Source organism: Streptomyces sp. NPDC016845 (assembly GCF_044332585.1).
Lineage (GTDB): Bacteria > Actinomycetota > Actinomycetes > Streptomycetales > Streptomycetaceae > Streptomyces.
In genome coordinates, this window is the sequence record NZ_JBIRPI010000001.1 from 665,406 (window position 1) to 896,091 (window position 230,686).

181 protein-coding genes, 1 tRNA gene, 2 pseudogenes and 1 riboswitch (2 of these 185 only partly in view) are annotated in these 230,686 nt (G+C 71.9%); of the genes and pseudogenes, 109 read left to right on the plus strand and 75 right to left on the minus strand.

Annotated features, from left to right (window positions below; genetic code table 11):
* From ACH4RC_RS02820 to ACH4RC_RS02850, 7 genes are all read right to left on the minus strand, one after another.
* On the minus strand, positions 1 to 515 hold the 5' end (the start) of the coding sequence (locus ACH4RC_RS02820; protein ID WP_398195670.1) for a hypothetical protein. 661 nt of this gene lie to the left of the window's left edge; only the first 515 of its 1,176 coding nucleotides appear in the window; it begins with the start codon at positions 513 to 515; the stop codon falls past the left edge of the window.
* 80 nt (positions 516 to 595) lie between these two features.
* Positions 596 to 2,377 (minus strand): exo-alpha-sialidase, encoded by a 1,782-nt coding sequence (locus tag ACH4RC_RS02825; RefSeq protein ID WP_398194251.1) that lies wholly within the window; start codon positions 2,375 to 2,377, stop codon positions 596 to 598.
* 385 nt (positions 2,378 to 2,762) lie between these two features.
* Positions 2,763 to 3,626: a formate dehydrogenase accessory sulfurtransferase FdhD gene (gene fdhD, locus ACH4RC_RS02830; RefSeq protein ID WP_398194253.1), complete on the minus strand. Its 864-nt coding sequence runs from the start codon at positions 3,624 to 3,626 to the stop codon at positions 2,763 to 2,765.
* 7 nt (positions 3,627 to 3,633) lie between these two features.
* Complete coding sequence (locus tag ACH4RC_RS02835) at positions 3,634 to 4,494, minus strand: 2Fe-2S iron-sulfur cluster-binding protein (RefSeq protein WP_398194254.1); 861 nt, start codon at positions 4,492 to 4,494, stop codon at positions 3,634 to 3,636.
* Positions 4,491 to 6,263, minus strand: coding sequence for an NADH-ubiquinone oxidoreductase-F iron-sulfur binding region domain-containing protein (locus ACH4RC_RS02840; RefSeq protein ID WP_398194256.1), 1,773 nt, complete (start codon positions 6,261 to 6,263; stop codon positions 4,491 to 4,493). Before ACH4RC_RS02840 ends, ACH4RC_RS02835 begins: the two co-directional genes overlap by 4 nt.
* Positions 6,264 to 6,299: 36 nt before the next feature.
* Positions 6,300 to 8,255: a molybdopterin oxidoreductase family protein gene (locus tag ACH4RC_RS02845; protein WP_398194258.1), complete on the minus strand. Its 1,956-nt coding sequence runs from the start codon at positions 8,253 to 8,255 to the stop codon at positions 6,300 to 6,302.
* The gene (locus tag ACH4RC_RS02850; RefSeq protein ID WP_398194261.1) at positions 8,252 to 9,232 is read right to left on the minus strand and encodes a 2-dehydropantoate 2-reductase; all 981 of its coding nucleotides are present in this window, start codon (positions 9,230 to 9,232) and stop codon (positions 8,252 to 8,254) included. Before ACH4RC_RS02850 ends, ACH4RC_RS02845 begins: the two co-directional genes overlap by 4 nt.
* A gap of 148 nt (positions 9,233 to 9,380) precedes the next feature.
* Here ACH4RC_RS02850 and ACH4RC_RS02855 point away from each other — a divergent pair, with 148 nt between their 5' ends.
* The 18 genes from ACH4RC_RS02855 to ACH4RC_RS02940 all read left to right on the plus strand — a co-directional run bounded on the left by ACH4RC_RS02855 (position 9,381) and on the right by ACH4RC_RS02940 (position 33,499).
* Positions 9,381 to 10,769 carry an OFA family MFS transporter gene (locus ACH4RC_RS02855; RefSeq protein WP_398194264.1) on the plus strand — a complete coding sequence of 463 codons (1,389 nt, stop codon included), beginning with the start codon at positions 9,381 to 9,383 and terminating at the stop codon, positions 10,767 to 10,769.
* A 255-nt stretch (positions 10,770 to 11,024) separates the two neighbouring features.
* On the plus strand, positions 11,025 to 11,972 hold the full coding sequence (locus ACH4RC_RS02860; RefSeq protein ID WP_398194265.1) for a beta-ketoacyl-ACP synthase III: 948 nt from the start codon (positions 11,025 to 11,027) through the stop codon (positions 11,970 to 11,972).
* Between the two features lie 161 nt (positions 11,973 to 12,133).
* Positions 12,134 to 12,811 carry a GntR family transcriptional regulator gene (locus tag ACH4RC_RS02865; RefSeq protein ID WP_398194267.1) on the plus strand — a complete coding sequence of 226 codons (678 nt, stop codon included), beginning with the start codon at positions 12,134 to 12,136 and terminating at the stop codon, positions 12,809 to 12,811.
* A 196-nt stretch (positions 12,812 to 13,007) separates the two neighbouring features.
* Positions 13,008 to 14,189, plus strand: a complete 1,182-nt coding sequence (locus ACH4RC_RS02870) for an ROK family protein (RefSeq protein WP_398194268.1) — start codon at positions 13,008 to 13,010, stop codon at positions 14,187 to 14,189.
* Between the two features lie 146 nt (positions 14,190 to 14,335).
* Positions 14,336 to 15,871: a sugar ABC transporter ATP-binding protein gene (locus ACH4RC_RS02875; RefSeq protein WP_398194269.1), complete on the plus strand. Its 1,536-nt coding sequence runs from the start codon at positions 14,336 to 14,338 to the stop codon at positions 15,869 to 15,871.
* A gap of 163 nt (positions 15,872 to 16,034) precedes the next feature.
* On the plus strand, positions 16,035 to 17,051 hold the full coding sequence (locus tag ACH4RC_RS02880; RefSeq protein WP_398194271.1) for an ABC transporter permease: 1,017 nt from the start codon (positions 16,035 to 16,037) through the stop codon (positions 17,049 to 17,051).
* 42 nt (positions 17,052 to 17,093) lie between these two features.
* Positions 17,094 to 18,146 carry a substrate-binding domain-containing protein gene (locus ACH4RC_RS02885; RefSeq protein ID WP_398194274.1) on the plus strand — a complete coding sequence of 351 codons (1,053 nt, stop codon included), beginning with the start codon at positions 17,094 to 17,096 and terminating at the stop codon, positions 18,144 to 18,146.
* A 55-nt stretch (positions 18,147 to 18,201) separates the two neighbouring features.
* The gene (locus ACH4RC_RS02890) at positions 18,202 to 19,443 is read left to right on the plus strand and encodes a Gfo/Idh/MocA family protein (RefSeq protein WP_398194276.1); all 1,242 of its coding nucleotides are present in this window, start codon (positions 18,202 to 18,204) and stop codon (positions 19,441 to 19,443) included.
* 14 nt (positions 19,444 to 19,457) lie between these two features.
* Positions 19,458 to 20,456 (plus strand): sugar phosphate isomerase/epimerase family protein, encoded by a 999-nt coding sequence (locus ACH4RC_RS02895; RefSeq protein WP_398194278.1) that lies wholly within the window; start codon positions 19,458 to 19,460, stop codon positions 20,454 to 20,456.
* Between the two features lie 221 nt (positions 20,457 to 20,677).
* Positions 20,678 to 24,409: a ThuA domain-containing protein gene (locus tag ACH4RC_RS02900; RefSeq protein ID WP_398194281.1), complete on the plus strand. Its 3,732-nt coding sequence runs from the start codon at positions 20,678 to 20,680 to the stop codon at positions 24,407 to 24,409.
* Positions 24,410 to 24,781: 372 nt separating this feature from the next.
* Positions 24,782 to 26,032: an inositol-3-phosphate synthase gene (locus ACH4RC_RS02905; RefSeq protein ID WP_398194284.1), complete on the plus strand. Its 1,251-nt coding sequence runs from the start codon at positions 24,782 to 24,784 to the stop codon at positions 26,030 to 26,032.
* Positions 26,029 to 27,225 (plus strand): UbiA family prenyltransferase, encoded by a 1,197-nt coding sequence (locus ACH4RC_RS02910; protein ID WP_398194286.1) that lies wholly within the window; start codon positions 26,029 to 26,031, stop codon positions 27,223 to 27,225. The genes ACH4RC_RS02905 and ACH4RC_RS02910 overlap by 4 nt, the downstream gene beginning before the upstream one ends.
* The gene (locus ACH4RC_RS02915) at positions 27,222 to 28,103 is read left to right on the plus strand and encodes a sugar phosphate isomerase/epimerase family protein (RefSeq protein WP_398194287.1); all 882 of its coding nucleotides are present in this window, start codon (positions 27,222 to 27,224) and stop codon (positions 28,101 to 28,103) included. Before ACH4RC_RS02910 ends, ACH4RC_RS02915 begins: the two co-directional genes overlap by 4 nt.
* Positions 28,100 to 28,729, plus strand: a complete 630-nt coding sequence (locus tag ACH4RC_RS02920; RefSeq protein WP_398194290.1) for an EboA domain-containing protein — start codon at positions 28,100 to 28,102, stop codon at positions 28,727 to 28,729. Before ACH4RC_RS02915 ends, ACH4RC_RS02920 begins: the two co-directional genes overlap by 4 nt.
* A complete protein-coding gene (locus ACH4RC_RS02925; protein WP_398194293.1) occupies positions 28,729 to 29,580 on the plus strand; it encodes a TatD family hydrolase in 852 nt (283 codons plus the stop codon). Before ACH4RC_RS02920 ends, ACH4RC_RS02925 begins: the two co-directional genes overlap by 1 nt.
* Positions 29,581 to 29,583: 3 nt before the next feature.
* Entirely contained in the window at positions 29,584 to 30,756 is a 1,173-nt protein-coding gene (eboE, locus tag ACH4RC_RS02930) for a metabolite traffic protein EboE (protein ID WP_398194296.1), read from the plus strand.
* Positions 30,753 to 32,138 (plus strand): nucleotide pyrophosphatase/phosphodiesterase family protein, encoded by a 1,386-nt coding sequence (locus ACH4RC_RS02935; protein ID WP_398194299.1) that lies wholly within the window; start codon positions 30,753 to 30,755, stop codon positions 32,136 to 32,138. The genes eboE and ACH4RC_RS02935 overlap by 4 nt, the downstream gene beginning before the upstream one ends.
* Positions 32,139 to 32,317: 179 nt before the next feature.
* Positions 32,318 to 33,499, plus strand: coding sequence for a sugar phosphate isomerase/epimerase family protein (locus tag ACH4RC_RS02940; RefSeq protein WP_398194302.1), 1,182 nt, complete (start codon positions 32,318 to 32,320; stop codon positions 33,497 to 33,499).
* A 62-nt stretch (positions 33,500 to 33,561) separates the two neighbouring features.
* On the opposite strand, the gene ACH4RC_RS02945 is transcribed toward ACH4RC_RS02940, so the two are convergent.
* From ACH4RC_RS02945 to ACH4RC_RS02965, 5 genes are all read right to left on the minus strand, one after another.
* A complete protein-coding gene (locus ACH4RC_RS02945) occupies positions 33,562 to 34,938 on the minus strand; it encodes an OFA family MFS transporter (RefSeq protein ID WP_398194304.1) in 1,377 nt (458 codons plus the stop codon).
* A 1-nt stretch (position 34,939) separates the two neighbouring features.
* On the minus strand, positions 34,940 to 36,325 hold the full coding sequence (locus ACH4RC_RS02950) for an OFA family MFS transporter (RefSeq protein ID WP_398194307.1): 1,386 nt from the start codon (positions 36,323 to 36,325) through the stop codon (positions 34,940 to 34,942).
* Between the two features lie 122 nt (positions 36,326 to 36,447).
* Entirely contained in the window at positions 36,448 to 38,604 is a 2,157-nt protein-coding gene (locus tag ACH4RC_RS02955; RefSeq protein WP_398194310.1) for an acetate--CoA ligase family protein, read from the minus strand.
* Positions 38,605 to 39,834, minus strand: coding sequence for a formyl-CoA transferase (frc, locus tag ACH4RC_RS02960; RefSeq protein ID WP_398194313.1), 1,230 nt, complete (start codon positions 39,832 to 39,834; stop codon positions 38,605 to 38,607).
* Positions 39,835 to 39,846: 12 nt separating this feature from the next.
* Positions 39,847 to 41,547 carry a thiamine pyrophosphate-binding protein gene (locus tag ACH4RC_RS02965; protein WP_398194315.1) on the minus strand — a complete coding sequence of 567 codons (1,701 nt, stop codon included), beginning with the start codon at positions 41,545 to 41,547 and terminating at the stop codon, positions 39,847 to 39,849.
* A 146-nt stretch (positions 41,548 to 41,693) separates the two neighbouring features.
* Between ACH4RC_RS02965 and sucC the strand changes: the two genes are divergently transcribed.
* From sucC to ACH4RC_RS02985, 4 genes are all read left to right on the plus strand, one after another.
* Positions 41,694 to 42,839, plus strand: coding sequence for an ADP-forming succinate--CoA ligase subunit beta (gene sucC / locus ACH4RC_RS02970; RefSeq protein ID WP_398194318.1), 1,146 nt, complete (start codon positions 41,694 to 41,696; stop codon positions 42,837 to 42,839).
* An 11-nt stretch (positions 42,840 to 42,850) separates the two neighbouring features.
* Positions 42,851 to 43,741 (plus strand): succinate--CoA ligase subunit alpha, encoded by an 891-nt coding sequence (gene sucD, locus ACH4RC_RS02975; protein WP_398194320.1) that lies wholly within the window; start codon positions 42,851 to 42,853, stop codon positions 43,739 to 43,741.
* A gap of 178 nt (positions 43,742 to 43,919) precedes the next feature.
* Positions 43,920 to 45,458, plus strand: coding sequence for an aldehyde dehydrogenase family protein (locus ACH4RC_RS02980; RefSeq protein WP_398194322.1), 1,539 nt, complete (start codon positions 43,920 to 43,922; stop codon positions 45,456 to 45,458).
* Between the two features lie 177 nt (positions 45,459 to 45,635).
* Positions 45,636 to 45,723: transfer RNA gene (locus tag ACH4RC_RS02985), tRNA-Leu, on the plus strand.
* A gap of 62 nt (positions 45,724 to 45,785) precedes the next feature.
* On the opposite strand, the gene ACH4RC_RS02990 is transcribed toward ACH4RC_RS02985, so the two are convergent.
* The gene (locus ACH4RC_RS02990; RefSeq protein ID WP_398194324.1) at positions 45,786 to 46,763 is read right to left on the minus strand and encodes a lytic polysaccharide monooxygenase; all 978 of its coding nucleotides are present in this window, start codon (positions 46,761 to 46,763) and stop codon (positions 45,786 to 45,788) included.
* Between the two features lie 188 nt (positions 46,764 to 46,951).
* Positions 46,952 to 47,548: a TetR/AcrR family transcriptional regulator gene (locus ACH4RC_RS02995; RefSeq protein WP_398194327.1), complete on the minus strand. Its 597-nt coding sequence runs from the start codon at positions 47,546 to 47,548 to the stop codon at positions 46,952 to 46,954.
* Between the two features lie 91 nt (positions 47,549 to 47,639).
* Between ACH4RC_RS02995 and ACH4RC_RS03000 the strand changes: the two genes are divergently transcribed.
* The gene (locus ACH4RC_RS03000; protein WP_398194330.1) at positions 47,640 to 48,575 is read left to right on the plus strand and encodes an aldo/keto reductase; all 936 of its coding nucleotides are present in this window, start codon (positions 47,640 to 47,642) and stop codon (positions 48,573 to 48,575) included.
* A gap of 25 nt (positions 48,576 to 48,600) precedes the next feature.
* Here the strand turns inward: ACH4RC_RS03000 and ACH4RC_RS03005 are convergent, their stop codons facing one another.
* Positions 48,601 to 49,656, minus strand: a complete 1,056-nt coding sequence (locus tag ACH4RC_RS03005; RefSeq protein ID WP_398195673.1) for a biotin/lipoate A/B protein ligase family protein — start codon at positions 49,654 to 49,656, stop codon at positions 48,601 to 48,603.
* 193 nt (positions 49,657 to 49,849) lie between these two features.
* Between ACH4RC_RS03005 and ACH4RC_RS03010 the strand changes: the two genes are divergently transcribed.
* From ACH4RC_RS03010 to ACH4RC_RS03020, 3 genes are all read left to right on the plus strand, one after another.
* Positions 49,850 to 50,824 (plus strand): SGNH/GDSL hydrolase family protein, encoded by a 975-nt coding sequence (locus ACH4RC_RS03010; protein ID WP_398194333.1) that lies wholly within the window; start codon positions 49,850 to 49,852, stop codon positions 50,822 to 50,824.
* Between the two features lie 130 nt (positions 50,825 to 50,954).
* The gene (locus ACH4RC_RS03015; RefSeq protein WP_398194335.1) at positions 50,955 to 54,104 is read left to right on the plus strand and encodes a glycoside hydrolase family 2 TIM barrel-domain containing protein; all 3,150 of its coding nucleotides are present in this window, start codon (positions 50,955 to 50,957) and stop codon (positions 54,102 to 54,104) included.
* A gap of 102 nt (positions 54,105 to 54,206) precedes the next feature.
* Positions 54,207 to 56,306, plus strand: coding sequence for a pectinesterase family protein (locus tag ACH4RC_RS03020; protein ID WP_398194337.1), 2,100 nt, complete (start codon positions 54,207 to 54,209; stop codon positions 56,304 to 56,306).
* 60 nt (positions 56,307 to 56,366) lie between these two features.
* On the opposite strand, the gene ACH4RC_RS03025 is transcribed toward ACH4RC_RS03020, so the two are convergent.
* The gene (locus ACH4RC_RS03025) at positions 56,367 to 57,911 is read right to left on the minus strand and encodes a hypothetical protein (RefSeq protein WP_398194340.1); all 1,545 of its coding nucleotides are present in this window, start codon (positions 57,909 to 57,911) and stop codon (positions 56,367 to 56,369) included.
* A 508-nt stretch (positions 57,912 to 58,419) separates the two neighbouring features.
* Between ACH4RC_RS03025 and ACH4RC_RS03030 the strand changes: the two genes are divergently transcribed.
* The 6 genes from ACH4RC_RS03030 (at position 58,420) to ACH4RC_RS03055 (ending at position 64,051) form a co-directional block, all read left to right on the plus strand.
* Positions 58,420 to 58,743, plus strand: coding sequence for a hypothetical protein (locus tag ACH4RC_RS03030; protein WP_398194341.1), 324 nt, complete (start codon positions 58,420 to 58,422; stop codon positions 58,741 to 58,743).
* Between the two features lie 75 nt (positions 58,744 to 58,818).
* Positions 58,819 to 60,492, plus strand: a complete 1,674-nt coding sequence (locus ACH4RC_RS03035; protein ID WP_398194344.1) for a cytochrome bc complex cytochrome b subunit — start codon at positions 58,819 to 58,821, stop codon at positions 60,490 to 60,492.
* Between the two features lie 103 nt (positions 60,493 to 60,595).
* Positions 60,596 to 61,375 (plus strand): enoyl-CoA hydratase family protein, encoded by a 780-nt coding sequence (locus ACH4RC_RS03040; RefSeq protein WP_398194345.1) that lies wholly within the window; start codon positions 60,596 to 60,598, stop codon positions 61,373 to 61,375.
* On the plus strand, positions 61,372 to 62,238 hold the full coding sequence (locus tag ACH4RC_RS03045; protein WP_398194347.1) for a CoA transferase subunit A: 867 nt from the start codon (positions 61,372 to 61,374) through the stop codon (positions 62,236 to 62,238). The genes ACH4RC_RS03040 and ACH4RC_RS03045 overlap by 4 nt, the downstream gene beginning before the upstream one ends.
* Positions 62,235 to 62,984, plus strand: a complete 750-nt coding sequence (locus ACH4RC_RS03050) for a CoA-transferase subunit beta (RefSeq protein ID WP_398194349.1) — start codon at positions 62,235 to 62,237, stop codon at positions 62,982 to 62,984. Before ACH4RC_RS03045 ends, ACH4RC_RS03050 begins: the two co-directional genes overlap by 4 nt.
* Positions 62,985 to 63,052: 68 nt before the next feature.
* The gene (locus tag ACH4RC_RS03055) at positions 63,053 to 64,051 is read left to right on the plus strand and encodes an NAD(P)H-dependent flavin oxidoreductase (protein ID WP_398195675.1); all 999 of its coding nucleotides are present in this window, start codon (positions 63,053 to 63,055) and stop codon (positions 64,049 to 64,051) included.
* 8 nt (positions 64,052 to 64,059) lie between these two features.
* Here the strand turns inward: ACH4RC_RS03055 and ACH4RC_RS03060 are convergent, their stop codons facing one another.
* Together ACH4RC_RS03060 and ACH4RC_RS03065 are read right to left on the minus strand one after the other, a co-directional pair.
* Positions 64,060 to 65,217, minus strand: coding sequence for an acetyl-CoA C-acetyltransferase (locus tag ACH4RC_RS03060; RefSeq protein ID WP_398194352.1), 1,158 nt, complete (start codon positions 65,215 to 65,217; stop codon positions 64,060 to 64,062).
* Positions 65,218 to 65,256: 39 nt separating this feature from the next.
* Complete coding sequence (locus ACH4RC_RS03065) at positions 65,257 to 66,042, minus strand: SDR family oxidoreductase (RefSeq protein ID WP_398194354.1); 786 nt, start codon at positions 66,040 to 66,042, stop codon at positions 65,257 to 65,259.
* 94 nt (positions 66,043 to 66,136) lie between these two features.
* On the opposite strand from ACH4RC_RS03065, the gene ACH4RC_RS03070 reads away from it, so the two are divergent.
* Together ACH4RC_RS03070 and ACH4RC_RS03075 are read left to right on the plus strand one after the other, a co-directional pair.
* Positions 66,137 to 67,285 carry an acyl-CoA dehydrogenase family protein gene (locus tag ACH4RC_RS03070; protein WP_398194357.1) on the plus strand — a complete coding sequence of 383 codons (1,149 nt, stop codon included), beginning with the start codon at positions 66,137 to 66,139 and terminating at the stop codon, positions 67,283 to 67,285.
* The gene (locus tag ACH4RC_RS03075) at positions 67,285 to 68,241 is read left to right on the plus strand and encodes an acyl-CoA dehydrogenase family protein (RefSeq protein ID WP_398194359.1); all 957 of its coding nucleotides are present in this window, start codon (positions 67,285 to 67,287) and stop codon (positions 68,239 to 68,241) included. Before ACH4RC_RS03070 ends, ACH4RC_RS03075 begins: the two co-directional genes overlap by 1 nt.
* A 10-nt stretch (positions 68,242 to 68,251) precedes the next feature.
* Here the strand turns inward: ACH4RC_RS03075 and ACH4RC_RS03080 are convergent, their stop codons facing one another.
* The 3 genes from ACH4RC_RS03080 to ACH4RC_RS03090 form a co-directional block, all read right to left on the minus strand.
* Positions 68,252 to 69,379, minus strand: a complete 1,128-nt coding sequence (locus ACH4RC_RS03080) for a serine hydrolase domain-containing protein (protein ID WP_398194361.1) — start codon at positions 69,377 to 69,379, stop codon at positions 68,252 to 68,254.
* A 66-nt stretch (positions 69,380 to 69,445) separates the two neighbouring features.
* Complete coding sequence (locus tag ACH4RC_RS03085) at positions 69,446 to 70,858, minus strand: hypothetical protein (RefSeq protein WP_398194364.1); 1,413 nt, start codon at positions 70,856 to 70,858, stop codon at positions 69,446 to 69,448.
* Positions 70,845 to 73,754 carry a peroxidase family protein gene (locus tag ACH4RC_RS03090; RefSeq protein ID WP_398194367.1) on the minus strand — a complete coding sequence of 970 codons (2,910 nt, stop codon included), beginning with the start codon at positions 73,752 to 73,754 and terminating at the stop codon, positions 70,845 to 70,847. Before ACH4RC_RS03090 ends, ACH4RC_RS03085 begins: the two co-directional genes overlap by 14 nt.
* A 328-nt stretch (positions 73,755 to 74,082) precedes the next feature.
* Between ACH4RC_RS03090 and ACH4RC_RS03095 the strand changes: the two genes are divergently transcribed.
* Positions 74,083 to 75,339 carry a hypothetical protein gene (locus ACH4RC_RS03095; RefSeq protein WP_398194369.1) on the plus strand — a complete coding sequence of 419 codons (1,257 nt, stop codon included), beginning with the start codon at positions 74,083 to 74,085 and terminating at the stop codon, positions 75,337 to 75,339.
* Between the two features lie 38 nt (positions 75,340 to 75,377).
* Here ACH4RC_RS03095 and ACH4RC_RS03100 read toward each other — a convergent pair whose 3' ends face one another.
* The 8 genes from ACH4RC_RS03100 to ACH4RC_RS03135 all read right to left on the minus strand — a co-directional run bounded on the left by ACH4RC_RS03100 (position 75,378) and on the right by ACH4RC_RS03135 (position 89,701).
* Positions 75,378 to 77,414, minus strand: coding sequence for a metallophosphoesterase family protein (locus ACH4RC_RS03100; RefSeq protein ID WP_398194372.1), 2,037 nt, complete (start codon positions 77,412 to 77,414; stop codon positions 75,378 to 75,380).
* Between the two features lie 44 nt (positions 77,415 to 77,458).
* Positions 77,459 to 81,595: an FtsK/SpoIIIE domain-containing protein gene (locus ACH4RC_RS03105; protein ID WP_398194375.1), complete on the minus strand. Its 4,137-nt coding sequence runs from the start codon at positions 81,593 to 81,595 to the stop codon at positions 77,459 to 77,461.
* 90 nt (positions 81,596 to 81,685) lie between these two features.
* Entirely contained in the window at positions 81,686 to 82,360 is a 675-nt protein-coding gene (locus tag ACH4RC_RS03110; protein ID WP_398194377.1) for an SLATT domain-containing protein, read from the minus strand.
* A gap of 101 nt (positions 82,361 to 82,461) precedes the next feature.
* Positions 82,462 to 85,272, minus strand: a complete 2,811-nt coding sequence (locus tag ACH4RC_RS03115) for an NHLP bacteriocin export ABC transporter permease/ATPase subunit (protein ID WP_398194379.1) — start codon at positions 85,270 to 85,272, stop codon at positions 82,462 to 82,464.
* Between the two features lies 1 nt (position 85,273).
* Positions 85,274 to 87,505: an NHLP family bacteriocin export ABC transporter peptidase/permease/ATPase subunit gene (locus ACH4RC_RS03120; protein ID WP_398194382.1), complete on the minus strand. Its 2,232-nt coding sequence runs from the start codon at positions 87,503 to 87,505 to the stop codon at positions 85,274 to 85,276.
* Positions 87,502 to 88,302 (minus strand): DUF2118 domain-containing protein, encoded by an 801-nt coding sequence (locus ACH4RC_RS03125; RefSeq protein WP_398194384.1) that lies wholly within the window; start codon positions 88,300 to 88,302, stop codon positions 87,502 to 87,504. The genes ACH4RC_RS03120 and ACH4RC_RS03125 overlap by 4 nt, the downstream gene beginning before the upstream one ends.
* A gap of 146 nt (positions 88,303 to 88,448) precedes the next feature.
* Positions 88,449 to 88,676 carry a type A2 lantipeptide gene (locus ACH4RC_RS03130; RefSeq protein ID WP_398194386.1) on the minus strand — a complete coding sequence of 76 codons (228 nt, stop codon included), beginning with the start codon at positions 88,674 to 88,676 and terminating at the stop codon, positions 88,449 to 88,451.
* A 293-nt stretch (positions 88,677 to 88,969) separates the two neighbouring features.
* A complete protein-coding gene (locus ACH4RC_RS03135) occupies positions 88,970 to 89,701 on the minus strand; it encodes a YoaK family protein (RefSeq protein ID WP_398194388.1) in 732 nt (243 codons plus the stop codon).
* Between the two features lie 115 nt (positions 89,702 to 89,816).
* Here ACH4RC_RS03135 and ACH4RC_RS03140 point away from each other — a divergent pair, with 115 nt between their 5' ends.
* Both ACH4RC_RS03140 and ACH4RC_RS03145 read left to right on the plus strand, forming a co-directional pair.
* Entirely contained in the window at positions 89,817 to 90,737 is a 921-nt protein-coding gene (locus ACH4RC_RS03140; protein ID WP_398194390.1) for an LLM class F420-dependent oxidoreductase, read from the plus strand.
* A gap of 212 nt (positions 90,738 to 90,949) precedes the next feature.
* On the plus strand, positions 90,950 to 91,966 hold the full coding sequence (locus tag ACH4RC_RS03145) for a LacI family DNA-binding transcriptional regulator (RefSeq protein ID WP_398194392.1): 1,017 nt from the start codon (positions 90,950 to 90,952) through the stop codon (positions 91,964 to 91,966).
* Between the two features lie 30 nt (positions 91,967 to 91,996).
* Here ACH4RC_RS03145 and ACH4RC_RS03150 read toward each other — a convergent pair whose 3' ends face one another.
* From ACH4RC_RS03150 to ACH4RC_RS03175, 6 genes are read right to left on the minus strand one after another with little or no spacing between them, the layout of a single operon-like run.
* On the minus strand, positions 91,997 to 92,716 hold the full coding sequence (locus tag ACH4RC_RS03150; RefSeq protein ID WP_398194393.1) for a hypothetical protein: 720 nt from the start codon (positions 92,714 to 92,716) through the stop codon (positions 91,997 to 91,999).
* A 45-nt stretch (positions 92,717 to 92,761) separates the two neighbouring features.
* Entirely contained in the window at positions 92,762 to 94,975 is a 2,214-nt protein-coding gene (locus tag ACH4RC_RS03155; RefSeq protein WP_398195678.1) for a glycosyl hydrolase family 95 catalytic domain-containing protein, read from the minus strand.
* Complete coding sequence (locus ACH4RC_RS03160) at positions 94,968 to 96,953, minus strand: beta-galactosidase (RefSeq protein WP_398194396.1); 1,986 nt, start codon at positions 96,951 to 96,953, stop codon at positions 94,968 to 94,970. The genes ACH4RC_RS03155 and ACH4RC_RS03160 overlap by 8 nt, the downstream gene beginning before the upstream one ends.
* On the minus strand, positions 96,950 to 97,876 hold the full coding sequence (locus ACH4RC_RS03165; RefSeq protein ID WP_398194398.1) for a carbohydrate ABC transporter permease: 927 nt from the start codon (positions 97,874 to 97,876) through the stop codon (positions 96,950 to 96,952). Before ACH4RC_RS03165 ends, ACH4RC_RS03160 begins: the two co-directional genes overlap by 4 nt.
* Positions 97,873 to 98,928 (minus strand): ABC transporter permease, encoded by a 1,056-nt coding sequence (locus tag ACH4RC_RS03170; protein ID WP_398194401.1) that lies wholly within the window; start codon positions 98,926 to 98,928, stop codon positions 97,873 to 97,875. Before ACH4RC_RS03170 ends, ACH4RC_RS03165 begins: the two co-directional genes overlap by 4 nt.
* Entirely contained in the window at positions 98,928 to 100,604 is a 1,677-nt protein-coding gene (locus ACH4RC_RS03175) for an extracellular solute-binding protein (protein ID WP_398194404.1), read from the minus strand. The genes ACH4RC_RS03170 and ACH4RC_RS03175 overlap by 1 nt, the downstream gene beginning before the upstream one ends.
* Positions 100,605 to 100,825: 221 nt before the next feature.
* Between ACH4RC_RS03175 and ACH4RC_RS03180 the strand changes: the two genes are divergently transcribed.
* Both ACH4RC_RS03180 and yicI read left to right on the plus strand, forming a co-directional pair.
* A complete protein-coding gene (locus ACH4RC_RS03180) occupies positions 100,826 to 103,648 on the plus strand; it encodes a glycoside hydrolase family 3 C-terminal domain-containing protein (protein WP_398194406.1) in 2,823 nt (940 codons plus the stop codon).
* A complete protein-coding gene (yicI, locus tag ACH4RC_RS03185) occupies positions 103,645 to 105,870 on the plus strand; it encodes an alpha-xylosidase (protein ID WP_398194409.1) in 2,226 nt (741 codons plus the stop codon). The genes ACH4RC_RS03180 and yicI overlap by 4 nt, the downstream gene beginning before the upstream one ends.
* Here the strand turns inward: yicI and ACH4RC_RS03190 are convergent.
* Positions 105,851 to 107,329, minus strand: a complete 1,479-nt coding sequence (locus ACH4RC_RS03190; protein WP_398194412.1) for a glycoside hydrolase family 43 protein — start codon at positions 107,327 to 107,329, stop codon at positions 105,851 to 105,853. The genes yicI and ACH4RC_RS03190 overlap by 20 nt on opposite strands.
* 188 nt (positions 107,330 to 107,517) lie before the next feature.
* Between ACH4RC_RS03190 and ACH4RC_RS03195 the strand changes: the two genes are divergently transcribed.
* Positions 107,518 to 108,210 carry a DUF2470 domain-containing protein gene (locus tag ACH4RC_RS03195; RefSeq protein ID WP_398194415.1) on the plus strand — a complete coding sequence of 231 codons (693 nt, stop codon included), beginning with the start codon at positions 107,518 to 107,520 and terminating at the stop codon, positions 108,208 to 108,210.
* Positions 108,211 to 108,308: 98 nt separating this feature from the next.
* Here ACH4RC_RS03195 and ACH4RC_RS03200 read toward each other — a convergent pair whose 3' ends face one another.
* A complete protein-coding gene (locus tag ACH4RC_RS03200; RefSeq protein ID WP_398194417.1) occupies positions 108,309 to 109,166 on the minus strand; it encodes a hypothetical protein in 858 nt (285 codons plus the stop codon).
* A 56-nt stretch (positions 109,167 to 109,222) separates the two neighbouring features.
* Between ACH4RC_RS03200 and ACH4RC_RS03205 the strand changes: the two genes are divergently transcribed.
* The 6 genes from ACH4RC_RS03205 to ACH4RC_RS03230 all read left to right on the plus strand — a co-directional run bounded on the left by ACH4RC_RS03205 (position 109,223) and on the right by ACH4RC_RS03230 (position 116,879).
* Entirely contained in the window at positions 109,223 to 110,572 is a 1,350-nt protein-coding gene (locus ACH4RC_RS03205; RefSeq protein ID WP_398194419.1) for a 6-phospho-beta-glucosidase, read from the plus strand.
* 208 nt (positions 110,573 to 110,780) lie between these two features.
* Positions 110,781 to 110,972 carry a putative ATP-grasp-modified RiPP gene (tgmA, locus tag ACH4RC_RS03210; protein WP_361077307.1) on the plus strand — a complete coding sequence of 64 codons (192 nt, stop codon included), beginning with the start codon at positions 110,781 to 110,783 and terminating at the stop codon, positions 110,970 to 110,972.
* 13 nt (positions 110,973 to 110,985) lie between these two features.
* Positions 110,986 to 112,017 carry an ATP-grasp ribosomal peptide maturase gene (tgmB, locus tag ACH4RC_RS03215; RefSeq protein ID WP_398194423.1) on the plus strand — a complete coding sequence of 344 codons (1,032 nt, stop codon included), beginning with the start codon at positions 110,986 to 110,988 and terminating at the stop codon, positions 112,015 to 112,017.
* 286 nt (positions 112,018 to 112,303) lie between these two features.
* Positions 112,304 to 113,755, plus strand: a complete 1,452-nt coding sequence (locus ACH4RC_RS03220) for a carboxylesterase/lipase family protein (protein WP_398194426.1) — start codon at positions 112,304 to 112,306, stop codon at positions 113,753 to 113,755.
* Between the two features lie 135 nt (positions 113,756 to 113,890).
* Entirely contained in the window at positions 113,891 to 115,954 is a 2,064-nt protein-coding gene (locus ACH4RC_RS03225; protein WP_398194428.1) for a phosphocholine-specific phospholipase C, read from the plus strand.
* A gap of 61 nt (positions 115,955 to 116,015) precedes the next feature.
* On the plus strand, positions 116,016 to 116,879 hold the full coding sequence (locus ACH4RC_RS03230; protein WP_398194431.1) for a phospholipid scramblase-related protein: 864 nt from the start codon (positions 116,016 to 116,018) through the stop codon (positions 116,877 to 116,879).
* A 45-nt stretch (positions 116,880 to 116,924) separates the two neighbouring features.
* Here the strand turns inward: ACH4RC_RS03230 and ACH4RC_RS03235 are convergent, their stop codons facing one another.
* Positions 116,925 to 117,845 carry a DMT family transporter gene (locus ACH4RC_RS03235; RefSeq protein WP_398194432.1) on the minus strand — a complete coding sequence of 307 codons (921 nt, stop codon included), beginning with the start codon at positions 117,843 to 117,845 and terminating at the stop codon, positions 116,925 to 116,927.
* Complete coding sequence (locus ACH4RC_RS03240) at positions 117,842 to 118,831, minus strand: phosphatase PAP2 family protein (protein WP_398194435.1); 990 nt, start codon at positions 118,829 to 118,831, stop codon at positions 117,842 to 117,844. Before ACH4RC_RS03240 ends, ACH4RC_RS03235 begins: the two co-directional genes overlap by 4 nt.
* Positions 118,832 to 119,098: 267 nt before the next feature.
* Here ACH4RC_RS03240 and ACH4RC_RS03245 point away from each other — a divergent pair, with 267 nt between their 5' ends.
* Positions 119,099 to 119,734 (plus strand): TetR/AcrR family transcriptional regulator, encoded by a 636-nt coding sequence (locus ACH4RC_RS03245; RefSeq protein ID WP_398194438.1) that lies wholly within the window; start codon positions 119,099 to 119,101, stop codon positions 119,732 to 119,734.
* A gap of 189 nt (positions 119,735 to 119,923) precedes the next feature.
* Here the strand turns inward: ACH4RC_RS03245 and ACH4RC_RS03250 are convergent, their stop codons facing one another.
* Positions 119,924 to 120,940 carry a DUF2510 domain-containing protein gene (locus ACH4RC_RS03250; RefSeq protein WP_398194441.1) on the minus strand — a complete coding sequence of 339 codons (1,017 nt, stop codon included), beginning with the start codon at positions 120,938 to 120,940 and terminating at the stop codon, positions 119,924 to 119,926.
* Between the two features lie 229 nt (positions 120,941 to 121,169).
* Here ACH4RC_RS03250 and ACH4RC_RS03255 point away from each other — a divergent pair.
* Positions 121,170 to 123,784: pseudogene (locus tag ACH4RC_RS03255) on the plus strand (ATP-binding protein).
* Positions 123,785 to 123,855: 71 nt separating this feature from the next.
* On the opposite strand, the gene pcaD reads toward ACH4RC_RS03255, so the two are convergent.
* The 6 genes from pcaD to ACH4RC_RS03285 all read right to left on the minus strand — a co-directional run bounded on the left by pcaD (position 123,856) and on the right by ACH4RC_RS03285 (position 129,154).
* Entirely contained in the window at positions 123,856 to 124,983 is a 1,128-nt protein-coding gene (gene pcaD, locus ACH4RC_RS03260) for a 3-oxoadipate enol-lactonase (RefSeq protein WP_398194443.1), read from the minus strand.
* Between the two features lie 62 nt (positions 124,984 to 125,045).
* Positions 125,046 to 126,356, minus strand: coding sequence for a 3-carboxy-cis,cis-muconate cycloisomerase (pcaB, locus tag ACH4RC_RS03265; protein ID WP_398194446.1), 1,311 nt, complete (start codon positions 126,354 to 126,356; stop codon positions 125,046 to 125,048).
* The gene (gene pcaG / locus ACH4RC_RS03270; RefSeq protein ID WP_398194449.1) at positions 126,353 to 126,958 is read right to left on the minus strand and encodes a protocatechuate 3,4-dioxygenase subunit alpha; all 606 of its coding nucleotides are present in this window, start codon (positions 126,956 to 126,958) and stop codon (positions 126,353 to 126,355) included. The genes pcaB and pcaG overlap by 4 nt, the downstream gene beginning before the upstream one ends.
* A 6-nt stretch (positions 126,959 to 126,964) precedes the next feature.
* Positions 126,965 to 127,738 carry a protocatechuate 3,4-dioxygenase subunit beta gene (pcaH, locus tag ACH4RC_RS03275; RefSeq protein ID WP_398194451.1) on the minus strand — a complete coding sequence of 258 codons (774 nt, stop codon included), beginning with the start codon at positions 127,736 to 127,738 and terminating at the stop codon, positions 126,965 to 126,967.
* Between the two features lie 7 nt (positions 127,739 to 127,745).
* A complete protein-coding gene (locus ACH4RC_RS03280; RefSeq protein ID WP_398194454.1) occupies positions 127,746 to 128,396 on the minus strand; it encodes a CoA transferase subunit B in 651 nt (216 codons plus the stop codon).
* A gap of 2 nt (positions 128,397 to 128,398) precedes the next feature.
* Positions 128,399 to 129,154: a CoA transferase subunit A gene (locus ACH4RC_RS03285; protein WP_398194456.1), complete on the minus strand. Its 756-nt coding sequence runs from the start codon at positions 129,152 to 129,154 to the stop codon at positions 128,399 to 128,401.
* Between the two features lie 176 nt (positions 129,155 to 129,330).
* Between ACH4RC_RS03285 and ACH4RC_RS03290 the strand changes: the two genes are divergently transcribed.
* On the plus strand, positions 129,331 to 129,786 hold the full coding sequence (locus ACH4RC_RS03290) for a MarR family winged helix-turn-helix transcriptional regulator (protein WP_398194459.1): 456 nt from the start codon (positions 129,331 to 129,333) through the stop codon (positions 129,784 to 129,786).
* Between the two features lie 3 nt (positions 129,787 to 129,789).
* Here ACH4RC_RS03290 and ACH4RC_RS03295 read toward each other — a convergent pair whose 3' ends face one another.
* Together ACH4RC_RS03295 and ACH4RC_RS03300 are read right to left on the minus strand one after the other, a co-directional pair.
* Positions 129,790 to 130,719: a DUF3048 domain-containing protein gene (locus ACH4RC_RS03295; protein ID WP_398194461.1), complete on the minus strand. Its 930-nt coding sequence runs from the start codon at positions 130,717 to 130,719 to the stop codon at positions 129,790 to 129,792.
* Between the two features lie 53 nt (positions 130,720 to 130,772).
* A complete protein-coding gene (locus ACH4RC_RS03300; protein ID WP_398194463.1) occupies positions 130,773 to 131,834 on the minus strand; it encodes an ATP-dependent DNA ligase in 1,062 nt (353 codons plus the stop codon).
* Positions 131,835 to 131,926: 92 nt separating this feature from the next.
* Here ACH4RC_RS03300 and ligD point away from each other — a divergent pair, with 92 nt between their 5' ends.
* Positions 131,927 to 132,958, plus strand: coding sequence for a non-homologous end-joining DNA ligase (gene ligD, locus ACH4RC_RS03305; RefSeq protein ID WP_398194466.1), 1,032 nt, complete (start codon positions 131,927 to 131,929; stop codon positions 132,956 to 132,958).
* A gap of 37 nt (positions 132,959 to 132,995) precedes the next feature.
* Here the strand turns inward: ligD and ACH4RC_RS03310 are convergent, their stop codons facing one another.
* The gene (locus tag ACH4RC_RS03310; RefSeq protein WP_398194468.1) at positions 132,996 to 135,215 is read right to left on the minus strand and encodes an OmpL47-type beta-barrel domain-containing protein; all 2,220 of its coding nucleotides are present in this window, start codon (positions 135,213 to 135,215) and stop codon (positions 132,996 to 132,998) included.
* Positions 135,216 to 135,221: 6 nt separating this feature from the next.
* Positions 135,222 to 137,735, minus strand: a complete 2,514-nt coding sequence (locus tag ACH4RC_RS03315; protein ID WP_398194471.1) for a ThuA domain-containing protein — start codon at positions 137,733 to 137,735, stop codon at positions 135,222 to 135,224.
* A 198-nt stretch (positions 137,736 to 137,933) separates the two neighbouring features.
* Between ACH4RC_RS03315 and ACH4RC_RS03320 the strand changes: the two genes are divergently transcribed.
* Both ACH4RC_RS03320 and ACH4RC_RS03325 read left to right on the plus strand, forming a co-directional pair.
* On the plus strand, positions 137,934 to 138,956 hold the full coding sequence (locus ACH4RC_RS03320) for a multicopper oxidase domain-containing protein (RefSeq protein WP_398194474.1): 1,023 nt from the start codon (positions 137,934 to 137,936) through the stop codon (positions 138,954 to 138,956).
* A 96-nt stretch (positions 138,957 to 139,052) separates the two neighbouring features.
* Positions 139,053 to 140,642: a GMC family oxidoreductase gene (locus ACH4RC_RS03325; RefSeq protein ID WP_398194477.1), complete on the plus strand. Its 1,590-nt coding sequence runs from the start codon at positions 139,053 to 139,055 to the stop codon at positions 140,640 to 140,642.
* Positions 140,643 to 140,653: 11 nt separating this feature from the next.
* Here ACH4RC_RS03325 and ACH4RC_RS03330 read toward each other — a convergent pair whose 3' ends face one another.
* Positions 140,654 to 141,874 (minus strand): glycoside hydrolase family 64 protein, encoded by a 1,221-nt coding sequence (locus tag ACH4RC_RS03330; protein ID WP_398194480.1) that lies wholly within the window; start codon positions 141,872 to 141,874, stop codon positions 140,654 to 140,656.
* A 264-nt stretch (positions 141,875 to 142,138) separates the two neighbouring features.
* On the opposite strand from ACH4RC_RS03330, the gene ACH4RC_RS03335 reads away from it, so the two are divergent.
* Together ACH4RC_RS03335 and ACH4RC_RS03340 are read left to right on the plus strand one after the other, a co-directional pair.
* Positions 142,139 to 142,930, plus strand: a complete 792-nt coding sequence (locus ACH4RC_RS03335; RefSeq protein ID WP_398194482.1) for a VOC family protein — start codon at positions 142,139 to 142,141, stop codon at positions 142,928 to 142,930.
* Between the two features lie 84 nt (positions 142,931 to 143,014).
* Positions 143,015 to 143,269 carry a WhiB family transcriptional regulator gene (locus ACH4RC_RS03340; protein WP_398194485.1) on the plus strand — a complete coding sequence of 85 codons (255 nt, stop codon included), beginning with the start codon at positions 143,015 to 143,017 and terminating at the stop codon, positions 143,267 to 143,269.
* 51 nt (positions 143,270 to 143,320) lie between these two features.
* Here ACH4RC_RS03340 and ACH4RC_RS03345 read toward each other — a convergent pair whose 3' ends face one another.
* On the minus strand, positions 143,321 to 145,798 hold the full coding sequence (locus ACH4RC_RS03345; RefSeq protein ID WP_398194488.1) for a hypothetical protein: 2,478 nt from the start codon (positions 145,796 to 145,798) through the stop codon (positions 143,321 to 143,323).
* Positions 145,799 to 145,929: 131 nt separating this feature from the next.
* Between ACH4RC_RS03345 and ACH4RC_RS03350 the strand changes: the two genes are divergently transcribed.
* Genes ACH4RC_RS03350 through ACH4RC_RS03360 form a run of 3 tightly spaced genes read left to right on the plus strand, consistent with a single transcriptional unit; the run spans position 145,930 to position 148,396 of the window.
* Positions 145,930 to 146,523, plus strand: a complete 594-nt coding sequence (locus ACH4RC_RS03350; RefSeq protein WP_398194491.1) for a hypothetical protein — start codon at positions 145,930 to 145,932, stop codon at positions 146,521 to 146,523.
* A 2-nt stretch (positions 146,524 to 146,525) separates the two neighbouring features.
* Positions 146,526 to 147,710, plus strand: coding sequence for a sensor histidine kinase (locus ACH4RC_RS03355; protein ID WP_398194492.1), 1,185 nt, complete (start codon positions 146,526 to 146,528; stop codon positions 147,708 to 147,710).
* Positions 147,707 to 148,396 carry a response regulator gene (locus ACH4RC_RS03360; protein ID WP_398194495.1) on the plus strand — a complete coding sequence of 230 codons (690 nt, stop codon included), beginning with the start codon at positions 147,707 to 147,709 and terminating at the stop codon, positions 148,394 to 148,396. Before ACH4RC_RS03355 ends, ACH4RC_RS03360 begins: the two co-directional genes overlap by 4 nt.
* Positions 148,397 to 148,414: 18 nt before the next feature.
* On the opposite strand, the gene ACH4RC_RS03365 is transcribed toward ACH4RC_RS03360, so the two are convergent.
* The 9 genes and pseudogenes from ACH4RC_RS03365 to ACH4RC_RS03405 form a co-directional block, all read right to left on the minus strand.
* Positions 148,415 to 149,041 carry a TetR/AcrR family transcriptional regulator gene (locus tag ACH4RC_RS03365; protein ID WP_398194498.1) on the minus strand — a complete coding sequence of 209 codons (627 nt, stop codon included), beginning with the start codon at positions 149,039 to 149,041 and terminating at the stop codon, positions 148,415 to 148,417.
* A gap of 208 nt (positions 149,042 to 149,249) precedes the next feature.
* Complete coding sequence (locus ACH4RC_RS03370; RefSeq protein WP_398194501.1) at positions 149,250 to 150,227, minus strand: acyl-ACP desaturase; 978 nt, start codon at positions 150,225 to 150,227, stop codon at positions 149,250 to 149,252.
* Between the two features lie 153 nt (positions 150,228 to 150,380).
* Positions 150,381 to 151,003 (minus strand): annotated as a pseudogene (locus ACH4RC_RS03375) (ATP-binding cassette domain-containing protein); the annotation flags it as partial.
* Positions 150,891 to 151,559 carry a hypothetical protein gene (locus tag ACH4RC_RS03380; protein WP_398195751.1) on the minus strand — a complete coding sequence of 223 codons (669 nt, stop codon included), beginning with the start codon at positions 151,557 to 151,559 and terminating at the stop codon, positions 150,891 to 150,893. The gene ACH4RC_RS03380 and the pseudogene ACH4RC_RS03375, both read right to left, overlap by 113 nt.
* The gene (locus ACH4RC_RS03385) at positions 151,556 to 152,914 is read right to left on the minus strand and encodes a DUF58 domain-containing protein (RefSeq protein ID WP_398194503.1); all 1,359 of its coding nucleotides are present in this window, start codon (positions 152,912 to 152,914) and stop codon (positions 151,556 to 151,558) included. Before ACH4RC_RS03385 ends, ACH4RC_RS03380 begins: the two co-directional genes overlap by 4 nt.
* Positions 152,911 to 153,909, minus strand: a complete 999-nt coding sequence (locus ACH4RC_RS03390; RefSeq protein WP_398194504.1) for an AAA family ATPase — start codon at positions 153,907 to 153,909, stop codon at positions 152,911 to 152,913. The genes ACH4RC_RS03385 and ACH4RC_RS03390 overlap by 4 nt, the downstream gene beginning before the upstream one ends.
* A gap of 22 nt (positions 153,910 to 153,931) precedes the next feature.
* Positions 153,932 to 154,441, minus strand: a complete 510-nt coding sequence (locus tag ACH4RC_RS03395; RefSeq protein WP_398194506.1) for a hypothetical protein — start codon at positions 154,439 to 154,441, stop codon at positions 153,932 to 153,934.
* Between the two features lie 50 nt (positions 154,442 to 154,491).
* A complete protein-coding gene (locus ACH4RC_RS03400; RefSeq protein WP_398194509.1) occupies positions 154,492 to 155,430 on the minus strand; it encodes a DUF4129 domain-containing protein in 939 nt (312 codons plus the stop codon).
* Between the two features lie 140 nt (positions 155,431 to 155,570).
* A complete protein-coding gene (locus tag ACH4RC_RS03405; protein ID WP_398194511.1) occupies positions 155,571 to 155,984 on the minus strand; it encodes an SsgA family sporulation/cell division regulator in 414 nt (137 codons plus the stop codon).
* 196 nt (positions 155,985 to 156,180) lie between these two features.
* Between ACH4RC_RS03405 and ACH4RC_RS03410 the strand changes: the two genes are divergently transcribed.
* From ACH4RC_RS03410 to ACH4RC_RS03430, 5 genes are all read left to right on the plus strand, one after another.
* A complete protein-coding gene (locus tag ACH4RC_RS03410; RefSeq protein ID WP_398194512.1) occupies positions 156,181 to 157,287 on the plus strand; it encodes a WD40/YVTN/BNR-like repeat-containing protein in 1,107 nt (368 codons plus the stop codon).
* 115 nt (positions 157,288 to 157,402) lie between these two features.
* Complete coding sequence (locus tag ACH4RC_RS03415; RefSeq protein WP_398194515.1) at positions 157,403 to 158,449, plus strand: ABC transporter ATP-binding protein; 1,047 nt, start codon at positions 157,403 to 157,405, stop codon at positions 158,447 to 158,449.
* Between the two features lie 35 nt (positions 158,450 to 158,484).
* On the plus strand, positions 158,485 to 159,687 hold the full coding sequence (locus tag ACH4RC_RS03420) for an ABC transporter substrate-binding protein (protein ID WP_398194518.1): 1,203 nt from the start codon (positions 158,485 to 158,487) through the stop codon (positions 159,685 to 159,687).
* Position 159,688: 1 nt separating this feature from the next.
* Positions 159,689 to 160,558, plus strand: a complete 870-nt coding sequence (locus ACH4RC_RS03425) for an ABC transporter permease (protein ID WP_398194519.1) — start codon at positions 159,689 to 159,691, stop codon at positions 160,556 to 160,558.
* 17 nt (positions 160,559 to 160,575) lie between these two features.
* Positions 160,576 to 161,391 carry an ABC transporter permease gene (locus ACH4RC_RS03430; protein WP_398194521.1) on the plus strand — a complete coding sequence of 272 codons (816 nt, stop codon included), beginning with the start codon at positions 160,576 to 160,578 and terminating at the stop codon, positions 161,389 to 161,391.
* Between the two features lie 10 nt (positions 161,392 to 161,401).
* Here ACH4RC_RS03430 and ACH4RC_RS03435 read toward each other — a convergent pair whose 3' ends face one another.
* The 4 genes from ACH4RC_RS03435 to ACH4RC_RS03450 all read right to left on the minus strand — a co-directional run bounded on the left by ACH4RC_RS03435 (position 161,402) and on the right by ACH4RC_RS03450 (position 165,487).
* Positions 161,402 to 162,418 (minus strand): iron-siderophore ABC transporter substrate-binding protein, encoded by a 1,017-nt coding sequence (locus tag ACH4RC_RS03435; RefSeq protein ID WP_398194523.1) that lies wholly within the window; start codon positions 162,416 to 162,418, stop codon positions 161,402 to 161,404.
* A 28-nt stretch (positions 162,419 to 162,446) separates the two neighbouring features.
* Positions 162,447 to 163,268, minus strand: coding sequence for an ABC transporter ATP-binding protein (locus tag ACH4RC_RS03440; protein WP_398194525.1), 822 nt, complete (start codon positions 163,266 to 163,268; stop codon positions 162,447 to 162,449).
* Positions 163,269 to 163,430: 162 nt separating this feature from the next.
* Positions 163,431 to 164,480 (minus strand): FecCD family ABC transporter permease, encoded by a 1,050-nt coding sequence (locus ACH4RC_RS03445; RefSeq protein WP_398194528.1) that lies wholly within the window; start codon positions 164,478 to 164,480, stop codon positions 163,431 to 163,433.
* Positions 164,477 to 165,487 carry a FecCD family ABC transporter permease gene (locus ACH4RC_RS03450; RefSeq protein ID WP_398194530.1) on the minus strand — a complete coding sequence of 337 codons (1,011 nt, stop codon included), beginning with the start codon at positions 165,485 to 165,487 and terminating at the stop codon, positions 164,477 to 164,479. Before ACH4RC_RS03450 ends, ACH4RC_RS03445 begins: the two co-directional genes overlap by 4 nt.
* A 191-nt stretch (positions 165,488 to 165,678) precedes the next feature.
* Here ACH4RC_RS03450 and ACH4RC_RS03455 point away from each other — a divergent pair, with 191 nt between their 5' ends.
* A complete protein-coding gene (locus ACH4RC_RS03455) occupies positions 165,679 to 166,284 on the plus strand; it encodes an MSMEG_1061 family FMN-dependent PPOX-type flavoprotein (RefSeq protein WP_398194533.1) in 606 nt (201 codons plus the stop codon).
* A 53-nt stretch (positions 166,285 to 166,337) separates the two neighbouring features.
* Positions 166,338 to 167,033, plus strand: coding sequence for an endonuclease V (locus tag ACH4RC_RS03460; RefSeq protein WP_398194536.1), 696 nt, complete (start codon positions 166,338 to 166,340; stop codon positions 167,031 to 167,033).
* On the opposite strand, the gene ACH4RC_RS03465 is transcribed toward ACH4RC_RS03460, so the two are convergent.
* Positions 167,020 to 168,237 (minus strand): saccharopine dehydrogenase family protein, encoded by a 1,218-nt coding sequence (locus tag ACH4RC_RS03465; protein ID WP_398194538.1) that lies wholly within the window; start codon positions 168,235 to 168,237, stop codon positions 167,020 to 167,022. The two genes, ACH4RC_RS03460 and ACH4RC_RS03465, sit on opposite strands and share 14 nt — an antisense overlap.
* A gap of 205 nt (positions 168,238 to 168,442) precedes the next feature.
* Here ACH4RC_RS03465 and ACH4RC_RS03470 point away from each other — a divergent pair, with 205 nt between their 5' ends.
* The 4 genes from ACH4RC_RS03470 to ACH4RC_RS03485 all read left to right on the plus strand — a co-directional run bounded on the left by ACH4RC_RS03470 (position 168,443) and on the right by ACH4RC_RS03485 (position 174,540).
* On the plus strand, positions 168,443 to 169,594 hold the full coding sequence (locus ACH4RC_RS03470; RefSeq protein WP_398194541.1) for a CaiB/BaiF CoA transferase family protein: 1,152 nt from the start codon (positions 168,443 to 168,445) through the stop codon (positions 169,592 to 169,594).
* 8 nt (positions 169,595 to 169,602) lie between these two features.
* A complete protein-coding gene (locus ACH4RC_RS03475; protein WP_398194544.1) occupies positions 169,603 to 170,745 on the plus strand; it encodes an acyl-CoA dehydrogenase family protein in 1,143 nt (380 codons plus the stop codon).
* Positions 170,746 to 170,784: 39 nt separating this feature from the next.
* The gene (locus ACH4RC_RS03480; RefSeq protein ID WP_398194545.1) at positions 170,785 to 171,999 is read left to right on the plus strand and encodes an acetyl-CoA C-acetyltransferase; all 1,215 of its coding nucleotides are present in this window, start codon (positions 170,785 to 170,787) and stop codon (positions 171,997 to 171,999) included.
* Positions 172,000 to 172,368: 369 nt separating this feature from the next.
* A complete protein-coding gene (locus tag ACH4RC_RS03485; protein WP_398194547.1) occupies positions 172,369 to 174,540 on the plus strand; it encodes a 3-hydroxyacyl-CoA dehydrogenase NAD-binding domain-containing protein in 2,172 nt (723 codons plus the stop codon).
* Positions 174,541 to 174,575: 35 nt separating this feature from the next.
* Here ACH4RC_RS03485 and ACH4RC_RS03490 read toward each other — a convergent pair whose 3' ends face one another.
* Positions 174,576 to 175,349, minus strand: coding sequence for a MerR family transcriptional regulator (locus tag ACH4RC_RS03490; RefSeq protein WP_398195681.1), 774 nt, complete (start codon positions 175,347 to 175,349; stop codon positions 174,576 to 174,578).
* A 249-nt stretch (positions 175,350 to 175,598) separates the two neighbouring features.
* Between ACH4RC_RS03490 and ACH4RC_RS03495 the strand changes: the two genes are divergently transcribed.
* The 3 genes from ACH4RC_RS03495 to ACH4RC_RS03505 all read left to right on the plus strand — a co-directional run bounded on the left by ACH4RC_RS03495 (position 175,599) and on the right by ACH4RC_RS03505 (position 178,333).
* Positions 175,599 to 177,062 carry an amino acid permease gene (locus ACH4RC_RS03495; protein ID WP_398194549.1) on the plus strand — a complete coding sequence of 488 codons (1,464 nt, stop codon included), beginning with the start codon at positions 175,599 to 175,601 and terminating at the stop codon, positions 177,060 to 177,062.
* A gap of 44 nt (positions 177,063 to 177,106) precedes the next feature.
* Entirely contained in the window at positions 177,107 to 177,388 is a 282-nt protein-coding gene (locus tag ACH4RC_RS03500) for a hypothetical protein (RefSeq protein WP_398194551.1), read from the plus strand.
* Positions 177,389 to 177,493: 105 nt separating this feature from the next.
* On the plus strand, positions 177,494 to 178,333 hold the full coding sequence (locus ACH4RC_RS03505) for an oxygenase MpaB family protein (protein ID WP_398194554.1): 840 nt from the start codon (positions 177,494 to 177,496) through the stop codon (positions 178,331 to 178,333).
* A gap of 254 nt (positions 178,334 to 178,587) precedes the next feature.
* Here the strand turns inward: ACH4RC_RS03505 and ACH4RC_RS03510 are convergent, their stop codons facing one another.
* Positions 178,588 to 180,063 carry a M1 family metallopeptidase gene (locus tag ACH4RC_RS03510; RefSeq protein WP_398194556.1) on the minus strand — a complete coding sequence of 492 codons (1,476 nt, stop codon included), beginning with the start codon at positions 180,061 to 180,063 and terminating at the stop codon, positions 178,588 to 178,590.
* Positions 180,064 to 180,289: 226 nt separating this feature from the next.
* Between ACH4RC_RS03510 and ACH4RC_RS03515 the strand changes: the two genes are divergently transcribed.
* From ACH4RC_RS03515 to ACH4RC_RS03535, 5 genes are all read left to right on the plus strand, one after another.
* Positions 180,290 to 182,263, plus strand: a complete 1,974-nt coding sequence (locus ACH4RC_RS03515) for a Xaa-Pro dipeptidyl-peptidase (protein WP_398194557.1) — start codon at positions 180,290 to 180,292, stop codon at positions 182,261 to 182,263.
* The gene (locus ACH4RC_RS03520) at positions 182,260 to 183,543 is read left to right on the plus strand and encodes a M14 family metallocarboxypeptidase (RefSeq protein WP_398194559.1); all 1,284 of its coding nucleotides are present in this window, start codon (positions 182,260 to 182,262) and stop codon (positions 183,541 to 183,543) included. The genes ACH4RC_RS03515 and ACH4RC_RS03520 overlap by 4 nt, the downstream gene beginning before the upstream one ends.
* A gap of 101 nt (positions 183,544 to 183,644) precedes the next feature.
* The gene (locus ACH4RC_RS03525; protein ID WP_398195684.1) at positions 183,645 to 185,300 is read left to right on the plus strand and encodes a BCCT family transporter; all 1,656 of its coding nucleotides are present in this window, start codon (positions 183,645 to 183,647) and stop codon (positions 185,298 to 185,300) included.
* A gap of 73 nt (positions 185,301 to 185,373) precedes the next feature.
* Positions 185,374 to 186,399 (plus strand): oxidoreductase, encoded by a 1,026-nt coding sequence (locus tag ACH4RC_RS03530; protein WP_398194561.1) that lies wholly within the window; start codon positions 185,374 to 185,376, stop codon positions 186,397 to 186,399.
* Between the two features lie 193 nt (positions 186,400 to 186,592).
* Positions 186,593 to 188,230, plus strand: a complete 1,638-nt coding sequence (locus ACH4RC_RS03535) for an ABC-F family ATP-binding cassette domain-containing protein (protein WP_398194563.1) — start codon at positions 186,593 to 186,595, stop codon at positions 188,228 to 188,230.
* A gap of 71 nt (positions 188,231 to 188,301) precedes the next feature.
* Here ACH4RC_RS03535 and ACH4RC_RS03540 read toward each other — a convergent pair whose 3' ends face one another.
* Both ACH4RC_RS03540 and ACH4RC_RS03545 read right to left on the minus strand, forming a co-directional pair.
* Positions 188,302 to 190,665, minus strand: coding sequence for a Tex family protein (locus tag ACH4RC_RS03540; protein WP_398194566.1), 2,364 nt, complete (start codon positions 190,663 to 190,665; stop codon positions 188,302 to 188,304).
* A 103-nt stretch (positions 190,666 to 190,768) separates the two neighbouring features.
* A complete protein-coding gene (locus ACH4RC_RS03545) occupies positions 190,769 to 191,638 on the minus strand; it encodes a hypothetical protein (RefSeq protein ID WP_398194569.1) in 870 nt (289 codons plus the stop codon).
* Between the two features lie 116 nt (positions 191,639 to 191,754).
* Between ACH4RC_RS03545 and ACH4RC_RS03550 the strand changes: the two genes are divergently transcribed.
* Both ACH4RC_RS03550 and ACH4RC_RS03555 read left to right on the plus strand, forming a co-directional pair.
* Complete coding sequence (locus ACH4RC_RS03550; RefSeq protein WP_398194572.1) at positions 191,755 to 192,717, plus strand: GlxA family transcriptional regulator; 963 nt, start codon at positions 191,755 to 191,757, stop codon at positions 192,715 to 192,717.
* 20 nt (positions 192,718 to 192,737) lie between these two features.
* Positions 192,738 to 193,373 (plus strand): DJ-1/PfpI family protein, encoded by a 636-nt coding sequence (locus tag ACH4RC_RS03555; protein ID WP_398194574.1) that lies wholly within the window; start codon positions 192,738 to 192,740, stop codon positions 193,371 to 193,373.
* Here the strand turns inward: ACH4RC_RS03555 and ACH4RC_RS03560 are convergent.
* Positions 193,360 to 194,142 carry an enoyl-CoA hydratase/isomerase family protein gene (locus ACH4RC_RS03560; protein WP_398194576.1) on the minus strand — a complete coding sequence of 261 codons (783 nt, stop codon included), beginning with the start codon at positions 194,140 to 194,142 and terminating at the stop codon, positions 193,360 to 193,362. The two genes, ACH4RC_RS03555 and ACH4RC_RS03560, sit on opposite strands and share 14 nt — an antisense overlap.
* A gap of 209 nt (positions 194,143 to 194,351) precedes the next feature.
* Between ACH4RC_RS03560 and ACH4RC_RS03565 the strand changes: the two genes are divergently transcribed.
* Complete coding sequence (locus ACH4RC_RS03565; protein ID WP_398194579.1) at positions 194,352 to 194,897, plus strand: ATP-binding protein; 546 nt, start codon at positions 194,352 to 194,354, stop codon at positions 194,895 to 194,897.
* Positions 194,898 to 194,903: 6 nt separating this feature from the next.
* Here ACH4RC_RS03565 and idi read toward each other — a convergent pair whose 3' ends face one another.
* From idi to galE, 3 genes are all read right to left on the minus strand, one after another.
* Positions 194,904 to 195,497 carry an isopentenyl-diphosphate Delta-isomerase gene (gene idi / locus ACH4RC_RS03570; RefSeq protein ID WP_398194581.1) on the minus strand — a complete coding sequence of 198 codons (594 nt, stop codon included), beginning with the start codon at positions 195,495 to 195,497 and terminating at the stop codon, positions 194,904 to 194,906.
* 175 nt (positions 195,498 to 195,672) lie between these two features.
* Positions 195,673 to 196,608, minus strand: a complete 936-nt coding sequence (locus ACH4RC_RS03575) for a cation diffusion facilitator family transporter (protein ID WP_398194583.1) — start codon at positions 196,606 to 196,608, stop codon at positions 195,673 to 195,675.
* A 190-nt stretch (positions 196,609 to 196,798) separates the two neighbouring features.
* Positions 196,799 to 197,791 carry a UDP-glucose 4-epimerase GalE gene (galE, locus tag ACH4RC_RS03580; RefSeq protein ID WP_398194584.1) on the minus strand — a complete coding sequence of 331 codons (993 nt, stop codon included), beginning with the start codon at positions 197,789 to 197,791 and terminating at the stop codon, positions 196,799 to 196,801.
* Between the two features lie 265 nt (positions 197,792 to 198,056).
* Here galE and ACH4RC_RS03585 point away from each other — a divergent pair, with 265 nt between their 5' ends.
* From ACH4RC_RS03585 to ACH4RC_RS03675, 19 genes are all read left to right on the plus strand, one after another.
* Positions 198,057 to 199,829 (plus strand): DUF5941 domain-containing protein, encoded by a 1,773-nt coding sequence (locus ACH4RC_RS03585; protein ID WP_398195686.1) that lies wholly within the window; start codon positions 198,057 to 198,059, stop codon positions 199,827 to 199,829.
* Complete coding sequence (locus ACH4RC_RS03590; protein WP_398194587.1) at positions 199,826 to 200,578, plus strand: sugar phosphate nucleotidyltransferase; 753 nt, start codon at positions 199,826 to 199,828, stop codon at positions 200,576 to 200,578. Before ACH4RC_RS03585 ends, ACH4RC_RS03590 begins: the two co-directional genes overlap by 4 nt.
* Positions 200,566 to 201,633 carry an iron-containing alcohol dehydrogenase family protein gene (locus ACH4RC_RS03595; RefSeq protein ID WP_398194588.1) on the plus strand — a complete coding sequence of 356 codons (1,068 nt, stop codon included), beginning with the start codon at positions 200,566 to 200,568 and terminating at the stop codon, positions 201,631 to 201,633. The genes ACH4RC_RS03590 and ACH4RC_RS03595 overlap by 13 nt, the downstream gene beginning before the upstream one ends.
* Positions 201,611 to 202,390, plus strand: coding sequence for a CDP-alcohol phosphatidyltransferase family protein (locus ACH4RC_RS03600; protein ID WP_398194590.1), 780 nt, complete (start codon positions 201,611 to 201,613; stop codon positions 202,388 to 202,390). Before ACH4RC_RS03595 ends, ACH4RC_RS03600 begins: the two co-directional genes overlap by 23 nt.
* Positions 202,391 to 202,434: 44 nt before the next feature.
* The gene (locus ACH4RC_RS03605; RefSeq protein ID WP_398195689.1) at positions 202,435 to 203,280 is read left to right on the plus strand and encodes a glycosyltransferase family 2 protein; all 846 of its coding nucleotides are present in this window, start codon (positions 202,435 to 202,437) and stop codon (positions 203,278 to 203,280) included.
* Between the two features lie 96 nt (positions 203,281 to 203,376).
* Complete coding sequence (locus tag ACH4RC_RS03610) at positions 203,377 to 204,312, plus strand: ABC transporter permease (RefSeq protein ID WP_398194592.1); 936 nt, start codon at positions 203,377 to 203,379, stop codon at positions 204,310 to 204,312.
* Positions 204,305 to 205,090 (plus strand): ABC transporter ATP-binding protein, encoded by a 786-nt coding sequence (locus tag ACH4RC_RS03615; RefSeq protein ID WP_398194595.1) that lies wholly within the window; start codon positions 204,305 to 204,307, stop codon positions 205,088 to 205,090. The genes ACH4RC_RS03610 and ACH4RC_RS03615 overlap by 8 nt, the downstream gene beginning before the upstream one ends.
* A 362-nt stretch (positions 205,091 to 205,452) precedes the next feature.
* Complete coding sequence (gene hpnC, locus ACH4RC_RS03620; RefSeq protein WP_398194597.1) at positions 205,453 to 206,364, plus strand: squalene synthase HpnC; 912 nt, start codon at positions 205,453 to 205,455, stop codon at positions 206,362 to 206,364.
* Positions 206,361 to 207,311, plus strand: coding sequence for a presqualene diphosphate synthase HpnD (hpnD, locus tag ACH4RC_RS03625; protein WP_398194599.1), 951 nt, complete (start codon positions 206,361 to 206,363; stop codon positions 207,309 to 207,311). Before hpnC ends, hpnD begins: the two co-directional genes overlap by 4 nt.
* Positions 207,312 to 207,477: 166 nt before the next feature.
* Positions 207,478 to 208,911 carry a hydroxysqualene dehydroxylase HpnE gene (gene hpnE / locus ACH4RC_RS03630; protein WP_398194602.1) on the plus strand — a complete coding sequence of 478 codons (1,434 nt, stop codon included), beginning with the start codon at positions 207,478 to 207,480 and terminating at the stop codon, positions 208,909 to 208,911.
* 77 nt (positions 208,912 to 208,988) lie between these two features.
* A complete protein-coding gene (locus tag ACH4RC_RS03635) occupies positions 208,989 to 210,047 on the plus strand; it encodes a polyprenyl synthetase family protein (protein ID WP_398195692.1) in 1,059 nt (352 codons plus the stop codon).
* 102 nt (positions 210,048 to 210,149) lie between these two features.
* Positions 210,150 to 212,162: a squalene--hopene cyclase gene (gene shc / locus ACH4RC_RS03640; protein ID WP_398194603.1), complete on the plus strand. Its 2,013-nt coding sequence runs from the start codon at positions 210,150 to 210,152 to the stop codon at positions 212,160 to 212,162.
* Positions 212,159 to 212,809 carry a 1-hydroxy-2-methyl-2-butenyl 4-diphosphate reductase gene (locus ACH4RC_RS03645; protein ID WP_398194606.1) on the plus strand — a complete coding sequence of 217 codons (651 nt, stop codon included), beginning with the start codon at positions 212,159 to 212,161 and terminating at the stop codon, positions 212,807 to 212,809. Before shc ends, ACH4RC_RS03645 begins: the two co-directional genes overlap by 4 nt.
* A 5-nt stretch (positions 212,810 to 212,814) precedes the next feature.
* Entirely contained in the window at positions 212,815 to 213,837 is a 1,023-nt protein-coding gene (gene hpnH / locus ACH4RC_RS03650) for an adenosyl-hopene transferase HpnH (RefSeq protein WP_398194609.1), read from the plus strand.
* A 7-nt stretch (positions 213,838 to 213,844) separates the two neighbouring features.
* On the plus strand, positions 213,845 to 215,011 hold the full coding sequence (ispG, locus tag ACH4RC_RS03655; protein WP_398194612.1) for a flavodoxin-dependent (E)-4-hydroxy-3-methylbut-2-enyl-diphosphate synthase: 1,167 nt from the start codon (positions 213,845 to 213,847) through the stop codon (positions 215,009 to 215,011).
* Positions 215,012 to 215,045: 34 nt separating this feature from the next.
* Complete coding sequence (dxs, locus tag ACH4RC_RS03660; RefSeq protein WP_398194614.1) at positions 215,046 to 216,959, plus strand: 1-deoxy-D-xylulose-5-phosphate synthase; 1,914 nt, start codon at positions 215,046 to 215,048, stop codon at positions 216,957 to 216,959.
* Positions 216,956 to 218,341 carry an aspartate aminotransferase family protein gene (locus ACH4RC_RS03665; protein ID WP_398194616.1) on the plus strand — a complete coding sequence of 462 codons (1,386 nt, stop codon included), beginning with the start codon at positions 216,956 to 216,958 and terminating at the stop codon, positions 218,339 to 218,341. The genes dxs and ACH4RC_RS03665 overlap by 4 nt, the downstream gene beginning before the upstream one ends.
* 74 nt (positions 218,342 to 218,415) lie before the next feature.
* A complete protein-coding gene (locus ACH4RC_RS03670) occupies positions 218,416 to 219,039 on the plus strand; it encodes a helix-turn-helix domain-containing protein (RefSeq protein ID WP_398194619.1) in 624 nt (207 codons plus the stop codon).
* A 1-nt stretch (position 219,040) separates the two neighbouring features.
* Positions 219,041 to 219,172 carry a DUF6126 family protein gene (locus ACH4RC_RS03675; protein WP_398194622.1) on the plus strand — a complete coding sequence of 44 codons (132 nt, stop codon included), beginning with the start codon at positions 219,041 to 219,043 and terminating at the stop codon, positions 219,170 to 219,172.
* Positions 219,173 to 219,188: 16 nt separating this feature from the next.
* Here ACH4RC_RS03675 and ACH4RC_RS03680 read toward each other — a convergent pair whose 3' ends face one another.
* Positions 219,189 to 219,986: a tyrosine-protein phosphatase gene (locus ACH4RC_RS03680; protein WP_398194624.1), complete on the minus strand. Its 798-nt coding sequence runs from the start codon at positions 219,984 to 219,986 to the stop codon at positions 219,189 to 219,191.
* A gap of 316 nt (positions 219,987 to 220,302) precedes the next feature.
* Positions 220,303 to 220,488: riboswitch (cyclic di-AMP (ydaO/yuaA leader) on the plus strand.
* Between the two features lie 5 nt (positions 220,489 to 220,493).
* On the opposite strand from ACH4RC_RS03680, the gene ACH4RC_RS03685 reads away from it, so the two are divergent.
* The 11 genes from ACH4RC_RS03685 to ACH4RC_RS03735 all read left to right on the plus strand — a co-directional run.
* A complete protein-coding gene (locus ACH4RC_RS03685; protein WP_398194627.1) occupies positions 220,494 to 221,246 on the plus strand; it encodes a M23 family metallopeptidase in 753 nt (250 codons plus the stop codon).
* Positions 221,247 to 221,374: 128 nt separating this feature from the next.
* Positions 221,375 to 222,217, plus strand: a complete 843-nt coding sequence (locus ACH4RC_RS03690) for an SGNH/GDSL hydrolase family protein (RefSeq protein ID WP_398194629.1) — start codon at positions 221,375 to 221,377, stop codon at positions 222,215 to 222,217.
* 21 nt (positions 222,218 to 222,238) lie between these two features.
* The gene (locus tag ACH4RC_RS03695) at positions 222,239 to 223,456 is read left to right on the plus strand and encodes an MBL fold metallo-hydrolase (RefSeq protein WP_398194631.1); all 1,218 of its coding nucleotides are present in this window, start codon (positions 222,239 to 222,241) and stop codon (positions 223,454 to 223,456) included.
* A gap of 256 nt (positions 223,457 to 223,712) precedes the next feature.
* Complete coding sequence (locus ACH4RC_RS03700; protein WP_398194633.1) at positions 223,713 to 225,560, plus strand: sensor histidine kinase; 1,848 nt, start codon at positions 223,713 to 223,715, stop codon at positions 225,558 to 225,560.
* Positions 225,561 to 225,707: 147 nt separating this feature from the next.
* A complete protein-coding gene (locus ACH4RC_RS03705) occupies positions 225,708 to 226,142 on the plus strand; it encodes a roadblock/LC7 domain-containing protein (RefSeq protein ID WP_338702494.1) in 435 nt (144 codons plus the stop codon).
* A 2-nt stretch (positions 226,143 to 226,144) separates the two neighbouring features.
* Positions 226,145 to 226,516 (plus strand): DUF742 domain-containing protein, encoded by a 372-nt coding sequence (locus ACH4RC_RS03710; protein ID WP_398194636.1) that lies wholly within the window; start codon positions 226,145 to 226,147, stop codon positions 226,514 to 226,516.
* Positions 226,494 to 227,081, plus strand: a complete 588-nt coding sequence (locus ACH4RC_RS03715; protein WP_398194637.1) for a GTP-binding protein — start codon at positions 226,494 to 226,496, stop codon at positions 227,079 to 227,081. Before ACH4RC_RS03710 ends, ACH4RC_RS03715 begins: the two co-directional genes overlap by 23 nt.
* A gap of 25 nt (positions 227,082 to 227,106) precedes the next feature.
* Positions 227,107 to 227,694 carry a GAF domain-containing protein gene (locus tag ACH4RC_RS03720; protein ID WP_398194640.1) on the plus strand — a complete coding sequence of 196 codons (588 nt, stop codon included), beginning with the start codon at positions 227,107 to 227,109 and terminating at the stop codon, positions 227,692 to 227,694.
* 272 nt (positions 227,695 to 227,966) lie between these two features.
* On the plus strand, positions 227,967 to 228,995 hold the full coding sequence (gene tdh / locus ACH4RC_RS03725) for an L-threonine 3-dehydrogenase (RefSeq protein WP_398194643.1): 1,029 nt from the start codon (positions 227,967 to 227,969) through the stop codon (positions 228,993 to 228,995).
* 48 nt (positions 228,996 to 229,043) lie between these two features.
* The gene (locus tag ACH4RC_RS03730; protein ID WP_398194645.1) at positions 229,044 to 230,240 is read left to right on the plus strand and encodes a glycine C-acetyltransferase; all 1,197 of its coding nucleotides are present in this window, start codon (positions 229,044 to 229,046) and stop codon (positions 230,238 to 230,240) included.
* Between the two features lie 50 nt (positions 230,241 to 230,290).
* On the plus strand, positions 230,291 to 230,686 hold the beginning of the coding sequence (locus ACH4RC_RS03735) for a LysR family transcriptional regulator (RefSeq protein ID WP_398194646.1). It continues 516 nt past the right edge of the window; the window shows 396 of its 912 coding nt (coding positions 1-396); the start codon lies at positions 230,291 to 230,293; its stop codon lies off the right edge, out of view.

The following is a 230,686-nucleotide window of genomic DNA, read 5'->3' on the forward strand; positions in this document are numbered from 1 at the left end:
TACGGCCCGGTCCCGGCGGTCCGCGTCCACAGCAGGACCCGTACGACCTGCTCCCGCGCCCCCGGCGACCGAGGCTCCACCCGCGCCGCGACGGGCCACCGCCACTCACCGGCGCCGGTGTCGGGGAACAGTGGCGCGGCGACGGTCCGCTCGATCCGCCCCGAACGCGCCATCAGGACAGCCGAGTTGCGCACCATGGGCGCATTGGCGTCCCGCCAGGAATGGTGCTGCCCGACGGGGTTGGGCGGCGGATGGACGGCCCCGAGATATGTGTCGGAGAACAACCACAACACCCGCCCGTCGGGCAGGGCCACGGAGTGCGTCCCGTCCCCACCGGTCCAGTCGTCGCCCCGGGAGTTGTCGTCCCCGTACCGTTCCCACCGGCCGGTCAGCTCGTCGTCCGCCTTCCAGTCGGTCACGGAGCGAGGGCCGCACGGGGAGCCGCCCCCGTCGTGATCGACGAGGGCGGCCCACACCACACACCCGCAGACGAGGGCGACGACCAGCCCGATCAGGGGCGCGGGGGAGTGCGCGACCAGCCGAAACCGACCGTGTGCCGCCGACGATCCCTCGCCACCCCTCACAATCCGCGACGCTAACGCCCCGAGCGCACCCGATCCAGCGGCAACCACAAAACAGCCCGCCCACCGGAGGTGACCCGCACATCGTCGAGCGCCCCCGAGAAGAACGCCCGGCTGTCCATCCGCTGCCCCACATGCACCCCGAACGGCGAGTTCCGGCTGACGGACCCGGGAACACCGGCGGCGCTCTTCACCACGGCTCCGTCGACGCTCAGCGTCAACTGGCCATCGGCGCGCCGTAGTTCGGCCTGATGCCAGGCCCCGTCGTTGTAGGCGGAGGAGCTGCTCACCGACACGGTCCGCGGAGCGCCCGCCCCGTCGCGCGCGGTGATCAGCCCGGTGATCCGGTGCGAGGCGGGCTCACCCCGCAGCCACACCTGCGGCTGCGTCGTCCCGATGCCGCCCATCCACAGGAACGGCTGCTCCCCGCTGGTGGCGGTGTACCGGAACCGCACGGAGGCGACGAAGTCCCGCTCGCCCAGTGCCAGCGAACGCCGGTAGGGCAACCGCACCGCGTCGTCGACCCCGTCGAACGCGAGCGCCCGCCCGGCCGCCCCGTCGTCGGTCACCGACGCCCCGCCGAGGACGGCCGCCGGCCGTGCGCCCGGCGCGTGGTCGGGCGTCGTCGGGTCGGGCCCGCGCCGCTCCTTCAGCCGGTCGAGGGTGAACCGCGCGAAGCGGATCTCGTCGCGCGCGTCGACGGCGCCGCCCTCGTACATCAGGCCCACATGGGCCCGGTCGGCCTGGACCAGGTCCGAGTAGCCCGCCCAGTCCGTGGTCACGACGGTGGAGCGGTCGAAGCTGTCCCAGGTGCGGCCACCGTCGTAGGAGGACCGGATCGTCATGGTGCGGCGGCGGTCCGGGTCGCCGGGGCAGCCGAGCAGCAGCCGCCGGCCGCCCTTGCCGACGGGCAGTACCGAGCACTGCACCTGGGGCGCGTACAGGTCGGGGACGGCGGTGAAGGGGCGGGCGAACGAGTTCCCGCCGTCCCGGCTCACCGTGTGCGTACGGTGGCCGAGGTCGGTGCCGTCCTGCTCGCGCCCGCTGACGTAGACCGTGCCGTCGGGGAGTTCGGCGAGCGTCATCTCGGACGGCTTCTGGCGCCATGTGCCCTCCGGCGGTATCGGCCACGTGTCCCTCGCGCCGATCCGCCAGTGTTCGCCGTGGTCGTCGCTGATCATCAGGGTGGCGTGGTTGGCGGTGACACGGCTGCCGTCCCACGTCTCGGCGTTGACGGTGAAGACGAGGCGTCCGCGGTGGCGGCCCTTGGTGAGCTGGATGCCGTGCACGGGCCCGGTCGCGTACCAGGAGTTGAACTCGGGCGGCAGCAGTTCGTCGCTCAGGTCGCGCGGCGCGGACCAGCTGCGGCCGTCGTCGTCGCTGTACTGGAGGTGCGGGGTGCGGTCACACGGCACAGGGCAGTTCCCGCCGTTCGCAAGGCCCGTGTTGTAGGTCTCGGCGAGGAGGATGCGGCCGGTCTGCCGGTCGACGACCGGCGCCGGGTTGCCGTGGGTGTCTCCGGCGCCCTCGTTGACCACCTGGAGCGGTGACCACGTACGGCCGCCGTCTTCGGACCGTTTGACGACGATGTCTATGTCACCGGCGTCGGAGCAGTCGTGTGTGCGCCCCTCGGCGAAGGCGAGGAGGGTGCCCCTGACCGTGCGTACGACGGCCGGAATGCGGTAGCAGGCGTAGCCGGGATCTTGCGACGCCTTGAACAACACCTGTTGTTCGAAGGGGAGTTGGGGCTCGTCCGCCGCGGCGGAGACGGCCGGGAGTGCTGCGGCGACAGCCATGGAGGCGGCCGCGGCCGCCACGATGGATCTCAGAGATCTCAGACGTGCGCGCACGGAGTTACGTCGCATGACGCGACCCGCCCTTCAGGTCATACCGACACATGGCTATGAACCAGACATCCCACGTCCAACGTATGCGGCAAAGACGCTACTGGCGTGCCCCGACACCCCACAAGAACCGCGCACCACGTCGTTCCCCCGAAATCAGGGAATCAGGGCCCGCGCCGCCGACGACGAACTGCTCGCACCGCTCACCGCGGACGAGCAGGGAAGGTTTCTCGACATGTCGCGCCGGGTGTCAGGGATCTCGGCGTAGGGGCCCGGCCGGCGCAGGGGGCGCTCCCCGCCGGTCCGGGGCCCCGCCGCCGTGCCGCGGGGAGGCGGATCAGCCCTGCTGCCGCGAAACGGCCGTCGCCGCCTCCTGCAGCGCGAGCCGGTCCTCACCCGCGTACACGTTCATGGAGGCGCCCCGCAGGAAGCCGATCAGGGTGAGGCCGGTCTCGGCGGCGAGGTCGACGGCGAGCGACGAGGGCGCCGACACCGCCGCGAGCACCGGGATGCCCGCCATGACGGCCTTCTGCGCCAGTTCGAACGAGGCCCGCCCGGAGACCATCAGCACCGACCGCGACAGCGGCAGGTCCCCGCTCTGCAGCGCGCGCCCGACCAGCTTGTCCACCGCGTTGTGCCGCCCCACGTCCTCCCTTGTGTCGACGAGCTCGCCCTCCTCGTCGAAGAGGGCCGCCGCGTGCAGCCCGCCCGTCCGGTCGAACACGTGCTGCGCCTCGCGCAGCCGGTCGGGGAGCGAGGAGAGCAGTTCGGGCGTGAGCCGGAGCGGGGGAGTGTCGGCGATCGGGAAGCGGGCCGTGGTGCGCACCGCGTCGAGGCTCGCCTTGCCGCACAGCCCGCAGGAGGAGGTGGTGTAGACGTTGCGCTCAAGGGTGATGTCGGGGAGTACGACGTCGGGCGCAGTCCGCACATCGACGACGTTGTAGGTGTTCGAACCGTCCTGTGTCGCGCCCGCGCAGTATACGATGTTCAGCAGGTCGTCGGCGGCGCCGAGCACGCCCTCGCTCACCAGGAACCCCGCGGCGAGCGCGAAGTCGTCGCCCGGAGTGCGCATGGTGATGGCGAGCGGCTTGCCGTTCAGCCGGATCTCCAGGGGTTCCTCGGCGACGAGGGTGTCCGGCCGGGTCGAGACGCGCCCGTCCCTGATCCGGATCACCTTGCGCCGTTCGGTGACTCGTCCCATGTCCTGATCAGTCCCGGTTCTGTACGTGCTGGTAGCCGAAGCGGCCCTTGATGCAGAGGTTGCCGTGCGTCACCGGATTGTCGTGCGGCGACGTGACCTTCACGATCTCATTGTCCTGCACATGGAGCGTGAGGTTGCAGCCGACTCCGCAGTAGGCGCACACCGTCACCGTCTCCGACTGTGCCGACTCGTCCCAGGTACCCGCCGCTCGCATGTCGAACTCCGACTTGAACGACAACGCGCCCGTCGGACACACCTCGATGCAGTTGCCGCAGTACACACATGCCGACTCGGTGAGCGGCGCGTCCTGCTCCACCGCGATACGTGCGTCGAACCCGCGCCCGGCGACCGAGATCGCGAAGGTGTTCTGCCACTGGTCGCCACAGGCGTCGACACACTTGTAGCAGAGGATGCATTTGCCGTAGTCGCGGACGTAGAGGTCGTTGTCGACGCGGGGCTCCTCGCCGATCCGTTCCGCGTCCGGGCCGAAGCGGTCGGGTCTCGCCTCGTACTCCTTGAGCCACGTGGCGACCTGCGGAGTGGTCGACAGGTCGACCGACGACGCCAGGAGTTCGAGGACGACCTTGCGGCTGTGCCGGGTCCGCTCGGTGTCGGTGCGCACCGCCATCCCCGGCTCGGCCTTCCTGGAGCACGCGGGCACGAGCGTGCGCGCCCCCTCGACCTCCACGACACACACCCGGCACGCGTTCTTCGGAGTCAGGGTGTCGCCCTGGCACAGCGTCGGAATGTCCTTCCCGGCGGCGCGGCAGGCGTCGAGGAGCGTCGCCCCCTCCGGGGCGCGCACCGCCGCCCCGTCGATCGTGAACTCAAGCAGGCGGCGGGGGATCCCCAGCTCGGTGACGGTCATGACGCGTAGACCCCCAGGCGGTCGATGGCGGACTCGATGGCGTTCCAGGCGGTCTGGCCGAGACCGCAGATCGAGGCGTCCTTCATGGTCCGGCCCACCTCACGCAGCAGGGCGATGTCGTCGTCGGCGGCGATGCCCCTCTTCTCGGCGATCCGGTGCAGCGCCTCCTGCTGCCGCACCGTCCCGACCCGGCACGGCACGCACTGCCCGCACGACTCCTCGCGGAAGAACTGGGCGATGCGCAGCAGCACGCGGGGGAGCGGCACCGCGTCGTCGAGCGCCATGACCACCCCGGAGCCGAGCGTGGTGCCCGCGGCGCGGGTGCCCTCGAAGGTGAGCGGGATGTCCAGCTCGTCGGGGCGTACGAACCCGCCCGCGGCGCCGCCGAGCAGGATCGCCCGGAGCGGGTTCGGGGTCCCGGCGAGGGCGAGGAGGTCGCCGAGGGTGGCGCCGAAGGGCAGCTCGTAGACCCCGGGCCGGTCCACGGCGCCGGAGACGCAGAACAGCTTGGGCCCCGTCGACCGCCCGGTGCCGATGGCCGCGTACGCCTCCGCCCCCATCGTCAGGATGGGCAGCACGTTGACGAGCGTCTCGACGTTGTTGGCGGCGGTCGGCTTGCCGAAAAGGCCCTTCTCGACGGGGAACGGCGGCTTGGAGCGCGGCTCGCCCCGGTACCCCTCGATGGAGTTGAACAGCGCGGTCTCCTCACCGCAGATGTAGGCGCCCGCGCCGCGCCGGATCTCGATGTCGAAGCGGAATCCGTTGCCGAGGATGTCCGGCCCCAACAGCCCGCGCGCCCGCGCCTCTTCGACGGCACGGCTCATCCGGGCGAGCGCGAGCGGATACTCGCCGCGCAGATAGAGGTAGCCGTGCCGGGCCCCGACCGCGTACGCCGCGATGGTCATGGCCTCGACGAGCGCGTACGGGTCGCCCTCCATCAGGACCCGGTCCTTGAAGGTGCCGGGTTCGGATTCGTCGGCGTTGCAGACGAGGTAGTGCGGCTGGTCCGGCTGCGCGGCGGTGCCCTGCCACTTCCGCCCGGTGGGAAAGGCGGCCCCGCCCCGCCCGACGAGCCCGGCGTCCGTGACCTCCTTGATCACGGCGGCGGGCCCGATGGCGAAGGCGCGCCGAAGGGCGGAGTAGCCGCCGGCGGCGCGATAGGAGTCGAGGGAGAGGGGGTCCACGACCCCGACGCGGCTCAGCAGCACAAGCCCCGCCGGCGCTTGAGGAGCCGGGTCCGGGGCAGAGCCCCGCGTCAGCGCGACGGGCTCGGCGGAACAGGGGGAACCGGCCCGCACCAGCAGAGCGGCAGGCGCCCGCTCACACAACCCCAGACACGCGGACTCGGCGACACCCACCTCAGACCCGAACCGCTCCCGGGCCGAGCCACACATATCCGGCCCCCCGACCCGCGCACACGCCAGATCCGTACACACATGCACGACCGTCGCGCCCCGCTCCCGCACGGAGAACATGGAGTAGAAGGTGGCGACCCCGTACGCCTCGGCAGGCGGAACGGTCAGCCGCCGGCACAGATAGTCAAGGGCCCCGGGGCTGATCCACCCCACCCGGTCATTGATCGCGTGCAACCCCGGCAACAACAGATCCCGCCGCTCCCGCACAAGGGCCCGCCCGCCCCGCGCCCATCGCAGATCCGCGTCGGAGCGGTCGTCGGCCCCTTCCCAGGCGGACTCGGGCGGCCCGAGCAGCGCGTCGACGGCCGCCCGCTCCTCGTCCGTGGGTTTGCTGTCACCGAAGCGCAGATCCACGTGCACCCAGCCCCTTCCCGCTGCTCATACCGCCGCTCACACGTTCAGCTTCTCGATACGTATCGCCGACGCCTTGAACTCCGCCGTCCCCGCGATCGGGCAGTTCGCCTCGATCGTCAGCACGTTGGTGTCCACCTCGTCGGGGAAGTGCATGGTCATGAAGGCGAGCCCGGGACGGAGCCCCGGGTCGACCCAGACCGGCGCGGTGACCGCCCCGCGCCGCGAGGAGACACGTACCTCCTCGCCGACCGCCACCCCGTACCGCTCGGCGTCCTCCGGGCACAGCTCGACGTACTCGCCGCGGCGCAGTGGCGACGCGAAACCGCCGCTCTGCACACCGGTGTTGTACGAGTCGAGGCGGCGCCCGGTGGTCAGCCGGAGCGGGTACGCCTCGTCGGTCAGGTCGACCGGCGGATCGTGCTCGACGAGCCCGAACGGCGCGCGCCGCCCGCGCCGCACCGGGTCCGTGTCCCACAGCCGCCCGTGCAGATAGGAGGAGGGCAGTTCGTCCACGTCGGGGCAGGGCCATTGCAGCCCCTGGTGTGCGGCGAGGCGCTCGTACGTCATGCCGAAGTGGTCGGGGGACAGGGCGCGCAGCTCGTTCCAGACGGCCTCGGCGTCCGCGTACTTCCAGTCGTGGCCGAGGCGTCCGGCCAGGTCGCACAGGATGTCGATGTCCTCGCGCGCCTCGCCGGGCGGGGTGAGCGCGGCCCGGACGCGCTGGACCCGGCGCTCGCTGTTGGTGGTCGTGCCGTCGGTCTCCGCCCAGGCGGCCGTCGCGGGCAGTACGACATCGGCCAGCTCGGCGGTCCTGGTCAGGAAGATGTCCTGGACGACGAGGTGGTCGAGGGCGGCGAGCCTGCGGACGGCCTGCTCGCTGTCGGCCTCCGACTGCGCCGGGTTCTCGCCGATGCAGTACACGGTGCGCAGCCGCCCGTGCTCCATCGCCTCGAACATGTCGGTCAGCGTCATCCCGTACCGCGCCGGGATCACCGCGTCCCACGCCTGCTCGAACTTGGTCCGGTGCCCGTCGTCGAGGAGGTCCTGGAAGCCGGGGAGCCGGTTGGGGATGGCGCCCATGTCGCCGCCGCCCTGCACGTTGTTCTGCCCGCGCAGCGGCTGCACCCCGGCGCCGTACCGGCCGACGTGGCCGGTGAGGAGCGAGAGGTTGATGAGGGCGCGGACGTTGTCGGTGCCGTTGTGGTGCTCGGTGATGCCCAGCGTCCAGCACACCTGGGCGCGTTCGGCCCGCGCGTAGGTGTGCGCGAGGTCGCGGATCGCGGCGGCGGGAACGCCGGTCACCTTCTCCGCGAGCGACAGCGTCCAGGGTTCGACGAGCGCCCTGAACTCCTCGAACCCGGTCGTCGCCCGTTCCACGAACGCCTTGTTGTGCAGGCCGGCGGCGATGATCTCCCGGGCGACGGCGTGCGCGAGCGGGATGTCGGTGCCGACGTTCGGGCCGAGCCAGCTCTCCGCCCACTCGGCGGTCGAGGTGCGGCGCGGGTCGACGGCGTACATCCGCGCCCCGTTCCTGATCCCCCGCAGCACGTGCTGGAAGAAGATCGGGTGCGCGTACCGGGCGTTGGAGCCCCACATCACGATGAGGTCGGTGTGCTCGACCTCCTCGTACGAGGAGGTGCCGCCGCCCGAGCCGAACACCGCCGACAACCCGGCGACGCTCGGCGCGTGACACGTACGGTTGCAGGAGTCCACGTTGTTGGTGCCCATGACGACACGGGTGAACTTCTGCGCCACGAAGTTCATCTCGTTGGTGGCGCGGGCGCAGGACAACATCGCGAACGCGTCCGGGCCATGTGTCTCGCGGGTGTGCCGGAACCCGTCGGCCGCGAGGGCCAGCGCCTCGTCCCAGGTGGCCTGCCGGAAGGGTGACGTGCGGTCGCCGGGTGTCTCGCGCACGAGGGGGTGGGTGAGCCGGGTGTAGCTCCTCGGCCGGTCCTTCTTCATGCGGCGGGTGCGGCTCATACGGCTCATGCGGCGTTCCTCCTCATGCCGTGGGCGAGCAGGTCCGTGAGCGCGTGCACGGTGCGCAGGGTGGGCACCTCGACGCCCGTGATGTCCGCCAGCTCCACCACCGCGGCCAGCAACACGTCCAGCTCCAGGGGCTTTCCGCGCTCCAGGTCCTGGAGCGTGGAGGTGCGGTGGTCGCCGACCCGCTCGGCACCGGCCAGGCGCCGCTGGACGGAGATGTCGGGCGTGCAGCCGAGCGAGGCGGCGACGGCGAGCGTCTCGGCCATCATGATCTCGATGACCCGCCGGGTGCCGCCGTGCCGGCACATCTGCCGCATCGTCGCCCGGACCAGGGCGCTGATCGGGTTGAAGGAGATGTTGCCGAGCAGCTTGATCCAGATGTCGGAGCGCAGGTCGGGCTCGACGGGGCACTTCAGGCCGCCCGCCCGCATCGCGTCGCTGAACGCGGCACAGCGCGCCGAGACCGTCCGGTCCGGCTCCCCGACGGAGAACCGCGTCCCCTCCAGGTGGCGGACGACTCCGGGCGCCGACAACTCCGTAGCCGCGTAGACGACACAGCCGACGGCCCGCTCCGGCGCGAGGACGGCGCTCACCGCGCCGCCCGGGTCGACACTCTCGAGGCGGTGGCCGTCGTGCGGCCCGCCGTGCCCGTGGAAGTACCACCAGGGGATGCCGTTCTGCGCCGCGACCACCGCCGTACGGGTGTGGAGGAGAGGCTCGATCAGCGGCCCGCACGCCGCGTACGAGTTCGCCTTCAGGCCGAGGAAGACATAGTCGACGGGCCCGATCTCGGCCGGGTCGTCGGTGGCGTGGGCCCGTGCGGTGAAGTCGCCGCGCGCGCTGAGGACCCGTACACCGCGCCGCCTCATGGCCGTCAGGTGCGGTCCACGGGCGACGAGATGGACGTCGGCGCCGGCGCGGTGGAGCGCGGCTCCGACGTAGGCGCCGATCGCTCCGGCGCCGAGGACTGCGACTTTCACTGGCGTGCTCCGTCCGGTCGGGGTCCGGTCGAGGATGCGAGGCGGAGACTGTCGGTTGAATATTGTCTACAGTATGGAGAATGAGTCGACAAGGTTCCGTGCGTCAGGCTCTTCCCAACACCCCCGCCCCTGCCTACCGTTCTCGATCATGAGGCCCCCCGTCGCACCCCCCGGCTGGAGCCGCTGGCTCGTACCGCCCGCCGCCCTCTCGGTCCATCTCTCCATCGGCCAGGCGTACGCCTGGAGCGTCTTCAAACCACCCCTCGAATCCGCCCTCGGCCTGAGCGGCACGCAGAGCGCGCTCCCCTTCCAGCTCGGCATCGTGATGCTCGGCCTGTCCGCCGCGTTCGGCGGCACGCTCGTCGAACGCAACGGCCCGCGCTGGGCGATGACCGTCGCCCTCGTCTGCTTCTCCTCGGGCTTCCTGCTCTCCGCGCTCGGCGCCGCCACCGAGCAGTACTGGCTGATCGTGCTCGGCTACGGCTTCGTCGGCGGCATCGGGCTCGGCATCGGCTACATCTCCCCGGTCTCCACCCTGATCAAGTGGTTCCCCGACCGGCCGGGCATGGCCACCGGCATCGCGATCATGGGCTTCGGCGGCGGCGCGCTCATCGCGTCACCGTGGAGCGCGCAGATGCTCGACAGCTTCGGCACGGACAGCGACGGCATCGCGCTGGCGTTCCTGGTGCACGGGCTCGTGTACGCGGTCTTCATGACGCTGGGCGTGCTGCTGGTCCGGGTACCGCCCAAGGCCGGGACGGCGACGGCCCAGGTGGAGAGCGCCGTGGCCGCGACCCCCGCCGGCCCGCAGGTCTCCGCGAAACAGGCCATCCGCACGCCCCAGTTCTGGTGCCTCTGGCTCGTCCTGTGCATGAACGTGACCGCGGGCATCGGCATCCTCGAAAAAGCCGCCCCGATGATCACCGACTTCTTCGAGGACTCCAGCACCCCGGTCACGGCGTCCGCGGCGGCCGGGTTCGTCGCCCTGCTCTCCGCCGCCAACATGGCGGGCCGCATCGGCTGGTCCTCCGCCTCCGACCTCATGGGCCGCAAGAACGTCTACCGCCTCTACCTCGGCGTGGGCGCCCTGATGTACCTCCTCATCGCCCTCTACGGCGACGCCTCGAAACCCCTCTTCGTCATCTGCGCGCTGGTGGTCCTCTCCTTCTACGGAGGCGGCTTCGCGACCGCGCCCGCATACCTGAAGGACCTGTTCGGCACGTACCAGGTCGGCGCCATCCACGGCCGGCTGCTCACCGCCTGGTCGCTCGCCGGTGTCCTCGGCCCGCTCATCGTCAACTGGGTCTCCGACAGCCAGGAGAGCGCCGGGAAGCACGGCCCGTCCCTCTACGGCGTCTCCTTCGTCATCATGATCGGGCTGCTCGTCGTCGGCTTCGTCGCCAACGAACTCATCCGGCCCGTCGACGCCCGCCATCACGTCTCCGCCGCCCCCGTCGCCCCCAGGGAGTCCTCAGATGACACCGCCGCCCGCGAGCCCGAACGCGAGCACGACCGCGACCGCCAGCAGCCCGCCTAGGCGGCGCGGCCTCATCGCCTTCGCCTGGCTGTGGGTGGGTGCGCCGCTCGCCTACGGACTGTACGAACTGGTGCAAAAGGCCACGCAACTGTTCACAGGCTGACCGGTCGGTACTCTCAGGAACTCTCCAACCCAGCCCGCGCAATCCTGTGCTTTACCTCACCTCGTACTCGCCGGTCGCTAGCCAGACTGATACGTCCGCGGCTCGCGCCTGGCGCGAGCCGGGCACACGACCAGGCATACGAGGGGACCACCATGACCGGTTCGCGCATCGTCGGCATCGGCCACTATCAGCCCGCCAGAGTCCTCACGAACGAGGATCTGGCGGGCATGGTCGACACCGACGACGAGTGGATCCGCTCCCGCGTCGGCATCCGCACCCGGCACATCGCCGGGCCCGACGAGCCGGTCGACGAGCTGGCCTCGCACGCTGCCGCCAAGGCGCTGGCCGCCGCGGGGCTGACCGCGGACGCGATCGACCTCGTCGTCGTCGCCACGTCCACCGCCGTCGACCGCTCCCCGAACATGGCGGCCCGCGTCGCCCAGCGGCTCGGCGTCCCGTCCCCGGCCGCGCTCGACCTGAACGTCGTCTGCGCCGGGTTCACCCACGCCCTCGCCACCGCCGACCACACCCTGCGCGCGGGGGCCGCCACCCGCGCCCTCGTCATCGGGGCCGACAAGATGTCCGCCGTCACCGACTGGACCGACCGCTCCACCTGCGTCCTCGTCGGCGACGGCGCGGGCGCCGTGGTGATCGAGCCCTGCGCCGACGGTGCGGAGCCCGGCATCGGCCCCGTTCTGTGGGGCTCGGTCCCGGAGATGGGCAACGCCGTGCGGATCGAGGGCGAACCCGCGCGCTTCGCCCAGGAAGGTCAGTCCGTCTACCGCTGGGCGACCCGGCAGCTGCCGCCGCTCGCCCGGGAGGCCTGCGAGAAGGCGGGGCTCGCCCCGGCCGACCTCGCCGCGGTCGTCCTTCACCAGGCCAACCTGCGGATCATCGAGCCCCTGGCCGAGAAGATCGGGGCGGTGAACGCGGTGGTCGCCCGGGACGTCGTCGAGTCCGGCAACACCTCCGCCGCGAGCGTGCCGATGGCGCTGTCCAAGCTGATCGAGCGCGGCGAGCTGCGCAGCGGGGCGCCGGCGCTCCTCTTCGGCTTCGGCGGCAATCTCTCCTACGCGGGTCAGGTCGTGCGCTGCCCCTGACCGGCTGGCTAGCTGACCGGTTGTCCGGTTGTCCGGCTGTCCCCGGGGGCTTCGGGATGTGATGCGGCCAACTGCCCCTGGTGGTGGTGATTGTGCTCGGTAAACTGTATTCCAAAGACAATCGCAGCCGCGACGATCGAAAGCCCACGAGGGGGACCGCGATGTTGTCCACAGGACTGCCGCAGGGGGCGGTGCCCAAGCTCGAACGCCCGGGGCCGCTGCGCGAGCGGGTCTACGAGGCGCTGCTCTCGCTGATCACGACCCGCGCCCTCCAGCCGGGCCAGCACCTCGTCGAGAGCGAGCTGGCCGGGCATCTCGGGGTCTCGCGCCAGCCGGTGCGCGAGGCGTTGCAGCGCCTGAACACCGAGGGGTGGGTCGACCTGCGTCCGGCGCAGGGCGCCTTCGTGCACGAGCCGACGGAGGAGGAGGCCGACCAACTCCTCACCGTCCGTACGCTCCTTGAGGCCGAGGCCGCCCGGCTCGCCGCCGCCAACGCGGGCAAGACGGGCATCACCGCCCTGGAGGAGCTCTGCGCCAAGGGCGAGCAGGCCGTCGCCGACGGGGACGTGGACCTGGTCGTCGCCACGAACGCCGAGTTCCACCGCAAGGTCATGGAGCTCGCGGGCAACGTGGTCCTGGCGGAGCTCGCCGGGCAGGTCGACGCCCGCGTCCGCTGGTACTACCAGCCCGTCGCCCGCCGGCGCGGCAAGCAGTCCTGGACCGAGCACCGCGAACTGATCGCGGCGATCTCGGCCCGCGATGAGTCCCGGGCGACAGCCGTCATGCGGGCCCACACGGAGCACACCCGGGAGACGTACCACCACCGCGACCAGGGCTGACCGCCCGGCCTCGAACCCGGCCCCGTCCCCGCCCCCGTGCTCACCTGCGCATCCATCTTTGTCCTGTGACTGGAGAAAGTCATGGGTAATTCCTGCGCAACTTCTTCCCACACCCGGCAGGCACTGCTACGTTCCCCATCGAAAGAACGGCGAAAGTACCGGAGCCCGAAGAGGCGGGGAGGGGCACGTGAGACGCATGACGGCTCGACCCGCGAACGCGCATCAGGCGCGCCTGTTGCGACTGCTGCGTGACGGAGGGCCCAACTCCCGCGCTCAGCTCGGCGATCAGATCGACCTGTCCCGCTCCAAGCTGGCCGTCGAGGTGGACCGCCTCCTGGAGACCGGACTCGTGGTCGCCGACGGACTCGCCGCCTCGCGCGGCGGCCGCCGGTCCCACAACATCCGGCTCGCCCCCGAACTCCGCTTCCTCGGCGTCGACATCGGCGCGACCTCGGTCGACGTCGCGGTCACCAACGCCGAGCTGGAAGTGCTCGGGCACATCACCCAGCCCATGGACGTACGCGAGGGACCGGTCGCGGTCTTCGAGCAAGTACTCGCCATGGCAGCGAAGTTGAAGGCGTCCGGACTCGCCGAGGGGTTCGACGGGGCGGGTATCGGCGTGCCGGGCCCGGTCCGTTTCCCCGAAGGCGTTCCGGTCGCCCCGCCGATCATGCCCGGCTGGGACGGTTTCCCGGTCCGCGAGGCGCTCAGCCAGGACCTCGGCTGCCCGGTCATGGTCGACAACGACGTGAACCTGATGGCCGTGGGGGAGCAGCACGCGGGCGTAGCCCGCTCCGCGCGCGACTTCCTCTGCGTCAAGATCGGCACCGGTATCGGCTGCGGCATCGTCGTCGGCGGCGAGGTCTACCGGGGCACGACCGGATCGGCCGGCGACATCGGCCACATCCAGGTCGAGCCCGACGGCAGACAGTGCGCCTGCGGCAACAAGGGCTGCCTCGAGGCCTACTTCAGCGGCGCGGCGCTCGCCCGCGACGCCGAGGAGGCCGCCCGCGACGGCCGCTCACCCGAGCTGGCCGGACTCCTGGAGTCGGCCGGGAAGCTCAGCGCCGCCGACGTCGCGGTGGCCGCCGCGGCAGGGGACGGCGCCGCCCTCGACCTCATCCGCGACGGCGGCAACCGCACCGGCCAGGTCATCGCGTCCCTCGTCTCCTTCTTCAACCCGGGGCTGGTCGTCATCGGCGGCGGTGTCACCGGCCTCGGCCACACGCTCCTCGCCGCCCTGCGCACCCAGGTCTACCGCCAGTCGCTGCCCCTCGCGACCGGCAATCTGCCCATCGTCCTGGGCGAGCTGGGCCAGGCCGCCGGAGTCATCGGCGGCGCCCGCCTCATCAGCGACCACCTGTTCTCACCCGCGTAACACCTTGAAGACACGTAGGCACACGTAGGCACACGTCATCACGCGTAACCAGACGTCACGCGTGTTCACCAACCACTTCACTCAGCACAGCGCCCTGCTCTGCCCTGCCCTGAAACCGGCCCGCACCCGCTGCTAGGGGAACCGCCATGGCACTTTCGGCACCAGAACCACCGCTGCTCACGATGTCCGGCATCACCAAGTCGTTCCCCGGCGTCCGCGCCCTCGACGGCGTGGACCTGGAGGTCCAGGCCGGAGAGGTGCACTGCTTGCTCGGCCAGAACGGTGCGGGCAAATCCACACTCATCAAGGTCCTCGCCGGCGCCCACCAGCCCGACGAGGGGTCCATCACCTGGCGCTCCGAGCACGTCGTCCTGCGCTCGCCGATCGCCGCGATGCGCCTCGGCATCGCCACGATCTACCAGGAACTCGACCTCGTGGAAGGCCTGTCGGTGGCCGAGAACGTCTTCCTCGGACACGAGCCGACCTCGGCCGGATTCGTCGTCCGCGGCAAGGACGCGAAGGCGGCGACAGCCGCTCTTCTCAAGCGCCTCGGACACGGGGAGATCGACCCGGGCACGCTCGTGGGCGACCTCTCCGCCGCCGGGCAGCAGATCGTCTCGATGGCCCGCGCCCTCTCCCACGACGTACGCCTCATCGTGATGGACGAGCCGTCCGCCGCCCTCGACCCCGACGAGGTCGACAACCTCTTCCGCATCGTCGCGAGCCTCACCGCCGACGGCGTCGCCGTCGTCTACATCTCGCACCGCCTGGAGGAGATCCGCCGCATCGGCGACCGCGTCACCGTCCTCAAGGACGGCCGCGCCGTGGCCGGCGGGCTCCCCGCCAAGGACACGCCGACGCGGGACGTGGTGGCGCTGATGACGGGCCGCAACGTCGAGTACGTCTTCCCGGACCGCCCGTCGTACGGGTCCGCGGCCTCGGCTTCAGCGGAACCGGTTCTGCGCGCCGAGAACCTGTCCCGTCACGGCGAGTTCGAGCCACTCGACCTCACCTTGCGCCCCGGTGAGATCGTCGGCCTCGCGGGGCTCGTCGGCTCCGGCCGCTCCGAGATCCTGGAGACGATCTACGGCGCCCGCAAACCGACGACCGGTCAGGTCAGCGTCGAAGGACGGGCGTTGCGCCCCGGGAGTGTCCGCGCGGCGGTCCGCGCGGGCCTCGGCCTCGCCCCCGAGGAGCGCAAGGCGCAGGGCCTCCTGATGCTGGAGTCCGTCACCCGCAACGTCTCCGTCTCCTCCATGTCCCGCTTCTCGTACGGGGGTTGGGTCGACCGGAGCCGCGAGAGCGAGGCCGCGCACAAAGTCACCCGCGAACTCTCCCTGCGCCCCGACAACCCGGCCGTCCCCGTCCGCACCCTCTCCGGCGGCAACCAGCAGAAGGCCGTCCTGGCCCGCTGGCTGCTCCGCGGCTGCAAGGTGCTGCTCCTGGACGAGCCGACCCGCGGCGTCGACGTCGGCGCCCGCGCCGAGCTGTACGCGGTCATCCGCCGCCTCGCCGACGACGGCCTCGCCGTGCTCCTCGTCTCCAGCGAGGTCCCCGAGGTCCTCGGCCTCGCCGACCGCGTCCTGGTCCTGCGCGAGGGCCGCGTCGTCCACGAGGCCCCGGCGACGGAGCTGACGGAACACCGGGTCCTGGACCTGGTCATGGAAGGCACCCCGGCATGACACGCCCCGAAAGGGGTGCGGGGCTGCGTCGGTCAACGGCTCCGCCACGCAGCGCGAGCAACCAGCCACGACCCGCACCCGACACCAGCACGGTCGCCCCACGGCGAGTGGTCGACCCGACCGGATCGACCCGACCAGACCCGACCAGAAGGGACCCGGCGCTATGACGCAGCCCGCCTCACCCGCCCGCCCGGCGGAGCCCAAAACCGCGCCGGCCCCACAGCCCAGCGCCCTGAAGACCCTGCGCCTCGACGTACGGACGCTCTCCCTCCTGGGTGTCCTCGCCGCCCTGATCATCGTCGGCGGCATCACCCAGCCCGACTCCTTCCTGGACACCGACAATGTTCAGCTGATCCTGACCCAGGCGTCCGTCATCGGCGTCGTCACCGTCGGCATGACCTTCGTGATCATCTCCGGCGGCATCGACCTCTCCGTGGGCGCGATCGTCGCGCTCGCCAGCTGCTGGGCGACCACGGTCGCCACCCAGGAGTACGGGTTCATAGGCATCCTCTTCACCGCGGTCGTCGTCGGTGTGGGCTGCGGCCTCGTCAACGGTGTCCTGATCGCGTACGGCGGGATGGTCCCGTTCATCGCCACCCTCGCCATGCTCGCCTCCGGGCGCGGTCTGGCCGAGCAGATCACCGACGGCAAGACCCAGGTGGTCACCGTCGACAGCGTGCTGAAGCTCGGCGAGCGCGACGCCTACGTCTTCGGCATCCCGCCGCTCGTCCTCGTCTTCGCCGCGGTCACGATCGTCGGCTGGCTGGTTCTGAACCGCACCACCTTCGGCCGCCGCTCCGTCGCCGTCGGCGGCAACGCGGAAGCGGCCCGGCTGGCCGGCATCGACGTACGCCGTCAGCGGCTCTACCTCTACCTGCTGTCCGGCCTGTGCTGCGGCATCGCCGCGTTCCTGCTCATCGTGCTCGCCGGGTCCGGCCAGAACACCAACGGCAACCTGTACGAGCTCGACGCCATCGCCGCCGCCATCATCGGCGGCACCCTCCTCACCGGTGGCCGAGGCACCATCGTCGGCTCCGTCCTCGGTGTCCTGATCTTCACCACGATCACCAACATCTTCGCGCTGAACAACCTCCAGAGCGACGTCCAGGAGATCGCCAAGGGCGCGATCATCGTCGCGGCGGTCCTGGTCCAGCGACGTACGGCGAACACGCATTCCTGATCTCTCTCACACCCGATCTCAGCCCCGGGAAGGGACGACGCCATGCCAGAGACCACGAGCCGCAGAGGACTCCTGTTCGGCGCGGCAGCAGCCGTCACCGCAGGCGGCCTGCTCACGGCCTGCACCAGCAACGAGCCCAGCGACGACAAGGGCGACAGCAGCAAGGCCGCCGACCAGCCGGTCGCCGACGACAAGCCCGGCAAGCAGGTCACCATCGGCTTCGCCGGACCGCAGGCCGACCACGGCTGGCTCAACGCCATCAACGAGAACGCCAAGGAACGGGCGAAGAAGTACTCCGACGTCACGCTCGAGGCGACCGAAGGTTCGAACGACACGGCCGCGCAGATCGGCCAGGTCGAGACGCTCATCAACAAGAAGGTCGACGTCCTCGTCATCCTTCCGGCCGACGGCAAGGCGCTCACCCAGGTCGGGCTCAAGGCGATGCGCGCCGGGATACCCGTCGTCAACCTCGACCGCATCTTCAACACCCCGCAGGCGTACCGCTGCTGGATCGGCGGCGACAACTACGGCATGGGCCTGAGCGCCGGCAACTACATCGGCGAGAAGCTCAAGGACAAGAAGAACGCCAAGGTCGTCGAGCTCGCCGGGATCGACAACCTCGAACTGACCAAGCAGCGCACGCAAGGCTTCGACGACGCGCTGAAGAACTACCCGAACATCGAGAAGGTCGCCCGGCAGGCCGCCGAGTTCACCGTCGAGTCGGGCCAGGCCAAGATGGCCCAGCTCCTCCAGGCGCAGAAGAGCTTCGACGCGCTGTGGAACCACGACGACGACCAGGGCGTCGGCGCCCTGCGCGCCATCAAGCAGGCGGGCCGCGACGACTTCCTGATGGTCGGCGGCGCGGGCGCCCTCTCCGCCATGGAGGCGATCGAGGCCGACGACAGCGTCCTGAAGGCCACCGTCCTCTACCCGCCGACCATGGCCGCCTCCGCCATTGACCTGGCCCGCGCGCTCGGCCAGGGCAAGGGCATCAGCGGCATGGCCGAGTTCGAGATCCCCGCCCACGTGACCCTGTTCTCCGCCGTCGTCGACAAGGAGAACGTCGCCAAGTACATGCCCACCGGATTCAAGTGACGGGCGCCGGCACGAGGCATCGGGCGATCACCGCGTGGACCAGGAGGACTTCCGCATGGCAGGCAGCAGCACGGGTACGACGGCTCGGGTTACGGGCGGCGACGACGGCGACGGAGACGGCGGGGTGAAGCCGGTCCTCGGGGTCGGCATGATCGGCTACGCGTTCATGGGCGCCGCCCACTCCCAGGGGTGGCGCACCGTGGGCCGGGTCTTCGACCTGCCGCTCACCCCGCGGCTCGCCGCGGTCTGCGGCCGTGACGGCTCCGCCGTGCGTGCCGCCGCCGACCGGCTCGGCTGGGCCGCCGCCGAGACCGACTGGCGTGCCCTGATCGAGCGCGACGACGTCGACCTCGTCGACATCTGCACGCCTGGCGACAGCCACGCCGAGATCGCCGTCGCGGCGCTCGAAGCGGGCAAGCACGTGCTGTGTGAGAAGCCCCTCGCCAACTCCGTCGACGAGGCGGAGGCCATGACGGAGGTCGCCGAGTCGGCCGCCGCGCGCGGCCAGGTGGCTATGACGGGCTTCAACTACCGGCGCGTCCCCGCCATCGCCCTCGCCCGGCGCATGGTCGCGCAGGGCCGCATCGGGACCCTGCGCCACGTTCGCGTCAGCTACCTCCAGGACTGGCTCGTCGACCCGTCGTTCCCGCTGACGTGGCGGCTGCAGAAGCCGTACGCGGGCTCCGGCGCACTCGGCGATCTCGGCGCCCACGCCGTCGACCTCGCCCAGTACGTGGCGGGCGAGCCGGTCGCGGGCGTCTCCGCGCTGACGGAGACGTTCGTGCGGGAGCGGCCCCTGGTGGAGGGAGCGTCGTCCGGCCTCTCCGGGACCGGGGGCGGGAAGCTGGGGCAGGTCACCGTCGACGACGCGGCCGTCTTCACCGGCCGCTTCGCCTCCGGCGCCCTCGCCTCCTTCGAGGCGACGCGGTTCGCGACGGGCCGCAAGAACGCGCTGAAGGTCGAACTCAACGGCGAGCGCGGCTCGCTCGCCTTCGACTTGGAGCGCCTGAACGAACTCTCCTTCCACGACCAGACCGAACCCGGGGTCAGCGCGGGCTTCCGCCGCATCCTCGTCACCGAACCCGACCACCCCTACCTGGAGGCGTGGTGGCCGCCGGGCCACGGCCTCGGCTACGAGCACACCTTCGTGCACCAGGCCCGCGACCTCGTCCACGCCATCGCGGAGCGCGCCACGCCCGCGCCGTCGTTCGCCGACGGCCTCCAGGTGCAGCGCGTCCTCGCGGCGGTCGAGGAGAGCGCGGCGAAGAACTCCGTCTACACCCCCGTCCAGGCTTGAGGAGGCCCACGACCGTGCCACGCCAGTTCACCCTGTTCACCGGCCAATGGGCGGATCTCCCGCTCGAAGAGGTCTGCCGCCTGGCCCGCGACTTCGGCTACGACGGCCTCGAACTCGCCTGCTGGGGCGACCACTTCGAGGTCGACAAGGCCCTCGCCGACCCGGGGTACCTCGACTCGCGCCACGCGCTGCTCGACAAGTACGGCCTCAAGTGCTTCGCCATCTCCAACCATCTGGTCGGCCAGGCCGTCTGCGACGCCATCATCGACGAGCGGCACGAGGCGATCCTGCCCGCCCGCATCTGGGGCGACGGGGACGGCGAGGGCGTACGACAGCGCGCGGCGGCGGAGATCGCGGACACAGCCCGCGCGGCGGCCGCCTTCGGCGTCGACACCGTCATCGGCTTCACGGGCTCGTCGATCTGGCACCTGGTCGCCATGTTCCCGCCGGCCCCCGAGTCGATGATCGAGCGCGGCTACGAGGACTTCGCCACGCGCTGGAACCCGATTCTCGACGTGTTCGACGCCGAGGGTGTGCGGTTCGCCCACGAGGTGCACCCGAGCGAGATCGCGTACGACTACTGGACGACGCACAAGGCTCTTGAGGCGGTCGGCCACCGCCCTGCCTTCGGCCTCAACTTCGACCCGTCGCACTTCGTGTGGCAGGACCTCGACCCGGTCGGCTTCCTGTGGGACTTCCGCGACCGGATCTACCACGTCGACTGCAAGGAGGCGCGGCGCCGCCTCGACGGCCGCAACGGGCGCCTCGGCTCCCACCTGCCATGGGGCGACCCGCGCCGCGGCTGGGACTTCGTCTCCGCCGGTCACGGGGACGTGCCGTGGGAGGACGTCTTCCGGATGCTCCGCTCGATCGACTACCAGGGGCCGATCTCCGTGGAGTGGGAGGACGCCGGGATGGACCGCCTCCAGGGCGCTCCCGAGGCGCTGAGCCACCTGCGCAAGCTCGACTTCGAGCCGCCGAGCGCGTCGTTCGACGCGGCGTTCAACAGCTGAGCCGTCCGGCCTGGCAGACCTGTTTGTCCGGCGGGCCGAACGCCTTTGTCCTGCACTGGGGAAAAGCTGAACCAGTTGTGACGCAAGGGCTGTTCGGCCCGGACAAACAGAGTTAACGTCCCTGTCACACACGCCTCCGGGGTGACGGCGCACCCCGGCGCCCGCACCGCACGTCTCCGCACCCATTCCGTACGGCCCACCCCGTTCCCGGAGGGACTTTCGTGCACAGCAGCAGAAGCAGAAACCGCAACGGCACCACCACCAGGCGCTCCAGACTCCGCACCACGATCGCCCTGCTCACCGGCTCCGTCCTGGTCGGCTCCTCGCTCGCCCTCGTGCCCGGCACGGCCGTCGCGCACCCGGACCACCCGGACGTGCCCGCCGCCGAATCCGACTTCCAGCAGGTCACCCTCGCCAAGGGCGCGGACGAGACCGGCGAGCCGATGTCGCTCGCCGTGCTGCCGGACCGCAGCGTCCTGCACACCTCCCGCGACGGCACGCTCCGCCTGACCGACGCGGGCGGCTCCACCTCCGTCGCCGGCAAGCTCGACGTGTACGACCACGACGAGGAGGGCCTCCAGGGCGTCGGGATCGACCCGGGCTTCGAGGACAACCGGTTCATCTACCTCTACTACGCGCCGCCGCTGAACACCCCGGCCGGTGACGCGCCGGAGAACGGCACCGCCGCCGACTTCGCCCCGTTCGACGGCGTGAACCGGCTCGCCCGCTTCGTCCTCAAGGAGGACGGCACCCTCGACAAGGCGAGCGAGAAGAACATCCTCGAGGTCAAGACCTCGCGCGGCACCTGCTGCCACGTCGGCGGCGACATCGACTTCGACGCCGACGGCAACCTGTACCTGTCGACCGGCGACGACACCAACCCCTTCGCCTCCGACGGCTACAGCCCCCTCGACGAGCGCGCCGACCGCAACCCGGCCTTCGACGCCCAGCGCAGCTCGGGCAACACCAACGACCTGCGCGGCAAGGTCCTGCGCATCAAGGTCAAGGACGACGGCTCGTACGACATCCCCGAGGGGAACCTCTTCGCGCCGGGCACCGAGAAGACCCGCCCCGAGATCTACGCGATGGGCTTCCGCAACCCGTTCCGCATCAGCGTCGACAAGCCGACCGGCACCGTCTACGTGGGTGACTACGGCCCGGACGCCGGTGCCGCCGACCCCAAGCGGGGCCCGGCCGGACAGGTCGAGTTCGCCAAGATCACCAAGGCCGCGAACTTCGGCTGGCCGTACTGCACCGGTGCCAACGACGCCTACGTCGACTACGACTTCGGTACCAAGGTCTCCAGCGCCGCGTTCGACTGCGACGCGCCCAAGAACACGTCGCCGAACAACACCGGTCTCACGGACCTGCCGCCGGCCCAGCCCGCCTGGATCCCGTACGACAACGCCTCCGTGCCCGAGTTCGGCTCCGGCTCCGAGTCCCCGATGGCGGGCCCGGTCTACCGCTACGACGCGGACCTCGACTCCCCGGTGAAGTTCCCCGAGGAGTACGACGGCGACTTCTTCGCCACCGAGTTCGGCCGCCAGTGGATCAAGCGGATCGAGCAGGACGGCTCCGGGAACGTCTCGAAGATCAACGACTTCCCGTGGTCCGGCACCCAGGTCATGGACAGCGCCTTCGGCCCCGACGGCGCCCTCTACGTCCTCGACTACGGCCTCTCCTGGTTCGGCGGCGACGAGCACTCGGCGCTTTACCGCATCGAGAACGCGACCGGCGGCCACTCGCCGATCGTCGAGGCCAAGGCGTCCAAGACCTCCGGCCAGTCGCCCTTGCGCACCAACTTCACGGCGACCGGCACCGACGCCGACGACGACCCGATCACGTACACCTGGGACTTCGGCGACGGCACCAAGGGCACGGGCCCGAACCCCAGCCACACGTACCGCAAGGACGGCACGTACGTGGTGACGGTCACCGGTGACGACGGCACGGGCCGCACCGGCTCCGCCAACGTCCGCATCGTCGTCGGCAACACCGCCCCCTCGGTGAAGTTCCAGAACCCGCCGAACGGCTCGCTGTTCAAGTTCGGTGACACGATTCCGTTCAAGGTGGCTGTGAGCGACCCCGAGGACGGCACGATCGACTGCTCCAAGGTCACCGTGCGCTACCTCCTGGGCCACGACAACCACGCCCACGCCATCACCTCGGCCAACGGCTGCGAAGGCACCATCACCGCGCCCGCCGACGCCGAGCACGACCCCAACGCCAACATCTACGGCGTGCTCGACGCCGAGTACACCGACGGCGGCGGGAACGGCCAGGCCGCGCTGACCACGCACGACCAGGTCCAGCTCCAGCCGCGCCACCGCCAGGCCGAGCACTACACCGAGCAGCAGGGCACCACGCCGCAGAACAAGACCCAGGCCAACGGCGGCCGCACCGTCGGCGACATCAACGACGGCGACTGGATCTCCTTCTCGCCCTACAACCTCACCGGAGCCAAGAAGCTCACCGCCCGGATCTCCTCCGGCGGCGCGGGCGGCTTCCTCGAGGTGCGCGCAGGCTCGGCGACCGGCACCCTGCTCGGCTCCACGACGGTCCCCGTCACCGGCGGCTGGGAGACGTTCCAGAACGTCGACGTGCCGCTGCGCAACGTCCCGAAGAAGACCACCGACCTGTACCTCGTGTTCAAGGGCGGTGACGGCGCGCTCTACGACGTCGACGACTTCGAGATCAGCGACGACGCCCCCGTGAAGGGCGCCAAGCGGGTCCTCGTCTTCTCCAAGACGGGCGGCTTCCGCCACGACGCGATCCCCGAGGGCATCGCGGCCCTGAAGGAACTCGGCGCCTCCAGCGACATCACGGTCGACGCCACCGAGTCCGCCGCCCAGTTCACCACCAACAACCTCGCCCGCTACGACGCGGTCGTCTTCATGTCGACCACGGGTGACGTCCTGAACGACGCCCAGCAGAAGGCGTTCGAGGAGTTCATCGCCAAGGGCGGCGGCTACATGGGCGTCCACGCCGCCGCCGACACCGAGTACGACTGGTCGTACTACGGCGGCCTCGTCGGCGCCTACTTCGACTCGCACCCGGCCATCCAGAAGGCCACCGTCCGCGTCGAGGACACCGCCAACCCGGCCACCGCCCGCCTCGGCCAGGCCTGGGAGCGCACCGACGAGCTCTACAACTACCGCACCAACCCGCGCGACAAGGTGCACGTCCTCGCCACCCTCGACGAGACGACGTACCAGGGCGGGAACATGAAGGGCGACCACCCGATCGCCTGGTGCCAGAGCTACGGCGGCGGCCGCTCCTTCTACACCGGTCTCGGCCACACGAAGGAGTCCTACGCGGACGACGCCTTCCGCACCCACCTGCTCGGCGGCCTGAAGTACGCCGCGGGCCAGGCCAAGGCGGACTGCAAGCCGAACAAGAGCTACCGGTCGGTCTTCAACGGCCAGTCGCTCGACGGCTGGAAGCAGGCCGGCCCCGGCACGTTCTCCATCAAGGACGGCACCCTCAACTCCGAGGGCGGCATGGGCCTCCTCTGGTACCAGGCCAAGGAGCTGAAGTCGTACTCCCTCAAGCTCGACTGGAAGATGCAGGGTGACGACAACTCCGGGATCTTCGTGGGCTTCCCCGCCTCCGACGACCCCTGGTCCGCGGTGAACAAGGGCTACGAGGTCCAGATCGACGCCACCGACGCGGTCGACCGCACGACGGGCTCGATCTACACCTTCAAGGCCGCCAACATCAAGGCCCGCGACCAGGTCCTGCGCCCGCCGGGCCAGTGGAACTCCTACGAGATCAAGGTCCAGGGCGAACGCCTCCAGGTGTTCCTCAACGGAGTCAAGATCAACGACTTCACCAACAAGAACCCCGAGCGAAGCCTCGCGGACGGCTACATCGGCATCCAGAACCACGGCGACGCCGACCATGTCTCCTTCCGCGACATCCAGCTCAAGGAACTGCCCCCGCCGGCCGAGTGACCAGGAGCCGCCCGTGCCGGGCGACCTGAGTGTGCCCGGCACGGGGGAGCGACCTGGGACCGTCCGTCCTGGAGCGGGTGGCTAGGAACCGCCTGTTCCGGGCGGGCGCCGGCAACCGCCCGTCCTGGGGCGAGTGACCAGGAACTGCCCGTCACGGGCGACCAGAACGACGGTGGGCGGAGGACGCCGGACCTCCGTCCACCGTCCCCACCAGACCCGGCCGGGGCCCGAGCGACCTGGCCGGCTCCGGCACCAGGCATGCCCGTACCGGACGCGACCCCGCGCCCGGCGGGCATGGCCACCGCTCACACCCGTACCGCGTACGACCCCGGTTCGTGTTCGACCCCGGTTCGTTCGACAAGGAGGCTGCCCATGTCCGCCGAACCGTCCCCCGCCGCTCCTCTCACCTCCCCGACGCCCACCTCTCCGGCCCCCACCTCTTCGGCCCCCACCTCCTTGACGCCCACCTCTCCGGCCCCCACCTCCGCGCTCGCGCCCTCCTCGTCACCCACTCCGCGTTACGGCGTCTGGCTCGTCGGAGCCCGCGGCTCCGTCGCCACGACCGCCGTCGCGGGGTGCGCCGCCGTCGCCGCGGGCCTGCACCCGCCGACCGGCATGGTCACCGAGACCGCCCCCTTCGCGGAGGCCGGTCTGCCAACGTTGTCGTCGCTCGTCTTCGGCGGCCACGACACCGTCGACTGCCCGCTGCCGAAACGCGCCGAACACCTCGCCGCGGGCGGCGTCCTGCCCCACGGCCTGCCCTCCGCGACCGCCGCCGAACTGGCCGCCGCGGACCGGGAGATCAAACCCGGCGGCCCACTGCCGGGCCGCGACGACGACCGCACGCAGGACGAGCTGATCACCACCTTCGCCACCGACATACGTGACTTCATCCGCGCCCAGGACCTGGCGGGCGCGGTCGTCGTGAACGTAGCCTCGACGGAACCGGCCCCGCAGGCCGACGACCTCCTCCCGGCGAGCTCGCTCTACGCCGCCGCCGCCCTTCGCGCGGGCTGCCCCTACGTCAACTTCACCCCCTCCACGGGCCTGCACCACCCGTCCCTGGCATCCGAGGCGGCCACCGCCTCCGTTCCTCACGCGGGCCGCGACGGCAAGACCGGCCAGACCCTCCTGCGCTCCGTGCTCGGCCCGATGTTCCTGCAACGCGCCCTCGCCGTACGCGCCTGGTCCGGCACCAACCTGCTCGGCGGCGGCGACGGCGCCGCCCTCGCCGACCCCGCCGCGGCCGCCGCCAAGAACGCCGGCAAGGAACGCGTCCTCGCCGACACCCTCGGCGGCGCCCCCGAGGGCCAGGTCCACATCGACGACGTGCCCGCGCTCGGCGACTGGAAGACCGCCTGGGACCACATCGCCTTCGACGGCTTCCTCGGCGCCCGCATGGTCCTGCAGACCACCTGGCAGGGGTGCGACTCCGCGCTCGCCGCGCCCCTCGTCCTCGACCTGGCCCGCCTCCTGCTGCGCGCCGCCGACCTCGGCCTGACCGGCCCGCGCCCGGAGCTCGGCTTCTACTTCAAGGACCCGGACGGCGACGCCTCATCGGCGCTCGGCGAACAGTTCGCCGCGCTGGTGGACTTCGCCCAGCGACTGCGGGACCCACGATGAGCGCGGGGCGACGACGTGCCTGGGCCGAACTCCTGCGCCTCCCGGCCCTGTTCACCGTCCCCGGCGACGCCCTCGCGGGCGCGGCGGCGGTCGGCGCCCGCCCCGGCCGCTCCACCTTTCTCGCCATCGGCTCGTCCCTGTGCCTGTACGAGGCGGGCATGGCACTCAACGACTGGGCGGACCGCACCGAGGACGCCGTCGACCGCCCGCACCGCCCGATCCCGTCGGGCCGCATCCACCCCACGGCGGCCCTGACGGCGGCGGGCGCGTTCACGGCGGCGGGCATCGGCCTGGCCTTCCGCGCGGGCCGCACCCCGGGAACCCTGAGCGCGGCACTGGCGGCAACGGTCTGGGCATACGACCTGGGCCTGAAACGAACCCCGGCCGGCCCCGTGGCGATGGGCGCGGCCCGCGCCCTGGACGTACTCCTGGGAGCATCGGCCTCCGGCTCGGGCTCTGGGTTCGGGTCCAGCTCGGGCTCCGGGTTCGGGTCCGGGGCCGGGTCCGGCTCCGGGTCTGGGTCCGGGTCCGGGTCTGGGTCCGGCGCCGGACTCGGGTCTGGCTCCGGCGTCGGGTACGGCTCCGGGGTCGGGTCCGGGTCCAGCTTCGGGTCCGGGGCCTGGTCCGGGTTCGGGTCTGGGGCCTGGTTCGGGTCTGGCTCCGGCGTCGGGTCCGGCTCCGGTGAAAGGGCCCTGAACGCGCGGCCGGACGCGAGCGCGGCCAAGGTGTCGGGGCTCGGAGCGGATCGCGATCGGCGCTCCGGCCGCGACCTTTCCGCGCTGAGCGCAGCGATCCCCGCCGCTCTCGCCCTGGGCGTCCACACCGCCGCCGTCACCACCGTCTCCCGCAACGAGACGACCGGCGGCGCCCCCGGCGCGCCCGCCGCGGCGCTGGCCGCCACCGCGCTTCTGACCAGGCACCTTCTCAAGCTCCCGGCGGGCCGAGGCGCCGCAGCCCTCCTCGACCTGCCGGGTCCCACCGCATACGCGGCCACCACCGCACGCCCTCTCCTGCACGCCCTCCTCAATCCGTCCCCACCCTTGACGCAACGCGCCGTCGGCGCCGGGATCCGCGCCATGATCCCGCTCCAGGCCGCCCTGGCAGCCCGCGCGGGAGCCCCCCGAACGGCTCTGGCCACCGCTGCCCTCGCCCCCTTGGCCCACCGCTTCGCGAAGAAGGTGAGCGTCACATGACCCCGTATGAACCGCGCAGCCCGCGCTGGGGCTACGGCACCAACGGCCTCACCGACCTCCGCCTCGACGACGCCCTCGCTCTCCTCTCCGACCTCGGCTATGACGGGGTGGGACTCACCCTCGACCACATGCACCTGGACCCGCTCACCCCCGACCTCGCGGAACGCACCCGCCAGGTCGCCCGGCTCCTGGAGCGGTACCGCCTGACGGCGACCGTCGAGACCGGCGCCCGCTACGTCCTCGATCCGCGCCGCAAACACGGCCCCTCCCTCCTCGACCCAGATCCGGACGCCCGGCGGGCCCGCGCCCGGCTGCTGATCCGCGCCGTCCAGGTCGCCGCCGACCTGGGCGCCCACGCGGTGCACTGCTTCAGCGGCATCACCCCCGACGGCACGGACCCGGACACCGCGTGGAAGCTGCTCGCGGACGAACTCGGCCCGGTCCTGGACGCCGCCACCACCGCCGGTGTACCGCTCGCCATCGAGCCCGAACCCGGCCACCTCCTGGCGACGCTCGCCGACTTCCACCGGCTGCGCCACGCCCTCGGCAGCCCCGACGCGCTCGGCCTCACTCTGGACATCGGCCACTGCCAGTGCCTGGAACCCGACCCGCCGGCCGACTGCGTCCGCGCGGCGGCGCCCTGGCTGCGACACGTGCAGATCGAGGACATGCGGCGCGGTGTCCACGAGCACCTGCCGTTCGGCGAGGGCGAGATCGACTTCCCGCCGGTCCTGGACGCCCTCGCCGCCACCGGCTACCAGGGCCTGACCGTGGTCGAACTGCCCCGGCACTCCCACGCGGGCCCCCAACTCGCGGCCGAGGCGATCCAGTTCCTGAGGGAAGTAAGCCGAGAAGCAGCGCAAGGAGGCCGCGCATGACCGCGCCCACCACCGTCGCCGCTCTCCGCGCCCACCTCGACGGCGCCCTGACGGGAGCCGCCCGCGCCTGGCTGGACCAGGCACTGGCCGAGGCCGCCGCCCACACCGGCCCCCGGAACGAGAAGGCACCGCCCACATGGGAGCTGCGGTTCGCCGAGGCGGGCCGCCGCACCGGCCAGGACCACGCCGACGCCGCCCGCGTCCTCCTGCTGCACGCGGCCCGCGCCGACCTCGCCACCCTCACCCGCGTGTACGCGCAGGGCACCGCCGCCGAGCGCCGCGCCGTCCTGACGGCCCTGCCCCACCTCGTCCCCGGACCGGAGGGACTGCCGCTGGTCGAGGACGCCCTGCGCACCAACGACACCCGGCTCGTCACCGCCGCCGTCGGCCCGTACGCCGCCGAGCACCTGCCCGCCCACGACTGGCGCCACGCCGTCCTGAAGTGCCTGTTCACCGGCGTGCCCGTCGAGGCTGTCGCAGACCTGCCGGGCCGCGCGGCAGCGGATACCGAACTCGCGCGCATGCTCGACGACTTCGCCCAGGAGCGCACCGCCGCCGGCCGACCCGTACCCGAGGACCTGCACCGCGTGCTGAGCCTGACGGCCGGCGCGAAGAAGGAGTCCTGATGCGCATCTTCGACCCCCACATCCACATGACCTCGCGCACCACCGACGACTACCAGGCCATGTACGCGGCCGGGGTCCGCGCCCTGGTCGAGCCCTCCTTCTGGCTCGGCCAGCCCCGCACCTCGCCCGCCTCCTTCTTCGACTACTTCGACGCCCTGCTCGGCTGGGAACCCTTCCGCGCCGCCCAGTACGGCATCGCCCACCACTGCACGATCGCCCTCAACCCCAAAGAGGCCAACGACCCGCGCTGCACCCCCGTCCTCGACGCCCTGCCGCGCTACCTGGTCAAGGACAACGTGGTAGCCGTCGGCGAGATCGGCTACGACTCCATGACCCCGGCCGAGGACACCGCGCTCGCCGTCCAACTGCAACTCGCCGCCGACCACGAACTGCCCGCCCTGGTCCACACCCCGCATCGCGACAAGCTCGCCGGGCTGCGCCGCACCCTGGACGTGGTCCGCGAGTCCGCGCTGCCCGTCGAGCACGTCCTGGTCGACCACCTCAACGAAACCACCGTCAAGGACGCCAAGGACGCCGGCTGCTGGCTGGGCTTCTCCGTCTACCCCGACACCAAGATGGACGAGGACCGCATGGTCGAGATCCTGCGCCTCTACGGAAGCGAGAAGGTCCTCGTCAACTCGGCCGCCGACTGGGGCAAGAGCGATCCGCTCAAGACACGCAAGGTCGCCGACGCGATGCTCGCCGCCGGCTTCACCGACGATGACGTCGACCAGGTCCTGTGGCGCAACCCGGTCGCCTTCTACGGCCTGAGCGGCCGCCTCCAGCTCGACGCGGCCGCCCCACCGGAGGCGACCCACGAAGGCAACTCCATCCTGCGCGGCGGGGCGTGACGCATGCGCTTCCGCCACCCCGACGGCTCCACCGTCCACCTCGCGTACTGCACCAACGTCCACCCGGCCGAGACCCTCGACGGCGTCCTCGCCCAACTCCGCGACCACTGCGAACCCGTCCGCAGACGCCTCGGCCGCGACCGCCTCGGCATCGGCCTGTGGCTCGCGAAGAACGCCGCCCGCACCCTGATCACCGACCCGGCGGCCCTGCGCGGCCTGCGCGCGGAACTGGACCGGCGCGGCCTCGAGGTCGTCACCCTCAACGGCTTCCCCTACGAAGGGTTCGGTGCCGAAGAGGTCAAGTACCGCGTCTACAAGCCGGACTGGGCCGACCCCGAGCGCCTCGCCCACACCAGCGACCTGGCCCACCTCCTCGCCACGCTGCTCCCCGCCGACGTCACCGACGGCACCATCTCCACCCTGCCGCTCGCCTGGCGCACCGCCTACGACGCACAGCGCGCCGACACCGCCCGCGCCGCCCTCGTCACGCTCGCCGAGCGCCTCGACGCCCTGGAGGAGCTGACCGGCAGATCGGTCCGCGTGGGCCTGGAGCCCGAACCGGGCTGCACCGTGGAGACCACCGCCGACGCCATCGCCCCGCTGACCGCCGTGGCCCGCCCCGACCGCATCGGCCTGTGCCTCGACACCTGCCACCTCGCCACCTCCTTCGAGGACCCGGACACCGCGCTCGACGGCCTCGCCGCCGCCCGTGTCCCGGTCGTCAAATCGCAGCTCTCCGCCGCCCTCCATGCCGAACACCCCCATCTCCCCGAAGTCCGCGAGGCCCTCGCCGCCTTCGACGAACCCCGCTTCCTGCACCAGACCCGCACCGTCACCGCCGGCGCCATGCAAGGCACCGACGACCTCGGCCCCGCCCTCGATGGAGCCGCCCTGCCGGACACCACCCCGTGGCGCGCCCACTTCCACGTCCCGCTGCACGCGGCCCCCGCCGCCCCGCTCACCTCCACGCTGCCTGTCCTCAAGGCCACGCTGGCCCGCCTCGTCGGCGGAGCGCACCCGCTCACCCAGCACCTGGAGGTGGAGACGTACACCTGGCAGGCGCTGCCGCCCGAACTGCGCCCCCGGGCCCGCACCCAGCTCGCCGACGGCATCGCCGCCGAACTCGCTCTCGCCCGCGACCTCTTGACCGACCTCGGCCTCAAGGAGCTGCCATGACGGACACCAGCCCCACCCCGCTCCTCGTCCTGGACGTCGTCGGCCTCACCCCCCGCCTCCTCGACCACATGCCGCACCTGAAAGCACTCGGTCAGTCCGGCTCCCGCGCCCCGCTCGGCACCGTCCTGCCCGCCGTCACCTGCGCCGCCCAGTCCACGTTCCTGACCGGCACCATGCCCTCCGAACACGGCATCGTCGGCAACGGCTGGTACTTCCGCGAACTCGGCGACGTCCTCCTGTGGCGCCAGCACAACGGGCTCGTCTCCGGCGACAAACTCTGGGACGCCGCCCGCCGCGCGCACCCCGGCTACACCGTCGCCAACATCTGCTGGTGGTACGCCATGGGCGCCGACACCGACATCACCATCACCCCCCGCCCCGTCTACTACGCCGACGGCCGCAAAGAGCCCGACTGCTACACCCGGCCCCCGGCCCTGCACGACGAACTCACCGACAAACTCGGCACGTTCCCCCTCTTCCACTTCTGGGGCCCGGGCGCCGACATCGTCTCCAGCCAGTGGATCATCGACGCCACCCGCCACGTCATGGCCACCCGCCACCCCGACCTCACCCTGTCCTACCTCCCTCACCTCGACTACGACCTGCAGCGCTTCGGCCCCGACGACCCCCGCGCCCACCGCGCCGCCACGGAACTCGACACGGCCCTCGCTCCGCTGCTCGACGACGCGAAGGCCGAGGGACGCACCGTCGTCGCCCTGTCCGAGTACGGCATCACCCGCGCGGACCGTCCCGTCGACATCAACCGCGCCCTGCGCCGCGCCGGCCTCCTCGAGGTGCACACCCAGGACGGCATGGAGTACCTCGACCCGATGGCCTCCCGCGCCTTCGCCGTCGCCGACCACCAGATCGCCCACGTCTACGTACGCCGCCCCGAGGACCTCGACGCCACCCGCGCCGCCCTCGCCGACCTGCCCGGTATCGAGCAACTCCTCGACGACCAGGGCAAGAAGGACCACCACCTCGACCATCCGCGCGCCGGCGAACTCGTCGCGATCGCGGAGCCCGACGCCTGGTTCACGTACTACTACTGGCTCGACGACGCCCGCGCTCCCGACTTCGCGCAGCTCGTCGAGATCCACCGCAAACCCGGCTACGACCCGGTCGAACTCTTCATGGACCCCCTCGACCCCTACGTCAAGGTCAAGGCCGCGACCGCGCTCGCCCGCAAGAAACTCGGCATGCGCTACCGCATGGCGGTCGTACCGCTCGACGCCTCACCTATTCGCGGCAGCCACGGCCGCCTGCCCACGAGCGACGACGAAGGTCCGCTCATCATCAGCTCCACCCCCCACGCGCTTCCCGGCCGTGTCCCGGCCACCCAAGTGAAATCGCTGCTGCTCGATCTGGCCGGTCTGAGCTGAGACAGAGACAGAGACAGTCCTCAGCTCTGCCCAGCCCTGACCAGGACCAGTTACAGAGAGTGAAGCACGCGCCACTGACAACGCGCCAGTGGCTCCCGCCGCTTTCACCCGCACGACAACCGTCGCCGGACGTCGAGACCCGACGACCTCCACCGAACTTCGAGAAGAGAGAGGCACCCGTGACCGATTTCCAGGATACCCCCACCGACGAGGCCCTCAGACAGCGTCTCGGTGTCAACCGCCGCCGTTTCCTCAGCACCTGCACCGCCGTCGCCGCGGGCGCGATCGCCGCGCCCGTGTTCGGCGCCTCGCCCGCCTTCGCCCAGCAGCACTCCGGCGGTGGCCACGGCCACGGGCACGACCACGGCGGTCACGGCCGCGGCAGCGAGCTCGTGCCCGCGAACAAGCGCGGCATCATCCTCTACACCGTCCGCGACGCGACCGGCCGCGACCCGCTCTCCACCGACCTGCCCTCCGGCTTCCGCGAGGTCTTCAAAGAGCTGGCCCGCTACGGGTACAAGCAGGTCGAGTTCGCCGGCTACGGCCAGCACGCCAACGCCCCCGGCGGTGCCAACCTGGAATCCGTCGCGGGCGCCAAGCTGCTGCGCCGCTGGCTCGACGAGTACGGTCTGCGCGCCCAGGGCAACCACGGTTTCATTCCGTCGTCCTGGCCGCTCAGCCAGGCCGACCTCGACACGTTCAAGAAGCACCTGGAGATCGCCAACATCCTCGGCATGGCCCACATGGGCACCGGCGGCGACCCGACCAACAGCTCCTACAAGGCGGACTGGGACGTCGCCGCCGACAAGTGGAACGCGCTCGGCGACATCGCCCGCAAGGCCGGTATCAAGCTCTATACCCACAACCACGACGCGGCTTACGGCTTCCTGCTCGACGGTGGCCCGCTCGACGCCCAGGGCCGCCCGACCCGCAGTTCCGGCATCCGCAAACTGGAGTACTTCCTCAAGGTCACCGACCCGAGGGCGGTCTGGCTGGAGATGGACGTCTTCTGGGCGCACGTCGCCCAGTACAAGTTCCACACCTACACCGCGCACGACGGCTCGCAGCGGGAGAAGGTCTTCGACCCGGCCGGGCTCGTCGTCCGCCACAACAAGCGCTACCCGCTGTTCCACGCCAAGGACGGCACGCGCAACGAGACCAGCGGCGAAGGCTACGACATGGGTGTCTTCGGTGAGGGCGTCATCGACTACCGCACCTTCTTCAGCCGGGTCGGCGAGAAGAACTACCGCAACCCCATGGTCGAGCAGGACAACGCGCCCAGCTCCACGGATCTCGGCCAGTCCCTGAAGTACGCCAAGACCGGTTACGACAACCTGGCGGCCCTGCGCAAGAAGCGCTGACCGCACACGAACTGAGAGGGGCCCGGCTCCACAGCCGGGCCCCTCTCAGTTTCCGCCAGTACTTACTGCGCGGCGGCGCCCCCTTCCCGGCCCGGCTGGCGCAGCAGCAGCGCGACGGCCGCCGCCACCATGGAGACGCCGCCGGCCAGCGCGTACGCCCCGTTGTAGCCCCACGCGGCGACCACCATCGAGCCGAGCCCGCCGCCGAAGAGGCCGCTGACGAGTTTGCCGCTGTAGACGAGCCCGTAGTTGGTGGCGTTGTAGTTCTCGCCGAAGTAGTCCGGCGTCAGCGCCGCGAACATCGGGTAGAAGGCGCCGCCGCCGAAGCCCGACAGGAAGGCGAAGAACAGGAACAGCCATTCGCTGTGGACATCGCCCGCCCAGACCACGCCGAACTGCGCGAGACCGAGGACGACGATGACGAAGACGAGGCTGGGCTTGCGGCCCAGAATGTCCGACAGCCAGCCGACGACCGCGCGTCCGACACCGTTGATGACGGCCATGACGCCCATCGAGGACGCCGCGACCAGCGGGCCGAAACCGACCTCCTTGGCGAAGTCCACCTGGAAGGAGATGCCGAAGATGGACACCCCGGCCGTCAGCACCAGACTCAGCCACATCAGCGGCAGCATCCCGGTTCTTATTGCCTCTTTCGGTGTGAACTGCCGCACCGCGGGTGGATTCTTGGCGAGGCTCCGCCCGCTCTTGCCCGAACCGGTCTTCGCCAGCGGATCGAATTCGGCCGGCCACCAGTTCTTCGGTGGGTCCCGGAAGAAGAAGGCACAGACCAGAACGACGACCAGGACGTAGGCGCCGATCATGTCGAGTACCCGGTGGTAGTTCGACGTGTCGAAGCCGTAGTTGAAGATGAAGATGAAGGGCAGAGACCCGTAGGCGAAACCGCCGTTCACGAATCCGGTCTTGCCGCCCTTGCGTTCGGGGAACCATTTGCCGACCATGTTGATACAGGTCGCGTAGACGAGGCCGGAGCCCAGGCCGCCGACGACACCGAACCCGAGGATCGCCAGCCACACGTTGCTGAAATGGCTGAGCGCGAGAAATCCCAGCAAGCACATGAAGGCGCCGGTCATGGTCGCCCTCTTCGCCGTCAGGATCCCTTTCTCCCGCAGCCAGCCGGCCGGGAAGGCGATACCCGCCTGGAAGAACACCCAGACGCTCAGGATCCAGAAGGTGTTCGACTGCGTCCAGCCGTGGGCGCTGGACAGGGTGTCCTCCGCCGAACCGTACGCGTACTCGGAGACGCTGATGGCCATCATCGCCACCCATGGCAGATACACCATGAGTCTGCGGGAATGACCGAGGATGTCACGGTCCGTCTCGCCGACGCGGTAGACGCGGCCGTTCTCGTCGGTGATCTCTCGGTACCTTGTTCCGGGGGCCGATGCAGTATTGCCTGCGGCGATGGGCTCCGCCGTCATATCAAGCCATCTCCTCACCGAGCGGTTGCGGATTGGGTCGGATCTCACGGGGTTTGCGCCTGCCGGGCGGGGACAGGAAGAGCGCGACGAAACCGGCGAAGAACGAGATGCAGCCCGCCAGGACGAAGGCGCCGGAATGCCCCCACGCGCTGACGATGAGGGCGCCCAGGCCCGCGCCGAGTCCGGAGACGAGCTTGGAGCTGTAGACCATCCCGTAGTTGGTCGCGTTGTTGTTCTCGCCGAAATAGTCGGCGGTCAGCGCCGCGAACATCGGGAAGATGGCGCCGCCGCCGAAGCCCGACACCGCCGAGAACACCAGGAAGAACGGGAGGTTCTTGGCCTCGGCCGAGAAGAGGATGCCGAACTGGGCCGCGCCCAGGATGGCGCAGACGGCGAGGAGGCACTGTTTGCGGCCGTAGCGGTCGGAGAGCCAGCCGATGACACCGCGCCCGGTGCCGTTGACGATCGCCTTGAGCGACATCGCCGTGGCGACGATCCCGCCCGCGAAGCCCGCCTCCTCACCGATGTCGACCTGGAAGGCGATGCCGAAGATGTTCACGCCGGAGGTGCACGCCAGACAGAACCACATCAGCGCCACCCGGCCGGTCCGCCACGCCTCCATGGGGGTGTACTGCTTGACGGCCGGCGGGTTCTTCTCGAGGGACCTACGCGCGCGTGGGTCGCTCGGCGGGTTCAGCGGGTCGATGTGCGCGGGCCACCAGTTCTTCGGCGGGTCCTTGAAGAAGTAACCGGCGCACGCCACCATCGCGGCGAGCAGCACGCCCACCGAGAGCAGCACCCAGCGGAAGTTGGTCAGGTCCATGTAGCCGGTGAACAGGAAGACGAACGGCACCGACCCGTAGGCGAAACCGCCGTTCACGAAGCCGGTCTTGCCGCCCCTGCGCTCCGGATACCACTTGCCCACCATGTTGACGCAGGTGGCGTACACCATGCCCGCGCCCATGCCGCTGAGGACGCTGAAGCCGATGTAGGCGACGACGACGTGCGGTGCCAGAGCCAGCGACAGATACCCCATGAAGGTGCCCGAAGCGCCGATCATCATCGCCCAGCGGGCCGGCAGCCGGCCGCTCTCGCGGAGCCTGCCCGCGGGGAAGGCGACGGCTGCCTGGAAGAACACCCAGACGGTCATCATCCAGAAGATGTGCAGGCTGTTCCAGTTGTGCGCGGTGTGCAGCGTGTCCTCGGCGGACGCGAACGCGTACTCGGCGGAGGAGATCCCCATCATGCCCACCCAGGGCAGGATCACCATCCACTTGCGCCTGCGCCCCATGATGTCGATGTCGCTCTCGCCAACGCGGTACACCCGGCCGTTGACGTCCGCCACCTCCCGGTAGGGAACGGCGGCGGGCAGCTCGGTGGTCGTCATGACGGTCGCACCCCTTGCGTCGAAAGACTTGGCCAGCGCCCCCTGTCCAAATTGCTTGCGTGTGCGCGCGGGACCTGGGTCCGGCCGACGCGCACCGCCGGCCGGACCCGCCGGAGGTCACCTCATCGACCACCCCCCAGCAGACCGGCCGCGCGCGCCCACCGGTACTTGGCGCCCAGGACCGCCACCGGCTTCTCGGTCGTGTACGGGTACGCGACCACCCCGCGCTCGAACAGGTACTGGCACGCCTCCTCGACCTCGACGTCCCCGGCCAGCGACGCGACGACCGGCTTCTCGATGCCGCGCTCCTGGAACTCCCGCACCACGCGGGCCGTTACCTCTGCGAAGACCATGGGAGGGGTGACGATGGTGTGCCAGTAGCCGAGCACGAGCGCGTGGATGCGCGGGTCCTCGAGACCGAGGCGGATCGTCGCCTCGTACGTCGACGGCGGCTCGCCCCCCGTGATGTCGACGGGGTTGCCCGCGGCCCCGAACGGCGGGATGAACCGCCGGAAGGCCGCGTCCAGGTCGGCCGGGATCTCCATGAGGTGCAGCCCGTTGTCCGTGACCGCGTCGGAGAGCAGCACCCCGGAGCCGCCCGCGCCGGTGATGATCACGACGTTGTCGCCCTGCGGGGCGGGCAGCACGGGAAGCGCCCGCGCGTACTCCAGCATGTCGTTCAGGCCCGGGGCCCTGATGACCCCGGCCTGCCGCAGGATGTCGTCGTAGACGGCGTCGTCGCCCGCGAGCGCGCCCGTGTGCGATCCGGCGGCCCGCGCGCCCGCGGCCGTCCGCCCCGCCTTCAGGACGACGACCGGCTTCTTCGGCACGGTCGCGCGCGCCGCCTCCACGAAGGCCCGCCCGTCCTTGAGGTCCTCCAGGTGCATGGCGATGCACTGGGTGTGGGGGTCCTCGCCGAACCAGGTCAGCAGGTCGTCCTCGTCCAGGTCCGATTTGTTGCCGAGCCCCACGATCGCCGAGACGCCTGTCCCGGTGGTGCGCGCGAAGCCCAGGATGGCCATGCCGATGCCGCCCGACTGCGAGGTGAGAGCCACGCCGCCCTTCACGTCGTAGGGCGTGCAGAACGTGGCGCACAGGTTGTGCCACGTCGCGTAGTAGCCGTAGATGTTCGGTCCGAGGAGCCGTACCCCGTGGCGCTCGCCGATGGCCACGATCTCGTCCTGCAGCGCCTGTTCACCGGTCTCGGCGAAGCCGGACGGGATGAGTACCGCGTTCGGGATGCCTTTGCGCCCCACCTCCTCCAGAGCCGCGGCGACGAACTTGGCGGGGATCGCGAAGACCGCCACGTCCACGTCGCCGGGCGCGTCGGTGACGCTCTGGTACGCCTTGCGGCCCAGGATGTCGTCGGCCTTGGGGTTCACCGGGTGGATCTCCCCGGAGAAGCCGCCGTCGATGAGGTTGCGCATCACGGAGTTGCCGATCTTGCCCGCCTCGTTGGAGGCGCCGATCACGGCGACCGAGCTCGGCTGCATGAGCCGCCGCATGGTCGTGAGGATCTCCTCGCGCGTGTACGTGCGTCGCGGCTTCGGCGCCCCTTCGGCGAGGATGACCCGGATGTCGGCGGCGACCGCGCCCTCGGGCGTGGCGATCACCGGGTTGAGGTCGACCTCCGCGATCTCGGGGAAGTCCGTGACCAGCTGCGACACCCGGCGGATCTGCTCGGCAAGCGCCCACCGGTCGACCCCACGCGCGCCCCGTACCCCGCGCAGCACCTCGGCCGCCCCGATGGAGTCGAGCATGCCGGCCGCCTCGTCGGCGTCGACCGGGGCGAGCCGGAAGGTGACGTCCTTCAGGACCTCCACCAGCACACCACCGAGCCCGAAGGCGACGATCTTGCCGAACGTCGGATCGGTGACCGCCCCGACGATGACCTCTCGCGTCTCCGCGCCCGTCGGCAGCAGCTCCTGCACCTGTACGCCTTCGATGCGCGCGTCGGGCGCGTACGCGCGCGCGTTGTCGATGATCCGGTGGAAGGCCGCGCGGACACCGGCCGCGCCCTCCACACCGACGACGACGCCGCCCGCGTCGGTCTTGTGCAGGATGTCGGGGGAGACGATCTTCAGGACGACGGGCTTGCCGAAGCGCGCCGCGGCGGCCACCGCCTCGTCGACGTCGGTGGCCAGCGCCTCGCCGGGGACGGCGATCCCGTACGCGTCGGCGATCACCTTGCCCTCCGGCGCGGTGAGCGCCGTGCGTCCCTCTCCCCGTACGGCGTCGAGCAGCGCGCGTACCGTCGGCTTCCGGTCCTCGGCCGGCAATCAGATCACCCCGTCCGACTTGAGCAGGTGCAGTTCCTCGTCGCCGAGCCCGAGTTCACCGACGTAGACCTCTTCGTTGTGCTCGCCGAGGAGCGGGGAGCCGGTCACGTCGACCGGGGAGTCGGAGAGTTTGAGCGGGGAGCCGACTGTGGTGAAGGAGCCCCGCCGGGGGTGCGCCACCTCGACGACCATCTCGTTCGCGACGAGCGAGGCGTCCTCGATGATCTCCTTGGTGGAGAGGATCGGGCCGCACGGGATGTTGTGCGCGTTGAGCTTCTCCAGGACCTCCCACTTGGCCAGAGTCGAGGACCACTCCTCGATCAGCTGGAACATCTTGTTGAGCTGGGGGAGGCGCGCCTCCGGAGTCGCCCACTCGGGGTCGGTGGCCAGTTCGGGCCGACCGATCAGCTCGGTCAGCGGCTGCCAGCCCACCGGCTGCACGATCACGTACACGTAGTCGTTGGGTCCGCCCGGCGCGCACTTCACGGCCCATCCGGGCTGTCCGCCGCCGGAGGCGTTGCCGGAGCGCGGCACCTCGTCGCCGAAGTCCTCGTTCGGGTACTCGGCGAGCGGGCCGTGCGCCAGGCGCTGCTGGTCGCGGAGTTTGACGCGGCACAGGTTGAGCACGGCGTGCTGCATGGCCACGTTCACGCGCTGCCCGCGCCCGGTGCGCTCGCGCTGCAGCAGGGCGGCGAGGATGCCGGCCACCGCGTGGACGCCGGTCCCGGAGTCGCCGATCTGGGCGCCCGTGGCGAGCGGCGGCCCGTCCTCGAAGCCGGTGGTCGCCATGGAGCCGCCCATCGCCTGGGCGACGACCTCGTACGCCTTGAAGTTGGTGTACGGGCCCTCGCCGAAGCCCTTGATGGACGCGTACACGATCCGCGGATTGATCTCCTGGATGCGCTCCCAGGTGAAGCCCATGCGGTCCACGGCGCCGGGTCCGAAGTTCTCGACCATGACGTCGGAGCGGCGGATCAGCTCGGTGAGCAGCTCCTTGCCGCGCTCCGTCTTGGTGTTGAGGGTGATGCTCCGCTTGTTGCAGTTGAGCATCGTGAAGTACAGGGAGTCGACGTCCGGGATGTCACGCAGTTGCTTGCGCGTGATGTCGCCGGTCGGGGCCTCCAGCTTGACGACGTCCGCGCCGAGCCATGCGAGGAGCTGGGTGGCGGAGGGCCCCGACTGGACGTGGGTCATGTCGAGGACGCGTATGCCTTCGAGAGCCTTGGTCACGAGGGTCTCACCTCACTTGTACATGGTCTGGTTCATGGTTCCGGGGGCGTACGCGTCCGGATCGATCCACACGTTGATCAGGGACGGTTTGCCGGACTCACGTGCGCGGCGCAGCGCCGGGCCGATGTCGGCGGGGTCGCGGACCTCCTCGCCGTGGCCGCCGAGGATGCGGGCGAACTGGTCGTAGGGGACGTCGCCGAGGGTGTTGCCGACGCGCTCGCGCTCGGCGCCGTACTTCGCCTTCTGGCCGTAGCGGATCTGGTTCATCGAGGAGTTGTTGCCGACGATCCCGACGAAGGGCAGGTCGTAGCGGACGAGCGTCTCGAAGTCCCAGCCGGTCAGGGAGAACGCGCCGTCGCCGAAGAGCGCCACCACCTCCTTGTCGGGCCGCGCCTTCTTGGCGGCCAGGACGAAGGGGATGCCGACGCCGAGCGTGCCGAGCGGCCCCGGGTCCATCCAGTGGCCGGGCGCCTTGGGCTGCACGACCTGTCCGGAGAAGGTGACGATGTCGCCGCCGTCACCGATGTAGAGCGAGTCCTCGGTGAGGAAGTCGTTGATCTCGCTGACGAGCCGGTAGGGGTGGATGGGGGAGGCGTCGGAGCGGAGGCTCGGCAGCCGCTTCTCGATCGCTGTCTGCTCGGCGGCGCGCAGTTCGTCGAGCCACTCCTTGCGCTTGGCGGCGCCTCCGTTGAGCCGCCCAGAGGCGGCCTCCGTGACCGACTTGAGGATGAGTCCCGCGTCGCCGACGATGCCGAGGTCGATGTCGCGGTTCTTGCCGACGGTGCGGTAGTCGAGGTCGATCTGCACGACGGTCGCGTCGGGGGAGAGCCGCTTCCCGTAGCCCATACGGAAGTCGAAGGGCGTGCCGACGATGACGATGAGGTCGGCGTTGGAGAAGGCGTAGCGGCGCGACAGCTGGAAGTGGTGCGGATCGCCGGGCGGCAGGGTGCCGCGCCCCGCACCGTTCATGTAGGCGGGCACGTTCAGGGTGCGTACGAGGTCGATGGCGGCGGCGGTGCCGCGCGTGGTCCACACCTGGCTGCCGAGCAGGATCGCGGGCTTCTCCGCGTGCACGAGCAGGTCGGCGAGTTTCTCGACGGACTCCGGGTCGCCGGCGGACCTGGTGGACGCGCGGTAGTGGCCGGCCCGTGGCACGCGCGCCTTGTCCACCGGAACCTTCGCGTCGAGCACGTCGCGCGGTATCTCCAGGAAGGAGGGCCCCGGCGCCCCGTGGTAGCACTCGCGGAACGCCATGGAGACCATGTCGGCCGCGCGCGCGGTGTCCGGCACCGTCGCGGCGAACTTGGTGATCGGGGCCATCATGTCCACGTGCGGCAGGTCCTGGAGAGACCCCATCTTGTGTTGTGTGTGGGCCCCTTGGCCGCCGATGAGCAGCATCGGTGACTCGGCGCGCAGCGCGTTGGCGACACCGGTGACGGCGTCGGTCGTGCCGGGCCCGGCCGTCACGACGGCGCAGCCGGGTTTGCCGGTCACGCGCGCGTGGCCGTCCGCCGCGTGCGCGGCGACCTGTTCATGGCGTACGTCGACGACTTCGATGCCTTCGTCGACGCAGCCGTCGTAGATGTCGATGATGTGGCCGCCGCACAGGGTGTAGATGACCTCCACCCCCTCGGCCTTGAGCGCCTTGGCGACCAGATGCCCGCCGGAGATCTGTTCCTGGCCGTTGTCCTTGTCCGCATCGGACTGGGGCATGACGAAGTCCCGTCCCTTCCTCAGGGGCTCTCACGCAACTGGTTCGTACATTGCATACAGTCGACGAATACTGTATGAACCTTGTTATCCCGCATCCGATGAACGGTGTCCAGGGGGCGTGCGGCACTTTCGAGTCAGGAGCCGGAATGGACCTGTACGAGCATCAGGCGAGGCAACTCTTCGCAGAACACGGCGTGTTGGTACCGCCCGCGGAAGTCACCGACTCCGCCGAGGAGGCGCGGCGTATCGCGCGCCGCCTCGGCGGCCCCGTCGTCGTCAAGGCGCAGGTGAAGACGGGCGGCCGCGGCAAGGCGGGCGGCGTCGGGCTCGCCACCGACCCGGCCGCCGCCGAGGACGCGGCGCGCCGGATCCTCGGCATGGACATCAAAGGCCACATGGTGCGCACGGTGATGCTCGCCCAACCCGTCGAAATCGAAGCCGAGTTCTACGTCTCCTACGTCCTCGACCGCGCGGCCGGCACCTTCCTCGCCATCGCCTCCGCCGAGGGCGGCATGGAGATCGAGGAGGTCGCCGCGGCCCGGCCCGAAGCGGTCGCGCGCATCCCCGTGGACCCGGCCGAGGGCGTCACCACGGCGGTGGCCGCCCGTATCACCGAGGCGGCCGGACTGCCCGCGCAGTGCGTCGACGCTCTGGTCCGCCTCTGGGCCGTCCTTGTCCGGGAGGACGCCGTCCTCGTCGAGGTGAACCCCCTCGTCCGCACCGCGCAAGGGCAGATCCTCGCCCTCGACGGCAAGGTCACCCTCGACGACAACGCCCGCTTCCGGCAGACGCGTTGGGCCACCCGGGAGGCGACGCACGACGATCCGCTGGAGGCCGAAGCGGCGGCGAAGGGGCTCACCTACGTGAAGCTGGACGGCGAGGTCGGGGTCATCGGCAACGGCGCGGGGCTCGTCATGTCGACCCTCGACGTCGTCGCCGACTGCGGAGCCCGTCCCGCCGACTTCCTCGACATCGGCGGCGGCGCCTCCGCCCGCACCATGGCCGACGGGCTGAACGTCGTCCTCGCCGACCCCGGCGTGAGGTCCGTACTCGTCAACGTCTTCGGCGGCATCACGGCCTGCGACGCCGTCGCCGACGGCATCGTGCGCGCCCTCGACAGCGTCCGGCCGACCAAGCCGATCGTCGTCCGCCTCGACGGCAACAACGCCGCCCGGGGCCGCGCCCTCCTCGACGAGCGGGCCCATCCGTTGGTCCGGCAGGCCGCCACGATGGACGACGCCGCACACCAGGCCGCACGCCTCGCCCTCACCGCCGACGCGAACGCCAGTTAGGGGACCGGGACATGGCCGTCTACCTCACCAAGGAGAGCAAGGTCCTCGTCCAGGGCATGACCGGCGCCGAGGGCATGAAGCACACCCGCCGCATGATCGACGCGGGCACGGACGTGGTCGGCGGCGTCAACCCCCGCAAGGCGGGCCGCAGCGTCGACTTCGACGACCGCGCCGTCCCCGTCTTCGGCACCGTGCACGACGCCGTCGCGGCGACGGGCGCCGACACCACCGTCGTCTTCGTCCCGCCCGCCTTCGCCAAGGCCGCCGTCATCGAGGCCGCCGACGCGCGCGTGCCGCTCGCCGTCGTCATCACGGAAGGCATCCCGGTCCACGACGCGGTCGCCTTCCACGCCCACGCCCGCCGTACGGGGACACGGGTCATCGGCCCCAACTGCCCTGGTCTGATCACGCCGGGCCACTCCAGCGCGGGCATCATCCCCGCCGACATCACCAAGCCGGGCCGCGTCGGACTCGTCTCCAGATCCGGCACGCTCACCTACCAACTCATGCACGAACTGCGCGACATCGGCTTCTCCACCTGCGTCGGCATCGGCGGCGACCCCGTCATCGGCACCACCCACATCGACTGCCTCGCCGCCTTCGAGGCCGACCCGGACACCGACCTCGTCGTCCTCATCGGGGAGATCGGCGGCGACGCCGAGGAGCGGGCCGCCGCGTACATCCACGACCACGTCACCAAACCGGTCGTCGCCTACGTCGCCGGGTTCACCGCGCCCGAGGGCCGCACGATGGGCCACGCGGGCGCCATCGTCTCCGGTTCGTCCGGCACGGCGCAGGCGAAGAAGGAGGCGTTGGAGACCGTCGGCGTACGCGTCGGGTCCACCCCGACCATGACGGCGCGGCTCGTGCTGGAACGGCTCGCTCAAGACAGCGGCAAGTAGAGCGGCAGCAGTAGGTACAGCGGCAGCAGTAAGTACAGCGGCGCCCACAGCAGCACACACGGACGTCCCTAACCCGCACCCCGCACCCCGCACCCCGCACCCGGCACCCGGCACCCGCCACCCGGCACCCGGCACCCCGCACCCGCCCCGATCGTGCACCGTGAGCGGAGACCCCACCATGGCACCCACCCTCAAGGCCCGCACCTCCTGGGACGACGCCTGGCAGCGCTGCCTCACCGTCGCCCCCGAGGCCTTCCGCGACGACCGCGTCCTCAACCTCTGGAACGCGGGCTGGCACGCCGACGGCCACCCGTTGCCCGCCACCACCCCGGTCGACGGCCGCCCCGTCGCCGGTCCGCCGCGTCTCGACGCGGCCGGCGCCCACCAAGCCGTACGCGCCTCACTCGACCAGCACCGTGCCTGGCGCCACATCCCTCTCGCCGAGCGGCGGGCCCGGGTCGCCGCCACCCTCGACGCCCTCGCCCACCACCGCGACCTGCTCGCGCTGCTGCTCGTCTGGGAGATCGGCAAGCCGTGGCGGCTCGCCCTGGCCGACGTGGACCGGGCCATCGACGGCGTGCGCTGGTACGTCGACGGCGTCGACACCATGCTCGGCGACCGCACCCCCCTGACCGGCCCGGTCTCCAACATCGCCAGCTGGAACTATCCGATGAGCGTGCTCGTTCACACATTGCTGGTCCAAGCACTGGCAGGGAACGCGGTCATCGCCAAGGCCCCGACCGACGGCGGCGTCTCCTGCCTCACCCTGGCCTGCGCCCTCGCCGCCCGCGAAGGCGTCCCGGTCACGCTCGTCAGCGGCAGCGGCGGGCAGCTCTCCCAGGCGCTCGTACGGGCGCCCGAGATCGGCTGCGTCTCCTTCGTCGGCGGCCGCGACACCGGCGCCCACGTCGCCACGGACGTTGCCGACCTCGGCAAACGCCACATCCTCGAACAGGAGGGACTCAACACCTGGGGCATCTGGAACTTCACCGACTGGCCGAAGCTGGCCGCGACGATCCCCAAGCTCTTCGACTACGGGAAGCAGCGCTGCACCGCCTACCCGCGCTTCGTCGTGCAGCGCGACGCCTTCGACGCGTTCCTCGCCGCGTACCTGCCCGCCGTACGCACCCTGCGCGTCGGCCATCCGCTGGCCGTGTCCGACCCGGCGGACCCGTACCCGGAGCTGGACTTCGGCCCGCTCATCAACGCGGCCAAGGCGAAGGAGCTGACCGACCAGGTCGCCGAGGCCGTTGATCGCGGCGCCGTGCCCGTGTACCGCGCCGCCCCCGACCCGGGCCGCTTCCTGCCCGGCCAGGACACGAGCGCGTACGTCCACCCTGTCACCCTGCTCGCCCCGCCCCCGTCGTCCCCGCTGCACCACGCCGAACCCTTCGGCCCGGTCGACACGATCGTCCTGGTCGACACCGAGGCGGAGCTGCTCGCCGCGATGAACGCCTCGAACGGCGCGCTGGTGGCGACCCTCTCCACCGACGACGAGGCCACGTACGCGCGGCTCGCCCCGCAGATCCGCGCCTTCAAGGTCGGCCACGGCACGGCTCGCTCGCGCGGGGACCGGGACGAGTTGTTCGGCGGGTTCGGGGCGTCCTGGCGTGGCGCGTTCGTCGGCGGCGAGCTGCTGATCCGCGCCGTCACGCAAGGCCCGGCGGGGGAGCGGCTGCCGGGGAACTTTCCCGAGTACCACCTGATGCCGGCCTGAACCCCGGTGCGCGGCGGGGCCGCCCCCGTGACGGCCCCGTCACTCCTCGTGCAGAAGCACGTGTAGAAGTAAACCCGCAGGTCACGCGGGACGGATACGCAGGTGAAAGGCGCTCCGAAACCTTGGTATTGTTGTCCATGTCGCCGCGGGAAACGCCCCGCGAACGGCAGACACCTTGTCCGGGTGGCGGAATGGCAGACGCGCTAGCTTGAGGTGCTAGTGCCCTTTATCGGGCGTGGGGGTTCAAGTCCCCCCTCGGACACCATCGCAGCATAGAAATCCCCAGGTCGCATCGTTGACCTGGGGATTTCCGCATGGGCAGGGTCATCAACGGCCGTCGGTGCGCGGCTTGCGCAGGCGCAGATGGAGGACGGTGCCGCCGAGCAGGGCGACCGCGCTGGTGGCCGCGAGCGTGCCGGCCTTGTTGAGGGTGGACGCGGCGTTCTGCTCAGCGGTGTCGGCTGCCGGCGCCGCCACCGCCTGATGCGCCGCGTGGCCGGTGTGCGCCGCATGGTCCGCGTGTGCCGCAGCCGGGACCGCCGCGCTGATCGAGCGCGCGGCGCTGGACAACCCGGTGACCTCGCCGTTGCCCCCGTCGAAGACCAGGTCCGAGCACGAGAAGAAGTTCTCCTGGCTGTCGGAGCGGACCCACTGGACGAACATCATGTGGCGGCCGGTGCGCTGCGGCAGCTGGAGGTTCCAGTAGTAGTGGCCCGCTTCCGTACCCGGGCCGCCGTTGTTCGGCGGGTTGGTGATGGTCTGCAACTGCTCCAGGTCCGCCCAGCGCAGGGGCTGTGTCGCATCGAAGCCCTGCTTGGTGACGTAGACCCTGAACGAGCCCGGGTGGTGCGCCCAGTTGCTGTACTTCAGCTGGATATTGGCGCCCGCCGTCAGGTGGGTGACCGGCCAGTCGGTGCGGGCCGCGTTGTACGGGGAGAAGCTGTACGGGCTGCGGTCGCCCGCGCTGCACAGTTTGCCGTCGGCGACGTAGCCCTGGCCGCGGCCGCCCGCGTTCGAGTCGAGCACCGCGAACCAGTTGTAGAGCGGGGTGGTGCCGGCCGACTGCACCGCCGCCTTGCAGGCGGGGTTGGCCGGCATCTGGGTCGAGGAATGGGCGAGCAGATCCTTGTAGCAGAGGTACGTACGGGATCCGGGCGTCAGGGCCACGCCGTGCGCGGAGGCGGAGCCCGGGAACGCGAGCACCGCCGCCGCGGCCGTACCCAGGGCGCCGGCCAGAGCGGCGGCTCTGGCGGAGCGGCGAGCCGAGCGGCGAGCCGAGCGGCGGGCTGAGCGAGGAACAGTCATGGAACGTCTCCTTCGGTGGGGGCGGGAGTTTCCGATGAGTGGCTCGCCGGGTGGTTGCCGCCGATGCCCCGAAGGTTGCCGTCCGTTCCGATATGGCTGATTTCCTGCGGCGGTCAGGGCGGTGGTCAGGGCGGTGGTCAGGGCGCCGGTCAAGGGCGCCGGTCAAGGGCGCCGGTCAAGGGCGCCGGTCAGGCCGAGGACGGGCGCAGCACGTCCACCACCAGGTCCTGCAACCGGGCTGTCTTCTCGGGACAGTTGACCGCCGTCGTGGAGAGGAAGACCCCGAGGAGCATCAGCGTGATCTCCCCGGCCTCCACGTCCGCCCGCAGGTCGCCCGCCCGCACCCCGGCGTCGAGGATGAGCGCGATCGCCGCGGTGATCCGTTCCCGGGTGGCCGGAGTCGCGATGGTGCCCGCGGCCCAGCCCGCCCGCAGTGTGTCCGACATGCCGCGCTTGGCCGCGCAGAAAGCGGCGTACCGCTCGACCCAGGCGCGCAGCGCGGCCTCGGGCGGAAGGTCGGCGAGGAGGGCGGGCGCGCTGTCGACCACGGCGTCGAGCTCGGCGGCGTACAGGGCCTCGACGAGCGCTTCTCGCGTGGGGAAGTGGCGGTAGAGCGTGCCGATGCCGACCCCCGCCTCACGGGCGATGGCGTCGAGGGGCGCGGCCCCGCCCGACGCGGCGAAGGCCGCGCGGGCGGCGGCGAGGAGCTTCTCGCGGTTGCGGCGGGCGTCGGCGCGGGCCGGCCGTTCGGAGCGTGCGGGCTCGGCGGAGTCAGGCGCGATCAAAACGGAGGCCCTCCGGTTGGTGTACGGTCGGCGCAGTCGCAGTAACGGAGTCCCTCCGTTTACCCCATCGTCTCACGAGGGTGGCATCGTCATGGCTTCCACCAGCTCCAGCGTCTCCACTGAACCCACTGGCCGTCCCGGCGGGCCCGGCTCGCTCGCCGGGCGCACCGTCTCCCGTATCGGCTTCGGCGCCATGCAGCTCGAACGGCTCCGGGACGACCGCGCCGCCGCCGTCGCGCTCCTGCGCCGCGCCGTCGAACTCGGCATCGACCACATCGACACCGCCCAGTTCTACGGACACGGCTTCGTCAACGAGGTCATCGCCGAGGCGCTGAGCGCCGAGGACGACGCCATCGTCGTCAGCAAGGTCGGAGCCGAACCCGCGCACGACGGCCCCCTCCCGCTCCGCCTCGCCCAGCGGCCCGAGCAACTGCGGGCCCAGGTCGACGACAACCTCAAGAGCCTCCGCCTCGATCAGATCCCGCTCGTCAACCTGCGCCGCGCCGACACCGGCCCCGGGCTGCGCGCCGAGGGGGACCAGCTCGTCGACATGGACGACCAGCTCGCCGTGCTGACCGGCCTCCGCGACGAGGGCAAGATCGGCGCGATCGGCGTCAGCAATGTCACCGCCGACCAACTGCGCAGGTCGCTCCCTGTGGGCGTCGCCTGTGTGCAGAACGCCTACAGTCTCGTAGCGCGCGGCGACGAGGACATGCTGCGGCTCTGCGTCGACGAGGGCATCGCGTGGGTGCCCTACTTCCCGCTCGGCAGCGCCTTCCCCGGCATGCCGAAAGTGACCGACGAGCCCGCCGTCGTCGAGGCGGCGCGAACCCTCGGCAGCACGCCCGCGCAGGCCGGCCTCGCCTGGCTGCTCCACCACGCCCCGAACGTGCTGCTCATCCCGGGCACCGCCGACCCGGAGCACCTGCGGGCCAACGTCGACGCGGGCGCGCTCGCCTTCGACGAGGCGACGCTGGCCGCGCTCGACGCCGTACCGACGCGCGACGGGGACATCGAGCTGCACTGATACCCGGCGCCCCGACAGAAGGCGGCTACGGCACCCGTGCCGTCCACTCCGCCGTGCCGAACTTCGTCCGCACCAGTTCCTCCGCGCGGGCCATCTCCGACTCCGTCACCCGGCCCTCGGAGAGCCCGTAGCGGGCGCGGAAGGAGTCGATCATGCGGGCGATGACCTCCTCGCGGGGCAGCCCGGTCTGTCGGCGCAGGGGGTCGACGCGCTTCTTGGCGCTCTTGGTGCCCTTGTCGGAGAGCTTCTCCTTGCCGATGCGCAGCACCTCGACCATCTTGTCGGCGTCGATGTCGTAGGACATGGTCACGTGGTGGAGCACGGCGCCCCTGCCCGCCACGATCCGCTTCTGGGCGGCACCCGCGACCTTGCCGACCTCGGTGGCGATGTCGTTGAGCGGCTGGTACCACGCCTTGATACCCATGTCGCCGAGGGCTTCGAGCACCCAGTCGTCGAGGTAGGCGTACGAGTCCTGGAAGGAGAGCCCCGAGACCAGGGACTCGGGGACGGCGAGCGAGTACGTGATCGTCGACTTCGGTTCGGCGAACATGGCGCCGCCGCCGGAGATCCGCCGCACCACGGTGGCCCCGTGCCGGTCGGCGCCCTCGGCGTCCACCTCGTTGCGCAGCGACTGGAAGCTGCCGATGATCACGGCGGGGCGGTCCCACTCCCACACGCGCAGGGTCGGCGGGCGGTGCCCGAGCGCGACCTCCTCCACCATCACCTCGTCGAGCGCCATGTGCAGCACGGGGGACTGCGGGGCGTCGTGGACGAGCTGCCAGTCGTAGTCGCGCCAGTCGGTGGCCTGGGCGAGCGCGCGGCGCACGGCCGTGGCGACGCCCTCGGTGGTCAGGCCGAGCATGACGGTGCCGGGCGGCAGCGCCGCCTCGACGCGGGCGGCGAGCGCCGCGTGGTCGGCGTCGGCCGGGGCGCCCTCGAGCGCGGCGTTGATCGCCAGGAGCGCCTCGTCCGGTTCCAGGAAGAAGTCGCCCGCCACGCGGACATCGCGCAGGACGCCGTCCGCCACCTCGACATCCGCGACGACGAGCTTGCCGCCGGGGATCTTGTACTCGCCGTGCACTGTGCGCCGCCTTCCGCCGCGGACGTTCCTGAGCCCGCGCATGGTCCTCATTGCGGGCAACGCTATCCGCAAGCCGGACATTCCGACTGGCCGCGGCTGTTCCGGCGGAGCCCGCCGTACGTGACCGGACAGAGCCTTGCCCCGGACGGTGGCGCCGGGGTGAAGTACCCCTATCCGACCCCGGGAGTGCGCGATGAGGGAGTACGTGCGCGGCGCCGCCTGGTGGGCGTCGGACGGCAGGCCCGTACGCGCGGACCCCGCCGACCGGGACCGGCTGCCGGGCGACACCTGGGAGCGGGCCCGGACACCGGCCGGGGTCCGCCTCGAGTTCACGGCGCGGGGCGTCACGGCGGTCGAGCTCGCGTACGAGGTGTGCGCGCCGGCGGAGGCGGACACGTACCGCGCCGAGCCGGCCGTGTTCACGGTGATCGGAGGCGTGGACGTACCGGCGCGGACCACCCCGGGCGCGCACGTCGCACGGCTCCCGCTGCCGCGCCCCGAGGGTACGTACACCGTTCAACTCCCGTACTCGATAAGGCCATTGGTCCGGGAGCTGCGCCCGCTGGGCGGCGGCTCGCTCGACCCCGCCCCGCGCCGCCCGCGCTGGCTCGTGTACGGCGACTCGCTCGTCGAGGGACGGGCCTCGACCCGGCCGCACTTCGCCTGGCCGTCCGTCGCCGCGCGGATGCTGGGCGTCGAGGACGTGAACCTCGGGTACGCGGGCGCGGCGCGCGGCGAACTCGCCTCCGCGCAGCAGATCGCAACCCTGGACGCGGATCTGCTGACCGTCGCCTTCGGCACCGACTGCTGGGCGCGTACGCCGTATTCGGCGCCGCTGCTGTACGAGACGGTCCGCGCGTTCCTGGCCGTCGTCCGCGCGGGCCACCCGCAGACCCCGCTGCTCGTGTTCTCGCCGGTGCTCCGGCCGGACGCCGAGGCGACCCCGAACGAACTCGGCGCCACGCACGCACAGGTGCGGGACGCGGTCGAGCGGGCGGCACACGACGCCGCCGAGAGCGGTGACAAGCGGCTCACGGTGGTTTCCGGCGGCGAACTGCTCACCGCTGAGCACCTCGTGGACGGGGTCCACCCAGGTGACCGCGGCCATCTGCTGCTCGCGCGGGCTGTGGCGAACAGCCTCACAGGTCCCGGCGGCGCGGGGGCATAGAGCACGTACTTCTGTAAGGCCCTTGACTAAAGCCTGTCCGGAGTCGAAGGATCCCTCCCGCACGCCAGTTGCTTTCTGGTGGAACCTGTTCGACTCCTGTGAATCCTGTTTGCTTCGAGGGGACCCGCTCATGCCTGTCACCCGCAGAACCGTGCTGACCGCGAGCGCGGCCGCCTCCGTCGCCGGAGCGCTCGCCGCACCCGTCACCGCCCACGCCGCCGAGCGCACCGGCGCGGTCGGGCGCCGTACCGTCGAGCTCACCGACGACTGGCGCTTCGCGCTCGTGGACCTGGGCGGCATCACCGACCCGACCGGCGCGTACACCGATGCCGAGCAGCCCGGGTTCGACGACTCGGACTGGCGCACGGTCGCCGTCCCGCACGACTGGAGCATCGAGCAGACCCCGACCACCCAGCACAACACGACCAGCGGCACCGGCTTCCTGCCGGGCGGCCTCGGCTGGTACCGCAAGGCGTTCACCGTGCCGCGCGGCTGGGCGGGCAAGCGGATCTCCGTCGAGTTCGACGGCGTCTACATGGACGCGAACGTCTACGTGAACGGCCGGCTCGTCGGCAACCACCCCTACGGCTACACCGGCTTCGCCCACGACATCACCGACCTCGTGCACACCGACGGCCGCACCCCCGACGTCCTCGCCGTCGAGGTCCGCAACCGGCTGCCCAGCAGCCGCTGGTACTCCGGCAGCGGCATCTACCGCCATGCCCGCCTCGTCGTCACCGAGCCGGTGCACGTCGAGCGCTGGGGCACGTTCGTGACGACCCCCGATCTGGCCGCGACCCTCGCGAAGGGGTACGCGACGGTCGACGTACGCACCTCGGTCGTGAGCGAGGCGGAGGGCGGAGCCGAGGGCGGGGCGAAGGACGGGGCGAAGGGCGGAGACACGCGGGACGTCACCGTCGTCTCCACCGTCCGCGACCCGAAGGGGCGGCGCGTCGCGCGGACGGAGTCCGTGCTCAAGGCGGTCACGGGCAGCGGCGGCACGGCGCACCACGAACTCCGCGTGCGAGCGCCGCAGCTCTGGTCCGTCGACACACCCGGACACCGGTACACGCTGATCACCGATCTCCGTGTGGACGGCCGCACCGTCGACACGTACCGCACCCGCTTCGGCATCCGGCACGCCGTCCTCGACCCCGAGCAGGGGCTGTCTCTCAACGGCACCCACATGAAGATCAAGGGTGTCGACCTCCACCACGACCTCGGCGCGCTGGGCGCGGCCGTCCAGCGTGACGCCGTACGCCGCCAGTTGACCATCATGAAGAGCATGGGCGTCAACGCCCTGCGCACCTCCCACAACCCGCCCGCGCCCGAGGTGATCGAGGCCTGCGAGGACCTCGGCCTCATCATGCTGGTGGAGGCGTTCGACTGCTGGCGCACGGGCAAGAACACCTACGACTACGGCCGCTTCTTCGACGCCCACAGCGACGCCGACATCGCCGAGATGGTGCGCGCCGCCCGCAACTCACCGGCCGTCCTGATGTGGTCGATCGGCAACGAGATCCCCGACTCGACGCGCACCGAGGGCATCGCCATGGCCCAGCGCCTCATCGACGACATCAAGGCACTCGACACGACGCGGCCCGTCGTCATCGGCTCCGACAAGTACCGCTCGCTGCCCGCCGTCGGATCGCCCGCCGACCTGATCCTGGCCAAGCTGGACGGCCTCGGCCTGAACTACAACACCGCCGCTTCGGTCGACGCGCTGCACGCCCGCTACCCGCACCTGTTCCTCTTCGAGTCCGAATCGTCCTCGGAGACGTCGAGCCGGGGCACGTACCAGGAGCCGCAGCACCTCAACACCGGGGAGAACCACACACCCGGCAGGCGCGCCACGTCCTCGTACGACAACAACCTCGCCTCCTGGACGATGAGCGGCGAGTACGGCCTGAAGAAGGACCGTGACCGGCGGTTCTTCGCGGGCGAGTTCCTGTGGTCCGGCATCGACTACATCGGCGAGCCGACCCCGTACGACGTGTTCCCGGTGAAGGCGTCGTTCTTCGGAGCGGTCGACACGGCCGGGTTCCCGAAGGACATGTACCACCTGTTCCGCAGCCAGTGGACCGACGAGCCCATGGTGCATCTGCTGCCGATGGACTGGACCACGTACGAGGACGGCGAGGAGGTGGAGGTGTGGGCCTACGCGAACGTCGCCGAGGTCGAGCTGTACCTCGACGGCCGCTCGCTGGGCGTACGTACCTTCGACCGCAAGACGACGCTCGACGGCCGCGCCTACCTGGAGACCACGGAGGCGACCGGCGACGACAGGACCGTCACCGCGGGGCCCTACCCGGGCAGCTACACCAGCCCGAACGGCAGCGCGGGCAAGCTGCATCTGAGCTGGAAGGTGCCGTTCGCGGCCGGTGAGCTGAAGGCGGTCGCGCGGCGGAACGGGAAGACCGTCGCGACGGACGTCCTGCGCACCGCCGGGAAGCCGCACGCGGTACGGCTGACGGCCGACCGGAAGGCGGTCGCGGCGGACGGCCGTGCGCTGGCGTTCGTGACCGCCGAGGTCGTCGACGCGCGCGGGGTGGTCGTGCCCGACGCCGGGCACCTCGTCGAGTTCGCCGTCACGGGCGGCTCGCTCGCCGGTGTCGACAACGGGCGGCAGGAGAGCGCCGAGCGCTACCAGGCCAGTACGCGCACCGCCTTCCACGGCCTCGCGCTCGCCATCGTCCGCGCGGGCACGAAGCCGGGCGCGCTCACGGTCACCGCGCGGGCGAAAGGGCTGCGCGCCGGGAAGGTCTCCGTACGGGTGACCGGACCGGCCGGGTCGCCCGTCACTCCGGCTACGAGGTTCGAGCCGGACCCGGGGCCGGGAGCGGTCAAGTACCCGTTCGCGGACGCAAGTTACTCGGGCGCGACGAACACGCTGCCCGCCGCCATGCTCGACGGCGACCCGGCCACTCAGTGGTCCAACGCCTTCCAGAAGGCCGCCACCGCCCTGCTGCCCGCTTTCGACGGGGCCCGGCCGCGCGACTGGGTCTGCGTCAAGTGGGCGCAGGAGCGGACCGTGGGCCGGATCGAGGTCTCCTTCACGGTCGACGCCCGGCACGCGCTGCCCGAGTCGGTCGCGGTGTCGGTGGGGGGCGTCGCCGTGCCGGACGCCGACATCGCGTGGGCGACGGTGTCCGGCGAGCCGACCGTCATCACGTTCGACGCGGTGCGCGGCAGCGGCGTCCGGCTCGACCTGGTGAGCAGCGCGCCCGGCACACGGGAGGGGGCGTTCGGGATCAGCGCACTCGACGTGTCCGCGTCATGATCTGAGGCGTGAGCGGCAACCTTTCGGCGGCCGTACGGCGACTGCACTCCGGCCCGTGCCATCCGGCACGGGCGCCCCCACACCCACGGAGTGCGACCGCAGATGATCAGTGAATCCCGCAGCGAACCCTCCAGTGAATCCCGCAGTGGATCCCGCAGCCGGCCACGCGGCCGGTCCCGGCATCGCGGGCGCGGCACTGTCCTCGTCGCCGGGGCGCCGCTCACGGCCGCCGCCGCGCTCGCCCTCGCCTTCGCCTACGGGGGCGGCGCGGACCGGGCCTCGGCGGCGACCACGGCGGCGCCCGTCGAGGCGGCGGCCTGGGCCGACGACGTGGCCGACGGCTTCGCCTCCGTCGACTCGCTCGGCCAGAAGGGCACGTACGGCGGGCGCGACGGCAAGACGGTCACCGTGAGGACCCGCGCCGACCTGGAGAAGTACGCGACGGCGAGCGAGCCCTACACCATCGTCGTCGCGGCGGCCATCACCATGGACCCCGTCGGCAAGGAGATCAAGGTCGCCTCCGACAAGACGATCGTGGGCTCCGGCACCTCCGGGCAGATCGTCGGCGGCGGCTTCTTCCTCGGCACCGGCGTGCACAACGTCATCATCCGCAACCTCACGATCCGCGACACCTACCAGGGCGTCTGGAACGACAAGGACCACGACTTCGACGCCGTCCAGATGGACGGCGCGCACCACGTGTGGATCGACCACAACGACCTGCGGCACATGGCCGACGGCCTGATCGACGTCCGCAAGGACAGCACGAACGTGACCGTCTCCTGGAACCGCCTCAGCAACGACAACAAGGCGTTCGGCATCGGCTGGACCGACAACGTCGTCACCGACATCACCATCCACCACAACTGGATCCACGAGACCGAGCAGCGCAACCCGTCCACCGACAACTGCGCCCACGCCCACCTCTACAACAACTACCTCCAGGACGACCCGAACACCGCGATCACGTCGTCGTACGGCAACTACTCGCGCGGCAGGACCCGGATGGTCCTGGAGAACAGCTACTTCCAGGGCGTGCGCAACCCCGTGACCAAGGACGCCACCGCCACCATCGAACAGCGCGGCAGCGTCTTCTCCGGGACGAGCGGGCGCAACGAGAGCGGGGGCACGGCCTTCGACCCGAAGGCGTTCTACGCGTACACGCTCGACAAGGCGGCGGACGTGCCGTCGGTGGTGAAGTCGGGGGCCGGTCCCAGGAGTTCGGTCGGTACGTTCCCGGCCACCACGCTGTCGGCCGCCGCGACCACCGTGACCGTCGCCAAGGACGGCAGCGGGCAGTACAAGACGGTGCAGGCCGCCGTCGACGCCGTGCCCGCGAACAACTCCGCGCGCGTGGACATCCTCATCGCCCCCGGCACGTACCGCGAGACGGTGACCATCCCGTCCAGCAAGCCGCACGTCACCTTGCGGGGGACGGGCGCCAGCCGCAAGGACACCACCATCGTCGAGGGCCACGCGGCGGGCTCGACCAAGCCGGACGGTTCGACGTACGGCACCTCCGGCAGCGCCACCGTGCACGTCCTCGGCGCCGACAGCCAGCTGCGCAACCTCAGCGTCACCAACGACTTCGACGAGGGCGCCAACCAGTCCATCGCCGGGCAGGCCGTGGCCCTGCGCACCAACGCCGACAAGGTCTTCCTCGACAGTGTCATCGTCAGCGGCGACCAGGACACCCTCCTCGTCGACGGCGCGGGCAAGCGCGTCTACATGACCAACTCCTACGTCGTCGGCAACGTCGACTTCATCTTCGGCGGCGCCACCGCTGTCATCGACAAGTCGGTGATCACGCTGAAGAAGCGGTGGAACGGTACGTCCGCCGGGTATGTCGCCGCGCCCAGCACCGCCGCCGCCAACAAGGGCATCCTCATCAACCGCTCCACCATCGACGGCGACGTCTCCGCCAAGAGCTTCTACCTCGGCCGCAACTGGCACGCGGGCGGCAACGCGGCCCTCGACCCGCAGGCCACCGTCCGCGACTCGACGCTCGGCGCGGCGGTCAAGGCGACGCCGTGGACGGACATGGGCGGCTTCTCCTGGAAGGACGACCGGTTCGCCGAGTACAAGAACACGGGGGCCGGTGCCGGTTCGGCCAGTGCCGACCGGCCCCAGCTGACCGACGCGCAGGCCGCGAACCAGGAGGTCGCGGACTGGCTGGGGGACTGGACACCGACCGCCGGGTGAGTCGTCCATCACCGATCACCGACTGGTACGACGCGCAGGGCTGCTGAGCCCCGTCGTGGTTCACATGCGGACCGCCCGCTGCACGGCCTCGGCCGCGAGCTGAGCGGCGGCGCGGCGGGTCGTCGCGGCGAGCATGTCCGTGTGGATCGGGCCGCCCGCCGCGAGATGCCGGTCGTAGGGCAGGTGGACGACGCCGACACCGGTCTCCCGGATGTGGGCGGTGGCCGCGGTCAGGTCCAGGTTCTGGTCCGGGGCGCCGGAGGTGAGCGCCACGACGGTGGTCGGCAGCGTGGAGTGCGGCAGGTTGCCGAGCCAGTCCAGGACGACACGGGTGCCGCCGACGCCCTCCGCGGTCATCGGGGCGACGACGATACGGGCGTGCGCCGTGTCCATCGCCGTACGGGCCACGTCACCCGGCAGCGTCTCGCAGTCGACGACCGTCATGGCGAAGTGGCGGCGCAGCGCGAGCGTGACCTCGCGGTAGGTGCGGACGTCGAGCGGGGGGCCCACGCGGCCCTGGCTCGCGGGGAGCAGCCAGCCGCCGTCCGGGAGCGGGACCAGGTAGCCGGTGATGTCGAGGAGATGCATCGAGGGGGTCAGGATCCGGGCCAGTTCACCGGCCGACCAGCGCACGGACTGGGCGCCCAGGCGCACCGCCAGTGTGCCCAGTGCGGCGTCCGCCTCCAGGGCGAGTACCGGGTCCTGGCGGACGCGTTGCAGGGTGCGGGCGACCAGCGCGGCGGTCGTCGTCTTGCCCACGCCGCCCCGGATCGAGGTGACGGCGACGATCCGGCCCTTCGTCACCGGGTGCTGCAACTCCCGTACCCAGGGCCCCTCCTCGCCCGCCGCGTGCGCCGAGGGCCTGGCCATCCGCCGCAACGACTGCCCGGACCGCCGCGCCACCGAGTCACCGTGCTGCGGCTTCCCGCCGGCCTGTGCCAGACGCGGATCGACGGTGAGGACGGGCTCGGGGGCCGGAAAGGCGATGTCCGTGCCGGGGCGCGGGCGGACGACCGGGGCGGCGTCGGTCCGCGGCCCGGGTGCTGGTTGCGCGGGGACCACGGGCGGGGCCGGGGGCAGTGGCGGTGGAGCAGTGACGGTTGTGCCGGTCTGCGGTGCGGGGGCCACGGGGGCCGCGGCCTCGTACCCCGGAAGCGGCCGGGGAGTCGTGTCGATGACGGGCGAGGGCGCGGACACGGCTGTACGGGGTCGGGGCTGCGGCGCGGGGGCGGCCACGGGGTGCTCGGGGGCGGGCGCCACGGTGAGGGCGGGGCCGGGGGGCACGGTCACGGTCGGTTCCGGGGGCGCGATGGGAGCTGGCGGTACGGGATCCGGCGTCGCGGCCGAGGCCCGGTCCTGGCCGGCGGTACGGGAGGTGACGAGCGCCGCTGCGGCGAGGTCTGCGAGGGCCGAGGGTGCCGGGGCCCGGTCGGGGGTGGCGTCGGCGAGGGCCGAGGGTGCCGCGTCGTCCGTGCCCTGTGCCGGTGGCCGGCTCGCGGTTGTGCTTTCCCCGGGGGCGGGCGGCGTCGCCGGGCTCGCAGGTTTCTGGGCCCGATCGCGGCGGACCGTGCCGGGGTTCGGACGCGCCTCGTCCCGACGACGCACGGGGAGCGGGTCCTTGGTCCGGCCCGGAGGAGGGGGCGTGGTCCCGTCCGAAGCCGAAGCCGAAGCCGGGTGCAAGGCGGTACTCGTCACTGGGGACGCGTCCGCGACCGGGGCTGTCCCTGTGGCCTCGTCCTGAGCCATGCCCGGGGGCTGAGCCGTGCCCTGAGCCGTGTCGGCACCCGGAGCCGGAGGCTCGGCCGGGATCGGGGCCATGTCCGCGGCCCCCTCCTCCAGCGGGCCAGGCCCCGGCCCCGTCGAAGGAGGCAAAGGCGCGGCAGCGCGATGCGCAGGGTTCGTGGGCAGTGGCTCCGCGTTGTTCTCCACCGGGTTCATCGAACTCACCGCGCCCCGCGGGTCGTAGCCCGCGTCGGCGTCTGCGGACCAGTCATCCGTGCCCCCACGTCGAACATCATCGGCAGACCCCCGGAACTGAGGCGATTCGCCTTCACTCGCGCCTTCTGCGGCCCCTCGTGGACCACCTGCCGCGAAAGCCTATCTCCCCGCACCCGTGGCGCCGGGATCGGTCACCGGCTCAGGCCTTCAACTGCCGGGCCCTCCCGCCCTGCACCGGGTGATGCGGCCCGCGCCCGGTGAAGTGCCGCACTTCTCCGAGGATCCCGCCATCACCGAGTTCCGGCCGCACGTCGCCGCCACGGCCCGGGTCGTGGTCGGCACCGCCGGGGCCGACCGCCGCGCCGCGTTCGGGGCGAGCTCCGAGCAGCGCGTGCACGTCATGCCTGCCGCCGACGACCTCTGGACATTCTGGGACGCAGTCACCACCAGCACCCTGGGTTTCAGCGGTATCCGGCTGCATAACGCGACCCCGCGCTGACCCCTGTCCGCCGCCCCGCCCGGCCTCTACCCTGAGACCCTGTCCGCGCCTCACCGGGCTTCGAGGGGGAGTCGCATGAGTGACGACAGCGATGGCGACAGGGACGGCGGCGAAGGGCGGCGCGACCGGCTCCCGGGCAAAGGGGAGCGTCTCGCCGACTGGGCCGACGGACGGCTCGGGCTCCACCAGCTCGCCAAGTCTCAGATGCGCAAGATCTTCCCGGACCACTGGTCCTTCATGTTCGGCGAGATCTGCCTCTACAGCTTCATCATCCTCATCCTCACCGGCACCTATCTGACGCTCTTCTTCGACCCCAGCACCACCGAGGTCGTCTACAACGGCTCGTACGAACCGCTCAAGGGCATCATCATGACCCGGGCGTACGAGTCGACGATCGACATCAGCATGGATGTGCGCGGCGGTCTGCTGATCCGGCAGATGCACCACTGGGCCGCGCTCGTCTTCGTCGCGGCGATGCTCTGCCACATGATGCGGGTCTTCTTCACGGGCGCGTTCCGCAAGCCCCGCGAGGTCAACTGGCTGTTCGGCTGGACCCTGCTGATGCTCGGCATCATCACCGGACTGACCGGCTACTCGCTCCCCGACGACCTGCTCTCCGGCACCGGGCTGCGCTTCTCGCAGGGCGCGATCCTGTCGGTGCCGATCGTCGGCACGTACCTGTCGTTCTTCCTCTTCGGCGGCCAGTTCCCCGGTGAGGACTTCATCGCCCGGCTCTACCCGGTCCACATCCTGCTGCTGCCCGGCATCATGCTCGGCCTGGTCGTGGCCCATCTGATCCTGGTCTTCTACCACAAGCACACCCAGTTCGCGGGGCCGGGACGTACGGAGAAGAACGTGGTCGGCGTGCCCTTCCTGCCGATCTACGTGGCGAAGGCGGGCGGCTTCTTCTTCCTGGTCTTCGGGGTCCTGGCCGTCATGGGCGCGGTCGCCACGATCAACCCGGTCTGGGCGTTCGGCCCGTACCAGACGCACCTCGTGACCACCGGCGCCCAGCCCGACTGGTACCTCGGCTTCTCCGAGGGGCTGATCCGGGTGATGCCGGGCTGGGAGATCGACCTCTGGGGGCACACGTTACAGCTGGGCGTCTTCATCCCGTTCGCGCTGTTCCCGCTGGTCATGGCCTTGATAGCGGTGTACCCGTTCGTGGAGGCCTGGGTCACGGGCGACCGGCGCGAGCACCACATCGCCGAGCGCCCGCGCAACCGCCCCGTCCGCACCGGCCTCGGTGTCGCCTGGCTGTCGCTGTACGGCGTACTGCTGATCGGAGGAGGCAACGACATCGTGGCGCTGCAGTTCCACCTCTCGATCAACGCCATCACCTGGGCGGTACGGATCGGCTTCTTCGTCGTACCGGTGCTCGCGTTCATCGTCACGCGGCGGGTCTGCAACGGGCTGCAGCGCCGTGACCGCGAGAAGTCCCTGCACGGCCGCGAGTCCGGCACGATCAAACGGCTGCCGCACGGCGAGTACATCGAGGTCCACGAGCCCCTCACCCGCGCCGAGCTGTACAAGCTGAACCTGCACGAGCAGCCGCGGCCGTACGAGTTGGGGCCGCGCGTCGACGGCAACGGGGTGGCGCGGAAGTTCACCGTGCGCCAGCGCGTCCGCGCGCGCCTCGCCAAGGCGATGTACGGGCCGGGGACGTACGTGCCGAAGGCGACCGTGGAGGAGTACCAGGCGCTGCACGCCGGCTGGCACGAGTCCGAACGGGACACGTCCGCCCACTGATGTCCGCGCGCCGAGGCGCCCTTCTTCTCCCTGTGCGGCATCGCTGCTACCTTCGCACCAACGTACCTAACAAATGTTTGGTCGGAAGGTGGCGGTGCCGCTCATGCCCGTCTCTCTCTCGTACGTTTCGGACACGGGTTCCTCGGCCCCGGAGCGGGCCGTCGCCGTCGTCGACGTGGACTACGCCCCGGTCAACGCCCTGCCCGTACAGGGCTGGTACGACCTCGCCGACACCGTCCGCGCGGCGGGCCGCGACCCCGACGTGCGCTGTGTCGTGCTCACCGCCACCGGCCGCGGCTTCAACGCCGGGGTCGACATCAAGGAGATGCAGCGCGACAGCGGCCACACCGCGCTGATCGGCGCGAACCGGGGCTGTGCCGCCGCCTTCGCCGCCGTGTACGAGTGCGAGGTGCCGGTCGTCGCCGCCGTGCACGGGTTCTGCCTCGGCGGCGGGATCGGGCTCGTCGGGAACGCCGACGCGATCGTCGCCAGCGACGACGCCACCTTCGGCCTGCCCGAGCTCGACCGGGGCGCGCTCGGCGCCGCGACCCACCTGGCCCGCCTGGTCCCGCAGCACCTGATGCGCGCCCTCTACTACACCTCCCGCACCGTCACCGCCGCCGAACTGCACGCGCACGGGTCGGTGTGGAAGGTGGTCCCGCGCTCCCGGCTCCGCGCGGCGGCTGTCGGGCTGGCGGGGGAGATCGCGCGCAAGGACGGCTACCTCCTGCGGCTCGCCAAAGCCGCGCTCAACGGCATCGACCCCGTCGACGTACGCCGCAGCTACCGCTACGAGCAGGGCTTCACCTTCGAGGCGAACCTCAGCGGCGTCGCCGACCGGGTCCGCGACCGCTTCGCCGCCGCCCCCGGGGAGGCCACGTGAGCCCGACCGACAAGACCCTCTCCGCCGACGACGTGGCCGGGCGGCTGCGCAGCGGCATGACGCTCGGCATCGGCGGCTGGGGCTCGCGCCGCAAACCCATGGCGCTGGTGCGGGCCCTGTTGCGCAGCGACGTCACCGACCTCACCGTCGTCTCCTACGGCGGCCCCGACGTGGGTCTGCTCGCCGCCGCCGGGAAGATCCGCAGACTGGTCGCACCGTTCGTCACCCTCGACACCATCTCCCTCGAACCGCACTTCCGCGCCGCCCGCGAGCAGGGCCGTATCGAGCTGATGGAGATCGACGAGGCCATGTTCATGTGGGGGCTGCGCGCCGCCGCGAACCGGCTGCCGTTCCTGCCCGTGCGCGCGGGCATCGGCTCGGACGTCATGCGCGTCAACCCCGCCCTGCGGACGGTCACCTCGCCGTACGAGGACGAGGAGACGTTCGTCGCGATGCCCGCCCTGCGCCTGGACGTGGCCCTCGTCCACCTGAACCGCGCGGACCGGCGCGGCAACGGTCAGTACCTGGGCCCGGACCCGTACTTCGACGACCTCTTCTGCTCGGCCGCCGACGCCGCGTACCTGTCCTGCGAGCGGATCGTGGACAGCGCGGAACTCGCCAAGGGCGGGCCGCCGCAGTCCCTTCTCATCAAGCGGCACCGCGTCACCGGCGTGGTGGAGGCCCCGAACGGCGCGCACTTCACGTCCTGCGCACCCGACTACGGTCGCGACGAAGCGTCCCAGAAGCTGTACGCGACCACGCCGTTCGCGGAGTTCCGGGCGCGGTTCCTGGGCGGGGACGAGCAGGCGTACCAGGCCGCCGTCGAGGCGTGGCGCCCGGAGCGGGGAGGGGAGGCCCGATGAGCGGGCCGGGCACCCCGGACGCGGGGCGCGCCGACTACTGCGTGATCGCCTGCGCCGAGGCCTGGCGCGACAGCGGCGAGCTGCTCGCCAGTCCGATGGGCCTGATCCCCGGTATCGGGGCGCGGCTCGCACGCCGTACGTTCGCGCCGGATCTCCTCCTCACGGACGGTGAGGCCATGCTGGTCGGCCCCGACGGGGAGCGTGAGGGCTGGCTGCCCTACCGCCAGCACCTGGAGCTGGTGGCGAGCGGGCGCCGGCACGTGATGATGGGCGCGAGCCAGCTCGACCGGTTCGGCAACCAGAACATCTCCTGCATCGGCGACTGGCGCCGCCCGACCCGGCAACTGCTCGGGGTGCGGGGCGGGCCCGTCAACACGCTGAACAACCCGACGAGTTACTGGGTGCCCAAGCACTCCCGGCGCGTCTTCGTCGACAGGGTCGACATGGTGAGCGGTGTCGGCCACGACCGCGCCGCCGCGGCCGGGCCGTCCGCGACCCGTTTTCACGCGTTGCGGCGCGTCGTCACCGACCTCGCCGTGCTCGACTTCGACACCCCGGACCGCACGATGCGGCTCGCGTCCCTGCACCCCGGGGTGACGGTCGCGGAGGTGCGCGGGGCGACCGGGTTCGAGCCGGCGCTGCCCGACGAGATCCCGTACACGCGAGAGCCGACGGACGAGGAGCTGCGGCTGATACGCGAGGAGCTGGACCCGGCCGGGCTTCGCCACCGCGAGGTGCCCGCGTGAGCGGTCCCGTACTCCGTACCGCCCTCACCGACCTCACCGGTGTGCGGTACCCCCTCGTGCAGACCGGGATGGGCTGGGTCGCCGGGCCCCGGCTGGTCTCCGCCTCGGCCAACGCCGGGGCGCTCGGCATCCTCGGGTCCGCCACCATGACGACCGGCCGGCTCCGCGCCGCCGTACGGGAGGTCAAGGACCGGACGGACCGGCCCTTCGGGGTCAATCTGCGGGCCGACGCCGGGGACGCCCGGGAGCGCGTCCGCGTCATCGTCGACGAAGGCGTGAAAGTGGCCTCGTTCGCGCTCGCGCCCTCGCGGGAGCTGATCGCCGAACTGAAGGACGCGGGCGTCGTCGTCATCCCGTCCATCGGGGCGCGCAGGCACGCCGAGAAGGTCGCGGCGTGGGGGGCCGACGCCGTCGTCGTCCAGGGCGGTGAGGGCGGCGGGCACACCGGGGAGGTGGCGACCACCGTGCTGCTGCCGCAGGTTGTCGACGCCGTCGGCATTCCCGTGATCGCGGCCGGTGGGTTCCGTGACGGGCGCGGGCTCGTCGCGGCGCTCGCCTACGGCGCCGCGGGAATCGCCATGGGCACCCGTTTCCTGCTCACCTCCGACTCGACCGTGCCGGACGCTGTGAAGGCCCGCTACCTCGCCGCAGGCGTCAAGGACATCACCGTCACCACCGCCGTCGACGGCCTGCCGCACCGCATGCTGCGCAGCGAACTCGTCGCCGGGCTCGAACGCGCCGGCCGGCCCGCCGCGCTGCTGCGCGCGGTGCGCCACGCCGCCGCGTTCCGCGAGGTGTCCGGGGTGAGCTGGGCGCGGATGGTCCGCGACGGGCTCGCCATGCGGCACGGCAAGGAGCTGTCCTGGAGCCAGGTGCTGCTCGCCGCCAACACGCCGATGATGCTCAAGGCCGCGATGGTGGACGGTGATCCGCGCGGCGGCGTCATGGCCTCCGGGCAGGTCGCGGGGGTCATCGACGACCTGCCGTCGTGCCAGGAGCTCGTGGACCGGATCATGGCCGAGGCGGGCCGCACCCTGGAGCGGCTGCGGCCGTCAGCGGAGAAGTAGAAGGCGGGTCACAGGCGTTCGATGATCGTCACGTTGGCCTGGCCGCCGCCCTCGCACATCGTCTGAAGCCCGTACCGGCCGCCGGTCCGTGCCAGCTCGTGCAGCAGCGTCGTCATGAGCTTCACGCCGGTCGCGCCGAGGGGGTGGCCGAGGGCGATCGCGCCGCCGTTGACGTTGACCTTCGCCGGATCGGCGCCGGTCTCCTTCAGCCAGGCGAGGACGACCGGCGCGAACGCCTCGTTGATCTCCACCAGGTCGATGGCGTCGAGCGACAGGCCGGTCTTCTTCAGCGCGTACGCGGTCGCCGGGATCGGCGCGGACAGCATGCGGATCGGGTCCTCACCGCGTACGGAGAGATGGTGGACGCGGGCCCGGGGCGTCAACCCGTGCTCGCGCACCGCCCGTTCGGAGGCGAGGAGCATCGCCGCCGCGCCGTCCGACACCTGCGAGGAGCACGCCGCCGTGACCGTGCCGCCCTCCAGCACGGGGGCGAGCGCCGCCATCTTCTCCAGCGTCGTGTCGCGGCGCGGGCCCTCGTCGACGGTGACACCGCCGTACGGGACCGTCTCGCGCGTGAAGCGGCCCTCGTCGATGGCGCGTACCGCCCGCTGGTGCGACCGGAGCGACCACTCCTCCATGGCCTGCCGGGAGATGCCCCACTTCTCGGCGATCAGCTGGGCGCCGTGGAACTGGTTGACGGGCTGTGTGCCGTAGCGGGCCCGCCAGCCCTCGCTGCCCGCGAACGGGCCCTCCGTCAGGCCCAGCGGCTCGGCCGCGAGCCGCGACGCGAACGCGATCGGCACCAGCGACATGTTCTGCGTGCCGCCCGCGACCACCAGATCCTGGGTGCCGGACAGCACGCCCTGCGCCGCGAAGTGCACGGCCTGCTGCGAGGAGCCGCACTGCCGGTCGATCGTCACGCCCGGCACCTCCTCGGGCAGCCCGGCCGCGAGCCAGGAGGTGCGCGCGATGTCACCGGCCTGCGGCCCGACCGCGTCGAGGCAGCCGAACACGACGTCCTCCACGGCGGCCGGATCGACACCGGTGCGCCGCATCAGCGCGCGCAGCACGTGCGCGCCGAGGTCGGCGGGGTGCACGGCGGACAGACCGCCCCTGCGCCGGCCCACGGGGGTGCGGACGGCGTCCACGATGTACGCCTCGGGCATGATCGACTCCATTCCAGTCACAGTCTCTGCGGGGGACCGTCAGGCGTGCCGGTCGCTGACGGAGAGCACCTCGCCCGTCAGGTACGAGGAGTAGCCGCTGGCCAGGAAGACGATCACGTTGGCCACCTCCCACGGCTCGGCGTACCGGCCGAACGCCTCGCGCGAGGTCAGCTCTCCGAGCAGCTCCGGCGAGGTCACCTTCGCCAGGTGCGGGTGCATGGCGAGGCTCGGCGAGACCGCGTTGACGCGGATGCCGAACTCGGCCGCCTCGACGGAGGCGCAGCGCGTCAGCGCCATCACCCCGGCCTTGGCGGCGGCGTAGTGCGCCTGCCCGGCCTGCGCCCGCCAGCCGAGGACGGAGGCGTTGTTGACGATGACGCCGCCGCGGCCGGCCGCCTTCATCAGCCGCAGGGCCGTGCGGGTGCACCGGAACGTGCCGGTCAGCGTCGTGTCGATGACCTTCGCCCACTGTTCGTCGGTCATCTCGGCCAGTTCCGCGGTGCCGCCGAGCCCCGCGTTGTTCACGACGATGTCGAGGCCGCCGTGCGCCTCGTCCGCCAGCGTGAACAGGGCCCTTACCTGGTCCTCGTCGGTGACGTCGCACGGGGTGCCGGTCACGCGGTCGGGGCCGAACTCCTTGGCGAGGGCCTCGACGGTCTCCGCCGTCCGCCGCGCGTGCGCGTCCCCTACGACGACGCGCGCGCCCTCCTCCAGGAAGCGGCGGGCGGTGGCGCCGCCGATGCCCGCGCCGGCGGCGGCGGTGACCACGGCGGTGCGGCCGGAGAGGAGGTGGTGGCCGGGCTCGTACGGCGGTGGCGGGCTCATACGCGTACCTCCGGTGTCGACGGATGTCGGCGCTGGCAGCTACTCTGCAGTCAATCTACCAAACAGTTGTTAGGTAGGAAGGGGCGCGAGTCCGGTGGACCTGACGATCGACGCCGACGACGCGGCGTTCCAGGTGCGGGCGCGCGACTGGCTCGCCGCGCACGTGCCGGACGAGCCGCTGCCCTCCCTGGAGACCGAGGAAGGGTTCGCGGCACACCGCGCGTGGGAGCGTGAACTCGCCGCCGACCGCTGGTCCGTCGTCTCCTGGCCCGAGCGGTACGGGGGCCGGGGCGCCGGACTCGTACGGTGGCTGCTGTTCGAGGAGGCGTACTACGCGGCCGGGGCGCCGGGGCGTGTCACGCAGAACGGCATCAACCTCCTCGCGCCGACCCTGTTCGACCACGGCACCGAGGAGCAGCGGGACCGGGTCCTGCCGCCCATGGCGAGCGGGGAGACGGTCTGGGCGCAGGCGTGGTCCGAACCGGAGGCCGGTTCGGACCTGGCCTCACTGCGCTCGACCGCTGTGCGGGTACAGGGCGGTTGGGTGCTCAACGGGCAGAAGACATGGTCCTCGCGCGCCGCCTTCGCGGACCGCGCCTTCGGGCTCTTCCGCAGCGACCCCGCCACGGCGGGGAGCGACAAGCCGCACCGCGGCCTCACCTGTCTCATGTTCGGCCTGCGCGCACCCGGCGTCACCGTCCGGCCGATCCCGCGCCTCGACGGGAAACCGGCCTTCGCCGAGCTCTTCCTCGACGATGTGTTCGTGCCCGACGCCGATGTCATCGGTGAACCGGGGCAGGGCTGGCGCATCGCGATGTCCGCGACCGGCAGCGAACGGGGCCTGACGCTGCGCTCGCCGGGCCGGTTCCTCGCGAGCGCGGCCGCGTTGGCGGACCAGTGGCGGGAGACGGCCGACACCGCTCTGCGCGACCGCGTCGCCGACGCCGTGATCGGCGCCCGCGCCTACGAACTCTTCACCTGGGCACACGCCGCACGCGCCCTGGAGGGGCAGGACATCGGAGCGGAGTCCAGCATGAACAAGGTGTTCTGGTCGGAGTACGACCTGGCGCTGCACGAGACCGCGCTCGAACTCGGTGGCGGCGCGGAAGGGGCGCTGGCGGACGGTCCATGGTCCGAGGGGTACGTCTTCTCCCTCGCGGGACCCATCTACGCCGGAACGAACGAGATCCAGCGCGACATCATCGCCGAGCGCCTGCTCGGCCTGGAGAAAGGGCGGCGCTGATGCGGTTCCTCCTCGACGCCGAACAGCGCGAGTTCGGCCGCACGCTCGACGCGCTGCTCACCAAGTCGGACGTGCCGTCGGCCGCCCGCGCCTGGGCCGAGGGCGACTTCGCGCCCGGCCGCGCCCTGTGGCGCCGGGTCGCCGGACTCGGCGTGTTCGCGCCGGCCGGTCCGGAGGCGGAGTACCCGGTGGAACTGGCCGTGACCTGCGAACAGCTGGGGCGGCATGCCGTCCCGGGTCCGTACGTCGAAACGCTGGCGGCGACCGCCCTGTGCGCCCGCCTCCGCGGACCCGGGGACGACGGGGACGACGGGGACGACGGAGACGCCATGGTCACGCTCGGCCTGCCCGGGGGCGGCCCGTACGTCCTGGACGCGGACGCCGCCGACCGGCTGCTGGTCGTGGAGAGCGGCGACCCCTGGACCCTGCGCCTGGCCCCCGGGCACGGCCCTGTCCGACCCGGGCTCGATCCCGCCCGCCGGTACGCCGAGCCCCTGCCCGGCGGTGCTCGACAGGTCGCCGGTCCCTCCGTACGGGTCGCCGCCCTGCACGCCGCCGCACTCGCTCGGCTCGCCACCGCCGCGCAGGCCCTCGGGGTCGGGCGGGCGCTGCTCGACCGGACCGTGGCGCATGTACGGCAGCGGACGCAGTTCGGGGTGTCGATCGGGACGTTCCAGGCGGTCAAGCACCGGCTCGCCGACACCTTGATCGCCCTGGAGTTCGCCAAGCCCCTCGTCTTCGGCGCGGCGGTCACCATGCGCCCCGCCGACCTCGCCGCCGCCAAGGTGGCCGCGGGCGAGGCGGCGTACGCGGCGGCCCGTACCGCGCTGCAACTGCACGGCGCCATCGGGTACACCGCCGAGTTCGACCTGAGCCTGTGGCTGATGAAGGCGCGGGCGCTGCGCGACGCGTGGGGGACACCGGCGGAGTGCCGGGCGCAGGTGCTCACCCCCTGAGCGAACAGGCTCAGGCCGCGTACGCCCAGAAGTCCCGCATGATCGGCGGCAGTGGTGACGGACCGCCGAGGGAGAGCTGGGTCAGCAGGATCGTCACCGCGCCGGTCGACGGGGTCAGATGGGCGGCCGTGCCGGTGCCGCCGACCCAGCCGTAGCGGCCCGGCACGTTCCACGGGTCGCGGCGTTCGACGTCGACCGAGCCGCCGTAGCCCCAGCCCGAGCCGAGCGTGAACAGATCGCTCGCCTCGCGCTGGTCCGCGGTGAGGTGGTCGCTCGTCATCCGGCGTACGGACTCCGGCGAGAGCACGGAGGCGCCGTCCGCGAGGAGCATGCGGGCGAACGCCCAGAGGTCGTCGGCGGTGGAGACGAGCCCGCCCGCGCCGGAGGGGAACGCGGGCAGGCCGCTCCACCTGCCGTCGGGGGTGTCGACGCGCTCGGCGCCCCCGTCGGCCGTGGGTACGTAACAGCTGGTGAAGCGCGACAGCCGCGCGGCCGGGACCGCGAAACCGGTGTCGCGCATGCCGAGCGGCTCGAAGATCCGCTCGGCGAGGAAGTCCGGCAGTGCCTGGCCCGTGGCCCGCGAGACCAGGACGCCCTGGATGTCGGAGCAGGTGTTGTACAGCCATGCCTCGCCGGGCTGGTGCAGGAGCGGGATGCGGGCGAGCGCCGCCAGCCAGGCGTCGGGCCCGGGCGCGTGGTGCGGGTCGTGCGGGTCCATCAGCGCGGAGATCCCCCGCACGGCGGGGAGCGTGAAGTCGGACGGGAAGCCCCAGCCCGCGCGGGAGGTCAGCACGTCCTCCACCGTGATCGGCCGGTTCGCCGGCACGACGTCCTCGGCCGGGGCCGCCGGGTCCCGCACGACGACCGGCTCGGCCAGCTCGGGCAGCCAGCGCCCGATCGGCGCGTCGAGGGTGAGGCGTCCCTCGTCCACCAGGATCATCACCGCCGCCGCCGCGACCGGCTTCGTGAGGGAGGCGATGCGGAAGACCGAGTCCCGCGTGAGCGGCGCGGTGCCCTCGGCGTCCGCGTGGCCGACGGCCGCGGTCTCGACCCGGTCGCCGCGGGCCACCAGACCCACGGCTCCCGGCACCGGCCCCTTCGTGACGTGCGGGGTCAGGATCTCGTGCAGTGCGGACATCGGGGTCACCCTCCTGGGCGGGCGGTAGCTCACGTCATGGCGAAAAGGGTGACTCCCGGGCCGCTCTCAACTCATCGGTTCTCCGTCTTCTCCGGCTTCTCCGTCCCAGAGCGTGTCGTGCGCCCGGTGCGCGTCGGTGAGCCCGTTGGTGAAGAAGCGCTCGTAGTACTCGCCCTCCACATGGTGCGCCTGGAGCCAGATCCCGGGCACGTGGATGGCGTCCGTGTGCGCGGGGAAGCGGCGGTGCGTGGACAGGATGTACGTACAGACGTCGCGGGCGCAGTCGATGACCCGCTCGTCGTACTCGCTGGCCTCGGCGAGGTAGCGCCGGCCGTAGTCCTCCTTGTAGATGCGGGTGAAGACGTCCTTGTCGGAGTAGGTGCCGCCGGTGCCGAACTTCGACTCGACGACCGCGTCCACCGCGTCCGACATCGAGGCGTGGGCGGGCGGGCAGGCGGCCGCGATCAGGGGTTCGCCGGTCGCCGGGTCGGTCAGGCCGACCGGCTGCGAGCGCAGCGTGGCGTACTTGGGCAGCGGGACGTGCCAGCGCCACAGGTCCGCCGGGCGCCAGCGCGGCGTGACGTAGGTGAAGCCGAGCATCCGCCCGTACACCTTGCTGAACTTCGGGTCGCCGAGCGCGATCTGCGGGTTGACCGAGGCGTGGATCCAGGCGCCGAGGCCCATCGCCTCCGCCGTCAGCATGACGTTCTGGAGGAGGAGGTCCGCCTCGATCTGGGTGCGCAGCGGGCCGAGCGCGCCGAGCGGCAGCTTCAGCTCCTTGTTCAGGAACCCGTTGTCCATCCACTTCTTCACGCCCGCCGGGCGGTAGAGGTTCCGGTCGTCGACGAAGGCGGGCCTGGCCCCGTCCGGCTGCGTGAGCAGGTACATCAGCGCGTTGATGTACTGGTGCGAGAGGTCGACGACCGGGAACAGGACGGTCGTGCCCGGCAGGTTGGACAGGAAGCGGTTGGAGTCCAGATAGGCCGGGAAGTCGCGCAGGCCCTCGGCCACGTCGAGCCGGTGGTCGAGGATCTTCACCTTCGCCTGCCGGGCCCGCTCGATCAGTGTCCGCGCCTCGAACGGCTCGTGCGGGGCCGGGTCCAGCCTGCGCAGGAAGTACGTACCGCTGTCGTTGATCAGGAAGAAGTACGTGCCCTGCGCGTTGTCGGGGCTGCCCGCCGTGCGGCCCGTCATGGTCAGGTTCGGCTTGGCCATGACGGGCTTGCCGTCGCGCGGGTCCTCGAACGGGCGGTCCGGCATCGTCAGGCCGGTGGAGCCGGTGACCGCGATGAGCACCGCCTCCTCCAGTTCGGTCAGCGGCTGCGCCTTGTGCGGCGACCGGTAGCTCATCGATCCGGCCGGCACCGACGCGCCCCGGGAGACCCGGTGGGTGCGCCGCCGCCAGACCGTCTGGAGAAACGGGCGGACGAGGAGGTCGTCGAGGCCCCGGTTGCCCGTGTTCCCGTCAACCGACGTCATCGGTGCCCCCGTTGTTCCCGTTGGCTCCGGTGGCGATCGGTGACACCGGACGCCACGGCGCGAAGGCGCTCGCGTCGCGCGGCATCAGGGACGCGAGATCCGGGCAGTGCCGCAGCACGACGGACTTCATGCCGCCCTTCTCCACCCAGTCGATGCCGAGCGGCGTGTAGATCTCGGGGCGGTAGTCGACGGTGAGGAAGCGGTCGCTCTGCAGCCGCCGCGTCGCCATCAGGATGAAGATGCGGAACGCGGTGTCCGAGAACCCGAAGCCGGTCGGCGGGTTCTCCGCGAACAGGCCGACGACCGTGTCGATCTCGTCGACCGTCCGGTAGACCTCCTTCAGGCGGGCGAGGGTCTCCGGCTCGCGGGTGAGGTCCTCGAAGCGGCGGATGCGCTCCTTGTGCAGGCCCGAGCGGAAGTCGTTGTAGCGCGGCACGCCACGCCTTCGGGTGCGCACCAGGTCCACGACCGACAGGTCGATGATCTCGCCCTCGCGCTGGAACCGCTGGAGCGACTTCGGGTAGTTGTGCAGCGTGATCGCGCCCGGGTGCGCGATGCCGAAGGAGTAGAGCGTGTTCGCCAGGCCCGTCTTGCGGATCTGGCTCTCCGCCGCCGCGCCCTGGATGTCGTTGAAGCCGACGGTCTCCAGACGCTGCCCGAAGTGGAACTCGCGCAGCTCGTAGTCGTCGGGGATCAGCGGGTGCATCCGGTAGACGGTGACGAAGTCCTCGGTGAGCGAGTACGGCGCCCCGTGGTGGTCCGGGAGCGTCTTCGGGATGCCGGTGAGGGAGTGCGCTTCCAGGAGCCACAGGCCCAGCTGGTTCAGCCAGTTCTTCGGCGGGCCCTCCCAGTTGGTGCGCAGGCCGATGTCGATCGCCTTCGTCGCGAGGATCGCCGGGGTCCACTCCACCGTGTGGATCTTCGCGATGAGCGCCGAGACGACGAGCCGGGCCGTGTGGTAGATCCGGTCCTCGCTCATCGACGGGTACTCGGCACGCAGCGCGTCGCACACCGCGTTGTGCTCGCGGGCGAACAGCGTGTGCATGGCGCTGAGCCCCATCCACCAGTTGTCCTTGAACCCGGTGATCGGGATGCCGCTGCGGTCGATCGGGATGTGCCCGCCGTCGAGCAGCAGCTTCGCGCCGCCCTCCGGCTCGCGCAGCTGCCGGGCCGTCGTCTCGTCGCCGCCGTACACCTCGGACCCGTCCCACCAGTGCGAGGCGGTGTTCCCGAACAGGACGGGCGGCTTGTCGCCGGGCACCTCGATGCCCTCGTTCTCGCCGAACCGCATCACGCTCTCCTGCGGGCCGCCCGGCGTGTTGGTCCACATGCCGCCGCCCGGCGGCAGCGGCACCTCGACCGTCCTGCCGCCCTCGGGGTAGCGCCGGTGGTTGACCCAGTCATGCACCTGGAACTGGATCCAGGCCGCCGCGAGGACGTTCAGCGACGTCGCCGGTACGAAGCTCTCGCGGGTCAGGAGCTGACGGCTGACCGTCACCGGGTTGGGGGTGTCGAAGAGGTCGGGCCGGTACTGCGGCTTGAGGTTGCGGCCGAACGCCGCGCCGACCGCGCCCATCTTCGGCGCCGACAGGTCGTTGTACGTCCCGTCGTACGAGCGTGAGGTGCGCAGCCGCTCGTCGACCGGGACCGGCACGGGGACGGCCTTCGGCGGCGCCTCGGGCACGTCGGTGTCGATGAGGTTGAGGCGGCGCAGCACCTTGCGCAGGAACACGAGGTTGAGCAGGCTCGCGTCGACCGGCAGCCGGTGCCAGGGCACGGCCCGGTTCAGGACACGGAAGGCGAACGCGAACGGCACGTCCAGGACGCGGTTCCTGACCGGCTCCGTCGTGGTGAAGCGGATGTCGTGCCGCTGGGCGCTGCTGGCCTGGTAGGCGGCCTTGCGGGCCCGGTTGATGTTGCCCAGCGGGCGGAAGTCGTCCGTCGTGAACCACGGGTTGAACGACAGCTCCTCGACGCGGCGCGCCGCCGACCCCGCCTCGGCCGTCGTGATGTCCTGCCGCGGGATCGTCAGCCTGGCCACCACGACCGGCGGCGTGATCGCGTCCTCCCACTCGACGGCGGCGTCCTCGACGGGGGTGCGCCGCTCGTCCACGTAGCGCTGCACGCACAGGTCGAAGGCGACGTCGTCGCGGGACAGGCGCTGCCCGAGTTCCTTGCGCAGGAAGTCCGGGTCGCCGCGGTCCGGGTGCGGTCCGCCGCCACCCGTCGCGGCGGGCCGGAACAGATAGCGGACCGGGCCCGCCTCCGCCCACAGCAGCGCTCCCCGGCTCCAGTACGTCTCGCGGGCCAGGCTGGTGACCTTCTGCCGGGTCGCCGCCTGGACGTTGCGCCGCATCCGGTTCGCCGTGGAGAGACCCACCGCGAGCGGCAACTTCACGAACAGGCCGAACGCCTTCTCAAGCGGGGTGCGCGCGCCGGCCATCGCCTTGGCGAACGCCACGAACTCGCGGGCGTTGCTCGCGTGCGAGACGGGGAAGCTCGTCGCCATCAGGTCGTGGCTCTCGTCGCCCGTCACCTGGACGCGCAGGGCGATCCCGTGCAGATCGGGCGCGCCGTCGGGGCCGCGCATGCCGCTGGCGTTGGAGAGCCGCACCGTCGCCGGATAGTCGGCGCCGGGCTGGGCGAAGCCGCCGCGCAGGGCGGCCGGGAGGTCCTCGGTGAACCGCAGGCGGGCGTTCTCCACACCGAGCGCGGCCTTCGCGTGGAGGAGCCGGTCGAGGCGCGGGGCGCCACTGGCCCGCCGGTTCGTGACCTGCACCTCCATGATCTCGCGGGCGAGGCGTTCGAACACGATCCGCTCGGCCTCGGGGCTGCCGCCCTCGTACCGCTCGTACTGTGCCGACTCGTACGGGGTGTGACGTTCGGTCTCGGCCATGGGTTGCCGTCCCTGTCGTGTGCTGTACGTCGGGAGGTCGTGCCTGGAGGAGGAAGGGGCCAGTGACGCTATCGGCGCCATGACATGCCCCGCAGCGTCGCTTCCCGCCATGTACCGGCACCCGCCCTGAGCACGAACTCCCTTGCGTATAAGGGGGTTTGGGCATGTCAGCGACGACCGCCCCGGCGGCCCCCGACGTGGCCCCGCACCCTGCGTCGCCCGCTCCCCACCCGCCCCGTCCGACCGCCCCGCCGGTGGCCGGTCAGCGACGCCTTGACGGCGTGTCGCGCCGGTGGTGTGCTCGGCAGCCCGTCCAGGGAGGCCCTTCATGCGGGACACGACCGAGCACGGACCCACCTTCGCCGCACTGCGCCCCTTCAAGGAACCGACCTTCGTCGAGCCGGGCAGAGTGACCTTTCCCGTCTACCCCGACCTGCTGACACGGCTCCTCGACGACAAGGCGCACCCCGACCCGGACGGCGTCCTTCCGCATGCCTTCGCGACGCTGTCGGCGTACTCCTACGCCGGTTTCGACCAAGGCGCCGATCCGCACACCGTCGCCCTGATGGCGACCCGGCTCGGCCTGGAGGAGAACCGCTGCCGCGTCTTCGTCCAGCGCGTCGACGCGCTCTACATCTCCTCCGCCGCCTACCTGATCCAGGACAAGGACCGCCGCGTCGCGATCCTCTGCTACCGCGGCACCCAGCCCGAGGACATCATCAGCATCCTCACCGACGCCGACGTGCACCCCGACACGCTCCGTGTCGACCTCGACGGCGTCCGGTACCCGGTGCACGCGGGCTTCTACCGCAACATGCGCGCCACCCGCCACCTCGTCCTCGAAGCCCTCGACCGGGCCGTGCGCGGCGAGTCCCTCGACCCGCGCGAGGACGGCACGCGGGGCGGCGGCCTCGAAGCGCTCTACATCACCGGGCACAGCCTCGGCGCGGCCATGGCGGCGCTGATGGCGGTCACCCTCGTCCACGAACCGCGCTACGCCCACATCGCCCGCTGTCTGCGCGCCGTCTACACCTTCGGCCAGCCCATGCTCGGCGGACCCGAACTCGCCCGCGCCTGTGAACACGCCACCGACGCGAACGGCACCCACCTGCTGCGCGACCGGCTCCTGCGCTACATCCACGACCGCGACGTCGTCCCCTCCCTGCCGCCCCGCCCCGTCGGCCCGTACGCCGCGTTCGGCCGTGAGTTCCACTACCGCAAGCGCCGTACGGGCGTGGACGCCGTGCTCGGGGCGGCGGCCGACGCGGCGGCCGAGGCGGTCTCGATCCCGGGCGACCTGCTCGCCGGGGTCAGCCCCCTGCACCGCCTTCGCCGGCTCGCGGCGGCCCCGCTGCGCGGCCAGGAGGACGGCTGGGCCGAGCGGCGCGACCCGGCGCCGCCCTACCCGCAGATGGACAGCCTCGCGGGGCTCGCGGTCGTCGCGCCGCTCGCGTTCTTCGCGGCGCGGCTCGCGCTGACCCGCTCCCTCCCGTTCAAGTACTCCTTCGAGGACCACGGCCCCGGCCGGTACGTGGACGCGCTGGCGCCGGAAGGGGTGCTCAGCGAGTTCGGGGACGTGCGCTGACCTGTGCTTCCTGCCCAGGAGGCACAGTCTTCGCAGGATCAGTTCCCAAAGGCTCGGTCCCGGCACAGTTCGGAGAGCGGGAGTTCGGCGGGCGCGCCCGGCCGGAACGCGAACGCGCGGTCCGCCACCCACTGACCCCCGGCAAGGCGGACCGTGCGCACGGCGAGCGTGTGCGCGTCGCCCTCGCGGGCCACGAACACCTCGTTGTACCCGTTGTGCTCGTCCGTCTCGCGGCTGCCGAGCGCGGGCGCCCCGGCGATCCGCGTCGTCCACTCCTGCGCGCCGCCGAGCAGCCGCTCGGCGGCCAGGAACCCCAGATGCGTATGGCCGTGCAGGACCAGTGACGTCTCGGCCGCGGCGAGCGCCCGTTTGGCCTGGCCCGCGTTGACCACCCCCGAGTACGGGGCGATCTCCACCGCGGGCACCGGGGAGAGCGGGTGGTGCAGGGCGGCGAGCGTGGTCCAGCCCCGGTCGGGGGCGAGCCGGTCGAGGACGGCGCGGGAGACGACCCCGGGGTCGATCCGCTCGAAGTCCAGTATCAGCGAAGCGAGTTCGGTCTCGTCGAGCGTGGTGGCGAACTCCTCCTGCGCCGCCTCCAGCTTGTTCCGGTCCTCGTCGCGGGCCGTCTCGCCGCCCGACTCGGCGGACCCGAGCAGCGCGATCCGCAGCCCCGCCTCCGGGTAGCGCACGTACAGGCGCCTGCGGTCGTGGCGGGGCTCGTGCAGGTCGGGGTGGGGGAACTCGGCGAAGGTCCGCGCGAACCACTCGTGCCGCGCACCCGGCCGGGGGTCCAGGGTCAGGTCCCACGACACGTCGTGGTTGCCGCCGACGAGCAGGATCCGCGGATCGTCCGGGCGCAGGTCCGGATGGTCCGCGAGGCTCTTGCCCGCCTCCCGCAGCCAGTTGAGCGCGACGGTGCCGAACTCGTCGTGCGGCCGGTTGACGAGATCGCCGGTGACGAGCAGCAGGTGCGGTGCGCGGCCGAGTTCGCCGAGACGGCGCAGATGCTCCAGGTAGCTGTCCATCGGGGACCCGGCGCCCGCGAGATCGGCCAGCCTGCGGCCCGCCTCGGTGACGTCCTTGGCGTCGACGTTGGAGCGCAGGCTGCCGCCGTGGTGCAGGTCCGAGACGTGGTGGACGCGGAGCACCTCGGGGAGGTGGCGGGCGAGGACCGGGTCGGCGACCGGGTCGGCGGCGCCGTTGCGCGGCTGCTCGGCGCGGGCCTCGGTCCGGCCGTCGGTCCGGCCTTCGGCTTCCGTCGGCGTCAACCCCGAGCCGCGCCAGCGGTGGGCGCGCAGCAGCGCACGCCCCGCCGCCGAGGTGCCGTCGTGGAACCACTGGTCGATGTAGGCGTGCTGCTCCACGGCCGCGTCACAGGCCGCCCGGTCGAGCGCCTCGGCGTCCGTACGCAGATGAGGCTCCAACTCGGCGGCGTACAGCGCGAGTTCGAGGAGGAAGGGGGTCTGGAGCCAGCCGGGGAAGGAGTCGCGGAGCAGCTCCACCACGCCGGGCGCCCAGTCCGGGGCGCGCGCCGCCATCCGCGCACACTCCTCGGGCGAGAGCACGGGCGGCCGTACGACGTCCTTGGGGTGGTCGGCGCCCAGATACGGCCCGAGCCGCTCGTGCTCGGCAGGGGTCGCGAGGACGACGGGGACGATCCCCGCCTCCCGCACCTGTTCGAGCCCGGCGGCGAGCACGGCCGGGTCGACGCCGTGGCCCTGGCGCCCAGGTGCGGACAGCGCGGGCTCGTCGACGAACAGCACGGTGCCCGGGGCGGGGGCCGGTGTCGAGCGCCGGCCGATGAGACAGCCGAGGCCCGCCCTGCGGACCGCCGCCTCACCGGAGCGCAGGTCGATGCGGCGCGCACCGCCCGGGGCGGCCCGCGCCCGCTCGGCGGCCTGCGCCAGCCAGCTCTTACCGGCCCGCCGCGCCATGACGGCCACCCATGCGGTGCTGTTCGGCGGCCGGCCCTCCACCAGCGGACGCGCCCACGCCGGGACGGCGCCGTCGGTGAGGCGGATGTCGAGATCGTGGCGGTAGGCCTGGCTCGGCCAGAAGTCGCTCATGGTCGTCATTCCCGGGGAGGCTGGTCAGGACTGGGTCGGGGCGGGGGTACGGGTCACGGCCGGGACTCCTCGTCGCGCAGCGAGCTCTCGCTGTGGCCGACCCAGTCGAGGAACGGCCGGTCGGCCAGCCACTGGTTGTGCCGGAGGAGACCGACCTCGCGCAGGTCGTTGCGCTGGGCGCGGGCCGGGTCCACCGGGACGGCGCCGGGGTCGGTCAGCAGCGCGGCGCGCCCGGCGGGGCCGATCTCCTCCCAGCGCGCCCGGAAGTGGTGGTCCCACTCCACGATGAGGCGCTGTTCGACGAGGTCGGCGAGGGCCCGGTCGTCGGTGAGCGGACGGACCTCGTTGTCCTGCGCGGCGCGCACCACGGCGTCGCCGACGACCTGGAGGTAGAAGGGCCAGGTGCCGACGAGGTCGAGGACGGCCTGCCCGGTGCGGTCGGGGGCGATGTTCACGCCGAGGTTCTCGGCGGTGCCGGTGAGGAACTTCAGGGCGGCCTGGTCGTCGAGCGGGCCGAGGACGCGCGCGTTCACGTCGTTGCCGAAGCTCGAACCCGGCGCGGTGAGCGCCCAGCGCACCACCCGGTGCCAGTCCTTCTGGGTGCCGGTGTAGACGAACCAGGCCCCGGCCTGCCCGAGGTCGCGCAGCCAGGAGACGACGCCGGGGTCGTAGTTGACGAGCCGGCCGATCTCGTCGAGGAGGAACGCCATCCGGTCGGAGCCCGAGCGGCGGCCCACCTTGTTGATGAGGCGCTGGGCGGCGCCGGGCCCGGAGAGCCTGCGGTCCAGGAGGTGGGCCAGCGCGTCCGGGGTGTCGACCTGCCCGCTGGAGGGGAGCACCAGGATCGGCTGGACGGCGGTGGCGCCGTCCGCGCGCAGCCGCCGCCACAGCTCTTCGAGCACCCAGGTCTTGCCCGCCCTGCGCGGCCCGAGCAGGGCGACCGAGGCGCCGGTGGCGTGCCGGTCGCGCAGCCAGGCCAGCTCCGCCTCGCGGCCCACCGGGCGGCCCTTGCCCGTGCCGACGTGGAACTGGTCGGCGACGAGCGGCAGGTCCTCGATGCGGAACGGGCGCTGACTGCCCTGGACCTCGGTGTCGCGGGCGCGCGCCTCGGCCGCGTACCGGGCGAGCGCGTCGGTCTGGCCCTGCCGGGTCGTGGGCCCCGGCAGCGTCGCGATCTGCAGCAGCCGCCCGCTCTCGGCGCTCAGCGCCCGCCCGGCGGGCTGCACCTCGGGAAAGCGCCGCCGGGGGAGCCCCACATTGGCGTACCAGTCGGGGGCGGGCAGGCGCAGGACGAGGAGCCGCTCGGTCAGCGAGACCAGGCGCCGCGTGCTGAGGATCTGGGCGCCGCCCGCCAGGACCGTGCACACGCCGACCTGCGGGCCGCCGCGCAGGACCGCGTACAGGTCGTCGACGGCGCCGCCGCCGTCGGTGGAGCCCATGCTGGTCAGGAACTCCTCCCAGCCGTCGAGGAGGACGAGGAGGTAGTGCATCCGGCGCGGCGTCGCCACGGACTGGCGCTGCGCGCCGATGTCCGCGAAGCCGCCGTGCGAGAGCAGCTCCTGGCGCCGGCGGACGGTGGCGGTGAGCATGCCGAGCAGCCGCACCATGTGGTCGGGGCGGCCCAGGTGCACGACGGTGCCGCAGTGCGGGAGTTCGGTGAGCGCCTGGAGCGCGCCGTCGCCGCAGTCGATCCCGTACACGTGGATGTCCGCGGTGCTGTGCTGGCGGGCGACCGCGGCGGCGAGGGTGCGCAGGAACTGGGAGCGGCCGGTGCGGGGCGCGCCCACGATCCGCAGGTTGCCGTCGCGCGCGAGGTCGAGGATGGCCGGGCGCTGGGTCTGCTCCTCCGGCGCGTCCTCCAGGCCGAACGCGAGCGGCGCGAGCCCCCGGCCGCGCGAGGGCGGCCGGATGTCGGTGAGCGGCAGGACCTCCTTGAGGGGCGGCGGCAGCGGGGTCGGCGGCGGTTCGACGGCGAGCAGCTCGGTCGCCTCGCACAGGGCGTCGACGAGCAGCGCGAGATCCGTCGTGCCGACCGAGTCGGGTTCGGCGCGCACGGTCAGCGGGGTGCGCGGCTGGGACCCGTAGGGCGTGATCTCCCGTACGACGACGGCCTCGCTGCCCGCGGGCCGGTGCAGGCCGCCGACGCGGGCGGTCTGGACGAGCAGCGGGTCGAAGGTGCCGGTCCTGATCAGTGCGACGCCGGGCGACGACGTGCTGAGCTGGGCGGCGTCCGGCGCGTCGATGACGTCCATGCTCTCGCCCGCGTCGATGAGGCGCAGGGCGACCCGCAGGTTGGTCAGGGCCCGGATCTCCGCGCTGACCACGCCCGACGGGCGCTGCGTGGCGCAGACCAGATGGACACCGAGGGAGCGGCCGCGCCGGGCGATGTCGATGAGCCCGGACAGGAAGTCGGCGTCCTCGCGGGCGAGCGAGGCGAACTCGTCCATGACGATGACGAGCCGGGGCAGCGGCGGCGGCCCCTGCTCCGGCCCGTCCCTGCCCCGGTCGCGCAGGTCCGCGTACTCGTGGATGTCCTTCACGTGCGCCTCGAACAACCGCCGTTCGCGGCGGCGCAGTTCGGCGCCGAGCCCGTCGAGGACCCGGTCGCCGAGCCCGGGTCCCACGTCGTTGACGACGGCCACCGTGTGCGGGAGGCGGGCCAGGTCGCCGAAGGCGGAGCCGCCCTTGTGGTCGACGAGCATGAACGTCATCTCGTCCGGCCTGTTCGCCACCGCTAGCGAGGCGATCCACGTGCACAGGAACTCCGTCTTGCCGGAGCCGGTGGTGCCCGCGACCAGGGCGTGCGGACCGTCCCGCAGCAGGTCCAGCGCGACCGGGGTCGGCGTGGACCGCCCGATCAGCGCCTCCGTGCCGCGCGGTGACGCCTCCCAGCGCGCCACGATCTCGTGCGGATCGGGCGTGCCCATGCCGAGCAGGTCGAGGAGGCGGTGCGGGCGCGGGCGCAGGTCGTCGGCGGAGGCGTCGCGCAGCGGGGCGACGGCGCGGGCCGTCCGGTCGAGCCAGTCGTCGGAGACGGTGTCGGCGATGCCCGTCAGGTCGGTGCCGCCCGACGTGTACAGGGTGAAGGCCGTCGAGTCGGGGGAGCGCGGCGGGAGCTGCTCGGCCTCGATCACGGCCGCGCACTGCTGCGGCAGCGACCGCACGTCGGGCGCGAGACAGACGGCGAAGATCCCGGCGGCGGGGCCCTCGCGCAGCAGTTGCGACACCCCGGGCAGTGAGATCAGCGGGCGGGCCCCGTCGAGGACGAGCACCAGATGGCGCCGGGTGCCGCCGGGCGGCGGCAGCGGCCTGCTCTGCCGCTCGCGCAGCGTCGTCAGCGCCTCGGAGACCTGCCGCAGGTGGCCCGCGTAGTCGGTGCTGATCCGCGGCCGGCTCTCCCCGTCGTACGAGCGGACCCCCGGCAGCCAGCGGGCGAACCGCCAGTCGGCCGCCCCGGAGGGGGTCGTGAACACCCGCACCCCGACATCGGCCGGGCTGTGCAACAACGCCACCTGCGCGATCAGCCAGGCGCCGATGCGCCGGGTCGCCGGGGTGGTGCCCGCGATGCCGAGGATGCCCGTGCCCGGCAGGTCCACGACCACCGGGACGGGGTACGCGCCGACGCTGTTGACGCCGATGCGCAGGCGCAGATGGTCGCCGTCGCTGACCCGGCGCTCCCACAGGCGGGCCGTCTCGCCGTAGGCCCCGGCGAGGATGTCGGCCGGGCCGGGGACCAGGTACGCGGCCTGCGCCCGGAGCTGCTCGCGGGCCCGCTTCGCGCCACGGCGCAGCCGGAACCTGCCCGGCCTGCCCGCCTCGACCGGCGGCCCGGCCGGGAACACCCGGGGCGGCCTGCGGAACATGAGCGTGCCGTCGCCGCCCACGGTGAGCAGGTCCTGCGGCAGGGCCGTGGAGTCGGGCCCGGCCGGGTCCGGCGGCGCGGGCGGCCGGTGCAGCCAGAGCGTGCAGCCGTCCCGCAGCGGCGACTCGTCGAGCGGCGCGTCGAGCGCGACGTTCTCCGGCTCCGAGGTGCCCTGCGCGCCGCGCAGCGCCAGATGCGTCACCTCCGGCAGCCCGCACAGATGGCCGAGCGCCTCCGCGACGGCCCGGACCGGGGTGTCCCCGGCGGCCGTCACCGCCACGTCCCGCTGCACGCCGTCCGGCGCCACCACAGTGAAGATCCGGCCCATGCCTCTCGCCCCCGTAATCGAGCCCCCGTAATCGAGCCCCCGTGCTCGTGATCGAGCCCCCGTCGTCGGCCGGGCCGTCGCCCGCGGACCTCAGCGCGGCGCGGGCGCGGGCCCGGGAACCGCCGTCTGGTCCCGCAACTGCTGCTCACTCGCCGCGAACTCGGTCAGCCAGCCCGCCGTCTCGCCCTCGACCTGGCTGTGCACGGCCGCCACCAGCGTGGTGATCAGGTCCATGCGCCGCTCCAGGCCCTCCTCGGTGATCCCGTCCGCCGCGGGCCCTGCCCGCAACTCCTCACGCGACCAGGCGAGCCGGAACTCGCTGAGCTTCGTGCGCAGCGCCTGCGCCGCCGCCATGTCCCGCATCCAGGCGGCCGAGAGCCCGAAGAAGTGGTCGAAGCCCTTGCAGCCCGCGGCCAGCGCGAGCAGCACGTACCCGAGCGCCTGCGGCGGGCCCTGGTCGAGGGAGCCCGCGAGGGGGACGGCCGTCCCCGCTATGGCCAGGAGGATGGTGAGGCCCCGGATGAAGCGGGAGCCGCGCCGCTTGAGACGCCGGTCGCGCAGGTACCAGTCGACGGCGTCCTCGGCCTCCTGCTCGGCCCAGGCGCGGATCGCCAGGAGCGCCTCGCGCCGGGCCTGCGGCGTGCCGCCCGCCACCGCCGGGAACGGCCGGCTGCGCAGATCCTGTTTCGGGCCCGCGCGTCCGGCACCCGCCGTGCCGTCCCTGCCGTCACCCACCGTGTCACCGCTGACCCCCCGACGCAGCATCAACACCACCAAAAGCTAGGAGAGTTCACTCATAGTGAGCGTAACCGCTCGGAGTGCTCCCTGTCCCGGCTCCTGCACTCAAGTCATCCCCGTACCGTCCTTCACGCCAGCTGCCGCCGCACCAGCTCGTGCAGCCGCCCGCCGGTGTCCGCGAGCAGTTCGGCGGGCGGGCCCTGCTGCACGACGCGGCCCGCGGACATGACGACCACCCGGTCCGCGTCGAGCACCGTGGACAGGCGGTGCGCGATCACGACGCGGGTGGCGTGCAGGGCGCGCGTGCTGTCGATGACGATGCGCTGGGTCTCGTTGTCGAGCGCGCTCGTCGCCTCGTCGAAGAAGAGGAGGCGCGGGCGGCGGATCAGCGCCTGCGCGATCATCAGCCGCTGGCGCTGCCCGCCGGAGACCGCGCCGCCGCCCGCGATCATCGTGTGCAGCCCCATCGGCATCCGCTTGATGTCCTCGGCGAGCCCCGCCATCTCGGCCGCCGCCATCGCCTCCTCCGGCGTGAACGACTCGGCGCCGCAGATGCAGTCGAGGATCGAGCCGGTCAGCGGCTGCGCGTTCTGCAGGACGACCCCGCACTGGCGCCGCACCGCCGCCTGGTCGAGCGCCGAGAGGTCCTGGCCGTCGTAGAGGACGCTGCCGGAGGTGGGCGCGTCGAAGCCGATGAGCAGGCGCAGCAGCGTGGACTTGCCGCAGCCGCTCTCGCCGACGACGGCCACGAACTCGCCGGGCCGGATCGCCAGCGACACGTCGTCCAGGACGAGCGGCCCGTCGTCGGTGTAGCGGAAGGAGAGACCGCGCGCCTCCAGGGCGCCGGTCAGCTCGCCGGGCTGGGTCGCGGTGGAGCGCACCTCGGGCTCCGCGTCGAGGACCGGCTTGATCTGCTCGTACATGGGCAGCACGGCGGCGGCCGAGATCAGCGCGCCCGTCAGCTGCGTCACCGAGGTCAGGAGCATCGTCACCGCGGTGTTGAACGTGAGGAAGGACGCCGCCGACATGCTGCCCCGCGCCGGGCCCGCGAGCAGCATGAACATCACCAGCGAGCACAGCGGCAGGTAGACGGCGTTGAGGACGGTGGTCGCGTTCTTGATGCGGCCCGCGCGCCGGTGCAGGTCACGGCTGCGCGCGAACTCCTTGGCCCACGCCGCATAGGCGAAGCTCTCGGCCCCGGCGACCCGCAGCTTCGGCAGACCGCGCAGGGTCTGATAGGCGCGGTTGTTGAGCTTGTTGCCGAGCTCCACGAGCCGCCGCTGCCAGCGCAGCTCCCACAGGCCGAGGGTGAGGAAGACGGCGGCGACGACCACGAGCATGCCGAGCGCGGCGAGCGCGAGCGGCACGCTGTGGAGGAGGAGCAGGACGAGGTTCATCGTCCCGATGGTCACCGACTGCACGGCCACCGGCCCGACCCCGGACAGGAGCCTGCGGATGGCGCTGATGCCCATGGCGGCGCTCGCCAGTTCACCGGTGGAGCGGGAGGCGAAGAACCGGGTCGGCAGCCGCAAGAGCCGGTCCCAGACCGCGGGTTGCAGCACGCTCTCGACACGGCCCTCGACCCGCAGCACGGTCACGTTCTGCAGCAGCATGAAGACGGCGGAGACGAGGCTGGTGATCACGACGGCGAGGGACACCTGCGTGATGAGGCTCGTCCGCGCGTCGGGCACGTACGTGCCGAGCACCTGGCCGGTCGCGACCGGGACGAGCGCGCCGAGACCCACCGTCACCAGACCCGCGAGCAGCAGCCTGCGTACGTCGGAGGCGGCGGCGCGCAGGCTGAAACGGGCCAGGCGCCAGGGCGTCAGCCTGCCCTCGGGCAGCGGCCGGTACAGCATCACGGCCCGCTCCTCGAAGTCCTCCGCGGTGTCCTCGTCGATCCGGGCGCCGCCCCGTTCGGCGGAGGGGTGCACGGCCTCGTAGCCGCCGCGCCGCCACAGCAGGGCGACGGGCGCCCCGGACGCGGCCCTGAACCCGACGAGCGGCCCCATGTCCTCGCGCCACCAGGCCCCGGCGAGCCGGACCGGCCTCGTACGGATCCGGGAGGCGACCGCGATCTGCTCGACCGGGTCGACGCGGTCGCTGACGGCGCCGCCGTGGCCCGGCTCGGCGAGCCGGATCCCGGCCGCGTCCGCCACCACCTTGCACGCCGCGTACGTCGCGTCGACGCCGCCCGGTGTCCCGCGTTCGCGCCGCCCGCGCGTACCGATCGACGCGAGCAGCGTCCGGTCGGCCTGTTCGCGGACGGCCTCGCCCGCGCGGATCCCGGCCGCCGCCCGGTCCTCGTGCGCGCTCTCCAGACGCTCGATCCACCGGTCGAGCGTGGCGAGGAGGCGGTACTGCTGGTTCACCATGCGCTGCCACAGCGCGCCGTCCATCAGCAGGTCGGCGGCGGCGTCGGCGGCGTACGCGGAGCCGTACTGCACGCTGCCCGGCGCGAGCTGCGGCCAGAGCACGTCGTCGTCGCCGGTGAACGCGTCGTCCGTGCTGCGCCCGTCGAGCGGCGCCTCGAAGAGCACGCGCTGACCGCGCCCGACCCCGAGCGCGAACGCCTCTTCGAGCAGGCTCCACGCCATGTCGTACGTGCCGTCGTGCGCGGCCGGGCTGTACGGCAGCTCGCGCAGCGGGACACGGCGCAGGGCGCAGCCCGCGAGGGGCCGCCCGACGAGGGTGTGCTGGGTGCCCTCGACCGGGCCGAGCAGCAGCGTGCCCGGCTCCAGGCGGCCCAGGAAGTGCCAGTGCCCCTGCTCGTACGTGTCCACGGCGAACAGGTCGAGCGCGCCGTCCACGACGAGCCACAGCACCTGTGGCCCCTCGAGGGACAGGCTGCGCAGACCCGTGCAGTCGACCGGGGTGCCGAGTCCGCCGAACGCGGCGACCACCTGATCCAGAACGGAATCCGTCGCGGGATGGGTCATCTCAGTGCTCCCTGACCAGCTCGGCGTAGGCCCCGCCCGCCAGCACGAGGTGTTCGTGGCGGCCCCGCTCGACGACCTGGCCGTGGTCGAGGACCACGATCTCGTCGCTGTCGCGCACGGTGCTCAGGCGGTGCGCGATGACCACGCAGGCGCAGCCGCGCCGCCGGATGTTGTCCATGACGATCTGTTCGGTCTCGGCGTCGAGCGCGCTCGTCACCTCGTCCAGGACGAGGATGCTGGGGCGGCGCACCAGGGCCCGCGCGATCTCCATACGCTGGCGCTGACCGCCGGAGAAGTTGCGGCCGTCCTGCTCGACGCGGCTGTGCAGGCCGCCGGGCCGCCGCGCCACCACGTCGTACAGGCACGCGTCGCGCAGCGCGTCGGCGACCGCCTCGTCGGAGATCGACGGGTCCCACAGCGTCACGTTGTCGCGCACAGTGCCCTCGAAGAGGAAGACGTCCTGGTCGACGAAGGACACGGAGGCTGCGAGCGCGCCGCGCGGGATGTCGTCCAGGCGCCGGTCGTCGATCCGGATGACGCCCTCCCACGGCGCGTACAGACCGGAGATCAGCCGCGAGACGGTCGACTTGCCGCTGCCGGACCCGCCCACGAGCGCCACCTGCTGTCCTGGCCCGACCGTCAGCGAGAACCCGGACAGGAGCGGCTTGTCGAGCGGGCTGTACCCGAAGGTGATGTCGTCCAGCTCGACATGTCCCTTGAGGCGGCGCGTGCTCCGCACGGCTTCGGGGCGCGCGTAGAGGCTGTCGACGGGGAAGTTCTCGACATCTTTCAGGCGGGCCACGTCGGCGGCGAAGTCCTGGATGCGGCCCGCGACGCCGTTGAGCCGGGTGATCGGCGCGGTGAAGCGGGCGACGAGCGCCTGGAAGGCGACGAGCAGACCGACGGAGAGATGCCCCTCCACGGCCCGCAGACCACCGATCCAGAGGATCAGCGCGCTGTTGAGGGTCGCGAGCGTCGGCGCGACGACACCGAGCCACGCGCTCGGCACCCCGAGCCGCTGCTGCTCCTCCAGAGTCGTCGCGTGCTGCCCGGCCCATCGCCGGAAGAACCCGTTCTCGCCACCGGTCGCCTTCATCGTCTCGATGAGCTGGAGCCCGGTGTACGAGGTGTTGGTCAGCCGCGCCGAGTCCGCCCGCAGCTTCTGCGTACGGGTCGCGCGCAGCCGGACGACGATCCGCATCGCCACGACGTTCAGCAGCGCGATACCGACGCCGACCAGGGTGAGCTGCGGGTCGTAGGTCCACAGCAGCACGGCGTAGAGGAGCACCACGACGCCGTCGACCCCGGCGGCGGTGAGGTCGCGGGCGAGGGTCTCGGCGACCGCGTCGTTGGACTGGAGCCGCTGCACGAGATCGGCCGGGCTGCGCTGCGCGAAGAACGTCACCGGCAGGCGCAGCAGGTGGCGGAAGAAGCGGGCGCTGCTGAGCGTGGAGGAGATGATGCGGCCGCGCAGCAGGTTCGCCTGTTGCAGCCAGGTCAGGACACCGGTCAGGGCGACCGTCGCGGCCATCGACGCGAACAGCGCGCCGAGCAGGGAGGTCTGGTCGCCGATCAGGAACAGGTCGATGTACGTCTTGCTGAGCGCGGGCACCGCGGCGCCGACCGCCACCAGGAGCAGGCTCGCGAGGAGCGCGGCGAGCATGGTGCCGGTCGTGCCGCGCAGCCGTCCGGGGAGCGCCTTGAGGACGCCGGGCCGGCGCCCGCCCGTACGGAATCCGTCGCCGGGCTCCATCACGAGCACGACACCCGTGAAGCTCGTGTCGAAGTCCTCCATGGCGACGAAGCGGCGGCCCTTGTCCGGGTCGTTGATGTGCACCCCGCGCCGTCCGAAGCGGCGGCCCATGCCGTCGTAGACGACGTAGTGGTTGAACTCCCAGAAGAGGATCGCCGGGCCCTGGACGTCGGCGAGGGCCGCCGTTTCCATCTGCATGCCTTTGGCGGTCATGCCGTAACCGCGCGCCGCTTTCAGCAGATTGCTGGCGCGTGAGCCGTCGCGGGAGACGCCGCACGCGATGCGCAGCTCCTCGAGAGGGATGTGGCGGCCGTGGTGTGCGAGGACCATGCCGAGCGCGGCGGCGCCGCACTCGACGGCCTCCATCTGGAGGACGGTCGGGGTGCGGACGGTCCTGCGGCGCCCCGGCGGCGGGGGAGCGGAGCGGGCGCGGCGGCGGTCGGGGCGGTGGCTCGCGGGCGGCAGCGAGGTGGAGGTCATGGCAGCAGCCAATCGATCGGGCGCTGCTCGGCGAGGTGCACGGCGGCGGAGGCGAGGGTCATGGAGGTGAGCGGATAGGGCGGCCCGTCCTCGGTCGACCAGGCGTAACCGGACTTCGTGTGCGCGTCCTCGGTGAGCTGCACGAGCACCGGCACGCGGGCCCCGCCCTTGGTGAACTGCGCGGCCAGTTCACCGTCGCCGAGGAAGTCGGTGACCTGGCGCCGCGTCTGGGCGGCGCGGCCGACCGCCTTCACCTCGCCGCGCAGCACGCCGTAGCTCTGGGCGGCGGGCACGGTCAGGTCGACGGAGGCGTTGGCGGGCACGCCGGCCGCGCCGGTCGCGGGCACGTACACCATGGCGAGCAGCGGATCGCGCTCGGACGTGGTCTTCTCCAGGGTCGCGACGTCGGCGCCCGTGGTGATGACGGCGCCGACGCGGGCCACGAGCGCCGTGACGCGCCCCGCGTCGATGGCGCGCACGACCCGGTCGCCCTGCTCCGTCCGGACCTTCAGCAGGGGCGCGTCCTTGCCGACCCGCTGCCCCTCCTTCACATACAGGCCGGTGACCTGTCCGGTGACGGGGGTCTGGAGGACGTAGCTGCCCTGCCCGTACGTGAGGATGCCGTTCGCCTCGAGCGTCGAGTCCACCGAACCCGTGACGGCCCATACGCAGGACGCGGCCATGACGACGAGGGTCACGGCGAGGGCGAGCACCCCCTGCGGCCGCGCGAGGCGCACCGGGAGGTCGAGCTGGTCCGGTGACTGCAGCTTGCTGAGGGCCTGCTGGCGGAACTGCACGCGATGTTTCCCTTACGTAGCTCAGCGCCGGGCGGGGCGGCGCCCCGCGGCCCTGACGCGCCCGAAAGCCCCGGGACCTTGAGGTCCCGGGGCCTTGGAGCCGCCGCCCGTCAGGTGGCGGCGGCGTGATCCGTACTGGATCCGGCTCAGAGGCCGGCGACCAGACCGGTGGCCAGACCCGTGACGGCGCCGACGTTGACGCCGGTCAGGCCCTCGACCGTGCCGGTGACGCCCGCGACGACGCCCGAGACCGGGGCGATCGAGTCGACGGTGCCGGTCACGTTGGAGGCGAGGCCGCCGACGAGGCCGCCGGAGACGTTGTCCAGCTCGGCGTCGGAGATCTCGAGGGTCTGGACCTGGGGGGTGTTGCTCATGAGGAGAGCCGCCCTTCTCAATGGGTATCCGGGGTGTCCGGGTATTGCGGAAAACGCGGGAACGCGGCACGGAATCGGTGGAGGCGAATCCATGAGGTCCTGCGGTGCGGAGGATCAAAGCACGTTGACGCATCGCACAGCTAATCGGAACGTCCCCGGTGGGAGGGGATGTGCGAGGTCAATTACGGCCCGGTGCAGGTCCTTTCACCGGCCGATGCCATTCCCTTCACAACCTTCACGGGAGGAATTGCGCGAGAGGCGGGACCACTTTCAGCAAAATGGACACTCGCGCATCAATGGGTTTCCGTGTCCGTGCCGGGCGATGGATATTTGTGTTCCCGCGTGACTGCTCTGCGCACTCGCTGTGCAGGTTTCTGGCACACCACCGCCGCGGCCGCCAGCACGGCCGGTGGCACGAACCCCCACGACGGCGTACGCGCGTGCAGGGTCACCGCGCACGCGGCCCCGCCGACGACCGCGAAGAGGCGCGCCACGACCCAGAGTTGCCGGGCCCCGCGCCGTGATCCGTCCGTGAAACCGGTGACGAGGGTGGTGAGGGTCCCGGTGAAGTAGGTCGTCGGCGCGGCCCCGGCCGCGACCATCGCCGCCGACTGCCCGCCCATCGCGAGCGCGGCGGCGACGAGCAGCACGGTCCGCCAGGGCGCGTCGGGCCGCCCGTCGAGCACCGCGCCCACGACCGCGACGCCCGCGAGCAGCCCGGCCTGCGCCGCGAGACAGGCCACGGCGCGGCCCGGCCACTGGTCCCGCGGGGCCGTGCCCCGGCACACGCGCGCGACGAGCGCGGCCCCGACGACGTACCCGGCGAGCGCCCACAACGGGCCGGCCACCCCTTCGCCGCGCCCGGACCCGCCCCCGGCCACGTCCCCCACCGCCACGCCGAGCAGCACGAGGTTCCCGGTCATCACCCCGGCGAAGACGGTGCCGAGCGCCGTGAACGCGAGCGCGTCCACGGCACCGGACGCCCCGGCGAGCAGGAGGAGGCAGAGCTGGGCGCGAGTCTTCATACGGGGACGGTAGGCGCGGTGCCGCCCCCGTTCCGGCCCACCGCGCCGCCGCCCGCAACGAACTGTTCATACGTCACGGGGAATCGCGGCGGCCGGTGTGCTCGTTGTTCCTCGCATGACAGTGGGAGTGATACTCAACACGACCAGTTCCGACCTCCTCATCGACGACGCCGTCCGGCAGGCGCGCCAGGCCCGCGCGTCCGGCCTCACCTCCCTGTGGTTCGGCCAGACGCTCGGCTACGACGCACCGACGCTCGCGGCGGTCATCGGCCGCGCCGTCCCCGGCCTTCATCTGGGCACCTCCGCGCTCCCGGTGTTCGGCCGCCACCCGCTGCTGGTGGCGAGCCAGGCGCGGACGGTCCAGGCCGCCATCGGCGGGCGCTACCACCTCGGGCTCGCCCTCGGCACGAAGCTGATCTCCGAGGGCGCCTTCGGTATCCCCTTCGAGCGTCCGGTCGGCAGGCTGCGTGAATTCCTCACCGCGCTGCGGCAGTTGGTGCACACCGGGGAAGTGGACTTCGAAGGCGAACTGCTCACCGCGAAGACCTCGCTGCCCGCCTCCGTCCCGGGCGCCGAGCCGCCCGTGCCGCTGCTCGTCGCCGCGATGGGCCCGCAGGCGCTGCGGGTCAGCGGCCGGCTCGCCGACGGGATCCTGCCGTACCTCGCGGGCCCGCGCGCCCTGGAGGAGCACATCGTGCCCGAGGTGACCCGGGCCGCCGCCGAAGCGGGCCGCCCCGCCCCGCGCGTCGTCGCGTTCGTGCCCGGCGTCGTCACCGGCGACGCGGACGCGGTCCGCCCGGCCCTCTACGAGCAGCTCTCGTTCTACGCGCAGATTCCGTCCTACGCCCGCGTCGTGGAGCTCTCCGGCCACCACCACCCCGGCGACCTCGCCGTCGTCGGCGACGAGAAGACCCTGGCGGAGGCGGTGCGCCGCTACCGGGACGCGGGCGCCACCGAGGTGGTCGTCGGCGCCACCGAGGCCGACGGCGACAACTCCCGGGTACGGACCTGGGAGGTCCTCGGTGAACTGGCCTGAGCTGTCCTCACCCTGTGAAATGACCGTGAGGTGACCGTGAGGTGACTACGGGGCGGCCGGGGGCCGTCAACGGCTGTCGAAGCGCTTCGACGCAGTTCTGGACAGGCACCCGCCGCCGCCATAGGGTCGGTAGGCCGAACACCCCACGGCAGCCCGTCCCCGTCGGAGTGGTCCGCACCGGCGCCCCCCTCGTCACGGCTCAGGAGAACGACATGGTCACGCTCGCAGAGGTCGCCCGGCACGCCGGAGTCTCCGCCAGCACCGTGAGCTACGTCCTCAGCGGGAAGCGCTCCATCTCCGCCGCCACCCGTGAGCGCGTCGAGACCAGCGTCCGCACGCTCGGCTACCACCCGAACGCGGGCGCACGGGCCCTGGCCAGCAGCAAGTCGAACATCATCGCCCTGATGGTGCCGCTGCGCACCGACATGTACGTGCCGGTGATGATGGAGATCGCCATGGCCGTCGCCACCGCCGCCCGCGCCCACGGCTACGACATCCTGCTGCTCACCGGCGAGGAGGGCGCCCAGGCGGTGCGCCGTATAGAGGGTAGCGCCCTCGCCGACGCCATGATCGTCATGGATGTCGAGCTGGACGACGAGCGGCTGCCGCTCCTGCGCTCCGCGCCCCGCCCCGCCGTCCTCATCGGCCTTCCCTCCGACACCACCGGACTGACCTGCGTCGACCTCGACTTCGCCGCGGCGGGCGCCGTCTGCGCCGAGCACCTGGCCGACCTCGGCCACCGCGAGATCGCCGTCATCGGCGAGGCCGCCGCCGTCTACGAGCGGCGCACCGGATTCGCCGAGCGGACCCTGACCGGCCTGCGCGAGCGCAGCCGCGAACTGGGCCTGCGCCTGCTGCACCGCCCGTGCGAGGGCTCGTACGCCGCCGTGTCGGCCACGCTGTCCCGCGTCTTCGACGAGCGCCCGAACACCACCGCCTTCGTCGTGCAGAACGAGGCGGCCACCGACCCGCTGCTCGCGCTCCTGCGCCAGTCGGGCCGCGCCGTGCCCGAGGACGTCTCGGTCGTCGCCGTCTGCCCCGAACAGGTCGCCGCGCACGCCTCGGTGCCGCTCACCGCGGTCGCGGTGCCCGCGCAGGAGATGGGGCGGCGCGCGGTCGAGCAGGTCGTCGCGCGCATCGAGGGACGCGGATCGGACGAGGAAGTCGTGCTCCTGGAGCCGGAGTTGACGTTGCGCGAGAGCGCGGCCCAGGCCCCCGTGGGGGCCTGAGCCGCGCGCCTTCCAGGCCAAGGAGCCGGGTCAGCCGCTGGAGACCTTGAAGCTGTTGGTCCTGAAGTCCAGACCGCCGGACGACGAGGTGATCTCGTAGCCGAACTGGACGTCACCGATCGTCTCGTTGCCCCACCACCCCTTGGTGTCCTTGATCCACTTCAGGATCGGCAGGATGTTCACCGTGCCGGACGACGAGTCCGAGGTGCGCAGGAACGAGAACACCTCGTTGGCCCCGTTGTCACCCTTGTAGACGGTCCAGGTGTGCCCGCCGAGCGTGACGCTGCCCTGCGAGGTGCCGAGCGGGCCGACGGCGCCGTTGTAGTTGACCCAGAGCATGACCTCGTAGTCGTAGTCGCTGTCCCAGATGTCGTACGACGTGTTGTACGCGCCCGACGACGGCACCGTCACGTTGTAGCTGCTGGTGAGGGACGACAGCGAATTGATCGGCTTGTTCACGGTCTTCTTGGCGTTCGGGTAGGACTTGATGCCGCCCGTGTTCGGGTGGTCGGCCCAGACGCCCCAGTTCGACGAGGAGTTGGCCCAGATGGACTGGGCGCCCGCGCCCGAGCCCCAGATGTTGTTGTAGAGGATGTAGCCGTCCGAGGTCGTGTAGTTGCCCCACTGGTCGGACGACGACCAGACCAGCGCCTGCGCGGGAGCGGCGGCGAGGGCGACCGCGGCCGAGGCGGCGAGCGCGGCGCCGAGCAGGGTGCGGCGGCGCGGGGAGGGGTGTGGGGTGGGTGCCATGATGTTCCCTTCCATGGTGGGGGTGGGAATGGGGTGAGGCCGGAACTACCGTGTGCGCAAGGTGAGTTCGTGCACCTCGCCCGCGGCCAGGCGCAGCCGCCCGGGTCCGCCGACGGGGGTCATGAGGGCCACGTCCGCGTCCCGGCCGGGGTGGACGACGGCCGTGCACACTCCGCCGGACCAGGCCAGGTCGACGCGCGCGCCGAACCGGGTGCGCAGGCCGGACACGGCGCCACGCCGCCACCCGTCGGGCAGCGCGGGCAGCAGGACGAGCCGGTCGGGCGTGGACTGCAGCAGTGACTCGGTGAGGAGTGCGGGGAGGGTGTGCGCGGCGTCCGCGTTGTAGACGTCGCGGCGCGGATAGTGCGCGCTCATCAGTGAGCGGTGGAAGTAGTCGCCGGTCAGGACCTGGCGCAGGGCGTCGCCGACCCGGGCCGGGTCGCGCAGGCGGGCCGCGATCAGGGCGTGGTGGAGGTGGCCGTGCGCCGAGTCGTTCTCGGCGCCGCGCAGTTCGAGCGCCCGGTGCGCGGCCTTCGCCCACTCGGGTGTGGAGTACGGGTTGATCTCGTGGTGCGGCCACACCGGGTAGAGGTGGCTGAGGTGGCGGTGGTCGTAGCTGTCGTCGAGGCCGGGCCAGGCCCACTCCGCGAGCGCGCCGTCCGGGTTGATCCGGTACTCGGGCAGCCGGTCGGCGAGCGCGTTCCAGCGGTCGGCCTCGCAGCCCGGTCCCGGATGCCAGGCGGCGGCGGTGCGCAGGGCGTGCCGGGCCGCCGCGATGTCCATCGTGGCGTTCAGGGTGCCCCAGCTCGCGTTCGCCGGACGGTTCTCGGGCGAGTACGACGGCACGACGACCACCCGCCCGTCGGGCCCGGTGCGGCTGAGGAAGTCCTCGTAGAAGACGGCGACCTCGGCGAGCGCGGCGGCCAGCCAGGCGGGCCGGTCGCCCGTCGTCTCGGCCTGCTCGACGAGCGGGGTGAGCAGCCAGTCGGCGCCGGCCGTCCACAGGTGCATCGGCCACTCCCGCTGGAAGTGGTACGCGTGCCCGGACTCGCCGTCGGTGTGCGCGGGCGCGACGATGCCGCGCGCGCCGAAGATCTCCCGGGCGTTGTCCCGCCAGTGCGCCAGCTGCCCGCGGACGAGCGCCCCTTGCGCCTCGCTGACCTCGGGGAGCGCGCAGGCGGCGGCGGACGCCGTCTGCAGGTTCAGATTGGCGTCCGTGGTGAACGCGCCCGACCACGCCGTGTTCCACTCGCCGGTCCACAGCCCGGTGAGCCGGGGCGGCAGCGCGCCCGACGAGCTGAGCAGGTGGTAGCGGCCCGCCGCGAAGAGGCGCTCCAGGAGGGCGTGGCTGTCCGCGCGTTCGAGGAGGGCGCTGCCGGGGAGGCCGCGTTCGGCGGGGGGCGCGTTCAGGTCGAACGTCACCCGTTCGTACGCGGCGCGGTGCGGCCCCTCGTGGCGGGCGAGGAGGTCCGCGTACGTCACCGCCGGGTCGCCGGTCACGAGCGCCGCCAGGTCAGCGGCCTCGGTGGCGGCGTCCAGTTCGCCGGTGTGCCGGTGCACCCGCGTGAGCAGCAGCAGCCCCGTCGCGCCCTCGACGCGCAGGCCCTTGACGCCCACCGATGAGTGCCCGCCCTGCGTGAGCGCCAGCGTCACCCCGGTGTACGCGAGGTCGCTGTCCGGGTACCGGCAGCGCACCGTCACCTGAGCGCCGTGCGAGGTCAGGACGATCGCGCGGCCGACGCCGAGCCCGTCCGGCGCCCCGGCGAGCCGGTGGTCGAGCGACAGCTCGCCGTCGAGGCCCGGCCCGGTCACGTACTGCACGACCACGTCGTCCGCCCGGGAGACGAAGACCCGGCTGTGCCAGCCGCCGCACCGGGCGTCGACGACCCCCGTGGCGAAGTCGACGGCGCGGCGGTAGCCCCGCCACACCATGCTGTCCCGTACGAACCTGACCTGGAACGCCGGATGGAACGGCCGCACCCAGCGCAGGTCACGCCCGTCCGTGAACCGCTCGGCGGCGCTCACGTCACCGGCGAGGAGGCTGTCCTGCAGCGCGGGCAGCCGGTCGGCGAGGGCGGGCGGACCGGGCCGCGGTCCTCCGCCGTCCGGGCGGACCAGGGTGTGCTGGGTGACGATCACCCGGTCGTCGTGCGGGTCACCGAAGACAAGGGCGCCGTGGCGGCCGTTGCCGCTGAGGAAGGCGTCCTCCCAGCGCTCGGCCGGCGCCGGCTCCCAGGTGCCGTGCGGATGCTCAGGCAGCACCGGGCCCCCGCTCCGCGCGAGCGAGCACGGCCACGCCGAACCGGCCGAGCCGCACGCACCCCGTGTGCTCGGCGCCGCTCAGCACATCCCGGTACGCCGCGCCGTCCGGCAGCGGCACCGTCGTCTCGCCCCGCCCGTGGTGCAGAAGGAACAGCAGCCCACCCCGGCGTACGGCCTCCACCCCTGCGGGGAGGCCGGACAGTGGAGGCCGTACGCCCGCTCCGGCGGCGACGTCCGCGAGGAGCGAGCGCAGCGCCGGAGGTTCGGGGAGGGTGGAGAGGTACCAGGCGCGGCCCCGGCGCAGGACGGCGGGCAGCCCGTCGAGGTCGCCGCCGCTGTACGACGCCACCACCTCGGCGTCCGCAGCGGCAGTCAGCTCCTCCGACCACAGCGTGCCGCGGAACTCCCCGCAGTCCACGCTCTCCCGCTCGTCGAGGGGCCACCACTCGTGCAGCGTGCGGATGCCGAACAGTTCGCGGAGCCGGGCGTCGATGCCGCCGGCCCGCACCCGGTCGTCGGCGTCCGCGATCCCGGTGAAGAACCCGCACACGAGCGTCCCGCCGCCGCGCACGTACGCCACGAGGTTGTCGATCGCCGCGTCCGTGAGGAGGTAGAGCTGCGGCACGACGACCATCCTGTACGCGGACAGGTCGTGCTCGGGGTGGGCGAAGTCGGTGGGGAGATGCGCCTCCCAGAGCGCCCGGTGCCAGGCCCGTACGACACCCTCGTACGTGACGCGCCTCGACGGTCTGCCGTCCTGGTCGCCCGCCCACCAGGCGTGCCAGTCGTGCAGGACGGCGATACCGGATCTCTCATGGGCGCCTGCCACGTCGAGGCGGGCCAGCTCGGCGCCGATCCGCTTGACCTCGGCGAACGCCCGCCCCTGCGCGCCCGCGTGGCCGACCATCCCCGAGTGGAACTTCTCCGCGCCCTGCCGCGACTGCCGCCACTGGAAGTAGTGGACCGCGTCCGCGCCGCGCGCCACGGCCTGGAGCGACCAGAGGCGGTTGAGGCCGGGCGGCTTCGGGTGGTTGACCTCGCGCCAGTTCACCGGGCCGGCCGCCTGCTCCATGATCATCCACGGGCCGCGGGCCTGGCCGCGGGTCATGTCGGCGATCATCGCGTTGTACTGCCCGCCCAGCGGGTCGCGCGGGTCGGGATAGACGTCGACCGAGACGATGTCCTCCTGCTCCGCCCACGCCCAGCCGTCCTGCCCGACCCAGAGGGGCATGAAGTTGGTCGTGACCGGGATGTGCGCGGGGGAGTGGCGGCGTACGAGGTCGCGCTCGGCCACGTAGCACTCCATGAGCGCGTCCGAGGTGAAGCGGCGGAAGTCGAGGAGCTGGGCCGGGTTGCGGGTGTACTGCGCGCGGCGCGGCGGGATGACGTCCGCCCACGTGTCGACGTGCTGGCTCCAGAACGCCGTGCCCCACGCCTCGTTCAGCGCGGCGAGCGTGCCGTACTTCGCGCGCAGCCAGTCGCGGAAGGCGCGGGCCGACTCGTCGCCGTAGTCGAACGTGCAGTACTCGTTGTTGATGTGCCACATGCGCAGCGCCGGATGCCCGCCGTAGCGGATCGCCAGGTCCTCGGTGATCGCGGCGGCGTAGCGGCGGTAAGCGCTGGAGGAGTGCGAGAACTGCTGGCGCGAGCCCCACCACACGGTGCGCCCGTCCTCGTCGCGCGGCAGTGTCTCGGGGTGGAGCCGGCCGAGCCAGGGGGGCGGGGACGCGGTCGGGGTGGCGAGGACGACGCCGACGCCGTGCGCGTGCAGCAGGTCCATCAGCCGGTCGAGCCACCCGAACTCCCGCGCACCGGGCCGGGGTTCGAGCCTGGCCCACGAGAAGACCCCGACCGTGACCGAGGTGACGCCCGCCTCCTTCATCAGGCGTACGTCCTCGGCCCACACCTCCTCGGGCCACTGCTCGGGGTTGTAGTCGCCGCCGAACAAGAGGCGGCCGTCCACGGCGATGCTCACCCCTTCACCGCCCCGGTCAGCATCCCCTTCTTGAAGTGGCGCTGGACGAACGGCGACGCCACCGCTACCGGGATCAGCGCCAGCACCATGACCGCCATCTGGAGGCCGAGCGTGGAGAGTTCACCGGTGCGCACCGCCTGCTGAAGCCCTGTCGGTGCCGCCGTGTTCTTCTGCACGAGCTGGATGAGGACGTTCTGCAGCGGCATCATGTCCTGGTCGCTCAGGTAGATCGACGCGTTGAACCAGGCGCTCCAGTAGCCGACCGCGTAGAAGAGCGAGATGACGGCGAGCACGGCGCGGGACAGCGGCATGATGATCGTCAGCAGGATGCGCAGGTCGCTCGCCCCGTCGATGCGCGCGGATTCGGTCAGCTCGGGCGAGATGCCCATGAAGAAGCCGCGCAGCACGAGGATGTTGAAGACGCTGACCGCGCTCGGCAGGATCAGCGACAGATAGGTGTCGGTGAGCCCGAGCGACTGCACCAGGAGATACGTCGGTATGAGGCCCGCGCCGAAGAACATCGTCGCCATCAGCGCCATCAGGAGGAACCGGTGGGCGAGGCTGCCGGGCCGGGACAGGCCGTACGCCGCGAGGATCGACACCGCCATGGAGAAGACGGTGCCGACGAGGGTGACGCCGACCGAGACGAGGATCGCCCGGCTGACCTGGCCGCCGCCGAGCAGCTCCGTGTAGTTGATGAACGTGATGCCCTCGGGGAGCACCACGAGGCCGCCCGCCCGGTCGATCACCGGTTTCGGGGAGAGGCTGGTGACGATCACGATCCACAGCGGGGCGAGCACGCCGAGGCAGCACAGGACGAGGAAGCCGCCCTTCGCCGTGAGACCGGTCCTGCTCGGCGCCTCCTCCCACGCGGGTCGGGGCGGTGCCTGGAGGCTGCGGATCAGCTGCGTGTTGAGGCTCACTTCTTGTACACCCCCTGCTCACCGAGCAGATGAGCGAACTTGTTCGCGGCGAGGACGAGGCAGACCCCGATCACGCCCTTGACCAGGCCGACCGCCGCCGCGTAGCTGAAGTCGCCGTTCTGGATGCCCATGTTCCAGACATAGGTGTCGAGCACTTCGCTGGCGCCGGCGCCGACCGCGTCGCGCTGGAGCAGGAACTGCTCGAAGCCGACGCTGAGCGCGTCGCCGACCCGCAGGACGAGGAGCAGCGCGATGACCGGGCGCAGCGCGGGCAGCGTCACGTGCCACATGCGGCGCCAGCGGCCCGCGCCGTCCATGGCGGCGGCCTCGTACAGGTCGGTGGAGACGGCCGCGAGGGCGGCGAGGAAGACGATGATCCCCCAGCCGGCGTCCTTCCACACGGACTGCGCGGTCACCAGGAACTTGAAGAGGTCGGCGTTCGTCATGAGGTCGAAGCCGCCCCAGCCGTGCTTCTCCATCGTCTGCGCGATGATGCCCGCCCCGCCGAAGACCTGCTGGAAGACGGTGACGACGAGGACCCACGAGAAGAAGTGCGGCAAGTACATGATCGCCTGCGCGACGGCCCGGACCCGGGGCCGGATCACGCTGTTGATGAGCAGCGCGAGCGCGATGGGGATCGGGAAGAACAGCACGAGCTGGAGCAGGAAGAGGACGACGGTGTTCTGCGTCGCGTCCCAGAACAGGGGATCGTCGATCAGCCGCGAGAACTGCTCCACGCCGAGCCACGGGCTGTGGAAGATCGCGGTGACGCCGTTGCTCGCCGCGTAGGGGTCGTAGTCCTGGAACGCGACGACGTTGCCGAGCAGCGGGACGTAGTTGAAGAGCAGGAGCAGGGCGAGGGCGGGCAGCGTCATCAGGATGAGCGCGCGGTCGCGGCGCAGCCGGACGCGCCACGGGGTCCTGCCCGCCTTCCTGGATTCCTTGGGCGGTACCTGTGCCTTGGCCGCCGTGGCGGCGACCGCGGCCGTCGGTTCCTCGACGGCCGCGGGCGGACGGGTCCCGTCGGGCCTGCTCCCGGCGGTGAGAGACATCAGTTGCCGCTGCCGTTCTTGTCGATGAGCTTCTTGTACCAGTCGCGCAGCTTGTCGCCGCCGGAGGACTTCCAGGTCGAGATGGCCTGCTGCACGTCGGAGAGCTTCTTGTTGCCGCGTACGTAGTCGATCTCCAGCTGCTCGAACTGGCTGGAGAGGTTGGCGTAGCGGGTCGGCTCCACGATGTTCATGCCGTACGTGGACGTCTTCTTCATGAAGGCGCCCATCCGCTGCTCCCACTCGACCTGCTTGCGCGCGATGTCCGGGTAGTCGGGGTGCGCGAAGTAGGGGGCGGGGGCGGCGAGCATCACCCAGGCGTTGATGACCTCCTGGTTGCCCTGGTCGGTCTTGACCGGGACGCCGTCCTTGACCGTGTAGTGGGTGCCCTCGGTGCCGTAGTCGACGAGGATGCGCTCCTTCGTGCCGTACGGGGCGGCGGCGAAGTTGGCGGCGGCGAGGGCGTTCTCGACGGTCTCCTTGGAGGCGCCCTTGCGGATCAGCGACCAGATGCTGGCGGGCTGGCTGGCCCACAGCTGCGGGTCGCCGCCGTCGGGGCCGAAGATGTCCATCGCGTCCATCGCGAACTCGGGGTTGGAAGCGGCCTGTTCGGCGGTCTTGACGTACCAGTGGGACGTGTCGTTGTTGTACATGAGGATCTGGCCCGCGCCGAAGCGCTGGCCCGCGTCGCCGGAGCGGGCCTTGTCGTCGGGGTGGACGACGCCCGCGTCGAACACCTTGCGGGTCCACTCCAGGGCTTCGAGGTACTCGGGCTGCTCGACGCGGTAGGTCAGCTTGCCGTCGTCCTCGACGTGCCAGCCGAGCGTGCCCGAGGGCCGGACACCGAAGATGTTGAAGGCGGTCCAGGACATGTCACCGCAGGCGTACACCTTCGCCTTGGCGCTGGTCGCCTCCTTCGCCCAGCTCAGGAAGGTGTCGGTGGAGGTCGGGACCTCGTAGCCCTTCTTGTCGAAGACGTCCTTGCGGTAGTACGCGATGTTGAACGTCGCCGCGGCGGTCGGCATCGGGATGCCGCGCAGGGCGCCGCCGAAGATGCCCATGCGCCAGGAGTCCGAGGGGATCGCGGCGAGGTTCGGGTACTTCTTCACCTTGTCGCCGGCCAGGTACGGGCCGAGGTCCATGAACTTCGCGGTGACCGCGTTGGAGATCTTGCCGACCAGCTCCCAGCTCGGCACGACGACCATGTCTGGGACGGAGCTGGAGGCGAGGACCGCGCCGAGCTTCTGCCCGTAGGTGTTGCCGTCCTGGTTCTGCCAGGTCACCTTGGTGCCGGCCGCCGCGTCGAGCGCCTTGTAGTAGGCGCAGTCGCTCTTCGGCGGAGAGCCCCAGAACGGGGACATGATCTTGACGGGTGCTCCGGTGCCGAGCTTCTCCGGGACCGAGGCGGCCAGGCCCGCGAGGGTCACCTTGCCGGTGTACCCGGCGGCCGAGCCGTTCTTCGACGGCAGGTCCGGGTCGGCGAACTTGCTGGCGATGTAGGTCGGCAGCAGCTTGTCGGCGGCCTTCCCGGAGGTGGTGCCCTCCCGGTCCTTGCTGTCCGTCCCGCCGCAGGCCGTGAGCAGCGGCGCCCCGCCGGCCACGACAGCGGCGGCCAGGGCGCTGGAGGCGAGGAAGGTTCTCCGGCTGGGAGCGGAGGCGGAAGGCGAGTTCGGCGTCATTGCGGCAACCCTTCAAGGAACGCGTCGACGTTTTGTCGAAGCGCTTCGATGTTGCAGCGAGGCTAAGGGAACGTTTCCGGGGTCACAAGATTGGTGCACGGAATTCCTCAACCGACTTTCGCCGCACCGCTCTTGACACCTGCTGGGCAGAGTGCGGAGCATCGAAGCGCTTCGAAGATCCTGCTGCCACCTTTTCCGCTTCTCTGCCAAGGGACCCGTACGTGACCGACAACCCCCCGCTCCACCCCGAGACCGCCGCGCCCGCGGACAAGCGCGTCGACGATCTCCTCGCGACGCTGACGCTCGACGAACGCATCGCGCTGTTGCACCAGTTCACGCCCGCCGTCGAACGGGTCGGCCTCGCCGCGTTCCGCACCGGACAGGAAGCGCTGCACGGCGTCGCGTGGATGGGGCGGGCCACCGTCTTTCCGCAGTCCGTCGGCCTCGGCGCGACCTGGAACGACGACCTGGTGCGCCGCGTCGGCGACGCCGTCTCCGCCGAGGTCCGCGCGATGCGCGCCCGGGACGACCGTGTCGGCCTCAACGTCTGGGCGCCCACCGTCAATCTGCTGCGCCACCCGCTGTGGGGCAGGAACGAGGAGGGCTACTCCGAGGACCCCCACCTCACCGCCGCGATCGCCACCGCCTACACGCGCGGCCTGCGCGGCACCCATCCCACCTACTGGCGCACCGCCCCGGTCCTCAAGCACTGGCTCGCCCACAACAACGAGACCCGCCGCGACACGACGAACTCCTCCGTGCCTGCGCGCGTCCTGCACGAGTACGACCTGCGGGCGTTCCGCGCCCCGGTCGAGGCGGGCGCCGTCGCCGGGGTCATGCCCGCCTACAACCTGGTCAACGGCCGCCCCAACCATGTATCGCCGTACCTGCGCGAACACCTGCGGACCTGGACCGGGCAGGACCTTCTCGTCTGCTCCGACGCGGGCGCGCCCAGCAACCTCGTCGACTCCGAGCACTACTTCGACACCCACGAGGAGGCGACGGCCGCCGCGCTCGTCGCGGGCGTCGACAGCTTCACCGACCACGGCACGGATCCCTCGACCATCGTCGGACGCCTGCGCCGCGCCTTCGACCAGGGCCTGATCACCGAGTCCGACATCGACACGGCGGTCCGCCGTCAGCTCGGCGTACGGGCACGACTCGGCGAGTTCGAGGACGTGGACCCCTTCGCGGACGTACAGGACTTCGACACCGAGGCCCATCGCGCCCTGGCGCAGGAGGCGGCCGAGCAGGCGATCGTGCTGCTCAAGAACGACGGCCTGCTGCCGCTGCCGGACGACGCGAGGATCGCGCTGGTCGGCCTCCTCGCCGACGAGTGCAAGCTCGACTGGTACAGCGGCACCCTGATCCACCGCTCGACCCCGCTCGACGGGCTGTACGAGAGGTTCGGCACGGACCGCGTCACCTTCGCGGAGGGCGTGGACCGGGTGCGGCTGCGCTGCGACGACGGGTGGCTGCGGGTCCCGGACGCGCCCGAGGAAGCGCCTGGTCAGGACGGCGGGGCGGCGCTCGACCCCGCCCTGCTCGCCGGCCGCACCGACCTGCCACCGCTCACGGCCTCCCCCGACGAGGGCACGGAGCTCGCCCTGATCGACTGGGGCGACGACGTCCTCACCCTGCGCGCACCGGAGGGCCGCTACCTCTCCGTCGCGCAGGACGGCTACGTGCGCGCCTCCGCCGAGCAGCCCGGAGGCTGGATCGTCCAGGAGACGTACGCGCTCGAACCCCATGGAAACGGTCACCTCCTGCGGCACGCGGGAACGGGTCGGTACGTCTCTGTCGCCGCCGACGGGGTGAAGGTTGCCGACGAAGGCACCGTCTTCTCGGTCGAATTCGTCGAGCGCGGCGAGGAAGCCGTGGCCAGGGCCGCCGCCGAGGCGGACGTCGTGATCGTCGTCGCGGGCAACGACCCGCACATCAACGGCCGCGAGACCGAGGACCGCACCACCCTCGCCCTGCCCCCGCACCAGGAACGGCTGTGGCGCACGGCCCGCGCCGCGAACGCGAACACCGCCCTCGCCCTGGTCTCCGCCTACCCGTACGCCGTCCCCGACGCGCACGCCGAACTGCCCGCCCTGCTGTGGACCGCCCACGGCGGCCAGGCGGCGGGACGCGCGCTCGCCCGGGTCCTCGCCGGCGACGTCAGCCCCGCCGGACGCCTCCCGCAGACCTGGTACGCGGCCGACACCGACCTGCCCGGCCTGCTCGACTACGACGTCATCGGCTCCCGCCAGACCTACCTCTACTTCGAGGGCACCCCGCTCTACCCGTTCGGGCACGGCCTGTCCTACAGCTCGTTCGCCTACGACGCGCTGTTCGTGTCGCGCGGCGACGACACCCTCGAACTCACCTTCACCGTCACCAACACCGGTCCGCGCACCGCCGACGAGGTGGCCCAGCTCTACGTCCGCCCGCTCGGCATGCCGGTCCCGCGCCCGCGCCGCCAGCTCCTCGCGCACCGCAGGCTCACGCTCGACGCGGGCGCCTGCGAGCGCGTCACCTTCACCGTCCCGGTCACCGACCTCGGCCACCACGACGTGGCCCGCGACCGGTGGAGCGTCACGACAGGCACGTACGAGCTCGTCGTCGGCGCCTCCAGCGAGGACATCCGGCACACGGCGCTGCTGACGGTCGAAGGGGACGAACCCGCACCACGGCCGGTGCACAGGGAGGGCCTCGACGCGGCGTCCTACGACGAGCAGCGGGGCACCGAGATCGTGGACCGCACGAAGACGGCGGGCGACGCGGTGACGGCCACCGACTCCACCGGCGAACTCCTCTACCGCGCATGCGACTTCGGGCCCGGCGGGGTGTCGGGCGTGCAGGTGGAGGCGGCGGGCGAGGGCGTCGTCGAGTTGTCCGAGGGCTGCGCCGTCACCGTCCCGGCGACCGCGGATTCGTACACGTACACCACGGTGCGCGCCGACTTCACCGCCACCGGCGTGCGGGACCTGCGCGTCCGGCTGCGTGGTCCTGTCCGTCTGGCCAGGATCGCCTTCATCCCACGGGGGACCACCACATGAAGTTCACCGACGGTTTCTGGCTGATGCGCGAAGGGGTCCGCGCCGCGTACGCCACCGAGGTCCGCGACGTCAGGGCGGAGGAGGACCGGTTCACCGCGTACGCCGCCGTACGGCACGTGCGCGACCGGGGCGACACGCTCAACCAGCCGCTGATCACGGTCGACTGCTTCGCACCGGCCGAGGGCGTCATCGGCGTCCGCGTCACCCACCACGCGGGCAGACGGCACCGCGGCCCCGACTTCGAACTCCGCACCGGCGAGAGTGGCGGCGGCGCCCACGTCACCCGCGACGGCACCGTCACCGAGCTGACCTCGGGCCCGCTCAGCGTGCGCCTGGACACGGCGGGGGTGTGGGGCCTGGAGTTCCACGACACCTCGACCGGCCGCCGTCTCACCGCGATCGAGGACAAGGGCACCGCCTTCGCGACGACCCCCGACGGCGCCCACCACATGGTCACCCAGCTCGCGCTCGGCATCGGCGAGCAGATCTACGGCCTCGGCGAACGCTTCACCCCCTTCGTCAAGAACGGCCAGAGCGTCGACATCTGGCAGGAGGACGGCGGCACCAGCAGCGAACTCGCCTACAAGAACGTCCCGTTCCACCTCTCCTCCCTCGGCTACGGCGTCCTCGTCAACCACCCGGGACGGGTCAGCTACGAGGTCGGCTCGGAGTCCGTCGGCCGGCTCCAGTTCAGCGTCGAGGACCAGTCGGTCGAGTTCTACGTGGTCGCGGGCCCGGCCCCGAAGGACGTGCTGCGCCGCTACACCGCGCTGACCGGCCGCCCGGCACTGCCCCCGGCGTGGTCGTTCGGCCTGTGGCTGACGACATCGTTCTGCACCGAGTACGACGAGGAGACGGTGACCTCGTTCGTCGACGGGATGGCCGAGCGGGACATCCCGCTCAGCGTCTTCCACTTCGACTGCTTCTGGATGCGCGAGTACCAGTGGACCGACTTCGCCTGGGACCCGGAGGTGTTCCCCGACCCGGCCGGCATGCTGAGCCGCCTCAAAGCGCGCGGCCTGCGCATCAGCATGTGGATCAACCCGTACATCGCGCAGAAGTCCGCGCTGTTCGCGGAGGCGGCCGAGCAGGGCTTCCTGGTCCGCCGCCCGAACGGCGACATCTGGCAGTGGGACCTGTGGCAGCCCGGCATGGCGCTCGTCGACTTCACCGACCCGGCCGCGTGCGCCTGGTACGCGGGCAAGCTGCGCGTCCTGCTCGACCAGGGCGTCGACAGTTTCAAGACGGACTTCGGCGAACGCGTCCCGACGGACGTCGTCTGGCACGACGGTTCCGACCCCGAGCGCATGCACAACTACTACGCGCAGGCGTACAACCGGACCGTCTTCGACCTGCTCCAGAAGGAGCGGGGCGCGGGCGAGGCCGTCGTCTTCGCCCGCTCGGCGACCGTCGGCGGCCAGCAGTTCCCGGTGCACTGGGGCGGCGACTGCTTCGCGTCGTTCACGGCGATGGCTGAGTCCCTGCGCGGCGGACTCTCCCTCTCCCTGTCCGGCTTCGGATTCTGGTCCCACGACATCGGCGGCTTCGAGGGCACCCCCGACCCGGCGGTCTTCAAGCGCTGGCTCGCCTTCGGTCTTCTCTCCTCCCACAGCCGCCTGCACGGCAACGTCTCCTACCGGGTGCCGTGGGCCTTCGGTGAGGAGGCGGTCGACGTGGCGCGGCAGTTCACCCGGCTCAAGCACCGCCTGATGCCGTATCTGTACGGTGCCGCGGTCGAGGCGCACCGCACCGGCGTCCCGGTGATGCGCCCGATGCTGCTCGACTTCCCCGACGACCCGACGTGCCGCACCCTCGACCGCCAGTACATGCTCGGCCCGGACCTGCTCGTCGCCCCGGTCTTCTCGGCGGAGGGCGATGTCGAGTACTACCTGCCCGAGGGTGTGTGGACCCACCTCCTCACGGGCGAGCGGGTGCGGGGCCCCGGATGGCGCCGCGAGACGCACGGCTTCGACAGTCTGCCCCTGTACGTGCGTCCGGGCGCGGTCGTCCCGATGGCCGCGGACGACCGCCGCCCGGACGGCGACTGGCTCGAAGGCCTGACGCTGCTCGTGGCGCCGGGGGTACGGGACGTGACGGTGACCGTGCCGGGCCATGGGGCGGACGCCGGCCCCGCCGCCTCGTACCGGGTGCGCAGGAACGAGGACGACGGGGCCGTGACGGTCGAAGGGGCCGAACGGCCCGCTACGGTGCGGGAGTTGTAGACGGGGACGGGCGGTAGGCGAACCAGTCGAAGTGAACGGTGCCGGCCGCGGCGTACAGACCGATGACGCGGCCGGTGAACCCGCCCGCCACCTCGGTCGACAGATACCGGCCGTCGAGGGCGGCGAGCGCGGTGAACGTGCCGTCCGCCTCCTCGACCCCGAAGGCCAGCGTGTCAGGGCCGGTACGGGCGTCGTCGAGCGTCCGCGTCTCCGCGATGTCGACGCCGAGGACGAGCGGCTCCCCGTGCGTGGAACGTGCCGCGAGGACGGTGCGCGCCGGGCCGATCCGGGCGGTGACGCGTACCTCCCGCGCGTCCGCCTCGATCTCGTAGTGGTGCCCCTCGTCGAGGCGCACCGCCAGACCGCCGCGCCCTTGCGCCGCGTCGACACGGGTGCGGACGCGGCACGTCAGGTTCTCCTGCCGTCGCCCGACGAAGACGGCGTCGGGCTCGTCGAGCGACGCCCCGGCGGCGCGCAGCGTCAGCCGTCCGGGCGGCTCCCGCGTGGTGACGTGCGAGGCGGGACGGGAGCGCGGCGAGATCCACTCGGGGGCGAGCTCGGGGCTCGCGAAGTCGTCCCGGTAGCCGTCCGGGGCTCCCTCCGCGCCGCTGACGACCGGCCCCACCACCGGCCACCCGTCAACCCACGTCACCGGTGCGAGGAACGTCTCCCGGCCGAGCACGTGCCACCCCGGCGAGCCGCCGCGCGGACGCACCCCCAGGAACACCATCCACCACGCACCGTCCGGCGCCTGTACGAGATCGGCGTGGCCGGTGTTCTGGACGGGTTCGTCGGTGGAGCGGTGCGTCAGGACCGGATTGGCCGGGCACGGCTCGAACGGGCCCGTCGGCGCCGGACCGCGTGCGATCGAGACCCCATGGCCGCGCTCGGTGCCGCCCTCCGCGATCAGCAGATACCAGTGGTCGCCGATGTGGTGGAGGTGCGGCGCCTCCGGGGCCTTGGCGCCGGGCGTGCCGGACCAGACCGGGCGCGGCTCGCCGAGCGTCCTGCCCGTGTCCGGGTCGATGCGGAACTGGGAGACCCCGGCCACCGTGCAATAGCAGGCGCCGTCGTCGTCCCAGGCGAGGTCGGGGTCGATGCCGTGGACGCCGGGCAGCGGGACGGGGTCCGACCAGGGGCCGGCCGGGTCGGTGGCGGTGACCAGGAAGTTGCCGCCGTCGCTGACATTGGTGACGATCAGCCAGAACCGGCCGTCGTGGTGGCGCAGCGTGGGCGCGTAGATCCCTGCGGACGACGGCGACTCCACCGGCAGCCGCAACTGCCCCGGCCGGTCGAGGACGTTGCCGATCCGCGTCCAGTTCCGCAGGTCGCGGCTGTGGAAGAGGGGAATCCCGGGGAAGTACTCGAAGCTGGAACAGGCGAGGTAGTAGTCGTCGCCCACGCGGCAGACGGTGGGGTCGGGGTGGAAGCCGGGGATGACCGGGTGCGGGCCTGACATGGCGGTCCTCTGCGGATGGCGGTCGATGTCGAAGCGCTTCGATGTGCGGGGAGGATATGCAGGGGGAGTGCGGGGCGCAAGGGAATGGACGGGGGACGGACGGCGGCCGGGCGGCCGGCTGTCCACCCCGACTGTCCCCACCGCCTGCGGGTTAGTAAGGTGAGCCTTACCTAACCTAAGGAGTGGGGATGGTCTACCCCCTGACGCCCCCGGAGCCCACCGACGCCGAACGGGCCCGGACGATCCTCGCCGCCGCCGGTTCCCTGGCGCTGAGCCTGACCGGCAGCGGCCTCCGGTTCGATTGCGTGGCGCTGCACACCGTCGACGTCGCGTCCCGCCTGCTGCTGCTCGACCCCGCGGAACCCGGTCTGGCCGCCGCGCTCGCCGCGGCCCCCGGCTCCGGCCTCGCGGCGTTCGCGGAGTGCACCGACATCGCGCCCGTCGGCGTACGGGACCGGGTGCGCGCCCGTCTCGCGCTGAGCGGCCGACTGGCCCCGGCCGGTCCCGGCACCCTGGTCCTCCGGCCCGCGCGGGCGGCCCTGTCCGTGGGGGACGCCGTGCGCACCCTGGACGCCCCGACGCTCGCGGCGGCGCACCCCGACCCGCTCGCGGCCCACGAGGCGGAACTCCTCGGCCACCTCGACACCGGCCACGCCGACCTCCTCGTACAACTCGCCGGCCTGGTACGGCAGGGCGACCTGTCCGGGATCGAACGGATCCGCCCCCTCAGCCTCGACCGCAAGGGGCTCGTGCTCCGCCTGGAGCGGACCGGCGACGCGTTCGACGACGTACGGATCGGCTTCCCGACGGAGGCGCGGCACCCCCGTGACGTCGGCGCGCGCATCCAGGAAGTGCTCGATCCCGCCGCCGCCCGCCACTGAGGAGGACGGTCCATGACACGCGGAGACCTCGCTGCGCCCCGGACCGGGCCGGAGCCGCGGGGCCCCCGCGGCTGTACGTCGTGCGGCGTTTCCTTGGATCAGGACTTCTTGTACGAGACGAGCGTCGTCGTCACCAGGCACGGTGCGGGCGGCACGATCGCGACGCGCAGCGTTCCGCGCGCGGTGTCGTAGTCGATGCCCTCCGCCTCGAACGTGCCCGAGCAGACGCTGTGCTGGGGCACCGCGAAGACGGTCGAGACGCGCCCCGTGACCGGCTTGCCGTCGAGGGGGCGGTCGAGCGCGACCTCGATGACCTCCTTCACGGCGTTGTCGTAGGAGCACAGCAGATGCGTGGCGTCGGTGAAGTCGCAGCCCTGGATGTTCTCGACGCCCTTGTCGAGGGTGATCTGCCCGGCCTGCGGGAGGTTGGTGCCCGGCGCGGGGGCCGACGGGTTGAGGACCGGCGTCGGGAAGACCTGGAGCCGCCGCATGGCGCCCCACTCGCCGGCCACCAGCCACTGCCCGTCGGGCGCCACCGCCGCGAACGAGTTGTTCAGCAACTCACCCGCGTCAAGCGCGTGTTCGTAGGTCGTGCGCTTCCCGTCCGGGCTCGTCGCGGCGAACATCTTCTTCGTCGCGCCGTCACCGCCCTGGTACGCGTCGAAGGTGTAGCCGCCCGCCACGTCCGGGTCCCCGACGTGCGACCAGCCGGCTATGCGCAGAGCGAGCGGGATCGAGGCGAGCCCGCGCGTCACGAGGGATCCGTCGGCGCGGGTGGCCAGGCCCTGGCTGCCGGTGAGGGAGTTGACGGACGACGTGCCGGTCTCGGTCCAGGAGGGCGCGGCCGTGGCGGTCGCGGCGCCCGCGGCGAGGGTGAGCGCACCGGTCAGCGCCGCGAGGGCGAGGACGCGGCGTCTCGTGCGCCGGTGCGCGGGGAGCTGCGTGGGGGGATTCATGGGGGCCTCCGCCGGTCGAAGATCAGGTCGGGACAAGGCTGCCCTACGATCGCGCCATGAGGCTGACGATTCTCGGCGGTGGCGGATTCCGGGTGCCCCTCGTGTACGGCGCGCTGCTCGCCGACCACGCGCCAGGCAGGGTCACCGAGGTCACGCTGCACGACGTCGACCGGGACCGGCTGCGCGCCATCACCGGAGTACTGCGAGAACAAGCCACCGGCGTGCCCGACGCGCCCGCCGTGCGCGCGAGCACCGACCTCGACGAGGCGCTGCGCGGCGCCGACTTCGTCTTCTCGGCGATCCGCGTCGGCGGCCTGGAGGGCCGCGCCGCCGACGAGCGGGTGGCGCTCGCCGAGGGCGTACTCGGGCAGGAGACGGTCGGCGCGGGCGGGATCGCGTACGGGCTGCGGACCGTGCCCGTCGCCACGCACATCGCGCGACGCGTCGCGCAGGTCGCCCCCGACGCCTGGGTCATCAACTTCACCAACCCGGCGGGCCTGGTCACCGAGGCCATGTCCCGGATCCTGGGCGACCGCGTCATCGGCATCTGCGACTCACCCGTGGGCCTCGCCCGGCGCGTCGCACGCGTGCTCGGCGCCGACCCGGCCGACGCCTGGGCCGACTACGTGGGGCTCAACCACCTCGGCTGGCTGCGCGGCCTGCGCGTCGGCGGCCGGGACCAGCTGCCGCGCCTGCTCGCGGACGAGAAGCTGCTCGGCTCGTTCGAGGAGGGCCGCCTCTTCGGCACGGACTGGCTCCGCTCGATCGGCGCGATCCCCAACGAGTACCTGCACTACTACTACTTCAACCGGGAGACGGTCCGCAGCTACCGGGAGGCCGAGCGCACGCGCGGCGCGTTCCTCGCCGACCAGCAGTCCGCGTTCTACGCCGATCCGTCCTACGCCGCCTGGGACCGCACCCGCGCCGAGCGCGAAGCCACGTACATGGCGCACAACCGGGAGGCTTCGGGCGCGGGCGGGCGGGACGCCGCGGACCTGGAGGAATCCGGCGGATACGAGAAAGTCGCCCTTGCCCTGATGCGGGCCATCGCCCGCGACGAACGCGCCACGCTCATCCTCAACGTCCGCAACAGGCGCACCCTCGCCGCGCTCGACGCGGACGCCGTCATCGAGGTGCCCTGCCTCGTCGACGCCAACGGCGCCCATCCCGTCGCCGTCGACCCGCTGCCCCCGCACGCCTCCGGTCTGGTCACCGCGGTCAAGGCCGTGGAGCGCGAAGTGCTCGCGGCGGCCGAGTCCGGGTCCCGCGAGACGGCCGTGAAGGCGTTCGCCCTGCACCCTCTTGTGGACTCTGTGACGGTGGCGAACCGCCTGGTCGACGGCTATCTCGCGGTGCACTCCGGACTCGCCTACCTCTCTGGTGGAGAACACCGAAAGGACGTGTAAAGGCTTGTAAAGGCGGTAGTCGGAAGGGGCGGCCCAAAGGCCGCCCCTTTTGCGTGCCCGGGACCGCGTCACCCTCCCTCCCCGGTGGAAGCAACTCCTCCGCGGGTGTGATGCGTTCTACACAGAGAATCTGAGAAATTCCTCAGGAGTGTGACGCCGGAGAGTCACCATGCGCTTGACTTGGTGCGCCCCCCAACTAGGAGTACTGATGCGACCGTTCGCCCTGAACTACGCTCGCCCCACGCGAGAGACCGAGGTCAGCGCGGTGTACACGTACGACTCCGCACTGCAGTTGAACGTGCTGCCCGACGGCGGAGTGGCCGCACGCGACTACGCAGTGTTGCGAGAATGCGCGGCCACCACCTCCACCGCGGGATCCAAAACCCATTTCGACGACTGAACGGCCGCACGAAATGACGGTGCTCATCCTGACGAGTGAAGAGGATGTGACGGCCGACATGGCGGTCGTCGAATTGAACGGACGGGGAATCCCGGTCCTGCGGCTCGACCCGGCCGAACTGCCCGGCGGGGTCGACGTCTCGGGGGAGTACGCGCACGGCGTGTTCCAGGGCCACCTCTCCGTCGCCGGACGCGTCGTCAGCATGGGTGGCCTGCGCTCGATCTGGGTGCGCAGACCCGGCGTGCCGGCCTCGCGGGCGGGCGCCGCGTCGGCCTGGCTCACGCAGGAGGCGTCCCAGGCCCTGTACGGGATGCTGCGCTGCACCGACGCGCGCTGGATGAACCACCCGGACGCCGCGAGCCAGGCGCGGCACAAGCCCTGGCAGTTGTGGCTCGCGCGGGAGTGCGGGCTCCCGGTGCCCGCGACGCTGATCACGACGTTCCCTCGGATCGCGCGGGAGTTCGCCGAGCGCTACCCCGACCTCGTCGTGAAGCCGGTCTCCGGCGCGCACCCCGGGGACGGGGGGCTCGCCGTGCCGACGACCCGGGTACGGCCCGACGAGGACTTCCGGGACGTGGCGCACGGGCCGACCCTGCTGCAGCGCCGGGTGCGCAAGGTCGCCGACATCCGCCTCACGTGCGTGGGGGACCGGCTGTTCGCGGCGCGGGCGGCGGCGGCCGTCGATGCCGATGACGCCGAGGCGGTGGTGGACGTACGGTTCGACCCCGGCGCCGGGCCGTGGCGGCCGGTGAGCGTGCCGCGGCGGGTCGCGGAGGCGGTGCACGCCTACCTCACCCGGGCACAACTCGCCTACGGCGCCTTCGACTTCGGTGAGGACGCGGACGGGATCTGGTGGTTCCTGGAGTGCAACCAGTCCGGCCAGTTCGGCTTCGTGGAGATCGAGACGGGCCAGCCCATCGGCCGGGCGGTGGCGGAATGGCTGGCGGGCGAGGAACTGGGCCGGGCACCGACACCGGCACCGGTGCCAGTGGCGGAGGCGGCCGCGGGAGATCTGCCGCGGGAGGCGGGCCCGGGCTCGGCGTGACCGGTGGCGGTGGCGGGTGCGGGAGGTTCGCCGCGGGAGGCGGGCCCGGCATGGACGTGACGGTGAAGGTGGCGAGCGCGGGAGGTTCGCCGCGGGATACGAGTCCGGGCTTGCCGTGACTTGTGGCGGAGGCGGGTGTGGTGCGAGCAGTCCGCCAGGAGAGCCGGCGGGGCCCGTGCTCCCGTGACCGGTGCTGTGATCTTTACGGGGCGGTGGATGACAAGGTACGCAAGGAGTGCTGCCGTAACACTTGCTGTCCAGCCGTCCTACGTGAGGGAGCCCGCCCATGACCGACGCGTCACCCGAGTGCACCACCCGGCAGGGCCCCGTACGCGGCCGCACCGAGCACGGCGTCGCCGCCTTCCTCGGCGTGCCCTACGCCGCCGCGCCGTTCGGGCCGCGCCGGTTCGCCGCGCCCGCGCCCGCCGAACCCAGGACCGGGGTCCGCGACGCCACCGCGTACGGCCCGACCGCGCCGAAGGCCCCGTACGCGCCGCCCTTCGACGCGCTCATCCCGGACACGTCGATGCCGGGCGAGGAGTGCCTCAACCTGAACATCTGGACCCCGGAGCCGGGCCCCGGCGCGCGACTGCCCGTGATGGTGTGGCTGCACGGCGGCGCCTTCTCCAACGGCTCGGCGAACGCGTCCGGCTACCGCGGCCACACGTTCGCCCGGGACGGCGTCGTCTTCGTCGGCGTCAACTACCGTCTCGGCACGGACGGCTTCCTGCACCTGCCGGGCGCCCCGGACAACCGCGGCCTCCTCGACCAGATCGCGGCGCTCGCCTGGGTCCGGGAGAACATCGAGGCGTTCGGCGGCGACCCGGACCGCGTCACCGTCTTCGGCGAGTCGGCGGGCGGCGTCGCGATCGGCCAGCTCCTCGCGGAACCGGCCGCCCGGGGCCTGTTCCGGCGGGCGGTCCTGCAGAGCGGGGCCTGCCACCACTTCATCGGCCCGGACACCGCGCGCCGCATCGGCGAACGGATGGCGGCACAACTGGGCGTCCCGCACACGGCGGAGGCGTTCGCCGCCGTACCGCTGCCTGAACTCATCGACGCGCAGGCGGCGTTGCGAGCGGACTTCGCGAGCCGCCCCGACCCGGCGGTGTGGGGCGACGCGGCGCTCAACGGCATGGTCTTCGAACCGGTCGCGCCGGGCCTGCGCCTCCCCGGACCGGACCTCGGCGTCGACCTCATGGTCGGCTCCAACCGCGAGGAGAACCGCCTCTACATGGCGCCGACGGGCCGCTTCGACACCATCTCGGAGAACCGGGTCGAACGGTCGGCGGCGGCCTACGGCGTGGACCTGTCCGGCTACCGGGCGACACGCCCGGAGGCGACCCCCGGCGAACTCCTCGACGCGCTCGTCACCGACTGGTTCTGGCGCGTCCCCGCGATCCGCCTGGCCGAGGCCGTCCCCGGCACCCGTCTCTACGAGTTCGCCTGGCGCTCCCCGCGGTACGAGGGCGCCCTGGGCGCCTGCCACGCCCTGGAACTCCCCTTCGTCTTCGACCTCCCCGACGACCCCGACTACACCGCGCTGACCGGCGGGAAGGCCCCGCACGACCTGGCCCGTACGGTCCACGAGGCATGGGTGTCCTTCGCGGCGACGGGCGACCCGGGCTGGCCCGCGTACGACCCGGAGGGCGACCGTACGACGATGGTCTTCGACACGACCTCCCACCCGGAACAGGATCCCCGCCGGGCGGAACGGGAACTGTGGGAGGGCGTCCGCTGACACGACCCGGGGGCTACATTTTGCGCGACCGTCACTTCGGCCCCCTTTCGCTCACCCGTGTTCATCTTGAACACTCCCCGTTGCCCCTCATCGCGTACGGACCCCACTTCCGAGGCAACGGAGACCCCCACCCCCATGACCGAACTGAATCGGCGCCGCTTCCTGCAGATCGCCGGCGGCACCGCCGCCTTCACGGCGCTGTCCGGCTCCATCGACCGGGCCGCCGCCATCCCGGCGGCGCGCCGCACCGGCACCGTCGAGGACATCGAGCACATCGTCGTGCTGATGCAGGAGAACCGTTCCTTCGACCACTACTTCGGGGCGATGAAGGGCGTCCGCGGCTTCGGCGACCCGCGTCCGGTGACGCTGCCCAGCGGCAAGCCGGTGTGGCACCAGTCGAGCGCGGGCAAGGAGACGCTCCCGTACCACCCGGACGCCGACGACCTGGGCATGCAGTTCATCGCGGGCCTGGACCACGACTGGGCGGGCGGCCACAGCGCCTTCAACAACGGCAGGTACGACAACTGGATCGCGGCCAAGGGCACGGGCACGATGGCCCACCTGACCCGCCAGGACATCCCGTTCCACTACGCGCTCGCGGACAGGTTCACGGTCTGCGACGCCTACCACTGCTCGTTCATGGGCGCGACCGACCCGAACCGCTACTACATGCTCACCGGCCACGTCGGCAACGACGGCACCGGCGGCGGCCCGGTCCTGGGCAACGAGGAAGCGGGCTACGACTGGACCACGTACGCCGAACGCCTGGAGAAGGCGGGCGTCTCCTGGAAGGTGTACCAGGACATCGGCGACGGCCTGGACGCGGCCGGCGGCTGGGGCTGGATCGACGACGCCTACCGCGGCAACTACGGCGACAACTCGCTCCTCTACTTCAACACCTACCGGGGCGCCAAGCCCGGCGACCCCCTGTACGAGAAGGCCCGCACCGGCACGAACGCCAAGGCGGGCGACGGCTACTTCGACAGACTCCGGGCCGACGTGAAGGCGGGGAAGCTGCCGAAGATCTCCTGGATCGCGGCGCCCGAGGCGTTCACCGAACACCCGAACTGGCCGGCGAACTACGGCGCCTGGTACATCTCCCAGATCCTGGATGCCCTGACCTCGAATCCGGCGGTGTGGAGCAGGACGGCCCTGTTCATCACGTACGACGAGAACGACGGCTACTTCGACCACGTGGTGCCGCCCTACCCGCCGGCCTCGGCGAACCAGGGCCTGTCGACCGTGGACACGAAACTCGACCACTACCCGGGCGGCGGCACCCGCGCGGCGGGCCCGTACGGCCTCGGCCAGCGCGTACCGATGCTCGTGGTCTCACCGTGGTCGACGGGCGGCTACGTGTGCTCGGAGACCTTCGACCACACCTCGATCATCCGCTTCATGGAGCGGCGCTTCGGGGTGAAGGAGACCAACATCTCGCCGTGGCGCCGCGCCATCTGCGGCGATCTGACCTCGGCCTTCGACTTCTCCCTCGCGGTCACGGCCCCCGCGGGCCTGCCCGACACGTCCGCCTACGAGCCGCCGGACCGCAACCGCCACAGCAGCTACGTCCCGAAGCCGCCCGCGCGGGGAGCCGTGCCCGAGCAGGAGAAGGGCTCGCGCCCGAGCCGCCCACTCGCCTACGCGCCATGGGTGGACGGCGCACAGGACCTGTCGACGGGCAAGTACAGACTGACGTTCAGCGGCGGCGACAAGAAGGGCGCGGCTTTCCAGGTGCGCTCGCAGAGCCGCGGCGACGGCCCGTGGACGTACACCACCGAGGCCGCGAAGTCACTCTCGGACAGCTGGAACTCCCTCTACTCGGGCGGCAGGTACGACCTGACGGTGCACGGCCCGAACGGCTTCCTGCGCTCGTTCCAGGGCGACAACAAGGTCGCGGAGCCGGAGGTCACCGCCCGCCACGACGGCACCACCGGCAACCTGGCCCTCACCCTCCGGAACCCGACCACCACCGACGCCCACCTCACCGTCACCAACGCCTACGGCGGACAGCCGCAGACGTACACGGTGCGGGCCGGCGCGACAGTGCGCCGGACGGTCGACCTGCGATCGACCGCGCGCTGGTACGACCTGAGGATCACCAGCGAGGGCGATACCGGATATCTGCGGCGCCTGGCCGGACACGTGGAGAACGGGCAGGCGGGCGTGAGCGACCCGCGCATCGCGACGGCGGCGCTCTAGGCGTTCTCCCCTGTGTCCCTCGTCACCGCTGGGGCACAGGGGGCCGCGATAGTGTGCCCCGGTGACGACGCAATCGAACACCCCTGCAGGGTGGTACCCGGACCCTCAGGGCGCTCCTCAGTCGCTGCGCTGGTGGGACGGCTCCCAGTGGACCGACCACACGCACGCCCAGCCCTCGGCGGCTCAGCAGCCGCAGCCCCAAGCGGTCGCAGCGGTACAGGCACCGGTACTGCCCCCGCAGCAGCAGCCCCAGGCCGTACAGCCCCAGGCCGTACAGCGTCAGGTGCAGCAGCAGGCCGGGATCGCGTCGACCGCGCAGGGCGGCGGCTCGCTGTTCACCGAGCCCGTCCTGGTGGTGAACCAGAAGGCCAAGCTCATCGAGCTGACCAACGAGTACAACGTCATGGACCAGAACGGCAACGTGCTCGGCTCCGTCACCCAGATCGGCCAGAGCAGCCTGAAGAAGGCGCTGCGCTTCGTCTCCAGCGTCGACCAGTTCATGACGCACAAGCTGGAGATCCGGGACGCCTACGGCCAGCCGCAGCTGGTGCTCACGCGCCCGGCGAAGTTCATGAAGTCCCGCGTCGTGGTGGAGCGCCCGGACGGATCGCCGGTCGGCGAGATCGTCCAGCAGAACGTGATCGGCAAGATCAACTTCGCGATGAACGTGAACGGGCAGCAGGTCGGCGCGATCAAGGCGGAGAACTGGCGCGCGTGGAACTTCGCGATCGTCGACCACGCGGACCAGGAGGTCGCCCGCATCACGAAGACGTGGGAGGGCCTGGCCAAGACGATGTTCACCACCGCGGACAACTACGTCCTGCAGATCCACTTCCAGCTCCCCGAGCCACTGCTCAGCCTGGTGGTGGCGACGGCCCTGACGGTGGACACAGCGCTGAAGCAGGACTCGCGCGGTTTCGGCTGACAGAACGCTGACAGAACGCTGACGGAACCGGGAGTTCTCGAGCAGTCAGGAAGCCCGCAGGCTCAACGACTCCGGCTCGTGCTGAGCCGGTACGGCGGGCAGAGCCACCACAGACCCGCCCGCCCCCACGGCCTCGGACCCCCGAGCAGGGGTCCGGGTCAACAGCACGACCCCCCGGGCCGCGAGCACCGCCCCCGCCCCCGCCAGCGCGAACCCCGCGGCCCCGCCCTGGAGCCGCTCGCCGAGGAGCGAGAGCCCGATGACGGCGGCGGCCACCGGATTGGCCAGGGTCACCATGGCGAGCGGGGCGCCGAGACCGCCGCGGTAGGCGGTCTGGGACAGCAGCAGCCCACCGGCGGCGAAGGCCGCGACGAGCAGCGCGACGACGATGACCTGCGGGGCGAGCAGCGGCCCCGTACGGTCCGTCGCCGCGACGGTGACGGTCTGGGTGAGCGCGGAGGCGACCCCCGAGGCGACGCCGGAGGCGGTCGCGTGCCGCAGACCGGGCTTGGCACCGCGCCGCGAGAGGGCGCCGATGAGCGCCGCGGTGGCGCCGGCCACCGCGAGCGCCTCGGGCAGCGAGAGCGTGTCGTCGGGCGCGGGACCCGACGCGGTGACGAGCAGCGCGGCGAGCCCGGCCAGGGTCAGCGCCGTACCCCTCCACTCGACAGCCGTGACGTGTCGCCCGGCGATGCGCGCACCCAGCGGCACGGCCGCGACGAGCGTGAGCGCGCCGAGCGGCTGCACCAGGGTGAGCGGCCCGTACTTGAGCGCGGCGACGTGGAGGAGCGCGGCCCCGGCGTTCAGGACGACCGTCCACCACCAGGCGCCGGTGCACAGGAGCCGCCACAGACCGGCCCCGGCGCCCGCGGTGCGGGCGGCGAACCGTTCCTGGGCGACCGCCGCGGCGGCGTAGGCGACGGCGGAGACGAGGGAGAGCGCGACCGCGAGCAGGGTGGCGGTCATCGCCCGGCCCCGGTCGCGACGGGCCGCGGGGCGGTCGCCGCCGAGGTCGAACCCGGCGTGGCGGAGACCTTGAGCGGGATCCGGATCGGCATGTTCTCCAGTACGTCGGACGCGGACAGCGAGTCCGGTGGCGTACGGAAGGCGGCGGCGGGCGTCCACGGGGCGGGTTCGGACACGCCGCTCGCCCGGAGCGCGGCCGGAGCGGCGGTGGCCGCGGGGGCGGGCAGCAGGTGGCGGCGGATCGCGGCGGGGCCGCCGACGGTGTGCGGCATGCGGATCACCGCGAGGGCGATACCGAGCAGCCCGGCCGCCACGATCGCGTCGAGCCAGTAGTGGTTCGCGGTGCCGACGACGACAAGCAGCGTGAGCAGCGGGTGCAGCAGCCACAGCCACCGCCACCGGGACTTCGTGGCGACGATCAGGCCGATGGCGACCATCAGCGCCCAGCCGAAGTGCAGCGAGGGCATGGCCGCGAACTGGTTGGCCAGCGTGTCGGTGGACGGCTTCGCCGCGTACACGGAGGGGCCGAAGACCTGGGCGGTGTCGATGAGGTGCGCCGCGTGCAGCATCCGCGGCGGGGCCAGCGGGAAGCCGAGGTGCAGGACGAGGGCGGCGGCCGTGAGGACGGCGAGCACCCGCCGCGTCCACACGTAGTGGCGGGGGCGGCGCAGGTACAGGAAGACGAGAAGGGCGACGGTGGCCGGAAAGTGCACGGTCGCGTAGTAGGTGTTCGCGATGTGCACGAGGACGTCACCGTGCAGCAGCACGCTCTGGACCGAGCCCTCGCCGGGCAGGTGCACGGCCCGTTCGAGGCTCCACACGTCGTCGGCGTTGCGGAACGCCTCGGCGGTGTGGCCGTTGGCCAGGCCTCGGCCGAACTTGTAGACGAGGAAAAGTCCTACGACGAGTAGGAGCTCGCGGACCAGGGGCGGTCGGGCAGATCGGCTGTCCGGCTCCGGTTCGACAGGCTCGGTAAGGGATTTCATCCCCCGGCCCCTTTTCGTGACGACTGGGTGGTGCGGGTGGCGCGCGTGACGCCTGCTGCTTCTGAGTCTCTGGGTGCGCCTGTGGCGTGTGGATAAACGCCGAGGCGCTCAGCTCATCGATACGCAACTGTACCGATACGCGACTGTACCGAAACGACTCGGTACCGATACGCCAGTGTACCGAAACGCACGCGTACCGGTACACTGGCGTATCGATAGAGTGTGTGATCTCATCGACATGAGCCGCAGAGTCAGGAGTGGGGAGCCATGACGGAGCGAGACCCGGCCACCGCGACAGCGCCGACCGCCTCGCGCCGATCGAAGATCACCCCCGAGCGTGCGCAGGAGTTCTACGACGCGGTCCTCGACCAGCTGCGCAGGAACGGCTACGACGCCCTGACCATGGAGGGTGTGGCGGCCCAGGCTTGCTGCAGCAAATCGACGCTGTACCGTCAGTGGAGGACGAAACCGCAGCTCGTGGCCGCAGCGCTGCGTGCGGGACGCTGTACGAAGTTCTCCGCGTCGGACACGGGCAGCCTCGCGGGCGACCTGGTGTCGGCCGCGCGCAACGCGGCGGCGCAGTCACTGCCGGACACGGCGCTGCTGCAAGCCCTCGGGCACGCGGTGCGCCAGGACGGCGAACTGAAGGGCGCGCTGCGGGAGGCGCTGGTCGAGCCGGAGCTCGCCTCGATCGACGCCATGATCGAGCGGGCCGTGGCGCGGGGCGAGATCGCCGCCGACCACCCCGCACTGCCGTACGTGGCGGCGCAGCTCTTCGGGGTCATGCGCAGCCGCCCCTTCCTGGAAGGGCGCGACGCGGACGCCGACTACCTGGTCGGCTTCGTCGAGAACGTGCTGATTCCAGGGCTCGGCCTGACCGCTCCGGCGGATCGGGCCACCTAGGACGGGAGGCCGCCGGTCGCAGGGATGACCGACCGGTGGTCTGCCCGCGCCGCACCGTGGGGACGGGGGCGGCGCGCACCCCCGGGCCGGGCGGTTTCCTCCTTGAGCGGTGAGGAACCCGCCCGGCCCCAGGTCTTTTCCGCGGCGCGCCCCGAGGCGCACCGGGACCCGACGGCTCCGGGGACGGGCTCAGACGTCCTCGCCGTTGCCGCCGCCCACCCCGCCACCGCCGGTGACCGAAGCCTTCTTGATGCCCTTGACGAGCTTGTCGATCGAGGTGTTGTCCGGCCCGGCGGCCTCTTCCTTCACCGTGCGCGGTATGTCTACGCCTATGCGTACGACGAGAAGCGTCTCGGGGTCGGAGGGCGAGGGGAAGACGACGGACTCCACCCAGGCGTCGATCTTCGACTTGGTGTCCACGTTCCAGCGGATCCGGTAGCCCTGCTGCCCGGCGACGGTGACCTTCTCGGAGAGCAGCTCGTCGTGCTGGACGACGCCGCCGTAGACCTCGCCGCCGTAGGACGCCGTGGAGTTCTTGAGGATGTCCTCCTTGGCCGCGGCCTCGGCGGTCGCCCCGTCGAGCTTGAGGCTCTTCGCGGACGAGACGGAGGCGCCGCCCTTCACACAGGTCTGCTCCACGTCGTCGGGGCACTTGTACGGGCCGGTCTGCACCCCTGCCCCGCCCGCGCCGTCACTGCCCGTCCAGCCGTCGAGGACCGGCAGCGCGACGCCGTTGAGGACGTCGGTGGCGTAGCCCTCGTCGAGCGGCGGCTGGGTGGAGCCGGGCGCCTCGGGGGACGGCTCGTCGCCACCGCCGTTGCCGCCGCCCGGACCGTCCTCGGGGCCCTTCGGGTCGCGAGGACGCTCGGAGGCGGCCACCGAGCCGCTCTTCCCGCCGCCGTCGTCCGACGTGAGCGCGTAGACCCCGCCGACGACACCGGCGAGCACGACGACCGCGACACCGGCCGCGATCGCGACGCGTGCCCGGTTGCGCGGCTTCGGCGGCAACGGCTGCGGATAGCCGGGATAGTTGGCGTATGCCGGAAACGTCCCGGGAGGGGGAGCGGCCTGGGGGAGCGGCGGCGGGGCCGTGGCGGGCCGGGTCTGGTCCGTCCAGCGGCTGCCGTCCCACCAGCGTTCGGTGCGCGGCCCTTCGGGAACCTGGCCGGGGTCGGGGTACCAGCCTGCGGGAGTCTGCGACGTCATGAACGGAACAGTATGAGGCGTGCCTGAAAAGGACATGAGAGGGTCCGCGATGCGGTCGGAACCGATGCCGAATTCGTTATGGACCGAAACCTGTCAACCCGGCGGGTGCGCCAGGTCAGGCCAAATCCCGCCGGGCTCCCCGACGCCCCACCACGGCGCGGCGTCGCGCATTACTCTCGTGACCAGCACATCGACCGATCGGCGTGCACGACACCAGGAGGGTGCGGGGATGACTCAGGGACGGCACACCGACGCCGCCTCCGCCGGCCCGCCTCTGTGGGAGCGGGAGTCCGAACTGGACGTCGCACTGCGGGCGTTGGACGACCTGTGCGCGGACGCCGCGTCCTCGGGCAGCCTCGTCGTCTACCGGGGCGAGGCCGGGATCGGCAAGACCGCCCTGCTCGGCCGGGTCCGCGAGATGGCGCGGGGCCGCGCCACCGTATGGTCCGCCCGGGGCGGCGAGACCGTCACCTCCGTCCCGTTCAACGTCGTACGCCAACTGCTGCAGCCCGCGCTGCTCGCGCTCTCCGACGAGGAGACCCGCGAGTACTTCGGCGACTGGTACGACATCGCGGGCCCCGCCCTCGGCATAGCCGAACCCACCGGACGCCAGGCCGACCCGCAGGGCGTGCGCGACGGCCTCGTGGCCGCCGTCTCCCGCCTCGCGCGGCTGCACTGGCCGCGTTCGCCGAGCGCCTCGACGACCTGCCGGTCCTCCTCGTGGTCGCCCAGCGCGACCCCGAGCAGGACGCCGCGGCCGTCTGCCTGGAAGCGGTCGCCGAGGCGGCCCGCCCCGGCACCGCCCGGCTGCGCGCCCTCACCCCCGACGCCACCGCCGGCCTCACCCGGGCCACGCTCGGCGGCCACGCCGACGACCCGTTCTGCCGCGAGGTGTGGGCGGTCACCGGCGGAAACCCGTACGAGACCGTCGAGTTGCTCGCCAAGGTCCAGGACAGTGATCTGAGCCCCGAGGAGGACTCGGCGGGGCAACTGCGCGCGCTCAACAAGTCGGCGCGCGGCCGCGGCCTCGTCGCCCGGCTGGAAGGGCTCGGCAGTGAGGCGACCAGGTTCGCCTGGGCCGCCGCCATCCTCGGCACCCGTATCGACCCCGGGCTCGCCGCGCTGCTCGCCGGACTCAACCCCGAGCAGGCCGGGCGCTGCGCCGAGCGGCTGCGCGCGGCCCGCATCCTGACCGACTCCGTCTACGACACCGAGAACGCGCTGGAGTTCGTCCACCCGCTCATCGCCAGCGCCGTCTACGACGCGATCCCGCCCGCGACCCGCACCGCCATGCACGGCCAGGCCGCCTGGGCCGTCACCGCGTCCGGGCACGGGCCCGCCGCGGCCTCCCGCCACCTGCTCGAGGTGCACCCGGACGACGACCCGGAGCTCGTCGAGCAGATGCGCGCCGCCGCTCGCGAACACCTCGCGGTCGGCGCGCCCGACGCCGCACGGCGCTGCCTGGAGCGCGCGCTCCTGGAGCCGCCGCTGCCCGAGATCCGCCCGCACCTCCACTACGAGCTGGGCTGCGCCACGCTGCTCACCTCGCCCGTCACCACCATCAGGCACCTGGACGCGGCGCTCGACACGACGCCGGGACTCGTCGGCGACCAGCGCGTCGACGCGGTCTGCCGCCTCTCCCAGGCACTGGTCCACAACGACCAGCTGGAAGAGGCGCTGCGCGTCATCGACGCCGAGGCCGACCTCCTCGAACCGGGCCCCGCCCGGCTGCGCCTGCAAGCCGTCCACTTCATGTGGGAAGGCATCCACGCGGGCGAGGAGGACTCCCCGGGCCGCTCCCGCAACCTGGCGATGCTCGCCGACCAGCTCACGGGCCGGGACAACGCGGAGCGCGTCCTGCTCATCCTGCGCGCCTTCGACGCCATGACCCGCGGGGAGAACGCGGAGGAGGTCATCGAGCGCTGCGACCGCGCCCTGGTCAACCGGCGGCTCGCGCCCGGACTCGGCTGGCTCGACGCCGAGTGGGGTTTCGAGGTCCTCACCATGCTCGGCAGCGCCTACCTCTTCGCGGACCGGCTCGACCGCGCCGAGTCCCTGTTCACGGGCGCCGTCCGCGAGTACGAGACGGCGGGCTGGAGCGGCGGCCACCTCTCCCTCGCCCACGCCTTCGTCGGCTACGTGCACCGCAGGCGCGGCCGGCTCACCGACGCGGAGGCGTTCCTGCGCGAGTCGCTGCGCCTCGCCGACCGGGTCGGGCACGGACTGCCGATGCACTGGGACGCCGCGTGCATGCTCATCGAGACGCTGCTCGCCCGCGGCAAGGCGGACGAGGCGCAGGCGATCGCGGAACGCTACTCGTTCGGGCCGCCGTACCCGTCCACGATCGTGCTGCCCGACGCGCACTCGGTCCGCGGCCGGCTCCTCCTCGCCACCGGCCGCGTCGAGGAGGGCGTCAACGAGCTGGAGGCCGCCGCCAAGGCCGCCGTCGCCCGCGGCGGACACAACACGATCATGGCGCCGTGGGCCTGCGAGCTGGCCCGCGCCCTCGCCCCCACCGACCCGCACCGCGCCGCCGAACTCGTCAAGGAGGCCCGTGTCCAGGCCGAGCGGTTCGGCACGGACACGGCGATAGGGGAGGCGCTGCGCTGCGCGGCCGCCCTGGAGACCGGTCAGCGCCAGCTCACCCTGTACGCGAAGGCGGTCACCTACCTCGAAGCGTCGCCGTGCGCGTACGAGCATGCCCTCGCCCGGGTCGAGTACGGCATGGCGGCACGCTCGCTGTCGGAGCTCAACCGGGGCCTGACGCTGGCGCGTTCGTGCGGCGCGGACGGTCTGGCGGCGCGGGCGAGGGAGGTCCTGGAGACGGGCCGGGGCCTGCGCTGAGCGCTCCGCCGCAAGTACCGCGACAGGTGTCCGGCCGACTGCCGCACCGCGACGTACTTCGCCCGGCCCGCTCAGCCGGTCCGGTCGTCCTCGGTCAGTACGCGCTGGGCGACGGCGAAGGCGGAGTTGGCGGCGGGCACCCCCACGTAGACGGCGCACTGCTGCAGCACGGCGCCGATCTCGTCGGGGGTGAGCCCGTTGCGGCGGGCCGCCCGTACGTGCATGGCCAGTTCGTCGAGGTGCCCGTGGGCGACGAGCGCGGTGAGGGTCACCATGCTGCGCTCGCGCCGCGACAGGGTCGGGTCGGTCCAGATCTCGCCCCACGCGTACCGGGAGATGAAGTCCTGGAACCGCGCGGTGAACGGCGACTGCTTCCCCTGCGCCCGGTCCACGTGCGCGTCCCCGAGCACCTCCCGCCGCACCTCCATCCCGCGCGTGGCGCTCTGCCCGAGATGGGTCCGGAGCAGCCCCACCACGGCTTCCGGCCGCTCGGCGACGGCGAGGTGCGAGGCCCCGGCCAGCTCGACGAGTCCGGCGCCGGGCACGGCGTCGGCGATCTCCCGGGCGTGCGCGGGCGGGGTCGCGGGATCCTCCCGCCCGGCGACGACCAGCGTCGGCACGGAGATGTCCGCGAGCCGGTCCCGCAGATCGAACGCGGCGAGCGCGTCGCAACACGCGGCGTACGCGGCCGGGTCGGCCTCCCGGTTGTCCCGCACGAGCCGCGCGACGCCGAACCCGGGCGTGAACCACCGCGCCGGAGCCGACTCGGCGACCCCGCCCGTCCCCTCCTTGCGCACCAGAGCGGCGCGCTCCTGCCAGGCCCCGGCCCCACCGAAGTGGGCGGACGAACACAGCACGGCGAGGCTGCTGACCCGCTCCGGGTGTCGCACCGCGAGCCACATCCCGACGGCGCCACCGAGTGAGACCCCCGCGTACGCGAACCGCTCGATGCCGAGCGAGTCGGCGAGCGCGAGCACGAGCCCGGCGATGTCCCCGACAGTGGCCCCCGCCTCGATCAGCCCGGGGTCGGAGCGCCCGTGCCCCGGCAGATCCCACCGCACGACACGATGCCCGCTCGACAGCTCGGGCGCGACCTGATCCCAGAGCGCGAGGGAGGTCCCGAGCGAAGGGCCGAGGAGCAGCGGGGGAGCGGAGGGCGAACCTTCGGCGCGGTGGTGGAGGAGGGGAGAGGGGGACATCTGCTGGGCTCCAGGATCGTCGTTCGGGGCAGGGCGGCGAGGGCGCGGCCCGGGGTTGTCGGTCAACGGCGCTTCAGCGCCCTGTCCACCAGCTCCGGGGCCGCCCCGGCATAGCGCTCCGGGTCCGTGAGTGCCGCCAGGTCCATCGCCCTCAGGGCCGGTTCCTCGGACAGGATGTCGGCGAGGGGGCGGTTCTCCGTCGAGGCGCGGCGCGTCGCCTCGCCCAGGAGTTCCTTGGCGCGGCGCCGGCCGAGTACCGGCGCCAGCTCCGCCGACAGGCGCTCGGAGACGATTGCGCCGCCCGTCAGGGCCAGGTGTGCGCGCATCACGTCGGCCCGGACCACCAGGCCCGCCGTCAGTTCGGCCGCGTCCCTGGCGGCACCGCCGACCAGCCGCAGCAGCTCCCGCAGGGTCGTCCACTCGGCGTGCCAGGCGCCGGCGGGGCGTTCGTCCTCCGCCGGCATCGACCCGTACAGGGTCGCCGCGAGCGCGGGCGCGCGGCGGGCCGCCGCCACGATCAGCGTGGACCGGACCGGGTTGGCCTTGTGCGGCATGGCGGACGACCCGCCGCCCGTGCCCTCCGCCAGTTCGCCGATGTCGGTGCGGGAGAGGGTCGCGACGTCGACGGCGAGTTTGCCGAGCGCTCCCGCCGTGAACGCCAGCGCCCCCGCCAGATCCGCCACGGGTGTGCGCAGCACGTGCCACGGCAAGGCCGGTGAGGACAGGCCGAGTTGGCTCGCGTAGGCCGGGACCAGGTCCAGTGGGGTGCTCGCCCCGTACGCCTCGAACGCGGCCAGCGTGCCCGCCGCGCCGCCGAGTTGCACCGGCAGCCCCGACCCCACCGTCCGCAGTCTGTCCCGCGCGTCCAGGACCAGTGACCGCCAGCCGGCCGCCTTCAGGCCGAACGTCGTCGGCACGGCGTGCTGCGTGAGGGTGCGGCCGGGCATGACCGTGTCCCGGTGGGCGGCGGCGTGGCGGGACAGCGCGGCGGCGGCGCGGTCGAGTTCGGCCAGGATCTCGTGCAGGCTGCGCGCCGCGACCAGCATCAGCGCCGAGTCGAGGATGTCCTGGCTCGTCGCGCCCCGGTGCACGTACGGCTCGTGCTCCGGAGGGACGGCCGCCGTCAGGTCGGCGACCAGCGGGATCACCGGGTTGCCGCCGGTGCGGGCCCGCCGGGCGAGGTCGCGTACGTCGAAGGAGGACGCCACCGCGGCCGCGGTCACCGCCTCGGCCGCCGCGTCCGGCGCGAGCCCGAGTGACGCCTGGGCCCGCGTCAGGCCCGCCTCCGCGTCCAGCAGGCCTTGCAGGAAGGCTGTTTCGGAGGTCGTGCGCTCGGTGGGCGCGTCCTCCGTTCCGGGGTCGAACAGACTCACGTGAACTCCAGGAAGACCGTCTCGCCCTCGCCCTGAAGGCGGAGGTCGAAACGGTACGTGCCGCCCGGCTCCTCCCGCGCGACCAGCGTGTCGCGCCGCGCGCCGTCCAGCCGCGCGAGCAGCGGGTCGGCGGCGAGCGCCGCGTCGTCGCCGGGCAGGTAGATCCGGGTGAAGAGATGGACGAGCAGGCCGCGCGCGAACACGCAGACGCTCAGGTACGGAGCGCCCGCGCCCCGCGCGCCGGGCCGCAGGGTGTGCGCGTACCAGTGCCCGTTCGCGTCCGTCTGGACGCGGCCCCAGCCGGTGAACTCCACGCCGTTGCGCCCGAGGTGCCCGCCGCTCGCGGGATCGCGCCGCATCGAACCGTCGACCCGGGACACCCGCCCGGCGGGGTCGGCGCCCCACACCTCGAGGAACGCGTCCGGCACCGGCTTGCCCGCGCCGTCGTACACGTACCCCTGCACGGTGACCGTGTCCGGGTGCCCGACGGGCGCGATGTCGCCGCCGCCCGGGAACGGCAGCGCGTACCCGTAGAACGGCCCGACCGTGTGCGACGGAGTGGGCGCCGCGTCTCCCGCGCCGCTCGTGTCGATCTTCGTCATGCCTTGTCAGCGCCCTTCTTCGATCCAGGTGGCGGACGGCCCGTCGAGCACGATGTCCCAGTGGTAGCCCATCGAGAACTCCGGTACGGACAGGGCGTGGTCGTACGTCGCGACGAGGCGTTGCCGCGCGGAGTCGTCCGTGACGGACTGGATGATCGGGTCGTACGGGAACAGCGGGTCGGCGGGGAAGTACATCTGCGTCACGAGCCGCTGCGTGAACGCCGAGCCGAAGAGGGAGAAGTGGATGTGTGCCGGGCGCCAGGCGTTGACGTGCTGGCCCCACGGGTAAGGGCCCGGCTGGATCGTGGTGAAGCGGTAGCGGCCCTCGGCGTCGGTCAGCGTGCGCCCGACACCCGTGAAGTTCGGGTCGAGCGGCGCGTCGTGCTGCTCGCGCTGGTGGGCGTAGCGCCCGGCGGAGTTGGCCTGCCAGATCTCGACGAGCTGTCCGCGCACCGGCCGCCCGGCACGGTCGAGGAGCCGCCCCGAGACGGTGATCCGTTCGCCGAGGGGCTCGCCGGTGTGCTGCCGGGTCAGGTCGTTGTCGGTCTCGGTGATGTCCCGTTCGCCGAAGGCGGGCGAGACCAGCTCCACCGCCTCCGGGTCCTTGGACAGGTCGATGGCGACGAGCGGCTGCTTGGGGTGGCGCAGGACGGAGGAGCGGTACGGGGCGTAGTCGCGGCGCGGATGGTGCTCGACGGGCGCACCCCCCGCGATCCGCTTCTCGTAGGCGGCGTGCGCGGCCGCTATCTCCGCGTCGATGTCGTGCTGGGTGAGAGCCATGGTCTGTCTACCGTTCCCTCAGGGTTTCCGGGACGCGGACCGGCGCCGCCGTCTTCGCGAGCAGCTCGTCGGTGCCGACGCCGGGCGCCAACTCGACGAGTTCCAGGCCGCGTTCGGTCACGTCGAGCACGGCGAGGTCGGTGATGATCCGGTCGACACAACGCTTGCCGGTCAGCGGCAGACCGCACTCCTCGACGAGCTTCGGCGAGCCGTCCTTCGCGGTGTGGGTCATGGTGACGAGGACCGTGCGCGCGCCGTGCACGAGGTCCATCGCGCCGCCGATCCCCGTGATCATCTTGCCGGGCACCGCCCAGTTGGCGAGGTCGCCGCGGGCGGAGACCTGCATCGCGCCGAGGACGGCGACGTCGATGTGGCCGCCGCGGATCATCCCGAAGGAGAGCGCCGAGTCGAAGAAGGAGGCGCCCGGCAGGACGGTGACCGTCTCCTTGCCCGCGTTGATCAGGTCAGGGTCGACGGCGTCCTCGGCCGGGTACGGGCCGGTCCCCAGGATGCCGTTCTCCGACTCCAGGACCAGCTCCACGCCGCCGGGGAGGTAGTTGGGGATGAGGGTGGGCAGGCCGATGCCCAGGTTCACGTACTGTCCGTCGCGCAGCTCACGCGCCGCGCGCGCGGCCATCTGCTCCCGTGTCCACGCCATGCTCAGGCACTCACCGTTCGCTTCTCGATCCGCTTGTCCGCTGCCTGCCCCGGCGTGAGCGCGACGACCCGCTGCACGAAGATCCCCGGCAGGTGCACCGCGTCCGGTCCGATCTCACCCGGCTCCACCAGCTCCTCCACCTCCGCGATCGTGACCTTTCCGGCCATCGCGGCGAGCGGGTTGAAGTTGCGGGACGACTTGTTGAAGACGAGGTTCCCGTGCCGGTCGCCCCTGGCGGCCCGTACGAGGGCGAAGTCGGTGCGGATGGCGCGCTCCAGGACGTACTCGGTGCCGTCGAACTCCCGCACCTCCTTGGGCGGCGACGCCTTCGCGACCCCGCCCGCGCCGTCGTAGCGCCAGGGCAGCCCGCCGTCCGCGACCTGGGTGCCGACCCCGGCCGGGGTGTAGAACGCGGGTATCCCGGCGCCGCCCGCGCGCAGCCGCTCGGCGAGGGTGCCCTGCGGGATCATCTCGACCTCGATCTCACCGCCCAGGTACTGCCGGGCGAACTCCTTGTTCGCGCCGATGTACGAGCCGGTGACACGGGCGATGCGGCCCGCCGAGAGCAGGACGGCCAGGCCCGACTCCATGGCGCCGCAGTTGTTCGACACCACGGACAGACCGCTGGTGCCCTGCGCGTGCAGTGCGGAGATCAGTACGTTCGGCACGCCGCTGAGCCCGAAGCCGCCGACGGCCAGGGACGCGCCGTCCCCGACGTCGGCGACCGCCCGCGCGGCGGAGGGGACCACTTTGTCCATGTCGTCCGACACCTGTCTCTGAGGGAGCTGTTGAGGTGCTCGAAAATGCTCAGCGCACTGAGCATTTGGTCGAGTGGCCCACACGTTGCCACTGCCCAACTGGGCCGTCAAGGGTCTAAGATCGCTCAGTACACCCACACAATCGCTCAGTACGCCCCCACTACCGGAGGATCCAGATGGCCGCGGTGGACCTGACCACCCACCCCGGGCACCTCGCCCGGCGACTCCAGCAGGCGCACTACCTGCTGTGGAACACGATGGTCTCGGAGGAGATCACCTCGCCGCAGTTCGCGGTCCTGAACACGCTCGTCGCCGAGCCGGGGCTCGACCAGCGCACGGTCGGCGAGCGCGTCGGCCTCGACCGGTCCACGATCGCCGAGGTGATCAGCCGCCTCACCCGGCGCGACCTCCTCGAGAAGGAGCGTGACCCGGACGACGGGCGCCGCTGGCTGCTGCGGCTGACCCCGGAGGGCCTGCGCACGCACAAGAAGCTGACCGTGCGCACGGCGCGGATGAACCAGGTGTTCCTGGCGCCGCTCAGCGGCGCCGAGCAGGCGATGTTCTTCGATCTGATCCAGCGCGTCGCGGACGCCGCGGAGGGCCTGCGGCATCCGGCCGGGACCCACGCCTAGGGTCTACCTCTTCGCGAACACGACCCACACCTGCCCCGGCGCGAACGCCAGCGGCCGCCCGTCCACCGTGAACGCCGTGGAGTCCGTCGCCGTCGGCCGCTGCCAGCGCGCGTCGTACGCCCGTCCGTCCCGCAGCACGACCGCCCGCCCCGAGCCGACGGTGCGCGACAGCGGGGACGTACTGCCGAACCTGTCGTGGAAGCGGGAGTCCTGCACGTCGACGTACTGCACGACGACCGTCGCCGCCGCGAGCCGTGTCCCGCCCGCCGTCACCGCCGCACGCCCGTCCATGCCCACCAGCCAGCGCCGCCGCGCCGCCGACCAAGTGAAGGTGAACCGGGCCGAGGGGAAGCGCACCGTCCGCACCGTCTCGGCGCGCCCGCCCTCGGGCAGCCGCGCCGCGAACCGGAAACCCGCCGCGTCCCCCGCGTTGGTCCCCGTCGCGAGCCGGCCGAGCTTCGCCGGGCGCAGGAAGAGGTTGTGCGGGGCCGGCTTCCCGCTGCCCCGGAAGTACGCGCCACCGCCCGCGCCCGGCGGCATCGCCCGCAGCGGCGCCGCGTCGATCAACGGCTGCAGCCTGCCCTGCGCGCCCGAGTAGGCGAGCGTCGGGTCGCCGAACTGGCGAAGCAGCTCCAGGTCGGTCTCGCGGGCGCTGCGCACCGGGCCGACCACGGCGGGGAGGGTCGAGCCGAACACCGCCATCAGCCGGCTCAGGCCGCCCTCGACCTGCTCCGCGTACACGATGTCGGCGTCCTCGACGCCGGTCTGCGGGCGGGCCGCGCCCACGTTGTCGATCTTCACGGCGAGGAGCGGGGAGTCGCGCGCCGCGGAGGGACCGTTCCCGTCGGGCGGCGTCACGGGCTTGCACGCCGCCACGACCACGCCGAGCGCACCTGCGACGAAGCCGCGCCTCGCCAGTCTGTTCGCGTCCACGGCCCCTGCATACCCGCGCCGGGGCCGCCGCAAGTCCTGAGATCCGGCCAAGGTCAGCGCAGGACGTCCGCCAGGTCGAACTTCACCGGCTCCGCCAGCTGCGCGTACGTGCAGCTCTCGGCGGTCCGGTCCGGGCGCCAGCGCCTGAAGCGGGCGGTGTGCCGGAACCGCGTCCCGTTCTCCATGTGGTCGTACGCCACCTCGGCGACCCGCTCGGGGCGCAGCGCCACCCACGACATGTCCTTCTTGCCGGTCCAGCGGCTCGGCGCCCCCGGCATCCGGGACGCCTCGTGCGCCGCGCCCTGCGTCCACGCCGCCCAGGGGTGACCGGCGGCGGAGTCCAGGCGCAGCGGCTCCAGCTCGGCGATCAGCTCCGTGCGGCGCTTCATCGTGAACGCGGCGCAGACCCCGACGTGCTGCAGCGTGCCCGCGTCGTCGTAGAGGCCGAGGAGCAGGGAGCCGACGACCGGGCCGCTCTTGTGGAAGCGGTACCCGGCGACGACGCAGTCCGCCGTCCGCTCGTGCTTGACCTTGATCATGGCGCGTTCGTCCGGCCGGTAGCGCAGGCCGAGGGGCTTGGCCACGATGCCGTCGAGCCCCGCGCCCTCGAACTGGTCGAACCAGCGCCCGGCGAGTTCGGCGTCGGTCGTCGCGGGCGCGATGTGCAGCGGGGCGGACGCGTCCGCGAGGGCCTCCTCCAGGCGCCGCCTGCGCTCGGTCAGCGGGGCGTCGAGCAAGGACTCGTCGCCGAGGGCGAGGGCGTCGAAGGCCACGAAGGACGCCGGGGTGCGCTCGGAGAGGGTCCTCACGCGGGAGGCCGCCGGGTGGATCCGCTCGCTGAGCGCGTCGAAGTCGAGCCGCCCGTCCCGGGCGACGACGATCTCCCCGTCCAGCACGCAACGCTCCGGGAGCCGCTCCGCGAGCGCCGCCACCAGCTCGGGAAAGTACCTGGTCAGCGACTTGGTGGAGCGGCTGGCCAGCTCGATCTCCGGGCCGTCGCGGAAGACGATCGCCCGGAAGCCGTCCCACTTCGCCTCGTAGTGCATCCCGGCGGGCAGCTCGGCGGCGGATCTGGCGAGCATGGGCCGGACCGGTGGCATGACGGGAAGCTCCATGCCGCCGATTCTGTCCCGTATGACCGCCTGCTGCTATATGAGCGAGTACAGCCCGGTATGCGGTGTACGTGCCTGCCGCCTAGCGTGGGTCCATGGGCAGCAAGGGCGCGGCAGTGGAGCTGGAAGCGGGCGGGCGGACGGTGCGGCTGTCCAGCCCCGACAAAGTGTACTTCCCCGAGGGTGGCTCGTCGGGGTACACGAAGCTGGACGTCGCGCAGTACTTCCTGTCCGTCGGCGACGGCATCCTGCGCGCCCTGCGCGACCGGCCCACCACCCTGGAGCGCTACCCGGAAGGCGTCACCGGCGAGTTCTTCTACCAGAAGCGGGCGCCGAAGAACATGCCCGACTGGACGCCGACCGCCACCATCGCCTTCCCCTCCGGGCGGACCGCCGCCGAGATGTGCCCCACCGAGGTCGGCGCCGTGCTCTGGGCCGCCCAGTACGGCACCCTCACCTTCCACCCGTGGCCGGTGCGGCGCGGCGACCTCGACCACCCCGACGAACTCCGCATCGACCTCGACCCGCAGCCGGGCACCGACTACGCCGACGCGGTGCGTGCCGCCCATGAACTCCGCTCCGTCCTCGACGAGTTCGGCGGGCTGCACGGCTGGCCCAAGACCTCCGGCGGGCGCGGCCTGCACGTCTTCGTGCCGATCGAGCCGCGCTGGACCTTCACCCAGGTGCGCCGAGCCGCCATCGCGGTCGGCCGGGAACTGGAACGCCGTATGCCGGAGGCCGTCACCACCGCCTGGTGGAAGGAGGAGCGCGGCGAGAAGATCTTCGTGGACTACAACCAGACGGCACGGGACCGCACCATCGCCTCCGCCTACTCGGTCCGCGCCCGCCCGCACGCCCCCGTCTCCGCCCCGCTGACCTGGGACGAGCTGGACGACGCCGAGCCGCGCGACTTCGACATCACCACCATGCCCAAGCGGTTCGCCGAGGTCGGCGACCTGCACGCGGGCATGGACGACGAGCACCACTCGCTCGACGCGCTGCTCGAACTCGCCCGCCAGGACGAGCACGACCGCGGCCACGGCGACCTGCCGTACCCGCCCGAGTACCCGAAGATGCCGGGCGAGCCGAAGCGCGTACAGCCGAGCCGGGCCAGACACGAGGACTGACCCGGCTCGACTCACGTACCCGCTGGAACCGAGGAGACTACGGCAGTTCCTTCACGCGGACGTCCCGGTACGAGACGACGTCCGTCGTGCTGTGCACCTGGAGACCGATGTAGCCGGAGGAGTAGCGCCGGCCGTCGGTGCCCGGGTCGTCCGACCGCGGCGGCTCGAAGACCTGGCCGCCGTTGTTGTCGAACTCGTTGATCAGCACACCGTTGCGGTAGATCGAGAAGTGCTGGTCGACCACCTTGACCTCGTAATCGTTCCACGTGCCCTTCTGGGTGACGCCCGCGCCCGCGAGACCGACCCGGTCGAAGCCGTAGACCGAACCGGTCTTGTACATGTCGCCGTCGGGCCGGTCGAGGACCTGGATCTCATGCCCGTACTTGATGGCGACCCACTCCGGGCTCGGCTCCTCCGGGTGGTCGTGGACCCACGGGAAGCGGACGAAGACACCGCCGTTGGCGTTGCCCGTGCCCGGGGCGTCGTCGCGCCACTGGAGCTTCAGCGAGTAGTTCGCGTACTTGCGCTGCGGGAACCAGAGCATGCCCATGCCGTCCACCGTCGTGCTGCTGGTGATCGACCCGTCGGCGTTCAGGCCGAACTTGCCGCCGCCGACCTGCTCCCACTTGGCGAACTGCTCCTGCGAGCCGTCCAGGATCTTGGTGTAGCCGTCGGTCTGGCCCGGCTCGCCGATCCCGGACTGCTTCGCCGCCTTGTTGATCTTGTTGTACTCGCGCTGGTCGATCGCGCCGGCCTTGAGGAGCCTGTCGGTGACCGTCTTCACGTGCTTGACGAACAGCGCGTGCGACGACCAGTCCTTCTCGTCCTCGATCAGCTCGCCGATGCGGCACCGGTTGTCGGTGACGCGGTTCGGGATGCCCGTGTCCGTCGTGCCCACGAACACCGTCGTCCGCTCGTCGAACTCGGCGCAGTTGGGCGCGGGGACGCCGCCGCCCGAGGCGACCGCGAACACGAACAGCTGCGCCTGCGAGGCGTTCCCGGCCTTGTCGCTCGCCCGGTAGGAGACGGAGTGCGCGCCGAGCCGGTCGACCACCACGGGGGCGGTGTAGGCGAGGTAGGGCCCGCCGTCGAGCGAGTACTCGGTCTTGTCCACGCCGGAACCGTCGTCCGTGGCGGTCACGGTCAGCTTCGCGTTGTTGATGTACGCGCCGTCGGAGTTCTTGTCCCCGGCTACGGAGAGGGACACCGTCGGCGCGGTCGTGTCCTGCGCGGGCGGCGCCACGACCGTGAAGTCGACGGACTTCTCGGCGGCCTGGTTGCCGGCCTTGTCCGTGGCCCGGTAGCGCACCTTGTACGTGCCCGGGTCGTGGACCATGACCGGCGCGGTGTACGGCTGCCAGGCGCCGGCGGCGCCGAGCGCGTACTCCACCGTGTTGACCCCGGAGCCGGTGTCCGAGGCGGAGACCGTCACCGTGGCCATGCCGACGTAGGCGCCGGAGGCGTCCTTGTCACCGGTCACGGTCGCCGAGGTCTCCGGCGCCGTCGTGTCGTTCGTGTCCGGGGCGACCACGGTGAAGTCGAGGGACTTCTCCTCGGACGCGTTGCCCGCCTTGTCGGTCGCCTTGTACTTCAGGGTGTGCGCGCCGACCTGGTCCACGACGACGGGCGCCGTGTAGGGCGTGTAGGCGCCGCCGTCGAGCGCGTACTCGATCCGGTCGACACCCGAGCCCGCGTCGCTCGCGGCCACGGTGACCGAGGCGGAGCCGACGAACGCGCCGTCCGCGTTGGTCTGCCCCTCGGCCTTGGCCGAGGTCCCGGGCGCGGTCGTGTCGTCACCGCCGCCGCCGTCCGTCACCACGAGGACACCCTGCATGGAGAGGTGGCCCGGGATCGTGCAGTGGTAGCGGTACTTGCCGGGGGAGAGGGTGACCTCGGCGGTGTGCTTGCCGCCCTGGTCGTCGTTGGGGTTGGCGAGGATGTTGAGCGGTACGTCGTTGTTGTACTCGGGGTCCGACACGTCGAACGTCAGCGTGTGCGGCATCCCCATCGTGTTGCCGGTCGCCGTGCTGTTCTCGAAGACGATCGTCGCCTGGCCGGCGACCGCGGTCTGCGGCGCCGAGGCGTACTTCGTGATGTCGTCACCGGCCGTCCAGGTCAGCACCTGGTCCGCCGCTGCCCCGGCCGCCGGAGCCGCCGTGGCGGCGGGCAGCGCGCCGAGCCCGAGACACATGAGCACGGTGGCGAGCAGCGCGGTCAGCAACCGGTGTCCGGCCAACAGTCGAGGTCTGCTTCGCATGAGGGATCAGCCCTTCCCGGCCAGCTGGCCGGCCGCCGGAGTCGCCTCGCCGCCGGTGTACGTCACCTTCCACAGCGCCGACTTGGAGTCGGAGGTGAAGAAGCCGCGCCCGTAGTCGAGGACGTACAGAGCACCGTCGGGACCGAACTTCCAGTCCATCAGGTTCTTGATGCCGTCGTTGCCGATCGGAATGATCTTCTTCAGGGACTCGGAGTGGACCGGGACCGATCCGTCCCCGTGCGTCCTCGGGTCGGTGAGGACCGCGTGGCGCGGCTGGTCGGCGTCGTAGAAGTCACCGACGAACCACTTGCCGTCCCAGTAGCTCGGCCACTTGTCCGCGTTGGGGACCGACGCGTCGTAGCGGTAGACCGGGCCGTCCATGGCGGCCTGGCCGCCGCCCTTGAGCCAGGGGAGCAGGTACTTCGCCTCGGACTGCTTGTACGACGGGACGCCGTTCGCGTCGCGCGGGAAGTCCGGGGCGCCGCCCTGCGGCGAGTACCAGATGTTGTTGCCGGTGACCGGCGGCAGGTTGACGAGACCGTCGTTGTTCGGCGACTCGTTCTTCGGGTGGTCGCAGTCGTACCAGCCCAGCGGCTTCGTCGGGTCCGGCAGGTTGCGGTCGCGGTAGGGCTGCTTGTTGCCCATGCAGTACGGCCAGCCGCGGTTGGACGCCTTGGTGATGACGGCGAACTGGTCGTACTTGGCCGGGCCCCACGTCGTCGACGGCTCACCGGCGTCCGGACCGACCCAGCCCGCGTACAGCGTGTCGGTCATCTTGTCGACGGATATGCGCGCCGGGTTGCGGACACCCATCACATAGATCTCACCGCGCGTCTTGCCGCCGCCCTCGGCGGTCTCCTTGCCGGTGAAGAGGTTCCCCTCCGGCAGGGTGTACGTGCCGTCGGCCTCGGGGTGGATGCGCAGGATCTTGCCGTTGAGGTTGTTGGTGTTGCCGGCCGTGCGCCGCGCGTCGGCGAAGGACACACCCTTGTAGTTCGGCTGCGGATTGTTGCCCGAGTACCCGTCGCTGAACTGCGAGGAGTTGTTGTCACCGGTCGCGATGTACAGGTTGCCCCTGGAGTCCCAGGCCATCCCGCCACCCGCGTGACAGCAACTGTGCACCTGGACCGGCCACTTCAGCAGCACCTTCTCGCTGCCCATGTCCAGCTTGTTGCCGACGGGATCGAAGGTGAACCTGGAGACCCGGCGCTCGGCCATCTGCTTGTCGCGGTCGAGCTGCGAGTGCGGGGTGTAGTGCAGGTACACGTACCCGTTCTGCTCGAACTCCGGGTCCAGCTCGATGCCGAGCAGCCCCTCCTCGACCTTGACGAGCTCGTCGCCGCCGCCCTTGTTGCCGAAGACGGTCAGCGCCCCGGCAAGGGTCACCTTCTTCGTCTTCGGGTCGTAGACGTGGATCTGCCCGGTGCCCTTGCCGACATCGGGGTTGTTCCAGTCGGTGATCACCGGCCGGGAGGAGTCGGCGCCGCCGCGGCCGATGTAGAAGATCCGCCCGTCCGGCGCGGTGACCAGCCCGTGCGGCTCACCGATCTGGTCGTTCTGCCCGGCCTGGTTGGGCTGGGTCAGCCGCTCGGCCTTGTAGTTCGCGTCGATCGCGGCCTTGCAGTCGGCGCGCACGATCCGCGACGTCCACAGCAGCGCCCCGCGCAGATGGTCGCGGAAGTCCGTCTCGTCGTACGAGGCGACGGTGCCGCCCATCCCGGTGTAGAAGGAGCGCCCGCCGTCGTAGTCACGGCACCACGCGACGGGGTGGTCGGCGCCGTTCGCGCTCTCGCCCGGCTTGTACGTGGTCTCGTTGACCCGGGCGACCGTGTGCACGTCGCCCGACGGGTTCTCCACCCAGTTCAGCCACTGGTCGGGGCGCTTCCACTGCACCGGCAGGTTCTTCGTCGCCGGGTTCTGCCGGTCGCCGACCTCGACGGTCGCGCGCTGCACGGCGGTGGGCGAGGAGGCGGCGGGCCGCGCCCCGACCAAGCCGGTGAACCAGTCCGAGTACGGCTCGGCGCGCGCCGCGTCATGGATGCCGACGAACCCGCCACCGGCCTCCATGTAGGCCTCCAGCCCGGCTTCCTGATCGGGGTCGAGGATGTCGCCGCCCCCGGTCAGGAAGACGATCGAGTTGAACCGTCCCAGCTTCGTCTCGTTCGTGAACACGGAGGCGTCGTCGGTCGCCGTGATCGAGAACTGCTGGCCCGCGGGGCCGGACCGGCCGATCTTCTCGATCGCCTCGATGCCCGCGTCGACCGTGGGCGACTCGTCGCCGCCGGCCGCGGACCCGTAGAAAACGAGGACGCGCGGGGACGCGGCGCCGGGCGGCGACTTGATGGACATCGTTGTCACCGATGGGCTCGGGTCCTGGTACGCGCTGGCGGCGGGGCCGCTCAGCAGCCCGGCGCCCAGCGTGCCCGCCGCGATCCCGACCGCCCACAGGCGGCCGCGTCTGCTTCTGCTCGCTCTGAACGCCCGTACGGGCAACGGCTTTTGATGCGGTAACCGCCGCATGTGCTCACCCACTCCTCATAGGACACGGACAGCGCGGTGAAAGCTAGACCTCTTTGCGCGGTTCGCCAATAGGTATGACCGGGATTCCACAAACTTTGTCCTGAGTGTGGATAAACGAAGATCACCTGGCTACGGTGCTCAGCGCGACGCTCACTGCGACAGAAAAGCCCGTACGAGGGTGGGGAGTTGGCTGTGACGATGGACCGCGACGAAGTGAACGGCACGAGTGAGCCGAACCGGGCGAACGAGCAGGACCGGCGCGCTTTGAGCCGGCGGATGCTGATCGGTGGCGCGGTGGCGGCGACGGCGGGCGTGACATCGTTGTCGATAGCGGCCTCGGCCCCGACGGCGGCAGGAGCCGACACGCCACCGCGCACGGCCCCGGCGGGCGGCGAGGTCCGCCGCCTCACCCTCTACGCGGAGAAGCTCGCGGACGGCCGGCTCGGCTACGGCTTCGAGAAGGGCAAGGCGTCGGTCCCCGGCCCGCTCATCGAGCTGAACGAGGGCGACACCGCGCACATCGAACTTCACAACCTCACCGACGTCGACGCGAGCCTGCACGTGCACGGCATGGACTACGAGATCTCCAGCGACGGTACGCGGATGAACCGCAGCCACGTCGAACCCGGCGGCAGCCGCACCTACACCTGGCGGACGCACGCGCCGGGCCGCCGCAAGGACGGGACGTGGCGCGCGGGTTCGGCGGGTTACTGGCACTACCACGACCACGTGGTGGGCACGGACCACGGAACGGGCGGCATCCGGAAGGGCCTCTACGGGCCGGTGATCGTGCGCCGCAAGGGCGACATCCTGCCCGACCCGGGCAAGACGTTCACCATCGTCTTCAACGACATGACGATCAACAACAAGGGGATGCACGAGGCGCCCACCTTCGAGGCGACGGTCGGCGACCGCGTCGAGATCGTCATGATCACGCACGGCGAGTACTACCACACGTTCCACATGCACGGTCACCGCTGGGCCGACAACCGCACCGGCATGCTCACCGGCCCCGACGACCCGACCCAGGTCATCGACAACAAGATCTGCGGCCCGGCGGACTCCTTCGGCTTCCAGATCATCGCGGGCGAGGGCGTCGGCGCGGGCGCCTGGATGTACCACTGCCACGTCCAGAGCCACTCGGACATGGGGATGGCGGGCTTGTTCCTGGTGAAGAAGGCGGACGGCTCGGTCCCGGCGTACGACGCGCCGCACCACTGATCCCTTGTGCGGCGGCGCATGGGTGCGCCAGTGTGCGTGTGGGTGCAGATGGGCGGTTGCACCTGTACGGGCCGATGCGTCGCCGAGGGAGTCGAGTTGAGCAAGGATCGTACGTATGACTATGTCGTCGTCGGGGCCGGGTCCGCCGGGTGCGTGGTGGCCGGGCGGCTGAGCGAGGATCCGGGGGTGCGGGTCGCGCTCGTCGAGGCCGGGCCGCGCGACCGGAAGACGGAGATCCGGATTCCGGCCGCGTTCCCGAAGCTGTTCCGGACGGTGTACGACTGGGACTACCGGACCAGTGGACAACCCGGGCTCGACGGGCGGGAGTTGTACTGGCCGCGTGGGCGCACGCTCGGTGGGTCCTCGTCGCTCAACGCCATGATGTGGGTGCGCGGGCACCGCGACGACTACGACGCCTGGGGCGAGGCCGCCGGGCCCGGGTGGGCGTACGACGCGTTCGAGCGGTACTTCCGGCGCGCCGAGCGGTGGAGCGGCCCCAGGGGCGAAGGGTCCGTGTACGGCACCGAGGGGCCGCTGCACATCTCGCCGCTGCGGCAGCCCAACCCCACCACCGCCGCCTTCCTCGCCGCCTGCCGCGCTCAAGGACTGCGCGAGCTCGACGAGTTGAACCGGGGTGACAACAGCGGGTTCGCCCCGACGCCCGTCAATCAGCACCGCGGACGCCGCTGGAGCGCCGCCGACGGGTATCTCAAGCCCGCCACCCGTCGGCCCAATCTCGACATCTACACCGATGCCCGGGTCACACGTATCGACTTCGACGGCGTCCGTGCCTCCGGTGTCGTCGCCGAGGGCGTCGCCGCGGGGACGTTGCGCGCCACCCGGGAGGTCGTCCTCGCCGCCGGTGCCATCGGGTCGCCGCAGCTGTTGCAGCAGGCCGGAATCGGTGATCCGGACGTGCTCGCCGCCGCCGGGATCGACACCCGCGTCGCGTCGCCCGATGTGGGGCGGCATCTGCGGGACCACCTGTCGTACGCGGTCACCGTCCGCTGCCCGCGCCCCGTCTCCCTGACCGGCGCGGACACCCCGGCCAACATCGCCCGTTTCCTGCTCGGCGGGCGTGGACCCCTCACCTCGAACGTCGGGGAGGCCGTCGCCTTCGTCAAGACCCGGGAAGAACTCGGCGCGCCCGACATCGAGTTGGTGTACGCGCCCGTCCCGTTCGTGAACCACGGGCTCACCCCGCCCACCGAGCACGGGCTCACCCTCGGCGTCGTCCTGCTCCAGCCGCGCAGCACCGGCCGCGTCACCCCGGCCGGCCGCACTGGGCGGCCCCGCATCGACCCCGGCTACCTCTCCGACGCCGGCGGCGAGGATCTGCGGACGCTCGTCGCGGGCGTGCGCAAGGCCGAGGAGCTGCTCGCGGACGACGCGTTGCGGTCCTTCCACTCGGCCCCGATGGCCGCCTACCCGGGGGTCGTCGACGACGAGGCGCTCGCCCGAGCCGTCCGGGGCGGCGCCGAGACCCTGTACCACCCCGTCGGCACCTGCCGGATGGGCGCCGACGCGGGCTCCGTCACCGATCCCCGGCTGCGGGTCCGCGGCACGGAGGCGCTGCGGGTCGTCGACGCCTCCGTCATGCCGCGCATCACCCGCGGGCACACCCACGCGCCCACGGTCGCCCTCGCGGAGAAGGCCGTCGACCTGATCCGCGAGGACGCCGGATGAGATGACGGGCGTTACGAGCCGACGCTCACGGTGAAGCGGCGCGGGTTCCCGTCGTTCGCCGCGCCCGACACGTCCGGCTGGCCGTCGGGGCGGACGTCGTCGTACGGGAAGGCGTAACCGATCGGGGAGTTGGCGTGCACGACCCGCGACCAGTGGTTCGTCGTGGCGTCCCTGTAGTAGTCGCCGGAGCCGGCCCCGTTCGGCTGGGTGGGGTGGGTGAGCATGATGCTGCGGTTGAATCCGGCGGCGATCCGGGCGAGCAGCGCCTTCTTGTCGTCGGAGTCGGCCGGGTTGTTGGTGAACGGGCCATGGTTGCAGGTGAAGACGTCCTTCGAGGACGGCTTGGTGAAGGTGTGGCCGCCGTTGAAGGTGAGGGTGTCGCCGCTGACCCGGCCGGTGAAGACGCCGCGGCCGCCCTGGAGGTCGATCTTGAGGTCGGTCGAGCGGTACTTGTCCCAGACCTTATCGATGTAGCCGTTCCACACGTCGCGGAACGGCATCTGGTCGGGCCGGTCGAAGTAGGGCGCCATCAGGTTCTGCGGGGAGATGACCCGCAGGACCTTGCCGTCGCCGCCCCTGATGACGAGCTTGTCCCAGGGCTGTCCGTCCTTGGCGGCCTGCGCGGTGAGGTCGGCGGCGATCTTGTCCACGGCGCCGTCGGGCAGCGGCGCGACGGTGTGCGTGGCGTCGCCCTCCAGGGTCAGCCCGATGGGCAGGGCCGTCACGAGGTCGACGTAGCTGATGTTGGCGTACAGCTGCTGCGTGTTGAAGGTGAACTCGCAGAACGACCAGGTCTTGTTGTAGTTCTTGTCGGTCGGCGTCGCGAAGGCCGGTTCGACGAGGCCGGGGCCCGGGTTCAGGAAGAAGTCGAGCGTGTTGTCGCGGACGAAGTAGACGCGGGCGCCGAACATCTGAGGAAGCGTCACCACCTTCGCGGCGCCGCCCGCCGCGTTCAGGGGGATGGCGCAGTCCACGGGCAGCGGGGTCTGCGGGGCGCTCGGCGACGAGGGGCGGTAGACGCTGCCGTCGGCGCGCAGCAGCACCCAGTTGCCGGTGGACTGCTCGTGGCCGGTGACGTAGGCGCGCACCGTGCCGGGCAACGACTTGTTCACCAGCGCCAGTTCACAGGTGGCGGGCGCGGCGCCCGCGGTCCAGGCGGGGACGGTGAGGGAGGCGGCGGCCGTGGCCACGGTGGCTCCGGCGCCGGCGAGGAACATCCTGCGCGATATCACGATCGCACTCCTGAGATGTGGGGGGTCGAATGGGGGAGACCCACTGTGGGGGAGGCCCACTGTGGCGAGAGGGGATGCGGTCGTCAAGACTTATGACAGGGAGCGCTCCCTTCACATGATCCCGTTCAAGGAGTGAAGGCGGGTGGCTGTCGGCCGATTGGTCCGTACCTTGCCTGGTCAGCGGCGTGCACGGAGAATTGTCAGTGGGCGGTGCAAGACTCGGCAGTCCACGAAGAGAAATCCCTCGACGAGGAGGGCTCCACCATGATCACGACGGAATCCGTGAACGGCGCGCCGAACTGGCTGGACCTCGCCACCCCCGATCTGGACGCCTCGGTCTCCTTCTACGGCGGCGTCTTCGGCTGGCGGTTCCGCCCGGGCGGCGCCGAGACCGGTGGGTACGGGATGTTCACGCTCGACGGGAAGAAGGTGGCGGGCGCCATGACCGTCACCGCCGACCAGGGCACCCCGGGCTGGACGGTGTACTTCCGCGCCGCGGACGCGGACGCGGCGGTCAAGGCCGCCGAGCAGGCGGGCGCGACCGTCTTCCTGCAGCCGATGGACGTCCTCGACCAGGGCCGCATGGCGATCCTGGCCGACCCGGCGGGCGGGGCGTTCGGCCTGTGGCAGCCCCGGCAGCACAAGGGCTTCGAGCACGTGACGCAGGACGGCGGGCTGAACTGGGTGGAGCTGCACACCAGCGATGCCCCCGCCGCGAAGGAGTTCTACGCGACGGTCCTCGGCTGGGGCACGTTCGACGTGGAGTTCCCGGGCGGCTCGTACACCACGGTCAGCCCGGCGGGCACGGACGAGAACGGGATGTTCGGCGGGATCGCCCCGCTGGACACCGAACCGGGTGAGGCGCAGCCGGACACCCACTGGACGCCGTACATCCACGTGCCGGACGTCGACGCGGCCGCCGCCACCGCCCAGAAGCTGGGCGGTACCGTACGCTCCGCGCCGGCCGGTGTGGCCGGGGTGGGCAGGATCGCCACGCTCACCGATCCGCACGGGGGCGCGTTCGCGGTGATCAAGGGCGACCCGAACCAGACATAGTCGGGGCGGATGCCCGGCCGCCCGGCGAGCCGCGTTGATCGTTCGTTGATCCCGCGTTTTTCGCCGGGCGGCACTCTCTCCACCATGCACGCGAACACGACCCTCACACCCGCGGCTCCCGCCTGGCAGGAGCAGGCCCTGTGCGCCCAGACCGGCGGAGACTTCTTCTTCCCCGAGCCGGGCAGCTCCGTCCGCGAGGCCAAGCTGATCTGCCGGATGTGCGACATCCGCCCCGCCTGCCTGGAGTACGCCCTCAGCCACGACGAGCGCTTCGGCGTCTGGGGCGGCCTCTCCGAGAAGGAGCGCCACCACCTCCGGCGGACGCCCCCGCGGGCCTGAACCGCCGCTTCGGCGGGGCGGGCCCGCTGCCTGGGGAGCGCGTCGCCCGCCTCAGGAGTAGGTCACAGTGAACTCCCGGGTCCCCGCGGGCACGTGCACGTCGTCGCCGAAGCCGCTGACGTCAAGGTTCCGGCCGTCGGCGACGGCGGAGCGCACCGGACCGAAGCGGCACGGGTAGACGAAGCGCACGCCCTGCGGCGCGGACCCGATGCGCACGCGGACCCGTTTCGCCGCCGCCTCGTGGGTGAGCCGGTAGCCGAAGGGCTGCCCGAACAGCGTCGGCGCGTTCTCGACCGCGACCGGCTGCGCGTCCCGCAGCCAGTGCGGGCGCACACCGGGGGCGATGTAGAGATGCGGGTCGCGGTCCTCGTCCGCCTCGAAGAACAGGATGTCGCGGATCAGCAGCAGGTACTCGGCGGCGGCCCAGCCGTGCGGGATGTCGCCCATGTACCAGTGCCGGTCCGGGATCTCCTGGAAGTCCGAGGCGATCGGGAAGGCGTGCTGCTCGTTCCACGCGCCGAGCGCCACCGCCCGGCCCTGCGTGTGCGGGAACGCCGCGTCCACGACCCAGCCGAGCAGCTCGTCAGCGCGTCCCGGGTTCCCGGCCAGCAGGTAGGCGTGGGCCAGCTGCATGGTCAGATACGGCCCGTACGCGTTCCACGCCGCTTCGTGCCGGAAGCCGCCCGTCACGAAGTGCGCGTACATCGTGTCCAGGGTGTGGCGGGCGGCCACATCGATGTCGTCGCCGAGCTTGTTGCCCATGTGCAGCCGCAGCGGATGGAAGTACGCCGCCGCGCCGATCATCGTCGAGTCGAGCCGTCCCACGTCGCCGGGGCCCGTCGGCAGGTACGTCTCCCAGGCGCCGCGCCGCCGCTGCTCGGTGAGGACCCAGCGCATCGACGCGGCGGTGGCCGCCTTCAGGTCGTCGAAGGCGGCCCACAGCTCACCCGCCTCGGGCGCGCCGATCCGCTCCGCGAGCCTCGCGGCCTCGTAAAGGCCGGCCAGGCCCCACAGGTCGTCCCAGTAGTGCGGCTTGTCCCGCTCCCCGAGGTGCTCCGCGCTCCAGCCGCTGTGCAGCAGCCCGTAACCGTCCCGGTTGTCCCGCAGCCAGCGCGCGCCGTCGAGCACGTACGGGGTGTAGAGCTTGGCGCCGAACGCGGCGGACCGCCCGGAGGTCCGGTCGAAGCGGCCGAGCGCCCACAGGGCCTGCCCGTTGCTGTCCCACTCGCGGTCGTCCTTCTCGTGCGGGCCGCCGTAGAACCCGTACTCGGCGCAGGGGCCGATCCGCCCGCCGCCCCGGTTGAACCTCAGCGGATAGTGCGTGCCCAGCTGATGTCCGGCGAGCGCGGAGTCGCCGACGAGCGAGCACGCCGTCGCCTCCACCGACGAGTCCCGGATCCAGAACGAGTCGTACACGGTCGGGCCCGGATGGATCTCCCCGAGGTCGGAGAGGATGAGCAGCTCCGAGCGCGTCTGGCGGAACAGGTCCGTCAAGTGGGCCACGGGGCGCGGGAGTTCGGGCTGCACGCCCTGGCGCAGCAGCTTCTCCACCCAGAAGTCCCGGTTGCCGCCCTCCAGTTCGTCGGCCGGGGTCGCACGCAGCTCGGCCAGGTCGTCGGAGCCGCTGTACAGGTCGACGGGCAGCCGCACGTCGACCTCGAGCAGCTCGTCCTCCACGACCCGGTACGGCCAGGTGAACACCGCGCTGCACAACCCGGCCACCTGGTCCTGCGCCTCCACCGCCCCGTTCAGCTTCCCGGCCGTCACCAGGTCGTGGAACGGGCTGTGCCGCACGTACACGTCCGGGTCCGTGCTGAACTCCGGATTCCCGTACACCCCGTAGGTGTCGGGCGCCGTGTCGAAGACCGGGCCCCAGCCGCTGTTCGTCTCGACCCGCCGCTCACCGGGCAGGTACCGCAGGAACGTGAGGCGGCGATCGGTGATGTTCCGCCCGTTGCGGTCGTGGCGCTGGAAGCCGCTCGGCCCGGCCGGCATGACCGCCGCGCACAACAGGCCCTCGCGCGCCCGCCCCGTCGGCGAGCCGACCGTGAGCCGTGTCACCACCGCGTCCCGCTGCCGCGCCCCGACCGGCACCGCGAACGTGCGCTGCACGAACTCGACCCCGTCCGCCGTGCGGAACCGCGTCAGGGCGACCGGCAGATGCGGGGCCTCCATGCGCTGCTCCACCGTCCCGCCGTCCGTCAGCTGCGGCAGATGCAGCGCGCCCGTCGCCGGATCGAACAGGAAGAACGACAGACAGTACTTGTCGTAGACCGGCTCGATCTCACCGGCCTGCCCGATCAGGGACTCCTGCCGGTGATCCTTGACCCCGACCATGCCCCAGTAGCGGTACAGCGCGTTCGAGGCGAACGCCGCCTCCTTGGAGTCGTACGTGCCCGCGTCGAAGTCGTCGCTCCACCGCCGCATCGCCGCTTGCGCCCACCACGGCACCGGGTACGGCACCTGAGCGCGCCCGGCCCAGCTGCGCCACATGACCTCGTAGAACATCCACTCGTGCGTCTGCGCCATGGAGCCCACCTCCTGTCCGCACCGTGGCACCGCAGAGGCGGCTCGGCTAGGGACTTACGGGCGCCATCTCCACCCGGGGTTCCACCCGTGGGTCCAGGCGTCGGAGCCCTTGCCGCAGCAGGCTTGAGCACATGACAACGACCGAGTGGATCACCGACATCGCGCTCCTCCTCATCGTCTTCCGCCAGCTCCGCGAAGGCCGCCTGGACCGCAGGTCCTTCCTGCTCCCGCTGGGCATCGTGGCCTTCGTGGCCTGGTCCTACCTCGACTCGGTCCCCACCGGGGGCAACGACCCCGTCCTGATCGGCGCCCTCGTGGCGGTCGGCGCGGCGCTCGGCATCACCGGCGGCGTCCACACCCGCATCCGGCCCTCGGGCGAGCACCTGCTGATCAAGGCGGGAGCGGTCTCGGCGACCCTGTGGGTGCTCGGGATGGGCGCCCGGATGGGGTTCCAGCTGTGGGTCGAGCACGGCGGCGCCGACGAGGTCGGCCGGTTCAGCGTCACGCACCACATCACCAGTGACCAGGCCTGGGTCGCGGCGTTCGTCCTGATGGCGCTCACCGAGGTGGTCACGCGCCTCGCCACGATCTTCGTACGGAGCCGGAGTGCACGGAGTCAGGGCGTACGGAGTCAGGGCGTACGGAGCCGGAGCGTGAGCGGCCGGACGGTGGAGGCCGCCGAGGCCGTCGCAGCGCCCGCGCCCGTCCTCGACCACACCCGCTGACCATGCGTTATGGTGCGGCCGTGCCCGCAACCGAGACCGATCCGCCGGGCCCGTGGCGGCCCCCCGGTCATGACCTCCGTACGCAGTGGGTCGCGACCCTCGCGGTCATCGTCGCCGGGGCCCTGACCGTCCGGCCCATGGGGTTCACCGGCCGGGGCCTCGCGGTCGCCGCCCTCTTCGTGGTCAACTGCCTGGCCCTGCTCGCCCGTCGGCTGCCCGAGACCAAGGTGCCCCCGCGCCTCGCACTGGTCTGGCTGTCGCTCGGCGTCGTCGCGGCCGCCGCGCTCATCGGCGCCGGCGCCACCGGCACGGCCTACCTGTTCGCCTTCTTCCTCACGGGGCACGCCGGATACCGCCTGAAGACCAGGCCCGCCCTGCTCGTCGCGCTCGGGTGCAGCCTGCTGTGCGGCGGCGTCCTGTTCTTCCGGCTCGGCCCCGGGTACCACGAACTGCCGTACGTCGTCGGGCTCGTCACCGGCGTCCCCGTCGTGATCGGCGTCGTCAACCGCAGCCGTCACCGCGCGATCCGGGCGGCGATCGACGCGGCCGAGTCCGCCGAGCGCGCCGCGCGCGCCGAGGCCCGTACCGCCGTGCTGACCGAGCGCAGCCGGATCGCCCGCGACGTGCACGACGTCCTCGCGCACTCGCTCGCCGGGATCAACATGCAGCTGGAACTCGCCGACGCGCTCCTCGACACCGGGGACCTGGCCAGGGTCCGCGAGGCCAACGACAAGGCGCACAGCATGGTCAAGAAGAGCCTGGAACAGGCGCAGTGGACGGTGCACGCGCTGCGCGAGGACGCCCTGCCGCTCGTCGGGAGCCTGACCGCGATGGCCGAGTCGTCCGGCCACCGCGACGCGCTCACCGTCACCGGGACCGTCCGCGAGGTGCCCGCGCGCGTGACGCAGAACCTGCTGCGGATCGCCCAGGAAGCACTGACCAACGCGGCCCGGTACGCGCCGGGCGGCGAGGTCCGGGTGGAGCTGGCGTTCGCCGCCGCGTCGACGACGCTGCGGGTCGTCAACCGGCCCGCCACCCGCGCGGGCGCTGCCACGGGCGGCAGCGGCATGGGGCTGATCGGTATGCGTGAGCGCGTCGCCCTGTTGGGTGGCACCATCACGGCAGGTCCCGTCGTCGAGGGACCGGACCAGGGCGGGTGGCAGGTGGAGGCGGTGATCCCGGAATGAACCAAGCCGGAGCGGGTGAACAGGCGGTGCGGGACGGCCGGTTGCGGGTGGTCGTCGCCGACGACCAGGCCGCCGTACGGGAGCCGCTCGCCGCGGTGCTCGGGCTCACCGACGGCATCGAGGTGGTCGCGGCCGCCGCCGACGGCACCGAGGTGCTTGCCGCGGTCGCCGACGCGGGCCCGGTGGACGTCGTCCTCATGGACCTGCGCATGCCGGTCATGGACGGCACGGAGGCGACCCGCCGGCTGAGCGAGGAGCACCCGGAGGTCGCGGTGGTGGTGCTGACCACCTTCGCCGACGACGAGTCGATCCTGGCCGCGCTGAGCGCCGGGGCCCGCGGCTACCTCACGAAGAACGCCGGACGCCAGGACATCGTCCGGGCCGTCCGGGCGGCGGCCGCCGGACAGTCCGTGCTCGACCGCGAGGTCCAGGACCGGCTGCTCGCCACGGTCAGGACGGTCCGGCCGGCCGCGCCGGGCCCCGGACCGCTGCCCGCCGACCTCACGCCCCGCGAGCGCGAGGTCCTCACCCTCATCGGTCAGGGCCTGCCGAACCGGGCCATCGCCGAGAAACTGTTCATCAGCGAGGCCACGGTGAAGACGCACATCAACAATCTCTTCGCCAAGGCGGACATCCGGGACCGGGCGGACGCCGTGCGCCGCGCGATCGCGGCGGGGCTCGCCTGAGCCCCTTGCGGACAGTCGTCAGAGCAGGCTGTCCAGTTCCGCCTCGAAGAGGAGCCCGGGGTCGAACCCCATGCCCGTGAAGTGTCCCGCGGCCTCCAGCGACAGGACGCCGTGCAGCCGCGTCCACACGGACAGCGCCCGGTGCAGGGCGGCGGGCGGCGCGCAATGGCCGTCCGCCCACTGCCGGTGCGCCTCGATGTGGCCGTCGAAGGGTGGCGCCGCGTCGTCGTACGTCAGCGCCGCGCAGGCGTCGAGCAGCGGCGCCATGATCTCGGACGCGATGACGGTGATGTCGTCGGGCGCGTGATACCCGGGTACGGGGGTGCCGTAGACCAGGAAGTAGCGGTGCGGGTCGGCGAGGGCCCAGCCGCGCAGCGCCCGCGCGAGAGCGGCGACATCCGTCTCGGTCGCGCGGAACGTGTCGGCGAGGCTCCGGTACGCGTCCCGGATCAGCTCGGTGATCAGCTCGTCGCGGCCCGTGAAGTAGCGGTAGAGCGCGGGGCCACTGAGGCCCATCCGCTTGGCGATCGCGTTGAGGGAGAGCGCGGAGGTGCCCGCTGTCGCGATCTGCTCCCAGGCGTGCTGCTTGATCTCCGTGCGGACCTGGGCGCGGTACCGCTCGCGCGGGGTCCGGGTCTCCGCCATGGTCGCGACCGCCTCACCTCAAGGACACCAGTTCGGTTAGAGGCTATCACGGTCGTTACTGACGTCAGCGGTGCGGCAAGGTGAAAGGACCGGTGTGCTCGTCCGTACGGAGGAGACGCGCACCGGTCCTCAGGCCGACGCGGACGTACCGGCCGCGAAGCGTGGCCCGGCGACCTGAGGAAGGCGGCCGGGCCACGCTTCGTGAGTGTCAGGCCTTGGCCGCCCGCGCGGCGATCCGGGCCTTGCGGGCCGCCAGCTTCTCGTCGAACTTGGCGGCCTCGCTGTCGAGCCCGTTCATGAACAGGCCCAGCTCCTCCTGGGCCTGGACGCCCTCGGGGCCGAGCCCGTCGATCTCCAGGATCCTGAGGAAGCGGAGCACGGGCTGGATCACGTCGTCGTGGTGGATACGCAGGTTGTATACCTCGCCGATCGCCATCTGGGCCGCCGCCCGCTCGAAGCCGGGGATGCCGTGTCCCGGCATGCGGAAGTTCACGACGACGTCGCGCACGGCGCGCATCGTCAGGTCGGGGGCGATCTCGAACGCGGCCTTCAGCAGGTTCCGGTAGAAGACCATGTGCAGGTTCTCGTCCGTGGCGATGCGCGCCAGCATGCGGTCGCAGACCGGGTCGCCGGACTGGTGCCCGGTGTTGCGGTGCGAGATGCGGGTCGCCAGCTCCTGGAACGCGACGTAGGCGACGGAGTGCAGCATCGAGTGCCGGTTGTCCGACTCGAACCCCTCGCTCATGTGCGCCATGCGGAAGTTCTCGAGCTTGTCCGGGTCGACGGCGCGCGACGCGAGGAGGTAGTCGCGCATGACGATGCCGTGCCGGCCCTCCTCCGCCGTCCAGCGGTGCACCCAGGTGCCCCAGGCGCCGTCCCGGCCGAACAGCGAGGCGATCTCGTGGTGGTAGCTGGGCAGGTTGTCCTCGGTCAGCAGGTTCACGATCAGCGCGGTCCGGCCGATCTCCGTGACCTGCGACTGCTCCTTCTCCCAGGCCTGGCCGTCCTCGAAGAAGCCGGGGAAGTTACGGGCGTCGGACCAGGGTACGTACTCGTGCGGCATCCAGTCCTTGGCGACCTTCAGGTGCCGGTTCAGCTCCTTCTCGACCACTTCCTCCAGCGCGTGCAAAAGGCGGGCGTCGGTCCATGTGGTCGACGAGCCGAGGCGGGGAGAGACTACGGTCACGGGGGCTCCTGGGGGACGGAGGTACAGCGAGCGGTAATACTTACGGTGTCGTAGGTTACGTTGCCGTAGGTTAAGCGCTCGATAAAGGTCGATGTCACATCCAGGGCCCGTTAAACCGGACTGAGAGACACGTCACACGGCGCGCCGCGCTCCTTACGGCGCCTCGGTGTCCCGGAGCGTTCCGTCGAGCAGGAGCCGGCGGGTCACTCCGATCGATCGCAGGAACGGCAGATCGTGGCCGGCCACGATGAGCGCGCCCTCGTAGGACTCCAGGGCCGAGGCCAGTCGGCGCACGCTCGCCATGTCCAGGTTGTCGGTCGGTTCGTCGAGCATGAGGAGCTGGGGTGCGGGCTCGGAGAGCATCAGCGCGGCCAGGGTCGCGCGGAACCGTTCGCCGCCGGACAGGGTCGCGGAGAACGTGGCCCGGTTCGCGCCGGACGCCACCGACAACCGGGTCCGGGCCCGAGCTCACCGGCGACGGTGCGCAGCAGGGTCGACTTGCCCGCACCGTTGCGCCCGACGAGCGCGATCCGCTCGGGCCCGCGCAGCTCGAACCCGCCCCGCACACGTGCCCCGTAGGCCAGGTGAAGATCGCGCAGCGTCAGAACGGAGCGTCCGGGCGGAACAGCGGTGAAGGGCATGTCGACGCGGATCTCGTCGTCGTCACGCACCGCCTCCACCGCCTTGTCGAGACGTTCCTTCGCCTCGTTGAGCTTCTCCTCGTGCATGATGCGGTGCTTGCCGGCGGAGACCTGGGCGGCCCGCTTGCGCGCGCCGCGCCCCGGACAACATCCACCAGCCCCCACCCACCACCACGGCCAGCCCCACCACCAGAACCCCCACCGCACCGGTCCGCCCGTCCCCCCACCGCCCGCCGGAGATCGTCGCCGAGCCCCACACGAGCCCGGCCGCCACGACCGCCGCGGCCCCCTCACCCCAGACCCGCCCCGGACCCCGCTGAGCCGTACCCCCCGTCGACCACGCATCGCCGGCCACCAGATACCCGGCCAGCAGCACCGCCGCGCACAGGCCCTGCCACCCCGACACCCCGCCCCCGACCGCGGCGAGGGACACGCCGACCCCCGCGAGCACCGTCGTGCGATGCCGCACCACCTGGTCCAGCCACCGCGAGGACGCCGCGGTCGGCCGCCGGTCCACCCCGGGCGCCGCCCACACCGCGAACAGCACGACACCCCCGAACAGCACGGCCCGCAACAGCCCGTGCACCGTCTCCCAGGGCCGCCCCGCGACCACCACGAGGGCGACGCCGAGCACCCGTACGGGCAGCGTCCGCGCCCCGTGCGCACCGAGCTCGCGCCAGGTCACCGTCACCGCGACCGGCCTCCCCCCACGCCGCGCCCCGCGAGCAGCGGCGCCAGCGCCAGATCCAGCGGCTCCCCGGCGGTGTGCCGCAGCACCGGCACCCCGCTGTCCCGCAGAGCGAACCGCATCGTGTCCCGTTCCGCGCGCCAGAGCCGTACCCCCAGCTCGGCCGCCACGTCATCGCCCCGTACCGGAGGGTCCCCGCACGGGATCTCGACGACGACGGGCCGCCGGCCCCGCGCCTCCAGATCCCGCAACACCTTGAGCACCCGGGCATCGCTCAGCGGCGTGAACACGTACACGAGCGCGCCTTCGGGCAGCGCGGGCGGCGGTACGCGTTCCAGGCCCGGCGCGTCGAACCGCCGGTCCTTGCGGACGTCGAGGACGCTCTCGACGATGCGGTAGAACGCCGCGTCCCCGGTCGCGGGCCGCAGCCACCGCGTCGTCCCGCCGGTCGAGACGACGCCGACGCGGTCGTGGGTGCGCAGATAGGCGCGGGCGAGCCCGGCTGCGGCGCGGACCGTCTCGTCGAGGGACGAGACGCCGGTCGCGGGGTCGACGATGTCGCCGAACGCGTCGAGGAGGAGCACGGTGTCGGCGGCCCGTTCCGCCGCGAACCGGTGCAGGTGCACGGCGCCCCGCCGGGTCGTCGACGGCCAGTGGATGCGCCGCTGCCGCTCGCCCGGCTCCCACGCCCGTACGCCGATGACCTCGACGCCTTCCCCGGTCTGTGCCGACGTGTGCTCGCCGAGCCGCTGCGGCAGCCGTACCGGGATCGGCGTGAAGCGGGACTGCCCGGCGTGCGGGAACACCGAGACCTCCGGCACGTCGACCCGCACGCTGCGGCGTACGGTGCCCCCGGCGTCGTACACGTCGAGGTCGACGGGGCCGAGCGACCAGCGGCCCCAGCGCGACGCGGTGTGGCGGAGGACGACGGTGGACCGGCCGGTCGCCACCTCGTCGAGCCGCAGCCCCGGGCCGAGCGTGACGCCGGGGTCGAGGCGGACGGCGCCGCCGTCGTGGGCGACCGAGATCCGGACGGTGACGGTGTCGCCCTCGAAACAGCGCCGCGGTTCGACCGTCACCGCCGTCTCGACCCGGCGCACGTACGTACGCGGCAGCGACAGCGCGAGGAGTACCAGCGGCGCGGCGGCGAACGCGAGCAGCACCGGTTCCCCGGTGAGCAGCGCCGCGCCCAGCGCGACGACGGCGACGGTCAGCAGGCGCAGCGCCCGCTCGCCGAGGCGCGGCCGGGCGGTCGGCGGCGCGGGCGGCCGCGCGGCCCCGGTACGTCCGTCGAGGGCGCGCAGCACGGAGGCGGTGGGCCGGGGCCGGGCCGGGGGCGGAGTCGGTGCCGTCGTCATGAGGGGACGGCGGCCGTACGGCGGGTCGAGGGCGTCCCGACGCTGTCGACGATCTCCCGCAGCACCTCGTCCGTGGACACCTCGCGCACCCACAGCTCCGGCCGCAACGACACCCGGTGCGCGAGCGCGGGCACCGCCAGGGCTTTCACGTCCTCCGGGACGACGAAGTCCCGCCCCTTCAACACCGCGCGCGCTCGCGCGAGTTGAACGAGCGCGAGCCCGCCGCGCGGCGACGCGCCGATGCTGATGTGGGGGTGCTCGCGGGTGGCGCCGACGAGCGCGACGGCGTACGCGAGAAGGTCGTCGTCGATCTCGACGCGCTCCACGACGGCCCGCCACGCCACCACGTCGGCGGGGGAGGCGAGGCGGTCGAGGACGGCCTCGGGCGCGGCCCGGTCGATCCGCGTCCGCAGCATGGACAGTTCGTCGCGCGAGGACAAGTAGCCCATCCGCACGCGCAGTTGGAAGCGGTCGAGCTGCGCCTCGGGCAGTGAGTACGTTCCCTCGTACTCGACGGGGTTCGCGGTGGCTATGACCATGAAGGGATCGGCCAGCGGGCGCGTCGCCCCGTCCACCGTCACCTGCGTCTCGGCCATCGCCTCCAGGAGGGCGGCCTGCGTCTTGGGCGGCGTCCGGTTGATCTCGTCGGCGAGCAGGAGGTGGGTGAAGACGGGGCCGGGGTGGAACACCATCTCACCGGTCCGCTGGTCGTACAGGGACGCACCGGTCACGTCCGACGGCAGCAGGTCGGGGGTGAACTGGATGCGGCGGAAGTCCAGGCCGAGCGTGGTCGCGAACGAGCGGGCGAGCAGCGTCTTGCCGAGCCCCGGCAGGTCCTCGACGAGCACGTGGCCGCCGGCGAGGACGCCAAGGAGCACGAGTTCGAGGGCGTCCGCCTTGCCGACGACGGCGCGGCCGACCTCGCGCAGCACGGCGGCCGCCTGCTCACCGGCCTGCCGGGACGTCAGGGAGGGGGGTGTCGGGGGTGGCGTCACGTCGTTCTTCCGTTCTTCCTGGTCAGGCGGCGGGGCGGGGGCGAGGGGTGTTCAGCGCTTCGAGGCGGTCGGCCAGGCGGTGCAGCACCGCGACCGGCACGTCGCCGTCGGGCCCGGTGGCGGGCGTCGCCGGGCCGAGCCACGGCCACAGCTCCGCGCCGATCAGCTCCGCGGCGCGCTCCGGCTGGTGGTCGAGCGAGACGTGGTGGTGCTCGGCGAGCGCGGCGGCGAACAGGCGCCGCAGTTCGGGCCGGAGCACGGCGCGGTAGTAGAGGGCGCCGTCGGGGCCGATGGCGGTGCGTACGTTGCTCCGCCACTCGCCCATGCCGGGTTCCCGCGCGCGCAGCAGCCGTACGTCGTCGCGGTGTCCGGAGTCGAGGGAGTCCGCCCCGGCGACGTACCGGGCGACGGCGAGCCCGGCGACGACGAGCACGGCCACGACGGCACCGGCCGCGACCGGCCCGTCGACGAGCCACACCAGAAGCACGGCGGAGGCGGCCACGACCCCGAGCAGCGCGAGCAGCCGTCTCATGGACAGGGGGGACCCGGGGGACGAGGGGGGCAGGGGGAACGGGGGCCCGGTCATCGCGCCGCCTCCCGGTCACGGAGCTGGTCGGCGATCTCCTCCAGGGCGTCGGCGGCGGCCGCGCGCTGGGTGCCGTCCATGGGGTGCGAGGAGTAGCGCGCCTCGCGGAACAGGGCGGTGAGGCGCGGCGCCGCCGAGCCGGTCGCGAGGCCCGCACGCGTGGCGCGGGTGAGCAGGTCCGCGGGGCTGTCGGAGGCGCGCCGGGCCACACCGGAGACGGCGAGCGCCTCCTCCATCGCGGCGTAGCAGGCGATGACGGCGGCCCGCGCGTCCTCGCCCTCGGCCAGCGCCCGGTGCCCGGACCGCACGGCGGAGAGCAGCAGGCGACGGTCGCGCTCGGCGTCGTCGTCATCGGCGGCCAGGGCGTCGGGCCGGATCAGAGCCGGCTTCCAGCCCCGTAGCCGCCGTACGAGGACGATCACGAGCACCGTCAGCACGGCGAGGGCGGCCAGGCCGAGCAGGACGTACAGCGGCCAGGAAGGGTCGGAGTTCTCGCTGCTCTTTGGGGGGCGGCCCATGACGCCGGTCGAGACCGGCGGGGCGGTGGGCACGGGGGCCGGGCGAGCGGGGGACGGACTCGGGGTGAAGCGGTGCAGCACGAGGGCGAGGATTCCGAGCGCCAGTGGCCCCGCCAGCAGAAGCGGCAGCGCCGCTTGCCGAAGCCGTTCCGCGGCGGGGTGGGTCGTCGTGTCGTCCGTCCGGATCCGGCCGCGCAGCCGCTTCGTGAAGGAGGTGAGCCCCAGCGCCCAGACGACGACGAGGCCGACCACGAGGATGCCCCGGTCGCCGAGCGGCCCGTTCCCGGGTTCGAGCAGACGGTCCTTTGGCCGCAGGAGCAGTGCGACCACGGCCAGCAGCAGTACGGTCCCCGCCGCGATCAGCGCACCGGGCGGCACCCCTCGCGCCCCGCGCCCGTCCTGCCCCCCGCGCACCATGCAGCCCCCGCCGAACACACCGGCGTCCCCCCGGACGCCTGATTCATCGCATCCTTACATCCGCCGCCGCGCCTGTCACCACATCTCCCTGCATGATGCACACGGTTCATCCGGAGTTCCGCCGGAGGTCCGCGCCGTGTTCACGCCTGGCGCAGCAGCTCCGCCAGGTCGCTGTCCACGTCCACGTGGAGGGACTCCTCGCCGACCGGGACCAGCGCCTTCGTGTCCGCCAGGAAGCGCTCCAGCTCGCCGGTGCGGATGTGCACGATCGCCGTGCCCTCCATGGCGTGGAACTCCAGGACCGTGCGGTCGTACCCGTACGGACGCACCCGTACGTCGCCGAGGCCCGCGGGCTCCCGGACGCCCGTGGCGAGCAGTTCACGGGCGAACGTCCAGCAGACGTCGACGCCTTCGAGGGTGGCGGCGGCCGGGAACGACATGCGCACGGCGAACGGGTCGCGCGCGTCGTAACCGAGGGTCGCGGGGATGCTGGCCATGCGCGGTGCGGCGGCGACGATTCGGGCCTCTACAGCCTGCTCGATGAGGGTGGACAACGCCTGCTCCTAGGGACGACTGCACGGACTACGACGGACGGACGGCCTCACTTGAAGAGACGGCGGAACGGGTAACTCCGTGCACCTGAAGCCGGACGAAAGACGAGTGACCTCTGTCACCGATTTCAATCAGAGTGATCTGGACGCCACCCGGATGGTGGACTACGCTCCCCGCGCCATGACGGATCTGAGGCGTGTGGGCATACGGAGAGTCACGGGTGTCGCGGGGCTGGTGGCGCGGACGACGGCTGTCGCGGGGGTGGCCGCGACCCTCGCGCTCGGCGCCGCGCCGGGCCCCGCCGCAGCTCACGAGCGCGCCGCGCACTGGCAGCCGAAGGACACGCACACCGACGCCCGCTTCCGCGGCCTCGCCGCCGTCGACCGGCGCACCGCCTGGGTCGCCGGATCGAAGGGCACGGTGCTGCGCACCACGGACGGCGGCGCGCACTGGAAGCAGGTGGCACCGCCCGGCGCGGCCGCCGAGGCGCTGGAGTTCCGCGACATCGAGGCGTTCGACGCCCGCCGCGCCGTGGTCCTGGCCATCGGCGAGGGCGAGGCGTCCCGGATCTACCGGACCGAGGACGGCGGCGCGAGCTGGACGGAGTCGTTCCGCAACCCCGACCCGAAGGCGTTCTACGACTGCGTCACCTTCTTCGACCACCGCAACGGGCTCGCGATGAGCGACCCGGTGGACGGCAGGTTCCGCATCCTGTCGACGCGCGACGGCGGCCGGAACTGGCGCGTCCTGCCCAGCGCCGGGATGGTGCCCGCGCAGACCGGTGAGGCCGGGTTCGCCGCGTCCGGGCAGTGCCTCGTGGCGTCGGGTCCGAAGGACGTCTGGCTCGCCACCGGCGGCGGGGCGAGCGCCCGGGTACTCCACTCCCGCGATCGTGGCCTGAACTGGACGGTGGCCGAGACTTCGGTCCCGGCGGGCGACCCGGCCCGCGGCGTCTTCGGCCTCGCCTTCCGCGACCGCGCCCACGGCATCGCGGTGGGCGGCGACTACACCGCGGGCAACCCCTCGCCGCACGCCGCAGCGGTCACCGGTGACACGGGCCGCACGTGGACCCCGTCCGCCCAGCCGCCGCCCGCCTACCGTTCCGGGGTCGCCTGGCTCCCGCGCAGCCGTACCGCCGCGCTGGCCGTCGGCCCGACCGGCACCGATCTCACCACGGACGCGGGCCGCACCTGGCGCACCGTGGACCCGGGCTCGTACGACACCGTCGACTGCGTACGCGACGGCGCCTGCTGGGCGGCGGGGGAGAAGGGGCGCGTGGCGCGCCTGGGGCACCGGCCGTCCTGAGACCCCTGCGACGGATCTTCGCCGGGCCGCCCGGCATTCCGATTGCGGCACGAACGGGACCGGCGCGCCGTCGGCGGTCTTGTGGGCGTCGTTGAAGTGTGCATGATCTACGCGTATGGCCATGCCCGCGATCGCCCTGCGCGATGTGCACAAGTCCTTCGGTGACGTACGTGCCGTCGCCGGTGTCGGGCTCGACGTGGCCGAGGGCGAGTTCTTCTCGCTGCTCGGCCCGTCGGGATCCGGCAAGACGACCGTGCTGCGGCTGATCGCCGGGTTCGAGACGCCGACGCGCGGCACCGTCGCCCTCGACGGCACCGACGTCACCCGCCGCGCCCCCTTCGAGCGCGACGTCACCACCGTCTTCCAGGACTACGCGCTCTTCCCGCACATGAGCGTGGAGCAGAACGTGGCCTACGGGCTCAAGGTGCGCGGCGCCGGCCGCAGGGAGCAGGCCGAGCGCGCCCGCGCCGCGCTCGCCTCCGTCCGCCTCGAAGGGTTCGGCGGACGCCGGCCGGGGCAGCTCTCCGGCGGCCAGCGCCAACGGGTGGCGCTCGCCCGCGCCCTGGTCGTCCGCCCTCGCGTCCTGCTCCTCGACGAACCGCTCGGCGCCCTCGACCTCAAACTGCGCGAGCAGATGCAGGTCGAGCTGAAGGAGTTGCAGCGCGAGGTCGGGATCACCTTCGTGCTGGTCACCCACGACCAGGCCGAGGCGCTCGCGCTCAGCGACCGGATCGCCGTCATGAACGCCGGACGCGTCGAGCAGGTCGGCACGCCGGGCGAGCTGTACGAGGCGCCCGCCTCCGCGTTCGTCGCGTCCTTCGTCGGCACCTCCAACACCCTCACAGGCGCCGCCGCCGAACTGATCGCGGGCAGACCTGGCACGTTCGGTGTGCGGCCCGAGAAGATCCGGCTCCTGCCCGACGACGACCCCGGCGGGCGCGAGCCCTGCGACGACCACAGCCAGGTGCGCGGCACCGTCATCGACGCCGTCTACCTCGGCGACACCACCCGTGTCGTCGTCGACACCGACGCCGACGCCCGCTTCGTCGTCGTACGGCAGAACCTCGACACGACCGCCGCCGACGCCCTCGCCCTGCCGGGCAGCCGCGTCCTGCTGCGCTGGCACCGACGGCACAACGTCCCGCTACAGCACCGGACTTGAGCGACCCACGCGAATTCGACCGACAGGGAGACCTCGTGCGCGCAACCCGAACGTGTCTGGCCGCCGTACTCGGCGGACTGCTGCTCACCACCGCCTGCGGATCCTCGGGAGACGACGGCAGGAGCGAACCGGGGGAGCAGGGCTTCACCCCGCCGAAACTGTCCGCACCCACCTCCCTCGGCAGGACCGAGGGCAAGGTCAACCTGATCGCCTGGGCCGGATACGCCGAGGACGGCTCGAACGATCCGGAGGCCGACTGGGTCACCCCCTTCGAGAAACAGACCGGCTGCCAGGTCAGCACCAAGATCGCCGGAACCTCCGACGAGATGGTCAACCTGATGAAGACCGGCCAGTACGACGCCGTCTCCGCGTCCGGCGACGCCTCCCTGCGCCTGATCGCCTCCGGCGACGCGGCCCCGGTCAACACCGACCTCGTACCGAACTACAAGGACGTCTTCCCGGGCCTGAGGATGCAGCCCTGGAACTCCGTCGGGAAGGTCGCCTACGGCATCCCGCACGGCCGCGGCGCCAACCTCCTCATGTACCGCACCGACAAGGTCACCCCGGCCCCCGACTCGTGGAAGGCGGTCTTCGACGACGCGTCCGCGCACAAGGGAAGGGTCACCGCCTACGACTCGCCGATCTATCTCGCGGACGCCGCGCTCTACTTGATGAAGTCGCAGCCCGGTCTCGGCATCAAGGACCCGTACGCGCTCGACCAGAAGCAGTTCGACGCCGCCGTGAGCCTGCTGAAGAAACAGAACGACAACATCGGCGAGTACTGGAGCGACTACCTCAAGGAGATCTCCGCCTTCAAGAGCGGCGACTCCGTCATCGGCACCAGCTGGCAGGTCATCGTCAACACCGCGCAGGCGGAGAAGGCGCCGGTCGAGGCCGTCCTGCCGAAGGAGGGCGCCACCGGCTGGTCCGACACCTGGATGGTCTCCGCGAAGGCCGAACATCGCAACTGCGCCTACAAGTGGCTCGACTGGATCGTCTCACCGAAGGCCAACGCCCAGGTCGCCGAGTACTTCGGCGAGGCCCCCGCCAACGCCAGGGCGTGCCAGGAGACCGCCGACAAGCAGCACTGCGCCACGTACCACGCCGACGACGCCGCCTACTGGAAACAGGTCCACTTCTGGACCACGCCCCTCCCGCAGTGCCTCGACGGCCGCACCGACGTCCCGTGCGTGCCGTACGCGAAGTGGGTCCAGGCGTGGACCGAGATCAAGGGCTGAGATGGCCGTCCCCTTCGGGAAGAAGGCGGCCGGGGCGCTGCACCGCAGTCCCCGGCTCCGCCTCGCCCTGCTCCTCGCCGCGCCCCTGACCTGGCTCGTCGTCGCCTACCTCGGCTCGCTCGCGGTGCTGTTCCTGTCGGCTCTGTGGACCACCGACCCGTTCACCTCCGACATCGTGCGCACCTGGACCCTCGACAACTTCCGCACCCTGTTCACGACGGACGTGTACCGGCAGGTCGTGCTCCGCAGCGTCGGGGTCGCGCTCGCCGTCACGGCGCTGTGCGCGGTCCTTGCCTTCCCGATCGCCTTCTGCACGGCGCGCGTGGCCGGCCCCCGGTGGCGCCCGCTGCTCGTCGTCGCCATCCTCACCCCGCTCTGGGCGAGCTATCTGGTCAAGGCGTACGCGTGGCGCGTCATGCTCGCCGAAGGGGGCCTGCTCGACTGGCTGTTGTCCCCGATCGGCCTCGACGGGCCCGGCTACGGACTCACCGCCGCCGTCCTCGTCCTGACCTACCTCTGGCTGCCGTACATGATCCTGCCGATCCACGCGGGGCTCGAACGCGTCCCCGACGCGCTGCTCGACGCCTCCGCCGACCTCGGCGCCCGCACCTGGCGGACCTTCCGCACCGTGCTGCTCCCGCTCGTCCTGCCGTCGGTCGCGGCCGGCTCCGTCTTCACCTTCTCGCTCAGCCTCGGTGACTACATCGCCGTACAGATCGTCGGCGGCAAGACCCAGTTCATCGGCAACGTCGTCTACGCGAACATCACGCTCGACCTGCCGCTGGCCGCCGCGCTCGGCACCGTGCCGGTCGTCGTGATCGTCCTGTATCTGCTGGCCGTGCGCCGCACCGGCGCGCTCGGCAGTCTCTGAGCCGTTGGGAGTCCGTGGTGCACCTGTCCCGCCCCGCGCGCATCGCACTCCGCGCCGCCGCCTGCGTCGGCTTCGCCGTCATCTACCTGCCGCTGCTGCTGGTCGTCGTCAACTCCCTCAACCCGGACCGGAGTTCGAGCTGGCCGCCGAGCGGGCTCACGCTGCGCTGGTGGCGCGACGCCTGGCACAGCGCGGGCGCCAGGGACGCGCTGTGGACCTCGGTGAAGGCGGGCCTCGGCGCCACGCTCATCGCGCTCGTCCTCGGCACGCTCATCGCCTTCGCGGTCGCCCGGTACCGCTTCTTCGGCCGGGAGGCGGTCTCGTTCGCCGTCGTCCTGCCGATCGCGCTGCCGGGCATCATCACGGGCGTCGCGTTGAACACGGCGTTCCGTACGGTCCTGGAGCCGCTCGGGATCGGGCTCGGCCTGTTCACGGTCGTCGTCGGACACGCCACGTTCTGCGTCGTCATCGTCTTCAACAACATGGCCGCCCGGCTGCGAAGGCTGCGGAGCTCCTACGAGGAGGCGGCGATGGATCTGGGCGCCGGACCCGCCCGTACGTTCCGCGACATCACGTTCCCGCTGACCCGCTCGGCGCTCGCGGCCGGCGGCCTGCTCGCGTTCGCGCTGTCCTTCGACGAGATCGTCGTCACGACGTTCACGGCGGGCCCCGGCGTCCGGACGCTGCCGCTGTGGATCTTCTCCAACATGGCCCGGCCGCAGCAGGCCCCCGTGGTCAACGTCGTCGCCGTCGTCCTCGTCCTGCTGTCGGTCGTGCCGGTCTACGTGGCCCAGCGGCTGTCCTCCGACACGGCGGCGGGCAGCCGGATCTGAGCCGGGGGCGCTACTTCCCGACGGCGTCCGCGAACAGCGGCACCACGTGCTCCAGCGCGTACCGCACGGAGAGCACCGAGTCGGTGGCGAACGCCGAGCTGATGTCCTTGTCGTCGAAGACCACCGAATGCCCCTTCCGCGCCGCCGGGATCGACGCGTAGAGCGGGTCCGAGCTGATCTTCTTCGCGGTCGTGCCGATCGGCGCCATCACCATCAGGTCCGCGTCGAGCATCTGGAGGTTCTCCTCCGACACCGGCACGGAGAACGCCTTGCCCGCCTTCTTCTCCACCGCCGGGTTGTTGGTGAAGCCGAGCCGCTCGACGAAGTCGATCCGGCCGGTGCCGCGTACGTACGCGCCCCAGGCCGAGGCCGTACGCGAGCCGATGGTGATCGTCTTGCCCTTGAACTCGGGGTGCGCGGCGGCGGCGTCGGCGAACTGCTTCTCCGTGTCCGCGATCAGCTTCTCGCCCTTCTCGGGGATCCCGAGCGCCTGGGCGACCATCGTGGTCTGCTGCTCCCAGGACTGCTTGTACTGGTCGCCGCCCTTCGGCACCCCGACGGTCGGCGCGATCTTGCTGAGGGTGTCGTACCGCGTCCGGTCGCCGCTCGACTTGGTGTCGAGGATGAGGTCCGGCTGGAGCGCCGCGATCTTCTCGTACTCGGGCTCCAGGGTGCCGATCTTCTGCGGCGACCTGTCGTACTTCGCCTTGACCCAGGGGCCGAGACCGTCCCCGCCGAACGCCAGCCAGTCGCTCGCCCCGACGGGCTGCACGCCGAGCGCGAGAGCCGTCTCCGCGTCGCCCCAGCCGAGCGCGACCACGCGCTTCGGCTGCTGCTCCACCGTGACCGTGCCGAACTTGGTGGACACCTTGGCGGGGAACGCGCCGGACGGCTTCTGGCCGGCGCTGTCGGCCTTGTCGTCGTCCGGTCCTGAGCCGCAGGCCGCGAGCGAGCCGGCGAGCGCGAGGGCGACCGCGCCGACGAGGAAGCGGCGGCGGCCGGAGCGGGGGGTGGTGGGGGAGGGCATGAGGGGCTCTCTTCTCGCTGGTTGTGTCTTACCGGTCGTGCGGGGTCGTGGCGCTGATGTGGTGGCGCCCCATGGGGACGATGAGCGGGGTGCCGGACGCCGGGTCGGGGACGACGGCGCTGCGCAGCCCGAACACCTTCTCGACCAGGGCCTCGGTGACGATGTCCGAGGGCGCGCCCTCGGCGACGATCGCGCCGTCCTTCATCGCGACGAGGTGATCGGCGTAGCGGCAGGCGAGATTGAGGTCGTGCAGGACCACGACGAGCGTGACGCCGCGCTCCCGGTTCAGGTCGGTCAGCAGGTCCAGGACGTCGAGCTGATGGCTGATGTCGAGGTAGGTCGTCGGCTCGTCGAGCAGCAGGACGTCCGTCTCCTGGGCCAGGGCCATGGCGATCCAGACGCGCTGGCGCTGGCCACCGGAGAGTTCGTCGAGGGAGCGCTCGGCGAGGTCGAGGACGTCGGTGGCGTGCAGCGCGGTGGCCACCGCCTCGTCGTCGGCGGGCGTCCACCGCCGGAACCAGCCCTGGTGCGGATAGCGGCCCCGGCCGACCAGATCGGCGACGGTGATCGACTCGGGGGCGACCGGCGTCTGCGGCAGCACGCCGAGCACCGCCGCCACCTCCTTGGTCGACATCTCGTGCACGCTGCGCCCGTCGAGCAGCACCGTGCCCGCGGTCGGCGCGAGCAGCCGGGCCATCGAGCGCAGCAGCGTCGACTTGCCGCAGGCGTTCGGCCCGACCACGACGGTGATCCGGCCGGCCGGGATGTCGGCATCGAGGTCGCGGACGATCCGGCGCTCGCCGTAACCGAGTTCGAGCCCACGGGCTTGCAGGGTGTGCGCGGAAGCCACGGGGGTCTCCTGGTGTTCGCGGTCGGGGGGCGGGGGTGTGCGGGGCGCGGGCACGGTCAGCCGATCCGCCCCGGGCGGCGTGGTGCGCCCGCGGCGGGCGCGGGGAGGTCACCGCTGTCTTCTCCTCGCCGCTGGGCGGCCGGCGTCCGGAGCGCGAGCACGTCAGCCGCCCTGCCCCGCGCGGTTGGAGCGGGCGAGGAGCCACAGCAGGTACGGGGCGCCGATCACGCTCGTGACGATGCCGACCGGCAACTGGGCGCCCGGGACCAGGTGCTGCCCGGCGAAGTCGGCGACGACGACGAGCAGCGCGCCCGTGGCGGCCGACGGCAGCAGCGCCGCGCCCTGGCCGGGGACCAGGCGCCGCGCGATGGGCGGCGACACGAAGGCGACGAAGCCGACGGGCCCGGCGGCGGCCGTCGCGATGCCCGCGAGGGCGGTGGCGCAGGCGAGCAGCGCGAGCCGGTCCCGCTCGACACGTGAGCCGAGCCCGCCCGCCGTGTCGTCGCCGAGCTGCAGCGCGGGCAGCGCCCGGGCGGCCAGCGTGGTCAGCGGCACCAGCAGCGCGGCGCCGACGAGCAGCGGCCAGAAGTGCGGCCAGGAGCGCCCGTTGAGGCTGCCCGCCAGCCACAGGAACGCGGTCTGCGCCTCGGTGACGTCCGACCGGGTCATCTGGTACGAGATGATGCTGGACAGCCCCGTCCCTATGCCCAGGCCGACGAGGACGAGCCGGTACCCGCTCACGCCCTTGCGCCAGGCGAGCAGATAGACCGCCGCGCCGGTGGCCAGGGAACCCGCGAGCGCCACGAACGACAGCGGCGTCCCGCTCAGCCCGCCGAGCCCGCCCGCCACGACGACGGCGGCGCCCGCGCCCGAACTCACCCCGATCACGTCGGGGCTCGCCAGCGGATTGCGCAGCAGGGTCTGGAACACCGCGCCCGACAAGCCGAAGCAGCAGCCGACGAGGAGCGCCAGGAGGGCGCGCGGCAGGCGCAGTTCGAGGACGACGAACCGGGTTCCGCCGTCGCCGCCGCCGAGCAGGGTGGCGAGGACGTCCGGCACCGGGATCGTGTAGTCGCCGAAGCCGAGGGCCAGGCACAGGGCGGCGAACGCGGCCAGGACGAGACCGCCGCTGACCATGGCGTACCGGGCGCGTCCCCGGCGTCGTACGGCGGCCACCCGGGCGACCGCTCCGGTCGCGACCGCGCCGCTCACAGCTCCACCGTCTTTCTGCGCCGCACGAGCAGGACGAACGGGACCGCGCCCAGCGCGGCCGTCATGACACCGACCTGGACCTCGCCGGGCCGTGCGATCAGCCGGCCGACGACGTCGGCGAGCAGCAGCGCGGCGGGCGCGAGCAGGGCGCTGTACGGGAGGATCCAGCGGTAGTCGGGGCCGGTGATCAGCCGCGCCGCGTGCGGAACGGCCAGGCCCACGAAGGCGATCGGCCCCGCGACGACCGTGGCGGCCCCGCACAGGAGGACCACACAGGCCGCCGCGCCGAGCCGCGCCGGCGCGATCCGCTGACCGAGCCCGCGGGCCGTGTCGTCGCCGAGGGCGAGGGTGTTGAGCTGCGGGCCGAGCGCGAGGGCCAGGACCGCGCCGACGGTGATGAAGGGCAGCGCCTGCCACAGCACGTCGCCCTCGCGGCCGGTGAGCGAGCCGACCTGCCAGAACCGGAACTGGTCGAACGTCCTGGCGTCCGTCAGGAGCATCGCGCTGGTCAGGGCGGAGAGCGCGGCGGCGACGGCGGCCCCGGACAGGGCCAGCTTCACCGGGGTCGCGCCCTCGCGGCCGAGGCTGCCGATCCCGTAGACGAGGACGGCGGCCAGGCACGCGCCGAGGAAGCCGAACCAGATGTACTGCCGGGGGTCGGCCAGGGCGAGCACGCTGATGGCGAAGACGACGAAGACGGAGGCTCCGGCGTTGACGCCCAACAGGCCGGGGTCGGCGAGGGGGTTGCGGGCGATGCCCTGCATGACGGTGCCCGCGAGGCCGAGCGCCAGGCCCGCGAGGAGACCGGCCGCCGTGCGCGGCATGCGGACCTCGCGCACGATGAGCTGCGCACGGACGCCGCGGTCCGGGCGGAGGAGGCCGTCGACGACATCGGGGAGCGGTACATGCCCCGAGCCGACGCCGAGGCTGAGCGCCACGGCGGCCACGAGGACGAGAGCGACCCCGCCGAGCCCGAGGAGCAACCGCCCCGTTCTTCGTCCTGCCACGCTGACTTGCCCTGCTTCCGTTCCCGTGACTGCTGTTCGGCCGCGCGGCGGCCGACACCGGAACGAAAGGTTCCAGGTTTTAGGTGAGGCTAACCTAACACCCGATAATGTTCACGCAGCAACTACTCTCGGCGGACAGGCGGACCCTCCGCGGACACCGCCGGAGACCGATCGCGAACTCAGGAGCTGGCTTGCCGCACACCACGGCCACGGACATCAAGGCCACGGACACCACGGCCACAGCTGTGGCTACGGCTACGGGCCCGGACTGCACGGCCACGGACGCCGGTTACGTGGAACTGCGCTCCGCGGACCATCTGCGCGAGATCCTCGGCGAGCCGCATCCCATCGTCATCGACAAGGTCCACCCGCGCCTCGAGGACCTCGACCGGAGCATCATCGCCCGCTCCCCGTTCTGCCTGCTCTCCACCGCCGACGCCCGCGGCAACTGCGACGTGTCGCCGCGCGGGGACGGCCCCGGCTTCGCGCACATCGTCGACGACACCACGCTCGCCCTCCCGGACCGGCCGGGGAACCGGCGCGGCGACAGCTTCCACAACATCCTGGAGAACCCGCACGCGGGCCTGCTGTTCCTGATACCCGGCGCCACCGAGGTCCTGCGCGTCAACGGCCGGGCCCGCATCCTCACCGACGCGCCCTTCTTCGACGCCATGACGGTCAAGGGCCGGCGCCCCGCGCTCGCGCTGCTCCTCGACATCGACGACATCTACCTGCACTGCCCGCAGTCGCTGCGCCGCGCGGGCCTGTGGAGCCCGCAGACGTGGGAGAAGTCCTGAACTTCCAGGCCTGCCGGTACTTCCAGGCCTGCCGGTACTTCTAGGCTGGCTCGATGCAGATGATCACGGGGGTCCCGGAAGGCTGGCCGACGGACGAGACGGCGGCGTGTGCGGTGCAGGGCGCGCTGCGCGACCGCGTCGTCCTCGACGAGACGGGGCCGGAACCGGGGACCGCCACCGTCACGGGGATCGACGTCGCCTACGACGACGCGCACGATGTCGTAGCGGCGGCCGCCGTCGTCCTGGACGCCGCCACGCTCGATGTCGTCGAGGAGGCCACGTCCGTCGGACGCGTCGCCTTCCCCTACGTGCCCGGCCTGTTGGCGTTCCGTGAGATACCGGCGGTGCTCGGCGCCCTGGAGGCGCTGAGCGCCGACCCCGGCCTCGTCGTCTGCGACGGCTACGGCCTCGCCCATCCGCGCCGCTTCGGCCTGGCGAGCCATCTGGGCGTGGTCACCGGGCTGCCCACGATCGGCGTCGCCAAGAACCCGTTCGCCTTCACGCACGGCGCGTTGGGGCGCGAACGGGGGAGCGCCGCCGCGCTGCTGGACGGGGACGAGGAGGTCGGCCGCGCCCTGCGCACCCGCGACGGCGTGAAGCCCGTGTACGTCTCGGTCGGCCACCGCGTCTCCCTGGCGAACGCGTGCGCGCACACGCTCGCCCTGACCCCCGCCTACCGCCTCCCGGAGACGACCCGCAGGGCCGACCGGCTGTGCCGGGACGCGCTGCTCGGCCTCACGGAGCGGTGACCGACGCCGCGACGCGGAACCTGAGCCCCGCCTTTTGCAGACGGTCGATCAGGGCGTCCCCCATCGCCACGGCCGTGGTCACCTGGCCCGCCGTGTCCGGGAGTTCGTCCTGCGCCAGACAGATCGCGGACTCCGCCAGCATCTTCGCGGTCTCGCCGTACCCGGGATCGCCGCCGGACACCTCGGTGTAGACCCGGCGCCCGCCGCCCTCGCCCACGAACCGCACCGAGAACCGGCTCTTGGCGCGGCGCGCCTCGTCGGGCCCGTCGCCGGGCAGCAGCCGGCCGCCCAGCCAGCGACGCACCGGCGCCACCTGGGCCGCGGCGAACAACGCCCCGGTGACGGCGGCGCCGCCCACCGCGAACGGCAGCGTCCGCATCGCCGCGTAGTGCCGGTAGCGGAAGTCCGGGCCGTAGCGCTCCAGGGCCCGCGCGGAGCGCTGCACCACGCGCGGGTCGATCGTCGGCAGCGGCACCGCCCACGCCCCGACCTCCTTGGCGTACCGGGGCGCCCCCGTCGGCGCGTACGCGGTGCGCCCGGCGGGCCGCGGCTCATGGCGGCGCCGCTCCTGCTGCGCGGCGAGCATCTGCCGCGCGCGCCCGAACTGGTTCAGCGCGGTCGCGAACGTCCCGCCCGAGAGCGTGGCGTTCGTCCACACGAAACCGTCGACCCGCAGCGGCACGCCCTCCGGCAGCTGTCGTACCGTGAAATACGCGCCCAGGTCGTGCGGGATCGAGTCGAAGCCGCACGCGTGGACCAGGCGCGCGCCCGTCTCGCGCGCGCGGGCGTCGTGCCGTACGTACATACGGTCCACGAACTCGGGCTCACCCGTGAGGTCCACGTAGTCGGTGCCCGCCTCGGCGCACGCCGCGACCAGACCCTCCCCGTACTTCAGGTACGGGCCCACGGTCGTGGCCACCACGCGCGCGCGGGAGGCGAGTTCGCGCAGCGACACCGCGTCGGCCACGTCGGCGCGTTCCAGGGGCAGCACCGCACAGGCCGGGTCGATGCCGGTGAGCCGCTCGCGCAGCCGCTCCAGCTTGCTCAGGTCGCGACCGGCGATCGCCCAGCGCAGCCCCTCCGGGGCGTGTGCCGCGAGGTACTCGGCGGTGAGCATCCCGACGAAGCCGGTCGCACCGAACAGCACCATGTCGTAGGCCTTGTCCGTGCGCCCGGCTTCACCAGGGTTACCAGACCTGTTCATGACACCCCTCTCCAGACTTTCGCGAACGTACGTGCCGTGGTCGGTGGGCCGAGGCTAGCGCGCGCACCGTCGGCCCACCGTGGCGGGCCTCATGGGACCACAGTTTGACTGAGCGCTTGCTCGTCAGGGGGTTGTGCTGACCGGATCGTCTTCATAGCATCACTGGTGTTACATCAGTTGTGTCACAGACTGGGGGCGTGGCGGGATGGCAGTGGCAGGCACGGAAGCCGGCGGCGGCCCGCTCGCCGGGGTGCGCGTGGTCGAGCTCGCCGGGATCGGCCCGGGACCGTTCGCAGCGATGCTCCTGGCCGACCTCGGCGCCGAGGTCGTACGGGTGGACAGACCCGGCGGCGCGGGGCTCGCGATCGACCCCGGGTACGACGTGACCAACCGCAACAAGCGGTCCGTGATCGTCGACCTGAAGAGCGCGGACGGCGTCGAGGCGGTGCTGCGCCTCGCCGAGCGCGCCGACGTGCTGATCGAGGGCTACCGGCCCGGCGTCACCGAACGCCTCGGGGTCGGCCCCGACGCCTGTCACGCCCGCAACCCGAAGCTCGTCTACGGCCGGATGACCGGCTGGGGGCAGGACGGGCCGCTCGCGCAGCGCGCCGGGCACGACATCGGGTACATCGCGGTCACCGGCGCCCTCGGCATGATCGGCGAGCCCGACGAGCCGCCGACCGTCCCCGCCAACCTCGTCGGCGACTACGCGGGCGGCTCCCTCTACCTCGTCGTCGGCGTCCTCGCCGCGCTCCACCACGCGCGCGCGACCGGCGTCGGACAGGTCGTGGACGCCGCGATCGTCGACGGCACCTCCCACCTCACCGCGATGATCCACGGCATGCTCGCGGCCGGCGGCTGGCAGGACCGGCGCGGCGCCAACCTCCTCGACGGCGGCTGCCCCTTCTACGGCACCTACGAGACCGCGGACGGCCGGTACATGGCGGTCGGCGCCCTTGAACAGCGGTTCTACGACGAGTTCATGGAGCTCATGGGCCTCACCGCGGTGGCGCCCGCGCGCGGCGACCTGGCCCGCTGGGGCGAGCTGCGCGACGCCGTCGCCGCCCGCTTCAAGCAACGTACGCGGGACGAATGGGCCGAGATCTTCGCGGGCTCCGACGCCTGCGCCGCGCCCGTCCTGTCGCTGCGGGAGGCCCCGGACCACCCGCACCTCGCCGCCCGCGCCACCTTCGTCGACCACGACGGCATCACGCAGCCCGCGCCCGCGCCGCGCTTCTCGGCCACGCCGACCGCCGTGCGTACGGGCCCGGCCCGGCCGGGCGACCACACGGCCGAGGTGGCGCGCGACTGGGACGTACCGGACCTGATGACCGACCACCCCACGAAAGGCAGTTGATCGCGAGCATGGAGCGACGCCTGTTCAGCGCCGAGCACGAGGCGTTCCGCGAGACCGTCCGCACCTTCCTCGCCAAGGAGGTGACCCCGCACTACGAGCAGTGGGAGAAGGACGGCATCGTCGCGCGCGAGGCCTGGCTCGCCGCCGGACGCCAGGGGCTCCTCGGCCTCGCCGTCCCGGAGGAGTACGGGGGCGGCGGCAACACCGACTTCCGCTACAGCGCCGTCCTCGCCGAGGAGTTCACGCGCGCGGGCGCCGCCGGGCTCGCCGTCGGCCTGCACAACGACATCATCGGCCCGTACCTGACCTCCCTCGCCACCGAGGAGCAGAAGCGGCGCTGGCTGCCCGGGTTCTGCGACGGTTCGACGATCACCGCCGTCGCGATGACCGAACCCGGCGCAGGCTCCGACCTCCAGGGCATCCGCACGACGGCGGACGACAAGGGCGACCACTGGCTGCTCAACGGCTCCAAGACGTTCATCTCCAACGGCATCCTCGCCGACCTCGTCGTCGTCGTCGCCAGGACCACGCGGGACGGCGGCGCGCACGGCCTGTCCCTGCTCGTCGTCGAGCGCGGCATGGACGGTTTCACGCGCGGGCGCAACCTCGACAAGATCGGCCAGAAGGCGCAGGACACGGCCGAGCTCTTCTTCGACGACGTACGCGTCCCGAAGGAGAATCTGCTCGGCGAGCTCAACGGCGCGTTCATCCACCTGATGACCAATCTCGCCCAGGAGCGCATGGGCATCGCCGTCGCCGCGATCGCCGCCGCCGAGCACCTCCTGGAGATCACCACGACCTACGTCAAGGAGCGCGAGGCCTTCGGGCGGCCGCTCGCCAAGCTCCAGCACATCCGGTTCGAGATAGCCGAGATGGCCACCGAGTGCGCCGTCACCCGTACGTTCCTGGACCGCTGCATCGAGGACCACGCGGCCGGCACGCTCGACGCCGTGCACGCCTCCATGGCGAAGTGGTGGGCGACCGAACTCCAGAAGCGTGTCGCGGACCGCTGCCTCCAACTGCACGGCGGGTATGGGTACATGACCGAGTACCGCGTCGCGAAGGCGTTCACCGACGGGCGCATCCAGACCATCTACGGCGGCACGACCGAGATCATGAAGGAGATCATCGGCCGCTCGCTGCTGTCCTGACCCTCACCCTCGTTCCCTGTCGCTCCGAAAGGCACTTCCGTGACCACTGACGCGTACGTGTACGACGCGATCCGCACCCCGCGCGGGCGGGGCAAGGCCACCGGCTCCCTGCACGGCACCAAGCCGATCGACCTGGTCGTCGGCCTCATCCACGAGATCCGGGCCCGCTTCCCGGACCTCGACCCCGCCGCGATCGACGACATCGTGCTCGGCGTCGTCGGCCCCGTCGGCGACCAGGGCTCCGACATCGCCCGCGTCGCCGCGATCGCGGCCGGGCTGCCCGACACGGTCGCCGGAGTCCAGGAGAACCGCTTCTGCGCGTCGGGCCTCGAAGCCGTCAACCTCGCCGCGATGAAGGTCCGTTCGGGCTGGGAGGACCTCGTCCTCGCCGGTGGCGTCGAATCGATGTCGCGGGTGCCGATGGCCTCCGACGGCGGTGCCTGGTTCGCCGACCCGATGACCAACTACGACACCGGGTTCGTGCCGCAGGGCATCGGCGCCGACCTCATCGCGACGATCGAGGGGTTCTCGCGGCGTGACGTGGACGAGTACGCGGCGCTCTCCCAGGAGCGGGCCGCTGCCGCGGTGAAGGACGGGCGCTTCGACCGGTCGGTGGTTCCGGTGAAGGACCGCAGCGGCCTGACCGTCCTGGACCACGACGAGTTCCTGCGCCCGGGCACGACGGCCGACTCGCTCGCCAAGCTGAAGCCGTCCTTCAAGGACATCGGCGACCTCGGCGGGTTCGACGCGGTCGCGTTGCAGAAGTACCACTGGGTCGAGAAGATCGACCACGTCCACCACGCGGGCAACTCCTCCGGCATCGTCGACGGCGCCTCCCTCGTCGCCATCGGCTCCCGCGAGGTCGGCGAGCGGTACGGGCTGACGCCGCGCGCCCGTGTCGTCTCGGTCGCCGTGTCCGGCTCCGAGCCCACCATCATGCTCACCGGGCCCGCGCCCGCGACCCGCAAGGCGCTCGCCAAGGCGGGGCTGACCATCGACGACATCGACCTCGTCGAGATCAACGAGGCGTTCGCGGCGGTTGTGCTCCGCTTCGTGCGGGACATGGGCCTGTCTCTGGACAAGGTCAACGTCAATGGCGGGGCGATCGCGCTCGGGCATCCGCTGGGGGCGACCGGGGCGATGATCCTGGGCACGCTCGTGGACGAGCTGGAGCGCAGGGACCTCCGGTACGGGCTGGCCACTCTGTGCGTCGGGGGCGGGATGGGCATCGCGACGATCGTGGAGCGGGTGTAGCGCCGTAGGGGGTGCGTGTCCCGGTGCCGGGTGCGGATGCGGATGCGGGTGCGGATGCGTCGTGGCTGGTCGCGCAGTTCCCCGCGCCCCTGGAGCATGCGGCTCCGCCGCAGCCCCATCAGCCCGCGGAGGCCGCGGCATGTCCCCGCGCCATCTTGGCGGGCGGACGGGCCGTGTCCGGTGAGATGGCGCACGCAGTGCGCATCTCAGGGGCGCGGGGAACTGCGCGACCAGCCACGACGCACCCGCACCCGGCGACGGGACACCACCACCCGCCCCGGACTCCGCCCCGGCCCCGCCCCCGAACTCGCCGCCCCACACCCTCGCCCGCCAAAGAACCCCCGCCCGAGACTTCACGGAGACGCAGTCATGACGCAGAGCACCACCATCCACTGGCAGCAGGACGACACCGGCATCGTCACCCTCGTCCTCGACGACCCCAACCAGTCCGCGAACACCATGAACCAGGCGTTCAAGGACTCCATCGCCGCGATCGCGGACCGCGCCGAGGCCGAGCGGGACTCGATCCGCGGGATCATCTACACCTCCGCCAAGAAGACCTTCTTCGCGGGCGGTGACCTGAAGGACATGATGAAGGCCGGCCCCGAGGACGCTCAGGCCGTCTTCGAGACCGGCATCGGCATCAAGAACTCGCTGCGCCGCATCGAGACCCTCGGCAAGCCGGTCGTCGCGGCGATCAACGGCGCGGCCCTGGGCGGCGGCTACGAGATCGCCCTCGCCAGCCACCACCGCGTAGCACTGGACGCACCGGGGTCGAAGATCGGCCTCCCCGAGGTCACCCTGGGCCTGCTCCCCGCCGGAGGCGGTGTCACCCGCACCGTCCGCCTCATGGGCATCGCCGACGCCCTCCTGAAGGTCCTCCTCCAGGGCACCCAGTACGCCCCGCGGCGCGCCCTGGAGAACGGCCTGGTCCATGAGATCGCCGCGACCCCCGAGGAGATGATCGAGAAGGCCCGCGCCTTCATCGACGCCAACCCCGAGTCGCAGCAGCCCTGGGACAAGCCGGGCTACCGCATCCCGGGCGGCACCCCGGCCAACCCCAAGTTCGCCGCGAACCTCCCCGCGTTCCCGGCCAACCTGAAGAAGCAGCTGAACGGCGCCCCCTACCCGGCCCCGCGCAACATCCTCGCGGCCGCCGTCGAGGGCTCCCAGGTCGACTTCGAGACGGCCCTGACGATCGAGGCCCGCTACTTCACCGAGCTGGTCACGGGCCAGACCGCGAAGAACATGATCCAGGCGTTCTTCTTCGACCTCCAGGCCGTCAACAGCGGTGCCAACCGTCCGAAGGGCGTCGCACCCCGCAAGGTCCGGAAGGTCGCCGTCCTCGGCGCCGGCATGATGGGCGCGGGCATCGCCTACTCCTGCGCCCGCGCGGGCATCGAGGTCGTCCTCAAGGACGTCTCCGACGAGGCCGCCGCCAAGGGCAGGAACTACTCCGAGAAGCTGTGCGAGAAGGCGGTGAAGCGCGGCCGCACCACCCAGGAGAAGGCGGACGCGCTGCTCGCCCGCATCACCCCGACCGCCGACCCGCAGGCGCTCGCGGGCTGCGACGCCGTCATCGAGGCCGTCTTCGAGGACCCGTCGCTCAAGCACAAGGTGTTCCAGGAGATCCAGCACGTCGTCGCCGACGACGCCCTGCTCTGCTCCAACACCTCCACCCTCCCGATCAGCGTCCTCGCCGAAGGCGTCGAACGCCGCTCGGACTTCATCGGCCTGCACTTCTTCTCACCGGTCGACAAGATGCCGCTCGTCGAGATCATCAAGGGCGAGCAGACCGGTGACGAGGCGCTCGCCCGCGCGTTCGACCTCGTACGGCAGATCAACAAGACGCCGATCGTCGTCAACGACTCGCGCGGCTTCTTCACGTCGCGGGTCATCGGCCACTTCATCAACGAGGGCGTCGCCATGGTCGGCGAGGGCATCGAGCCCGCCTCCGTCGAGCAGGCCGCCGGCCAGGCGGGCTACCCGGCCAAGGTCCTCTCCCTCATGGACGAGCTGACCCTCACCCTGCCCCGCAAGATCCGCAACGAGACCAAGGCCGCGATCGTCGAGGCGGGCGGCGAATGGACCCCGCACCCCGCCGAGGGCGTCATCGACCGCATGGTCGACGAGTTCGGCCGCCCCGGACGCAGCGGCGGCGCGGGCTTCTACGAGTACGGCGAGGACGGCAGGCGCGCCGGGCTCTGGCCGGGCCTGCGCGAGCACTTCACGAAGCCGGACGCGGAGATCCCGTTCGAGGACATGCAGGAGCGCATGCTCTTCGCGGAGGCGCTCGACACCGTACGCCTCCTGGAGGAGGGCGTCCTGACGTCCGTCGCCGACGCCAACATCGGCTCCATCTTCGGCATCGGCTTCCCCGGCTGGACCGGCGGCGTGCTCCAGTACATCAACGGCTACGAGGGCGGCCTCACCGGATTCGTCGCCCGCGCGCGCGAGCTGGCCGAGCGCTACGGCGACCGGTTCCTGCCGCCCGCGCTCCTCGTCCAGAAGGCCGGGAGCGGCGAGACCTTCGAGGACTAGTCACGTCGCAGGCGGGAGGCGTCCCATCCGTCCGTTCAGCCCTCGGCGCGGAACGCCTCCCGCAGCTCCTCCTTGAGCGACCGCTGGAACGCCGTCACCAGCGCCTGCACCACCATCGGCTGCATATGGGCCGACAGGGACTTCATCGCCGCCAGGTGCTCGGGGTCCGACTCCTGCTCCCGGTACGGGCCCCACACCTCGTCCCGGAACAGCCGCGACAGCTCGTGCGCCGCCTGCCGGGTGTGCTCCATGAGGACGGTGCGCGCGGCGAGGATCGTCTCGTGCGCGATGGGCACGCCGAGCAGCTGCACGCCGAGGCGGAGCAGGCCGATGTCCACGCGGTAGGCGTCGCCCTCCTCCTCGTACGCGATGACGCCCATGGCGGAGAGCCGGTCGAGGTCGGTCCCCGACAGGGCGCGGCCCGCCCTGCGCTCCAGCTCGGCGAGGTCCATGTCCTCCGCCGCGTCCGGCGCCCAGCTCGCCACCACCGCACGGTGTATCGCGAGGTCGTGGGCGCTCAGGTCGGGCGGCAGCTGTTCGAGATAGCGCTCGATCGCGGCGAGCGTCATGCCCTGGTGCTGCAACTCCTCGATCAGCGCGAGCCGCGACAGATGGTCCTGCCCGTAGTGCCCGACCCGGCGCGGGCCGATCACCGGCGGCGGCAGAAGGCCGCGCGTGCTGTAGAAGCGGATCGTGCGGACGGTGACGCCCGCGCGCCCGGCCAGTTCGTCGACGGTCAGCGTGGGGGAGGCGGCAGTCCCGCCGCCTTCGCTGTCCGTCGTGCTGTCCGTCGTGATGTCGGTCGTCATGTCCGCCTCGGGCTCGATCGGGTTCAACAGTATTGCTGACACACCGATGTTGTGAAAGTGCCCTGCGCGACCCCCTACCTCCTTGTGAGAAGAACCGCTATGTGATCTGTGCCACCGCATCGTCGGTGATCTCTGGGGGAAGGTGCACCGTCGGTCCGCGCACTGTCAGGGGTGCCGCGGGCCGCTCTCAGTACATCCGGACCCCGGCCGGCTCCCTGCCGCCGGGCACCACAGAGTGGACACCCCCACGTGAGCAAGGACGCCGTGAACACGGCCGTGGACGCATCCCCCACGGATGCGCCCCGGACGCCCGCCGACGCGGGCGACGCCGGTTACAGCAAGGACCTCAAGGCCCGCCACGTCAACATGATCGCGATCGGTGGCGCGATCGGCACCGGACTCTTCCTGGGCGCGGGCGGCCGCCTCCACTCGGCGGGCCCCGCCCTCGTCTTCGCCTACCTCGTCTGCGGCGTCTTCGCGTACCTGGTGGTGCGCGCCCTCGGCGAGATGGTCGTCTACCGGCCCTCCTCCGGTTCCTTCGTGTCGTACGCGCGTGAGTTCCTGGGCGAGAAGGGCGCCTACGTCGCCGGCTGGATGTACTTCCTCAACTGGTCGATGACCGGCATCGCGGACATCACGGCGATCGCGCTCTACACGCAGTACTGGTCCGCCTTCACCTCGGTCCCGCAGTGGGTGCTCGCCCTGATCGCCCTCGCGGTCGTGCTCAGCGTGAACCTCGTCTCGGTGAAGTACTTCGGCGAGATGGAGTTCTGGTTCTCGATCGTCAAGGTGGCCACGCTCGTGGCGTTCCTGCTGGTCGGCATCTTCCTGCTCGCCACGCAGCACCCGGTCGACGGCCGCACACCAGGGCTGAACATGATCACTGACCATGGCGGCATCATGCCGAGCGGCTTCATGTCGGTGGTCCTCGTCATGCAAGGCGTCGTGTTCGCGTACGCGGCCCTGGAACTGGTCGGCGTCGCCGCCGGTGAGACGGCCGAGCCGCAGAAGGTCGTCCCGCGCGCGGTGAACTCCATCATGTGGCGCGTCGCCCTGTTCTACTGCGGCTCGGTCCTCGTGCTCGCCCTGCTGCTGCCCTCGACGTCGTACTCCTCGAACGAGAGCCCCTTCGTCACCCTGTTCAGCAAGCTGGGCATCGGCGGCATCGGCGACATCATGAACCTGGTCGTGCTGACCGCCGCCATGTCCTCGCTCAACTCCGGCCTGTACTCCACCGGCCGCATCCTGCGCTCCATGGCGATGTCGGGCTCCGCGCCCAGGTTCACCGCCCGAATGAACCGCAGCCAGGTGCCCTACGGCGGCATCCTGCTCACCGCGGGCGTCGGCGTCCTCGGCGTCGGCCTGAACTACCTGCTCCCGCACGACGCCTTCGAGATCGTCATCGAGATCTCCTCGATCGGCATCATCGGCACCTGGGTGATGATCATGGTCGCGCACCTGGCGTTCGTCCGCCGGGCCAAGCAGGGTCTCGTGGAGCGCCCGAAGTTCCGCCTGCCGTGGTCGCCGGTGACCGAGATCGTCACCATCGCCTTCCTGCTCCTCGTCCTCGGCCTCATGTGGAACGACGCGGAGACCGGCCGCAAGACGCTCTCCCTCGTCCCGGTCGTCGCGCTGCTGCTCGTCGTCGGCTGGTTCGGCGCGCGCCGCCGCATCGCCCGCGAGGCGGCGCGTGAGGCGCCCGGGGAGGAGTAGCGGAGCCTGGCGTCGCCGGTGTGCCGATCGGGTAGGACACAGCCATGGCGCTGGTTCCGTGGGACGTTCATCTCAAGGCGGGTCACCTGGCGGTCTTCGCGGCCACCACGGCAACGGCGCTCCTCACGTCGATCCGCCGCCGCCCCCGCCCCACGGCATCCGAACCCCCCGCCCCACCGCCGCCCCCGCCCCGCCTGCGGGCCCACGTGGTCCCCCCGCACCCCGCCCCGGCCGACGCCCACCACACGGCGGCCGTGACCGACCTGTGCACGTGCGTGGCCGAACTGGCGTCGGACCTGGCGAAGAGGTACGGCGGGGAGATCTGAGAGGCACGAGGGGGGCGTACGGGGGCGGCGTCCGGGCCGTTCCGGCGGGGGCGCACACTGGTAGGGGCACGCACCACCATCCCCGTACGCCCCGCAGGACGCCGCATGAAGCAGCACGACCCGGACCCGCCGCCGCCCCCCGTCGGCGGGATCCTCTGGGAGACCGCCGGTGAGATTCGCGCGCTGCTCGCGCTGCCGGCCGCCTTCGTGCTCCAGGTCGCGCACCCCGCCGTCGGCGCGGGCGTCGACGAGCACTCCGTGTTCCGGACCGATCCGTGGGGGCGCGGGCAGCGCTCGCTCACCTCGGTGCTGCTGTGGGTCTACGGCGGCGAGGACGCGGCCGAGGAGGGCCGCCGGCTGCGCCGCCTGCACCGCGCCGTACAGGGCACCGACCCGCACGGCCGCCGCTACCACGCGCTGACCCCGGCCTACTACGCCTGGGTCCACGCGACGGGCTACCCCGTGGCCCGCTATGCCCGCCGCTACTTCGCCCGGCCCTTCACACCGGCCGAGGACGAACAGTTCTACGCGGAGTGGCTGCGGGTCGGTCGCATACTCGGCATCCACGACCGGGACATGCCGCAGACGACGGCGGAGTTCTGGCCGTACTACCGCAAGATGCTCGACCAGGAGGTCGGGCGGAACGTGGTGGTCGACGAGCTGACCGCCCGCGACCGCCCCGTCCCGCCGCCGCCCGGCCACGCCGTCCTGCGCCTGCTGTGGCCGGCCGTGCGGCCTGTGCTCACGCGCGCGATGGCGTTCCTGGCGACCGGGCTGCTCCCGCCGGAGGCGCGCGAGGCGGTCGGCCTCGCCTGGACGCCGCGCCAGGAGCGGCGCCTGCGCCGGTTCGCGGTGCTGGTCCGGTGGGCTGCGCCGCGCCTCCCGGAGCGCCTCAGGTACCTTCCGCTCGCGCGTCGGGCGAGGGCGGCCACTCGTCTGCCATGAGCGGCCCGTCGGCCGGGTGCGCGTCTCGTCGTGGCTGGTCGCGCAGTTCCCCGCGCCCCTGAAATGCGCACTACGTGCGCCATTTCAGGGGCGCGTCCTCGTGGGGCGCGTCCTCGTGGGGCGCGTCCTCGTGGGGCGCGTCCTCGTGGGGCGCGTCCTCGTGGGAGGCGCGGCATCGGGGGAGGCGCGGCGAAGCCGCGTGCCTTCAGGGGCGCGGGGAACTGCGCGACCAGCCACCACGCGCCCGCGGCCGCTCAGTGCTCCGCATGCACCCCGTTCGTAGCGGCGATCTTCTTCCAGGACCTGGGCTGCGCGGGCACCGACACCGCCCCCGACGCGGGCGCGGCCGGCTTCACCGGCTGGTACAGCCACGTGTCGAACAACCCCGCCAGCGGCTTCCCGGAGACCTTCTCGGCGTACTGCACAAAGTCGGAGACACTCGCGTTGCCGTACGCGTGCACCGTCGGCCACCCCTTCAGAATCCTGAAGAACTTCTTCTCCCCGACCGCGTCGCGCAGCGCCTGTACCGCGACGGCCCCCCGGTCGTACACAGCGGCGGCGAACTGGTTCTCCGCCCCCGGATCACCCGGCTTGACCCGCCAGAACGCATCGTCCGCCGGGTGCTGCGCGTACACGTAGTCGGCCAGTTCCCGGGCCGTGCCCTCGCCCTCCTTCTCGGACCACAGCCACTGGCTGTACCGGGCGAAACCCTCGTTGATCCAGATGTCCTTCCAGCCGTCGACGGAGACGCTGTCGCCGTACCACTGGTGCGCCAGCTCATGCACGACGACGGAGACGTTCGAGCCGTTCGCGAACTGTTTGGGCGAGTAGAAGGGGCGCGTCTGCGTCTCCAGGGCGAAGGACGACGGCACGTTCGGCACGTACCCGCCGAGCGCCTCGAAGGGGTACTTCCCGAAGACCGTCTCCAGCCACTCGGCGACCTCGGTCGTCCGCTCGACGCTGGCCTTCGCGGCGCCCTCGTTCGCGCCGAGGTCCTTGCTGTACGCGTTGACGACCGGCAGGCCGTCCGCCGTCGTGTCGGTCGTAATGTGGAATCTGCCGACGGCGAGCGTCGCGAGATACGTGGCCTGCGGCTTGCTGGAGCGCCAGTTGAACCGGGTCCAGCCGAGCTTCGAACTCTGCGACTGCAGCGTGCCGTTGGAGATCGCCTGCGTACCGTCCGGCACGGCGACCGACACGTCGTACGTGGCCTTGTCGCGCGGGTGGTCGTTGGACGGGAACCACCAGGCGGCCGCCTCCGGCTCGTTGGCGGCGACACCGCCGTCCGGGGTGCGCTGCCAGGACGTGAAGCCCCACAGCTGCACCTCGGACGGCTTGCCCGCGTACTTCACGACGACCGTGAACGGAGTGCCCTCGGGCAGTCCGGCGGCCGGCGTCACCTCCAGCTCCTGCACGCCCGACCTGGCGAACTTCGCCTTCTTGCCGTTCACCCGGACCTCGCTCGCGGTGAGCCCGAAGTCGAGGTCGAAGCGGGAGAGGTCCTGCGTGGAGGAGGCGAGGATCGTCGCCGTGCCCTCCAGGAGGTCCGTCCTCGGCTGGTACTTCAGACGCAGGTCGTAGTGGGAGACGTCGTAGCCGCCGTTCCCGTACGCCGGGTAGTAGGGGTCGCCGATGCCCGTGGCGCCCGGCGTGAAGTCGGCGGCCGATGCCGGGATCGCCAGCATGAGGGAGGCCGCGAGCGCGCCGGGGGCGATGAGTCTGCGGTACACGAAAGCTCCAAGTCGTCGGGGCAGGCCAGGGCTTGACCGCGTCGGGCCAGGCCGGGTTCGATCTCGTTCGCGAGCCTATTCAGCACCCGCCGCACCGGTCATGTCCATGGCCCCCACTGTCACATGATCGCCATTCGGCCGACATGTGCCTCTGTGTCCCACACGCCTGTCACCGGTGCGTGCGGCCCTCTGTCGCACAGGAGTTGACCCGTGTAGCTTCCGCGCCATGCCGATACCTGCCAGACGCACCCGCCAGCTCTGGAGAACGTACGCAGCCGCGGCCGTCGCCGCGCTGCTCGCCGTTCTCGTCGTCCCCGGCGCCGCACGGGCGGCCGCACCCGCTCCCCGCGAGTCGCAGCCGGTCTACTCGTACGAGAACGCGATCCGTGAGTCCGTCTGGGTCGACACCCGCGTCGACGGGGACGACGACGGAAAGACGGACCGGGTCGCCGTCGACATCGTCCGCCCGCGCGAGGCCGCCGCGCAGGGCCGCAAGATCCCCGTGATCATGGACGCCAGCCCGTACTACTCCTGCTGCGGGCGCGGCAACGAGTCGCAGCTGAAGACGTACGACGCGAACGGCCATGTCGTCCAGATGCCGCTCTACTACGACAACTACTTCGTGCCCCGCGGCTACGCCTTCGTCGCCGTCGACCTCGCCGGGACCAACCGCTCCGACGGCTGTGTCGACGTGGGCGGACGCTCCGACGTGCAGTCCGCCAAGGCCGTCGTCGACTGGCTGAACGGCCGGGCCAAGGGCTACGCGAGCCGCACCGGCGGCGAACGCGCCCAGGCGTCCTGGACCAACGGCCGCACCGGCATGATCGGCAAGAGCTACGACGGCACCATCGCCAACGGCGTCGCCGCGACCGGCGTCGAGGGCCTGGAGACGATCGTCCCGATCAGCGCGATCTCGTCCTGGTACGACTACTACTTCCAGCAGGGCGCCCCGCTCTACGACTCGGGCCCGGAGTGGCTGTCCGACTACGTCGAGAGCGAGGAGGCCCGCGCCCGCTGCGCCGCCGTGCAGCAGCGACTCGTCGACGAAGCGCCCCGCACCGGTGACTGGACCCGGCTGTGGGAGGAGCGCGACTACGTCAAGGACGCGCACAAGGTGAAGGCCAGCGTCTTCGTCGTTCACGGCATGCAGGACCTCAACGTCCGCGCCAAGCACTTCGGCCAGTGGTGGGACGCGCTCGCGAAGAACGGCGTCGAGCGCAAGATCTGGCTCTCCCAGACCGGCCACGTCGACCCGTTCGACTTCCGCCGCGACGTCTGGGTCGACACCCTGCACCGCTGGTTCGACCACGAACTCCTCGGCTACGACAACGGCGTCGACCGCGAGCCCATGGCCGACATCGAGCGCGCCCCCGACCGCTGGAGCACCGACAAGGTGTGGCCCGCGCGCGCGGCGGCCACGACCGCCCTGCGCCCCGCCAAGGGCAGCGCGCCCGGCGTCGGCACCCTCGGCCTCACGTCCGGCCGCGGCACCGAGACGTTCACCGACGACCCGGCGCTGAGCGAGACCGACTGGGCCGCGCGGATCGGCACCTCGACACCGGAGAAAGCCGGGTTCATCAGCCGCCCGCTCGGCAAGGACCTGCGTCTGTCCGGCTCCTCGAAGGTGACGGTCACCGCGACGCCGACCACCACCAGCGCGCACCTGAGCGCCGTCCTGGTCGACCTCGGCCCTGCCACGATCCGCGACTACGCCGCCGCCGGTGAGGGCATCACGACGCTCACCGAGCGCAGCTGCTACGGCCCCAGCACCACCGGCGACAGCTCCTGCTTCAAGAACACGCGGGCCAAGACCGCCGACGTCGACTCGACGGTCTTCAGCCGGGGCTGGGCCGACCTCGGCACCTACGCCGACCCCGACAAGGGCCGCCCGCTGACCCCCGGCAAGAAGTACACGCTCACGCTCCAGCTCGCCGCGAGCGACCACATCGTGCCCAAGGGGCACCGGCTCGCGCTGATCGTCGCCGGGACCGACAAGGACCTCATCGACCCTCCGTCGACGAAGCCGACGCTCACCGTCGACCTGTCGCGCACCGTGGCCGGCGTCCCCGTCGTCGGCGGCGCCAAGGCGTTCGCGGCGGCCACCGCCGGTTCGCACCACGCCGCTCCGCACGCGACCGGCGCCGAGGGCCTCAGCCCGTTCCGGCAGGACAGCCCCGTCCCGGGAGGCGGCAAGCGATGACGTCCCGTAAGCGCACCCTGGCCCTGGCCACCGCCGTCGCGGCGCTGGCCGGCCCCCTCGTGGCGTCCGTCCCGGCGCAGGCGACCGGCACGCCGCCGCGCACCGGCTTCGAGCAGACGCACGGCGCCCGCTGGACCAGCCAGCCCGAGGAGCAGCGCCTGCTCGCCGCCGTCGACAAGGCGTCCGCCAAGGTCTCCGTCTCCCGCATCGGCACGACGAAGCAGGGCCGTCCGCTGCAGCTCGTGCGGGTCGGTGCCCGCCACGCCGCCACCACCGTGCTGCTGGTCTGCAGCCAGCACGGCGACGAACCGTCCGGGCGCGAGGCGTGTCTCACCGAGATCCGCGACCTCGCGTACGCCAAGGACAAGGCGACCCAGCGCTTTCTGGCCCGCACGACGCTCCTCGTCGTGCCCACCGCCAACCCCGACGGGCGCGCCGCCGACACCCGAGGCAACTCCGACGGCGTCGACATCAACCGCGACCACATCGCCCTGCAGACGGCCGAGGCGCGGGCGATGGCGGCCGTCGTCCGCGACCGCGAGCCGAACGTCATCTACGACCTGCACGAGTACGGGGCCACCCCGGAGTACTACGACAAGGACCTCTTCGACCTCTGGCCGCGCAACCTGAACACGAACGCCCGCGTCCACGACGAGGCCGAGACGCTCTCCCTGGACTACGTCCGGCCCGCCGCCAACGCCGCCGGGCACTCCACGGGCACGTACGGCATCTGGACCGACCCGGTCACCGGCGATCCGGTCAAGCAGACCGCGGGCGACGGACAGGAGCGCATCCTGCGCAACATGTCCGGCATCAAGCACGCGATCGGCCTGCTCATCGAGAGCCGCGTCGACCCCGGCACGCCCGCCGAGGAGGCCGACGAGTCGCTGAACAACCGGCGCCGCCGCGACTCGCAACTGCACGCCCTGAGCGGCCTGTTCCGCTTCACGGGTGAGCGGGCCGTGCGGATCGCGGCGGCGACGGACGCCGCCCGCCTCGCCGGGTTCCGCGACACCGGGCCCGTCTACGTGGGCGGCGCCGACAACGACCCGGCCGAACCCGCCGAGATCATCCAGGACCCGCCGTGCGGCTACCGGCTCACCCAGGGCCAGTACGCCGAGTACAAGGACGAGTTGGCCCTGCACGGCATCACCGTACGGCGAACGGGCGACGGGGCGTATGTGCCGCTGCGCCAGTCCCAGCGAGCCCTCGCCGCGCTGTTCCTCGACGCGCGGGCCCCGTACCACGTGACGGAGGGGGCGCCCGACACCAACTGTTGAACACCTGATGACCGGGTGTGGAACGCGTCGGATGTGGTAGGTCCTGAAGAGTGTCAACTCCGCAGAAACCCCCCACCGACGCGTCCACCCCCGACGAGGACGTGACAGGCGGCCGGAGCCCCGCCACGGACCGGATCGTGTTCGGCGTCACCGCCGTGCTCACTCTCGCCTTCGTGGTCTGGGGCTCCGTCGCGACCGACAACCTGGAGTCCGTCTCCACCAGCGCGCTCCACGGCCTGATCCACAACGGCGGCTGGGCGTTCATGCTCGCCGCCACCGGCTTCGTCGTCTTCGCGCTGTGGCTGGCGATCAGCCGCTACGGGAAGATCACGCTGGGCAAGGAGGGCGAGGAGCCGGAGTTCCGCACCGTCTCCTGGGTCGCCATGATGTTCAGCGCCGGCATGGGCATCGGCCTCATGTTCTACGGCGTGAGCGAGCCGCTGGCGCACTTCACGTCGCCGCCGCCGGGCACCGACCCGGCGGACGCGGCGAACGCCATGGAGACTGCCATGGCGACGACCCTGTTCCACTGGACGCTGCATCCCTGGGCGATCTACGCGGTCGTCGGACTCGCCATCGCCTACAGCACGTTCCGGCGGCGCAGGCGGCAGACGATCTCCTCCGTCTTCGTGCCGCTCATCGGCGAGAAGCACGCCCACGGCGCGTGGGGCCGGGTCATCGACATCATCGCGATCTTCGCCACGCTCTTCGGCTCGGCGGCCTCGCTCGGCCTCGGCGCGCTCCAGATCGGCTCCGGCTTCGAGGAGCTGAACTGGATGGAGAAGGCGGGCACCGGCCTCCTCGTCTCCATCATCGCCGTCCTGACGGTGGCGTTCGTGGCCTCCGCCGTCTCCGGCGTGGAGAAGGGCATCCAGTGGCTGTCGAACATCAACATGGTGCTCGCGCTCATCCTGGCCGCCTTCGTCTTCATCGCGGGGCCGACCATCATCGTCCTGGACCTCCTCCCCACCTCCATCGGCGCCTACCTGGGCGACCTGCCCCAGCTCATCGGCCGTACCGAGGCCTCCAGCGGCAAGGGCGTCGCCGACTGGCTCGGCAGCTGGACGGTCTTCTACTGGGCCTGGTGGATCTCCTGGACGCCCTTCGTCGGCATGTTCATCGCCCGCATCAGCCGAGGCCGCACCATCCGCCAGTTCGTCGGCGGCGTCATCCTCGTCCCCTCCACCGTCAGCCTGATCTGGTTCGCGGTCTTCGGCGGTACGGCGATGAAGATGAAGGAACACGGCCGGCTCGCCGGCGCGAGCACCCAGGAAGCGCAACTCTTCGGCGTGCTGCAGGAGTTCCCCGTCGCCACGGCGACGAGCCTCCTGGTGATGGTCCTGGTCGGCATCTTCTTCGTCTCCGGCGCCGACGCCGCCTCCATCGTCATGGGCACGCTCTCCCAGAAGGGCGCCCTCGAACCGGGCCGCTTCGTCGTCATCTTCTGGGGCGTGGTGACCGGCGCGGTCGCCGCCGTCATGCTCCTCATCGGCGACGGCTCCGGCAACGCGCTGACGGGCCTGCAGAACCTCACCATCCTCGTCGCCGCGCCCTTCACCCTCGTGATGATCGGCATGTGCGTCGCCCTCATGCGCGACCTGCGCCACGATCCGCTCATCGTCCGCGGTGACATGGGTCTGGAAGTGGTCGAGGCCGCGGTCGTCGCGGGCCACGAGAAGTACGGCGGCGACTTCGAGATCACCATCGGCCCGGGGGAGGGACCGGGGACGGAGGGGGACCCGATCGGCAAACACTGAACGGACGGTGACCGCGGTGGCGGATTGTGTGCAGCCGCGGTCACCACCCGGCCCGAGTGGGGATACTCACCCCATGTCTGCCGAGTACGCGACCTTCGGCCTGGCGCCGGCGATGCGGGCCGGCGGGGTCTTCGCCGACGGAGAGGTCCGGGCCCACCGGGACTTCGTGGACTTCATCGTGGACGGGCGCCCGCTCCTGTTCCGCCTCTGCGACCTCGACGCCGTCTCCCCGCTGGCCGCCGACATCCCGCCCGCCATCTTCACCGACCACGTCAAGAGCCTGCTCATGGAGGCCGACGCACCCCTCGCGCACGGCCGGTACGTCATCTACGGCTGCCCCGAGTGCGAGGGCGGCCTGGAGTGCGGCGCGGTCACCGCGGTGATCGAGCGGGCCGGCGAGGACTACATCTGGCGCGACTTCGCCTGGCAGACCGCCGACACCCCCGACCTGGAGCTCAACGGCTACCAGGGCATAGGCCCGTTCCGCTTCGAGGGCGCCGGATACCGCAGCGCGCTGGGGCAGCTCCTGAACGGCGGCGCGGGACCGGTCCGGCGCCGGGTCCTGCTGATCGGCGCCCGCGTCGCCGTCCTCGCCAAGCTGGCCGCCGCCCTGCGCGGCATCGGCATCGGCGCCGAGATCACCCAGGACGCCTCCGGCGTCACCCCCGAGGAGCTGCACACGTACGGGGCCGTCGCCTTCGGCCGGGCCGTCGAGGAGGAGCGGCGCCGCGCCGTACGCCACCAGTTCGAGCGAGTGGGTGCGCACCCCGCGTACGTGGACGGGCTCGCCCCGGTCGTCCCGCTGCTCGTCGCGCAGATCGAGGCGGCGCTCGACCACGGCCCGAAGGAGCAGCGCCGCCTGGTCCGGCTCGTCGCCGCCGACGGTGCGGCGGAGATCGAGACCACCTCCCCGTGCCGCGTCAGGCTCACCGCGTACCGCCTCGACCGCCTCCACCGCACCCGCACCCACGAACTCCTCGACGAGGTCCTCGCCCCCGGCACCTACCGAATCCCGCTGGACAGGAGGGCGGCCGGAGGGGAATCCTTCCTCGTGGCCCGCACCACCGGGAGTGTCCTTGTCACGCGGACGGCGCGCTGACGCGGGCGCGCGCTCACGAGGGCGTTCGGCGCGAGCCGCCGACCGGACGGTCCTGGCCACGTCGCACGAGACGGCGCCACCGCCGACGGCCCGGTGCCGTACGCCGGAGGCGCGCCACGCGCCCGGCCCCGGCCGGCGTCGCCGGAGTGCCCCGCACACCCCGCCCAGCGCCCCGATTAGGATCACAGCCCTGATGACTGCCACCCTCGTAGCCAAGAACCTCGCCGCCGGACACGGGGACCGTGCCCTGTTCGCCGGGCTCGATCTCGTCGTCGCGCCCGGTGACGTGATCGGGCTCGTCGGTGCCAACGGCGCCGGCAAGTCCACGCTCCTGCAAATCCTCGCCGGGCTCGCCGCCCCCGAGGAGGGCGAGCTGCGGCTGTCCCCGCCGACCGCGACCGTCGGCCACCTCCCGCAGGAGCCGGAGCGCAGGCCCGGGGAGACCGTCCGGCAGTTCCTCGCCCGCCGCACCGGCGTCGACGAGGCCCAGCGCGCCATGGACGAGGCCACCCAGGCCCTCGTCGAGGAGGCCCCGGGCGCCGACGATGCGTACGCCACCAGCCTGGAGCGCTGGCTGAACCTCGGCGGCGCCGACCTGGACGAGCGCGCCGAGGAGGTCGCCGGACAGCTCGGCCTGACCGTCGGCCTCGACCAGCCGATGACCTCCCTCTCCGGCGGCCAGGCGGCCCGCGCGGGCCTCGCCTCCCTCCTCCTCTCCCGCTACGACGTCTTCCTCCTGGACGAGCCGACCAACGACCTCGACCTCGCGGGCCTGGAGCGCCTGGAGACGTTCGTGCGGGGCCTGCGCGCGGGCACCGTCGTCGTCAGCCACGACCGCGAGTTCCTCACCCGCACGGTCACCAAGGTCCTGGAGCTGGACCTCGCCCAGCAGCAGATCAACCTCTACGGCGGCGGCTACGACGCCTACCTGGAGGAGCGCGACGTCGCGCGGCGCCACGCGCGCGAGGAGTTCGAGGAGTACGCCGACAAGCGCTCCGCGCTCGAAGGCCGCGCCCAGATGCAGCGCTCCTGGATGGACAAGGGCGTCAAGAACGCCCGCCGCAAGGCGACCGACAACGACAAGATCGGCCGCAAGTTCCGCAGTGAGTCCAGCGAGAAGCAGGCCGCGAAAGCCCGCCAGACGCAGCGCATGATCGAGCGGCTCGACGTCGTCGAGGAGCCCCGCAAGGAGTGGGAGCTGCACATGGAGATCGCGGCGGCCCCGCGCTCAGGATCGGTCGTCGCCTCGCTCAGGGACGCCGAACTGCGGCGCGGCGACTTCCACTTCGGCCCGGTGACGCTGCAGGTCGACTGGGCCGACCGCATCGCGATCACCGGCGTCAACGGCTCCGGCAAGTCGACCCTGCTCGGCGCACTGCTCGGCCGCCTCCCGCTCGACGCGGGCCACGCGACGCTCGGCTCCGGCGTCGTGGTCGGCGAGGTCGACCAGGCCCGCGCCCTGTTCCACGGCCCGGAGGCGCTGCTCGACGCGTTCTGCGCGGCCGTCCCGGAGACCGAACCGGCCGAGGTCCGTACCCTGCTCGCCAAGTTCGGCCTGAAGGCGGACCACGTCCTGCGCCCGGCCGCGACCCTCTCACCCGGCGAACGCACCCGCGCGGCTCTCGCCCTCCTCCAGGGCAAGGGCGTCAACCTCCTCGTCCTGGACGAGCCGACCAACCACCTCGACCTGCCCGCCATCGAGCAGCTGGAGTCCGCCCTGGACTCGTACAAGGGCACGCTGCTCCTGGTGACGCACGACCGCAGAATGCTGAACGCGGTCCACACGACAAGGCGCTTCGAGGTCGACGCCGGAAAGGTGAGCGCCGCCTAGGGGCGCGGGGAACTGCGCGCTCAGCCACGAACCGGCGCGCAGTCTCCCACTTTCCGTCACTACGACGGTGCTCAGGCAAGCCCCGCCTTGCGCAGGGCATCCAGCATCGCCGAGTTGGCAGGAGCCGGAGCGGGCCGCCCCTTGCCTCCGCCCTGGCCGCCGGAGGCACTGCCGCGGTTCTGCCGCGACTTCTGCTGAGGCGGCCGCTGCCGCCCACCCCGCTCACCTCCGGAGGGGGCGGCCTTCTCGTCGTCCAGCCGCAGCGTCAGCGAGATCCGCTTGCGCGCCACGTCGACGTCGAGCACCTTCACCTTGACGATGTCCCCGGGCTTCACGACATCGCGCGGGTCCTTGACGAACGTACGGGACAGGGCGGACACATGCGCGAGCCCGTCCTGGTGCACGCCGATGTCGATGAACGCCCCGAACGCGGCGACGTTCGTCACGACGCCCTCCAGGACCATCCCCGGCTCCAGGTCGCCGATCTTCTCGACGCCCTCCTTGAAGGTGGCCGTCTTGAAGGCGGGCCGCGGGTCGCGCCCCGGCTTCTCCAGCTCCCTCAGGATGTCCGTCACGGTCGGCAGACCGAACGTGTCGTCCACGTACTCCGCCGGCTTGAGCGAGCGCAGCGTCCCCGTGTCGCCGATCAGCGAACCGACCTGGCCGCCCGTCGACTTCGCCATGCGCCGCACCAGCGGATACGCCTCGGGGTGCACGGCGGAGGCGTCCAGCGGGTCGTCGCCGCCGCGGATGCGCAGGAAGCCCGCGCACTGTTCGTACGCCTTCGGGCCGAGCCGCGCCACGTCCTTGAGGCCCTTGCGGTTGCCGAAGGGGCCGTTGGCGTCGCGGTGCGCCACGATGTTCTCGGCGAGCCCGGCGCCGATGCCGGAGACGCGCGCGAGCAGCGGGGCGGAGGCGGTGTTCACGTCCACGCCGACGCCGTTCACACAGTCCTCGACCACCGCGTCCAGGGAGCGCGAGAGCTTCACCTCGGACAGGTCGTGCTGGTACTGGCCGACGCCGATCGACTTCGGGTCGATCTTCACCAGTTCGGCGAGCGGGTCCTGGAGGCGCCGGGCGATGGAGACGGCGCCGCGCAGCGACACGTCCATGTCGGGCAGCTCCTGCGAGGCGAACGCCGACGCCGAGTACACCGAGGCGCCCGCCTCGCTCACCATCACCTTGGTGAGGTTCAACTCCGGGTGTTTGGTGATGAGTTCACCGGCGAGCTTGTCGGTCTCGCGGGACGCCGTGCCGTTGCCGATCGCGATCAGGTCGACCGCGTGCTCCTTGGAGAGCCGCGCGAGCCTGGCGATCGCCTCGTCCCAGCGGTTGGCCGGGACGTGCGGGTGGATGACGTCCGTCGCCACGACCTTGCCGGTCGCGTCGACGACGGCGACCTTCACGCCCGTACGGAAACCGGGGTCGAGGCCGAGCGTCGCGCGCGTGCCCGCGGGGGCGGCGAGCAGCAGGTCGCGCAGGTTCGCCGCGAAGACCTTGACGGCCTCGTCCTCGGCGGCGGTACGGAGCCGGAGCCGCAGGTCGATGCCGAGGTGCACCAGGATGCGGGTGCGCCAGGCCCAGCGGACCGTGTCCGCGAGCCACTTGTCGCCGGGGCGCCCCTGGTTCCGGATGCCGAACCGGTCGGCGACGATCGGCTCGTACGAGGAAGAGGCGGCGGGGCCCTCTTCGGTGGGCTCCTCGGGCTCCAGGACGAGTTCGAGCACGTCCTCCTTCTCGCCGCGCAGCATCGCGAGGACGCGGTGCGAGGGCAGCTCCCTGAAGGGCTCGGCGAAGTCGAAGTAGTCGGCGAACTTGGCGCCCGCCTCCTCCTTGCCGGACTTCACCTTCGCGGCGAGGCGCCCGCGCGTCCACATGCGCTCGCGCAGCTCTCCGATGAGGTCCGCGTCCTCCGAGAAGCGCTCGGTGAGGATGGCGCGGGCCCCGTCGAGCGCGGCCTGCGGGTCGGCGACGCCCTTGCCGGCGTCGACGAACGCGGCGGCGGCGGCGAGCGGCTCCACCGACGGGTCGTTGAACAGCCCGTCCGCGAGCGGCTCCAGGCCCGCCTCGCGCGCGATCTGCGCCTTCGTCCGCCGCTTCGGCTTGAACGGCAGGTAGATGTCCTCCAGGCGCGCCTTGGTGTCGGCGGCGCGGATCCGCGCCGCCAGCTCCTCGGTGAGCTTGCCCTGCTCGCGCACGGACTCCAGGATCGACGCGCGCCGCTCCTCCAGCTCGCGCAGGTACCGCAGGCGCTCCTCCAGGGTGCGCAGCTGGGCGTCGTCGAGGGACTCCGTCGCCTCCTTGCGGTAGCGGGCGATGAAGGGCACCGTCGAGCCGCCGTCCAGCAGCTCGACGGCGGCCTTCACCTGCCGCTCCCGTACGCCGAGTTCCTCGGCAATCCTGCTTTCGATGGACCCAACAGTGGGTGTCGCCACGATCCCGTACCGCCTATGTCGACTGAGGTTGCGCGGCAATTGTGGCAGGTGGCGCCGGTAACGCGGGATCAAGGGCGAGCCCGGCGCGCTTCCGGGCCGTCGCTCAGGCGGTCTTGCCGATCAGATCGGCCGGGAACGCGCCGTTGCCGAGCGCCGCACCGGCGAACACGGTGCCCAGCTCGGTCAGGCGCGCCACGCCCTCGTCGCCGAGGTGCTCGTACGGGGCCCGGTCGAGGGCGTCCGTCCGCGCCTCCACGGCCCTGCGCAGCTCGGCGCCCTCCTCGGTGAGCGTCAGCTCCTCGTCCTGGGTGAGCACACCCCGCGCGCGCAGCCGCTCGGCGCCCTGGTCGAACTCGTCCGGGGTCCAGCCGCGCGTGGCGAGCAGCCACTTCGGCGCCATGCCCTTGCCGGTCGCGACATGGCTGACCAGCGCCTCCACCGGGTCGAGCTCGGCTGCGACGAGCGCGGCGAGGTGTCCGTCGCCGCGGTGCTCGCGCAGCAGCGCGGTCGCGTGCCAGTACGCGAGGTGCGGCTCCTCGGGGACCGGCAGGTCGGCGAGGGCGGCGTACAGGGGGCGGGCATGGCGCGTGCAGGCCTCGGCGGCGCGCAGCGCGAGCGTGGCGGCCTCGGCCATCTCGGGGGAGGCGAGCGCCTCCTCGCCGAGCAGGCGGCGCAGGGTGGTGTCGACGGCACGCGCGCGTGCCGCGAGCACCGTCTCGGGGGACGCGGTCCGCCAGACGGCGGGCACGTGCTTGGCGACGAGCTCGTGCTTGAAGTTGTAGAAGGTGGAGGTCACCGTTCCGGCGCCGACGGCGCCCATGGCGGCGGAGCGGGCCGCGAAGTAGGCGGCGCTGCGGTCCTCGACGCCCACCTTGGCCAGCTCGGCGCCCAGATCGGGCGAGAAGTAGAGCGTGGAGTGCAGCGAGTTCAGCATGTTGTGGCAGCGGCGGGCGGCGCGCGGGTCAGGGCTCATGCCCGCATGTTACTGACCGGTTGGTACGCGGTGGGAGTCCGGAGGGCCACCGATGGCAGGAAAGGAGGGCTGTTCGTCATTGCAGCCATGCGCGCGGACGCCGAAGAATGAGAGGCATGCCGCCCCGCACTGTTCTCGTCCTCCTCTATGACGGCGTGCAGAGCCTCGACGTCACCGGCCCTGTCGAGGTCTTCGCAGGTGCCACGCTCGCCATGGACGCAGCCTCCGCCGGGTACCGCGTCCGTACCGTCTCGCTCGACGGCGCCCCCGTCCGCACGTCGAGCGGGCTGGCCCTGATCCCCGACCACGCCCTCGCCGACGCCCCGGGCCCGCACACGCTCCTCGTCCCCGGCGGCGAGGGCACGCGACGCCCCGACCCGCGCCTGACCGACTGGCTGCGGGCGCACGCGCCGGAGGCCGCGCGGATCGTCTCCGTGTGCACGGGTGCGCTTCTCCTCGCGCACGCGGGCCTCCTGGACGGCCGCAGGGCCACGACGCACTGGGCGTTCTGCGACCTCCTCGCCCGCGACCACCCCGAGGTCGACGTCGACCCGGACCCCATCTACGTACGCGACGGCAATGTGGCCACCTCGGCGGGCGTCACCGCGGGCATCGACCTGGCCCTCGCCCTCGTCGAGGAGGACCACGGCCGGGACGTCGCGCTGACCATCGCCCGCCACCTGGTGGTCTTCCTGCGGCGACCGGGCAACCAGGCCCAGTTCAGCGCACAGCTCGCCGCCCAGACGGCTCGGCGTGAACCGCTCCGCGACGTCCAGCGGTGGATCGCCGAGCACCCCGCCGACGACCTGTCCGTCGAGTCGATGGCGGCCCGCGCCCGCCTCTCGCCGCGCCACTTCGCCCGCGCCTTCCGCGCCGAGACGGGCCTCACCCCCGGCACGTACGTCGAGCGCGTCCGCGTCGAACACGCCCGGCGCCTCCTGGAGGACACCTCCGACGGCGTCGAGGAGGTCTCCCGCGCCAGCGGCTACCGCACGCCCGAGGCGATGCGCCGCGCTTTCCTCAAGACCCTGGGCACGCCACCGGCGGAGTACCGCCGCCGCTTCCACGCACCCGTATGACACGACCCGAAAGGAACACCGTGCAGATCGCCGTTGTCCTGTTCGACCGGTTCACCGCGCTCGACGCCGTCGGGCCCTACGAGACGCTCGGCCGCCTCCCGGACGCGGAGCTCGTCTTCGTCGCCGAGGAGACCGGGCCCGTCCGCAGCGACACGGGCGCCCTCGCCCTCACCGCGGACAAGACGCTCGCCGAGGTGCCGCACCCCGACATCGTCGTGGTCCCCGGCGGCCCGGGGCAGGGCGAGCAGATGGCGAACGAGACCCTCCTCGCCTGGCTGCGCGCCGCCGACGCCACCAGCGCGTGGACGACCTCGGTGTGCACCGGCTCCCTGCTCCTCGCCGCGGCGGGGCTGCTCAAGGGGCGGCGCGCCACGTCGCACTGGCTGGCGCTCGACTTCCTGTCGGAGTTCGGCGCCCTGCCGACGCAGGAGCGCGTCGTCATCGAGGGCAAGTACGTCACCGCGGCCGGGGTGTCGTCCGGCATCGACATGGGCCTGACCCTGCTCGGGAAGGTCGCGGGGGACGAACACGCGCAGGCCGTGCAGCTGCTGACCGAGTACGACCCGCAGCCGCCCTACGACGCGGGCTCGCCGCGGAAGGCGCCCGCGCACCTCGTCGAGGAGTTCCGCACGAAGAGCCGCTTCATCCTGACGTGACGGACGGGGCCGGCGCGCTGGATGTGACCGGTACGTTCCATGCGAACCGCGGCACCCTGCGCTCCAGGAACGCGGCGACGCCCTCCGCGGTGTCGCCGCTGCCGCGCGCCTGCCCGGCCCAGTAGGCGTCCCGGTCGGTGCGCCCCGCCGCGAACTCCTTCGCCGCCGCCTGGGTGAGCTGCGAGCGCCCGACGAGCACGCGCGTGAACTCCGCGACGCGCTGGTCCAGGTCGGCGCCGGGCAGGACCTCGTCGACCAGACCGGTGCGCAGCGCCCGCTCCGTGCCGATCAACTCGCCCGAGAACAGCAGGTACTTGGCGGTGGCCGGGCCGACGAGCGCGGCCAGGCGCCGGGTCGACGACGCCGGGTAGACGATGCCGAGCTTGGCCGGGGTCACCCCGAACCGGGCGTCCTCGGCGGCGAACCGCAGATCGCACGCGGCGGCCAGCTGGCAGCCCCCGCCCACGCAATAGCCGCGGATCACGGCGAGGGCCGGCTTGGGGAACGCGGCCAGCGCCTCCTCCGCCGCGCCGGCCAGATGCTGCGCCGCGCCCGCGCCCGAGGCGAGCGTGGAGATGTCGGCCCCGGCGCAGAAGGTGTCACCGGCGCCGGTCAGGACCAGGACCCGGACGGCCGGGTCGGCCGCGAGAGCGGTGAGCAGCGGCGGCAGGGCGGCCCACATCGGGTCGGTCATCGCGTTGCGCTTGGCCGGGTGATCGATGACGACGGTGGCGACCCCGTCGTTGACGCCGTGCGTGAGCTGAGCCATGGCCCGGATGTTATCCGGCGCCTTCGCGGGGCGAACACGCACCGTGAACCTCGTACAACAAGCTGAAGAAGTCTCCAAAAGTCGAACAACAGGAACAAGATCAGTCGCTCAACCGACCCGGCGACACGCCAGCAACCAAATTCCGCCGATAATCGCCCAGTTCTGGTCAGTTCTCCGGTCCGGACCTGTCCGTTGCCAACACTCGAAGCGTGGTGACAATCGAGCGCAGAGGCGGCGACCGGACGATGAGTGACGACGGGTCGGGGGCCCGCGCACTCCCTCCGGACAGTGGCGGAGCACCCCCCGGGTACGCGGCGCACACGCCGCTGCCGTACGAGGGGGTCTGGCGGTTCACCGCCCAGGCGGTCGACGCCTCGGTGCCGCAGGCCCGGCGGGCGGTGCGGGAACTGCTCGCGCGGCAGGGCGTGCCCGCGAGCGACGATCTGGTGCACGGGCTGCTCGTGATCGTCTCCGAGCTCGTCACCAACGCGGTGAAGCACGCGGCCCTGCTCTCGCCCATGCTGGCGGTGGAGGTCGCCGTGGGCGCGGAGTGGGTCCGGGTCTCCGTGGAGGACGACCACCCCTACCGTCCGACGGCGCTGGAGGCGACCAGCGGCCAGACCGGCGGTCGCGGGCTGCTGCTCGTACGGGAGATCACGGCGGAGGCGGGCGGCGTCTGCGACGTCGAGCACACCGCGAGCGGGGGCAAGGTGATCTGGGCCGCCCTGCCCCTCAAGCCCGCGGACCCGCGCTGAGCGGTGCTACCAGCCCGCGGACGCGCCCGTCAGTTCGCGGACGGCGGGGCGCGCCGCGTCGAGCACCGTCATGAACCACGACGAGAACGGGTCGGCGGCGTGGCGCGCGGCCAGCTCGTCGGCGGTGACGAAGGCCGTGGCCCCGACCTCCTCCGCGTCGGGGTCGAGAGACGCCTGCACCATCCCGACGAACAGGTGGTTGAACTCCTGCTCGACCAGGCCCGACTCGGGGTCCGGGTGGTTGTAGCGCACCGTGCCGGCCTCCGCCATCAGCGACGGCGAGACGCCCAGCTCCTCGAAGGTGCGCCGGGCGGCCGCGGCGAACGGGGCCTCGCCCGGGTACGGGTGCCCGCAGCAGGTGTTCGACCAGACGCCGGGGGAGTGGTACTTGCCGAGCGCCCGCTGCTGGAGCAGCAGCCGGCCCTGCTCGTCGAAGAGGAACACGGAGAACGCTCTGTGCAGCTTGCCGGGCGGCTGGTGCGCCGCCAGCTTCTCCGCGGTGCCGATCGTCCTGCCGTCCTCGTCGACGAGTTCCAGCAAGATCGCTTCTCCGGTGCCGTTCGGCGAACTGTTCGCCGCGGTGGCAGGTGTGATCGGCATACCCATCCTTCGCTTCGGTCCTCGGGATCCAAGTCTGCCGTACGCGGCGGGTGGTCCCCGACTCAGCCACGAGTTCCCGGAACGCGCGGGCCTCGGGGCACTCGGTGGGCGCAAGCGCGCCAGGGGGCGGGACGAGCCATCCGAAAGAGGGAGTTCTCGAAGGTCCGAGTTGACGTCAGTGGCAGAGCTTCGCCTCGTGCTCCGCGTGCCCGCCGGGCTCCAGCTGGAAGGTGCAGTGCTCGACGTCGAAGTGGTCGCCGAGGCAGCCCTGCAGCTCGTGCAGCATCTTCTCGTTGCCGATCGTGCTGAGTACGTCCTGGCTGACGACGACGTGCGCGGAGAGCACCGGCATGCCCGAGGTGATCGTCCACGCGTGCAGGTCGTGCACGTCCTCGACGCCGGGCAGCGCCAGGACGTGGCGGCGCACCTGCGCCATGTCGACGCCCTTGGGGGCCGCTTCGAGCAGCACGTTCAACGTCTCGCGCAGCAGCTTCACCGTCCGCGGGACGATCATGAGGCCGATGACGAGGGACGCGATGGGGTCGGCGGCCTGCCAGCCGGTGGTCAGGATGACGGCGGCCGAGATCAGCACCGCGAGGGACCCGAGCGCGTCGGCCGCGACCTCCAGGAAGGCGCCGCGCACGTTGAGGCTCTCCTGCCGGCCCTTGACGAGCAGGGACAGCGAGATCATGTTCGCCACCAGGCCGATGAGGCCGTAGACGATGGTCAGGCCGCCCGCCGTCCCGGCCGGTTCCATGAACCGCTGGATCGCCTCGTACAGGACGTAGCCGCCGACGCCGAGCAGCAGCAGACAGTTGGCGAGCGCGGCGAGGATCTCGGCGCGCGCGTAGCCGAAGGTGCGCTGCTCGCTGGCCGGGCGGTTGGCGAAGTGGATGGCGAGCAGGGCCATCGCGAGGCCGAGCGCGTCCGTCGCCATGTGCGCGGCGTCGGCGATCAGCGCGAGCGAGTCGGCCACGACGCCGCCGACGATCTCCACCACCATCACGGTCAGCGTGATCGACAGCGCGATACGCAGCCGGCCCCTGTGCGCGGCCGCGGCCGTGCCGGTCACCGGCCCGTGGCTGTGCCCGTGGTCGTGTCCGGCCCCCATGGAAACCGCCCTCCGTCTCGGTCCGCCACACCGCCCCGGTCCGGAGCGGCGATCACAGTGAACTACGGGGAGGGGGTATCCGCAAACACTGCAGTGAACACCGTTGTCATTCGCCCCAGTGCTGCCCTGACCTGCGCAAACGTCTCAGTCGATATGGCCGGCGTGTACGCAGGTCAGCGCGGCGGAGAGGTCACGCGCCGGATGCCTCCGGGTGGCGCAGGCACCAGCCGGCCCACGCCGACCCGACCATCTCGCGCACCCCGCGCGTGGCCGTCCAGCCCAGCTCCTTCTCGGCGAGCGCCGAGGAGCCGACCGCGCGCGGCGCGTCCCCCGGGCGGCGCGGTTCGACGAGCGCGGGCGTGGTGTCCCCGGTGACGTCCGCGACCACGTCGATCAGCTCCCGGACGGAGACGCCGTGGCCCGTGCCGATGTTCAGGGTGAGGTCACCGCTCGCGTCCGGCTGCGCCAGCCTGCGGGCCGCCGCCAGATGCGCCTCGGCGAGATCGGCGACGTGGATGTAGTCGCGGACGCACGTGCCGTCCGGCGTCGGGTAGTCGTCGCCGAAGATCCTCGGGGCCTCGCCGCGGGTGAGCCGGTCGAAGACCATCGGGATCACGTTGTAGACGCCGATGTCGGCGAGGCGGGGCTCGCTCGCGCCCGCCACGTTGAAGTAGCGCAGGCAGACCGTCGCCATCCCGTGCGCGTGCCCGGCCGCCCGGACCAGCCACTCGCCCGCCAGCTTCGTCTCGCCGTACGGGTTCACGGGCGCGCACGGCGTCGACTCGGTGATGAGGTCGGTGACGGGGATGTCCGGATTGCCGTAGACCGCCGCGGACGAGGAGAAGACGAAGCGGCGCACGCCCGCCTCCGCGACCGTCTCCAGGAGCGTGGCGAGCCCGCCCACATTGTCCCGGTAGTACGGCTCGGGCTTCTCCACCGATTCGCCGACCTGCTTGTGCGCGGCGAGGTGCACGACGCCGCTCACCTCGTGCTCGGCGCAGACCCGGCGCACCAGAGCGGTGTCGTGGGCCGAGCCCCGTACGAGCGGGATCTCCGGGGGCAGCCGGTCGGGCACCCCCGAGGTGACGTTGTCCAGGACGACGATGCGCTCCCCGGCGGCCGTCATGGCCCGCGCCACATGTGCCCCGATGTATCCGGCTCCGCCGGTGATCAGCCATGTCATGACGCACCACCCTAAGCCGGACGCGGCCCGAGGCTGGTTTGTGGCACGGGGCCTTGATCGTCAATGATGCACGGGCGGCCTGGACCGAGCAGTCCGCGTGGGACAGCGGCCGATCGGGGCGTGAACGGGCGGTGAACGCCCGCTTGTCTTCATCCGATAGCCTCTGCCGACATGCCGCCCGGCCACCCCCAGGGATGGAACTTTGGGCGCCTCCACCGTGCATGAGCCCGGCGCGCTCGCGTCGGCACCCAAGGAGTGAGTTCGTCTGTCGACCGCCATTGTCACCGGTCAGCCGGTTCCCGGGTCGTCCCTGGAGGGCGATCTGCGGGCTCTCGGCTTCGACGTTCGACTCGCCCCGGACGCGGCGGACGCCGAAGCGGCGCTCGCCGGCGTCCCCGGCGACCAGCGCGTCGCGGTCGTCGACGCGGGCTTCGTGGGCCACGTCCACGCCCTGCGCCTCGGCCTCACCGACCCCCGCTTCACCGCGTCCGCGATCCCCGGCGCCGTCACCGCGAAGCCGGACGGCCGCCAGGCCCTGCGGCGGGCGGTCGAGGACACCGGGATCGCGCCCGACGCCGTGGCCGAGAGCATGGAGGCGGCCGGCACCGACGTGCACCGCCCCGAGCTCGGCGAACTCGTCGCCGCCGTACCTGCCGACCCGCAGGCCCGCAACGAGGCCCGGCAGTCCGTCGCCGCGGTCGACGACGAGGCGATCCGGCTGCGTACGGCGGTCAAGGCGCGGGACGGCTTCTTCACCACGTACTGCATCAGCCCCTACTCCCGCTACATCGCGCGCTGGTGCGCGCGGCGCGGCCTGACCCCGAACCAGGTCACCACCGCCTCGCTGCTGGTCGCCCTGATCGCGGCGGGCTGCGCGGCCACGGGGACCCGGCCCGGTTTCGTCGCGGCCGGGGTGCTGCTGCTCTTCTCCTTCGTCCTGGACTGCACCGACGGGCAGCTCGCCCGCTACTCGCTGCAGTACTCGACGCTCGGCGCCTGGCTCGACGCGACCTTCGACCGCGCCAAGGAGTACGCGTACTACGCGGGTCTCGCGCTCGGCGCGGCCAATGCGACGGGCGACGACGTATGGGCCCTGGCGCTCGGCGCGATGGTGCTCCAGACCTGCCGGCACGTCGTCGACTTCTCCTTCAACGAGGCGAACCACGACGCGACCGCCAACACCAGCCCCACCGCCGCCCTCTCCGACAAGCTCGACAGCGTCGGATGGACGGTCTGGGTGCGCCGGATGATAGTTCTGCCGATCGGCGAACGCTGGGCGCTGATCGCGGTCCTCACAGCGGTGACGACCCCGCGCATCACCTTCTACGTCCTGCTGATCGGCTGCGCCCTCGCCGCCTGCTACACCACGGCCGGCCGCCTCCTGCGCTCGCTGACCCGCAAGGCGAAGCGCACCCCCCGCGCCGCCCAGGCACTCGCCGACCTGGCCGACACCGGCCTCCTCGACGGCGGCACCGTCCGCAGGCTGCGCGGCGGCGGCTACACCGCCCCGCTGCTCGCCGCCGTCGCCGCGGCCGTCCTCGTGATCGTCGCGGCCGTCTCGGGCTTCGGCTCCTGGGCCGTCTTCGGCGCGGCCTGCGTCTACGTGCTGCTCTCCTCCCTCGCCGTGTCCGGGCCGCTGACCGGCCCCCTGGACTGGCTGGTCCCGCCGCTCTTCCGGGTCGCCGAGTACGGCACCGTCCTCCTGATCGCCGCCAAGGCGGACGTGCAGGGGGCGCTGCCCGCGGCATTCGGGCTGGTGGCGGCGGTCGCCTACCATCACTACGACACGGTGTACCGCATCCGCGGCGGTACGGGAGCGCCCCCGCGCTGGCTGATGCACGCCATCGGGGGGCACGACGGCAGGACCCTCCTGGTCGCCTTGCTGGCCGCGCTGCTCACACCGACGGATTTCACGCTCGCGCTCACGGTTCTCGCCGTGGTCGTGGCACTCGTGGTGCTCGCCGAGAGCATCCGCTTCTGGGTCGCCTCCGCCCGACGTGGGGCGCCCGCCGTACACGATGAAGGAGAACCCGCATGATCGGCCTCGTCCTGGCCGCCGGCGCCGGCAGCCGGCTTCGCCCCTACACCGAGACGCTCCCCAAGGCGCTCGTGCCCGTCGCGGGCGAGGGAACCGAGAACGAGCTCTCCGTCCTCGACCTCACCCTCAAGAACTTCGCCGAGATCGGCCTCGAGGAGGTCGGCATCATCGTCGGCTACCGCAAGGAGGTCGTCGCCGGGCGCAAGGCGGAGCTGGAGGCGAAGTACGGCCTGAAGCTCACGCTCATCGAGAACGACATCGCCGAGAAGTGGAACAACGCCTACTCGCTGTGGTGCGGCCGTGACGCCATCAAGCACTCGGTGATCCTCGCCAACGGCGACACCGTGCACCCCGTCTCCGTCGAGAAGACCCTGCTCGCCGCCCGCGGCGACGGCAAGAAGATCATCCTCGCCCTCGACACGGTCAAGGACCTCGGCGAGGAGGAGATGAAGGTCGTCGTCGACCCCGACAAGGGCGTCCAGCGCATCACCAAGCTGATGGACCCGGCCGAGGCCACCGGCGAGTACATCGGTGTCACCCTCATCGAGGGCGAGGCCGCCGACGAGCTGGCCGACGCCCTCAAGGCCACCTACGAGCGTGACCCGCAGCTGTACTACGAGGACGGCTACCAGGAGCTCGTCAACCGCGGCTTCAAGGTCGACGTCGCCCCGATCGGCGACGTGAAGTGGGTCGAGATCGACAACCACGACGACCTCGCCAAGGCCAGGGAGATCGCGTGCCAGTACTGACGAGGCTGATTCCCTCGCCGGTCGTCGTCGACATCCGGCCGGGGGCGCTCAACGACCTGGCCGGGGTCCTCGCCGACCAGAGGATCTCGTCGTCCACGGGGCGCCTGGCCATCGCGATCAGCGGTGGCTCGGGCGCCGCCCTGCGCGCCCGCCTGGAGCCCTCGCTGCCCCGCGCCGACTGGTTCGAGGTCGGCGGCGGCACCCTCGACGACGCCGTGCAGCTCGCCGACGACGTCAAGAAGGCGGGCCGCTACGACGCCATCGTCGGCCTCGGCGGCGGCAAGATCATCGACTGCGGCAAGTTCGCCGCCGCGCGCGTGGGCCTGCCGCTGGTCGCCGTCGCGACGAACCTGTCGCACGACGGCCTGTGCTCGCCCGTCGCGACCCTCGACAACGACGCGGGCCGCGGCTCCTACGGCGTGCCGAACCCCATCGCGGTCGTCATCGACCTCGACGTGATCCGGGAGGCGCCGGTCCGCTTCGTGCGCTCCGGCATCGGCGACGCGCTCTCCAACATCTCCGCGGTCGCGGACTGGGAGCTGGCCGCACGCGAGCGCGGCGAGGACATCGACGGCCTCGCGGCCGCCATGGCCCGCCAGGCCGGCGAGGCCGTCCTGCGCCACCCCGGCGGCGTCGGCGACGACGCCTTCCTCCAGGTCCTCGCCGAGGGCCTGGTCCTCACCGGTATCGCCATGTCGGTCTCCGGCGACTCGCGGCCCGCCTCCGGCGCCTGCCACGAGATCAACCACGCCTTCGACCTCCTCTACCCCAAGCGCGCCGCCAGCCACGGCGAGCAGTGCGGCCTGGGCGCGGCCTTCGCGATGCACCTGCGCGGTGCCCGCGAGGAGTCCCGCTTCATGGCCTCCGTGCTGCGCCGCCACGGCCTGCCCGTGCTGCCCGGGGAGATCGGCTTCAGCGTGGAGGAGTTCGTCAAGGTCGTGGAGTTCGCTCCGCAGACCCGCCCCGGCCGCTACACGATCCTCGAACACCTGAACCTCACCACCGACCAGATCAGGGACGCATACGCCGACTATGCACAAGCCATCGGTAGCTGAGCTCCGCCCGGTCGTTCACCCCGCGGGTGTGAAGGACCGCCGCAGCGGCGAGCACTGGGGCGGACGGCTCTACATGCGCGAGATCTCGCTGCGCATAGACCGCCACCTGGTGAACACCAAGGTCACGCCCAACCAGCTGACCTACCTGATGACCGTCTGCGGCGTCCTGGCCGCCCCCGCCCTGCTCGTGCCGGGCATCTGGGGCGCCGTCCTCGGCGTCGTCGCGGTCCAGCTGTACCTGCTGCTCGACTGCGTCGACGGCGAGATCGCCCGCTGGCGCAAGCAGTACTCGCTGGCCGGCGTCTGGATGGACCGGGTCGGCGCGTACCTCACCGACGCCGCCGTCCTGGTCGGCTTCGGTCTGCGCGCCGCCGACCTCTTCGGCACGGGCCGGATCGACTGGCTGTGGGCCTTCCTCGGCACGCTCGCCGCGCTCGGCGCCATCCTGATCAAGGCGGAGACCGACCTCGTCGGTGTGTCCCGGGCGCAGAGCGGCCGCGAGCAGGTCAAGGAGTCCGCCTCCGAGATCCGCGGCTCCGGCATGGCGCTGGCCCGCCGTGCCGCCTCCGCGCTCAAGTTCCACCGGCTCATCCTGGGCATCGAGGCGAGCCTGCTGATCCTGGTCCTCGCGATCGTGGACCAGATCCGGGGCGACCTGTTCTTCACCCGCCTCGGCGTGGCCGTCCTCGCGGGCATCGCGCTCCTGCAGACGCTGCTCCACCTCGTGTCCATCCTCGCGTCGAGCAGGCTGAAGTGAGCACGCAGGCCAAGCCCGCCAGGGTCGGCGCGGTGATCATCACCATGGGCAACCGCCCGGCCGAGCTGCGCGCCCTCCTCGACTCGGTCGCCAAGCAGGACGGTGACCCGGTCGAGGTGGTCGTGGTCGGCAACGGCTCCCCGGTGCCGGACGTCCCCGAGGGCGTACGGACCGTGGAGCTGCCCGAGAACCTCGGCATCCCCGGCGGGCGCAACGTCGGCATCGAGGCGTTCGGCCCCTCCGGCTCCGACGTCGACATCCTGCTCTTCCTCGACGACGACGGCCTCCTGCCGCTGACCGACACGGCCGAGCTGTGCCGCGAGGCGTTCGCCGCCGACCCGAAGCTCGGCATCATCAGCTTCCGCATCGCCGACCCGGACACCGGCGGGACACAGCGCCGCCACGTGCCCAGGCTGCGCGCCGCCGACCCGATGCGCTCCTCGCGCGTGACCACGTTCCTCGGCGGTGCCAACGCCGTCCGTACGCGCGTGATCGCCGAGGTCGGCCCGCTGCCCGAGGAGTTCTTCTACGCCCATGAGGAGACCGACCTCGCCTGGCGGGCCCTCGACGCGGGCTGGATGATCGACTACCGCGCGGACATGGTCCTGAACCACCCGACCACGGCGCCCTCCCGGCACGCGGTCTACCACCGCATGGTGGCCCGCAACCGCGTCTGGCTCGCCCGCCGCAACCTGCCCGCGCCCCTGGTCCCCGTGTACCTCGGCGTGTGGCTGCTCCTCACCCTCGCCCGCCGCCCCTCGGGCCCCGCCCTCAAGGCGTGGTTCGGCGGGTTCAAGGAGGGCTGGACCGCGCCCTGCGGCCCGAGGCGTCCCATGAAGTGGCGTACGGTGTGGCGGCTGACCCGACTGGGCCGGCCACCTGTCATCTGACAAGCTCACGTCTGAGAGCATGCGGCCCGACGCGGGCCGCGTTCTTCCCCCCCCCCGCCCGACCAGGCTGTGCTTTTGAAGACGAAAGTTCCCCTTGTGAGTGAGACAACGCATGACGGACCGGTCGCGGTGACCGCGCCCCCGTCGCCCGACGACGGGCTCTCCCCGGCCGAGCTCGCCGCCAAGTACGGCTTGTCCGTCAGCGGAGCCCGCCCCGGCCTGTTCGAATACGTACGACAGCTGTGGAGCAGGCGCCACTTCATCGTCGCCTTCTCCCAGGCGAAGCTGACCGCCCAGTACAGCCAGGCCAAGCTCGGCCAGGTCTGGCAGGTGGCGACGCCCCTGCTGAACGCCGCGGTCTACTTCTTCATCTTCGGCCTGCTGCTCGGCGCCAGGAAGGGCATCCCGCACGACATCTACGTGCCATTCCTCGTGACGGGCGTCTTCGTCTTCACCTTCACGCAGAGTTCGGTCATGGCCGGTGTACGGGCCATCTCCGGCAACCTGGGCCTGGTGCGGGCGCTGCACTTCCCGCGCGCCTCGCTGCCGATCTCGTTCGCGCTGCAACAGCTCCAGCAGCTGCTCTTCTCGATGATCGTGCTCGTCCTCGTCATGGTGGGCTTCGGGATCTACCCGGCGCTCTCCTGGCTGCTCGTGCTGCCCGCCCTCGTCCTCCAGTTCGTCTTCAACACCGGCCTCGCGCTGATCTTCGCCAGGGCCGGCAGCAAGACGCCCGACCTGGCGCAGCTGATGCCCTTCGTGATGCGGACCTGGATGTACGCCTCCGGCGTCATGTTCAGCATCCCCGCGATGCTCGCGGACAAGAACGCGCCGGGCTGGCTCGCGGACGTCCTGCAGTGGAACCCGGCCTCGGTGTACATGGACCTGATCAGGTTCGCCATGATCGACGACTACGGTTCCTCGTACCTGCCGCCGCACGTGTGGGCCTTCGCGGCCGGCTGGGCGGTCGTCATCGGGGCCGTGGGCTTCATCTACTTCTGGAAGTCGGAGGAGCGGTACGGCCGTGGCTGAACTCGACAAGTCGACCGGGGCCCGCGTGCCCACGGTCATCGCGGACGACCTGCACATCGTGTACCGGGTCAACGGCACCAGGAGCGGCAAGGGCAGCGCCACCTCGGCGCTGAGCCGCATACTCAAGCGCGGCGAGGAGCGCGGTGTGCGCAAGGTGCACGCCGTGCGCGGCGTCTCCTTCACCTCGTACCGCGGCGAGGCCGTCGGCCTCATCGGATCCAACGGCTCGGGCAAGTCGACGCTGCTGCGCGCCATCGCGGGCCTGCTCCCCGCGGAGCAGGGCAAGGTCTACACCGACGGCCAGCCCTCGCTGCTCGGCGTGAACGCGGCGCTGATGAACGACCTGACGGGCGAGCGCAACGTCATCCTCGGCGGTCTGGCGATGGGCATGTCCCGCGAGGAGATCAAGGAGCGCTACCAGCAGATCGTCGACTTCTCGGGCATCAACGAGAAGGGCGACTTCATCACGCTGCCGATGCGCACCTACTCCTCCGGCATGGCGGCGCGCCTGCGCTTCTCCATCGCGGCCGCCAAGGACCACGACGTCCTGATGATCGACGAGGCCCTGGCCACCGGCGACCGCTCCTTCCAGAAGCGCTCGGAGGAACGGATCCGCGAGCTGCGCAAGCACGCGGGCACGGTCTTCCTCGTCAGCCACAACAACAAGTCGATCCGCGACACCTGCGACCGCGTTCTCTGGCTGGAGCGCGGAGAGCTGCGTATGGACGGTCCGACGGCGGAGGTACTGAAGGAGTACGAGAAGTTCACGGGCAGGTAACCGCCCGCCTTCCCGGCCGCGTCTCATGAGGCCCCACCGGATGCTTCCGGGCGGGGCCTCAAATATGCCTGTAGATGCCAATTAGTTGACCGGAAACGTGTCGATCAAGGTCAACGATCGGTCAACTTCCTTGTATGCGAGGAATCTTGACGCCAATCGGTGTGTTGTTGTGATGTGCGGAACACCCCGCCGTGGCGGCCATCGTTGTACAACGTAAGCTGTACCGGGTCTTATTGGGCGGCGTGTCCGAAATAGGGTCTATTAGGTCCGCAGTGTAGAACGGGAGACGTGACGGCAATGGCTACGGAAACTCTCCAGGTCCACGAGGCTTTCGCCGTCGTTCCGGAGACGGACCGCGCCCGGTGAGCGCACCTTCCCGCGTGCGCCCGGAGGCCCCGAAGAGCCCGGCGAGCGCCACCCTCGACAAGGCCGCCCACGAGAACTTCCCCGTGGCCCCCTTCTTCCTCCCGCGCGCCTGGCGCGACGACCTGATGGCCGTCTACGGGTTCGCACGCCTGGTCGACGACATCGGCGACGGCGACCTCGCCCCGGGCGGCGCGGACGCCCGTCTGCTCGGCGTGTCACCCGAACGGGCGGACGACCGCCTCGCGATGCTGGACGCCTTCGAGGCCGACCTGCACCGGGTCTTCGAGTCGACGCCCCGTCACCCGCTGCTCGCCGCCCTGCAGCCCACCGTCCGGCGCCGCTCGCTCACCCCCGAGCCGTTCGTCCGGCTCATCGAGGCCAACCGCCAGGACCAGCTCGTCAGCCGTTACGAGACCTACGACGACCTCGTCGCGTACTGCGAGCTGTCCGCCAACCCGGTCGGCCGCCTCGTCCTCGCCATCACCGGCACCGCGACCCCCGAGCGCGTCCGCCGCTCGGACGCGGTCTGCACCGGTCTGCAGATCGTCGAACATCTGCAGGACGTCGCCGAGGACCTGGGGCGCGACCGCATCTACCTTCCCGCCGAAGACATGAAAGAGTTCCACGTCCAGGAGTCGGATCTGGCCGCCGCGACCGCGGGCGCATCGGTGCGCGCGCTGGTCGCGTTCGAAGCGGAACGCGCCCTCCGGCTCCTGAATGAAGGCACCCCCCTGGTGGGTAGCGTCCACGGCAGGCTGAAGCTGCTGCTGGCCGGGTTCGCGGGTGGGGGGAAGGCGGCGGTCCACGCGATCACCGCCGTTTCGTACGACGTCCTTAACGGACCGCCCAAGCCCACCAAGCTCCAGCTGCTGCGCGAGGTGGGAGCGACTCTGCGAGGAGAGGGGTGAGCAAAGCCGTGGAGTCTGACCAGAACGTGTCGGCACCGGTGCTCGCCGCATACAGCTACTGCGAGACCGTCACAGGCCAACAGGCCCGCAACTTCGCCTACGGCATCCGGTTGCTCCCGACCGCCAAGCGGCGCGCCATGTCGGCGGTGTACGCGTTCTCGCGCCGCGTCGACGACATCGGCGACGGCACGCTGGCGCCCGACGTGAAGGCGCTGCGCCTGGAGGAGACCCGGGCGCTGCTCGGCCGGGTCCAGGGCGGCGAGGTCGAGGAGGACGACACCGACCCGGTGGCCGTCGCGCTCGCGCACGCCGCCGGCCGGTTCCCGGTCCCGCTCGGCGGGCTCGACGAACTCATCGACGGCGTCCTGATGGACCTGCGCGGTGAGACCTACGAGACCTGGGACGACCTGAAGGTGTACTGCCGGTGCGTCGCCGGCGCCATCGGCCGGGTCTCCCTCGGCGTGTTCGGCACGGAAGCCGGGGCGCACGAGGCCGAGCGGGCGCCCGAGTACGCCGACACGCTCGGGCTCGCGCTCCAGCTGACCAACATCCTCCGTGACCTGCGCGAGGACGCCGGAGACGGGCGCACCTACCTGCCCGCCGAGGATCTCGCCAAGTTCGGCTGCTCGGCCGGGTTCGACGGTCCGCTGCCGCCCGCCGACTCGGACTTCACCGGTCTCGTGCACTTCGAGGTCCGCCGGGCCCGCGCGCTCTTCGCCGAGGGGTACCGCCTCCTGCCCATGCTCGACCGGCGCTCCGGTGCCTGCGTCGCCGCCATGGCCGGGATCTACCGGCGCCTGCTCGACCGCATCGAGCGCGAGCCGGAAGCCGTCCTGCGCGGCCGTGTCTCCCTGCCCGGACACGAGAAGGCGTACGTCGCCGTGCGCGGCCTGTCCGGGCTCGACGCGCGCACCGTCTCGCGCGCCACGCTCAGGAGGCGCGTCTGATGGGCGCTCCGGTGTCCTCCGCCGGCACCGCGGCCAAGTGGCGGGCAACCCTCCGCTGCGGCCCGGCGTCCCTGCATGCAACGGCCGGCCCGGCGTTCGTCACACCCGTGGAACCCCGCCGCACGCAGGCCGTACGCACCATCGACAGCATCGAGGGAGAGGGCGCATGAGCACCGCCGACACGGCACCGGAAGCGCGCGACGCGGACCATGCCGGGTCCCGGCGCGGGCCCGCCGCGGTGGTGATCGGCGGCGGGCTCGCAGGGGTCACCGCCGCGCTCTCGCTCGCCGACGGCGGCATGGACGTCACGCTCCTCGAAGGGCGGCCCCGCCTCGGCGGCCTCGCCTTCTCCTTCAAGCGAGGCGACCTCACCGTCGACAACGGCCAGCACGTGTTCCTGCGCTGCTGCACCGCCTACCGCTGGTTCCTGGACCGCATCTCCGCCACGTCACTCGCGCCCCTGCAGGAACGTCTCGACGTGCCCGTGCTCGACGCCGGCACGAACCGGCTCGGCCGCCTGCGCCGCACCGCGCTGCCCGTACCGCTCCACCTGGCCGGGAGCCTCGCCCTGTACCCGCACCTGTCCCTGGCCGAGCGCGCGAGCGTCGGCCGCGCCGCACTCGCCCTCAAGAGCCTGGACCCCGCCGATCCGGCGCTCGACGAGCAGGACTTCGGCTCCTGGCTGGCCCGGCACGGTCAGTCGCCGCGCGCCATCGAGGCGCTGTGGGACCTCATCGGCGTAGCCACACTGAACGCGGTGGCGGGCGAGTCCTCGCTCGGCCTGGCCGCCATGGTGTTCAAGACCGGGCTGCTCTCCGATCCTGGCGCCGCCGACATCGGCTGGGCCCGGGCGCCCCTCGGCGAACTCCACGACACCCTGGCCCGCAAGGCGCTCGACTCCGCAGGGGTACGCACCGCACTCCGTACACGCGCCACCTCCATCTCCCGTACGGAGAACGGGCGTTGGCGCGTGGAGGTTCCCGAAGGGCCGGACGGATCCGGCCAGATCCTCACCGCCGACACCGTCGTGCTCGCCGTACCGCAGCGCGAGGCGTACGACCTGCTGCCCGAGGGCGCGCTCGACGACGCGGGCCGGCTCCTGAAGATCGGCACCGCGCCCATCCTCAACCTGCACGTCGTCTACGACCGCAAGGTGCTCAAGCAGCCCTTCTTCACCGCGCTCGGCTCCCCGGTCCAGTGGGTCTTCGACCGCACCGACGCCTCCGGGGCGACCGAGGGGCAGTACCTGGCCGTGTCGCAGTCGGCCGCGCAGGACGACATCGACGAGCCCGTCGCCGTACTGCGCGAGCGCTACCTGCCCGAGCTGGAGCGCCTGCTGCCCGCCGCGCGCGGCGCCAAGGTCCACGACTTCTTCGTCACCCGGGAGCGGACGGCCACCTTCGCGCCGACCCCCGGCGTCGGCGCCCTGCGGCCCTCGGCCCGCACCAACGCCCCCGGCCTCTACCTGGCCGGCGCGTGGACCGCCACCGGGTGGCCCGCGACCATGGAAGGCGCCGTCCGCAGCGGCAGCAGCGCCGCCGACGCGGCGCTCGCCGCGCTCGACCGCCCCCGCGGCCATCTCTTCCGGGAGGCGGCGTGAGCATCGAAGCCGACCCGGCAGCACCTGCCCCGGCGACAACGCCGACACCGGTTAACCAAGGAGAAACTGTGCCACCTGTGCCCTCGGCCGAAGCGGCTGCCGACGCGGTGGACGTGACCGCCCTTCTGGAGCGCGGCCGCACCCTGGCCGGCCCGGTGCTCAAGAAGGCCGTGGACCGCCTCGCGCCGCCCATGGACACCGTCGCCGCCTACCACTTCGGCTGGATCGACGCGGCCGGCAACCCCGCCGACGGCGACGGCGGCAAGGCGGTGCGCCCCGCGCTCGCCGTGCTCTCCGCGCAGGCCGCGGGCGCCGCCCCCGAGGTCGGCGTGCCCGGCGCCGTGGCCGTCGAGCTCGTGCACAACTTCTCGCTGCTGCACGACGACCTGATGGACGGCGACGAGCAGCGCCGCCACCGCGACACCGTGTGGAAGGTGCACGGCCCCGCCCAGGCCATCCTGGTCGGCGACGCCCTGTTCGCGCTGGCCAACGAGGTGCTCCTGGAGATCGCCTCCGTCGACGCGGGCCGTGCTACCCGCCGCCTCACCACCGCCAGCCGCGCCCTGATCGACGGCCAGGCGCAGGACATCTCCTACGAGCACCGCGAGCGCGTCACCGTCGAGGAGTGCCTGGAGATGGAGGGCAACAAGACAGGCGCCCTGCTCGCCTGCGCCTCCTCCATCGGAGCGGTCCTCGGCGGCGCGAACGACAGCGACGCCGACGCCCTGGAGAAGTACGGCTACCACCTGGGCCTCGCCTTCCAGGCCGTCGACGACCTGCTCGGCATCTGGGGCGACCCCGAGTCCACCGGCAAGCAGACCTGGAGCGACCTGCGCCAGCGCAAGAAGTCGCTGCCGGTCGTCGCCGCGCTCGCCGCGGGCGGTCCGGCCTCCGAACGGCTCGGCGAGCTCCTCGCCGCCGACGCCAAGAACAGCGACTTCGACACCTTCTCCGAGGCCGAGTTCGCCGCCCGCGCCGCCCTCATCGAGGAGGCCGGCGGGCGCGAGTGGACCACCGAGGAGGCGCGGCGCCAGCACACCGTCGCCCTCGAAGCCCTGGACTCCGTCCAGATGCCCGACCAGGTGCGCGCCCAGTTCGCGGCGCTCGCCGACTTCGTCGTCGTACGAAAGAGATGATCATTATCGGCCGCATATGACTCGCGTCGCCGGCCGGTGTCCTGCCAGGGCATCGGCCGACGGTTACCCAGCAGAGATGAACCACTGCACGAAGGGATAGCCATGACAGCGACGACCGACGGAAGCACCGGAGCCGTAGCTCCCGCAGCGACCTCGGCCACCACTGCCCACCTGACCGACACCACCCCCGAGGCGACCGGGGCGAAAAGCGCCGCCGACCGAGCCATACAGCGCGCCACGGACTTCCTGCTCGCCCGGCAGGACGCCCAGGGCTGGTGGAAGGGCGACCTCGACACCAACGTGACGATGGACGCCGAGGACCTGCTGCTCCGTCAGTTCCTCGGGATCAGGGACAAGGCCACCACCGATGCCGCCGCCCTTTTCATCCGCGGGGAGCAGCGCGAGGACGGCACCTGGGCCACCTTCTACGGCGGGCCCGGTGATCTCTCCGCCACCATCGAGGCGTACGTCGCCCTGCGGCTCGCCGGGGACTCCCCGGACGACGCGCACATGGCGCGGGCCTCCGCGTGGGTCCGCGAGCGCGGCGGCATCGCCGCGAGCCGCGTCTTCACCCGGATCTGGCTGGCCCTGTTCGGCTGGTGGAAGTGGGACGACCTCCCCGAACTGCCGCCGGAGCTCATCTACTTCCCGAAGTGGATGCCGCTCAACATCTACGACTTCGGATGCTGGGCGCGGCAGACCATCGTGCCGCTCACCATCGTGTCCGCGAAGCGTCCGGTGCGGCCCGCCCCGTTCCCGCTGAACGAGCTGCACACCGACGCGAGCGATCCGAACCCGGCGAAGCCCCTTGCCCGTGTGGCGAGTTGGGACGGCGTGTTCCAGCGGCTCGACAAGGTCATGCACGGCTACCGCAAGGTCGCCCTGAAGCGGCTGCGCAAGTCCGCGGTCAACACCGCCGCCCGCTGGATCATCGAGCGCCAGGAGAACGACGGCTGCTGGGGCGGGATCCAGCCGCCCGCCGTCTACTCCGTGATCGCCCTGCACCTGCTCGGCTACGACCTCGCACACCCCGTGCTGAAGGCCGGGTTAACCTCCCTCGACCGGTTCGCCGTGTGGCGCGAGGACGGGGCCCGGATGATCGAGGCGTGTCAGTCCCCGGTGTGGGACACCTGCCTCGCCACCATCGCGCTGGCCGACGCGGGGGTCCCCGCCGACCACCCGAGCCTCGTCAAGGCCGCCACCTGGATGCTGGACGAGCAGATCGACCGGCCCGGCGACTGGTCCGTGCGCAGACCCCGCCTCGAGTCGGGCGGCTGGGCCTTCGAGTTCGAGAACGACAACTACCCCGACATCGACGACACCGCCGAGGTCGTGCTCGCCCTGCGCCGGGTGGACCACCCGGACAAGGCGCGGGTCGAGAAGGCCATCGAGCGCGGGGTGCGCTGGAACCTGGGGATGCAGTCGAAGAACGGGGCGTGGGCGGCCTTCGACGTCGACAACACCAGCCCGTTCCCCAACAGGCTGCCGTTCTGCGACTTCGGCGAGGTCATCGACCCGCCCTCCGCGGACGTCACCGGGCACGTCGTCGAGATGCTCGCCATCGAGGGCGAGACCAACGACCCGCGCACCCGTCGCGGCATCGAGTGGCTCCTCGCCGACCAGGAGGAGAACGGCGCGTGGTTCGGCCGCTGGGGCGTCAACTACGTGTATGGCACAGGCTCCGTGGTGCCCGCGCTCACCGCGGCCGGGCTTCCCGCCACGCACCCCGCGATCCGCCGCGCCGTCACCTGGCTGGAATCCGTCCAGAACGACGACGGCGGCTGGGGCGAGGACCTGCGCTCGTACCGCTACGAGGACTGGAAGGGCCGCGGCACCTCCACCGCCTCGCAGACCGCCTGGGCGCTGCTCGCGCTGCTCGCGGCGGGTGAGCGGGACTCCAAGGCCGTCGAGCGCGGCATCGCCTTCCTCACCGACACCCAGACCGAGGACGGCACCTGGGACGAGCCGTACTTCACCGGCACCGGCTTCCCCTGGGACTTCTCGATCAATTACCACCTGTACCGGCAGGTCTTCCCGCTGACCGCGCTCGGCCGCTACGTCCACGGTGAGCCGTTCGCCGACCGGAGCGTGAGCCCGGTCAAGGGGAGCGGATGACCAGGGACCCGGCGTCCACCCCGCTGCTCGTCGCGTGCGCGCTGGGCATCGAACGGCTGGCGCTGCGCACGGGCGGCCGCGCCGGGGCCGACGCGCCCGTGACCGTGCTCCGTACGGGCATGGGCCCCAGGGCCGCCGAACGGGCCATGACCCGCGCCCTCGAAGGCGGCGCGCTGCGCGACGCCGCCGTGGTCGCCACCGGTTTCTGCGCCGGGCTCGCGCCCGGCATGCACCCCGGCGATCTCGTCGTGGCCGAGGAGACCCGCGACGCACACGGGCGCACCCCGTGCGTGTCCCCGGATCTCCTGGTGAAAGAGCTGGTCAGAGCGGTGCCGGGGCGAACCGTGCACACCGGTCCGCTCACCGGCTCCGACCACGTGATCCGCGGTCACGAGCGGGGCGACCTGCTCGCCACCGGGGCTGTCGCCGTCGACATGGAGTCCGCCGCGACCCTGCGCGCGGCCACGACGGCCGCCGGAGGCGACGGACGTCCGGTTGCGGCCGTCAGGGTGGTCGTCGACGCTCCAGAACATGAACTCGTCAGGATCGGCACGCTGCGCGGTGGACTGTCCGCCTTCCGTGTCCTTCGTGCCGTCCTTCCCGCTTTTTTCGAATGGCACCGTTCTTTGCTGCTCCCTCGGAGGTGAGCCAGATGGTCATGCCGCTTCGTCAGTCCCTCAAGGTTGCGACGTATCTCGCTGAACAGAAGATCCGCAGGCGGGACAAGTTCCCGCTCATTGTCGAACTGGAGCCGCTCTACGCCTGCAACCTGGCCTGCGAGGGTTGCGGAAAGATCCAGCACCCGGCGGGCGTGCTCAAGCAGCGCATGCCGGTCGCCCAGGCCGTGGGCGCCGTCCTCGAGTCCGGTGCGCCGATGGTGTCGATCGCCGGCGGCGAGCCGCTGATGCACCCGCAGATCGACGAGATCGTGCGCCAGCTGGTGGCGAAGAAGAAGTACGTCTTCCTCTGCACCAACGCGATGCTGCTGCGCAAGAAGATCGACAAGTTCAAGCCGTCACCCTTCTTCGCGTTCACCGTGCACATCGACGGCATGCGCGAGCGCCACGACGAGTCGGTCGCCAAGGAAGGCGTCTTCGACGAGGCCGTGGAGGCGATCAAGGAGGCCAAGAAGCGCGGCTTCCGGGTCACCACGAACTCGACCTTCTTCAACAACGACACCCCGCAGAACATCATCGAGGTGATGAACTACCTCAACGACGACCTCGCCGTCGACGAGATGATGATCTCGCCCGCCTACGCCTACGAGAAGGCCCCCGACCAGGAGCACTTCCTGGGCGTCACGCAGACCCGCGAACTCTTCAAGAAGGCGTTCGCGGGCGGCAACCGGCGGCGCTGGCGGCTCAACCACTCGCCCCTGTTCCTCGACTTCCTGGAGGGCAAGGTCGACTTCCCGTGCACCGCGTGGGCGATCCCGAACTACTCCCTCTTCGGCTGGCAGAAGCCCTGCTACCTGATGAGCGACGGCTACGTGCCCACGTACCGCCAGCTGATCGAGGAGACCGACTGGGAGGCGTACGGGCGCGGCAAGGATCCGCGCTGCGCCAACTGCATGGCGCACTGCGGCTACGAGCCGACGGCGGTCCTGGCCACCATGGGCTCCCTCAAGGAGTCCCTGCGGGCGATGTCCGAGACCGTCGCCGGGAACCGTGGGTGACGACGCCATGAACTCCGGAGAGCCTGTCTCACTGGGCCTCCCCGAGGTACCGGTCCGGCCCCTGGCCGAGCGGCGCGAGAGCCGCCGGATCCAGGTCGGACCGGTGGCCGTGGGGGGCGGCGCGCCCGTGTCCGTGCAGTCGATGACGACGACACGGACCTCGGACATCGGGGCCACGCTCCAGCAGATCGCCGAGCTGACCGCGTCCGGCTGTCAGATCGTGCGGGTGGCGTGCCCCACGCAGGACGACGCCGACGCGCTCGCGACCATCGCCCGCAAGTCGCAGATCCCGGTGATCGCGGACATCCACTTCCAGCCGAAGTACGTGTTCGCGGCCATCGAGGCGGGCTGTGCGGCGGTGCGTGTGAACCCGGGGAACATCAAGCAGTTCGACGACAAGGTCAAGGAGATCGCCAAGGCGGCCCGTGACCACGGCACCCCCGTCCGCATCGGGGTCAACGCGGGCTCGCTCGACCGCCGGCTGCTCGTGAAGTACGGCAAGGCGACGCCGGAGGCGCTCGTCGAGTCGGCGCTGTGGGAGGCGTCCCTCTTCGAGGAGCACGGCTTCCGGGACATCAAGATCTCGGTCAAGCACAACGACCCGGTCGTGATGGTCAACGCCTACCGGCTCCTCGCCGCCGCCTCCGACTACCCGCTCCACCTCGGCGTGACGGAGGCGGGCCCGGCGTTCCAGGGCACCATCAAGTCCGCCGTCGCGTTCGGGGCGTTGCTCTCCGAAGGCATCGGTGACACCATCCGCGTCTCCCTGTCCGCGCCGCCCGCCGAGGAGGTGAAGGTCGGCATCCAGATCCTGGAGTCGCTCGGCCTGCGGCAGCGGCGCCTGGAGATCGTGTCCTGCCCGTCGTGCGGACGGGCCCAGGTCGATGTGTACAAGCTGGCCGACGAGGTCACCGCCGGGCTCGACGGCATGGAGGTGCCGCTGCGCGTCGCCGTCATGGGGTGCGTGGTGAACGGTCCTGGCGAGGCCCGCGAAGCGGATCTCGGCGTCGCCTCCGGCAACGGCAAGGGGCAGATCTTCGTCAAGGGCGAGGTCATCAAGGTCGTGCCCGAATCGAAGATCGTCGAGACGCTGATCGAAGAGGCGATGAAGATCGCCGAGCAGATGGAGAAGGACGGCGTCGCGTCGGGTACGCCCGGCGTCACCGTGAGCTGAATCCGTGTATTCGGAACGGGAAGGGGGCTCGAACGTGACGATTCTGGAAACGATCCGGGGGCCGCGCGACCTGAAGGCGCTGAGCGAGGAAGAGCTCGGCGAACTGGCCGCTGAGATCAGGGAGTTCCTGATCCACGCGGTCGCCAGGACCGGCGGCCACCTCGGACCCAACCTGGGTGTGGTGGAGCTGACCATCGCGCTGCACCGGGTCTTCGAGTCGCCCGTCGACCGGCTGGTCTGGGACACCGGCCACCAGAGCTACGTGCACAAACTCCTGACAGGCCGCCAGGACTTCTCCAAGCTGCGCGGCAAGGGCGGCCTCTCCGGCTACCCCTCGCGCGAGGAGTCCGAGCACGACATCGTCGAGAACAGCCACGCCTCCACCGCCCTCGGCTGGGCCGACGGCCTAGCCAAGGCGCGCCAGGTACAGGGGGAGCGCGGCCACGTCGTCGCCGTCATCGGCGACGGCGCGCTCACCGGCGGCATGGCCTGGGAGGCGCTCAACAACATCGCCACCGCCAAGGACCGCCCGCTGATCATCGTCGTCAACGACAACGAGCGCTCCTACGCGCCCACCATCGGCGGCCTCGCCAACCACCTCGCGGCCCTGCGCACCACCGACGGCTACGAGAAGGTCCTGGCCTGGGGCAAGGACGTCCTCCTGCGCACCCCCGTGGTCGGGCACACGGTCTACGAGTCCCTGCACGGCGCGAAGAAGGGGTTCAAGGACGCGTTCGCGCCGCAGGGCATGTTCGAGGACCTCGGCCTGAAGTACGTAGGGCCGATCGACGGGCACGACGTGGGCGCGATGGAGTCCGCGCTGCGCCGCGCCAAACGCTTCCACGGCCCCGTCCTCGTGCACTGCCTCACCGAGAAGGGCCGCGGCTACGAACCCGCGCTCGCCGACGAGGCCGACCGCTTCCACACCGTCGGCGTCATGGACCCGCTGACCTGCGAACCGCTCGCCCCGTCGAACGGCCCGTCCTGGACCTCGGTCTTCGGCGAGGAGATCGCGAAGATCGGCCGGGAGCGCGAGGACGTCGTCGCGATCACCGCGGCCATGCTGCACCCGGTGGGCCTGACGAAGTTCGCGCAGGAGTTCCCGGGCCGCGTCTGGGACGTCGGGATCGCCGAACAGCACGCCGCCGTCTCCGCCGCGGGCCTCGCGACCGGCGGCCTGCACCCGGTGGTCGCCGTCTACGCGACCTTCCTCAACCGCGCCTTCGACCAGCTCCTCATGGACGTCGCCCTGCACCGCTGCGGCGTGACCTTCGTGCTCGACCGGGCCGGGGTGACCGGCGTCGACGGCGCCTCGCACAACGGCATGTGGGACATGTCCGTCCTCCAGGTCGTGCCAGGGCTGCGGATCGCCGCGCCGCGCGACGCCGGCCAGCTCCGCGCGCAACTGCGCGAAGCCGTCGCCGTCGACGACGCCCCGACCCTGCTGCGCTTCCCCAAGGAGTCCGTGGGAGCGGCGATACCCGCGCTCGACCGGGTCGGCGGCATAGACGTCCTGCACACGTCGCGGGATCCGCGCGTGCTGCTCGTCTCCGTCGGTGTGATGGCCCCGGTCTGCCTCCAGACCGCCGGACTCCTCGAAGCGCGCGGCATCCCCTGCACGGTCGTGGACCCGCGGTGGGTCAAGCCGGTCGACCCGGACCTCGCGCCGCTCGCCGCCGAGCACGACCTCGTCGCCGTCGTCGAGGACAACTCCCGTGCGGCGGGCGTAGGTTCGGCCGTCGCGCTCGCCCTCGGCGACGCCGACGTCGACGTGCCCGTCCGGCGGTTCGGCATACCCGAGCAGTTCCTGGGACACGCGAAACGCGGCGAGGTGCTCGCCGACATCGGCCTGACACCGGTGGAAATCGCCGGGCGCATCAGTACGAGCCTGAAAGCCAGCAAAGACATCGGCGAGCCCGAGAAGGCCGGCAAGGAGAACCACGTATGACCAAGGAGTTCGACCTCGGCAAGCTCCTTGCCGAGCGCGGCGCCGAACGGTACGAGCTGCACACCAAGCACCTCAACCACCAGCTGCCGAAGATGCTCCACACCATCGGCTTCGACAAGGTGTACGAGCGGGCCGAGGGCGCGCACTTCTGGGACGCGGACGGCAACGACTACCTGGACATGCTCGCCGGATTCGGCGTCATGGGCCTCGGCCGCCACCACCCGGTCGTGCGCAAGGCGCTGCACGACGTCCTCGACGCCTCGCTCGCCGACCTCACCCGCTTCGACTGCCAGCCGCTGCCCGGCCTGCTCGCCGAGAAGCTGCTCATGCACAGCCCGCACCTGGACCGCGTCTTCTTCGGCAACAGTGGCACCGAGGCGGTCGAGACCGCGCTCAAGTTCGCCCGCTACGCCACCGGCAGGCCGCGCGTACTGTACTGCGCGCACGCCTTCCACGGCCTGACCACAGGATCGCTCTCGGTCAACGGCGAGGACGGCTTCCGCGACGGCTTCGCCCCGCTGCTGCCCGACACCGCCGTACCGCTCGGCGACCTCGACGCACTCGCGCGGGAGCTGAAGAAGGGCGACGTCGCCGGGCTCATCGTCGAGCCGATCCAGGGCAAGGGCGTGCACGAGGCGCCGCCCGGCTACCTGCGCGCCGCGCAGGAGCTGCTCCACAAGCACAAGGCGCTGCTGATCGCCGACGAGGTGCAGACCGGGCTCGGCCGCACCGGCGACTTCTACGCCTACCAGCACGAGGACGGCGTCGAGCCCGACCTCGTCTGCGTGGCGAAGGCGCTGTCCGGCGGCTACGTGCCCGTCGGGGCGACGATCGGCAAGGACTGGATCTTCAAGAAGGTCTACTCGTCCATGGACCGCGTCCTGGTCCACTCGGCGAGCTTCGGCGCCAACGCGCAGGCCATGGCGGCAGGGCTCGCCGTCCTCTGCGTCATGGAGGACGAGGAGACGGTCGCCCACGCGCGCGTGATGGGCGAACTGCTCGCCTCCCGCCTCACCGCGCTGATCGACCGGTACGAGCTGCTCAGCGACGTCCGCGGGCGCGGCCTGATGATCGGCATCGAGTTCGGCCGGCCCAAGTCGCTGAAGCTGCGCAGCCGCTGGGCCATGCTCCAGGCCGCGCGCAAGGGCCTCTTCGCGCAGATGGTGGTCGTGCCGCTGCTCCAGAAGCACCGCATCCTCACGCAGGTCTCCGGCGACCACCTAGAAGTGATCAAGCTGATCCCGCCGCTGGTGATCGACGAGGCGGACATCGACCGCTTCGTGGAGGCGTTCACGGCCGTCATGGACGACGCGCACAGCGGCGGCGGCCTGATGTGGGACTTCGGCAGGACACTGATCAAGCAGGCGGTCGCCAACCGGTAGACCGAAGACTCCTGCGGTTTGTCTCTGAGGCAAGAAATTTGCCTCCAGGGCAGGGCTCTGGCTCAATGCGAAGTATGATCCCTGCCCTGCCGGAGGAGGCGGCCCCCGCCGAGCTGCCCGCCGTCGCACCCCAGCTGCGCGCCCTGCGCCACCGCGCCGCCCTCACACTCGAGGCCGCCGCCGGCTCCGCGGGGCTCTCACCGGCGCATCTGTCCCGTTTGGAGACCGGCCGGCGCCAGCCGTCGCTGCCGATGCTGCTCGCCCTCGCCCGTATCTACGGTACGACGGTCTCCGAACTCCTCGGCGAGGCCCCGGCCGACCGCGGCGCCGTGGTCCGGGCCGACGCCATGGAGGCCACCGAGGCCGGCGGCTGGACCTACTTCCAGGCCGGCTCCCCGGGCCGCGGCATGCAGGCCCTGCGCGTCCACGTGCCCTACGGATCGCAGGGCGACATCGTGCGCGTCCACCCCGGCGAGGAGTGGCTCTACGCCCTCGAAGGCCGGCTCCACCTGCGCCTGGGCGACACGTCCTACCGGCTCGAACCCGGCGACAGCGCCCACTTCGACTCGCTCACCCCGCACCGGATCGCCGCCGCGGACCGGGGCGGGGCCGAGCTCCTCTTCGTACACACCCTGTTGCAGAGCCCCACCGCCGCGCTGTGCCTCGGCCCGGCGGCCGGCCCGACCCGAGAGGTCTGACATGAGTGAGAACCGCGACATCGAGGACAAGCTGCCCCGCGGCATCTGGGTGCGGGTCCTCGTCTACGTCTTCGCGGGCCACGCCCTGGCCGCCTTCATCTACATGCTGTTCACGCTGGGCGCCAACCAGTGAGAAGCGCGGCCGGGCCTCAGTCGAGGAGGCGCTCGCGCAGCCGGTCGCGGTCGGCCGCGCCAAACCCGAGCCCCTCCGCGAAGTAGCGGTCCGCGGTGCCCCAGGTCTCCTCGATGGTGTCGAACGCCGCGCGCAGATACTCGGCGCGGGCGTCGAAGAGCGGGCTGAGCAGCTCCATGACCTCGGGGGAGTAGGTGTCGGCCGTGGTGCCGCTGCGCCGCACCTTGTAGCGCCGGTGCTTGGCGTTCGACTCCAGGTAGTCCGCCTCGATGGCGTCCCGCTCCACGCCCACGGCGAGCAGCGTCACCGCGACCGACAGGCCCGCGCGGTCCTTGCCCGCCGCGCAGTGCATCAGCGCGGGCACGCTGTCCTCGGCGAGCGCGTGCAGGACGCGGCTGTGCTCGGCGGTGCGCTCGGAGATGATCGCCCGGTACGACGTGATCATGCGGTTCGCCGCGCGCCCCTCGGACAGGAGGGAGCGCAGCTGTTCTATGTCCCCGTCGCGCACCATCCGCCAGAACTCGGCGCCGTCCGCCGGGTCGGTCAGCGGCAGGTTCACGTTGCGCACGCCGGGCAGTTCCACGTCGGCGCCGTCGAGGCGCTGGTCCGCGTCGTTGCGGAAGTCGAAGATCGTGTGCAGGCCGAGCCCGGCGAGGAACGCGGCGTCCTCGGCGGTGGCGTGCGCGAGGTGGCCGCTGCGGTAGAGCACACCCGGGCGCACGCGCCGGCCGTCCACGGCCGGAAGGCCGCCCACGTCCCGGAAGTTGCGCACTCCGGTCAGCTCGGGCTCGGTGGACGGGGCGTGCTGCGTCACGGGGGCTCCTCCCGGGTCGAGTCGCCCGCGTTGCTCGTGTCGGCGGGCGCGCTCCGACGATACGACACACGCTCCGGACGGTCCCCGGGCCGGGAGGGTGAGCAGGCTCATAACCGTGACCGTCCGTGGCGACCGACCGGCATTGCATTCTGCGGAATTCCTAAGCGGCGTAACGGCGGAAAAGGTTGTCCATTGACGCTGGGTGACACAGGAAACCCTCAGACGATCAAGAAAGCGGGCCCTCCGGCGAATTCGCTGTTTGTCGCCGCCTTTGCCACTGCATTACGGTCACCATTCACTCCGGACGGAACGCCTAATCCTGCCGCCGCCCGGAATCCCGTACAACGACCCGTGACGGCAGGAGCGGGGGACCCACAGGCAGAACGCCGCCAGGGAATTCCCCCATGCGGCTAGGGGTGAAGTCGTGTCCCGTACGGCGGGCGCGGCCGGGCAGCTCCAGCCCGAACCCGACAGCTCACCTCGTAGGCGACGGAGAGGAAAACCGGCATGCCCGCTCAGGGAAAGCACCGCAGCTCGAAGACCCGGCGCATCACCCGCGCCGCCGCCGTCGTCTCGGCCGGCGGGGCCGCGCTCGCCCTGCCGCTCATCGGCGCCACCGGCGCCCACGCGGCGACCGGCGACACCACCGCGCAGACCTACACGGTCAAGTCCGGTGACACGCTCTCGAAGATCGCCGACGCGCAGAAGGTCGACGGCGGCTGGAAGAAGCTGTACGACGCCAACAAGAACGTCGTCGGCTCGGACGCCGACCGCATCAAGCCCGGCATGAAGCTCACGCTGGACGGCGCGGAGCAGAAGGCCTCCACCACGGCCACCGCGAGCAGCAGCGACAGCTCCGGCTGGGTGAAGCCCGTCGACGGCTCCACCGGCACCGCCTACCACGCCTCCGGCTCGATGTGGTCCAGCGGCTACCACACCGGTACCGACTTCGTCGTGCCCACCGGCACCGCCATCAAGGCCGTCGGCCCGGGCACCGTCGTCTCGGCCGGCTGGGACGGCGCCTACGGCAACGAGGTCGTCATCAAGCACGCCGACGGCCGCTACTCGCAGTACGCCCACATGTCGTCCCTCGGCGTCTCCGCCGGGCAGACCGTGACCGCCGGCCAGCAGATCGGCCTGTCCGGCTCGACCGGCAACGTCACCGGGCCGCACCTGCACTTCGAGATCCGTACGTCCCCGGACTACGGCTCCGACGTGGACCCGGTCGCGTACCTGCGCGGCCACGGCGTCAGCATCTGACACCACCGCACCTGCGTGTTCTTCGGCGCCCGGGGTTATTCCCCGGGCGCCGAGTGTGTTTTCTCACCCCTCGTCAACCCCTGGTTACGATCGCGTAGGTCACATCCGAAGGTGAAAGATGTGTGGTCGTGGCAAACGAATCGAGAGCACTCAGCGGCGGCACGGTCAGCGCGACGAACAGCGGAACGATTCGGTCCTACGCGGCCGTGGGGGACAGCTTCACCGAAGGGGTCGGGGACCCCGGCCCCGACGGCGGCTTCGTCGGGTGGGCCGACCGGCTCGCCGTCCTCCTCGACGACCGCGCCCCCGAGGACACCTTCCGTTACGCGAACCTCGCCGTCCGCGGCAAACTCCTCGACCAGATCGTCGAGGACCAGGTTCCCAAGGCCGTCGAACTCGCCCCCGACCTCGTCACCGTCGTCGCGGGCGGCAACGACATCATCCGGCCCGGCACCGACCCGGACGACGTGGCCGAGCGGTTCGAGAAGGCCGTCGCCCGGCTCGCCGAGGCCGCCGGGACCGTCATGGTCGCCACCGGCTTCGACACCCGCGACGTGGCCGTCCTCAAGCACCTCCGCGGCAAGATCGCCACGTACAACATGCACGTACGCGCCATCGCCGACCGCCATGGCTGCCCGGTGCTCGACCTCTGGTCCCTCAAGTCCATCCACGACCGCAGGGCCTGGGACGAGGACCGCCTCCACCTCTCCGCCGAGGGCCACACCCGCGTAGCCCTGCGCGCCGCCCAGGCGCTCGGCCTCGACGTGCCCGCCGACCCCGAGCAGGCGTGGCCGCTCCTCCCGCCGCGCGGCACGTTCGCGGTGCGGCGCGACGACATCCACTGGGCGCGCGAGTTCCTGGTGCCGTGGATCGGGCGCAGGCTGCGCGGGGAGTCCTCCGGGGACCGCGTGACGGCCAAGGGCTTCGTGGACCCGCACCTCATCAAGGCGCATCTGGAGTCCGCCTCCTGACCTCCGCGCCCGCGGCTCATAATGGAATACCTTGATCGATCAACGGGAGGCGCTGTGCCACGTTCCCTGACTCCAGGGCTGCGTTCGCTCCAGCCCGCGGCCTTCGGCACCGAGGCCACGGGCGCCCGCCTTGCGCGGATCCGCAGGTCGCCGAATTTCGCCGACGGGCAGTTCCAGAACCCGCAGGGCACCCGCACCAAGCCCGACGGCTCGATGCTCGACTTCGCGAAGGTCTACTTCCAGAAGGAGGAGCGGGCCAGGCGCGCCCCGACGGGCACCGTCCCCGTCCACGCCACCACCGTCGCCGACCTGGCGAAACCGGCCGCGAGCGGGCTGCGCGTCACCTGGATGGGCCACTCCAGCGTCCTCGTGGAGATCGACGGCGTACGAGTGCTCTTCGACCCGGTGTGGGGCGAGCGCTGCTCCCCGTTCGCGTTCGCGGGGCCCAAGCGGCTCCACCCGGCGCCGCTGCCCCTCGCGGCGCTCGGCCCGGTCGACGTGGTCGTCATCTCGCACGACCACTACGACCACCTGGACATGCCCTCCATCAAGGCCCTCGCGGGGACGGACACCGTCTTCGCCGTGCCGCTCGGCGTCGGCGCGCACCTGGAGCACTGGGGTGTCCCGGCGGACCGGCTGCGCGAGCTGGACTGGCACGAGTCGACCCGGATCGGCGACGTGACCCTGACGGCCACGCCCGCCCGCCACTTCTGCGGCCGTGGCCTGCGCAACCCGCAGCACACCCTGTGGGCGTCCTGGGTCGCGGCCGGACCCGGGCACCGCGTCTACCACAGCGGTGACACGGGCTATTTCCAGGGCTTCCAGGACATCGGCGCGGCGCACGGACCGTTCGACGTGACGATGATCCAGGTCGGTGCGTACGCCGAGTTCTGGCCCGACATCCACATGACGCCCGAGGAGGGCCTGCGCGCCCACCTCGACCTCCAGGGCGGACAGCCGCACGGCGTGCTCATGCCGATCCACTGGGGCACGTTCAACCTGGCGCCCCACGCGTGGGCCGAGCCCGGCGAGTGGTCCATGGACGTGGCCGAGGACGCCGGCCAGGCCCTTGCCACCCCACAGCCGGGCGAACCGTTCGAGCCCGGCGGGGAGCTGCCGACCGACGCCTGGTGGCGCGGCGTCTGCGAGCCCGTCGTACGGCACTGGGACCGTACGGTGCCGAAACTGAAGGAGGGCGGCCCGGCCCCCGCCGAGCTGGACCTGGCGGGCGACCGCTGACCGACCCTTCGTGAGAACGCCCCGGCCGTCCCTGACGGCCGGGGCGTCCGCGTTCCGGTTCCCGTCCGCGTATTCGGTCTGCCGTGCGAGGGCTCATACCAGAGCGGGATCTCGGCCGCCGGAGTTTGGCAACTGCCCACCGCGTGTGAGGCGTTGCCGACTACCGTGAGTGCTCGCCGCGCGACGCCTGGTCGATCTTTCCTGCCGCCGCTCCGGCCTGCCCAGACCCCGAGGGAACCGAGGACGAGGACCCCGTATGTCGCAGCTCCGCCAGCCTGCCGCCCGCGCAGAACGTCGCGAAGGCGGCCGGCACGGCAGGCCGGCGGGGCGGGCCGCACCCCGCCCCGCCGAGACCCACATACGGCCCCAGTTGTTGCGCCTCGCCGTCCTGCCGCCGCTCGCGGTGGCGCTCGCCGCGAGCGCGGCCGTCCTCTTCCTCGTACGGGCCGGCGGGGTGCGGCCCGGCCTCGCCCTGTGGGCGGTGCTCGGCGGGGCCTGCGTCGTCACCGTCGCGGGCATCGTCATCGCGGCCTTCGCCGCCGAGCGCGCCGCCGCGACCGTCCGCGACCGGGTCCTCGTACTGCGCCGCACCAGCGCCCGCGGTCAGGCCGAACTCCGCTCCCTCGTCGACCAGTTGCGCAAGGGCGAGGGGCCGCCGCCGCGCCGCACCGTCAAGGCGGCGCCCGCAGGGGCCGACGACATCGAGCAGCTCGCCGCCGACCTGGCACGCGCCCAGGACGTCGCCGTCACCGCCGTCGTCCAGGCCACCCAGCTCTCCAGCCAGGCGGGCAGTCAGCAGAAGGTCGAGGTCTTCGTGAACCTCGCCCGTCGCCTGCAGTCGCTGGTGCACCGCGAGATCTCCATCCTCGACGACCTGGAGAACGACGTCGAGGACCCCGACCTGCTCAAGGGCCTCTTCCACGTCGACCACCTCGCCACCCGCATCCGGCGCCACGCCGAGAACCTCGCGGTGCTCGGCGGCGCCGTCTCCCGCCGCCAGTGGAGCCACCCCGTCTCCATGACCGAGGTGATGCGCTCCGCGATCGCCGAGGTCGAGCAGTACTCCCGGGTCAAACTCGTGCCGCCGATCGACGGCACCCTGCGCGGGCACGCCGTCGCCGACTGCATCCACCTGCTCGCCGAACTCGTCGAGAACGCCACGGTGTTCTCCGCCCCGCACACCCAGGTCCTGCTCCGCGCCAACCTGGTCACCTCCGGGCTCGCCATCGAGGTCGAGGACCGCGGGCTCGGCATGCCGGTCACCGAACAGAACAAGATGAACGCGCTGCTCGCCGACCCCGACCAGGTCAATGTGTCGAGCCTGCTCCAGGACGGGCGCATCGGCCTCTTCGTGGTCTCCCAGCTCGCGCGGCGCCACGGCATCACCGTACGGCTGCAGTCCAACATCTACGGGGGAGTGCAGGCCGTCCTCGTGCTGCCGCAGGGGCTGCTCGGCCTGGACCAGGAGGAACAGACCTCCTCCGTGCGCCGGGCCGCCGCCGCTGCGACGGCCGACAGCGTGCTTCCGGCGGGGGCGGTGCCCTCGGAGGCCTCGGGTGCGGACACGGGCGCGACGTCCTCGCCCGCGTCTTCGGCGGCCGCGCCGCAGGGGAACGTCACGGCCATGCCGTGGCAGGGGCCGCGTGGCGCACCGCGCCCAGCAGAACGGGCCCAGCCTCCGCTGCAACACCCCCGATCGTCACAGCCGTCGCCGCCCGCCCCGCCCGGCGCCACGCCTCTGCCGCAGCGCCACGCGGGCGGCTCGCGCGCCACCCCCGCCGAGGCCCTGCCCGGCATCCGCCCCGAAGAGCGGCAGACCGTGGCCGAGCATGTGACGGCCCTGCCCGCCCCGGGCAACGGCGCGGTGCGCGGCACCATCGAGCGCCCCCGGCTCCCCCGGCGCAGAGCCCAGGAGCATCTCGCCCCGCAACTGCGCGGTGGCCCCGCACCGCGCCAGGACGACGAAGCTCCGGCCGGGCACGACCCCGGGCTCATGGCCGCGTTCCAGCGCGGGATCACCCTCGCGGAGAACGCCGAACTCCGCGAGCCGCGACCGCCGGACGCGGGGGACGGCGGGGGCACCGAGGGCGGTAGCGCCGGATGACCGATGCACGGGCGGCCCCGCGGCGCTGGATGACACCGGACGGACCACGGCCCGCCCCCGCCCGACGAGTCCACACCCGACGAGCCCCCGCCCGACGAGCCCACGAGCAGCACCACACCGAGCAGTCCACCAAGGAGTCGATCCCCCATGGCGAGCGATGTGCCGACGGGTCATGTGTCCGATCTCGACTGGCTGATGAGCGGCCTCGTCCAGCGCGTTCCCCACACCAACAGCGCCGTGCTCCTCTCCTCCGACGGCCTCGTCAAGTCCGTCCACGGACTCGACGCCGACAGCGCCGACCACATGGCGGCCCTCGCCTCCGGGCTCTACTCGCTCGGCCGCAGCGCCGGTGTGCGCTTCGGTGACGGCGGCGACGTACGGCAGGTGGTGGTCGAACTCGACTCCACCCTCCTGTTCGTCTCGACCGCGGGCTCCGGCACCTGCCTCGCGGTGCTCGCGGGCCGCGAGGCAGACGCCGCCGTCCTCGGCTACGAGATGGCCATGCTCGTCAAGAGCGTGCGCCCCTACCTCGTGACCGCACCCCGCCAGCCCGCGGCCGAGCCCTCGGCGATGAGGAATTGAGGGTGACCGCCCCGCAGGAAGGGCCATGGCTCGACGGTGCGGCAGGCCGGCTCGTGCGCCCGTACACCGTCAGCGACGGGCGCACCAGACCGAGCACCTCGATGGACCTCCTGTCCCTGGTCATGGCCACCGGGGCGACCCCCCTCGGCTACCTCGGGCCGGAGCACAGCCAGGCGCTCGACCTGTGCGCGCACCCCACCTCCGTCGCGGAGATCGCCGGCCACCTCGGCCTCCCCGCGGCCGTCACCAAGGTCGTCCTCTCCGACCTCGTCGACTGCGGTGCGCTCACCACCAAACCCCCCACGTTCCACGACAACCCCACTGACCGGTCCCTACTGGAGGCAGTGCTCGATGGACTACGACGACAGCTCTGACCCCTTCCCCACCGCACTGAAGATCTTGGTCGCGGGCGGCTTCGGGGTCGGCAAGACGACTTTCGTCGGCGCGGTCAGCGAGATCGCTCCGCTCAGCACCGAAGAGCTGCTCACCACCGTCAGCGCCGCGACCGACAACCTCGACGGCATCGAGAACAAGGTCGAGACGACCGTGGCCATGGACTTCGGCCGCATCACCCTCGACCCCGAACACGTCCTGTACCTCTTCGGCACCCCCGGCCAGGAGCGGTTCTGGTTCATGTGGGACGAACTCTCCGAAGGCGCACTCGGCGCGGTCATCCTCGCCGACACCCGCCGCCTGGAGGACTGCTTCGCCGCCGTCGACTTCTTCGAGGAGCGCGGCATGGGCTTCATCGTCGCGGTCAACGAGTTCGACGGCGGCTACCGCTACGAACCCGAGGAGGTCCGGGCCGCCATCGACCTCGACCCCGGGGTGCCCGTCGTCCGCTGCGACGCGCGCATCTCCAGCTCCGGCATCCAGACACTGCTCACCCTGGTCCGCCATCTGCTCGCCCACGCCTCGCCCGCGGGGGCCCGCACGTGAGGTGCGCGGAGCGGGGAGCGGCCGCATGACCTACGACGCGACCCGGCGCCTCCTGCTGACCCCGGTCGACCGGGAGGGCGCCGAGCGCTCGGTCCTGCTGCGCCGCCTCGATCTGGGGCTGCGCCCGGAACCGTACTTCGACGCGTTCGCGGACCGGCTCGCCGACGTGACCGGCGCCCCGTACGCCATGGTCAACTTCATCGACGAGAACCGCCAGTTCTTCGCGGGCCTGCACACGCCCGACGGCACCCGGCACGGCGGTGAACTCGGCGCGGCGGCGGCCGAGTCCACCGGCGCCGGGTCGGGCCGCTACATGGCGCGGGACCACGGCTATTGCCCGCACGTCGTCGTGCGGCGCAAAGCGCTCGTCCTCGAGGACGTCTGCGACTACCCGAGGTTCGCGGGCAACCCGGTCGTCGACGAGATAGGCATCCGCTCGTACCTGGGCGCTCCGCTGCTCGACGACGGCTCGGGCCTCGCGCTCGGCACCGTGTGCGTGGTGGACACGTCCCCGCGCGCGTGGGGGAGGGCCGGCCTCACGACGATCAAGGCGCTGGCCGGTGAGCTGATGGGGGTGGTACGGGGGCGGGGGCATCTGCTGGGGCCCGGATAGTCGCGCGAGGCCGTGGTCGGGACCGGCCGGTCTGTAGGAAAGCTGCGGCGCCGGTTAAGAAAACCTCGATGGACCTGGGGCGGCGCGGTACGGAAGAGTCTGGGGCGGCGATCGGATCGATCGCCGCCCCAGACTTTTTCGTACCTTCCGCAGCCGGCGGGCCGCTTCGCCGTGCCCGCGTGCGGTACGACGCCACGACAGACGCCAGCACAGACGTCACCACAGACGTCAGCACAAACACCACCACAGACGCCACGACAGGAGCCGAGCCGTTGAAGGCACTGGTCAAGGAGAAGGCCGAACCGGGACTCCGGCTGATGGACGTGCCGGAGCCGTCCGTCGGCCCCGGCGACGTACTGATCAAGGTCAAGCGGACCGGGATCTGCGGCACCGACCTGCACATCCGCAGCTGGGACGGGTGGGCGCGGTCGGCCGTCAGCGCGCCGCTCGTCCTCGGCCACGAGTTCGTCGGCGAGGTCGTGGAGACCGGCGGTGCCGTCGCCGACATAGCCGTCGGCGACACGGTCAGCGGCGAGGGCCACCTGGTGTGCGGCAAGTGCCGCAACTGCCTCGCCGGGCGCCGCCACCTGTGCCGGGCGACGGTCGGCCTCGGCGTCGGCCGCGACGGCGCGTTCGCCGAGTACGTCGTGCTGCCCGCCTCGAACGTGTGGGTGCACCGCGTCCCCGTCGACCTCGACGTGGCGGCGATCTTCGACCCGTTCGGCAACGCCGTGCACACCGCCCTGTCCTTCCCGCTCGTCGGCGAGGACGTCCTGATCACGGGCGCGGGGCCGATCGGTCTGATGGCCGCCGCGGTCGCCAAGCACGCGGGCGCCCGCAATGTCGTGATCACCGACGTCAGCGAGGAGCGCCTGGAACTGGCCCGCAAGATCGGCGTAAGCCTCGCCCTGAACGTCGCCGGCTCCTCCATCGCCGACGGCCAGCGCACGCTCGGCCTGCGCGAGGGTTTCGACATCGGCCTGGAGATGTCCGGCAACCCCGTCGCGATGCGCGACATGCTCGCCAACATGACTCACGGCGGCAAGATCGCCATGCTCGGCCTGCCCTCGCAGGAGTTCGCCGTCGACTGGGCCCGCATCGTCACCTCGATGATCACCATCAAGGGCATCTACGGCCGCGAGATGTTCGAGACGTGGTACGCGATGTCGGTCCTCCTCGAAGGCGGCCTCGACCTCGCCCCGGTGATCACCGGCCGCTACGCGTACACCGAGTTCGACGCGGCCTTCGACGACGCGGCGAGCGGCCGCGGCGGCAAGGTCATCCTCGACTGGACCGTCTGAACACCGGCATCTTTCCCCCAGGGCTTCCGGACTTTAAGGACTTACGGCATGTTCGACAACGTACGCGCAGACCTCCAGGCCACTCTCGACGAGATCGTCGCCGCGGGCCTGCACAAGCCCGAGCGGGTCATCGGCACCCCGCAGTCCGCCACCGTCGGCGTGACGGCGGGCGGCCGCCCCGGCGAGGTGCTCAACTTCTGCGCCAACAACTACCTCGGCCTCGCCGACCACCCCGAGGTCGTCGCCGCGGGCCACGCCGCCCTCGACCGCTGGGGCTACGGCATGGCATCCGTCCGCTTCATCTGCGGCACGCAGGAGGTGCACAAGGAGCTGGAGGCGCGGCTTTCCGCGTTCCTCGGCCAGGAGGACACGATCCTCTACTCCTCCTGCTTCGACGCCAACGGCGGCGTCTTCGAGACCCTCCTCGGCGCCGAGGACGCGGTGATCTCCGACGCCCTCAACCACGCCTCCATCATCGACGGCATCCGGCTCAGCAAGGCCAAGCGCTTCCGGTACGCCAACCGCGACATGGCCGACCTCGAAGCCCGGCTGAAGGCGGCGGACGAGGCGGGCGCCCGCCGCAAGCTGATCGTCACCGACGGCGTCTTCTCCATGGACGGCTACGTGGCGCCGCTCGCCGACATCTGCGACCTCGCCGAGCGCCACGGCGCCATGGTCATGGTCGACGACTCGCACGCCGTCGGCTTCGTCGGCCCCGGCGGTCGCGGCACCCCCGAGCTGCACGGCGTCATGGACCGCGTCGACATCATCACCGGCACCCTGGGCAAGGCGCTCGGCGGCGCCTCCGGCGGCTACGTCGCGGCCCGCGCCGAGATCGTCGCCCTGCTGCGCCAGCGCTCGCGCCCGTACCTCTTCTCCAACAGCCTCGCCCCGGTCATCGCCGCCGCCTCCCTGAAGGTCCTCGACCTCCTGGAATCCGCCGGTGACCTGCGCGAACGCCTCGCCGCCAACACCAAGCTGTTCCGTACGAGGATGACGGCGGAGGGCTTCGACATCCTGCCCGGCGACCACGCGATCGCCCCCGTCATGATCGGCGACGCGGCGGTGGCGGCCCGGATGGCCGAGCTGCTCCTGGAGCGCGGCGTGTACGTGATCGGCTTCTCGTACCCGGTCGTGCCGCAGGGCCAGGCGCGTATCCGCGTCCAGCTGTCGGCGGCGCACTCGACCGAGGACGTGAACCGGGCGGTGGACGCGTTCGTGGCGGCGCGGGCGGAGCTGGGCTGACCTACCCCGGCCGGTGACGGGCACTCCGACCGGTTTGGGATAATCAGGACATGATCGAAGCGCGGCGGCTGCACATCCTCCGTGCGGTGGCCGACCACCGCACGGTGACGGCGGCTGCCGCCGCGCTGTACCTCACCCCGTCCGCGGTCTCCCAGCAGCTCACCGCCCTGGAGCAGGAGACGGGCCACAAGCTGGTCGAGCGCGGCGCCCGCGGCGTCCGGCTCACCGCCGCGGGCGAGATCCTGCTCACCCACACCAACGCGGTCCTCGCCCAGCTGGAGCGCGCCGAGGCGGAGCTCGCCGCGTACAGCACCGGCGAGGCGGGCACGGTGACACTCGCCTCCTTCGCCACGGGGATCGGCCTGGTGGTCGGCCCGGCCCTGGCCCGCCTCGCGCACACCGCGCCCGGCATCCGCGTCCGTGTCCAGGACGCCGAGGGCGACGCG

What these genes read in the sequence shown, in the direction of transcription:
- ACH4RC_RS02825 (WP_398194251.1), bottom strand. Translation starts at nt 2,377, where the DNA reads ATGGCTGTCGCCGCAGCACTCCCGGCCGTCTCCGCCGCGGCGGACGAG.
- fdhD (WP_398194253.1), bottom strand. Translation starts at nt 3,626, where the DNA reads ATGGGACGAGTCACCGAACGGCGCAAGGTGATCCGGATCAGGGACGGG.
- ACH4RC_RS02835 (WP_398194254.1), bottom strand. Translation starts at nt 4,494, where the DNA reads ATGACCGTCACCGAGCTGGGGATCCCCCGCCGCCTGCTTGAGTTCACG.
- ACH4RC_RS02845 (WP_398194258.1), bottom strand. Translation starts at nt 8,255, where the DNA reads ATGAGCCGTATGAGCCGCACCCGCCGCATGAAGAAGGACCGGCCGAGG.
- ACH4RC_RS02855 (WP_398194264.1), top strand. Translation starts at nt 9,381, where the DNA reads ATGAGGCCCCCCGTCGCACCCCCCGGCTGGAGCCGCTGGCTCGTACCG.
- ACH4RC_RS02860 (WP_398194265.1), top strand. Translation starts at nt 11,025, where the DNA reads ATGACCGGTTCGCGCATCGTCGGCATCGGCCACTATCAGCCCGCCAGA.
- ACH4RC_RS02865 (WP_398194267.1), top strand. Translation starts at nt 12,134, where the DNA reads ATGTTGTCCACAGGACTGCCGCAGGGGGCGGTGCCCAAGCTCGAACGC.
- ACH4RC_RS02870 (WP_398194268.1), top strand. Translation starts at nt 13,008, where the DNA reads ATGACGGCTCGACCCGCGAACGCGCATCAGGCGCGCCTGTTGCGACTG.
- ACH4RC_RS02875 (WP_398194269.1), top strand. Translation starts at nt 14,336, where the DNA reads ATGGCACTTTCGGCACCAGAACCACCGCTGCTCACGATGTCCGGCATC.
- ACH4RC_RS02880 (WP_398194271.1), top strand. Translation starts at nt 16,035, where the DNA reads ATGACGCAGCCCGCCTCACCCGCCCGCCCGGCGGAGCCCAAAACCGCG.
- ACH4RC_RS02885 (WP_398194274.1), top strand. Translation starts at nt 17,094, where the DNA reads ATGCCAGAGACCACGAGCCGCAGAGGACTCCTGTTCGGCGCGGCAGCA.
- ACH4RC_RS02890 (WP_398194276.1), top strand. Translation starts at nt 18,202, where the DNA reads ATGGCAGGCAGCAGCACGGGTACGACGGCTCGGGTTACGGGCGGCGAC.
- ACH4RC_RS02905 (WP_398194284.1), top strand. Translation starts at nt 24,782, where the DNA reads ATGTCCGCCGAACCGTCCCCCGCCGCTCCTCTCACCTCCCCGACGCCC.
- ACH4RC_RS02910 (WP_398194286.1), top strand. Translation starts at nt 26,029, where the DNA reads ATGAGCGCGGGGCGACGACGTGCCTGGGCCGAACTCCTGCGCCTCCCG.
- ACH4RC_RS02915 (WP_398194287.1), top strand. Translation starts at nt 27,222, where the DNA reads ATGACCCCGTATGAACCGCGCAGCCCGCGCTGGGGCTACGGCACCAAC.
- ACH4RC_RS02920 (WP_398194290.1), top strand. Translation starts at nt 28,100, where the DNA reads ATGACCGCGCCCACCACCGTCGCCGCTCTCCGCGCCCACCTCGACGGC.
- ACH4RC_RS02925 (WP_398194293.1), top strand. Translation starts at nt 28,729, where the DNA reads ATGCGCATCTTCGACCCCCACATCCACATGACCTCGCGCACCACCGAC.
- eboE (WP_398194296.1), top strand. Translation starts at nt 29,584, where the DNA reads ATGCGCTTCCGCCACCCCGACGGCTCCACCGTCCACCTCGCGTACTGC.
- ACH4RC_RS02935 (WP_398194299.1), top strand. Translation starts at nt 30,753, where the DNA reads ATGACGGACACCAGCCCCACCCCGCTCCTCGTCCTGGACGTCGTCGGC.
- ACH4RC_RS02945 (WP_398194304.1), bottom strand. Translation starts at nt 34,938, where the DNA reads ATGACGGCGGAGCCCATCGCCGCAGGCAATACTGCATCGGCCCCCGGA.
- ACH4RC_RS02950 (WP_398194307.1), bottom strand. Translation starts at nt 36,325, where the DNA reads ATGACGACCACCGAGCTGCCCGCCGCCGTTCCCTACCGGGAGGTGGCG.
- ACH4RC_RS02965 (WP_398194315.1), bottom strand. Translation starts at nt 41,547, where the DNA reads ATGCCCCAGTCCGATGCGGACAAGGACAACGGCCAGGAACAGATCTCC.
- sucC (WP_398194318.1), top strand. Translation starts at nt 41,694, where the DNA reads ATGGACCTGTACGAGCATCAGGCGAGGCAACTCTTCGCAGAACACGGC.
- sucD (WP_398194320.1), top strand. Translation starts at nt 42,851, where the DNA reads ATGGCCGTCTACCTCACCAAGGAGAGCAAGGTCCTCGTCCAGGGCATG.
- ACH4RC_RS02980 (WP_398194322.1), top strand. Translation starts at nt 43,920, where the DNA reads ATGGCACCCACCCTCAAGGCCCGCACCTCCTGGGACGACGCCTGGCAG.
- ACH4RC_RS02990 (WP_398194324.1), bottom strand. Translation starts at nt 46,763, where the DNA reads ATGACTGTTCCTCGCTCAGCCCGCCGCTCGGCTCGCCGCTCGGCTCGC.
- ACH4RC_RS03000 (WP_398194330.1), top strand. Translation starts at nt 47,640, where the DNA reads ATGGCTTCCACCAGCTCCAGCGTCTCCACTGAACCCACTGGCCGTCCC.
- ACH4RC_RS03010 (WP_398194333.1), top strand. Translation starts at nt 49,850, where the DNA reads ATGAGGGAGTACGTGCGCGGCGCCGCCTGGTGGGCGTCGGACGGCAGG.
- ACH4RC_RS03015 (WP_398194335.1), top strand. Translation starts at nt 50,955, where the DNA reads ATGCCTGTCACCCGCAGAACCGTGCTGACCGCGAGCGCGGCCGCCTCC.
- ACH4RC_RS03020 (WP_398194337.1), top strand. Translation starts at nt 54,207, where the DNA reads ATGATCAGTGAATCCCGCAGCGAACCCTCCAGTGAATCCCGCAGTGGA.
- ACH4RC_RS03035 (WP_398194344.1), top strand. Translation starts at nt 58,819, where the DNA reads ATGAGTGACGACAGCGATGGCGACAGGGACGGCGGCGAAGGGCGGCGC.
- ACH4RC_RS03040 (WP_398194345.1), top strand. Translation starts at nt 60,596, where the DNA reads ATGCCCGTCTCTCTCTCGTACGTTTCGGACACGGGTTCCTCGGCCCCG.
- ACH4RC_RS03050 (WP_398194349.1), top strand. Translation starts at nt 62,235, where the DNA reads ATGAGCGGGCCGGGCACCCCGGACGCGGGGCGCGCCGACTACTGCGTG.
- ACH4RC_RS03055 (WP_398195675.1), top strand. Translation starts at nt 63,053, where the DNA reads ATGGGCTGGGTCGCCGGGCCCCGGCTGGTCTCCGCCTCGGCCAACGCC.
- ACH4RC_RS03060 (WP_398194352.1), bottom strand. Translation starts at nt 65,217, where the DNA reads ATGCCCGAGGCGTACATCGTGGACGCCGTCCGCACCCCCGTGGGCCGG.
- ACH4RC_RS03065 (WP_398194354.1), bottom strand. Translation starts at nt 66,042, where the DNA reads ATGAGCCCGCCACCGCCGTACGAGCCCGGCCACCACCTCCTCTCCGGC.
- ACH4RC_RS03075 (WP_398194359.1), top strand. Translation starts at nt 67,285, where the DNA reads ATGCGGTTCCTCCTCGACGCCGAACAGCGCGAGTTCGGCCGCACGCTC.
- ACH4RC_RS03080 (WP_398194361.1), bottom strand. Translation starts at nt 69,379, where the DNA reads ATGTCCGCACTGCACGAGATCCTGACCCCGCACGTCACGAAGGGGCCG.
- ACH4RC_RS03085 (WP_398194364.1), bottom strand. Translation starts at nt 70,858, where the DNA reads ATGACGTCGGTTGACGGGAACACGGGCAACCGGGGCCTCGACGACCTC.
- ACH4RC_RS03090 (WP_398194367.1), bottom strand. Translation starts at nt 73,754, where the DNA reads ATGGCCGAGACCGAACGTCACACCCCGTACGAGTCGGCACAGTACGAG.
- ACH4RC_RS03095 (WP_398194369.1), top strand. Translation starts at nt 74,083, where the DNA reads ATGCGGGACACGACCGAGCACGGACCCACCTTCGCCGCACTGCGCCCC.
- ACH4RC_RS03100 (WP_398194372.1), bottom strand. Translation starts at nt 77,414, where the DNA reads ATGACGACCATGAGCGACTTCTGGCCGAGCCAGGCCTACCGCCACGAT.
- ACH4RC_RS03105 (WP_398194375.1), bottom strand. Translation starts at nt 81,595, where the DNA reads ATGGGCCGGATCTTCACTGTGGTGGCGCCGGACGGCGTGCAGCGGGAC.
- ACH4RC_RS03110 (WP_398194377.1), bottom strand. Translation starts at nt 82,360, where the DNA reads ATGCTGCGTCGGGGGGTCAGCGGTGACACGGTGGGTGACGGCAGGGAC.
- ACH4RC_RS03115 (WP_398194379.1), bottom strand. Translation starts at nt 85,272, where the DNA reads ATGACCCATCCCGCGACGGATTCCGTTCTGGATCAGGTGGTCGCCGCG.
- ACH4RC_RS03120 (WP_398194382.1), bottom strand. Translation starts at nt 87,505, where the DNA reads ATGACCTCCACCTCGCTGCCGCCCGCGAGCCACCGCCCCGACCGCCGC.
- ACH4RC_RS03130 (WP_398194386.1), bottom strand. Translation starts at nt 88,676, where the DNA reads ATGAGCAACACCCCCCAGGTCCAGACCCTCGAGATCTCCGACGCCGAG.
- ACH4RC_RS03135 (WP_398194388.1), bottom strand. Translation starts at nt 89,701, where the DNA reads ATGAAGACTCGCGCCCAGCTCTGCCTCCTCCTGCTCGCCGGGGCGTCC.
- ACH4RC_RS03140 (WP_398194390.1), top strand. Translation starts at nt 89,817, where the DNA reads ATGACAGTGGGAGTGATACTCAACACGACCAGTTCCGACCTCCTCATC.
- ACH4RC_RS03145 (WP_398194392.1), top strand. Translation starts at nt 90,950, where the DNA reads ATGGTCACGCTCGCAGAGGTCGCCCGGCACGCCGGAGTCTCCGCCAGC.
- ACH4RC_RS03150 (WP_398194393.1), bottom strand. Translation starts at nt 92,716, where the DNA reads ATGGCACCCACCCCACACCCCTCCCCGCGCCGCCGCACCCTGCTCGGC.
- ACH4RC_RS03170 (WP_398194401.1), bottom strand. Translation starts at nt 98,928, where the DNA reads ATGTCTCTCACCGCCGGGAGCAGGCCCGACGGGACCCGTCCGCCCGCG.
- ACH4RC_RS03175 (WP_398194404.1), bottom strand. Translation starts at nt 100,604, where the DNA reads ATGACGCCGAACTCGCCTTCCGCCTCCGCTCCCAGCCGGAGAACCTTC.
- yicI (WP_398194409.1), top strand. Translation starts at nt 103,645, where the DNA reads ATGAAGTTCACCGACGGTTTCTGGCTGATGCGCGAAGGGGTCCGCGCC.
- ACH4RC_RS03190 (WP_398194412.1), bottom strand. Translation starts at nt 107,329, where the DNA reads ATGTCAGGCCCGCACCCGGTCATCCCCGGCTTCCACCCCGACCCCACC.
- ACH4RC_RS03195 (WP_398194415.1), top strand. Translation starts at nt 107,518, where the DNA reads ATGGTCTACCCCCTGACGCCCCCGGAGCCCACCGACGCCGAACGGGCC.
- ACH4RC_RS03200 (WP_398194417.1), bottom strand. Translation starts at nt 109,166, where the DNA reads ATGAATCCCCCCACGCAGCTCCCCGCGCACCGGCGCACGAGACGCCGC.
- ACH4RC_RS03205 (WP_398194419.1), top strand. Translation starts at nt 109,223, where the DNA reads ATGAGGCTGACGATTCTCGGCGGTGGCGGATTCCGGGTGCCCCTCGTG.
- tgmA (WP_361077307.1), top strand. Translation starts at nt 110,781, where the DNA reads ATGCGACCGTTCGCCCTGAACTACGCTCGCCCCACGCGAGAGACCGAG.
- tgmB (WP_398194423.1), top strand. Translation starts at nt 110,986, where the DNA reads ATGACGGTGCTCATCCTGACGAGTGAAGAGGATGTGACGGCCGACATG.
- ACH4RC_RS03220 (WP_398194426.1), top strand. Translation starts at nt 112,304, where the DNA reads ATGACCGACGCGTCACCCGAGTGCACCACCCGGCAGGGCCCCGTACGC.
- ACH4RC_RS03225 (WP_398194428.1), top strand. Translation starts at nt 113,891, where the DNA reads ATGACCGAACTGAATCGGCGCCGCTTCCTGCAGATCGCCGGCGGCACC.
- ACH4RC_RS03235 (WP_398194432.1), bottom strand. Translation starts at nt 117,845, where the DNA reads ATGACCGCCACCCTGCTCGCGGTCGCGCTCTCCCTCGTCTCCGCCGTC.
- ACH4RC_RS03240 (WP_398194435.1), bottom strand. Translation starts at nt 118,831, where the DNA reads ATGAAATCCCTTACCGAGCCTGTCGAACCGGAGCCGGACAGCCGATCT.
- ACH4RC_RS03245 (WP_398194438.1), top strand. Translation starts at nt 119,099, where the DNA reads ATGACGGAGCGAGACCCGGCCACCGCGACAGCGCCGACCGCCTCGCGC.
- ACH4RC_RS03250 (WP_398194441.1), bottom strand. Translation starts at nt 120,940, where the DNA reads ATGACGTCGCAGACTCCCGCAGGCTGGTACCCCGACCCCGGCCAGGTT.
- pcaD (WP_398194443.1), bottom strand. Translation starts at nt 124,983, where the DNA reads ATGTCCCCCTCTCCCCTCCTCCACCACCGCGCCGAAGGTTCGCCCTCC.
- pcaG (WP_398194449.1), bottom strand. Translation starts at nt 126,958, where the DNA reads ATGACGAAGATCGACACGAGCGGCGCGGGAGACGCGGCGCCCACTCCG.
- pcaH (WP_398194451.1), bottom strand. Translation starts at nt 127,738, where the DNA reads ATGGCTCTCACCCAGCACGACATCGACGCGGAGATAGCGGCCGCGCAC.
- ACH4RC_RS03280 (WP_398194454.1), bottom strand. Translation starts at nt 128,396, where the DNA reads ATGGCGTGGACACGGGAGCAGATGGCCGCGCGCGCGGCGCGTGAGCTG.
- ACH4RC_RS03285 (WP_398194456.1), bottom strand. Translation starts at nt 129,154, where the DNA reads ATGGACAAAGTGGTCCCCTCCGCCGCGCGGGCGGTCGCCGACGTCGGG.
- ACH4RC_RS03290 (WP_398194459.1), top strand. Translation starts at nt 129,331, where the DNA reads ATGGCCGCGGTGGACCTGACCACCCACCCCGGGCACCTCGCCCGGCGA.
- ACH4RC_RS03300 (WP_398194463.1), bottom strand. Translation starts at nt 131,834, where the DNA reads ATGGAGCTTCCCGTCATGCCACCGGTCCGGCCCATGCTCGCCAGATCC.
- ligD (WP_398194466.1), top strand. Translation starts at nt 131,927, where the DNA reads ATGGGCAGCAAGGGCGCGGCAGTGGAGCTGGAAGCGGGCGGGCGGACG.
- ACH4RC_RS03310 (WP_398194468.1), bottom strand. Translation starts at nt 135,215, where the DNA reads ATGCGAAGCAGACCTCGACTGTTGGCCGGACACCGGTTGCTGACCGCG.
- ACH4RC_RS03315 (WP_398194471.1), bottom strand. Translation starts at nt 137,735, where the DNA reads ATGCGGCGGTTACCGCATCAAAAGCCGTTGCCCGTACGGGCGTTCAGA.
- ACH4RC_RS03320 (WP_398194474.1), top strand. Translation starts at nt 137,934, where the DNA reads ATGGACCGCGACGAAGTGAACGGCACGAGTGAGCCGAACCGGGCGAAC.
- ACH4RC_RS03335 (WP_398194482.1), top strand. Translation starts at nt 142,139, where the DNA reads ATGATCACGACGGAATCCGTGAACGGCGCGCCGAACTGGCTGGACCTC.
- ACH4RC_RS03340 (WP_398194485.1), top strand. Translation starts at nt 143,015, where the DNA reads ATGCACGCGAACACGACCCTCACACCCGCGGCTCCCGCCTGGCAGGAG.
- ACH4RC_RS03345 (WP_398194488.1), bottom strand. Translation starts at nt 145,798, where the DNA reads ATGGCGCAGACGCACGAGTGGATGTTCTACGAGGTCATGTGGCGCAGC.
- ACH4RC_RS03350 (WP_398194491.1), top strand. Translation starts at nt 145,930, where the DNA reads ATGACAACGACCGAGTGGATCACCGACATCGCGCTCCTCCTCATCGTC.
- ACH4RC_RS03355 (WP_398194492.1), top strand. Translation starts at nt 146,526, where the DNA reads ATGCGTTATGGTGCGGCCGTGCCCGCAACCGAGACCGATCCGCCGGGC.
- ACH4RC_RS03360 (WP_398194495.1), top strand. Translation starts at nt 147,707, where the DNA reads ATGAACCAAGCCGGAGCGGGTGAACAGGCGGTGCGGGACGGCCGGTTG.
- ACH4RC_RS03365 (WP_398194498.1), bottom strand. Translation starts at nt 149,041, where the DNA reads ATGGCGGAGACCCGGACCCCGCGCGAGCGGTACCGCGCCCAGGTCCGC.
- ACH4RC_RS03385 (WP_398194503.1), bottom strand. Translation starts at nt 152,914, where the DNA reads ATGACGACGGCACCGACTCCGCCCCCGGCCCGGCCCCGGCCCACCGCC.
- ACH4RC_RS03395 (WP_398194506.1), bottom strand. Translation starts at nt 154,441, where the DNA reads ATGAGACGGCTGCTCGCGCTGCTCGGGGTCGTGGCCGCCTCCGCCGTG.
- ACH4RC_RS03400 (WP_398194509.1), bottom strand. Translation starts at nt 155,430, where the DNA reads ATGGTGCGCGGGGGGCAGGACGGGCGCGGGGCGCGAGGGGTGCCGCCC.
- ACH4RC_RS03415 (WP_398194515.1), top strand. Translation starts at nt 157,403, where the DNA reads ATGGCCATGCCCGCGATCGCCCTGCGCGATGTGCACAAGTCCTTCGGT.
- ACH4RC_RS03425 (WP_398194519.1), top strand. Translation starts at nt 159,689, where the DNA reads ATGGCCGTCCCCTTCGGGAAGAAGGCGGCCGGGGCGCTGCACCGCAGT.
- ACH4RC_RS03435 (WP_398194523.1), bottom strand. Translation starts at nt 162,418, where the DNA reads ATGCCCTCCCCCACCACCCCCCGCTCCGGCCGCCGCCGCTTCCTCGTC.
- ACH4RC_RS03460 (WP_398194536.1), top strand. Translation starts at nt 166,338, where the DNA reads ATGCAGATGATCACGGGGGTCCCGGAAGGCTGGCCGACGGACGAGACG.
- ACH4RC_RS03465 (WP_398194538.1), bottom strand. Translation starts at nt 168,237, where the DNA reads ATGAACAGGTCTGGTAACCCTGGTGAAGCCGGGCGCACGGACAAGGCC.
- ACH4RC_RS03470 (WP_398194541.1), top strand. Translation starts at nt 168,443, where the DNA reads ATGGCAGTGGCAGGCACGGAAGCCGGCGGCGGCCCGCTCGCCGGGGTG.
- ACH4RC_RS03475 (WP_398194544.1), top strand. Translation starts at nt 169,603, where the DNA reads ATGGAGCGACGCCTGTTCAGCGCCGAGCACGAGGCGTTCCGCGAGACC.
- ACH4RC_RS03485 (WP_398194547.1), top strand. Translation starts at nt 172,369, where the DNA reads ATGACGCAGAGCACCACCATCCACTGGCAGCAGGACGACACCGGCATC.
- ACH4RC_RS03490 (WP_398195681.1), bottom strand. Translation starts at nt 175,349, where the DNA reads ATGACGACCGACATCACGACGGACAGCACGACGGACAGCGAAGGCGGC.
- ACH4RC_RS03500 (WP_398194551.1), top strand. Translation starts at nt 177,107, where the DNA reads ATGGCGCTGGTTCCGTGGGACGTTCATCTCAAGGCGGGTCACCTGGCG.
- ACH4RC_RS03505 (WP_398194554.1), top strand. Translation starts at nt 177,494, where the DNA reads ATGAAGCAGCACGACCCGGACCCGCCGCCGCCCCCCGTCGGCGGGATC.
- ACH4RC_RS03515 (WP_398194557.1), top strand. Translation starts at nt 180,290, where the DNA reads ATGCCGATACCTGCCAGACGCACCCGCCAGCTCTGGAGAACGTACGCA.
- ACH4RC_RS03520 (WP_398194559.1), top strand. Translation starts at nt 182,260, where the DNA reads ATGACGTCCCGTAAGCGCACCCTGGCCCTGGCCACCGCCGTCGCGGCG.
- ACH4RC_RS03530 (WP_398194561.1), top strand. Translation starts at nt 185,374, where the DNA reads ATGTCTGCCGAGTACGCGACCTTCGGCCTGGCGCCGGCGATGCGGGCC.
- ACH4RC_RS03535 (WP_398194563.1), top strand. Translation starts at nt 186,593, where the DNA reads ATGACTGCCACCCTCGTAGCCAAGAACCTCGCCGCCGGACACGGGGAC.
- ACH4RC_RS03545 (WP_398194569.1), bottom strand. Translation starts at nt 191,638, where the DNA reads ATGAGCCCTGACCCGCGCGCCGCCCGCCGCTGCCACAACATGCTGAAC.
- ACH4RC_RS03550 (WP_398194572.1), top strand. Translation starts at nt 191,755, where the DNA reads ATGCCGCCCCGCACTGTTCTCGTCCTCCTCTATGACGGCGTGCAGAGC.
- ACH4RC_RS03560 (WP_398194576.1), bottom strand. Translation starts at nt 194,142, where the DNA reads ATGGCTCAGCTCACGCACGGCGTCAACGACGGGGTCGCCACCGTCGTC.
- idi (WP_398194581.1), bottom strand. Translation starts at nt 195,497, where the DNA reads ATGCCGATCACACCTGCCACCGCGGCGAACAGTTCGCCGAACGGCACC.
- ACH4RC_RS03575 (WP_398194583.1), bottom strand. Translation starts at nt 196,608, where the DNA reads ATGGGGGCCGGACACGACCACGGGCACAGCCACGGGCCGGTGACCGGC.
- galE (WP_398194584.1), bottom strand. Translation starts at nt 197,791, where the DNA reads ATGACATGGCTGATCACCGGCGGAGCCGGATACATCGGGGCACATGTG.
- ACH4RC_RS03590 (WP_398194587.1), top strand. Translation starts at nt 199,826, where the DNA reads ATGATCGGCCTCGTCCTGGCCGCCGGCGCCGGCAGCCGGCTTCGCCCC.
- ACH4RC_RS03600 (WP_398194590.1), top strand. Translation starts at nt 201,611, where the DNA reads ATGCACAAGCCATCGGTAGCTGAGCTCCGCCCGGTCGTTCACCCCGCG.
- ACH4RC_RS03605 (WP_398195689.1), top strand. Translation starts at nt 202,435, where the DNA reads ATGGGCAACCGCCCGGCCGAGCTGCGCGCCCTCCTCGACTCGGTCGCC.
- hpnE (WP_398194602.1), top strand. Translation starts at nt 207,478, where the DNA reads ATGAGCACCGCCGACACGGCACCGGAAGCGCGCGACGCGGACCATGCC.
- shc (WP_398194603.1), top strand. Translation starts at nt 210,150, where the DNA reads ATGACAGCGACGACCGACGGAAGCACCGGAGCCGTAGCTCCCGCAGCG.
- ACH4RC_RS03645 (WP_398194606.1), top strand. Translation starts at nt 212,159, where the DNA reads ATGACCAGGGACCCGGCGTCCACCCCGCTGCTCGTCGCGTGCGCGCTG.
- hpnH (WP_398194609.1), top strand. Translation starts at nt 212,815, where the DNA reads ATGGTCATGCCGCTTCGTCAGTCCCTCAAGGTTGCGACGTATCTCGCT.
- ispG (WP_398194612.1), top strand. Translation starts at nt 213,845, where the DNA reads ATGAACTCCGGAGAGCCTGTCTCACTGGGCCTCCCCGAGGTACCGGTC.
- ACH4RC_RS03665 (WP_398194616.1), top strand. Translation starts at nt 216,956, where the DNA reads ATGACCAAGGAGTTCGACCTCGGCAAGCTCCTTGCCGAGCGCGGCGCC.
- ACH4RC_RS03670 (WP_398194619.1), top strand. Translation starts at nt 218,416, where the DNA reads ATGATCCCTGCCCTGCCGGAGGAGGCGGCCCCCGCCGAGCTGCCCGCC.
- ACH4RC_RS03675 (WP_398194622.1), top strand. Translation starts at nt 219,041, where the DNA reads ATGAGTGAGAACCGCGACATCGAGGACAAGCTGCCCCGCGGCATCTGG.
- ACH4RC_RS03685 (WP_398194627.1), top strand. Translation starts at nt 220,494, where the DNA reads ATGCCCGCTCAGGGAAAGCACCGCAGCTCGAAGACCCGGCGCATCACC.
- ACH4RC_RS03695 (WP_398194631.1), top strand. Translation starts at nt 222,239, where the DNA reads ATGGAATACCTTGATCGATCAACGGGAGGCGCTGTGCCACGTTCCCTG.
- ACH4RC_RS03700 (WP_398194633.1), top strand. Translation starts at nt 223,713, where the DNA reads ATGTCGCAGCTCCGCCAGCCTGCCGCCCGCGCAGAACGTCGCGAAGGC.
- ACH4RC_RS03705 (WP_338702494.1), top strand. Translation starts at nt 225,708, where the DNA reads ATGGCGAGCGATGTGCCGACGGGTCATGTGTCCGATCTCGACTGGCTG.
- ACH4RC_RS03715 (WP_398194637.1), top strand. Translation starts at nt 226,494, where the DNA reads ATGGACTACGACGACAGCTCTGACCCCTTCCCCACCGCACTGAAGATC.
- ACH4RC_RS03720 (WP_398194640.1), top strand. Translation starts at nt 227,107, where the DNA reads ATGACCTACGACGCGACCCGGCGCCTCCTGCTGACCCCGGTCGACCGG.
- ACH4RC_RS03730 (WP_398194645.1), top strand. Translation starts at nt 229,044, where the DNA reads ATGTTCGACAACGTACGCGCAGACCTCCAGGCCACTCTCGACGAGATC.